The sequence below is a fragment of the Saccharopolyspora antiqui genome (assembly GCF_052246905.1).
GTDB lineage: Bacteria > Actinomycetota > Actinomycetes > Mycobacteriales > Pseudonocardiaceae > Saccharopolyspora.
Genome location: NZ_JBQQBO010000001.1, coordinates 115,343 through 341,007 on the forward strand (window position 1 = coordinate 115,343; position 225,665 = coordinate 341,007).

Here is a 225,665-nt window from a genome sequence, read left to right on the forward strand (position 1 = left end):
CACCAACAAGGCGACCGCGGTGGCGTTCATCAACTTCCTCGCCCAGCCGGACCAGATGGACGCCGCGTCGAAAGCGAACTACGGGGTGCCGTACAAGCCGGACGCGAACACCACCGTCCAGCCGGAGATGCAGGGCGTGGCGAGCCTGTACCAGGCGAACAAGACCGCGCTGTGGCCGACCAACTACTGGCCCAACTACGAGGTCAAGCAGACGATGATCGCCGCCGACCAGGACCTGATCCTCGGCAAGAAGACCGTCCAGGAAGTCGTCGACGCCATCCAGAACGTGCTGCACGGCGCGTAGTCCGGATGCCGTCGAGGGCAGGAGCCTGACATGACCATGACCAGCGAACGGCCCGTCGAACTGAAGGCGCGGCGGGCCACCCGCAAGAAACCCACTCGCACCAGCGTGTCTTTCTGGTTCGCAGTTCCCTGCCTGGTGCTGTTCGCCGCCATCGTGGCCTACCCGACGATCCAGGGCGTCTACTACGCGTTCACCGACTGGAGCGGGCTCGGCAGCGCGATCCACTTCAACGGGCTGACCAACTTCATCGATCTGTTCTCGTCCCCGGAGACGCTGGGAGCCCTGTGGCACACCATCGTCATGGCGGCCGCGATCACCGTGCTGCAGAACGCCATCGGTCTCGCGCTCGCGGTCGGCCTCAATTCGAGGATCAGGAGCCGCAACGTGCTGCGGACCCTGCTGTTCGCGCCGGTCGTCATGACGCCGATCATCGTGGGCTACCTGTGGCAGTTCATCTTCGTGCCCGGCGGGCCGGTGGCGAGTCTGAGCCAGCTGCTGGGTTCGGCCCAGGGCGTCAACGTGCTCGGCGATCCGGCATTCGCGATGTGGGGCATCGTGGCGATCGTGGTCTGGCAGCACGTGGGCTATTCGATGGTCATCTACCTCGCCGGTATGCAGAACATCCCCGCCGAGGTCCTCGAAGCGGCGGTGATGGACGGCGCCGGGCCGGTCAAGCGGTTCGCCTGGGTCACCTGGCCGTTGCTGCGCACCCCGACCCTGATCAACATAACCCTGTCGCTGATCATGTCCCTGAAGCTGTTCGACCAGGTCCTCGCGACGACGCAGGGCGGACCGGGATACGCGACCCAGACCCTGTCCACACTCCTCTACAACGAGGCCTTCCTCTACAACAGGTACGGCTACGGCATCGCGCTCGGCCTGATCGTGTTCATCCTGATCGCGGTCATCTCGTTCGGGCAAATGCGACTTTTCCGAGAACGGGACTGATGGCCAAATGAACTCCTACACCTGGCGCACGGGAATTCTCGAAGCGGTGATGATCGCCGTGACAGCGGTTTTCGTGTTCCCGCTCTGGCTGCTCATCTCGGTGGGATTCCGCTCTTCGGCCGAAGTCGCGCAAAGCCCGCTCGGGGTGCCAACGCGGCTCGATCTGAGCAACTTCACGCTCGCCTGGGAGGAGGGGAACCTCGGCGCCGCGTTCCTCAACAGCATTTACATCACTGGCGTCACCGTCGCGGCGCTGGTCGTCGTCGGCGGGTGCGGTGGCTACTACTTCGCCCGTTCGGGACGTGCGGGCAAGCGCTGGTACGGGGTGGTCGCGGCGGGCATGATGGTGCCGTTCCAGATCGGCGTGCTGCCGATGTACCGCACGTTCACGGCGCTGGGCATCGCCGCCAACCCGGTTTCGGTGATCATCTTCAGCGTGGGCATCCAGCTGCCGCTGACCATCATCCTCTACACGGGCTTCATCCGGCAGATCCCCATCGAATACGAGGAAGCCGCGCGCATCGACGGGGCCAGCACGTTCCAGACCTTCCGGCGGGTGATCCTGCCGCTGCTGCTGCCCGTCACCGGTACCGTGATCGTGCTCGACGGCCTCGCGGTGTGGAACGAGTTCTTCACGCCGCTGCTCTACCTCGGCGGCACGGCCAACGTCACCGTTCCCGTGCAGATCTACAGCTTCGTCGGGGAGTACAGCAGCAACTGGGGCCAGATCTTCGCCGGTCTGCTGATGGCGAGCTTCCCGATTCTGGTGCTCTTCTTCATCTTCCAGCGCTACATGATCCGCAGCTTCGGCAGCGGCCTCAAGGGCTGACCCAGCGGTCAGCTCCCAACTGCTCCCCGGCTGATCATCCGCGCAGCAATGCGGTGACGAGGCTGGCCGCGGTGTCCGTCAGCCCAGCAGGCTCAAGGCCGACCCGTTCCATCACGGCGAGACCGCGGGTCGTGACGACCACGAGGCGCGCCGCGGACCGGAGGTCGACCGCCAGATCGCTGCCGTCGTCGATCGCGGCGAGCCCGTCGTGGACCACGCCCTCCAGGGCGTCGAGGAACTCGCGGACCGCGGACCGCACCCGCGGCGAGTCCGCGCTCGCGTCGATCGCCGTCCGGGTGGACAGGCACCCGTGCGAAGGACTGCCAGCGGTGAACGTCTGGATGCAGAATTCGAAGAACGCCACCAGCGCGGTGCGCTTGTCCGGCTTGGTCAACGCCTCTGCCGCACCCGCGAGGAACGGCTTGGTGTATTCGCGGAACGCCCGGACGAAGATCTCTTCCTTGCTGCCGTAGGCGTGGTACAGCGAGCCGCGCTGGACCCCGGTGCCCGCCGCGAGCTCCAGCATCGACGTCGCGCGGAACCCGCGGGTGCCGAACACCTCCAGCGCCCGCCCGAGCGCTTCCCGCTCGTCGAACTGGCGTACCCCGGCCACCTGACTCCTCTGCCGCCCGGATTCTTGACGCCCAACATAGCTCGGGCGATGTGCACCGTGGACAGTTCGACCTGGTGGATGTGGTGCTGCTCGCATCGACTTGGCGCGGTGCTGGCACCAGAGCTATCTTTGACAGTGATGTCAAACATAGCCTGTGGAGGCTGCTGTGCGGTATTCGAACTCCGTTGAGGTGGTCGAGGCGTTCTGGCACGAGGTGTGGAACGCGCACAACCCGGACGCGATCGACGACTTCGTGGTGGCGGACTTCGTCATCACGAACGCGGGCGAGCGGGTCGAGGGTCGGGAGAACTTCAAGGCGTGGGTGCGCGCGTTCCTGGCGCAGGTCGACGATCTCGAACTGGAAGTGATCGAGACGTTCCAGAACCACGACGGGAGCCGGGTCGCCTCGCGGTGGGTGGTGCACGGGAAGAACAACGGCGTCCTCGGCACCGAACCCGATGGGCAGCCGATCCACTTCAGCGGCACCGCGGTGTGGGAAGTGCGCGAGGACGGCAAGCTGGTGCACAACTTCGTCGAGCGGGCTTCCTGGGAGCTGCTCCAGCGGTTGAATCCCGAGCAGGGGGTCGGCGCGCGCTCCGAGTGAGCTGTGACCGCGCGCTTCGGGCCGACTCGGGGGGAGCGCCTGATCCATGTTGCGGCGCTGCGGCCGCGTGTTCTCCTCGGGATGTGGCGCGACCGCGCCGCAGTGGTGCCGTGACGACCGTCGACGGGTGCGCGCCGCAAGCAGGACCGGTGCGAGCTCGTCCCCGCTCAGGACCACTCCCGAAGTGAACTACGCGTTCAGCTTGTTTGAGGAGTACCGATGACCACCGCTCTTCCTGCGCAAGCATCCGGCACGTTCGCCCTCGGCGGCGACCTCGTCGTGAACCGGCTCGGCTTCGGGTCGATGCAGCTGCCCGGTCCCGGTGTGTGGGGCGACCCGAAGGATCCCGATGAGGCCGTGCGGGTTCTCCGCCGCGCTGTCGAGCTCGGCGTGAACTTCATCGACACCGCGGACTCCTACGGTCCGATCGTCGCCGAACAGCTCATCAAGAAGGCGCTGCACCCGTATCCGGACGACCTCGTCATCGCGACGAAGGCGGGTCTGACCCGGCAGGGCCCGGGCGAGTGGCTGGCGGTCGGGCGACCCGAGTACCTGCGCCAGCAGGCGGAGCTGAGCCTGCGCCACCTCGGCGTCGACACGATCGACCTCTTCCAGTTGCACCGGATCGATCCATTGGTGGCGCTGGAGGAACAGATCGGTGCGCTGAAGCTGCTGCAGGAACAAGGCAAGGTCCGGCACATCGGACTGTCCGAGGTGTCGGTCCGAGACGTCGAGGCGGCGGCGGAGATCGCACCGATCGCCTCCGTCCAGAACCTGTTCAACCTCGCCAACCGGTCGGCCGAACAGCTGCTCGACTACGCCACCGAGCGCAACATCGGCTTCATCCCGTGGTTCCCGCTCGCCACCGGAGCCCTGGCCAAGGGCAATGGCCCGCTCGCCGAGCTGGCCGCGAAGCGCGGCGCCACACCGTCCCAGCTCGCGCTGGCCTGGCTGCTCAAGCGATCGCCGGTCATGCTGCCCATCCCCGGCACCTCGACGGTCGCCCACCTGGAGGACAACGTCCGCGCCGCGGAGATCCAGCTGTCCGAGGCCGAGTTCGACGCACTCCAGCAACAGGCCTGAGCCGTGGTGGCGCCGGTGCTCGACGCGGACCGCCCGCCGTCGCGCTGGGCGGACACGCCGGGTCGTGCTCGGCGGCGTCGATTCAGCACCGCGGCTTGGTGAGCGCCAATCGACTTCTGGAACCCCTGGGACGCGTGGGCTTCCGGGCGGCGGCAGTGCAGACTTCTGTTGCGGTGTGCGCGAGCTGGTCGGCCGCATTCGTCGCCACCCGCCATCCGGCCGCGTGGCCTTCGAGCCACCGCTCGTAGAGGAAACAGCCCGGAAGAACACGTTCAGGCGAGTGTTGCCCCAGTCCGGATCCGAGGCCGATGGCGTGACTGCGGATGGCTCCAAGCCCTACCGCCTGGACGGTCTTGCCCGCGAACGCACCAGGCGGCAGCAGGGCGAGCCACGCCCTAAGCAATGCGCTGCCCGACGCTTCGTAGGTCGGGATCACGAGAACCGCCGCACGCGCGGTGGCGAGCAATCGATGCGTCCGCCGGATCTGCTGGTTCTGCTGATCTCCCACCAGGAGTGCGGAGTGCGGGAGGTCGAAGAGCGCGACGGTCGTGACGTCGCCGCCTGCTCGGTTCAGTTCTCGCCCCAGGATGCGGGTGATCGCGCCGAGCCGGGAACGCGACGTGGGGCTGGTGGTGATGAGGGCGATGTGGGCCACGAAGTTCCGCGTCTCCTGACAACTACGCGCGGCCCCACCGGTGAAGCCCGTTGGCGAATGGCCGCGAAGCGGGAGTAAGTGCGGGCGGTTTCAACTGCCGCCCGGTGAATGCGAGAACTTCAAGCCGAACAGGAGCACGCCGCAACACGGCCGTAGTCCACGTGCCGTCGCCAAGTCAGCCGCCGTGCCGTTCGCATGCGGAGAGTAGAACACCGCACCGTCGAAGGTTCAACGCAAAACGGGCGCTGTCCCACTGGGTGACATCTGTGCTGTGGCCGTCGACCGCCGTGTGGTGCTTCGGTGCACCGCGCTCGCCGTGTCCTGACAGTTGGCTGTTAGGGGAGTGCGTGTCGGTTACGGCGCGTCGGGTCTCGGGTTGTTGCCGTGCTCGGCCGCTTGCCGGACGGTTTCGCCGAGCCAGTCGGCATCCCGGGTGAGGCTGGTGATCGACATGCCCCGGCGACCGCCGACGGGGGCGCGGAACTTGATGTAGTAGCTGATGTCTCCGCCCAGTGCCCGGTGCAGTGCGTTGTCCCTGCCGTTGTCGGTGACCTTGGTGATCTCGTGCCAACCGATCGCCCAGGACTTCTCGGCGTAGCTGTGGACGAGTCCACCCTCGTACAGCGTGAAGACCTCATCGGGACGGGTGAAGGACAGCCAGCCCTGCCAACAGCCGACACCGAACGCACCCAGCCCGAGCCCGCAGACGAGGCTGGGAAAGATCCTGGTCCCGCCAGAGGCGCTCTCGTCGAGGGCGAGGAGCATCAGGACACCGAGGCACGCGGCGACCGCGCCCAACGGCACGGCGACCATGGAAATCCTTCTCCGGCGGCGGTTGTCGGTCTCGAACCGCTCGATCATCGCGCCGAGTTCCTGCACTGCTGCCATCGTCGTCTTCCTGATCCGGTCGGTGGGAAGGCGACGATAGCGACCGGCCCTGGGACCGGTCCCGGGCGGCTCACCCACGTCGCCTGGGCAACCGGGTCAACACGAACGGTTCGATCGAACCGGATCTCGGTGTGCAGCACGACGTTCGGCAGTGCGGGGTCGGTTGGAGGGCGTGGTGTTCTGGCCGAGTGGTTCGCTACCGTGGGTAGGCCCCGTTGGCCCGGGAGACTGCGGAGGAACCGATGAGCGCACCAGACAGCGGTGAATCGGTGCCGCTGCCTCGGGATGCCACTCGTTCTGAGCTGTCGGGTGTGGCGGACAACGTGGTGCAAGCCCGGGATGTGCAGGGCGGTGTGCATTTCCACCGAACCGGCCCGGCCGCGCCGGATGCGCCTCGACAGCTGCCGGGGGACATCCGCGGGTTCGTGAACCGTGCCACCGAGCTGGGCTGGCTGGACGCCGCGTTGTCCCAGCGCGGCCGGGATACCGCCGCGATCATCGTGATCGTGGGTACCGCGGGTGTCGGCAAGACCGCGCTGGCGCTGCGGTGGGCGCATCGGGCGCGCGAGAGCTTCCCAGACGGCCAGTTGTACGTGAACCTGCGCGGTTACGACCCGGGGGCGCCGGTTACCGCGGAGCAGGCCTTGGACCGGTTCCTGCGGGCGCTGGAGGTGCCTGCGGAGCGGATTCCGGCCGATCCGGATGCGAAGGCGACGCTGTACCGGTCGTTGCTGGCCGATCGGCGGGTGCTCGTGGTGCTCGACAACGCCGCCAGCGTCGCGCAGGTGCGGCCGTTGCTGCCAGGCGGGGACGGCTGCCGGGTCGTCATCACCAGCCGCAGTCGGCTCGCGGGGTTGGTGGCCCGCGATGGCGCGCAGCGCATCACCGTGGAAATACTTCCGGAAGACGAGTCGGTCGAACTGATCCGCTCCATCACCGCGGACTACCGTCACGCGGACGATCCAGCGGATGTCGCCGAGCTGGCCCGGCTGTGCGCCTGCCTGCCGCTGGCGCTGCGCATCGCGGCCGAACGGGCGGCGGCGCGTCCGTGGATGCCGTTGAGCGAGCTCATCCAAGCCCTGCGCGATGAATCCGGGCTGTGGGACGCACTGTCCGTTGAGGACGGTGAGGAGGCCGACGCCGTGCGCACCGTGTTCGCCTGGTCCTACCGGGCGCTGCCGGTGGAGGCGGCGCGGATGTTCCGGCTGCTCGGTCTGCATCCCGGCCCGGAGTTCGGGGCGCACGCCGCCGCCGCGCTGGCCGACGTAGAAGTGAGCACTGCTCGCCGATTGCTGGACAACATCGTGGGGGCGCACTTGGTCGAGCAGATCTCGGTGGACCGCTACCAGTTCCACGATCTGCTGCGCGCTTACGCAACCGACGCCGCCCACCACGAAGAATCCCTGGGCCAGCAGTACGAGGCGCTGAACCGCGTGTTGGCCTGGTACCTGCACACCGCTTACGCCGCGGGCACCGCGCTGGGCATGCCGCTCCGGCTGCTGCCCCCGACCGCTCTTCCCGCGTCGACGATGGCAGTTGCCTTCGCGGCATACCTCGATGCCGAGCGCTGGTACGACACCGAGCGGGCGAATCTGCTCGCCGCAGTCCAGGCCGCGGACAAGTCGGGGCAGGACCGGACCGCTTGGCAGCTCGCCCTGCTGATGGAACCGATCTTCGTCAAGCAAGGATCGATCGCCGACCGACATCGGGTGGTGCTGACCGCGCTCGATGCCGCCCGCCGCGACGGCGACCTGCTGGCCGAGGCGGAGGCCCGATCGGCGCTCGCATCCGTCCACACCGCGCGGCACCAGCTGAACGAGGCTGTTGGGATGTACCGGGAGGTCCTCGCGCTTCGCCGCGAGTTGGGCGACGTCGAAGGCGAGATCATCACGGCCAACAGCCTCGGCGTCATGTTCCTGCACGTGCGTCGTTTCGCCGACGCTGCCGAGCAATTCGAACGCAACCGCGCGTTGTGCCGCGACCTAGGCAGCACCGCGCACGAGACGACCTCGCTGTTCAACCTGGCTGATGCGTACCACGGTCTGGGCCGGTATCCCGAAGCGATCGAGGCCGCTCACCGGAGCCTGGAGATGAGCCGGGAACTCGGCGACCAGTGGCGAGAACTGGTCGCATCGATGCTGCTCGCCAACGCTCAAGCCGATTCCGGCGCAGTGGCGGACGCGCTCAGCTCCGCTGAGTCCGGGCTCGCTCTTGCCCGCGCCCGCAACGACCAGCGCGACGAGGGATGGGCTTTGCTCGAATACGGCCGCATCCAGCGGCTCGCTGGCCGCCACAGCGATGCGCTGGTGTCCTACCAGCGTGCGACCACCTTGCACATCGCGGTCGACAACCGCGGCCGGGAAGTCGAATCGCTCAACGGCACCGGCGAGGCCTACCAGGGGCTGGATCGCATGGCCGACGCCGCCGACTTCCACCGCAGGGCCGTGACGATCGCCCGCGACCTCGACGACTCATGGCTGCTGGCCGTTTCGCTGGACAACCTCGGGACGGCCCTGGCCGCAACCGGCGGTACCGCCGAGGCCCGCACCTGCTGGCGTGAAGCGGCTCGACTCCTCGATGGCTACACCGATCCGGCGACTCGCGAGCGGCACAGCAGCATCACCGATCGCCTCGGCTGAGCACCAGCACCGCAACTGATCAGCAGCGTGGCCGACGCGTCCGTCACTTGCCGGGCCGACAGGTGTCGTCCCGGCGGCCACGACGGTTGAACCCGGCCCGAAGCGCGGCGACGGTCTTCGCCCCGCGCCGCCCGGCCAGGACGTCCTGCAATCCGGTGCGACGGACGTTGCCGAGCCGGATCCACCGGGCCATCACGCACGGCAGGACATCTCCACGGCTGTTCACCGCCGCCCGGCCCTGCCCGCACCGTCCGCAGAGGTCCGCTGTCGTCGGCGGCTGTTCTCGTGCCGCACGGCCGATGTCCTGCACGGGACCGACCCTGATGTCGGTGACGCCCAACATTTCCAGATCCGCGCGGGCGGCGTCGGCTTCGCCCATGTCGACCACCCGACCCCGCAGGCGGACACCGCGGCGAACCGCCTCGGCGATGTTGGCCCGCGTACGGGCATGGCTGCCCCGCTGCCCGGTGATCGCATCATGCGAAGCGGCATCATCGGTGTAGTACGACGTCGCCACGGACACCCCGGGACGCCGGAACAGCGACCACCACGACCGACTCACGTGGGCCAGGTTCGTGAACACCTCAACGCGCAACTCCGCCGCCAACGCATATTCGACCAGACCAGCGCACTCCGGATGCAGCGTCGGCTCACCGCCGATGAACTGCACCTCCTCCACACCGATCTCGACCGCGTCGTCGAGCACCCTGCGCCAATCCAAACCGGTCATCGCGCCGTGGCCACCGCGAGGTGAGGAATCCGCGTAGCAGTGGACGCAGGAGAGTTGGCAGCGCTCGGTCAGTTCCAGTGCCAGCTGCTTGATGCGCCTGTCGACCGGCATGGGACCTGCCCTTCTCGGCCCGGAAGGAGGCCTGGCCGCACAGGAGTTGCACAACGGTCACGCTGGTTTGAAAGCGTACGCGCCAGCACGCCGCGACACGTGCTTCTGAACGTGTGGGGGTGCTGCGCCATTGGCACCACGGCCGAAGCGATCGGGCTGGCGTCCGCTGAGGCTGAGGTCGTCCGTCTACTGTGTACTGTGCTCGGCTTCTTCGGCGTTCGCAGGGCTGATCAACGAGGCAACGGGATCATACGAGCTGGGATTGGAGCTTGTCGGCGGTTTCCCGCAGCGCGGGTAGCACGCGCTCGTGCATTTCCCGTTCGGACAGGCGCTCCACGCTGGTGCCGACGTTCAGCGCCGCGATCGCGGTCCCGTCCCAGCGGCGCAGCGGGACCGCGGTCGAGTGGAAGCCCGCCTCCACGTCGTGGGCGACGTACGCGTGGCCCGCTGTCGCCACCTCCGCGATCTTCGCCTCCAGCGCCACCAACGCCGCATCGTCGAGACCGGAGTGCGCGACCAGGTGCCGGTGGCGGCGCTCCTCGTCGAGGCCGCTCAGCAGGACCAGGCCCAGGGCGGACCGGGTGGCGGGCACCTGGAAGCCGATCCCCTGGCCGATGGGCAGGGCGTGCCGCGGCAGCGCTCGCGCGATCATCACGGCCGCCGCGCCGTCGAGGACCGCGGCGGTGCACGAGGCCTGAAACTCCTCGGCGAGGCTGTCGCACACCGGTTGCAGCACGTGGCTCACGGGGTTCGTGGTCAGGTACGCCGAGGCGAGCGCGAGGACCTTGGGGCCCAGCCGGTAGGCCTTGTCGTCGGGGATCACGTAGCCCAGGTGGGTCAGCGTTAGCAGGGCCCGGCGAACGGTGGCCCGCGGGAGTTCGAGTTTGCGGGCCAGCTGCGCCTGGGTCAGCCGTTGCTCGGTGTGGTCGAACGCGGTCAGGACGAGCAGACCGCGTTCGAGGGCTTCGGAATAGTCCGCACGGTTGTTGCCGTCCACCTCGCGGGCGGCCCGCCGGGCCTCGTCCCGCGCGTTGAGCTTCGCCACTGCATCCAGCTCCGTTCGATTAACGCACACCTTGTGTCGAAATGTAGCAGCAAGGACTCGCGTGGTCTTGTGGCGATCGAGTACGGCTGCCTAGAGTGCTCATATTAGAACCATGTGTTCGGTAATTGAACAGTTCGCGAGGGGAACACCGTCATGCGCGCGGAGGACAACCGGAAGATCACCGAGACCGGGCCCGGCACCCCCGGTGGCAACTGGATGCGCCTGTACTGGCAGCCGGTGGCGCTGTCCGAGGAGCTGGACACCGATCGTCCCGTGGTGCCGGTCCGGGTGCTGGGGGAGGACCTGGTGCTGTTCCGCGACGAAGACGGCACGCTCGGTCTCATCGACCGCCGCTGCGCGCACCGCGGCGCAGACCTGTCGCTGGGGCGGCTGGAGGACGGCGGGCTCCGCTGCTACTTCCACGGCTGGCTGTTCGGTGCGGGCGGGTCCTGTTTGGACACTCCGGCCGAACCGGTGGACAGCAAGCTCAAGTCGAAGGTGCGGATCCGTTCGTACCCGGTGCGGGAGCGCAACGGGATCGTGTGGGCGTATCTGGGCGCGGGCGCACCGCCGAATCTGCCCGCGTTGGACTGCTTCGCGGCACCGGAGGAGTACACCTTCGCGTTCAAGGGCTACCTGGACTGCAACTGGCTGCAGGCGCTCGAAGTCGGCATCGACCCGGCCCACGCCTCCTACCTGCACCGCTTCGAAGAGGACGAGGACACCGGCGACAGCTACGGCAAGCAGTTCCGCAACGCCTCGCTGGGCACCGACCTGCCGATGACCAAGATCCTCCGCGAGTACGGCAGGCCCGAGATCCTCAACGCGCGCACCGAGTACGGCCAGCGGATCGTGGCGCTGCGCAAGCTCGACGGCCAGGGTCCCGACGGCCAGCGCCTCGACGGGGCGTCGACCCACGTGCGGATCACGCACCAGGTCTTCCCGCACGGCATCACGATCCCGCTGAGCGCGACGATGGCGATCACCCAGTGGCACGTCCCGATCGACGACGTTTCCTGCTACTGGTACGCGATGTTCACCAGCCTGGACGAGCCGGTGGACAAGGCGACCATGCGCGCCCAGCGCCTGGCGGGCATCACCCTGCCCGACTACAAACCGGTGCGGAACCGGGCGAACAACTACCAGTTCGACCACGAGGAACAGCGCACGCAGACCTACACCGGTCTCGGCCGGGACATCAACGTCCACGACCAGATGGCGGTCGAAGGACAGGGTTGCATCTACGACCGCAGCCGCGAGCACCTCAGCCGCTCCGACCGGGCGATCGTGACCTTCCGGCGCACGGCGTTGCAGGCGATCGACACCGTCGCAGAAGGGGGCAGTCCGGCGACCTTGTTGCTGGACACCGCGGACGTCGAGAGCCGCGGTCCGATCCCGCTCGACGGCATCGGCCCCACCGGGCAGTGGGAGCAGTACTGGGCGCAGTCGATCGCCGACCTGCGCAAGGCGAGCCCATGGGCTTCGGGACTGCACGCCGCGCTCGCCACCGGTCCCGCCGGGGTCCCCGGGTCGGACTTCGAGCCCGACCGCTCGCAGCTGACCGACGCCTACGACCGCTCGGACGGCTGAGGCGAGGATGGGATTCATCGAGAAGTTCGACCTGTGGACCGAGCAGCAGCAGGAGGCCGCTCGTGCTGTCCTCGCCCGCGTCGACGACGAGGGCCTTCGGTCCATCCGCGTCTCGTTCGTGGACCAGCACGGGTTGCTGCGCGGCAAGACGATCCCCGCCAGCGGGTTGCCCGCCGTGTTCCGCAGCGGCATCAGCTGCGTATCGACCCTGCTGTCGAAGGACACCTCGGGCACGACGGTGTTCTCGGCCTTCAACGCCGACGGTGGGCTGGGGGTGGCCGAGATGGCCGGTGCCGCGGACGTCGTGATGGTTCCGGATCCCACCACGTTCCACCTGATCCCGTGGGCGGCTGGGACCGCCCGGATCCTGTGCGACCTGCGCTTCCACAACGGTGCGCAGGTTCCGTTCTGCAGTCGCGGTGTGTTCCGGAACGCGCTCGATCGGGCCGGGGCAGCCGGTTTCAGCTACCTGACCGGCCTGGAGATCGAGTTCCACCTCTACCGGCGGGCTGAGCACGTCCCCAACGCCGACGGAATCGGCAGGTGCACGCACCCGACACCGGTCGAGCCGATCAACCACGGCAACCAGCTGCTGGCCGAGGACCGCGGTGACGAGATCGAGCCAGCCACCCGCCGGATCCGGGAAGTCCTCGATCGGATGGGTATCGAGCTGCGCAGCATCGAGGTGGAGTACGGCGCCAGCCAGCTGGAGGTCACGCTCGATCCGGCCGTCGGGCTCGGGTCGGCCGACGCGATGGTCTTGCTGCGCAGCACGATCAAGCAGGTGGCGCGGCGCAGCGGCTACCACGCCACCTTCATGTGCCGCCCGCAGATCGCGGACAGCAAGTCCAGCGGCTGGCACCTGCACCAGAGCCTGCTCAGCGCGGGTGCCGACGCCGGGCGCAATGTTTTCGTCCCGGCGGACGGTGAGGAACCGATCTCGGTGCTGGGCAAGCACTTCATCGCCGGGCAGCTCGCGCACGCGAGGGCGGCGTGCGTGTTCGCGAACCCGACGATCAACGGCTACAAGCGGTTCCAGCCGTACTCGATGGCCCCCGACCGGATCGCGTGGGCGCGCGACAACCGGGGCGCGATGATCCGGCTCGTCGGCTCGGCCGAGGACGGCACCACGCACCTGGAGAACCGGATCGGCGAATCCGCGGCCAATCCCTACCTGTACATGGCCTCCCAGCTGCATTCCGGTCTGGCGGGCATCGACACTGAACTGCCGCTGGTGCCCTCGGCGGACGATCCGTACACCACCGAGGCCGGGCGGCTGCCCGCGAATCTCGGTGCGGCCGTCGAGGCGCTCGAAGCCGACATCGAGCTGACCAGGGCGATGGGCGATCGGTTCGTCCCGTACTACGCCGCGATCAAGCGCGCCGAGATCGCCCGCTTCGAGCGCACGGTCACCGACTGGGAACAACGCGAGTACTTCGATCTCTACTGAGCATCTCTTTCTGAACCTGCGTTGCGGTGCGGGTAGCGGACCTGGCGATTTCGCGCGAAATCGCCGCCCGCCCCGCGTGGGAGACGGCGATTTCGCGCGAAATCGCCCACCTCACCCGAGGTGGGCGGCCCGACACGACCACTTCGAAGACAGGCTCTCAGAGGCCTTCTCGCTCCGGGATCCCCGACAGCATGTATGCCGATACACCACGTCGTGGCAGGCCTCCCAGAGAACGCCAGTGGGCAGAGTCTGAGAACCCGCGGCGGTGCGAGTTGCGAGCGTGGCTAAGCGGCTTCGCCGCTTCAAAAACAAGATCAAGGACAGACACTGAGGACCGGGAGTCAACGAACATGGTGAGCTTTCCGCTGCGCGTCACGCGGGTGTCGTGGGAAGCCGAGGGCGTCGTCGGCCTGGTGCTGTCGGCGCCGGAGGGAATCGTGCTCCCGGCATGGGAACCCGGAGCACACCTCGATGTGCTGCTGCCATCCGGGCTGAACCGGCAGTACTCGCTGTGCGGTGACCCGCAGGACCGCGACCACTACACCATCGCGGTACGGCTGGCGGCCAACAGCCGGGGTGGCTCCGCGGAGATCCACGGCACCGCGCTGATCGGCCGCGAGCTGGTGGTGGCCCAGGTGCGCAACCACTTCCGGCTCGACCCGGCGGACGAGTACCTGCTGATCGCCGGTGGCATCGGGATCACCCCGCTGCTGCCGATGGCCGCGGCTCTAGCGGCGCGACGAGCGGTGTGGTCGGCGGTCTACTGCGGCCGGGGCGCGGAGACGATGGCGTTTCGCCGCGAGCTCGCGGCGATCGGCAGGGATCGGGTGCGGTTCGTGGACACGGCATCTCAGCGGCGGCCGGACCTAAAGGAGTTGGTGCATCGACTCGGCCCGGATGCCGCTGTCTACTGCTGCGGCCCGAACGGCCTCCTCGACGAGGTGGTCGAGATCTGCGAGGCAGCAGGAATCCGTTGCGAGACCGAGCACTTCGGCGCCGCAACCCCGCAGGGCGAGGTGGGCGACGACGTCGTGGAACTGGAGCTGCGCCGGTCCGGCCGGAACGTCACGGTCGATCCGGAAACGACGCTGCTGCGGGCGATCCGCGACGCGGGCGTGGAGATCGAGTCCGACTGCGAGGAGGGCTACTGCGGCACCTGCGAAACGCCGGTCCTCGAAGGCGATCCCGACCATCGCGACGTCGTGCTCTCGAAGGCGGAACGTTCCGCCGGGCGAACGTTCATGCCCTGCGTGAGCCGCGCGTGCGGCCGCAAGCTCGTCCTCGACCTCTGACCGGCACCGTGAACCGCTCGCCCCCGTCCACAGCGGTGACGCCGAAATTTTCCCCAGTGGTTCCGGATGTCTGGACATCCATTGTGGACGATCCTGGACCAAGTCCTTGCTGCCCCGCCACGCGACCAGCAAACCCCGAGCCGACGCGACCACCGGCTTCGCCCAGAGAAGGCAGTGACGGCCGTCATGCGCCTGAACTTCACGGGAGAGCACGTGTCAGCCAGACCACTTCACCCTTGCCGTCGACCGGTGCGACATGGTCGCGTTCGAAGCCCAGCTTCTCCAGCACACGCAACGATGGTGTGTTCCATACCCCCACCGTTGACCACAATCGCTTCCGCCCAGTCGCGATCGCCGCGTCGAGCACCGCGCGCGCCGCCTCCGTCGCATAACCATGCCCATGCACGCGCCGGAACAACTCGTACGCGATCTCGGGCTCCTCGACTGTCGCCCGGCCGATGATCAGCCCGCAGTATCCGATGAAGTCACCCTCGACGCGGCGGCGAATGGGCAACAACGCGATCCCCGTCTCCGCTGATGCCGCGAGCAGGTTCGCGATTTGCTCTCGGGCAGCCTCGACCGTCAGCACTCCATCATCCCGTTCGGCGACCAGCGCACAGTAGTCATCAGCGTCGGTCTCCGCCCACGACCGCATCGTCAATCGCTCGGTCTCCAGGTTCATCGCCATCGGCTGGTACGAGGTCACGGCTTCCAACCTACGACACCACCTCCCGCACTCACGAAGGGTGACGACACGTGACTGGTTGCGGGGATGCCGGTGAGTTCCGAACCGTACCGAATTGCGTCACGGTCGACGACTGGAGCTGGTGGAGAATCACCGTGCGGGCTTGACCGCACCCTTGGTGCGCCGCTTGGTGGTCGTCTTCTTCGCGATCCCAGGCCACAGCACGGCGACGACCGCCTCGGGGATCTCCGCCTCGCTCTCGTCGCGGTAGAAGGCGGCGAAGTAGCTGCCGAAGCACATGGTCGCGATGGTGTGCCTGTCGATCTCGTCGTGCACGGCGCCGCGCTCCTGGAGCTGCGACAGCACGTTCTCGACGAGGTGAAGAACCGGACCGCGGGCGGGAGCTGGAGACCTGGCTGAACGAGGAGTACGGACCCGGCAGCGACCTGTACGACGACCTGACCCGCATGATCGCCGACGGCGTCCGCGAGGGCTGGGCGGCGAACATCGAGGTGGACGGCCGCAAGTACCGGCGGGCCAAGGCGCCGGAGTGCGACGACGCCGCGCCAGCTGGCTGATCTCCTCGGCGGTCCGTGATCGTGACACGCGCAACGGTGCGGAACGGGCGCTGACTCTTGATTAGTTCCAGAAAATGGACCACACTGCGGGCCGTGCCAACGACGACTGCGGACCTTGAGCGCATGTTGCGCGAGGCTGCACTGCGCGTGACGCGCCCTCGGGTAGCGGTACTGTCCGCGGTGCATGACCATCCGCACGCCGACACGGACTCGATCATCGGTGTCGTGCGTGAAGAACTCCCCAAAGTTTCCCACCAGGCCGTCTACGACGTGCTGCGCGCGCTGACTGCGGCGGGTCTGCTGCGTCGCATCCAGCCGATGGGTTCCGTGGCTCGCTACGAGGCGCGGGTCGGGGACAACCACCACCACGTCGTGTGCCGGTCGTGCGGTGTCGTCGCCGATGTCGATTGCGCTGTGGGCGCCGCGCCCTGCTTGACGGCGTCCGATGCCCACAGCTTCACGATCGACGAGGCCGAGGTCATCTACTGGGGGCTGTGCCCAGCCTGTTCCCCCGACTCAGTTCCCGAACACGCCCAATAGTTCCGAAAGGATTCCCGTGACTGACAGCCCTGACACCGTTGTTGGCGAGAGCAAGGAGGAGCGCGGCGGCCAGTGCCCGGTCGCGCACGGGCGTGCCCCGCATCCGACCCAGGGCGGGGGGAACCGCCAGTGGTGGCCGAACCAGCTCAACGTGAAGATCCTCGCCAAGAACCCCCCGGTGGCCAACCCGCTGGGTGCGGAGTTCAATTACGCCGAAGCGTTCCAGACCCTCGACCTGCCCGCCGTGAAGCGGGACCTCGAAGAGGTGCTGACGACCTCCCAGGACTGGTGGCCCGCCGACTTCGGCCACTACGGCCCGCTCATCATCCGGATGGCGTGGCACAGCGCGGGCACGTACCGCATCAGTGACGGCCGCGGTGGCGCCGGTGCCGGTCAGCAGCGCTTCGCGCCGCTGAACAGCTGGCCGGACAACGTCAACCTGGACAAGGCCCGTCGCCTGCTGTGGCCGGTCAAGAAGAAGTACGGCCAGCGGATCTCGTGGGCCGACCTGCTGATCCTCGCTGGCAACGTCGCGCTGGAGTCGATGGGCTTCAAGACCTTCGGCTTCGCCGGTGGCCGGGTGGACGTCTGGGAGCCCGACGAGGACGTCTACTGGGGTCCGGAGACCACGTGGCTCGGCGACGAGCGCTACACCGGCGACCGGGAGCTCGAAAACCCCCTGGCCGCAGTCCAAATGGGTCTCATCTACGTCAACCCGGAGGGCCCGAACGGCAACCCGGACCCGATCGCCGCGGCCCGCGACATCCGCGAGACGTTCCGCCGCATGGCGATGAACGACGAGGAGACGGTCGCGCTGATCGCCGGTGGTCACACCTTCGGCAAGACCCACGGTGCGGCGCCGGACAGCCACCTCGGCGCAGACCCGGAGGGGGCCGCGATCGAGGAGCAGGGCCTGGGCTGGAAGAACGCCTTCGGCACCGGCAGTGGCGGCGACGCCATCACCAGCGGCCTTGAGGTCACCTGGACCTCGACGCCGACGAAGTGGAGCACCAATTTCCTCTGGAACCTCTTCAGCTTCGAGTGGGAGCTCACCGAAAGCCCGGCTGGCGCGAAGCAGTGGAAGCCGAAGGGCGGCGCAGGCGAAGGCACGGTGCCGCACGCCCACGACTCGTCGAAGCGGATCGCGCCGAACATGCTGACCACCGACCTCGCGCTCCGGGTCGACCCGATCTACGAGCCGATCGCGCGGCGCTTCATGGAGAACCCCGACGAGTTCGCGGACGCCTTCGCCCGGGCCTGGTACAAGCTGACCCACCGTGACCTCGGGCCGAAGTCGCTCTACCTCGGCCCGGAGGTCCCGGCGGAGACCCTGCTGTGGCAGGACCCGCTTCCGGCGGTCGACCACGAGCTCATCGGTGCCGAGGACGTCGCCGCGCTGAAGGCCCAGATCCTCGACTCGGGTCTGAGCGTTTCGCAGCTGGTCTCCACCGCTTGGGCGTCGGCCTCGACGTTCCGCGGCAGCGACAAGCGCGGTGGCGCCAACGGTGCGCGCATCCGCCTGGAGCCGCAGAAGGATTGGGAGGTCAACAACCCCGACGAGTTGGCGACGGTGCTGAGCACCCTGGGAGGCATCCAGGAGTCGTTCAACGCCGCCCAGACCGGGGCCAAGAAGGTCTCGCTGGCCGACCTGATCGTGCTCGGTGGGTCCGCGGCCGTCGAGCAGGCCGCCAAGGCCGCTGGCTACGACGTCGAGGTTTCGTTCGCGCCGGGCCGCGTCGACGCGTCGCAGGAGCAGACCGACGCGGAGTCCTTCGCCGCGCTCGAACCCGCTGCGGATGGGTTCCGCAACTACCAGGGCAAGGGCAATCGGCTGCCTGCCGAGTACCTCCTGCTCGACAAGGCGAACCTGCTCACGCTGAGCGCGCCGGAGACGACCGTCCTCGTCGGTGGCCTCCGGGTCCTCGGCGCGAACTACGACTCCTCGAATCTCGGTGTCCTCACCGACACTCCGGGATCGCTGACCAACGACTTCTTCGTGAACCTGCTCGACCTGGGCACCACGTGGAAGTCGACGTCGGAGGACGCGCGAACCTTCGAGGGTCGGGACGCCTCGGGCGAGGTCAAGTGGACCGGCAGCCGCGCCGACCTCGTCTTCGGCTCGAACTCCGAGCTGCGCGCGCTCGCGGAGGTCTACGCGAGCGATGACGCGCAGGAGAAGTTCGTGCACGACTTCGTCGCGGCGTGGAACAAGGTGATGAACCTCGACCGGTTCGACCTCGCCTGATCCCGACGTCCAGTTCGGCCCACCCCGGGCCATCTGGACGTCACAAGTCCGAAGAGGACTCGCGAGACCCCGCCCTCCCGTAGATAACGAGAGGGCGGGGTCTCGCCCTTTTCGGGGTCATTCGTCTGGTCGAGACGCACCGCTGCGGAAGCCGTCGTGATGACGGCTGGGATCGAAGTCGAGGCGGACACCATCGGCGCGGCGGGCCGCCGGTGGCAGGCGTGGCGGATGCGCATTAGCGTGCTGAATTGCTCGTGAATTGCGTCTTCGAGGAGGATTCGAGATGACTGGTCCGCTGGTCCCCCCGTTCACTCGCGAAACAGCGATCGAAAAGGTCCGGACGGCGGAGGATACCTGGAACACCAGGGACCCTGAAACGGTGTCCCTTGCCTACACTCCGGACTGCCACTGGCGCAATCGAGCGGAGTTCGTCAACGGTCGGGACGAAATTGTCGCCTTCCTCGCCCGCAAATGGTCGAGGGAGTTGGATTATCGCCTGATCAAGGAATTGTGGTCCTTCGACGGAAACAGGATCGCGGTGCGGTTCGCCTACGAGTGCCACGACGATTCGGGCAACTGGTACCGGTCCTACGGCAACGAGAACTGGGAGTTCGACGACCAGGGCATCATGCGGGCCCGGTACGCGAGCATCAACGACCTGCCCATCACGGAGTCGGAACGCAAGTACCACTGGGCGCTCGGGCGTCGCCCGGACGACCACGCGGGTCTCAGCGAACTCGGGCTTTGAACGCCCCGAAGATACCGGGCCTGGAAGCAGCCGCGTGCGCGTGGCCCTGGCTCGGCCGACGCTACCGACCGGCAGAAACCGTGCTGCAACGGCGAATCGCCCCGTTCTCCCGGCGGATTACTTCCTCTTGGCGGCTTCGTCGGTCGAGGTGGCGAGCAGGTGTCGGGTGGCGACGGTGTGCGGATGGTGGCGTCCGAGCGCCCGCTCGCTGGCCTCCAGCAGGTCGCGGAGCATTGCCACGGCGTCCTGGGGATGGCCCGCGAGACTCGTCCACTTGGCCAGTTCGTACCAGGTCGCCAGTGTTCGCTGATGGCTCGGCCCTTGAACTCGCCGCCGGATCGGAAGAAGGTCCCGAAGCAGCTCAGCGGCCAGTCTGGCGTCTCCGGCAGCGCCGGTCCACCGGGCGAGCTCATGACGCGTGGTCAGAGTGTGCGGATGCTCCGCACCGAGAACGTCTGCACGGACCGGCAGGAGGTCTCGCAACATGTCGCGGGCATCGGCGGGACGACCGCTTTCTCCTGTCCAGCGCGCCAGTTCGTGCTGGGTCCGCAAGGTGCCGGGGTCGCGTGAACCGGCCAGTCGCCGACGCACCGGGAGCAGGTCGCGGAGCATCGTCAACGCCGATGCCGGATCACCGGCCTGACCTGTCAGGACAGCCGCCCCATTCCGGGTGACCAAGGTGTCCGGGTGTTCGGGGCCGAGGGCGCGCTCTTGGACGGCGAGCACGTCTCGGCGCAGTCGAGCGCCTTGGGCGGGGTCACCGGCCTCGCCGATGAAGTACGCGAGGCTGTCCTTGGTGTAGAGGGTGTCGGGATGTTCTTCGCCGCTGATCCGTTCCCGAACCGCGAGCAGCTCGCGCAGGACGGCGACCGCTTTCGTGGGGTTACCGCTGTCGCCGATCCACAAACCCAGCTCGTCTCGCACGGCGAGGGTTTCCTCGTGTTCCGGGCCCAATAAGTGTTCGCAACGGGAAACGAGTTCCGCGAAGATCGCGGCGGCGCGCTGGTGGTCTCCGTTCTTGCCGATGCGGTGCGCTTCGTCTCGCTGGCGTCGGAGGTCGTCGTGGACCGGGGGCGTGTCGCTGGAGTCAGCCGACATGTGTCCGCACCCATCGCAGCAGACCGGGGATGGCGTCTTCGATCAGGTCGAACATCGTGGTGAAGTCGCTCGGTTCGCCGTAGTAGGGATCGGGAACGTCCAACTCGTCTCCCGCAGGCGCGTCGAACGATCGAAGCAACCGAATTCGGTTCCGGTTGTCGACGAGCTCGCTCAACGCCTGGACGTGACTGCTGTCCATGGCGACCAGCAGGTCGGCGCCCAGGTCGGTGTCGTCGATCTGCTTGGCGGTGTGTTCGGTCGGGTATCCGCGATCGAGGAGGAGTCGCAGCGCTCGGTCGTCGACGGGTTTTCCCGCGTGGTAGTCGATGAGACCGGCACTGCTGACTCGGACCGCACCGTCGAGTCCAGCGCGTTCCAGGTGCTTTTCGAAGACCAGCTGGGCGACCGGCGATCGGCAGATGTTGCCCTTGCATACGAAGCAGACATGCATGGCTGCATCCATTCTGACTCGTGGAACACTTTTCGGGCAGGCTGACCGCGATCGCCCCATCGCCCGGCGACGCGGAGGTGGTCAGCTCCGCAACTTCTCCAGGAGCTGGTGGCTGGCCTGGACGTGCGGGTGGTCCGATCCCAAGGCCTGCTCCCGGATCGGGACGAGCTCGCGGAGCGCCTCCACGGCCTGCGCGATGTCGCCGCCAGCGGCGGTCCAGTACGCGAGTTCGTGCCAGGTCGTCAAAGTTCGCTGGTGGGTGGGGCCTTGGACGTCTCGGCGGATCGGGAGCAGTTCGGCCAGCATGGCTGCCGCGCGGTCGGGGGCGCCTGCCTCGCCGGTCCAGCGGGCGAGTTCGTGCCGGGTGGTGAGGGTGTGCGGGTGTTGCTCGCCGAGCACCTGCGCACGCCGCTGGAGCACGTCGCGCAGGATTTCGACCGCCTGCTGCGGGTCACCGGATTCGCCCAGGCGCCGCCCGAGCTCGTGGCGGGTTCTGAGGGTGTAGGGATTGTTCGGCCCCAGCACGCGTTCGCGGATCAGGAGGAGCTCGCGGAACAATTCCGCGGATCGGCTGGCGTCACCGGCTTCGCCGAGCCAGTACGCGACGGCGTTGCGGGTGATGAGCGTGTCGTGGTCGTCAGGCCCGAGAACTCGTTCGCGAATGGGCAGCAGCTGCTGCATGCCGGTTATGGCATCGTCGATCCCGCCTGCTTCTCCGGTGAAGTACCACAGGCTGTGGCAGGTGAACAGGGTGTCCGGATGCTCCGGCCCCTGGATCCCCTCCCGCACCCGCAGCAGATCGCGGAGCAGGTCGACGGCGCGGGCCGGTTCGCCGCCATCGCCGATCCAGATCGCGAGCTTGTCCAAGAGGTCGAGGGTTTCCAGGTGTTCTCGGCCGAACTCGTTCTCGAAGATCGGGTGCAAGTCGGTGAGGAGCGCAACGGCCCGGCGGGGGTCGCCAGCACCTCCGATGGCGTGGGCTTCGTCGCGGCGTGCGCGAAGCTCGTCGGGATCGGTCACCGTGGTCATGGAGCCCCTTCGCCGGTGCTTGCTCGTGCGTGCTCAGCTGGTCGTTCGTGCGGCGGACGGACGGTCATCCGGAGGCCTGCGAGTCTTGCGGCTGTGGTGGCGGGGCAGGCTCGGGATCTCTGAGCCAGCCCCGCGACGCCGCGCGGATCCCGGCCTGGAACCGGCTTTGCGCTCCGAGGCGGTCCATGATCTGAGCCATCATCCGCCGAACGGTGCGCAACGACAGGTTGAGCCTGCGGCCCGCGACTTCATCGGTATGGCCCTGGGCCAGTATTCTGATCAGTTGAATTTCCTGCGGTGTGAGCCCGTTTTCGTCGACCGGATCCGGGGCGCCGAACGGGGTGGCTGTCGCCCAGATCTGTTCGAACAGGGAGTACGCCGCGGCGACCAGCCCAGGGGCTTGGACTTCGACGGCCCCTTGTGCGGTGTCCGAGGGATCGACCGGGAGCAGCGCGATCCGCTGGTCGATGATCACCATCGTCATCGGAAGGGTCGGAACGCTGCGGGTCTGCCCGCCGAGTTCGGTCAACCAGCGCACGTAGGCCAGCGTGGCGAGGTCGTTGCGGAAGCTGTCCTGGTAGACGCTCCGGATGGTCACACCGCGTTCCAGGGCGGTCTGATTGGCGGGTTTGGCCGCCTGATGCGTATCCGGGCGTTGGGCGGCACCCGGCGTGAACGAGACGCACTCGTACTCGGCGGTGTGCGCCAATTCGTCCAAGCGAGCGCGCACTTCGTCCAGCCCGGTCAGGTGGGTGACCCGGTCCTTCTCGTGCGTCGTGTGGTACTCGGCGGTCATCGCCGCGATGGCGGCTCGGGCCGTCTCGATCTGCCGCTGCCGTTGGGTGATCTCGGTTTCCGCTCGCTGGAGCAAGGCGGCTAGCCCGACCTGCGGACTCACCGGCCGCAACGCGCCGACCTGGTCCCACGACGGACGCAGCAGCGACAGATCGGCGAGTTCGTCGAGGCTTTCCCGGACCAGTTCTTCGGAGACCTGCAAGTGCTCGACGACCTGTGCGATTCCCCAGTCCGCGTGGGCGAGCATCACCCGGTACACCGTCTCGGTCCTGCTCGACAGCCCAAGCGACTCCAGCACGTTGATCATTGTAGTGCTGGCCGACCAGTTGACGTCGATCCCGGAATCGGTGCTTGGCACCAAAGTGCCAAGCACTCTCGTGCCACCTCAGTAGTCGTGATCTCACCCACCGTTACTGCGACGATTCGAACCGATGAGATCGCAACAGCGCCAGGAAGGTGAGCACATGCAGTACATCCGCAGCAAGACCGACGGGTTCGAGTGGGGCTGACGTGCGCATGGCCGGAGTGGCGCTGCACCCGCCTCGCAATGGCGGGTTGGGCGTCACGGAGAAGGTCCTGATGGACTTGTTGTGGCTGCACGCACTTCCCGTCGACGAGCTGGAACACATCCGAGCACGAACGAGCGCGGACCGAGCGGAAGTCGTGTTCTTCCTGAACTCCCCGAACCAGCGAGACGCACAGCAGTCCGCTCTGGAGATCTGCCGACGGGCGATCGCCGCTTCAGGTGCCCTCACGGGGTGGACCTCGGAGGCGATCCGCCGTCCCACACCACAGCGGCATCCAACACGGAACGGAGAACAACCTTGACGAAGGATCTCAGGGAATTGGTCGGTGGAGTCTGGAAAGACGTCCTCGACCTCGACGTGGTTAACGACGATGACGACTTCTTCGAGCTCGGCGGCGACAGCATGCAGGCCGTCGACGTCGTCTACCGACTCCGCGACGCCGGGGTCGACCTGAAGGTCGGGGACTTCTTCGCCCATCCGACGCTGCACGAGTTGTCAACCGCGATATCCGTCGCTGCTTCCGCGGCGTAGCGGGAAGCAATACGACGGAAGGAAACGAAAAGATGCTTGATCCCCGGTACAAGACGCTCCACGAGCAGTTCAGCAACAACGCCCGGGTCTGGGCCGACCGACCCGCCCTGGTCGACGAGGAGGAGGTGCTCTCCTACCGCGACGTCGACGATCTCAGCCAGTCGCTCGCCGAGGCGCTGCGAAGCGTGGTCCGTCCCGGCGAACGTCTCGTCGCCATGCGGATGTCGCGGACGCGGTTCGCCCCGGTGGGGATCATCGGCATCCTCCGCGCGGACTGCGGCTACCTACCGATCGATCCCGACTACCCGGAGCCCCGGCAAGAACTCCTGCTCGAAGACGCCGATGCCCGGCTGCTCGTCACGGACGCGGTTCGGCCCGGGGAGAGGGAAATCGGCTCCGTCGGTCCTTTCACGATCGTGGACCTGGGGCGGGACGGGATCCCGGACGTGATCGACGACCTGGCCTACGTGATCTACACGTCCGGCTCGACCGGTCGCCCCAAAGGCTGCCTGGTCAGCCATTCCAATGTGCTCTCGCTGTTCCGGGGGTGCACCGAACTGTTCGAGTTCGGCCCCGACGACGTTTGGACGATCTCGCACTCCTTCAGCTTCGACTACAGCGTCTGGGAAATGTGGGGCGCACTCCTCACCGGTGGAAGCGCCGTTGTCCTGCCCAAGCGGGTAACGATGGACCCGGACGAACTCATCACGCTGCTGGCCCGGGAGAACGTCACGGTGCTGAGCCAGACACCGGCGAACTTCGGCATCCTCGTCCGTGCGCTCAGCGGAAATCGCCACCCGCTCGGCAGCCTGCGCTACGTCACGCTCGGCGGCGAAGCGCTCCGGCCGGACGACGTCCTCGCCTGGCGAAGCCTGGACTGCGCCCCGTCGGCCGAACTCGTCAACATGTACGGGATCACCGAGACCACGGTCATCGTCACGGCCTGCCGACTCGACGAGCAGGTCTGCCGATCCGCCGCATCCGGACGCACACCAATCGGAAAGCCGCTCGCGCACCTTCGGGTTTCGCTGCGCGACGAGCAGGGGATGCCGGTGGCCGACGGACAGCCTGGCGAGATGTGGGTCGCGGGCAGCGGCGTGACCCGTGGCTACCTCGGCCGCGCGGACCTCACCGCTGAGCGGTTCGTCTCCGACGACCTCGACGGCGTCGACCAGTCGTACTACCGAAGCGGTGACTGGGCCGTCCGCGACGAAGACGGCAACCTGCACTTCATCGGCCGCCAGGACGCGCAGGTCAAACTGCGTGGATTCCGCGTGGAGCTCGGCGAGATCGAGGCCGTCATCGCCGCGCTGTCCGGGGTTCGCGCCGTTGCGTGCGACGTGGAGCGAAGCACCGCCGGTCACGGCGTCCTCGTCGCCCACGTGGTGCTCGAACCCGACAGGACGATGACGCAGCGCGAAATCCGCCACCACGCCGCGACCCAGTTACCCGCGCACATGCGGCCGAACCGGATCCACACGTGCACCCGGATTCCATTGACCGACAACGGAAAGCTCGACCGAAGCGCACTTCGGAGCAGTCGATGAGCAGCCCGCGGAGGACGCTTGCCGTCGTCTACGACAAAGGGGCGGCGGGGCCGCGCGAGATCTGCTCAAGTCTCACCGATCTGGCCGATCTCGTCTTCCTGACCGTCGACACCGCGCACGCCAGGTCGATGAGCCCACTGCTCGCCGAGTTCGGCGCGGTGCTGTCCGTCGAAGGCGATGCGCAGCGGACCGCGCAGCTGCTGGGTGCGCACTGCCCGGACGGAATCGTCACCTTCAGCGAGACAGCGCTTCCGCTGACCAGCGAGGTGGCGCACGCCCTGGGGCTGCCGTTCCACTCGCCCAGCACCGTGCGGCTGCTCACCGACAAGCATGCCCAGCGCAGCCGACTTCGAGACCTGCTGGTGGACCCGACCCGATCCGTTCTGCTCGACGACGCGAGTCGTTGGCGGGAAGCTCTCGATCGGGTCGGGCTTCCGGCCGTCGTCAAACCGCTGCGGGGTGCGGCGAGCCGCAACACGCTCAGGATCGACTCGGCGGCCGACGCGTACCAGCTGCTGGCGAACGTGTTGGCGGCCGAGCGGAACTCAGGTGCTCTTCAGCCGGTTCTCGTGGTCGAGGAGTTCCTGGCGGGCAGTGACACGGGGGCTTCCGGTGACTACGTGTCCGTGGAGAGCGTGGTTTGCGGCGGCACGGTTGAGCACGCCGCGATCACCGGAAAACTCCCGCTGATTCCCCCTTTTCGCGAGACCGGGCAGTACTGGCCGTCCGGTCTGCCGAGCGCTCAGCAGAAAGCGGTGCTCGACCTGGCCAGCGCCGCCATTCGCGCCCTGGGCATCGATGGCGGTATCACGCACACCGAGATCAAGCTCACCGATCGAGGTCCGCGGATCATCGAAGTCAACGGCCGACTCGGTGGCTGGATCAGCGAGCTCTCCAACCGAACCGGCCACCCGGACCTCATCAGGGCCGCAGGCCGAATCGCCTTGGGGGAGCAGGTGCACTGCACGCTGTTCGACAGCGACCAGACCTTCTTCCAGCACTACAACCTGGCCCCGCTCGCAGGCGGGCGGCTCGAATCGGTGGTGGGAGTCCGGGACGTCCGCAGGATTCCCGGTGTGACCGCGTACCGCCAGCTGGTTCGGCCCGGGACAGCACTCCAGCCCGGCATCACCACCTGTCAGCTCGACGCCGTGATCGGCCGGGCTGATGAACGCGACGACATGCACGCCATGATCGAGACGGCTCTTCGCGCCATCCAGTTCCAGTTCTCGTCGCCCAGCGGTGACCTGATGCGCGTGAACGGTCTCGCATTGCGCGACGAGGTGAACCGACGCGCGCGGCACGAACTGCACCTCAAGGGTTCGACAACGTTGGTTTGACGGGTACTGCCTGGCACATCGGCCGGTTCTCCGCACAGCGGGGGACCGGTCTTTGCGCACGGCGGCGCGCCTTGGAAGCCCCAGCTCGCAAGCCGGTAATCTCCTTTCACAGCAACAAGAGGCGGCCCGTTGCTCAACGGCAACGGGCCGCCTCAGGCGTTCAGCGCTATCCGGCGTGAGCCGTGGCCAGAACTCGGTCATCTGCGCTGGCCACCGCATCGGGTTGGTGATGTGCCTGTGCCCAACGCGCGGCCGGTGCCACGAGCGCACCCGCGACGACGAACATGCCGCCGAGGATCAGCCAGCCGACGACGCCGTGGGAGATCGCGAGCGACACGACGAGAATCGGGCCCAGCGTGTCCCGGAGCGCGTCGCCCAGCGAGAAGCCGCCCTGATAGCTCCCGTGGGCGCCGCCTTTGGTCAGCCCGAACGACAGTCCCCAGCACCCGGCGGACTGCAGCAGCTCGCCGAGGGTGAGGGCGACGGTCCCGGCGGCCAGCAGGCAGGCGGCGAGTAGGGCCGAGACATGGGCGGCTGGTGCGAAAAGCAGACAAGCCCCGCCCGTCGCTATGGCGGACGTCCCCAACGCTCGCGCGGCACCGCGCACCGTGTCGGAGCCGCGGCTGGCCCGCACCTGGAACAAGACCGCCATCGCCGTGTTGAGGAGGAACAGCCACGAGAGCACCACTCGGGGCACCTCGGTGTGCTCGCTCAGCCACAGCGGCAGGCCGATCAGCAGCACGCTGTGATGGATGGAGAGGATCCCGTTGAGCAGCCCGACGCTGAGGTACGGCAGATCCCGCAGGACCGGCAGCGTTCTCGCCGTGGCGGACCCGACCCGCGGTATCGGGGGAACGCGGGGCAGCAGGCCGACGATCACGGCGTAGAGGGCGAATGAGGCGGCGTTGCCGAGCATCAGGGCCACGTAGAGACCAGCGCTGTCGGACACCAGCGCCGCACCGGTCAGCAGTGCGCCCACCGAGACACCGGCGTTGAAGACGCTGCGCATGTAAGCCTGGGCGCGGACGCGGGAACTGCCGGGAAGCAATCCGGCCACCATCGCGGAGCGGGCGGTCCAAGTCCCGCGTTCGGCAGCGCAGAAGAGCGCCACCACCACGAGGAAGCCCGAGAAGGACTGGACCAGCGCGAACCCGGCCATCAGGATCGCCTGGACCCCGGCAAGCGCCATCGCGACGTCCCGCGCACCCAACCGGTCGGCCAGGTGCCCGAGCGGGATCGGGGCCAGGAACCCGGCTATTCCGGCCAGCGCCATCCCCAAGCCGACCTCTACTGCGCTCAAGCCCACGACATGGGTGAAGAAGAGCATCCCGGCCGTGGTGTAGAGGCCCGTGCCGATCGAGTCGGCCAGGGTCGCGACAGCGAGAACCCGTTCGGTACGAGTCTGCGGAAGAAGTTTGGAAACAACCATGTCAGCTTCCGTCGTCGAGTCGGCTGAACAGCCTGGTGAAGGCGGGATCCCGCATCGCCGCGGGACTGTCGAGCGCGGGAACGACCCGCGTGATCACGTTCGATCCGACGCGATCCCACGGCACTTCGCCGGGGCCACGGGCGTCGGCAGATCGAAATACGTGGATCGGTCCGTCGTAGGTCGTGGCGGCATAGTGCTCCTGCGCGTATGCGCTCGCCGCCCAAACCAATTGGTGCCGGTAGAAGTGTTCCCGTTCGGCGTGCTCGTCGATCCAATGCTGTCGCTTGAGCGAGCTCAACACGCGCGGCAGGTGGAGATCGAGATCGTCGGCGTTGAAGTCGCGGCGCAGGCTGGCGAGGCGGAGGTCGTAGATGTCCCGCAACGCCCACCGCGGGTTGAAAACCTGCACTCCGGGGCAAACTCCGTTGACCACGGCGAGGAGTTCGACCGCTTCTCCGGCGGCGGCGAGGCGCTGCGCCATCTCGAACGCGATCTGGGCGCCCGAGCACAGGCCGACCAGAGCGTACGGCCCGCGTGGCGCAGCGGCGCGCATCTCTCGCACGTACCGGTCCGCCATCTCGGCCACCGAGACCAGTGGACGGGCTGCGTCGTGCAGCCCCACGGCCTCGAAGCCGAACACCGGGCGGCCAGCGCTCCATTCGCCGCTCGTGCGGCGAACGAACCGAATGTTCCCGGACCCCCAGTGCACGCAGAAGATCGGAGTTCCAGATCCGGTCGAAATGGGGACGAGACTACGTGTTCGCGTGGTGTCGCTGCTCGTATTCCACAGCGTCTCGAAATCGTCGACCAATGAGTGGTCCAAGACGGTTGCGCTCATTGATGCTCCTCTCATCCGAGCGGTTGTCGGGTTGACGTCAGTGCGATTTCCGTGCGGTGAAGGCCCGAAGGCGAAGTCAAGACGGGAATTACCTGGTCGGCATCCCCTGGATCCAGCCCCAGTTCTCTTTCCGCGGATGTGGTTCATGAGACTGCCGATCAGGCCCGCCGGTGTCACGACGTCGCGCCTGGCAGCTTCGCGCCTGGTCACAAGATGCCAACGCCATCTGAGGCCAAACCGGCGAAACATTCGGTCGTGCTCATCTGATCGCCCAGGACAGCCCGGACGCACCGGCGCGGCCCGCAGCGGGTCGGGTGATCAGTGGGCCATCAGGGTCAATGCGGTGTGGGCATGCCGCGAACGGCGGTCGCTGGATGGCCGACGGCGCTAGGATGCGGAAGGGTCCGAACCCTGCTGCGGAGTCATTGATAACAATGGGCGTGCACCGGATTCCCAACCAGCGGCTGCGCTCCCTTTTGCGCGAAGCCGGATGGACAGGTGAAGCACTGGCGAAAGCTGTTAATGCGGCGGGTTTCGAAACACGTCTGGACCTCCGGTACCAGCGTTCCGCGGTGGCGCACTGGCTGTCCGGGGTGCGGCCGCGACCACCCGTTCCGGAGTTGGTGGCGGAAGCGCTCTCGCGTCGGCTGGGCCGCCCGGTCAGCGTGGCCGAAACCGGCCTGGAGACCGAACGCGGGTCAGCGGACGACCGGCAGGCAGCCGCGCGCTGGTGGGCCGACGATCCGGTCGCCCGGCTCGTCGAACTCGTTGCTGTGGCTGAGGGAAATCATTCGGCCGCAGCCGGATGCGTGTACCACCTGGAGTCGCTGCGGGTGCCCGACTGGCACCAGGCGATCACCGGCCGCGCGGATCCGGGACCGCATTCCGGGCGTTGCGATCGGATCGGGCGCTCGGAGGTGTCGGCCGCGGAACTGATGCTGCCGTTGTTCTCCGACGCCGATTCCACGTTCGGCGGCGGTTGCGGACGTGCGGCGCTGTCGGCGTACCTCGGCCGGGTCGTCGGGCCGTGGCTGGGCGCCGACGCCGCGCCGTCCGTGCGGCGCGACCTGCTCGTGGTCGCCGCCCGGCTGGCGTATCTCTGCGGTTTCATGAATTTCGACGACCAGTTGCAGGGCATCGCCCAACGCTATTACCTGGCCAGTCTGCGCCTGGCCGCCGAAGCGGGCGACGAAACCTCGTACTCGTTGGCGCTGCGGGCGCTGAGCGTGCAGGCGCGGTGCCTCGGTCATTACCAGCAGGCCGTCGACCTGGCCGAGGCCGCTGTCCGCGCGGGATCGCGGACGGCGTCGCAGCGGACGTGTGCTTTTCTGTTCGGGCAACTGGCCGTCGCGCATGCCGCGACCGGGAACCGGCGGCAGGCCACCGCGAATCTCGCCGCCACCGAACGCCACCTGGACCGCGTGGCCGCGGACCCACCGCCGGTGGGTACCTATCACGACGCGTCCTTCGCGCATCAGCGGGCAGCGGTCGCGGCGTGCCTGGGTGATCGGGCGGGCGCGACCAGGGCGCTGCCCGCGGCCGTCCGGCACCGCCCGGCGCGTGAGCGTCGGTCCCGGGCGATCATGTTGGCGCGCCTGGCCGAACTCCAAGCCGCTGACGGGCAACTCGAACTCGCCTGCCGCACCTGGACCCAGTTCCTCGCCGACTATCCGCACATCCAGTCGGCCCGCGCGGATTCGGCGCTGATCAACCTCCGCGCGCTGGTTCGCCCCCATCAGCACAATCCAGCGGTGCAGCGGCTGGGCCGGGTTATCGCGGGACTCGCACCGGAGAATCATTAAGAATTCGGCGTTCGCCGGACGTTGGCCGCAACGCGATCGGCCGCGTGTGGTGCCCGAGATGACCGCCCGTGCGCCTGGAACTGCGCCACGCCGTGGTTCAACAGCACCGGATTTGAAACACATCGACGTCCGGCGACGCTGTCGCCGCCAACGGGTTCTGGTCACTAATTGTTCCCATGGAACAGATATCGCCGACCGCCGCCGAAACCCGATCGGCGTCGGAGTTGCTCGACTGGGGCAGACGAACGACGGAACCCGCCCTCCGCGACGCGGTGTCCGAGCTGTCGGCGTTCATCGAGCAGATGGTCGGCTACCACCTCGGTTGGTGGGACCAGAACGGCCGCCCAGGTGACGCCGTTCAGGGCAAGGCGCTGCGGCCGACGTTGGTCCTGCTGTCCGCCACCGCCATGGGTGGCGAGGTGTCCGACGCGACGCCCGCCGCGGCAGCCGTGGAGCTGGTGCACAACTTCTCCCTGCTGCACGACGACGTCATCGACGGCGACCTGATCCGCCACCACCGGCCGACCGCGTGGGCTGTTTTCGGCACGGACCGGGCGATCGTCGCGGGCGACGCGATGCTCGCGCTGGCCGTGCGGACCGTGCTGCGCGGACCGTCGGCAGCCTCGGCCGCCAAGCGGCTCAGCAGCTGCGTGGTGAGCCTGTGCGACGGACAGGCCAAGGACGTCGCCTTCGAGCGGCGACCCGATGTTTCCCTGGGCGAATGCCTGGCCATGGCGGCGGACAAGACGGCCGCGCTGCTGGCCTGTTCGTGTGGTCTGGGCGCGTTGTCCGCCGGGGCGAGACCGGCGCAGGTCGATGCGATGCGGGCTTTCGGCCACGAACTCGGCATGGCGTTCCAACTCGTCGACGACCTGCTGGGCATCTGGGGCGATCCAGCGGTCACCGGCAAACCGGCCGGTGCGGACCTGGCGCGTCGCAAGAAGTCGCTGCCCGTGGTGGCGGCACTGACGTCGGACACGGCGGCCGGGCGCGAACTGTCGAGCGTCTACGACGGCGACGGCCCGCTGAACACCGACCAGATCGCCAGGGCCGCCGACCTGGTCGAAGCGGCCGGTGGTCGTGCCTGGGCAGCCCGGCAGGCCGCCGATCGACTCGCCGACGCGGCCGCGTACCTCCACGCGGCCGAGTGCGCCCCAGCGGCGCACGCAGACCTGTTGACGCTGGCCCGGCTGATCACCCGACGCGACCGCTGACCGACGAGAAGGAGCCGATCGTGCCTCAGGGCATCGATTTCCAGCTGCCGTTTTCCGCCCGCACCAGTCCCGATGCCGACGCAGCCCGCATCCGCGCCCTGCACTGGGCCAGGGATCGCCATCTGGTGACCGATGCGACGTCCGAACGCCGGTTCCTGGGTTGGGACATCGCCGGTCTGATGGCGCTCTGGGTGCCGTTGGCCACCGGCCCGGAACTGGATCTCGCCGTGAACACGCTCAACGTTTGGACGATGCTCGACGACCAGTTCGACGGGCAGTTGGCGGATCGTCCCGAGGAGGTCGTGCGATCGTGCGCGGAGTTCCTCGCCATCGCACGGGCTGGCGCTGCCACCCCCAGCGCGGTATCCGCCGGGGCGGGTCCGCTGCCGCGTGCGTTCGCCGAGGTCTGGTCGCGGATGTGCGACGGCCGGACTCCCTATTGGACTGATCGCGCGGTCGAGCACTTCCGGTGGTGCCTCGATGCGTACGTCGAGGAAACCAACAACCGCGCCCGAAAGCGGATCCCCACCTACGACGAGTACTTCGAAATGCGGCGCCGCTCCGGTTACGTCTACATCATGATGGACCTGACGGAAGCCGTCTACGGATTCGAAACGAGCCGCCGGATCTACGAGCTGCCGATCATGCGGCGCATGGTGGACATCACCACCGACGTCGTCTCCATCGGCAACGACGTGCATTCGGTGGAGAAGGAGGAATCCCGCGGCGACGTGCACAACATGGTTCTCGTCATCGAGCACGAAAACCACTGCACGCGCGACAAGAGCGTCGCCGAGATCACCGCGAGGATCAATTCCTGGGGCCGGCCCACGAATTCCACGATCTCGAAAACGGGCTGGGCGCGGTCTGCGCGGCGAACCAGTTCACCGACGCTGAAACAGCCACCGCGCACCGGTTCGCCGAATGCCTGCGGCTCGCGATGACCGGTTACCTGGACTGGAGCGACCGAACACAGCGATATGCACGCCTGGTTCCCCAGCACGAGCCCGCTTATCTCGAACTGCTGTGAACATTAGCCCGACACCGAGCAGCTGCCCGACGCTCGTGGGCCTGCGGGATCAGGTGTCCCGCACCGGGTTGGTCGTGGTTTCCCGGATTCGGATTTCGGGTCCGAGCAACCGGGCCAATGCGCTGGCCAGCGTGGCGTCGCGCCGGTTGGTAACGCCCACGGTCTTGACCAGTCTGTTCGAGCTGGCGAAACGAACCTGCAGCGTGGTGCGCCGGTCTGCGACCGCATCACCCGAGTGCAGCACGTTGATCTCGATCACCGAGCCGATTTCCACGGTGCGGGCGGAGGTCGAACTCGTCAGGTGGATCTGAGACCGGGTGAACTCGATGCGTTCCACCATGTCTCGTTTGATGCTGCGACCGATCACCGCGCCGAGGACGAACGCTGCCGCCCAGGCGGCGGCACCCCACCACCACGCCAACCCCAAACCCAGGCAGAGCACCAGCGCCGCCAGGCTGCCGACCACGATCCCGCTGACGCAGCCGCAGCCGCGCGCCAGTGGCATACCGGTTGGTATCAAGCCAGGTTCCTGCGTCCAGGTCAGCGATTCGGCCATTCAGTTGACCAGGGCCCTCGGAAGGATCTGCATGCGAACAAGGTAGCGGCGCCCCCTCGGGAGGGGTCCCCGACGGCCTCCGACACGTGCGTTACCCGTTCTCGGCCACACCGCTTCTGCAACGATCCCGTCTTCAGATTCGGCCATCACATGGAAAGATCTTGTCATGCGGGTACTGCTGGTCGAAGACGACGAACCCATCGCGGAATCCCTAACACGGGGTCTTGGCAGATACGGCTTCGACGTCGAATGGGTGCGCACCGGCGCCGGGGCGCTGGAGGCGGGGCCGACCGACCTGGTGCTCGTCGACCTCGGCCTGCCCGACATGGACGGGCTGGACGTCTGCCTCGAACTGCGCGCTCGCAGCGATGTGCCGATCATCGTGATCAGCGCCCGGGCGGACGAGACGGATCGGGTGGTGGGCCTGGAGATCGGTGCGGACGACTACGTGTCCAAGCCGTTCGGCGTCCGGGAGGTCATCGCCAGGATGCGCGCCGTGCTGCGCCGGGTTCGGCCCGCGGCGGTGCAGTCGGAGGCGAAGCTGTCCAGCAGGGTGGTGATCGACCGGCCGGGGCGGCGGGTGCACGTCGACGGTGCCGAAATCTCCTTGACCCCCAAGGAGTACGACCTGCTGGCGTTCCTCGCCGAGGCGCCGGAGGCGGTGTTCACCAGGGAGCAGATCATGGAGGCGGTGTGGGACGCCAACTGGTTCGGCCCCACCAAGACGCTGGACGTGCACGTCAGCGCGTTGCGGCAGAAACTCGGTGACGCTGTTTCCGTGGAGACCGTGCGCGGCGTCGGATTTCGGTTGGTGCTGACGTGATCCGCCAGCTCGTCGCGAGTTATGTGCTGCTGGTCGCGGTGGCCGTCGTCGCCTTCACCGTCCCGGTGGCGTTCCTGCTCACCGAGCAGCTCTACGGCGAGGCGGAGAACTCCGCGCGCCGCGAAGCGGCGACGGCCGCGTTGCTGCTGGCCACCGACGACGCACCGTCCCGGCAGGCGTTGGCCCGGCTCATCGACGCCTACCAGCGGCAGACGCCCGGCCGGGTGGACGTGCTGTCGGCCGACCGCACGGCCGTGGGTTCGCTGCCGGTACCGGTCGAGGTCGACGATGCGGCGTTCACCGCCGCACTCGCCGGTCGGGAATCAGCGCGGTGGGAGTACGCACCGGCCCTGCGGGCCGACGGGCTCGTGCTGGCGATACCGGCCAGGACACCGGAGGGCACGATCGTCGGCGCTGTTCGGGTCAGCCACCCGTCGGCGCCGCTGGACGAGGGGCTGTGGCTGATCTGGGGTTTCCGGCTGGTCCTGGCCATCGCGGTGCTGGTCGTGGCGGCGGTGCTCGGCGTGCTCTTGGCGCGGCGGCTCACCCGCCCGCTCCGGGACCTCAACCGGATGGCCAGCAGGCTGCGCGACGGAGACCTCACCGCGCGGGCGGCGGAAACCGGGCCGCCTGAGACGCGAACGCTCGCCAGCACGCTGAACACCGCGACGGGAACCATCGACACCCTGGTCGGATCGCAGCGCGCCTTCATCGGAGACGCCTCCCACCAGCTCCGCACCCCGCTCACCGCCCTCCGGCTGTCGTTGGACAACATCGCGGACGGGGTGGACGACCCGGAGGTGCGCGAGGACGTCGAGCACGCCACCGCCGAGGTCGTGCGGATGAGCAGGCTGGTGAACGGGTTGCTCACCTTGGCGAGGGCCGAATCGACGGTGTCCACTCTCGAATCCGTGCGGATCGTCGACGTCGTGGCGTACCGGTTCGGCACCTGGCGCGCGGCCGCCGAGGAACGCGGTGTCACGCTCCAGCACCACTTCGCCGACCCGGAACTGTGCGCGCTGTCCAGTCCGGGGCACCTGGAGCAGGTGCTCGACAACGTGTTGTCCAACGCGCTGGAGGTTTCCCCGGACCACGCCACGATCACGGTGCTGAGCCGACGGGAATCCGCGCAGGCGGTCATCGAGGTGATCGACCGAGGACCGGGAATGCCCGCCGCCGACCGGCAGCGGGCATTCGATCGCTTCTGGCGCGGCCCCGGCCTGACCGGTCGCTCCGGCTCGGGCATGGGGCTGGCGATCGTCAAGCAGCTGGTTTCCGACGACGGCGGCAGCGTGCGGCTCGACGCGGCCAACACGGGCGGGCTGTGCGTCCGGATCGCGCTCCGCGCCTCGTAGCACCAGACCTACTCCGGCATGGCCGACGAGTGATGGCTGACGATCAGCCACTTACCGTTGATCCGCTCGTACGCGAAGGTGTAGCGGGCGTCGATCGCACTCGGCGTGCCGTTGGTGTTGAGGGCGAACCGGTAGGTTCCCGAGTCGATCGCCGCGTTCGGGCCGAGCACCTCCACGTGCGACTGCAGGATCTGGCCCTGCGGCTTGCCTTCCAGGAAGTGCTGGAAGTAGTCGACGATCTCCGCGCGGTTGGTGCGCACCTGGTTTGACATGGTGGGCAGCAGCACCGCCTCGGGGGCGTACTGGTCGGCGACCCGCTGCGGGTCCAGCGTGACCAGCGCTTGGTTCCAGTCGGCGAACAGGGCCGCGATCTCCTGCTGACTCGGCGGGGCGGCGGTGGCGGCGGCCATCGACTGCGGCTCCGGCGAGTCCCCTGCGGAGGCGCTGCCGCATCCGGCGACCGCCATGGTCGCCGCCAGCGCCAAGGCGGCAATGCCTCCGGAACGCATACGTCCGTTGTTACTCATTGTCATCTCCCGCGCTTGATCGGGTGGCGATCTCCACTTTCGTGTGACGCGGGGAAGCAGCAGGGCAGCAAAAGAACAACACCCGGCAAGGGTTCTTCCAAGATCTCTTTAAAGTTGGCCGATGGCACTGGAACCTCGGTACTCGACGCCACCGTGGTCAATCTCGCCCGGCAGGCCGTCGATCAGGAGGCAGCGCGCGGCAACAGCGCCTGTCCCGTGCCCGCGTTCCTACCCTGATCGGCTTGCACTGGAAGGCACGGTTTCTGGCTCAGCGTGAGAGCGAACTCCGCCAGGGGAGCACGAGGACCTCTCGCCACGACCGTCGAGGGGCGCGCGAAGGCACGTCGACGAGGCCGGAGATCGGTGACCAAGCTCGGATGTGGTTCCGCGGAGTGACAAGCGCCCCGCCTGGCATCTGCCGGGCAGGGCGCGGTGTTCCGGCGATCAGCGGTCGAGCGGTTTCGCGATCGACGAGTTCAGCGACGACATGATCAACATCGGCAAGCGTCTGGAAGACATCAACCCGAAGATGACCAGACAAGGCGAGCGAGAGCAACGTGACCACCTCACTCCCCCCACGCCCCCACCCGCAAACCGGCGACCCTCGCCCCCCGAAGGCGCCTCGGATCACCGTGTGGACGAAACTGCCGCGCAGATCATCGAAACTGGCGCGGTACCCGAAAGCGCCCGAAGGCCCAGGGCCGGTGCTGGAGTGGTACCAGTCGACGATCGACTCGGCGATCACGTCCGGTCTGATCGTTTCGGCGATCATGTTCGGCCTGATGTGCCTCCGCGACTGGGGCATCGGCTGGATGGGCACGTGGTCGCTCTGGATCTTCGTCCTTGCCCCACTGATTCTCTGGCCACTGTGGATTCTCGCCGTCCACTCGTCCGGGATCTCAGCAGGCGCCGACTGGCTCGCCATCAAAAAGGGCTACATCCGGGCGTGGTCGTCATCAAGTCCTCTCTTCATTGACTTGGTGGCGCGCAGCCTACCGAACACGACCGTTGACCTTGCGGGATTCGCCGTTTTTGAAGATCGACCGGACCGGTACGGCGGAGCCCGGTAGCCAATCCGGTCGGAACCCCGGGCGGGAAAAGCCGCCCACATCTTTTCCCTTCGCAGGAATCGAAGCAGGGCACCCGCCGCGTTCGTTTCGCATTCATCCGCCAACGCAAAGGAGGCATAGCGTTGTCAGAGCGCGTCTGTGAACTTGTCAGCCCGACGTGGTCCGTGCAGGCTCGGCCGAGGGCGCCCCTTGCCGCGATGAGTTCCGGCCGGGTCGCGAGTCTGTTCTGGTGACCGTCGTACGCCGCTGCCCAGCACGAGACACCACGGAGGACACCATGACGACCACGCCGAACGACCCGACCACCGCGCTGCCCGGCCGCCCGCCCGTCGTTGACCTGGCCACCTGGCAGGCCGCCCGTGACGAGCTCCTGGTCCGCGAGAAGGCACACACCCGCGAGGGCGACGCCCTCGCCGCGGCCCGCCGACGGCTGCCGATGGTGGAGCTCGACGGGACGGTCGAGGTCACCGGACCCGACGGCCCGGTCCCGTTCCTGGACCTGTTCCAGGGTCGCGACGAGCTCGTGGTCTACAAGCACATGTGGTACGACGGCGCGCCGCACCAGGGGCAGTGCGAGGGCTGCACCACGACGGCCTGGCACCTGAAGGACGCCGTCTACCTCAACGCCCGCGGCGTCTCGTTCGCCATCCTGACCACGGGCCGTTGGGACGAGGTGGCCTCCTACGTCGAGTTCATGGGCTACACCCAGCCCTGGTACTCGGTGCGCGACGTTGAGGCGCCGGTCGGCGGCAGCATGGGTTACATCACCTGCTTCCTGCGCGACGGCGACCGCGTGTTCCTCACCTACTCCACGACGGGCCGTGGCAACGAGCGGGTCAACGGGTCGCTCGGCCTGCTCGACATGACGCCCTACGGCCGGGGCGAGGCGTGGGAGGACAACCCTGAGGGCTGGCCCATGATCGGCGATGTTCGCGAGGGGCACCCGTCCGAGGGCCGCCAGGCCTGCTGGTACTGGCGTTCGGACGCGGACGGGAACGCTACCTGGGGCCCGACCAGCCGCCCCGTTCCGCAGTGGACCCGCCCCGGCGCGACCCCCGTGGAGACCCTCGGTCGGCACGGCCACCACCACTGACGCGCCTTCGCCGACGGCGTCGGCAAGAGGTGTTGGGTGCCGGGCGGAACCTCCGGACGATGCGAACGGCTCCCGCGCGCTCGATCGGTGCGCGGTTCGCCCGGAAGGTGAAGGACTCCTGGTAGGAGCGGGGCCGTCTAGGTTTTCACGGCAGGAGAGATCTCCTAGAAGTCAGCTCGGTTGCTGGCTTGGTTGCTCAGCGGTGTTCTCGTTGGGGTCGGCTGATCCGCTGCGGGCCAGCCGGTGGGCCTTGCGGAGCAGGGAGTCGTTCGGCTGGTCGGATGGGGTGGCGTTGAGTTGTTGAAGGCTCCACAACCGGTCTGCGGTCAGATGTCGGCCGCCCGTGGCGAGTCCCCAGAACCCCACGCCCACGGCGAGGGCGGCGTAGGCGCCCCAGATCGCGACGGGCGGTATCAGCAGTTCTGCCGTCAGGACGGCAATCGTCACGATGGCGACGGCGATCACGCCGAGTGCGGTGATGCTGAGGCCGATCCGGGTCAGGCGGCGGGCGGTGAGGAAGGCGCGGGCAGCTCGTACCAGCTCGGCGTCGAGATCGTCCTCGAAGGTGGTTGAGCTGTTCACCATCGGGGTCGGTTCGGGATGGTCGCGCTCATCGCCTTCGGAAGACGGCCCGTGCGATGCCTGCCCCGGTTCACAGTTCGTTGCTGTCCCTGCCTCGTGCATGTTGTTGATCTTGTCATTACGCGCGTCTCCGATCCGGTGCCGGTCCGCAGGCGGCGCGTGTCGTACCGCGCTCCCGGCGGTCACCGGCAGATCTCCGGTGCCGCATCCCGCCAGCGAGATCACGACCTACGGGCGTTCCGTGAGCAGCTCGGCCAGGTGGTCTGCGAGTTCGGTGAGCGAGTCCAAGCGTGATCCGCCGCGGGCGATGCGGAATCCGTGGCGGCGGGCCCAGAACGCCGCCTGGACGGCGTGGAGCTGGGCCCAACGCTGGACGCGTTCGCGATCGAGTTCCGCGGCCTCGACGAAGAGGTCCAGGGCGCGGTGCAGGGCCTTGCGCAGGTCGTCGGCTTCGACGAGCTTCAGCGCGAGCGACTTGAGCAGCGTGCCGCCGTCGTAAGCGGGATCTCCCGCATACCCCTTGGGGTCGACGGCCAGCCACGGTTCACGTTCGGCGCGCAGGATGTTGCGGGGGTGGAGGTCGCCGTGGATCACGATGTCCGGCTGGACGCGGCCCAGCTCGCGGACGGTCGCCACGGCGGCTTCCACCGCATGGCGCGGCAGGGCGTGCGTCAGCTCCCGGGCATCCTGGCGCAGTTCCTCCTCCCAGACGTCGGCCTGCGCCCGCAGCCGGGGCAGGCCGGGCGGTGCGGGGATGGCCAGTCGGCGATTGATCTGCCCCGCGACCGTCACAATCTCGTCGGTGTCCTCGACTTCGGCCAGGGTTGCGGTCTGAACCCGCTCCAGCAGCATCGCGAACCGCTCGTCAGCGCGCTCGTGCAGCAGGACGGCGCCGCGCCCGCCCCATACCGCGAACGCCTCCGGTTCGTGGACATTGCCGGGGTGCGGAAACGACACCTTCAGCACCGCGCTCCGCTCGGCCCGCTGTCGCACCGGGACGATCAACCCGACACCGCCGTGCATGACCTCGCCATCCGGCACGCATTCCCAGCGCCCCAACAGCTCTGCCACGATCCCGGGAAGTTCGACGAGCCACGCCGCTGCGGGCTCGCCGTCCCGCTCGACACTGCTCCGCGTGAACGCTTCTGGTATCTCGATCACCCGGGCACCTTACGGCCGGGTCGAGGGGTGCAGCTCGTGGAACTCCCGAAATCGGCACGGCGACGAGCCGTCGGGGATGCGCTGGGAAGCCCGAGCAGGTGTGCCGGACTTCCCAGCCTCGGCGCGGAATCAGCCGACGTTCGGCACGAGCCTTCCGGTGGACGCGTGCACGGCGTCGTCGCCCGCGAACGACACGGATGCGCCACGCCAGTTCATCCCGGGCACCGACGCGCAGCCCCCGTTGCCGGTGGTCAGGTCGAGCGACTCCTTGCCCTTGGCCAAGTGCACCGACTTGCCGGGGAAGCCCATGCCGTTGCTGGCGTTGACCAGGCACAGGTCGCCCTGGGCGTCTGCCTCGCGGACGACCAGTTCGGAGTCGACCGCCTCACCGGCCGCGGCCACGATCAGGGCGGGCTGGTTGGTCTGCACGCCATCGGCGCCCATCGACCGGGCGAGCTGGAACTGGGCCACTTCCTGGTCGGCCCCGGCGTCGTACGCGTGCGGCATGACGATCGAACACGCGTCGTGGGCCGCGGCGATGGACTCGGGAGAGTACTCGTCCAGCCGCGAGCCGAACACCTTGAAGACCTCAGCGATCTCGTAGATCAGGAAACCCGGCTCCCAGGTGTCGCGGTTGTAGATCATCCGGGCACCGGGCTCGGCGGCGAGGACCTGCGGGTCGCCGGTGTTGAGGATCGACTCTTCGATGAGACCGTAGTCCCCCACCAGTTCGGCGACCTCGCTGTCGTCGGTCACCGACCCCTTGATGTCGAGTTCGACCCCGCGACCAACGCGCTTGGCGAGGGCGAGGATCTCATCGAGCGAGGCGACCTGCGATCCGTCGTACTCGCTGCCGATCCAGGGCGCGTAGTCGGCGGCGTTCAAGGCCCGCACCTCGTCGAAGGTCAGGTTCTTGACCTCGCCGGTGCCGTTGGTCGTGCGGTCGACCGTGGAGTCGTGCATCGCCACGAAACGCCCGTCGCTGGTCTGCTGGACATCGACCTCCACCAGGTCGACCCCGTAAGCGAAGGCGTACTCGTAGGACTTCAGCGTGTTCTCGGGGGCGAGTGTCAACGCTCCCCGGTGCGCCGAGATGATCACGTTGTCGGACCCCTCGTCCGGGGTGCCCGCGTCGTCCCAACGGCCCGGCTCCGGGACTTCGTCGCACGGCGGCTGCTGAGCCAACGGCTTCAACTCGGCCAGCGCCTGCCGGTACTGCTCGATCCGGGGGTCCTCGTCGGCGTTCGCGCTGGTCTGGGTGACGACCAGCCCAGCGGTGACCGCGGCGACGGCGATCAGCGCACGCGCAGACCGGCGTGCGGTGGGCAATGACATGTTCGTCCTCTCGACGATGTCGGTGACCGCTAGGACTATCGGCGCATTGCCGTACCGCCCGGTGAACCGGGCATGACGCCTGGGCAGCACATCCTCGACTTCTCCGCTTTTCCGCGTGCGCGGACTTCCAGGTGGGCAGCCAGCAGCCACCTCTGCTTGGCGCAACACGGTTCGGGGGATGCCGCGTTCAGCGTGGTCGCGGGCCGCCGAAATCGTCGATCAGGCGCATCAGGTGGGGGAGAACGCGGTCGCCGTCCAGCCCGTCGTGTTCGTATTCGTTGGTCACCCAGGCGCGCAGGTTGCCGACCGCGTCGGCGGTCTGCAACTGCAGGCCGGAATCGACGTACATGTCGTCGAAGTAGACCGCGGCCGCCACCGGTACCTCGTTGGCGGCGAGACGTTCCAGGTCGTACAGCCGAGTCCAGGTTTCGCGCCCGGCGAGGACGTCTACCGCGGCCCGGAACGGTCGAAGCGCGCGGATCTCCTCGAACATCCACGGGTACATCATTTCGCCGGTGAACAGCAACGGTCTGCCGTCCTCCCCGAACTCGGGGTGGTTGGCCCGTTCCCGCTGCGCCGCCCAGGCGGTGGCTCCGCTGCTCTCGGTGCCGTAGATGCTCTCCTGCAGCACCGCGAACAGCGGATTGTCCAAATAGGACGTCCGGTTCCAGACCTGCCCGAGGAACGTCGGTGACAGCCGCTGCATCGCGTCGTCGGTGAACGCCTCGTCGAAGAGCCAGTGCATCCGCTCGAAGCCGGGTTTCATGCCGAAGTCCAGCCCCAGCGCCTGCAACCGCCGGACGGTGAGCACGTCGCCGTCCGGCAGGAGCACCTCGGAACCGGTCAGCAGGTCGGCCACCCGCGCCACCCGCTCGACGTCCGCCGGGTAGCGCTGGTAGTACTCGCGGTTCTTCGCGGCAGTCCGGGGATAGGTGCGCCGGTAGACCTCGGCCGCGTCCGGGTGGACGCTGGCCAGGCCGCCGGTGACGTAGCAGGCGCGCAGCCCTTCCGGCGCGCGGGACAGGTAGGTCAGGGTGAGGAAACCCCCGTAGCTCTGGCCGAGGGTGCTCCACCGCTGCCCGCCGAAGACCTCGTTGCGCAGGTGTTCGGCGTCCGCCACGATGGAATCCGCGCGGAAGAACGTCAGGTACTCGGCCGCTGCCGCCGGGTCGAGGGAACCGATCAGCGCGCCGTCCACCGGTGAGCTGCGGCCGGTGCCGCGCTGGTCCAGCAGCACCACGCGGAACGTCTGCAGCGCGTGGTCGATCCAGCTCCGCCGCGTCACCGGCCGCGGCGACTTCCCGCCCGGCCCGCCCTGCAGGTAGAGCAGGCACGGCAGGTCCTCGTGGCGGCGGACCGGGTCGACCAGTTCCCGGGCGAACACCGTGATCGTGGCCTGGTCCCGGTCGTCGAACCAGTTGAGCGGAACGGATATCCGGTGGTCCCGGACGTGGATGCCCGGGAGGGTGTACTCGGCGCTGATCATGAGCTCGTCACCGCCCGACCGCGTATCCCTGGGCGCCGCGCGGATTCGCGGCCGCCTTGAGCCAGCCGTCCTCGCTGGCGACCGCGCTGACCCGGCCGAGGGCCCAGTCCGCCTCCACCTGCACCACGTGCCCACGCCTGCGCAGTTCGTCGATCACCGCGGGCTCGAACCGGTTCTCCAGCAGGAGTTCGCCGGGGTGCGCGTCGCGCGGGTAGAACGAGCTCGGCATGTGCGTGGAGTGGAACTCCGGGGCGTCGATCGCCTCCTGCAGGTTCATCCGGCCGTGGACGATGTTGAGGAAGACGTGCAGCGACCACTGGTCCTGGAAGTCCCCGCCCGGGGTGCCGAAGGCCAGCCACGGCCGCCCGTCGCGCAGCGCCAGCGACGGGGTCAGCGTGGTGCGCGGGCGGGCGCCGGGCCGCAGCGAGTTCGGCAGGTCGTCGGGCACCCAGAACATCTGGCCGCGGGTGCTCAGGCAGAAGCCGAGTCCGGGGATGGTGGGGGAGGCCTGGAACCAGCCGCCGCTGGGGGTCGCGGAGATCATCATCCCGGAGCTGTCCGCGACGTCCAGATGGCAGGTGTCGCCCCGGGTTTCACCGGTCGCCGCCACGGTGGGCTCCCCGGCACCCGACGCCGCACCGGTGACCGGGATGTCGGGGTAGGGCGGCAGCACCGGAGCGCGGCCCGCCGGCCCGCCGGGACGCAACTCCAGCGATGCGGTCTCGCCGATCAGGCGTCGGCGTTCGTCGTTGTACTGCGGGCTCAGCAGTTCCGCGACCGGCACCTCGGTGAACGCCGGATCGCCGTACCACGCCTCGCGATCCGCGAACGCGAGCTTGCCCGCCTCGATGACGGTGTGCACCCAGTCGGCAGATCCCGGACCCATCTCCTCCAGGTCGTAGCCCGCCAGCAGGGCCAACTGCTGCAGGAACACCGGGCCCTGCCCCCACGGACCGGTCTTGCAGATGGTGTGGCCGTGGTAGTCGAACGTGGTCGGCTCCTCCACACCGGGTTGCCAACCGGCGAGGTCGTCGGCCGTCAGCAGCCCGCCGTGGCGGCGGCCCGACGTGTCCAGCACCTCCGCTGACGCGCAGTACGCGCCGATCGCCTCCGCCACGAAACCCCGGTACCAGGCGTCGTGCGCGGCCTCGATCTGCGCGTCCCGCTCCACGTCCGCGGCCTCCGCCGCTTCGACAATCCGCCGGTAGGTGTTCGCCAGGACGGGGTTGCGGAACCGGCTACCGGCCGTCGGGACCGCGTCATCGGGCAGCCAGGTCCGCGCCGACGTCGGCCACTCGTCGCGGAACATCTCCGCGACGGTGCCGATCGCCTCGGCGACCCGCGCGAGCAGCGGGTGGCCGTGCTCCGCGTAGTGGATCGCCGGTTCCAGGACGTCGCGAACCGTCCAGGTGCCCCACCGCTTCAGCAGCAGCAACCAGGCGCCGAACGCGCCGGGCACCACCGTCGGCAGCAGGCCCGTTCCGGGCACCAGGTCGAGCCCGAGTTCGGCCAACCGCGCGCCGCTGGCCGCGGCCGGGGCCACGCCCTGACCGCAGACCACCCGCACCTGCTCGTCGTCCGGGGACCACAGCAGGATCGGCACCTCGCCGCCTGGTCCGTTGAGGTGGGGTTCGACCACCTGCAGCACGAACCCGGCCGCGACGGCGGCGTCCGCGGCGTTGCCGCCGCGTTCCAGGACGCTCATCCCGGTCGCCGACGCGAGCCAGTGCGTGCTGGCGACCATGCCGAAGTCGCCGACGATTTCAGGGCGTGTGGTGAACAAGACCGCTCCTTCCACCCGAGATGTCCGGTCCTCCGTTGGGAGTGACGAGATGGCACGAGACGAGGTGATCCTCGGCGGTGACCGCGGTGAGTGCCGGGGCCTCGGCTCGGCAGCGGTCCACGGCCACCGGACACCGGGGGTCGAACGAACAGCCCACCGGTCGCCCGCGCTGGCTCGGCAGATCACCGCTGAGCACCACCCGCTGCGCGGCACGATCGCCCGCCGGGTCGGGCACCGGTGCGGCCGACAGCAGGGCCTGCGTGTACGGGTGCTGCGGGTTGGCGAACAGTTCCTGCCGGGACGCCGTCTCGACGATCCTGCCGAGGTACATGACCGCGATGCGGTCGCTGATGAACTCCACGACGGACAGGTCGTGCGTGATGAACAGGCACGAGAACCCCATGTCCTGGCGCAGGTCCAGCAGCAGGTTCAGGATCGACGCCTGCACCGACACGTCCAGCGCGGACACCGGTTCATCGGCGATGACCAGCCGCGGCCCGGTGACCAGCGCCCGCGCCAGGGCGACCCGCTGGCGCTGGCCGCCGGAGAGCTCGTGCGGGTACCTCGACACCAGGTGCGCACCGAGCCCGACGCGTTCGAGCATCTCGCCAGCCCGGCGGCGGCGCCCGGCGCGGTCGCCGTCGCCGTGCTGGCGCAGCGGTTCGGCCACGATGGCGCCGATGGTCATCCGCGGGTTCAGCGAGGAGTACGCGTCCTGGAAGACGACGTGCACATCGCGGCGCAGCGGCCGGAGTTCGCGTCGACCGATCGTGGAGATGTCCTTGCCGAGCAGCCGCACGGTACCGGCCGTCGGGTTGATCAGCCGGGCGATGCACCGGCCGACGGTCGACTTGCCGCTGCCGGACTCGCCGACCAGCCCCAGCACCTCGCCCGCCGCGATGCGCAGGTCGACGCCGTCGACCGCGCGCACCGGCCCGTTCCTGCGCAGCAACCGCGAGTTCGCGCGGTAGTGCTTGACGAGTCCCTCGACCTCCAGGACGGTGTCGTCGCTCATCGTGTACCTCCCGGTCCTGGGTGGTGGCAGGCCACCAGGTGGTCGCCGCGGACCTCCTCGGCGACCGGGCGGGACGCCGTGCAGACGTCGCTGGCCCGGCCGCACCGCGCCGCGAACTGGCATTCGTCCGGGTCGGAAGTGGGCGGCGGCACCAGGCCCGGGATCTCGGTGAGCCGACGCCGCCCGCCGCGCAACACCGCTCGGCCCGGCAGCGCGCCGAGCAGCCCGAGGGTGTACGGGTGCTGCGGTTGGTCGAAGATCTCCCGGGTCGGCGACTGCTCGACGGGGCGCCCGGCGTACATCACCACCACCCGGTCCGCGATGTCCGCGACCACGCCCAGATCGTGGGTGATCAGGATGACGGCGGTGCCCAGGGTGTCGCGCAGGTTGCGGATCACGTCGAGGATTCCCGCCTGGATCGTGACGTCCAGGGCGGTGGTCGGCTCGTCCGCGATGAGCACCTTGGGGTTGCACGCCACCGCGATGGCGATCATCACGCGCTGCCGCATGCCACCGGAGAGCTCGTGCGGATACGCCCGGACCCGGTGCGCCGCGTCCGGGATGCCCACCAGCTCCAGCAGTTCCACGACGCGTTGGCGCAGCTGCGCGCCGGAGAGCCGCTGGTGCCGCCGGAGCACCTCGGCGATCTGGCGGCCGACCGGGTAGGACGGGTTCAGCGAGCTCATCGGCTCCTGGAAGACGACCGAGATCTCCGCGCCGCGGATGTCCCGCATCCGCTTCTCGGACAGGCCGGTCAGCTCGACCCCGTCCAGCACGACGGACCCGGAGAGGGTGGTGCTGTTGCGGTCCAGCAGGCGCGGGATCGACATGGCGGTCACCGACTTCCCGCAGCCGGACTCGCCGACCAGGGCGAGGATCTCGCCTTCCGCCAACGAGAACGAGACGTCCTTGGCGGCGATCACCGGGCCGTCCTCGGTGTGGAATTCGACCCGCAGGTTGGACACTTCCAGCAGGCTCATCATCAACCCCTCGGGTCCAGTACGTCGCGGAGGCCGTCGCCGAGCAGGTTGAACCCGAGCGTGGTCAGTGCGATGGCGATGCCGGGGAACAGCGCCAGCAGCGGATCCTGGGTGAGGAACTGCTGGGCGCTGGTGAGCATGACGCCCCAGGACGCGGTGGGCGGCTGCACGCCGAGGCCGAGGAAGCTCAGCGCCGCCTCGCCGATGATCCCGGCGGGGATGGCGACGGTGGCCTTCACGATCAGCGTGTTCGTCATGTTGGGCAGCACGGTCCTGGCCATGATCGCGATGTCACCGGCACCGTCGGCCACCGCTGCCTCGACGAATTCCTGCTCGCGCAACGCGATCGTCTCGCCGCGCACGATCCGCACCACCGACGGGACCTCCGCCACGGCCAACGCGATGATCACGTTCGGCAGCGACGGGCCTAGGATCGCGGCCATCACCACCGCGAAGATCAGGAACGGGAACGACAGCAGCACGTCGTTCACCCGCATCAGGACGGAGTCGGTCCAGCCCCGGTAGAAACCGGCGAGCAGCCCGATCGGGATGCCGACCAGCATCGCCAGCGCGGTGGAGAAGACCCCTGCCAGCAGCGAGACCTGGGCGCCGTTGCAGATCCGGGCGAGGACGTCCCGGCCGAGGTCGTCGGTGCCCAGCGGGTGCGCCGCGGACGGTCCCTGCAGGAGGTTGTCCAGGCCCAGCCGGGCCGGATCGCTGGTGACCAGCGGACCGACCAGCGCCAGCAGCAGGAACGCCAGCACGAGCACGGCGCCCGCCACGGCCATCTTCCGACGCAGGAAACGCCGCGCGATCCGGCGCCATCGCGGCGCTCCGGCGGGCGATGCCGGTGCGGGCGCGGCGCGCCCGATCACTGGCGCGGGGGTGTTCACGTGGTTCCTCCGGACAGTCGCACACGTGGGTTGAGGTAGGCGTAGGCGATGTCGACGAGCAGGTTCACCAGCACGTAGCCGACGACGGTGACCAGCACGGCACCCTGGACCACCGGGTAGTTCCGGGACGAAACACCGTCCACGATGAGCTTTCCGAAGCCCGGGATGACGAAGATCTGCTCGACGATGACCGCCCCGCTGATCAGCCCGGCGAGTTGCAGGCCGACCACCGTGGTCACCGTGGTGAGGCTGTTGCGCAGTGCGTGGGTGACTTCCCGCCAGCGGGGCACGCCTTTCGAGCGCGCGGTCCGCACGTAGTCCGCGGATAGTTGGCTGAGCAGGGCGGAACGGCTCTGCCGCATGATCACCGCCGCGAAACCGGTGCCGAGGACCAGCACCGGCATCACCATCCGGCTGAGGTTCTCCAGCGGATCGTCGGCGAATCCGACGAACCCCGATGCCGGGAGCACCCGGAGCTGGATGGAGAACACCACGATGCCCAGCAGGCCGAGCCAGAAGTGCGGCACGGACAGCCCGAACAGGCCGAACCCGTTGGCGAGGTAGTCGAACACCGAGCCGCGCCAGACCGCCGACACGACCCCGGCGAGCACCCCGATCACCAGGCCGACCAGGATCGACAGCGCGGTGAGCTCCAGCGTCACGGGCAGCCGCTCCAGCAGGACGTCGGTGACCGGCATCTTGTCCAGAGTGGACATTCCCAGGTTTCCGCGCAGCGCCTGACCGATGTAGGAGAAGTACTGCACCGGAAGCGGCTGGTCCAAGCCGAACTGCTGCCGGATCGCCGCGAGTGTCTCCGGTGAGGGGCTTTCCCCGCCCAGCACGTCGGCCGGGTCGCCGGGTAGCGCGCGGACGCCGAGGAACACCGCGATGCTGCCGAGGAAGAGCGTGATCACCGCGATTCCGATGCGGCGGAGCACGAACCGGATCATCAGGAATCCCTTGCCCTCTCTGGGGTTTCCCGTCAGTGGGTGAAGTAGGCGGTCTTGAAGCGGGGAATCCCGTCCGGGTAGTACTCGATGCCCTGAACGTTCTTGTTCGCACCGACGAACCAGCGGTTGTGGTAGAGGTAGAGCAGCGCGTGCGTGTCCGCGACCTGCCTGATGACCTGCGCGTACAGCTCACGACGCTGGTCCGGGACGTTCGTGCTGCCCGCCCGCTGCACCAGCGAGTCGAGCTCCGGGCTGCTCAGTCCGTTGAAGTTGTTCGAGCCGCCGGTGGTCACCAGGTCGTTGGTGTTGCCGTCCGGATCCACCCGCCCGGACCAGCCCTGCAGGTAGACGTCGAAGTCCCCGCTGCGGGCCAGTTTCAGCGCCGACACCTGGTCCAGCGGCTTCACCGACACGTCGAACCCGACGTCGTTGGCCATCGCCTGGATGACCTGCGCCTCGCGCTGGGGGGCGGAACCGGTGAGCACCATGAGCTCGACCGGTATCGGGGTGGGCAGCCCGGAAGCGGCGATGATGCGGCGCGCGCCCTCCGGGTCGTACGGCGTGCAGTTGACGTCGCTGTGCAGCGCGCTCTGCACGGGCAACGGCTGGCAGTCCACCACGTTCTGGTCGTTCCACACGGCCTTGTTGAGGGCGTTGCGGTCGATGCTCATCTCGAACGCCCGTCGCAGATCGACGGACTTGCTCAACGGAGTACCGGCCTCGGGGCGCACGTTGATGTGGATGGACTGGTAGGCCACCGTGTCGGAGCGCAGCACGCGGTTGCGCGCATCCGGTTCCGCCTGCAGCTTGAGCGCGTCGCTGGGATCCAGGTGCTCGGCCACCTGCGTGCTGCCAGCCTGCAGATTCGCGGTGGCCACCCCGGAGTTGTTGATGAACCGGTAGACGATTCCGCGCAGCTTCACCTTGTCCGCGTCGTAGTAGTAATCGGACTTGGTGAACTGGATTTCGCTGCCGGACAGTCGGCCGCTGTAGGTGAAGGGCCCGACGCAGATCGGGTCGGTGCTGAAATCGTCCCCGAGCTTGTGCAGCGCGGTCGGCGACATGATCAGACCCGCGCGGTCGGCGAGCTGGGCCACCAGCGGCGCGGACGGCCGCTTCAGTTCGATGTGGACGGTCATCGGATCGCGGACCGAAACGTTCGCGATGGCGGAGAGTTCGTTCTTCCGGGCCGAGGTCGGCAACGTGCGGTGCCGGTCGAGGGTCTCCTTGACGGCGGCCGCGTCCAGCGGGGTGCCGTCGTTGAAGGTGACCCCGGGACGTATCGGGATGTCCAGCGATTTCCCGTCCGCGGCGACCGTGGGCAGCGCGGCCGCCAGCTGCGGCACGATGTTCAGCCGGTCGTCGACGTCGTAGAGCTTCTCGCAGAAGCTGGTGAAGACCAGCCGTGCGGCGAAGTTGTTCGCATTCGTCGCGTCCAGGCTGTCCGGTTCGGTGGGCGTGGTGACCACGAGGATGTTCTGCTCGGGCCCACCGACATCGCCCGCGCCCGGTGTGGCGCAGGAAGTCAGCAGCAGGGCCGCCGCGGCGAAGGCAGCGGCCACCGGTCCTATCCGCATGAACACCCGACCACCAGTCGGAGCTCCAATAACATGTGACATATTACAGGCACACGGATGAACCCAAGTCAACGTTCGGGAGTTGGCGTAACTACACCGTTACCCGCGTGCACGCCATTCTTCAGCGGCGAAACGCCAGTCCGCGCGGAGTTCCGGCGCGGCGTTGGAAATCGCCAGGTCCGGCGTGCGGATCAGGACGTTGGGGCCGCCCCGATGAAGCAGGTCATCAACGATGCTCTGCATCGCGTACCGCGCACCCTGCTGGCGAGCACCCATTCAGCGGGTGCTCGGCGGTGATCTCCAACAGCGCAGCCAAAACCGGCGAAGGCTGGCCCGCCGCGGCGCTACCCACTGGAACCGGAGCCAGCGCTGCGTGACCAACGGCCGCACGGTCCCGGCGCGCATGACCGGGTCGGCGGGCATCGGGCCGAGGGTTACGGCTTGCGTCCCACGGCGCCGTAGGCGTTGCACGGCTTGTCCTGGCCGGAGTCGGACGGGTCGGGCCGCCATTGGTTGACCGGTACCAGGCCGGGCTCGACGAGTTCGAGTTCCTCGAAGCACTCGACCAATTGCGCTGGCGTGCGCAGGTGGTAGCGGTGACCCACCTCCGCCGCGCGGGCGACAGCGGCGAGGTAGACCTCGTCGTCGGTCCTGGCGCCGTCCAACAACGCCAGATAGCTGCCCGAGGGGACGGCGGCCATCAGCCGGTCCAGGATCGATCGCATGGTGGCGTACTCGGGGGCGGCGTGGCCGAAGATGCCCAACAGCATGACCGCGATCGGCTCGTTGAAGTTCAGCACGTTCTGCGCGTCGGCGATGATCGCTTCGGGGTCGCGCACGTCGGCGTCGATGTAGGTCGTCACCCCTTCCGGGGTGGTGTTGCGCAGCAAGGCGCGCGCATGGATCAGCACCAGCGGGTCGTTGTCCACGTAGACGATCCGCGAATCCGGCGCGACGCCCTGGGCGACCTCGTGGGTGTTCAGCTCGGTGGGCAGGCCGGTGCCGATGTCGAGGAACTGCCGGATACCGGCTTCGCTGGCCAGGTGGCGCACCGCCCGGACGAGGAAACCCCGGCACTGTTGCGCGTAGCCGCGGATGGTCGGGTCCGTCTTCGCGATCTCGTCGGCGGCCGCCCGGTCCGCCTCGTAGTTGTCCTTGCCCCCAAGCAGGGCATTCCAGACGCGCGCCGGGTGCGGCCTGTCGAATTGGATCCGCTGGGCCAGTTCCGGGTTCTCTGACGGTTCAACCATGGGAGTCCTCGTGCATTCTGTTGACCTGGTCAACGGGGTCGCGCAATGGCAAGGTGAGCCGCCGTCGCCAGCCAGCGCCGCCGTGGCCGCCATGCCTGCGCCGTGGGCGGTGGACTCGGCCGGGCATGCGGCGATGCGCACCCAGGCGTGCCTTTCGCGGCCGGTGCGCCCGTCCTGAGATCCACTTGATCACGATAACCCGCTACCGGTGCTCAACAGCCCGCCACTGGTGTTAAGCGCCCCACTACGCACGGTGGCACCAGCGCCCCGCCGTCGAGGTCGGCGACGATCTCGACATCCTGACCTGCCAGCAGACCGCGAAGCCGCTCGTCCTGGCCACCGATGGCCGACCCGCTAGGTGATGGCGGTGCCCCGATCCAGGGATCGACGGAGCAACCTTGAGGCCGCCGGGTTTGGATAGGTTGGGAGCACATCCGCACCGTCGAGAGCAGAAGAATCCATGGGTGAACGTCGTAACGGATACATCGTGACCAACGATTCGGTGCGCCTGCACTATGTGGAAGCCGGTGTCGGGGTTCCGTTGGTGCTGGTGCCGGGTTTTTCGCAGAGTGCTGCCGAGTTCGGAGCGCAGATCGACGATCTGAGCCGGGACCACCGGGTGATCGCCGTGGACCATCGTGGACACGGTGAGTCGGACAGGCCGCGGCACGGTTACCGGGTTTCCCGGCTGGCTGCTGATCTGCGGGATCTCCTTGAGGCCCTGGATCTTCGGGATGTCGTGCTGCTTGGCCATTCGTTGGGTTGCGCGGTCATCTGGTGCTACTGGGACTTGTTCGACCGCAGTCGCATCAGCCGCCTGGTTCTGGTGGACCAGGGGCCGCTGGCCGCGGTGGATCTGGCGCCAGCAGGTCGGGCCGCCGAGCTGGGTGCGATCTTCAGCGCGGAGGCGGGTTTCGGGATCGCGGCTGGGCTGCGTGGCACCGATGCGGTCGCCACCACGAGGTCCATCGTTGACATGATGCGCACTGCGGCGATGGGCGAGGACGAGGTCGAGTGGATCGTCGAGCAGAACCTCCTCCTCCCGCGCGAGCATGCCGCGAGCTTGCACCTGGATCACTACGGCAACGATTGGCGCGATGTGCTGCCGCGCATCACGGTGCCCACGCTGGTCATCGGTGGTGAGGTCAGCGTCTTCAGTCCCGGCGTCGGGCAGTGGGTCGCCGCGCAGATCCCGGGCGCGCGGCTGAAGACGTTCTCCGCGGCCGAGTTCGGCAGCCACCTGATGTTCCGGGAGAACGCAGAACTCTTCAACACCGTCGTACGGGACTTCCTCTCGAACGCGTAGACGCGCGGCGGGTTCGACGGCGTGCCAGCCCAACCCGCCCTGACCAAAGTCCCCGAGTCTGGCACCGGATCAACGCGGCCCTGGAAGTACCCCTGGTTCGCCACGAGTCAGCCAGGCACGCAACAATTTTCCTGTTACTCCAATGTTATCGCGTACTCCGTCATGGAAATGACGAGCGCACAGCGCCAGGAAGTGGGTCGGGTCATGGATCAGAGCGAGCGTTCCGCCGCGGAACTCGCCGCGGAGATGCTGGAGAAGCTCGCGGGATTCCAGCTCTCGCAAGCGTTGTACGCGGTGGCGAAGCTGGACCTCGCGGCGGCATTGCTGGACGGGCCGCGTCCGGTCGGGGAGCTGGCCGCGCTGACCGGGGTGCGGGAGGACTCGCTGCGGCGCCTGATGCACACCCTGACCGGATACGGGGTGTTCCGCCACGACAGCGGTGACTCGTTCTCCGTGACCGAACTCGGCGCCACCCTGGCCGCAGGCACCCCCGGCTCGGTGCGGGGCGTGGCGCTGTTCTGGATGGAGACGCACTACGCCCCCTTCGCCATGTTGACCGAGGCGGTGCGAACCGGCCGGTCGGGGCCGGAGTTGCTGCACGGGCAGTCGTTCTTCGACTACCTGGGTGATCACCCGGAACACACCCCAGCACTGACCGCCGCCATGGCGGACATGACGGCCGGGTCGCAGTCCGCGGTACTGGACGGGTATCGCCTTCCGGTGGGTAACGCGGTGGCCGACATCGGTGGTGCCGACGGCTCCGTCCTGGCCTCGCTCATCGCCGACGATCCCGGCCGCCGGGGCATCGTGCTCGATCTGCCGCACGTCGTCCAGGCCGCCCACGACAGGCTCGCGCAGGCCGGGCTCACCGACCGGGTCGAAGTGGTCGGCGGGGACTTCTTCCAGTCCGTTCCCAAGGCGGACGTCTACTTGCTCTCCACCGTCCTGCACGACTGGGACGACACCGCCTGCACCAACATCCTCAGCCGCATCCGGGAAGCCGCCGCACCCGGCGCGCGCCTGGTCGTCCTGGAAGTCGTGATGCCCGACGGCGACGACCCCCACCTGGGCAAGATCGCCGATCTCACCATGCTCGGCATGGTCACCGGCCGCGAGCGCACCACCACCGAATTCACCAATCTGCTGGGCGGAGCCGGTTTCACCGTCGACCGCATCATCGACGGCCCCGAAGGCGGCTACTCCCTAATCGAGGCGACACTGCGCTGAATCTGCCGACAGCTCGGGTCGGCGCGGGAGGTGGGATGCGATCAGGATCGGGGCGACCCTGCCTGACGTAGCGCGCCAGCTCGGGTGGCGCAGTGGCTCCTCCGTTCAGGGCCGGTAGTGGGTCGGCGGGTGGCCGGTGATCCGCTTGAAGGCGTTGCTGAACGCCGCCTCCGACGCGTACCCGAATTCGCCCGCGATGGACGCGATCGTCCGGTCCGTGGACCGGACTGTGCGAATCGCGGACTGCATTCGCCAGCGCGCCAGGTAATCCAGCGGAGGAACGCCGACCAATGTCTTGAACCGCAGTGCGAAATTGCTTCTGGACATACCCGCGGCGGCACCGGCGGCTCGCGCGTCCCGTTTCCCGCCTTTGTCCGAAAGCCGTTGTGCCGCTTCGGCGACAGTGATCGCGGTGGATCAGCAAGTGTCGGTTCCTCGACGACGAGCGCTGCGCACCCGAAGGCCCGCCACCCTCGTTGCGATCACCGGTTCCCGAGCACTGCCTGCAGGAGGCCGGGGAAGCGTGCCTCCACCTCGTCGCGGCGCACTCTGATGATTCGCTTGCGCCCGTCGGTGATGGTCCTGGTCAGGCCCGCCTCGCGGAGGACGCGGTAGTGGTGCGAGATGGTCGGGTTGCTCAGACCGAGGTCGATCTCCTCGACCAGGACGGCGCAGTCGATCGGCTCGGTGGTGTGGTACAGCGCGGTCATGAGCGCCCGCCTGCTGGGGTCGGCGAGCGCGTTGAGGATGACCGTGAGGTCGTAGGAATCGACCGAGGGTTCCGGGAGCGTGCGCGACATCCGTCTCCTCCGCTCAATTCTTTGACGCACATCGAATCATAGCCTAGTGTTCGCCCTGTGATGATTCGAGAACCATCGAATGATTTGGCGTCCTGGCGCCTGATCGTCCTCGCGGTCGGCACGTTCGTGCTCGGTGTCGACGGCTTCGTGTTGCCGGGGCTGCTGCCGCCCATCGCCGCGGATCTGTCGGTGAGCGTTGCCGCTGCTGGCCAGCTGACCACCGCGTTCGCCGTTGCGTACGCGGTGGGGTCGCCGATCATCGCAACGGCGACCGGCCGGATGGATCGGCGCGTGGTCATCGGCGCGGGCATGGTCGCCTTCCTGGTCGGCATGGTGCTGCAGGCTGCGGGCCCTTCCTACGCGGTCGTGCTGGTCGGCCGCATCGTTGCCGCGCTCGGTGCGGCGGCGTTTCAGGCCAATGCTTTTGCGGTGGCCGGTGTGCTGTCCCGCCCCGAGCGCAGGGCCCGGTCGTTCGCGATGATCGGTGCGGGTTCCAGCCTCGCTTCGGTGCTCGGGGTGCCCTTCGGGCTGTTGACCGGGCAGTGGTTGGGCTGGCGGGGTGCGATGTGGATGCTCGTGGTGCTCGCAGCCGTCGCTGCGGTGCTCGCCGTTGTCGGCGTGCCCTCGGTCACGCTGCCTGCGACTTCACTGCGGAGCAGGGTTTCGGTGCTCGTCAACCCGCGCATTCTGGTGCTGCTGGTCGTCAGTGCGCTCGTGCTCGCACCGCTCTACCTGGTGTTGTCCTACGCCGCGGCCGTCGTCGGTGTGAGCACCTCGGCCAGCGACGCCATTTTGGTCGCCATGTTCGTCTTCGGCGCCGGTTTCTTCACGGGAAACCGCCTCGTCGGACGGATTGCCGACCGGTTCGACTCGCTGGCCACCATCACCGCGGCGCTGGCCGCCACGATCTGCGCGACCGCCGTCCTGGGCGCTGTTCAGCACTGGTTCGTGCCGACCCTCGTCGCGCTGTTCACCCTCGGCCTCGTCGGATCCTTCCCGTTCGTCCCGCAGCAGAACCGGGTGTTCGTCGCGGGCGGCGACGACGCTGCCGTCGCGCTCAGCTTGAACGGATCGATGAACTACGTCGGCACGGCGATCGGCGCAGCCCTCGGTGGTGCGGTGCTCTCACTGGTAGGAGTCCTCTGGCTGGCCCCGGCCGCCGCCGTCCTCGCCGCCATCGTGGTCGGCATTACCCGGCTGACCGCACCCGAGCGGCGCAATGCGATCAGCCCGACTGCCGCGATGACGTCGACCGGCGCCTGAACGGAGGTGCGATGTCGGAAACGTCTTTCGGTGAAAGCCGTGTGGTCACCGCGACGGCCGTTGCTCTGTCCGCTCCGTTAGATGTCTAATAAAATCCTTATCAGCCATGTCGGGTGGACTCCTTGGTGTGGAACGGAGGGTGAGATGGGTCGAGCGTCACGTGCCGACGCGGCGAGGCACCGCGAGGAGGTGGTGACCGCGACGGCGAAGCTGATTCGCGAGCGCGGTAGCACGGGTACGAGCGTGCAGGAACTCATGTCGAGTGTCGGCCTGACGCACGGCGGGTTCTACAAGCACTTCAAATCCAAGGACGAGTTGCTGGGCCTCGCCGTCACGGCCGCGTTCGGCGAACTCGCCAGCCAGCTGACCCAGATCTCCGAAGACTTTCCCGACAGGGCACAAGCGTGGCGGGAGCTGCTCGGCGGCTATCTGTCGACCGAGCACCGCGATGACTCGGGCGCCGGGTGCGCCAGCACGGCTCTTGCCTGCGATGCCGCTCGGGCACCTGCCGGGAGTCCGCTGCGGACCTCCTACCTGACGGGTGTGGGGCACGCCATCGCGCTCATCGCCGAATTCCAGGAAGCTCCGGGACAGACCGAGGATGACGCCCATCGCCGAGCCATCGTCGGTTTCGCGACGATGGTCGGCGCCCTCACGCTGGCGCGTGCGACCGGACGAACCCCGTTGTCCGACACCATCCTGCAGGTCGTCCACGACGCCCTTGAAGGTGACCAGCCGACGGAGCTACCGGACACGACGTAGTGGTGAGATAGCCGACGAACGCCAGCCGACCGGAGTCCACGGTTGCGGGAAGGACCCGGGGAAACAGCATCGAGCTCGTTCGGCCCGAGGCTGAACCGGGGTCCTCGCCGGCCATGAATGACGTCAGCCTGCCGTGGACAGATCGGGGTAGATCAGTTCCAGGCCGCCGGAAAGCGCGGACTTGACCCGACGGGTTCCCTCGTCGGCGATGACTTCGGGCACCCGGGCCTGGATTCCATCCAGCGCGGTGGCTGCCACCAGTGCGGGGTGGATTTTCTCGGACGCAGCAACGTAGTCGGCCATGTCGGTGTCCATGTAACCCACGTGCAGGGCGGTCACGTCGATGCCCATGGGCGCGAGTTCCTGGCGGACCACGTTGGTCATCGCCCATGCTGCGGACTTGGCCGCGGAGTAGGCGCCGTAGGCCGGAAAATGGGCCCAGGAAAGAATCGACAGAACATTGAGCACCGCGCCGCCTCCGTTCGCCTCCAGCGCCGGGGCGAAGCCTCGGATGACGTTGAGATGACCGAAGAAGGCGGTTTCCATCTCCAACTGGATCTTCGCCATGTCGCCGGTCACCAGCGGTGTGTGGGTGGAGATTCCGGCGTTGTTGATCAGCAAGCTGACATCCGGCGCTGCGGTGACGGCCTCCGCGATGGAGGCGGGGTCCGTGATGTCCAGCTCCAGCGGAACGACCCCCGGGCTGTCCACCGCAGCTGGGTTGCGCGCGGCAGCGTAGACCTTCGCCGCCCCCCGCCTGAGCAGTTCCTCGGCGAAGCACCTTCCAAGACCCCGGTTCGCCCCGGTGACCAGCGCGACCGCGTTGCTTATCTCCATGTTCTCCAGACCTCCATGAGGGTGGCGGGCAGTCATATAGATGATAGTCAGAATCTAAACCGGCTGTCACTCTGGTGACCCGCCACGGCGCCACGAGCCGCCACGGCGGCTCGTGGTCGGGTTGGCCTGCGCGGGTGCTGACGAGTGGGTTGATCGGCTGGGCGGGGCTTCGGCCCGGGACGGCGCCTGGGGCTTTCCGGGTGAGTGTGTTCGTATTTCCGGTTGTTTCATCCGGAACAGATCCGTGTTACGAAGCTTGTCGTGTGACCGCAGCCATGTCCCGTCGACGTCTCGGCCAGCTACATTTACCGGCCAGACGACGGGAGGGCTCGTGAACGCAGCCGAGAACGCACGCGACACCCTGGTCGAGGGGCTGGGACGGCGCGGCTTCCTGCGCGCGGCAGCGGTGCTGGGCGGTGGCGGCGCCGCGGCCGCTGGCACGTCCGGGTCCGCTGCGGCGGCGCCCCTGGTCACCGTGCCACGGCAGATCCTGCAGCCCGGCAGCGGACCGATCCACGGGCAGCACTACCTGTCCTCGCTGCCCGACCAGGTTCGGTGGGGCTACGTCCCTTCCACCGGCAGCGAGCCGGTGCTCCGGATGCGTTCCGGGGAAACGGTCACGGTGGATTCCGTTTCCCACGAAGGAATCCTCGAAGATCAGGGCCGCGACCCCGTGGCGTACTTCGGTTCGCACGGAGTTCCGGCCGACGAGGTGCTCACCGACGCGATCGAGATAGCGGCCCACTACGACCGCACGCCCCGCGACTTCGATCGCGACGGCCCGCACGTGATCACCGGACCGATCTACGTGGACGGAGCAGCGCCCGGGGACGTGCTGAAGATCGAGATGCTGTCGTTCCTGCCGCGGGTGCCCTATGGCGTGGTGTCCAGTCGCCACGGCAAGGGAGCGCTGGCCCGGATGGCTGATGGATTGGCTCCGGCGGGGATCACGCTCGCGGAGGTCATGCCGCCGATCGAGACGGACGGGCGAGACACCGGCGTGCCCACGGAGTACGGCAACGTTTCGGTCTTCACGCCGGTCAAATCGGGCGAACGCGGTGCTGTCGGCGCGATGCCGCGCGGCACCGGCAAGGAGGTGCGGTTTCCGCTGCGCCCGTTCATGGGCGTCACCGGTGTCGCGTTCTCGTCCGCGGCGAGCCTGACCGATCCCGATCTCAACTCCATTCCGCCGACGCTCGGCGGCGGCAACATCGACATCAACCTGTTGACCGTCGGCACCACGTTCTACCTACCGGTCTTCGCCGAAGGCGCGCTCTTCTACGTCGGTGACCCGCACCTGGCCATGGGCGGCGGCGAGGTCGCCCTCACCGCGATGGAGGGAGCCGTCCGCGCGACCTTCCGGCTGACCGTCTGCGAACCGGGTTCCGACGATGCGCCCTCGGTCGCCTTCCACTACCCGTTCGGCGAAACCGATGACGCGTGGATCCCCATCGGACTGTCCGATCCGGACGGTGCGAAGGACGGACAGGGCAGCGATCTCGACATCGCGATGCGTCGTGCCGTCGTCAACGCGCTCGATTTCCTCCAGCGCGATCTCGGGATGGACCGCGCGGTCGCCTACGCCTACCTGTCCGCAGCGGCGGATTTCGAGGTGTCCCAGGTGGTCGACCGCACCACCGGAGTGCACGGCGTCATCCAGAAGTCGCACTTCGACTGAGCCGGTCATTTCGCCGGGGTTCTGGAGGGCCACGTCATCGGGTCACGGCTGCTTGGGCGTGCGACAGCAGTTCGTCCACCGACCACTGGTCGTATGCGTGCGTGCCGTGCTTGGCGGCGAGAACTCGGCCATCGGCGGCGATCAGGAAGTCGGCAGGCAACCCGAGTCGACCACCATCCTGCCTGGCTGCGGGCGGCCGGTACCTGCCCACGAGCGTTAGGGCCACGCCGCGGACGATCGCGCCCCAGGTTCGCGGATGCAGCAGTGCGCGACGGCCGGATTCCACGCCGAACTCGCGGTAATAGCGCTTGCCCGGATCGGCGATGACCGCGAAAGGCAGCTCGTAGGCGCGCAGTTCGTCTGCGGGGGAGTGGAAGAACACCACCTCGCGGATCCCCGCGGCGGTGATCTCGTCGTGCCGCTGCACGATCGAGCGCAGGTGCAGGTTGCAGATCGGGCATCCGGCGAACCGCCGGAACTGCAGGTGCACCAGGCGTTCGGGATCGGGAACGCGGACGTGTTCGCCGGTGACGGTGACCAACTCGCGGTCGCTGACTTCTCGCACACGGGCTCCTCTGTAAGCGTTGGGTGTACTCCTACGAAGCTATGCGCGTATGTTGTACGCTGTCAAACGTCATGCCACGCCCTCGATCCCTGACGCCCACCCAGATCGCGACCGCGGCGCTGACCGTCGCCGACAGGGACGGGCTCGGCGCCCTTTCGATGCGCACGGTCGCCCAGGAACTCGGCATGGGCACCATGTCGCTCTACCGCTACGTCACCGACCGCGGCCAGGTCGAGGAACTAGTGGTCGACCTGGTCCTGCAGGCCGTCGATCTGACCATGCCGCGCGGTTCGGCCGGGAAACGGTTGGGCGTGCTCGTCGAGCGCGTGCGGCTGGCGGTGTCCGAGCATCCGGTGGTCGTGCCGTTGCTGCTGACCCATCGACACCGCTCGCCGAGTTCGCGCCGCTGGGGTGAGACGGTGCTGGCGGTGCTGACAGACGCGGGATTCGTCGGGAAGCAACGGGTGATCGCCTTCCGGGCCGTCCTGGGATACGTCTTCGGCGCCTTGCAGGTCGAACACTTCAGCCCGCTGTCCGGGCCGGGTACCGCCACCCTGGCCGCGCTGCCGGTCGAGGAGTTCCCAATCCTGTCCGAGACCGCTGTCCAGGCCCGAACCATCCGGCCGGAGGAGGAGTTTCGACGCGGCTTCGGCATCCTGCTGCGCGGCCTCGGCCTCTGATGGTCGGTCCGCCAGGGTCGTGAACGCACACCGAACACGACGGTCGCCGGGTGTCGACTGGAGTTGTGGGCGGGGCTGAGGTGGCGCACGGCGGCCAGGGTTTCCAGGGCGGTACGAACTGATCGGCCGGTGGTGTCGCTCAGGTCAGGGCGAGGAAGCTGACGGCGACGGCGGCGGTGCCCAGGCCGACGAGCTGGCCGCGGTGGATGCGTTCGGCGAGCACGCCGCGGGCGAGCAGGACGGTGCCAGCCGGGTAGAGGGCGGTGATGACGGCGACGACGGCGAGATCGCCGCTTCGGGCGGCGAGCAGGAAACACAGGTTCGCCAGGGAGTCCAACACGCCTGCGGCTGCCGACAGGGCGAACGCGGGCCGTTCCGGCCCCAGCCGCCGGTGCAGCAGCCCTGCTGCCGTGAGGGTGACGACCGAGGAGACGGCCCGGCCGATGATCAGCGGGGCCAAGCCGCTGTCGGACGGCGCCTGGTGCAGGCAGATCAGCTGCAGGGCGATGGCCGCACCCGCGCCGAAGGTGAGCAGCAGGGCGGTGCGCGACGGGCGCACCGACCTCGCGCGGTGTCCGGCGCTGACCAGCACGACGGCGACCAGCGCGAGCGGCAGGCCGACCAGCCCGGCCGCCGACAGGCGCTCGCCCTGCACCAGGCCGACGCCGACCGGCAGCACGGCGGACACCAGCGCGGTCACCGGTGACAGCACGCTCATCGGACCGATCGCCAAGGTGCGGTAGAGCAGGGCGAACGCGGCGGCCGAGGCAACACCGGCGGCGGCGCCCCAACCGAGTGCGGCGGTGCTGAACGAAGCACCGAAGACCGGCCACAGCAGCAGCTCGATCGCGAGACTGGCGGGGGCCGCGATCATCACGATGCGCAGGACGTGGGCCTTGCGGGCACCCAGGCCGCCCAGGAAATCGGCGCATCCGTAGGCGAGCGAGCTGCACAGGCGACCGGAAGTCCACTGTGGACGTGTCGTGCCGACTTGTGCCCGGTCAACAACCGGAATCGGGTGTTGACGGTTGTAGCGGTGCGTTGGTGATGCCTTTCGCTTCGCACCGACGCTCCGCGAGCAACGCCAGGACCGTCACCGCGGAGGTGGCGGCGAGGACGGTGAGCAATGCGGTGCCGGGCGATGTCACGGCGATCAGAGCGGCCATGGAGAACGCCGCGAGCGACGCGCCAAGACCAGCGGCAGCCGACAGCAGGGAGAACCCCACGCCCAGGTCATCCGGGGACAACCGCTGTTGGACCGCCAGACTCCGGGCGACCAGGCTTGGTGGTCCGAACAAACCGGCCGCCAGCAACAGGAAGGCCACCGCGACGGTGTCCTCGGGCAAGCCGAGCAATGCCAGGACAGCGCACATGGCCAGCGCCGACAGGCACGCCTGCGCCGCCGCGGTCCCCGGCCAACGCCGTGCCCCGTACACCAACCCGCCGACGATCCCCGTCGCGGCGAACGCGGCGAGGAGGTATCCCGCCGTGGCCGGGGGAGTACCCCGCTCGGCGAGCAGTGCCGGAACGGCCACGTCGAGGGAGGCCACCGCGCCCATGAACGCGGCAGCGGCCGCGCACGTCGGCCAGATCCGCGCGAAGGCCCCTCGGTCTCCGTGCCACAAGCGGTGGCGCTTGTCCGCAGCAGGTCGGGACCACGTCAGGGCAACCGCCGCACCGATCGCCAGGACCAATGCGGCAAACGCGAAGGCGACCCATCCGGCGACGGCGAAAAGCGTTGCCACGACTGCGGGTCCGACCACGTAGAGGGCGGCGCTCGCGGTGGATTCCAGGCTGTAGGCAGCCGCCCGCGCCGAGTCCGGCACCAGTGCGGTCAGCGCCGCTCTGACCTGCCCGGGAAGGCCCGCACCGAGGAAACCGGTCGCGGCGGCCGCGAACGAGAGCACTGCCACGGGAGCCGCGAGCGCGGCGCCGACGGCCAGGACTGCGCTGCCGAGGCTCATGCCCGCCAGCCCGAGCTGCAGCGGCAGCCTGCTGGCGACCAACGGCGCCGCGAGCAGTTCCGCCGCGGTGAACACGCCAGCCAGAACTGCGCCCCGCACAGGCGTTCCCGCCGCGTTGACCCCCAGCAGCACCAACCCGAGCGGCATCATCGCGAGCGCGGAACGCGCACTCGACGCGACGATCGCCCACCTGGTGAAGCCGCGCCGCGCGACAACGGCCCGATACACCCCCAACCGATCCCCTCTCGCCCCTGCTGATTTAGACCTAAAGTACCAGCCGGGGCCCGGCGTGCGCTGGGGTCATCCGCGTGCGCCTCGCCGAAGCACCGGCTCAGGCCAGTCGTTGCGGGGCACGACGTTGGTGGCGCCGATTGGAAGGGACGTCTTTAAGTCCGCATATTGGGAAGGATCGCTTTCAGCAGGCCGGGGAAGGCCGCGTCGAGTTCGTCTTCGCGGAGCACGTTGAGGGATTGGCCGCCTTCGCGGTGGGTGGCGATGATGCCTGCTTCGCGGAGGATCTTGAAGTGGTGGCTGAGGGTGTTCTTGGCTACCTGGGTGTCGAATCGGCCGCACGCGATCGCGGTGTCCGACTGGCTGAGCTGGCGGACGAGATCCAGGCGCACCGGGTCCGCGAGGGCGCGCAGCACGCTGGTCGCTTCGAGTCGGGCGGGGGCCTGCGGCGGGGACGACGTCATCATTACCTCCTCGCTCCAAGTCTAGCCCCGTGTTCGACAGTCATCGAAACCCTGCCTTAGAGTTGTTCCATGACTATCGAACACCGGCGGGGTGTCGTGGCGCTCGCGCTGATCGCGGCCTTCATGGTCTTCGTCGACGGCACGATCGTGAACCTCGCGCTCGCGCAGTTGGCTTCGCACCTGCAGGCGTCGCGGTCGGAACTGGAATGGGCGATCAACGCCTACACGCTCTCCTTCGCGGCGGTGATGCTGGGCGCCGGTGCGTTCGCGGACACCCTCGGGGCGAAGCGGGCCTTCGTCACCGGTCTGCTCGTGTTCACCGCATCCTCGGCGGTCTGTGCGGTGGCTGGGTCGATGCAGGTCCTCAACGTCGCGCGACTGGTTCAGGGAGCGGGCTCGGCGCTTCTGCTGCCCAGCGCGCTGGTCCTGGCCACGGCGACCGCGAGTGACGACCAGGCTCGGCATCGGCTGGTGGGGTGGTGGGCCGCGGCAGGGGGCGTGGGTATGGCGGCTGGGCCGTTGCTCGGCGGAGTGCTGGTCTCGCTCGCGGACTGGCGGGCTGTCTTCGCGGTCAACGTGGTGATCGGCATCCCGGCCATCGTCTGGAGTCTCCGCTCGATGCCCGCCGTGCCACGTCGGGATCGTCGCCTCGATATCGCTGGCATGGGCACGGCAACCGTGTTGATCGGCGGCCTGGTGTTCGCGCTCATCGAAGCCCCGGCCCAGGGTTGGAGCAGTCCCGCGGTCCTCACCGCAGGCGGACTGGCCGTCGCGGGGGCCATCGGCTTCGTGGTGGCTGAACGATCAGGACAGGCACCGCTGCTCCCGGTGGGGGTCTATTCCCATCGCGGGTTCGTCAGTGCCGCCGTTCAAGGGGCGCTGTTCAACTTCGCGTTCTACGGGCTGCTGTTCGCGATGAGCTTGATGCTCCAGCAAGGCCGCGGGCTCAGCGCGTTGACCAGTGGGTTGTTGTTCCTTCCCCTAACCGGACTGATCTCGGTCGGCAGCCTGTGCGCGGCACCGTTCGCGCAACGCGTCGGCCCTCGCGCAGTCCTCGGGATCGGCCAGACGGTCCTTGCCCTCACATTTCTCGCTGTGGCGTGGGCGAGCACCGCACCCCTGCTTTGGCCGTTGGTCGTCGCACTGGTACCGGCCGGGCTCGCTTCGGGCATGCTGGTGTCGACCATGACCGCGCGGTCCATCGCCGCCGTCGAACCCGAGCTGCACGGTACGGCGTCCGCCGTGTTCAACACCTCCCGGCAAGTCGGTGCCGCCATCGGGGTTGCCACCTTCGGCCCCCTGCTCGGGACAACCCATGACTTCAGCAACGGGTTCATCACCTGCCTGATCGTCGGCGCTGCCGCGACCGCGGTCGCACTCGTGCTCACCGCACTGGCGCGGCCAGCCACTGCCGTGAAAGCGCTGGCCGCCTGAACGTCGAAGCGTCACATCGACCCCCAACGGGCGGGATCCGCGTGCTACGAGCCGGTGTCACCAACGTCAATGGCCTCGTACACCTAGTCGCTAAAGCGGCGAAACCGAAGGAAAGCCCTCACGTGATCTTTCCGGACGGCTCATCCCGATCCGGTGTCTTGACCTTTCCCCAGGGGAAAGGCGGATGTTCAGGACATGGATGCTGACAGGTACGACAACATGGCGGAGCTGCTCGACGAGCAGGTCGGCTACTACCGGGCGGTTGCCGCGGAGTACGAGGACCACTTGCTGCCCTTTCCCGGAGGTGCCGAGCTGTCCGCGGCGATCGAGGAGTTCCGGCCGACCGGCAGCGTGCTCGAACTCGCCTGCGGCCCCGGCACGTGGACGCCCCAACTGATCCGCCACGCCACGGACGTCACCGCCGTGGACGCGTCTCCGGAGATGCTCGCCATCGCCTCGGCTCGGTTGGGCGAGGAAGGCGTGCGCTTCATGGCGGCTGATCTGTTCCAGTGGCAGCCGGATCGTCGTTACGACGTCGTCTTCTTCGGGTTCTGGCTGTCGCACGTTCCGCCCGACCACTTCGAGTCCTTCTGGTCGCTGGTGGCCAACTGCCTGAAACCGGATGGGCGAGTGCTCTTCGTCGACGACTGGTACCGCACCGCTGCGGAACTCATCGAGGGCGAGCGGTCCTCGACCATCCGGCGTCGGCTCGCGGATGGGACCGCCTACCGGATCGTCAAAGTCCCACACCGACCCGAGGACCTCGAACGGGCGCTCGACCGGATCGGCTGGCGCATCGAGGTCCATTCGACGGCTGGGCCGTTCTTCTGGGGAGCGGGAAGCCGCGCATCCAACTGAGGTCGCGACACCTGGCCGCTCGCCCAACCCCGCACACGCCAACTCGCGCTTTTTCAGCAGTTGAGCACAGTGGCCAGTTCATCGAATCCTTCGACGAGGACGTCACATTCGACCTCCGCTGGATTCTCGGTCGTTCGGTTCGGACCTCGCTCGCGCGGGCGCGCCACGTATGCCGTCCGGAATCCCGCCGCGCGGGCTCCGGCGAGGTCCCAGCTGTGAGCGGCTACCATCATGAGTTCTTCTGGCGCGAGATCGAGGAGTTCCACGGCCGTTCGATAGACTTCGATGTCCGGCTTGTAGTGGCGGGACAGTTGCGCGGACAAGATGCAATCGAACGGTAGCCCGGCATGCTTGACGAGGTTGGTGGTGAGCGCAAATCCGCCATTCGACAGCGCGCTCAGCGTGAAACGACTTCGGAGTCGCTCCAATCCCGTCGCGACATCTGGCCAAGCGGGGAGCCGGTGCCACGAGCGCACCAACTCCTTCCGCACCGAGCGGTCGAAAGCGTTTGACAGTCCATGTTCTTCGATGACCCGGTCGAGGCACTCGCCGTGCAGGATGTCCAGATGCGCCCACTCCCGCTCCCCGGTGCGCACCGCGCCCACGGCGAGGAAGAACTCATCGCGCCAAGAATCGGTAATACTCCCCGCGTCGACGTTCACCCCCTCCCTCCTTGAGATGTCCGCCACTTGCCGAGTGACTCCGGTCCACCAATCGAAGGTGGTGCCGAATATGTCGAACGTCAATGCGCGTACCTGACCGAAGCTTTCCTTGTCCATGGCGGGCGCCCTCTGTTCGTCGTCAATACCCTTTGTTGTCGTTCCCATCTTTCCAGAGATGTCCTCAAAGTCCTACCTCCATCCTCTGTGGACACTTCCAATGCACGTCGGGCATCGCGGGATCCGTGAATGGTATGGCGAACTCGAAGAGATCACACTTGTGAATGTTACGGATGTGGACGGTGTTCCGTCGCGGATCCGGCGCGGGCAGTGAGTGGCCAGTAGAGTTCCGCTCACGGCCGAGGCGATCGCGGTGACCACGCCCGCCTCGGACTGCGCGACCGCTGGAGGAAGGAATCATGACCGCCACCGACACCCCTGCCGCCATCCAGGCCTTCATCGATTCGACCAATCAAGGCGACTCCGAAGCCTTCGCCGCCGCGTTCACCCGCGACGCCTACCTCAACGACTGGGGTCGTGAGTACCGCGGCCGGGACGCCGTGCGCGACTGGGATCGCACCGACAACATCGGCGTGCAAGCGCACTTCGAGCTCATCGGGATCGAACCCGGCCCCAACCCGGACAGCTACGTCGCCACGCTCAAGGTGACCGGCAACGGCCACAACGGCACCGGCCCGATGACCTTCCACCTGCGCGACGGCTTGATCGAGAGCCTTCGAATCAGCTGACGGCCAGGTCCGTGCTGTTTGCCTGATTTGGGCCGAAGGTCCGTTGTGTCATACCGGGCCCGCTTTGACGATGAGGTCGTGGCAAAGCCGTACGGACGGACAGCTTCTCATTCGTGGCGGCAAGGCTTCGCCAGGCGATAGCGCGACTGGTCCTGGGTGCCGGAGGAGCTGCGGATGCGGACAACCTCGGGGAGGGAAGATGCACGCGAAAAACGAGCTCAAGCACGGTCCGGACATTGACTCCGAGTTCTTCGACGAACTGCACGCGGTGTTTCAGAAATTTCCCGATGTCGCGCGGAAGTACGCCATTCGGAGCACCTGCCTGGAGGATTACCTCGGAAAGGACATGAAGGAGAACAAGAAGGTGTACCGCATTGAAGGGGATACCATCATCGCGGAAATTCGAGCGGGTTCGGTCTGTCCTCCTTCGCACTTCTGCTGCGAGTGGGTGGACGAAGGTTCCTGGCGGTGCTTGGCGTGCTGTCCGGCATTTCCTTGATGTAGCCCTGGAAGTGGTAGCCGATCATCAGGGTGAGGAGCCTTTTCAGAGGAGGCTGGTGGAACAGCCGGACACCCGTGGGCATTGTTGAAACGTCGACTGGTGGTCGCGGTACTTCACGGCGAGGCTCCGCGGGGTTCCACGGTGAAAGTCAGCGACCCGGTGCAAGGATGTTCACGCCGTGACGGCCTGAGGGCGGTCACGGTCCACATCGGATGATGCCGCCCGCCGGGTCTGCCGCCGCCCGATGAGGGCGAATGCCAGACCGGTCAGTCCGAATGCGACGAGCGGCACGAGTTGGGTCAACTCGTAGGCGAGTCGCTGGCCTTCGAACCCGGTGGGCAACGAGTCGTCGGGGCTTCCCGCGGTGCCGAACCATCCCACTCCCAGGCCCGGCCACAGCAGCTGCGCCAGGGTGTAGATCACGATCGCGGTCGTGACCAGCGAGGCAGCAGCACCGCCGAGCCGACCTCCGGGCACGGTGAACGGCCGCGGCACGTTCGGGAATTTGCGGCGGAGCACCGGAAGTGTTGGGAACAGCAGCATGTAGGCGACCATCGTCATCGAGATCGCGAGGTTCAAACCGGCGCTGAAGTACTTGCTGCTGTCGCCGCCGGAAATGTTCAGCGCGGCGACCATGACGGCCGTGGCGAGCACGCCGGAGAGGACGTTGATCCGCACCGGAGTGCCGCGCTTCTCCGACAACGCACCGAAGAACCGCGGCCCGGCTCCGTCAGCGCAGGCAGTGGCCTGGGCGCGGCTTTCCCCCAGCGCCCACGACACCCCGCTGGTGAACAGGGCGACGATGAGCCCCACTGCCGAGATCACGCCGACGGCGGTGCCGAACCCGCTCAGCTGGATCGTCCCGTCGGGCAGTACCTCGCCACCGTAGACGCTGAAGACGGCCTTGCACGCGTCGATGAAGCCGCCCAGGCTGCTGACCTGGTCACTCGGCAGGACCAGCAGGATGCCAGCGACCGGGGCGGCCACCATGAGGAAGGACATCGCGCCTGAACGCAGCACGGCCAGCGGGATCGCCCGCTGCGGCTGGTCCATCTCCTCGGCGGCGGAGCTGGACAGCTCGAAACCGACGAAGGTGAAGACGATGACCGGGACCAGGGCGATGAACCCGGTGTAGGTGGGCGTGAAGTCGCTCCAGTCCAAGGTCTGCACGCCACGCTGGATCCCGTAGATGATGGTGGAGATGAAGAAGAATCCGAGCAGGATCATGCGTGCCCACGCCCCGACCGCCGGTACCCAGCGGCCGACGTTGAGCGACACCGAGGTGGACAGCACACCGGCCCAGATGAACAACAGGCCCGCGACGTAGGTCCAGACCCCGGAGAGGGGATGGATGAACGTGGCGAAGGTCTGCATCGCGACGACGCACAGCGTGCCGCCGACCCAGACCGGATTGGACAACCAGTAGATGACCTGAACGACGCCCGCGACCAGCCGACCGTAGGCCATCCGGGTCCAGGTGTACTGCCCGCCCTCCAACGGGAACGTCGCGCTCAGCTCGGCCACGATGAGCCCGTAGGGAACGAAGAACAGCGCGGCGAGGATCAGCAACCACGTGAAGGCTTCATGGCCGGATGCGGCCAGCGAACCGATCGTGTCCAGACCGACGAGTGAGCAGAGCAGCAGGAAGAAGGCGTCGAAGCGGCGCAGATCTCGCCTGAGCTTGGCCTTGTTCGCGCGCAGGAAATCTGTGTCACCGGTCGTGATCGGCTCGGGCACTGGTCCTCCCTGATCGGACTTCGGTAGCGGAACGGCCCGTTCAACAGCAGCTAACTGAACGTTCGAACAGTGCGGGTGGCCAAGGGTGCGACGTGCGTCTCACGATGTCAACCCTGCGGCGGGTAAATTCGTCCCATGCCACGGGTGAAGAAGGAAGTCGGCGCCCGCCGCGAGGAGATACTGACGACCGCGCTCGACCTGATCACTGAGCGCGGGGTCAGCGGGCTGCGGGGCAGTGACGTCGCCGCACGTCTGGGCGTCAGCACGGCTCTGGTCTTCTACCACTTCGAATCGCTGGACAACCTCATCTTCAGTGCGTTCCGGCATGCCACCGACCGAGACCTGGCCCGGCTCGACCGGCTGCTCGCGGAGGCGGACGGCAGCGTGACCGAGCGGCTGCGCACGGCGTTGAACGAGTACGGTCCGACCGGTGCCGCGCCGAGTTGGCGGTTGTGGATCGAGGGGTGGGCGACCTCGTTGCGCAATCCCGAGCTGCGCGGGGTGATACGCACGCTCGACAACCGATGGCGTGCTGTTGTCACGGACCTCATCGGGCAAGGGGTCGCCGCGGGGGAGTTTCGGACCGCGGATCCTCGGGGGGCGGCGTGGCGACTCACCGCGATGCTCGACGGATTGGCCGTGCAGCGGGTCGCTTTCGACGAGGCCGTGTCCAAAACCGACGTGACGAACTGGATGAGCACGGCCCTCGCGGCTGAACTCGGCCTCGCTCCTTGACCCCCCGATGGGTGGCTCCGATACTAACTGTTTGGCCGTTCAGTTAGCTCCGGAGGAATCGTGGCGCTCACCCTGCCGCATGCCGTCACCGCGAAGGCCGCTGCGACCGATGCTCCGTTCTTCGAGGCCAGTTGGCACGACCCCGAGTCGAGCGCGACGGGCTATCTCGTGATCGACCGGCTCGTGCGCGGTCTGTGCAGTGGCGGTTTGCGGATGCGCGCCGGTTGCACCGCGACCGAGGTGCGCGGGCTCGCACGGGGCATGACCCTCAAAGAAGCCATCCACTACGAGCCAGGGGCGCGATACGTGCCCTTGGGGGGAGCCAAGGGCGGAATTGACTTCGACCCGTTCGATCCCGCCGCGACGGGTGTGCTGGAGCGCTACCTCGCCGCGATGGCTCCGCTGATCGAACAGCGGTGGACCATGGGGGAGGACTTCGGAGTCCGCCAGGACGCCGTCGACCGCGCCATCGAGAAGATCGGCCTGACCAGTTCGGTGCAGGCCGCCCATCAGGTGGTCGCGGACCTGGACGCCGCGAACGAGCGCATGGCCACGGCATTCGGGTCCGACGTCGATGGGGTCCCGCTCGACGAGTTGGTGGGCGGTTTCGGCGTCGCCGAGGCCGCGCTCGCCGCCGTCAGGCACCGCGGTATGGACCCGGCGGCCACTACCGCGTTCATCCAGGGGTTCGGTTCGATGGGTGGTGCTTCGGCGCGATACCTCGCGCGCGCCGGTGTTCGGATCGTCGGGATCGCCGATGTCCACGGCGTTGTTGCGAACGTTGCCGGGCTCGATGTCGAGCGGCTCCTGCTGACCCGCGACCGCAGCGGGGCGATCGACCGCACCCAGCTGCGCCGCACCGACCGCGCCGAGCCAGGGCAGCGGTGGCTGGACATCCCGGCCGATCTGCTCGTCCCCGCCGCGACGTCGTACTGCATCCATGCCGACAACCAAGACCGGGTTCAAGCACGTGTGATCGCTGAGGCGGCGAACATGCCGATCACTCCGGAAGCTGAGGAAGCGCTCGATGCGCGCCGGGTGACCGTCTCGCCCGACTTCCTGGCGAACTCGGCGACCAACGCGTGGTGGTGGTGGGTCCTGTTCGGGGACATCGATGGGAGCCCCGAGCAGTCCTTCACCAAGATCGCCGATCGAATCGGCGCCCTGAGCGACCGGATGTTCGACCGCGCCGACGACGAGGGGATCACGACGCGGACAGCGGCGTTCGCAATGGCCAGTGAACGGCTGGCGGAACTGACCGCGCGCTTCGGCAACGTCACGACCCCGATGCCCTAGTGCGCTGAGGCGCGAGTTTTCGGGCAGTCCATGGCGGATCGGTGCAGAGTCCGAAGGTTGCGCCGCTGAACTGTCCGATGTGGAGCATCAGGTGCTGCCCGGGTCAGTGGCTGCGCCGCATCGGCCGTCGTCGCGGGATGCGAGCCGCGGCCGCAGGTTCTGCGCTACTCGCCACGTGCCGCGCCATCCCGGCGGCGGGCCCGGATTGGCCCAGGCCACTTCGCGATTTTTGGCCCTACCACGAGGCCGATCCGCGTCCTACGTTCAGTTCTGCGGTTTCGGGCGAAATCGCCCGCGCCAACCGGCCGCGTTCGCCCAGCTGGCGGGCGGTGTTTTCTGGAGAACGGGAAAGAGAACGCACGAATGACGAACGAGAAGGCCCAGCTGCTGCGCTCCTACCACCACGAGGGCCCGGTGCTGGTGCTGCCGAACGCGTGGGACGCGGCCAGCGCCGCAGTGATCCAGCAGGCCGGGGCGCGCGCCATCGCGACCACCAGCGCCGGGGTCGCGTGGTCCCTGGGCAGGCCCGACGGCCAGCGGGTGTCGCGCGCGGAGATGGTCGACGCGGTGCGCCGGGTGGTTTCCGCGGTGGACGTGCCGGTCACCGCCGACGTCGAGAGCGGGTACGGCGACGTGCGCTCGACCGTCGAGGAGGTGATCGCCGTCGGCGCCGTGGGCGTGAATCTGGAGGACGGTGCGGGGTTCGGCGGGCCGCTGCGCGACGTAAACGACCAGGTCGAGCTGATCCGGACGGCGCGCAACGCCGACGCCGACCTGGTGATCAACGCGCGCACGGATGTGTTCCTGTACCGCTTGGGCGACGCCGCGGACGTGATCAAGCGCGGCACGGCCTACGCCGAGGCCGGGGCGGACTGCCTGTTCGTACCCGGTTCGCTCGACTTGCCGGTGCTGCGCCAGGTCGTCGACGCGGTGCCGCTGCCGGTCAACGTCATGGCCGCGATGGGTGGTCCCACCGTGGCGGAGCTGGCGGCGGCGGGGGTGCGTCGGATCAGCGTCGGCGCTTCGCTGGCCGCAGCCGCTTTCGACTTCACCCGCACCACGGCCGCGACCATCCTCGAAGAGGGCGTGTTCCCCGAGACGGGCACCACGGTCGGCTTCGCGCAGCTGAACCAGTGGTTGTCCCGGAGCTCCTGACGCATCGCGGAGTTCCGCGGGATTCAATGGGTCTTCGATCCGACCCCCCGCGGCCACTTCGAGGACGTCGCCTAGCGGCGGGTGGGCACCCGGGTGATGCGGCGGAGGGCGTCGGCGAGGCGTTCGCGATGTTCGTGCAGGGTTTCGGGGGCAATTCCCTCGGTGCCGACGGAAACGAGGTGGTCGGTCGCGGCGCGCAGTGCCGCGTTCGTGGCGGCGGCCTGCATGCGAACCTCCAGCGCGTCGGCAGGCATGCGCATGCGCTCGGCGAGGACGTCGGCGAAGGCGGACTCCGCACGCTCCCGCAGCACCAGGTAGACAGCGCGCAGCGCGGGTTCCTCGTGCGTCATGCGGACCACGGCGAGGACTGCCTCGACGTCGGACCCGGAGGAGTCCAGCACGGGCGTGTAGGCTGCTCGCAGGTGCTCGGCCAGCTCCAGTTCGGGCGGCCAGGTGCGCAGGACTGCCTGGAAAGCGTCGATCGTCTTCGTCAGCAGCGGCTCGACGCAGCTTTCCTTGCTGCGGAAGTAGCGCCACAGCGTGCGCTCGGACACCCCTGCGGCCCCCGCGATCTGCTCACCCGTTGTCGCGGCCACGCCCTGCTCGCGGAACAGCCGCACCGCGTGGCGGGAGATGTCGAGCCGTTGCTGCTGGCGTTGCTGATCGCTCGCCGGTGGACGCCCACGGCGGGGTCGGCGGTCGTTTCGCTCAACCACGGTGACCTCCACCAGTCGCTTGCCGGACGCGTTGGCACACCATAGAGAGTGTGCGGGTTGGTTTGGGTGGCGGTGCGGGTGGCGGAACCTCGGTGCCTGTTTTTGAAGTGGTCGTGTCGGGCCGTCCACCTCGGGTGAGGTGGACGATTTCGCGCGAAATCGCCGTCTCCCATGCGGGGCGGGTGGCGATTGCGCGCGAAATCGCCAGGTCTGCCACCCGCACCGCGAAGCAGGACGAGTTCGAAGACAGGTTCTTGGTGCCTGCGCGGGCGCAGAAGTGGTTTTTGGTCATAGCCCTGCCATCCAAGCGTCGTCGTTGCCGCTGTCGGTGGGTCTTTCAGCTCCAGAGCCGGTCGTGGCTGCGTTCGCCGTTCCACGCTTCGGTGTCGTCGAAGAACACCGGATCGGCAGGGTCGAGGTGCTCCCGGAAGAGTTCCTCGTTGATGTCGGTGAAGCCGAGGCCGGGCGTGTCGGGCACGGTGATGTGGCCGTCGGTGATCAGCGGGCTGGGCAGCCCGGTGACGAGATCGCTCCACCTCGGGACGTCCGCGGCGTGGTGTTCCAGCACCAGGAAGTTCTGGGTGGCCGCCGCGATGTGCACCGCCGCGAGGGTGGCGATCGGCGAGGCCGCCATGTGCAGGGCCATCGGCACGCCGTACTCCTCGGCGAGGTCGCCGATCTTCTTGGTCTCCAGGATGCCGCCGGAGGAAGCCGGGTCCGGGTGGATCACCCGCACCGCCTCGTTCTCCAGCAGCGGCCGGAAGTTCTCCTTCAGGTAGATGTCCTCCCCGGTGCAGGTCGGGGTGCTGACCGCCTCGGTCAGCTGCCGCCACTGGCCGGTGAGCTGCCAGGGGATCATGTCCTCCAGCCAAGCGAGGGTGAACGGCTCCAGGGCGCGGCCGATCCGGATGCACGAGTCGAGCGCGATGTGCCCGAAGTGGTCCACGGCCAGCGGAACGTCGTAGCCGACCAGGTCCCGCACCGTGGCGACGTATTCGACCAGCCGCTGCACGCCCTTGGCGGTGACCTGGATGCCGGTGAAGGGATGCATGGTGTCGGTCGTTCGCAGCGCGCCGGGCGGGGCGATCAGGCAGTCCGGGACGTCGCGGAGCAGACCGATGCCCACATCCATCTTCAGGAACTGGTAGCCGTGCTCGCGGCGCTGCGCCAGGCGCTTGCCCATCTCCTCCGGATCAGGTGAGGACGGCGTGTCGGCGTAGCACAGCACCCGGTCCCGGAACTTGCCCCCGGCCAGCACGAACGCCGGAACGCCGTAGGCCTTGCCCGCCAGGTCCATCAGCGCCATCTCCACGCCGCAGACCCCACCGGCCTGCCTGGCGTGGTGGCCGAACTGCTTGATCTTGCGGAAGAGCTTGTCGACGTTGCAGGGGTTTTCGCCGATCAGGCGGCTCTTCAACAGCAGTGCGTAGGTCTTGCTCGCCCCGTCCCGGACCTCGCCGTAACCGGAGATGCCCTGGTTGGTGTCGATGCGGATGATGGTGGACCGGAACGGCACCCCCACCAGGTTGGCGATGCGCAGATCGGTGATCCGCAGATCGCTCGGCCGGGAGTAGTTGCTGACGTGGTCTTCGGGACGCGCGGTCACGACATCTCCTTCGAAACCCGGTGCTGTTTCCACTGCTGGAAGTCCGCCTCGATGTGCGCCGCCCAGTTCGCCACATCTATCTCGGCGCTGGTGTAGGCCCGTTCGGAGAGCCGGAGCTTGCCGAACACGTCGCGGATTCGGGTGTCCTCGCTCTTCTCGGCGACCCGCTCGGCGAGCTGCGGCGGGATGAAGACGACGCCGGTGGCGGTGGCCAGCACCACGTCACCGGGCAGCACGGTGGCCTCCCCGATCCGGATCGGCAAGTTCATCCCGGCCAGCGTCACGTCGCGGATCGCGGTCGGATCGGCGTCCCGGAACAGGAAGTTGACGCCGTGCAGTTGGGTGAGCCCCTGGAGGTCCCGGATGCCGCCGTGGATCACCGCGCCGACACCGGTGCGGGTGGCCACCGCGGTGCCGAGGTTGTCCCCGATGACGGTGCCGTCTTTGACCTTGCCGAAGATGTCGGTCACCATCACGTCACCGGTCTGCAGCGACTCGATGATCCAGGAATTCTGCCGATCTCCCGCGGTGAAACCGATTTCGGCACCGGCGGCGACCACGGCGGCGTCGTAGTCCGGCCGGTGCGGCAGGAACTGCGCGGTCACCGCCCGCCCGACCAGGACCGCGCCCGGATGCGTTTCCCGCCAGCCGCCCGCGAACTGCCGGTCGTAACCCGCCTGCCGCAGGGTGCTCCACGCCTCCTCGGTGGTGGCTTCCCGCAACCGGGCCAGCACCTCGTCGGCAACTCGCGGCCGACCATCGGCGAACCGCTCCCCCGACCACGCTGCGGTCAACCTGAGCAGATCATCGTGGGTGGGTTGGATCCTCATGCGAACTCCAGGGTTGGCTGCCGCGGGCGTGGCGGGAAACTTTGCGGGGACGCGAACATTTCGGCCGAGCGGGGTCACCGTCGGAATTTCGAATTTCTCCGACCGCGACGATTCAAACGGCATCACCGGCAGGAGACCGAGTGGACGTCACACTACGATCCGGTGACCACCATGTCAACGTCCGAATTAGCGCGCAGCCGCGACGAATTGCGGTGCCATGTCGAATCAACCGATCTGCCGGGTCCAATCACCAGAGCGGATGCGCCATGCGGATCCAATCCATTCGAAAGTCCGATACCGCGAAATCGTGCGGAGCGCACGCTGCTATCGACCATCCTCACCCCCCACCCAGCGCCATCGAGCCGCCGTCCACGTGGATCACCTGTCCGCTGATGTAACCGGCGTCTTCGGAGGCGAGGAACGCCGCCACGCGGCCCATGTCTGCGGGCAGCCCGACCCGGCGCACCGGAATGCGCTGGGCAGCGGCCTCCCGGGAGTAATCCGGCTGCTCCACCCAGGAACGCGGTGTCTCGACGCTGCCCGGCGCTATCGCGTTGACCCGGATGCCGCGCGGGGCCAGATCCGTGGACAGCACCCGCGTGAATGCGTCGACCGCACCCTTGGTGGCCGCATAGGCGGCGGCTCGGGGAAAACCTCTGCTGCCGTTGATGGAACTGAGATTGACGATACTTCCGCCACCGGCGGCCAGGAAATGCCGGACCGCCTGCTGCGCGCAGAAGAAGTACCCACGAATATTGAGGTGGAACAGGTCGTCGAAAAGCTCGGGATCGATGTCGAGGAATTCGACGAACCTGGTCACACCCGCGTTGTTGACGAGAATGTCCAACCCGCCCAGCGCGTCGGCCGCGCGATCGACCACATCGCGGCAAACCTCGGGTTCGCGCAGATCACCTTCCACCGCGAAGGTCTTCTGGCCGAGCTCGGTGATCCGCTGCGTGGTCGTCGGTGGTTCCTCGCTGGGCGGGTAGTGGACCGCGACGTCCGCCCCGGCCCGCGCGAGTTCGATCGCGATGCCCCGGCCGATACCGATCCCGGCCCCGGTCACCAGGGCTTTCTTTCCCGAGAGGTTCACCATGACCGCTTACTCCTCCAAGCGGAAACGCACCTTGGTCACTGCTGCAGCCCCTGCTGCTCGAACACCTGGACCATGCGGTCGTGGGCTGTTGCCACCGCCGATGCGACGTTGGATTTGCCCTGCACGATCTCGCCCATCATGTCGGTCAGCACGTAGGCCTGGCGGACCGCGTTCTCCCCGGCGCTGGGCGCCTGCGGGAAGTGCAGACCGGTGGTGGACACCGCCGGGATCGGCGCGGACATCGCGTTGTAGGTCACCTGGTAGATCGGATCGCCGCCCAGGAAGTACGGGTCGGACTTCCACACCCCGTCGTAGGCCGGGAGCACGACGCCCGCACCGGATGCCTCCACCAGGCTGCGCATCGTCTGGCCCGCCGCCAGGTACTTGGGGACCAGCTTGGCCAGCTCGGGGTTCTTGGCGCCCTTGAAGATGACGAAGGCGGTGAGATCGCCGAAGGGCAGCGCCGCGGAGATGGCCGGGCCCTTGAGCCCGTCGATCACCGCCGTGCCGTCGTAAACCGGGTTCTTCGTGGTCTTCGACTGCGCGTAGAGACTGGCCTGGTTGAGCGTGATGCCGATCAGCCCGGCCAGCCACGCCTCGTTGTTCGCGGTGTCCGTCCAGCTCATGACGCCGGGCGGGAGCATCGGTTGGTACTTCGGGTTGACGTAGATGTCGGCCAGGAACGTGATCGCCTCGACGGTCTGCGGGGTGTTGAAGATGACCTTGGTGCCGTCGTCGGAGCAGATCGAACTGCCGTAGGCGTTCATCACGTCGATGATCAAACCGTTGGCGTCACCACCGCGGTTGACCGAAAAGCCCCAGCCGAACCGGTTCTTCGCGGGATCGGAGATTTCCAGCGCGATGTCGCGCGCGTTCTCGTAGGTCGCGACGTCGCTTACGTTGATGCCCTTCTCGGCGAGCCAGTCCTTGCGGAGGAAGTAACCGCTGCCGATCGAGTAGAACGGCACACCCCACCACTTGCCACCGATCTTGAGGTAGTTCTCCGCGACGGGCGCTGGTGGGCCGTACTTCGCCGCCATGTCCGCGACGACGTCCGAGACGTCCTGGATCATGCCGAGCTGCTGCATCTGGGGCACGAACCGCTGCCCGGAGATGAACGCGAGGTCCTGGACCTGACCGGCCCGGACGGCCGCGTCCTGCTTGGCGATGAAGTTGCCCGCATCGGCGCTGAAACTCGCGTTGCTGATCTTCGTGCCGGTCTGCTCGGCGAAGACGTCGTAGGCGTCCTTGACCGCGTTGTCGGCCTGTTTCGTGTACATCTGCATCGACAGCACGCTGGCGGATTTGTTCTGCAGCCCTTTCGCCGCTTCCACCACATCGGGCGGCACCGCCGCCGCTGGTACCGTCGGCGCCGCCGAGCTGCCGCAGGAAGTCAGTCCCGGCAGCAACATTCCCGAGGCAACCAAGCCGCCGATTCCAGCCAGCATTCGACGCCGATTCAGCATCGGCAGATCGTCACTGTCCATCAGTTTCCACCTCTTCGTTGAGGATTCACTGCAATGCGCCCAATACCACGGGCGCGCTGCTGATGCGGACGTGCGGCATCGTGGCGGTCACCTGTGGAAGCGGTCAGGCACCAGCGGAACGTGGGCGGGTCGACTTTCCGCTCACGGCGGAGGATTCCTGGCCGAGCGCCACCATGATCACCCCGGGTATGACGGACGTCAACTCCCCATCCCGCTCCCGGATCCGACCTATCCGATCCATCCGCTCCCACCCATCACCGCCCCACCGGGAGCTACATTCGCCGCTAGTCCACGCGACCGCCGCCCGGCTGGGAACGCACTTCCGCGGCTGGTGATCCAGTGCGCCGACAACGGCGCCGCACGAAGGCCGCGAAATACGCCCGCTGCGGGAATTCGTCCCCATTGCGCGCAAAACACGTGCGGACCGACTGGTTCCGCATTCCGTTTGAGGCCCGTCGAAAGCGAGGAACGCAGGCGATGAGACCGCGAGCCAACGAGCCAGTGGACGTCCGCCTACCGATACCCGACATAGCGCGCGAACTGCCGCTGAGCGGACCGCCGTTCTCCCGGCCGGACCCGGACCTCATCAACAGGCTCCAGGTCGTCAGCAGCGCCACCGCCAGCGCGGTCATGCACCGGATGGGTGTGCGGCAGACCTACATCCAGGGCCCGATTCCCCGGCAGCCCGGCACCAAGGTCGTCGGACCGGTGGTGACGCTGCAGTTCATGCCGAAGCGCGAGGACGTCGTTTCCGGGGTGGGCGCGGGGGCGCAGGAGGAGCACGTCGAGAAGAAGAGCGCGCTGTGGGACGTCTTCGAGTCCGTGCAGCCCGGTGATGTGCTGGCCGTTTCGGCTTACGGCGACGTCAACACCGGCTGCATGGGCGAAATGCTGGTCACCTACTTCCAGGGGCGCGGCGGCGCGGGCATCGTCGTCGACGGCTGCGTCCGCGACTGGCCGCGGATAAAGGAGATCGGCACTCCCCTCTGGACGTGCGGATTCACCCCGAACTTCGCCTCGCAGACAACCCTGTTCCCGTGGGCCAGCAACGTGCCGATCGCGTGCAACCGGGTGCTCGTGCTGCCCGGCGACATCATCATCGCCGACGACGACGGTGCCGTGCTGGTACCGGCGCAGATGGCCGAGATGGTGCTCGAACACACCGTTGACCACGAGGAATGGGAAGAATTCAGCCGCCTGAAGCTGGCCGAGGGCGGCGCTCTCAAGAAGTACTACCCGTTGAGCGAGCAGGGCTGGGCCGAGTACGAGGCGTGGCGCGCGGCCCAGGCAGACGAGCACCCGAGGAGTCGGTCATGAAGATCACCGCGGTCAGGACCGCCGCGACCAGTGGTCACGGCATGCACCTGTGGGTGCGGGTCGAGACCGACGAGGGCATCACCGGACTCGGCGAGTGCGTGCACGGCGGCGTGCAGGCCATCGCACTCATCCACCAGTTGAAGACCAAGCTCATCGGGCGCGACCCGTTCGAGATCGACGCGTTGTTCGAGGAGTTGCGCCGCGCCAACGTGTTCAACGGCGGGTTCGCCGGGGCGCTGGTCACCGCGCTCACCGGTATCGAGCTGGCGCTGTGGGACCTCAAGGGCAAGGCGCTCGGGGTACCGATCTACGAGCTGCTGGGCGGGAAGTTCCGGGACAAGATCCGGGTCTACGCCGACTGCGAAGTGGAACCGGGCATGAACTTCGATGAGATCAAGCGGGTCATCGAGGGAGTCCTGGAACGCGGCTTCACCGCGTTCAAGATCGACCTGGACATCTTCGTCTACGGCCATCGCGGCAGCGAGGTGGCGGGCTTCACCAAGGACAAGTTCAACTACACCGCGAGCCTGTGGGAACACGAGCGGATGGTGCAAACCGTCGAAATAGCGCGGGAAATCGCGGGCACCAACATCGACTTCGCCGCCGACGTGCACACCCGGCTGGACGTCCCGAGCGCCATCCGGCTGGCCAAGGACCTCGAACCGTACCACCTGATGTGGTTGGAGGAACCGGTTCCGCCGGAGAACGTCGATGCGATGCGCGAGGTCAAGCAGTCCACCACGACGCCGATCTGCGCGGGCGAGAACCTCTACCTGCGACACGGTTTCCGCGATCTGCTGGGCAGCCAGGCGGTCGACGTGATCGAGCCCGACATCCCCAAGTGCGGTGGGCTATCGGAATGCCGCAAGATCGCCAACCTGGCGGAGATCAACTACGTGCCGGTCGCACCGCACAACGTCTCCTCCCCGATCGGCACGATGGCCTCGGCGCAGGTCTGCGCCACGGTGCCCAACTTCCTGGCGCTGGAATTCCACTGGACCTCCCGCGACTACTGGAAGACGATCATCACCGACAAGGACGACATCATCTCCAACGGCGCCATCACCCTTTCCGACCGTCCCGGGATCGGCCTCGAACTCGACGAAGAGGTGGCCAGGCAGCACCAGTTCCCCGGCACGACCTGGTTCGAGTGACCCGGTCCGCGGCGCGGTGGCGGTACTCGGACGCCACCGCGCTGCGGCCGAACTCGGGCGAGGTTCGCCCGGGGCGGTGTTCTGGGTGGAAGTCCTGTTGGACCGCTTCGCGGCGCTCAGCACTGCGGGGCTGACTCGCCCGGCGCCGACATCATCGGCACGCCCGCCTGCTCCGGCGACCGGGCCGGGGCAGGCACGCCGACCGGACGATCGCCGCCGTTGCGCGAGAACTGGGGTGGTGGCACCGCGAGGATCGCCTCCCGCACCGCATCGGACGCGGCCGACCGGGGCTGGTCCGCGGACCACCACATCGCCACCACCCGGTCGCAGTCCGCGTCGACGACCGGAACCAGGCTGACACCGTCGATGTTGGCCGTGGTCATGGACAGCGAATTCGTCATCCCGACACCCAACCCGTGCCGCACCAACGACACCATCGTTTGCGGCTGCATGGCCCGGAACACCACGCTCGGGGTCAGCCCCGCGTTGGCGAACGCCAGGTTCGGTTCGGACTGCCGACCGCCCCCTTCGGTACTCGCCCCCATGATGATCAGCGGCTCGTCGGCGAGTTGCCGCAGCCGCACCCCGGCCGCCGCTGCGAACGGGTGCGCCCGGTTGAACACGGCGACCAGCGGCTCCCGCCACAACACGCTGCTGACGAACTTGTCGGTCCGGATCACCGGCAGCGTCGGTCGGACCGTGAGATCCACTTCGCCGTGGTGCAGGGCGCTGTCCAGATCCCGGTTGTGGGCTTCGTGCAGCACCAGCGAAATGCCCGGGTGGGTGCGCTGCAGGCGCAGCACGACCTGCGGGAACAGGTACGCCGCCGCGCTCGGGTAGAGCCCGAGGCGCACCTCGCCGCCAACCGAGCCCGACGGCGCGGAGACATCGGCCAGCGCTTCCAGCCGCCGGAGGATCTCGTCGAAATGCCGCCGCAGCACCCGACCTTCGGGGGTGAGCTGCGGCGGGTGCACCGAGCGGTCGAAAAGTTGCGTGCCCAGGGCCTGTTCCAGGTCGGCCACGTGGGTGCTCACCCGCGACTGCGACCGGTACAGCGCTTTGGCCGCCGCCGAGAAACCGCCGTGCCGAACCACTGCGGCGAAACTGATCATCCAGTCGATGCGGTACTTGTTCGCGTCCCTGAGATGCACTGCACACCTCGTCCCCGTTGACGAAGTCCGGACGTCGTCGTCCGGACGGCCCACCGCCGAACGCGAGCGTGGCGGACCTGGGGAACCGGTCGGCTCGCAGGTTCACCTTCCGTGAGGCCGCTCGCGCGTGTCCGATGTAGCCGAATACGCCGCGTAGCCGACCTGAGCACCGGATCCACTGCGCCAATCAACCTAACACGTGCTACATCACCCGGTAACCATCCAAAAACACCCGAACCAACAGCCCTGCGCCACGGAGCACCGGGTGCACGACCCATGCGCGACCAGCTGGTTCGACTACTCGTCCTGCTCTTGCTGCCCACTCCCGGACGAACGCGATCCGCCGATGACCGGAGGAGCGATCACCTGCCCGGTATCGGGGTCGACGTCCGGCTCGAACTCGAAGTGTTCGTCGGTGTTCTTGACGTACTTGCGCTCGTGCTCTTCGCCTTCGGCACTCCGATCGCGCTGGCCAGGTCCGGCTATGCCACCAAACACACCCGCACCCCCACGTGCGCTGGTGCCAGCCGAGCCAGGAGTTCCCGCACTGGAACCCGGGCCGATCCCTGTTCGACCACCACCGGTGCCGCCGCGAGTACTCGAACCGCTGCCGCGACGAATCCCTGAACCAGGACCGGTTGCACCGCCTGGAGTACCACTGGTTGCTGGGACATACCCAGCACCGACAACGCCTGGGCTGCCCCCGGTTCCGGTGCTCGGCGGTGACGTGACACCCGTGCCGGGAGCAGTTGGAGCCGCCCAAGACGATTCGGACACGGCGGGCGAGCCCGACGTGCTGGTCTGTCCGGGGCCCATCGAACCGTGCGGCGGGACGGAGCCCGACGAAGTCGTTTCGTCGTGGGCCACACGGGAAGTCGACACCGCAGAAGAGCCGGTACCGACGTACCCGGTACTCGGATCGACCGCGATCGGGCGCTGTGTGTCGGCGACACCGACATCAGCGACAGACACCGGCACAGCCGGGTACGGTTTCAAGGATCGCACCGTGCCGTTGGACGAAGCCCGATATGCCGCGTAGCAATCACGTGCCCTCTGCTCGGCCTCGTTGTGCATGGCTTCATGGACTTGCTGCCCAGCTAGTTTCGCCCCGACGTTGGTTGGCACGAGGTCGCTGAAACCCAGATCCAGTGGTGGCACGTGGTGCGGCTCCGGCATCGAGTACTTCGCTCGACTGAAATGGTCGGCCTGGCTTTCCACTCGTCTCGCCAAGGCGATCGAGAGTTCCCTTGACTGCCGCACCACGTCCTGAAACGGCAAAGACTCCCGCGTCATCGCCTCCGAGGCGTCGCCGCTCCACGACCTGTTACAACGACCGATCGCACCTTGGACAAGCTCACCGATGCGCCCAAGCCGTTCGGCGAGTGGGCCCGAAAGCTCGCCCGCGACCTTGGACAGCGAATCCGCCCCTGGTCCGCCATTGAGCTCGCGGTGGATCTTGGGATGATCGAACGCGGCCTGCGGCTGGCCTTCGATCTTCTTCGGTTGACTGAACGGCCACATAATCCTCCCTTCAGCTTTGGGCCGGAAGATTCGAAAGCACCATGCTCGCCACCTGTTTCGCCACCGCACAGGGATCCTGATGCTCGGGACGGTCGCTGTCGCCTCGATCCGCAGCAACCCCGAAGACGTCCTCTGCACTCACGGCGACGTAGATTCCACAGGTGAACATCGCCGGATCGACGATCACCCCCGGATACCCTTCGACGTTTTCATCAGGTGCTGGTTTTCCCGTCGTTTGAAGCACCCTGGCGAGACCATAGTTCGTCGTCACCGCCGGAGCGATGTTGATCTGGAGCCCGTCGGCATCCACCCCCCACGTGCACGTGTCCTCGCCCCACGCAGATGGACCGTGAACCGTCGCGCCCGTCGTCCCAATCTGCTGAAGTTGCTCCGGCCTGAGCAGCTGACACGGATCTCCTACGGCTTCAAGGTTCTTCGGGGCGCTGACCTCTGGTCTGCCTACATCCTTCGATGCGGTCGAAGGCTCGGTGCCGACAGGCAGGGGACTTCCTGACTCAGATTGAACACACGCACCGATGGACAGAAAAGTAATGCAGACAGCAGTCACCAGCGCGAGCCGAGTACGGTTCATTGCTCCCTTACCTCGTTCCCTTCGTCGATGCGTTGGTACTCGCGCTGTGCGGCATCGATCTGGTCCCGGAAATTCTCGACCCAACGGCGCATGTCGTGCAGTGTCTGCACCGCCGAGCCGAGCCCTTGCGCTAAGTGCTGAACGATTTTCTCAGTCGTTGCCTCGCTAACCTCGTCCCGACCAGGTGACTTAACGTTGTGGACGAAGATGACGTCCCGTGCCGCGAGCTTCAGTTCGTCGAGCGCTGCGTCCAAATCTGCTTTGACGGCGTTGAGGTCTTCCGGGGCGACCTCGAAGCCACCTGCCGAAGCACCCGTACTCGACGCTGCGGTAAGCGGGATTTGCAACATACCTGTCAAGGGATTCATGATGACGTCTTGCGCATCTCGTTCCTGCGCCACCCGATCACTCGGTTCGGTCATGGCTCCCCTCTTCCGTACGTCAGAGGTCGCCGTCGGTGACGCCGACCTTCAGTTGGCCGACGGATCACGCGGATTCGGTTACAGGGAAGTGACATCCGCATCACCGACGCAGCTCTTCCGTACGCTCGGACAGAATTCGTGACACCAGAACAGAATTTGCTGGAGAAGTAACGAGAAACTCGCCGCGAAGAAATTGGACGAAGGAGCCCGAGACGGTGCCAGTCAAAAGCACGACGTCGGCGGCGGCGCGCAGCTTGCCGCGGCTGTCGCGGACCGCGACCGAGAACTCCCCGTCGTGCACGCGTTCTCCGGAAACCATGCGCGCGTAGTCGCGCGCGTCGTCACTGCGGACCTGGCGCGCTCGCAATTCCCGGACCGTTGCGTCGATTTGGGCTTGGCCCCGGTGCGCCGCAGCGGCTCTGCTGGCCGCCTCGACATCTTCGAGCCGGATGCTGACCGCCGAGCCAGGAACCGGCGTGATTTCCGGCCAGAGGCCCACCAGTGCGGTATATGCCGACGCCGAGCGCACCGGATCAATGCGCACCTTGCGTCCCTGCACCCGGGTGCGGACCACTTGATCGCCGGAGAGCGACACCAGACCACGAACGTGCTTCCCACGTTTCGGCGCGAATCGCGTGTCGGCCTCGGCCGATGCGTGAGCGAGCACTCCCATGATGTCGGCAACCCACGGTGCTGCCTGGTTGCCACGATCGATCAATCCTCGTGCGCGCGCTCTGTCACGGGCTTTCTCCCATGCACCGACCGGGTCATCGGGCTCACCCAAATCTGGGAAGTACTGCAGCAATCGAGGCGGCGGAACCAACCGCTCCTCGTCGCCTTCCTGGTGCGCAAGTCCCGCGCCGCGCCAAAGCGGGCCGAACAGGCTCACGTCGAACTCCAGCGCCCCGGACACGAACTCCTCCCCACCCAGTGCTGTGATCAACTACGGTCGGGTCAAGCTGAAGTCACCGCATCACGGGCAAAACGGACAGATGGCTTGTTTCGAATTATCCCCACCCAGATGGTGCAACCATTTCTTTCTGATTTCCTTCTTCGCACTCCGAGCTACTGCATTCGGGCCACGGCGGTGATGGCCCGCACTGAGGCGTCGGAGCGAGCCAGCGCGGGAACCTCCTGGCCTGCGCCGATGAGCCAGAAGTGGATCAAGGGATGCGGATGCTCAGGGCAGGAAGTTGTCCAGGGTGATCGGCAGGTCCCGCACGCGCACCCCGGTTGCGTGGTAGGCCGCGTTCGCGATCGCCGCGGCCGTTCCGACGATGCCCAGTTCGCCGACGCCCTTGACGCCCAACGGATTGACGTACGGGTCGTCCTCGTCGAGGAATTCGACCTCGATGCTGCCGACATCGGCGTTGGCCGCGATGTGGTAGCCCGCGAAGTCGTGGTTGACCACCTGGCCGAACCGCGAGTCGAACAGGGCCGCCTCGTGCAGGGCCATCGACAGGCCCATCGTCATACCGCCGAGCAGCTGGGAACGGGCGGTCGTGGGGTTCACGATGCGGCCCGCGGCGAAGACCCCGAGCAGGCGGGGCACCCGGATTTCGCCGCTGTCCTCGGAAACCCGCACCTCGGCGAACTGGGCCCCGAAGCTGTGCATCGCGTACTGACCCGGATACGCGGTCCCGGTGTCCGCGCCGATGACCTCAAGGCCCTCGTCCGGGACCGCGCCGGTGCGCAGGCGCTCCCGCAGTTCGCGGGCCCCGTTGTAGACCGCGGTCCCCCAACATGCCAAGCCCACCGAGCCACCGGCCGGTGCTGCCCCGGGCAGCGCGGTGTCCCCGATCTGCAGCTCGACCTCCTCGAACGGCACTTCCAGCGCATCGGCGGCGACCTGCCGGAGGGCCGTCCAGGTACCGGTGCCGATGTCCATCGCCGCGATCTGCACGACGTAACGCCCGTCGGGCGTGATCCGCACCCGTGCCGAGGACCCGGGAAGCCGGAACACCGGATAGGTCGAGGCGGCCACTCCGGTGCCGACCAGCCAGCCGTCCCGGCGCCGGGCGCGCGGCGTGCGTTCACGCTGCGCCCAACCGAACCGGCGGGCCCCGTCGAGCAGGCAGGCCACCAGGCCGCGGCTGGAATAGGGCAGCCCCGTCTCGGGATCGCGGTCCGGCTCGTTGCGGATCCGGAACTCGACGGGATCCAGGTCGCAGGCGATCGCCATCTCGTCCATCGCCGATTCGAGCGCGAACATGCCGGGCGCCTCCCCCGGCGCGCGCATGAACGTCAGCGGTGGGATGTCCAACGCGACCAGCCGGTGCGTCGTGCGCCGGTTGGGCGCGGCGTACATCGTCCTGGTGCACACCGTCGTCTGCTCGGCGAACTCCTTGAGCTTCGCGGTCTCCTCGATCGCGTCGTGGCTGATCGCCGACAGCCTGCCGTCGACGTCAGCGCCCAGCCGGATCCGCTGGACCGTGGGGGTCCGGAAGCCGACCAGGCTGAACATCTGGTGGCGGGTCAACGCCAGCTTGACCGGCCTGCTCGCCACCAGCTTCGCCGCCATCGCGGCCAGCACCACGTTCGCGTGCGTCGTGACCTTCGACCCGAATCCGCCGCCGACGTGCGGGGCGATCACGTGCACCTGGTCCTCGGCGAGCCCGAACAGCGGGGCCACCGCCTGCTGCACCATGGTCACGCCCTGGTTCGAGTCGTAGAGGGTGAGCTCGTCGTCGTACCAGATGGCGATGGTGGCGTGCGGTTCCAGCGGGTTGCTGAACTCGGCGGGCGTCGTGTAGGTCTCGTCGATCGTCTTGTCCGCCAACGCCAGCGCGGCCTCGACATCGCCTTCCTCGGTGTCGGTGGCGAACGTCGGGTTGACCTGGTCGGGGGCGTACAGATCGGCGCGGTCGGCGCGGAACTCGATGTCGTGCGGCTGCGCCTCGTATTCGATCCGGACCAGGCTCGCGGCGTGGCGGGCGGCTTCCAGGGTCTCGGCGATGACGCCGCCGACGAGCTGGCCTCGGAAGGCGATCCGGTCGGACTGCAGAATCACCAGCTCCGGGTCGTCCCCTGAGGTCAGGGCGGGCGCGTTCTCGTGGGTGAACACCGCGAGCACGCCCTCTTCGGCCAGTGCCTCGCCGGCGTCGACGGCGATCACGCGTCCGGCCGCGATGGTGGCCTGCAACGGGAACAGGTAGGCCGGGCGGTGCACCGGCTGTTCGAAGGCGTAGTGGGCTTGGCCGCGTACCTTCGCGCCGCCTTCCACCCGGTTGATCGCCGTGCCGACGGAGCGGGTCGGAATCGTGGTGCTCATCGTCGTTCCTCCGCCAACTCCAGAAGCGTGTGCACGATGACGTTGCGGGCGAGCGGAATCTTGAACGCGTTGCCCGACAACGGCTGCGCGTCGGCCAGTTCTGCCTCAGCGGCGCGGCGGAAGCTCTCCTCGGTCGCCGGGGCGCCCCGCAGCGCCTGCTCCGCCCGGCTCGCGCGCCACGGCTTCGGCGCGACACCACCCAGTGCCAGCCGCACGTCCCGCACCACGCCGTCGGCGACGTCGAGCGCGGCCGCCACCGAAACCAAGGCGAACGCGTAGGAGGCTCGATCGCGCACCTTGCGGTAGCGGGAATTCGCGGCGAACGGAAGCGGCGGCAGATCCACCGCCGTGATCAGCTCGCTGCGGCCCAGCACGGTGTCGTGCTGCGGCTCGCCGTCGGGCAGCTGGTGGAACTCGACCAGCGGAATCGTCCGCGCCCCCGCGGGCCCCTGGGTGCGCACGGTCGCGTCGAGGGCGGCCATCGCCACGGCCATGTCCGACGGGTTCGTCGCAACGCACGACCGGGAGGTGCCGAGGATCGCGAGGTCGCGGTGATGCCCTTGCAGCGCCGAACAACCCGAGCCGGGATCGCGCTTGTTGCACGGCGCGGTGACGTCCTGGAAGTACGCGCATCGCGTGCGCTGCAAGAGATTTCCACCGGTGGTGGCAACGTTTCGCAGCTGCGTGGAGGCACCTGCCAGCAGCGCTCGGGACAGCATCGGGTAGCGGTGCCGGACTCGCCGGTCGGCCGCCAGCTGGCTGTTGGTCACCGCCGCCCCGATGCGCAGGCCGCCGTCCGGCAGTTCCTCGATGCGGTCGGAGGTGAGCCGCCGGACATCGATCAGCTCGTCCGGCTTGACCACCTCCAGCTTCATCAGATCCACCAGATTCGTGCCGCCAGCGAGGAAAGCGGCGTTCGGGTTGCGTTCGAGCGAGGCGATCGCACCGGAGATCTCGTCCGCGCGTTCGTAGCCGAAAGGTCTCACTTCCGCGCCGCCTCTCCGATCGCCGGAACGATGTTCGCGTACGCCCCGCAACGGCAGAGGTTGCCGCTCATCCGTTCCCGGATCTCGTCGTCGTCGAGCACCACTTCGCTGGCGTCGAGGTCCGGGCTGACCACGCTCGGCCAGCCGTCCTCGACCTCCCGCTGCATCGCCACGGCCGAGACGATCTGCCCCGGCGTGCAGTAGCCGCACTGGAAGGCGTCGTGCGCGATGAAGCACCGCTGCATCGGGTGCAGTTCGCCGTCGGCCAGCCCGTCAGCCGTGACGACTTCCGCCCCCTGGTGCGCCACGGCCAACGCCAGGCAGCTGAGCACCCGCTGCCCGGCCAGCAGCACCGTGCAGGCGCCGCACTGCCCGTGATCACAACCCTTCTTGGGGCTGGTGATTTCCAATCGTTCCCGCAGCGCGTCCAACAACGTGGTGCGCGTGTCGACGACGAGCCGGTGCTCCCGGCCGTCGACCCGGAGCGTGATCTCCACATCCATGCTCTGCCGCCTTTCCCAGCCGAGGCGGAAACGGGCTGCATCATCGCCTGCCGGAGGACGATTCACCTCCCCGGCACGGACAGCGACGAATTCCGCCAACCAGGACGTTGCACGCGAAACCGGCTGACCCGTCCGCCGAAGTATCAATCCGCGCGGCGACGCCTGCAAACGCAAGCGCTACCACCGATCTTCGAAATCGGCGAGCACCGTTCGCGACCGCCCGCCATCGGCGGGCTGGATGATTTTCCCTTCTGCCACACGAATATCGTCCACAGGGGACAACCTCGGTGAAAATGGACGCGCGACCAGCCGCACCCGAGCCGACCCTGCTGCGCTGCTCCGTCAGGTTCTACAGTGGACGCGCGCATCGATGGCGGACCGGAAGGCGGCTGGCATGGGAATGGTCAACGCGGTTGGTCTGGTCCTGCACCCCGACCGACACCGCCCCGAGGTGATCGAGACGATCGTCAGCTGGGCCCGCGGCAGGGACATCGAGGTGCTCGGCATGCCGGACGAGATAGCCGCTTACGGCCAGTCGATCACCACGTTGCCGCCCGAACAACTCGCCGAGCGCGCCAGCCTGCTGGTCAGCCTCGGCGGCGACGGCACGATGCTGCGGGCGCTGCGGCTCGGCAGCGAGCAACAGACCCCGGTGCTCGGCGTCAACCTCGGGCGGTTGGGTTTCCTGGCCGAGATCGACATCCCGGATCTGGACCAGGCGCTGTGCGCCATCGACGACAACCGCTTCACCGTCGAGACGCGTTCCGGGCTGCACATCATCAGCGCGGACCGATCCGTGGTCGCGTTCAACGACATCGCCCTGGTGCGGGTGCCCGGTGACGGGATGGCGATGGTCGAGGTGCAGGTCGAAGGACATCCCTTCGTCAGCTACGCCGCGGACGCCGTCGTCGTGGCGACCCCCACCGGGTCCACCGCCTACAGCTTCTCCGCTGGCGGACCGATCATCTCCCCCAGGGTCGAAGGGCTCCTGGTCATCCCGGTGGCCCCGCACTCGGCGTTCAACCGGGCCCTGTTCCTGTCCCAGGGCGAGAAGCTCGCGTTGCGGGTCCTGCCCAAGAGCAGCGAACTCGGGGTGGAGGTCGACGGGCAACTCGTCGCGCACCGGTTGCCCGGGACGCTCATCGACATCACCGTCCAACCCGCCGCCGCCCGGGTCGTCCGGCTCGGACACACCACCTTCTACCAGCGCGCCCAGCGAAAACTCCACCTCACCGGTTCACCCGAAGCTGGCTGAACACCGACCTCGGTCAGCGGGTTTCGCCGGGACGTCGGCTCGACGGCCGCACGGGCGGGATCGGCTGGCTGGGCCAGCGTCGTGGACCCGACCACAACGCGGGCACCGCGTCGGTCGTCGCCGCCAACGCGTATGCGGTCGCCTCGTAGTTGACCCGCCACCCCCGGAAGTGCGGCCAGGCCTCCTCGGGGGTGCGTTCGATGGTGAAGCCGACCTCGGTCAGCCAGGCGACGCCAGCGCGGTACTCCTCGTAGGACAGCTGGATCTCGGCGTTCGGATCCGGATCTTCATCCACCGGCAGGCCGATGCTGACCGCGATCTGCCGCAGCGCGGTGAAGCCCATCCGCAGGCACAGCCTCGGTTCGATCGATTCCCGGCTCGGGCACAGCGCGAGCAGCAGCGCCGCCGAGTCCATCACGGCGAGCAGGCCGACCAGCCACGAGTGCAGCGGTTGCGGGGAGCGGAAGCGGATGAGCACCGGGTAGTTGCTGTGGCTCTCGGCGATGTCGGCCGCCCACCGCTCCCACCGCCGGTACAGCTCGGTGAGGTCGTCATCGCCCAGCCGGATGCCGTAGCGGGTCCGGGCCAGCAGCTCGGGTCCCCACGGCGGCGATCCGGCTCGGGCACCCAGCAGCGTCACCTCGGTCTCCCGGCGGTTGAAGGCCGAGTACAGGGTCGGCAGGTAGGCGATCTGGACCGCGATGACCAGCAGCCCGGTCGCGGCGGCGAGGAAGTCGATGATGCTCGGGCCGGTCGAAGCGGTGGTGGCGAACCCCAGGGTGAACAGCGCTGACCCCGCCTCGCGGGCGGCGTGGCCGAGGTCGGGCAACCACGGCCACAGCAACAGCGCGTAGCCGATGAAGTAGCCCGTGAGCCACGCGGTCAGCGTCCCGGCGAGGAAGGTGACCGGTTGCGCGGCGAGGATGCGGTCCCGCGTCGGGTAGTCGCGCGCCAGCCGGGTGAGCAGCACGAACAGCGTGGCCACCGCCTGGCTGACCAGCCGGGTCAGCATGCCCGGCCGGGACATCGTGATGACCAGCGTCCGGGCGACACTCACCGTGACCGCCACCAGGAACAGCCCACCGACGACGGCGGCGAGGACCCGGAGCAGCATGTCTACAGTGTGCCGACCGGCGCAGGTCGAAGCGGCAGCGGCTCCCCGCTGGTGGTCGAGCGGCGGATCCCGGCATGCTGGTGGTGTGTCGGTTGGGTACATCCGCCGGTGGTCGCTCGCGGGCGGGTGTCGAGACCTGGGGGTGCGGTGGATGAGAAGTACCGCGGTGGACGGCTTCGAGCTCTGCTACGACCGGGTCGGCCAGGGGCCGGGCGTCGTGCTGCTGCACGGCTGGCCGGGCGACCGGATCGACTACCGCGATGTGGTGCCGCTGCTCGCGGACTCGGCTGAGGTGGTGGTCCCGGATCTGCGCGGGTTCGGCGACTCCGACAAGCACGACGCCGATCCGGCCCAGCAGTACAGCGCGGCGGCCCAGGCGCGCAGCGTCGCCGGGCTCATCGAGGAGCTCGGCCTGCGGCGGCCGGTGGTCGCCGGGTACGACGTCGGCAGCCGCGTCGCGCAGGCGCTGGCCGCGGCGCGGCCGGAGTTGGTCGGAGCGCTCGTCCTCGCCCCACCGCTGCCGGGCGTTGGACAGCGGATTCTCGGGGCGCACGCGCAACGCGAGTTCTGGTACCAGGCATTCCACCAGTTGCCCCTCGCGGAACAGCTGATCGACGGCGAACCGCAGGCCGTTCGCGATTACCTGACGCACTTCTGGACCCACTGGTCGGGTCCGCAGTACGAGCTCGATCCGGCCCACCTCGACCACCTGGTGGCCGTCTACGGTCCGCCAGGCGCGTTCACCGCCTCGATCGCCTGGTACCGGGCCGGTGCGGGCACGGTGGCCAGGTCCATGGCGGAGGTCGCGCCGCAGCGGCGGCAGCGGGTGAGCGTGCCGACGACGGTGCTGTGGCCGGAGCACGATCCGCTGTTCCCCCGCACTTGGTCGGATCGGCTGGGCGAGTTCTTCAGCGACACCGACATTCGCTTCATCGATGGTGTCGGCCACTTCCTCCCGATGGAATCGCCGCGCCTGTTCGCGGCAGCGGTCACCGCGGCCCGCGACCGGCGCAGCGTCGCGCGATAACCGGAACCGCTGGGCGCTCAAGCGGTTTCGCCTGCGCCCAGTGACGTTCGCCCCTTCATAGCCGGGCGCGGTAGTTGGTTTGCTGGCGGGATAGGAATGCTCGTCCGCTGCCACCGCGATCGCGTCGCGCGGCTTGGTGGCGCCCGAAAGCTGCCGGAAGGGCGTCTCATGTGTGCGACCAGGAAAGAACAACTCCTCGACCGAACCACCGGCGGCGCGGGGCGCACCACGCTGCGCGGCCTGGAGGTGCTGCGCACACCGCTGTTGAACAAGGGAACGGCGTTCACCGCGGAAGAACGCGCACAGCTGGGCATCGACGGGCTGCTGCCGTCGGCGGTGCAGACGGTCGAGGAGCAGGCGAGGCGCGCGTACCAGCAGTACCGGGCGCAGTCGAGCGACCTGCTCAAGAACGTCTACCTGAGCGCGCTGCACGACCGCAACGAGGTGCTGTTCTACCGGCTGCTCGCCGACCACCTCCGCGAACTGCTGCCGATCGTGTACGACCCGACGGTCGGTCAGGCGATCAAGCAGTACAGCCACGAATACCGCCGCCCGCGCGGCATCTACCTGTGCATCGACGATCCCGACGGCATCCAGAGCGCCTTCGAGAACCTCGGGCTCGGTGCCGACGACGTGGACCTGATCGTCGCCTCGGACGCCGAGGAGATCCTCGGCATCGGTGACTGGGGTGTGGGCGGCATCGACATCGCCGTCGGCAAGCTGGCCGTCTACACCGCGGCCGCCGGAATCGACCCCGCCCGAGTCATCCCGGTGGCGCTCGACGTCGGCACCAACAACCAGGAACTGCTGGACGCGCCGGACTACGTGGGCAGCAGGCACCAACGGGTGCGCGGCCAGCGCTACGACGACTTCATCGACGCCTACGTCGCCACCGCCACGCGGATGTTCCCGCACGCGCTGCTGCACTGGGAGGACTTCGGCCCGGCCAACGGGCGGCGGATCCTGGAGAAGTACACCGGCAGCATCTGCACCTTCAACGACGACATGCAGGGCACCGGTGCGATCGTGCTCGCCGCGCTGCTCGGCGCGGCACGTGTCGCCGCAACACCGCTGCGCGAGCAGCGGATCGTCATCTTCGGCGCGGGCACCGCGGGGATCGGCATCGCCGACCAGCTGCGCGACGCGATGGTCCGCGACGGCATCGACCGCGCTGGGGCCACCCGCCGGATCTGGGCCGTCGACCGTCCGGGCCTGCTGACCGACGACATGAGCGACCTGCGCGACTTCCAGGTGCCCTACGCCCGCCCGGCCGCCGAGGTGGCCGACTGGCGTGACGAGGCCGGTCGCATCGGGCTCGCCGAGGTGGTCGCGCACGCACAACCGACGATGCTGGTCGGGACCTCCACGGTGCACGGGGCGTTCACCGAAACCATCGTCCGGGAGATGGCCGCGCACGCCGATCGGCCTATCATCTTCCCGATCTCCAACCCGACCGAGCGCATCGAGGCGATGCCCGGCGATCTGATCCGCTGGACCGAAGGACGCGCGCTGGTCGCCACCGGCATTCCGGTCAACCCGATCACCTACCACGGCACCACGTACTCCATCGGCCAGGCCAACAACGCCCTGCTGTACCCGGGGTTGGGGCTCGGCGCGGTGGTGTCGCGGGCACGCCGCGTCAGCGCCGGGATGATCCTGGCCGCCGCCGAAGCCGTCGCGCACCTGGTCGATGTGCACACCCCGGGCGCGTCACTGCTGCCCCAGGTCGACAACCTCCGCGAGGTTTCGGCCACCGTCGCCACCGCCGTCGCCGACCAAGCGGCCAAGGAAGGCCTCGCACGCGCCGAACTGCACGATGTGCACCAGCAGGTCCGCGACGCGATGTGGCAGCCGATCTACCGGCCCGTCGAGGCCGTTCAGCCTGACCAGCCCAGCCAGGCCGACCGAGGAGCATGACGATGGCAACGGAACAGGCCGAGCCGCGGATCGTCGACGTGCCGATCGGATTGGCCGCCACCGGCACCCGCACCGAGACCGATTCGCTGGGCGAAGTCGAGGTGCCCGCCGAGCACTACTGGGGTGCGCAGACGCAGCGGTCGCTGATCCACTTCGACATCGGCGACGACCGGATGCCCAAGCCCGTCTACCACGCCTACGGGTACGTGAAGAAGGCCGCGGCGACGATCAACGCCCGAGCGGGCCGGCTGCCGCGCTGGAAGGCCGACTTGATCGGTCGGGTCGCCGACGAGGTGATCGCGGGGCGGCTGGACGCGGAGTTCCCGCTGTACGTGTGGCAGACCGGCTCGGGGACCCAGTCGAACATGAACGTCAACGAGGTGATCTCCAACCGCGCCATCCAGCTCGTCGGCGGTCGGCTCGGCAGCAAGGATCCGGTGCACCCCAACGATGACGTGAACATGGGCCAGTCGTCGAACGACACGTTCCCCACCGCCATGCACCTCGCCGCGGTTCGGGCGATCGACCGCGATCTGCTCCCGGCGCTCGCCCGCCTGCGGGACGCCGCCGCGCACAAGAGCGAAGAATGGGCGCACGTGGTGAAGATCGGCCGCACGCACCTGGAAGACGCCACACCGCTGACGGTCGGCCAGGAATGGTCCGGGTACGCGGCCCAACTCGACGACGCCGCCGACCACATCCGCACCACGTTGGCCGGGCTGCACCGGCTCGCCATCGGGGGCACCGCCGTCGGAACCGGGCTGAACGCGCCGCAGGGATTCGCCGACGAGGTCACCAAGTTGCTCGCCGAGTTGACCGGCTACCCGTTCGTCAGCGCACCCAACAAGTTCGCCGCCCAGGGATCGCTGGACGCCCTGATCCGGGTCTCGGCGAGCCTGCGGACCCTGGCGGCCGCGCTGTTCAAGTTCGCCAACGACGTGCGCTGGCTCGGCTCCGGACCGCGCACCGGCCTCGGCGAGCTGATCCTGCCGTCCAACGAACCCGGCTCCTCGATCATGCCCGGCAAGGTCAACCCGACCCAGGCCGAGGCGCTGCTGATGGTCTGCATCCAGGTCGTCGGCAACGACACCGCCGTGTCGATGGCCGGGGCGGAAGGCAACTTCGAACTCAACGCCTTCCGCCCGGTCGTCATCAACAACGTCCTGCGCTCGACCCGGCTCCTCGGCGACGCCTGCGACCACTTCCGGCGCTACCTGGTCGAAGGTGCTCGGCTCAACGAGGCGCAGTTGAAGACCAACATCGACCGCTCGTTGATGATGGTCACCGCGCTGAGCCCGGTCATCGGCTACGACGAGGCGGCGCGCATCGCGCACCGCGCGCTGGACGAGGACCTGACGCTCAAGGACGCCGCGCTCAAATCGGGCGTCAGCGAAGCGCTCTTCGACGAGGTCGTGGTACCCGACCAGCTCACCCATCCCGAACCGGCCGAACGCAGCGGCACCACGCACCGCGCGAAGCGATGATCCCTCCGGTGCACGAAACTCCCTTGTGGACTGTTCGACACCGGAATACCGCCCTGCCCAACATATTTCAGCACATAACCCCTTTTCGAAGAGGCCGGGCAGCGTCGGGCGTCGGCGGAATGCCGACCGCGGCGGCGAGACCTGCGCCGCGCCCGGCATTGGCCGAGAATCGTCGAGGGGAACAAACTCGCACCCCACGACGTCCAGAACGCTGGACCACGGAAGCCGCGGCGCGTCGACGACGCGAGCTCGCACCGACGCCGCGCAACCAACAGGAGCTACCCGCATGAGCACTTCAGCCCAGATCGGCATCACCGGGCTAGCGGTGATGGGCCGCAACCTCGCCCGCAACTTCGCCCGCAACGGCTACCCGGTCGCGGTGCACAACCGCACCGCGGCACGAACCCGCGCCCTGATGGAGGAGTTCGGCCACGAGGGCGATTTCGTCGCGACCGAGACCGCCAGCGACTTCGTCGCGGCGCTGGAACGTCCCCGCCGCCTGGTCATCATGGTGAAGGCCGGGGACCCCACGGACGCGGTGATCCAGGAGTTCGCGCCGCTGCTGGAGCCCGGCGACATGATCATCGACGGCGGCAACGCGCACTTCGCGGACACCCGGCGCCGGGAACGGGATCTGCGCGAGCAGGGCATCCACTTCGTCGGGACCGGCATCTCCGGTGGTGAGGAAGGCGCCCTGCACGGGCCCAGCATCATGCCGGGCGGTTCCGAGGAGTCCTACGCCTCGCTGGGCCCGATGCTGGAGAAGATCTCCGCCAAGGCCACCGACGGCGCGCCCTGCGTGACGCACGTCGGCCCGGACGGTGCGGGGCATTTCGTGAAGATGGTGCACAACGGCATCGAGTACGCCGACATGCAGCTGATCGCCGAGGCCTACCAGCTGCTGCGCGACGTCGCTGGCCACTCCCCCGCCCAGATCGCGGACATCTTCCGCACCTGGAACACCGGCCGCCTCGACTCCTACCTGATCGAGATCACCGCCGAGGTGCTCTCCCACGTGGATGCGGCGACCGGCAAGCCGTTCGTCGACGTGGTCCAGGACCAGGCCGAGCAGAAGGGCACCGGCCGCTGGACCGTGCAGATCGCGCTCGAACTGGGCGTGCCGGTCTCGGGCATCGCCGAGGCGGTGTTCGAGCGCTCGCTGTCCGGCCACGCCGCGCTGCGCGAAGCCTCGCGCGGGCTGCCGGGCCCTACCGCGAAGCCGCTGGGCGAAGCCGAGGCCGCCGCCTTCGCCGACCGGGTGGAGCAGGCGCTGTACGCGTCCAAGATCGTGTCGTACACCCAGGGTTTCCACGAGATCGCCGCGGGCAGCGCCGAGTACGACTGGAACATCGACCTGGGCGCGATCGCCTCGATCTGGCGCGGCGGCTGCATCATCCGCGCCGCGTTCCTGGATCGCATCCGCGCCGCCTACGACACCCGCCCCGACCTGCCGAGCCTGCTCTCCGACGACACCTTCGCCCAGGAAATCGCGGCGGCCCAGGACGACTGGCGAGAGGTCATCGCCACCGCCGCACGCCAAGGCGTCTCAACACCGGGCTTCTCGGCGGCCCTCTCCTACTACGACGCGCTACGCGCGGACCGCCTACCGGCGGCCCTCACCCAGGGCCAACGCGACTACTTCGGCGCCCACACCTACCGCCGCACCGACCGCGAAGGCTCGTACCACACCCTCTGGGGCGCCGACCGCTCCGAGGTCTCGGCCTAACACGAGTTCGCCACGACGATTCCGCTACCGGCGCAGGTCGTCCCTGTGCGGCCAGACGATGATGTCGTCGGGATCCCCCGGTTGGCGGGGCACGACCGAGAGCGAACCGCGCGTCGTCGCGCCGGTGACGGCCCACGCGGCGCTGCGTGTCGCGCGCACGCTGGCCCCGGCGATGTAGATCGCCCCGCGACGGGCGAACTCGCAGAGCGAGACCAGCACGCACAGCTGGTACAGCACGCGGTCGATGCGGCCGTGCCGATCCACCACGGCCGACCGCCACGCGCTCGGCACGATCCCCTCCACCGGGATGTTCTGCTCGGCGTCGTAGTAGCGGGCGGTGCCCCAGACCCTGGTGTAGTCGTCCATGAGTTCCCCCAGCGCGGCCATGATCGGCCAACTCGCGACCTCGCGGCACCGGAACTCCAAGGCGCCTACCACCAGCAACAGCACCTGCTGGTAGTAGGACGAGTACGTGCTGCGCAACACGGCCCGTTCCCGCCGGGCCTGAACCGGCTCGCCCCCTTCGCCATCCCGCACCAGTTCCCGCAGGCGTTTCTCGCCGACGATCGGATACAGCGCGTCCCGAACGGTGTCGTCCGGGCTGTCGAGGGCGGTCCTGGCCAGCCGGAGCAGCAGGGCGTCCCGCTCGCTCTCGGACAGCGGTTGCCGAGGAACTTCGCGTTCGAGCCGGTGCTCGGCCCGCCAGTGGAGCTGGTGGACCAAGCCGATCAGGACTTCGACGAGCATGTCGGTGGTTTCCCGGCGGCGGGCCGAACACAGCGCGGCCAACAGGGTCAGCCGGACGTCCGCTGGCAGGGACAGCAGATCCTCCGACTCCGAGGTCGCCGCCCGAGCGCGCCAGGCTGCGACCAGTTCCGCCGGTACGTCGTCGAACAGCCCGCTCGGCAGGCACAGCGCCTGCAGTGCGGCCTGCCGGTCGATTTCCTGGATGAGGAACTCCAGGCCGCCCTCGGCCGAGTCGGAATGCAGCTTCGCCAACAGCGTGGTCGGCAAGCCCAGCGCCTGCACCGAGGCGAGTTCGTCGATGTCGCGGATCAGGGCTCCCACGCTGATCGTGCCCACGTCCTGCTGGAGTTCGGCCAACAGCCGACCGTGCCGGGCTCCGGTGTCGGTCACCAGGGCCTCCAGCCCTTCGGTCGCGGTCCTGAGTCGAGCCGCGACGCGCTCGCACGACCGGGTCTCGAATTGGTGCGAGGCGAGGGTCACCGAGGTCTCGATCTCCGCTTGGCTCGGCCGCTCGACGCGTTCGACGCAGCAGTGCGTCAGCAACGCCGAGACCAGGCGTTCCCGATCCAGTCCGAGGTGCCCGATCTCGTTGGCCAGCCACGCCGACCAACGCAGGACGTCCGACTCCCCGGAATGGCGAGGTCCGCGTGCCGCACCGCCCCTGTCCCGACGGGGCTCGTCGAGGCACCCGGCGAACTGCACGGCACCCGCTTCCACGTTCGTCGGCTCGGCGTGGTCAGCTTCCGCGCCGCGCGTTTCCTCGGAGTGGATCCGAGCCGCGGCGGTATCCGAAATTAATTCAGCAGCGTGCAGCGAAACGGTCGGGTCGTCCCAGTGCGGTCGCGCATCATCCATTCCCTTCTTTCCAATGTTCAAGCTTCAGTCGCCCCCTGTCCGCAAATGCGCACCCGAAAGCTAGCTTTCACACCTGCGACACGATCGAGCGATAACGCTTTCCAGCTCGACGACCAGCCACCAGCAGGTCGTTGCGAAACGAATGGGGTGCGGAATACGCACGTCCCACCGCTCGACGCCGCGACCAAGAAGCGACAAATCAAGCCCACCGAGAAATGTCGTCAACGCGGTCGGCGACCACCACCGGAAGTCCGATCTTCGGATGCGGGGCGGGCTTCGTCGGGGCGGCCTCGCGCCAGCCGTTCTCCGCACCTGGATCGAGCTAGGTTTCACCAGCCGGTAGATCCGCTGCGGAACGCTCGTCCAGGGGAACCCCGAACGCGCATCGCGGACAGTTCGCGGGAGTCCACACCGAGCGGTCGGCGACGGCAACGCTCGCCGGATGCAAGCCGATGTTCCACATGTCTCGTGCCCACATGGACGGCTTGCCACGCCCGCGTGGGGTTTGGAGCACGAGCAGTGCACCAACTGCCACCGGTGATGCGCCTAGGGTCGTCAAGTCGTCGACGGTCTGACCAACCGCGTCGCCGGAGTCGTAAACGTCCTCGACCACCGCAACCGTCTTACCCAGCAGTCGGGCGCGATCGGCCCGCGGAATGCGGTACCGCACGCCGTACCGTTCGCTGCCGTCTTCGTGTCGTTCGGCGAAGCAGCATTCGACCTCCTGGTCGGCGGCTACGAGCTCAGCGAGGAACGCACCGCCCGGCATCGGCCCGCAGACCACGTCCACCTCCGGCAATGCCCCGGCCAACGAGGCGACCAGCGGGGCGACGAGCGAAGGCTGGGCGAACAACCGGGAGCGTTCGAGCCGCAGATCGCCGTGGAGTCCCGATTCGTACTCGAAATGCCCGCGCCGCGCCGACAGCAACGACAGGATCGTAGCCAACTCGGGCCGCATCGATCCTCCGGTCGCTGCTCGGCGGTGCGCGGACAAATCCGAAAGGTACGAGCCCGCCTCGGGTCGTGGTGTTCGGGCGGTTATGCGTTGCCGTTGCGGGCGCTCTTCCACAGATCGATTCCGCCGTCCGAAGCATACTGGTCGATCTCGGTGAGCTCGTCCGGCGAGATCGAGAGGTTGTCCAGCGCGGCGATGTTCTCATCGAGCTGACGGACCGAGGACGCACCGATGACCAGCGAGGTGACCCGCCGGTCCCGCAGCGCCCAGGCCAGCGCCAGCTGGGCGAGCGTTTGTCCCCGCCGCTTGGCGATCTCGTCCAGGGCCCGCAGGCGTCGCAGCATCTCCTCGGAGAGCCAGGACGGGTCCAGCGACTTGCCCTGGACGGCCCGCGAATCCGTCGGAACGCCGTTGAGGTAGCGGCCGGTGAGGATGCCTTGCGCGAGCGCGGTGAATCCGATGACGCCGATGCCGAGTTCGTCGGCCGCGTCGAGCAGACCTTCGTTCTCGATCCACCGGTTCAACATCGAGTAGGACGGCTGGTGGATCAACAGCGGCGTCCCGAGGTCCCGCAGGATCGCGGCAGCCTGGCGGGTGCGCTCCGCGTCGTAGGAGGAGATCCCCACGTAGCGCGCCTTGCCCTGGCGCACCGCGGTGTCGAGTGCGCCCATGGTCTCCTCCAGGGGCGTGGTCGCGTCCAGCCGGTGCGAGTAGAAGATGTCGACGTAGTCCAAGCCCATCCGCTTCAGCGACTGGTCGAGGGAGGCCAGCACGTACTTGCGCGAGCCGCCGCCCTGGCCGTAGGGGCCGGGCCACATGTCCCAACCTGCCTTGGTGGAGATCACCAGCTCGTCGCGGTATGGCGCGAAGTCCTCCCGCATCAGGCGGCCGAAGTTGATCTCGGCGGCACCGTAGGGCGGTCCGTAGTTGTTGGCGAGATCGTGGTGGGTGATCCCGAGGTCGAAGGCGCGGCGCGCGATCGCGCGCTGGTTCTCGAAGGGACGGTCGTCGCCGAAGTTGTGCCAATACCCCAGGGACAGCACCGGGAGGTCGAGTCCCGATCGACCGGTGCGCCGGTACTGCATCGTTGCGCTGTAGCGGTCGGGGGCGGCGACGAAGTTCATCGAGATCCTCTCGTGTCGAGCTCAGGACGAGGTTCCGCGATCACATCACGGACCCGTCCACTCTGCCCGTACCCCGCTGGCGAAGTCCATCAGATGTAGTTCATCGAACTCTTCTCAGCAAAGAGCAGGTCGACTTGCCCGCGGCGATCCCGCGCATCGCGAGCGACATCGAGAGCCCATCGCCGCTATTCGGCCATTCCCCCGATATCAGGCGGATTCCGCGTGTTCGCCTGCGGGCGGTCCCGGGAATGGCGCGGTGCGATGTGCGATCGTGCTCGGTATGCGAGCTGTAGGAGTGACGGAGTTCGGCGGGCCGGAGGCCCTCCAGGTCGTCGACGTGCCCGAGCGGCACGCGGGTACCGGCGAGGTGCGCATCCGGGTGCACGCCGCGACGGTCAACCCGACCGACCTCTTCATCCGCAACGGGACGCGGGCCCAGCGGTTGGCCGAGCACCCGCCGCCGTACGTGCCGGGCATGGACGCGGCCGGGGTGGTCGACGAGATCGGTCCGGACGCGCAAACCGATCTGCGCATCGGCGAGCACGTGATGGCGATCGTGCTGCCGCGCGCATCGCACGGCGGTTACTCCGAAAGCCTGGTCCTACCAGCTGAGTCGGTCGCCCGCGTCCCGGCCGGGGTGGACGACGTGGCCGCATCGACGTTGCCGATGAACGGGCTGACCGCCCGACGCGCGCTGGACCTGCTCGGGCTGGCGGCCGGCCAGGTGCTCGCGGTGACCGGCGCGGCCGGTGCGCTCGGCGGGTACGCGATCCAGCTCGCCAAGGCCGACGGTCTGCGGGTGATCGCCGATGCCGCGGAGCGCGACCGCGAACTGGTGCGCGGCCTCGGTGCGGACGTGGTGGTCGACCGGGGTGACGACGTGGCTGCCCGGATCCGCGAGGTCGAGCCCGCGGGTGTGGACGGCGTGGTCGACGCCGCCGTGCTCAACGAGTTGGTGGTTCCCGCCGTGCGCGACGGTGGCGGTGTGGCGACGGTTCGCGGATTCAACGGTGCCGCCGAGCGGGGTGTGCGCTACTACCCGGTGTTCGTGACCGATTACGCGCGCGAGAACGCGAAGCTCGACCGGCTGCGCCAGCAGGTCGAGGACGCCACGATCACCCTCCGGGTGGCCGACACCTTCGAACCCGAGCGGGCCGGTGAGGCGCACCGCCGCCTCGAAGCCGGTGGTACGCGCGGCCGGTTGGTCATCGTCTTCTAGGTGCTGCTTCTCCGGGGCGGGATTGAAACGCGCTCAGGCGCCGCGGGCTCGCAGCTCGCGGCGCAGGAGCTTGCCGGTCACGGTCTTCGGCAACTCGTCGAGGATCTCCACCTCGCGCGGGTACTTGTAGGCCGCCATCCGCTGCCTGCAGAACTCGACGAGTTCGCCGGGTTCGACCTGTTGGCCCTGGCGCAGGCTCACGAACGCCTTGACCGTCTCGCCGCGGTAGGGGTCGGGAATTCCCACCACGGCCGCCTCGCGGATCGCGCCGTGCTCGTAGAGCACGTCCTCGACCTCGCGGGGCCAGACCTTGTAACCGGCCGCGTTGATCTGGTCCTTCTTCCGGTCGACGAGGTAGAACCAGCCGTCGTCGTCCATGTAGCCGACGTCGCCGGTGCGCAGCGCCCCGCCCGGCATGGCGCTGGCGGTCTCCTCCGGTTTCCGCCAGTAGCCGGGCACCACCTGCGGTCCGGCCGTCACCACCTCGCCGATCTCCCCCGGTGGCAGATCTTCGCCGTCGTCGCCGACGATCCGGACCACCGTGTTGTAGAGGGGGACCCCGACGGACAACGCCCCCGAGGTCTCGTCCACCGGCGCCGTCGCGTGCAGCGGAACCCCGTGCGAGGGCGAGGTCGTCTCGGTCAGCCCGTAGATGTTGTGGATGTACTGGCCGAACTGGTCGCGGAACGCGCGGGTGGTGCTCGGCGGGATGGGTGCGCCGCCGGAGTAGATCTTGCGCAGGCTGGCCAGGTCCGCTCGGGTGGCATCCGGGGCGTTCATCAGCGCGATGAACACCGTGATCGAGCCGACCGTGAAACTCGCCTGCTCGTCGCGGATCGCGTCGACGGTCAGCGATGGCTCGAACCGGTAGGTCAGCACCAGCGGTGCCGGTAGCAGCAGTGCGAGCGCGACGTGCCCGATCAGACCGGTGATGTGGAACAGCGGCGCCACACCGAGGATCACGTCACCGGAATCCAGCCCGATCCAGTCCCGGTAGGTCTGGGCGTTGAAGACCACGTTGCGGTGGGTGTTCATGGCGCCCTTCGGCGGACCGGTGGTCCCCGAGGTGTAGGTGAGCACCGCGACGTCCTCGGGTGCGAGCTCGACCTGTTCCGGCCGCTTGCCCCGGAAGCTTTCGATCAGCGCCGCCATGTCCTCCGCACCCGCGCACGAAAGCCGTTGCACGGCGGCGAGAACACGCGGATCGTCGCGCGTCTGGTACTCCAGTTCCGAGGTCGTGATCGTCAACTCGACGTCGGTGTCGGCGACCACGCCGCGCGCGACGGACTCGTGGAGACCTTCCAGGCACACCAGTCCACGGGCGCCGGAATCCTTCAGCAGCAGGCGGAGTTCGCGCTCCTTGTTCATCGGATTGATCGCCACCGCGATGCACCCGGCCTTCCAGACCGCCAGCAGCGCGATCAGGAACTGCGGAACGTTCTGCAGGAACAGGCCGATCCGGTCACCGCGGCGCATACCGCGATCGAGCAAGGCGCAGGCGAAGGCGTCGGAGAGCTCGTCCAGCTCCCGGACCGTGATGCGCCCGTCGAAGTACCGGATGACGGTCAAATCGGGAGACCGGCGAACCGCAGCGGCGAACATGGCCAGCGCGTTCGGGTGCTCGACCTCGATGTCGGCGGGTTGTCCTGGGTCGTAGCGGGCGAGCCACGGCCGCTCGTCGTAGACGCTCATCCGTCCTCCCCGACCAGATGCGGTGTTTCCCCGGTCTGCACTGACGTTTTCATCCGACGTCGCCTCCGTCGAGGTATCCCGCGCGATTGCCCACCGACGACGAGAACTCCTCCAACCTCCCAACGATCACCGCGAACACGGCCACCGAACCACAACTCTCCTGATATACACCGCACCAACCCCCACGATCAACGCCCCTCTCCCCAGACGGAACCACCACTCGCACGCTCCGCCTACGGGACACCAGCGCCCCGTTTCCACGATCGCGTGAAGAGTGAAGGGCACCTTTGACCGGCTTACTCGGTCAAAGGTGCCCTTCACTCGGTCAAAGTTCCCGAATCGCGGTGGAGTGCATCGGTCTGCAATGGACGTTGGGGCGGTTTACCAGCCTGCTAGGGATCCTGCGTCTACCGGTAGGGTTGCGCCTGTTACGAACGAGGCTTCTTCGGAGAGTAGCCAGACGGCGGCTGCGGCGACCTCCTCGGGTTCGCCGATCCGCTGGAGGGCCTGCGGTTTCATGATCTGCTTCAGCCGTTGTGGGGTGACGCCGCGGGCGAAGCCCGTCATGATCGTTCCCGGTGCGACGGCGTTGACCCGAATGCCGTCCTCGGCGTATTCGAGGGCCGCGTTCTTCGTCAACCCGACGAGTCCGTGCTTGGCGGCCGTGTAGGCCCCCAACCGCCGCACCCCGCGCAGGCCCGCGTTGGACGCCGTGTTGACGATCGAGCCGCCCGCGCCGCGCAGCATCTGCCGGATCTGGTGCTTCATCCCGAGGAAGACGCCGCGCAGGTTCACCGCGATGATCCGGTCGAACTCCTCGTCCTCGATGTCCGCGAGCAACTGGCCGCTCGAACTGATCCCGGCGTTGTTGTGCGCGAAATCGAGTGCGCCGAACCGCTCGACGACGCCCGCCACCAACGCCTGCTGGTCCTCAGCACGCGAAACATCGCAGGCCTGGAAGTCCGCTTCGCCACCCGCCTCCCTGATCAAGCGCACGGTCTCCTCGCCCGCGTCACGCGCGGACGCCAGATCCGACACGAGCACGCGTGCGCCCTCCTGCGCGGCGCGAACCGCGGTGGCGCGCCCGATCCCGCTCGCCGCCCCGGTCACCAGCCCGGCCTTGCCGGTCATCGATCCCATCAGCCGTCCTCCCGCTCTCGGCACCGGATGTCCGGTTCGTCACCACCGAAACCGACCAATCCGGACATCCACTGCCGCGCTTGCCGTTCCAGACAAGAACGCGTTACCACAGTGGACGCCGCGTGCCCAGACCGCGCTGCGACTTCAGTCGACCCGGGACAGCCGGATGACGGGCAGCACCCGATCCGTCTTCTCCTGATATGCCGCGTATCGCGGTTGGCTGGCGATGATCCGCTGCCACGCCTCGTCCCGGCGGTCACCGTGGAGCTGCTCGGGGACGACCCGATGCCGACGCCCGTTGATCTCGACCACCACCTGGTCCGGATGTGCCGCGAGGTTGTGGTACCAGGCGGGATTGGTCGCAGCGCCGCCGAGTGACGCGACGATCAACCAGGCGTTGTGCGCATCTCCGTCGGCGAAGTACGCGACGGGGTTCTTCCGCTGCTCGCCCGATTTGGCGCCGACCGTCTCCAGGTACAGCAGATCCATCCCCTGGAAAGTGTTGCCGGTGCGTCGATGCACCTTGATCAGCAGCGGCCGCAGCAGTCGCATGAAGAACATGGCGGCGCCCACGCGCGCACCGCGCGTCCCGCTCGAAGTCCGGTCGAAGGCCATGTGGCAGTCCTTTTCGAATCGGCACAACAACTGATTGCCATCTATCATTTAGGACTGTAGCAGCAATCGATAGGGTCTTATCATTTGCTAGGATGCGGCGTGCCTGAAACGTCTCGGCAGCACCTCCGGGCCGACGCGGCTCGCAACCTGCGACGCATCGTCGAGGCCGCGCACGTCGTGTTCAGCCGAGGCGACCCCAACGTGTCCATGGAGGAGATCGCCGCTGAGGCCGGGGTCGGCATAGCCACGCTCTACCGCCGGTTCCCGAGCAAGGAGGACCTGGTCAGGGCCGTGCTGGATCAACGGTTCACCGACCTGATCACGCCAGCCCTAAAGTGCGCCGAGCAGGAACCCGACCTGCGAAAAGCGGTGCTGCTGGCACTGGAAGCGGGCGTGTCCTGCGCGGCGCAGGAGCAGATCGCACTGTCGGTCGCGTCCAACGTCGGTGCCCTGACGATGGACCTGGCATGGCGGTTCTTCGAGCCGGTGAGCAAGTTGATCCGGCGCGGGCAGGAAGCGGGGGTGTTCCGCGCAGATCTGGTTCCCGAGGACACCCCGCGACTGGTGTTGATGCTCGTCGGCACGTTGCCCTCGTTCGAGCCGGGATCCGACGGGTGGCGGCGCTATTTGGAATTGCTGGTCGACGGACTCGCGCCAGGAGGCACGACCAGCCGACTGCCGTCGGCAGCACCGGTGCGAGACCACTGCCCGAAGTTCTGATCCGCACGCCTGCGATGCGTTCAGCCTGGCCGCGGACGCGATCGCACCTCGGTCACTGGCGTCGTGGCCGGGTTGGCGCGATCCGGCGGCAGGTAGGCTGACCTCCCGGAATTCGGTGGAGGCGGGAGGAACGGTTGGGCGCGGACAGCGTCAGCAGCGGGTCGTCGGCCGATGTGCACTACCTCCGGGTCAAGTCGGATCTGCTCAGCGGGCGGTTCCCGCCGGGGACGGTGCTGTTGGAGACCGCGCTCGGCAAGATGTACGGGGTTTCCAGGACGCCGATGCGCGAGGCGCTGGCCCGGCTGGCGCAGGACCGGCTGATCGAGCGGTCGTCCCGGGGGTTCGTGGTCCGGGAGCGCTCGGCCGAGGAGATCCTGGCGATCTACGAAGCCCGCATCCCGCTGGAGACGACCGCGGCCGCGCTGGCCGCCGAGCGGCGCGGCAGCGTCGATCTGGAACGGCTCGAACACCTGCTGGCTGCCCGGCGCGACGCCACCGACCCGGCTACGCATGCCGGGTTGAACGAGCAGTTCCACCGCGCGCTGCGGGCCGCCGCGCGCAGCGACGTCATCGCCTCGACGCTGGAGCAGCTCGACGCCCTCCTGACGGTGTACCGCCCCGACCGCTCGGTGGCGAAGGTCGTCGATCGGACCGTCGAGGAGCACGAGGCGGTGCTCGACGCGGTGCGGGACGGGGCTGGTGAGCGTGCCGGTGCGGCGATGTCCGCGCACCTGACGCGGATGCGCGATCTGCGCGTGGCGACCCTCGTCCGGCTGTCCACTGGCTGAGACGGGTATTCGGGCCGTTGACCCGCATCTACCCCGCGTATACGTTCGTATACGTTGATCTCGTGTCCGGGAGGAGGCGCATGACCGAGGGGTTGGTGGACGTGCGCCGGTCCGGGTGCACGAGCCGAGGTGCGGTTTCGAGCACCATCCTGCTGGTCCGGCGTCGGTGCGTGGACCTGTTGCTGGTCACCAGCTGTCTGTGTCGCGGCTGAACCGCAATTCGGGCCGCCGATGAAGCGGCCTCGCCCAAAGGTCATTTGCGCGCGATTTTCCGGTTCTCCCTCAGCTTCGTCGTAGCGGCACCCAACGTTGGGCAGCTGCTTTCCTCGTGCCGAAAGGCAGTTCTCGAAATGTCCGAACCTTCTCGACGCATGCATCTCGGCCTGACCATCTGGCCGACTGGTTTTCATCCCGCGGCCTGGCGGATTCCCGGATCCGACAGCGGCGGCAACTCGAATCCCGCTCTGCTGCAACAAGCCGCACGCACCGCCGAGCGCGGGGTGTTCGACTTCTTCTTCATCGGCGACCGGTTGGTGGGGCTGACCGCCTCCCAGTTCGCGGCGCCCAACGAGGTGCTGCGGCCGGAGGCGTTGACGCTGGCCGCGAACATCGCCGGGGTGACCGAGCGGATCGGTCTGATCACCACGATCAACACCACCTACTCCGACCCGTACAACGTCGCGCGGGCGACGGCGACCATCGACCACCTCAGCCGCGGTCGGGTGGGTTTGAACATCGTGACCGGCAAGAACGTCGAAGCGGCCCGCAACTTCGGCCGGGAGCAGCACTGGGACAACGCCCGCCGCTACGACTGGGCCACCGAGTACATCCAGGTGCTGCGATTGCTGTGGGACAGCTGGGAAGACGACGCCCGCGTCGCCGACCCGGCCACCGGTCGGTTCGTGGCTCCCGAGCGGGTGCACCGCATCGACTTCCGGGGCGAGTTCTTCTCGGTCGACGGGCCGTTGAACGTCGAGCGCCCGGTGCAGGGACTGCTGCCGATCGTCAATGCGGGCGCCTCCGAACGCTCCCGCGAACTCGGGGCCGAGTATTCGGATCTGCGGTTCACCAATTCGTCGCGGCTGGGGCTGGCCGAGGCGCAGGCCTACTACGCGGACCTGAAGGGCCGGTTGGCCAAGTACGGCCGCGAACGTTCCGATCAGCTCATCGTTCCGGGCGTGGCCGTGTACGTCGAGCCGACCGAACGCGCGGCGCACGAGGCTTATTCGACGCTGCAGGGGCTGCTGGAGACCGGAGCGGCTGGGCGCGCGCAGCTGTCGGAAGTGCTCGGCACCGATCTCGCCGAGGTGCGCGGCGACGCGCCGCTGGGGGATGTCGTCGAACTCGCCGGTCTCGGGCCGGAGGCGAGCCAGCTCGTCGAGTCGGCCCGCGAGCTCTACGGGCACGAGCGCGTGACGGTCGCGGAGGTCACCGCATCCCTGGTGCGCGGCGGGTTGTTCAAGGAGGTCGTCGGGTCGCCGACCCAGGTGGCCGACGTCTTGGAGGAGTGGTTCAGCACCGGCGCGGCCGACGGTTTCATGATCTTCCCGCCGCGGGTGCCGCACGGCATCGAGGCATTCGTCGACCTCGTGGTCCCGGAGTTGCAGCGCCGCGGGCTGCACCACCGCGAGTACGCGGGGACGACGTTGCGCGATCACCTCGGTCTGTCCCGGCCCCGCAACCGGTTCGCCGCAACCGCGACCTCGGCGGTGTCCGAATGAGCGCGCCAGCCGTGCCGGTGTTCGTCAGCGCCGCCGAACTCGCCGACCTGCTCGACGACGACCGCGACGATGTGCGACTGCTGGAAGTGCACCGCGAACCCGACGGCACGAGCCCGGACGGTCCGGCCGGTCATCTGCCCGGCGCGGTCGCCGTCGACCTGGTCACGGAACTCGCCCGAACCGACGCCCCGCCCATCCAGGGGCGACGTCCGCTGCCCCGCGTAGACGAACTGCAACGCGCCGCCCGGCGATGGGGTCTGCGCAACGACTCCACCGTGGTCGTCTACGACGATCGCAGCGGGCTGGTCGCGGCCCGGGCCTGGTGGGTGCTGCGCTGGGCGGGCCTGGAGCGGGTCAGCATCCTCGACGGCGGGCTGCGGGCCTGGACCGCTGCCGGTCGGCCAACGGGTGCGCTGGCCGAGCACGTCAGCCCCGGTGATGTGACGCTGCGCGGTGGCGCGCTGCCCGAGCTGGACACCGATGGAGCCGCCGCGCTGGCGGCCCGGCACCTGCTGATCGACGCGCGAGCCGAGGACGCGTTCCGCGCCGGACACATCCCGCAGGCCCGCAACATCAGTTCCAGCAGCGCGCTCGGCCCGGATGGCACCTTGCGCGACGCCGCCGAGCTGCGCGCGCGTTACGGACTCGCCGCATCCGACGCACCGGTTCCCGGCATGTCCTGCGGGGGTGGTGTGGCCGGTGCGTTCGGGGTCGCGGTCCTGGCGCACCTCGGCAGCACGGCGCCGTTGTACGTCGGCTCGTTCTCGGCGTGGAGCGCCGATCCCGACCGCCCGGTGGCGACCGGCGCAGAACCGTCCATAGTGGAGGAACGCCGGTGAGCGGCCGCGGTTCCGGCGGGACGACGCCCGTCGAGCACGCCGCGCCGCCCGGAGATGGCGACCGGGGCGTCTCCGGCCGGGTTTCCGCCGTCGGGGACGAACTACTCGAACGCGACCGCAGGCAGGCGGTGCGCTTCCGCCGCGCCGTCCTGGCCGGTCGGTTCGCCGTGGCGGTCGTCGTGCTCGGAGCCTGGCAACTCGCCTCGGACCGGATCGTCCCGTCGTTCTACGTGTCCTCGCCCACCGCGATCGTCGGCCGACTCATCGAACTGGTCATCAGCGGTGAACTTTGGCCGCACCTGGCCCAAACCCTCGTCGAGGTGGCCATCGGATTGCTGGTGGGTGTTCCGATCGGCGTGCTGCTCGGGGTCGTCCTCGGATTCTCCCGGCTGCTCAGCGGATGGCTGCTGCCGTACGTGATGGCGCTCTACAGCCTGCCGAGAGTGGCCCTCGCACCGCTTTTCATCGTCTGGTTCGGCGTCGGTCTGCTGTCGAAGATCACCATGGTCGTGACGATGGTCCTGTTCGTCATCTTCTACAACGTCTACCAGGGCGTGCGGGAGATCGACACCGACCTGCTCGACGTGGCCCGTTCGTTTCGCGCCCGGCGCTGGCAAACCGCGTACTGGATCGTGCTGCCCGCACTCGTGCCGTGGTTGATCACCGCGCTGCGGCTGTCCATCGGCATCGCGCTCATCGGCGCCGTCATCGCCGAGATGATCGCCGCCAGCGCCGGTCTGGGCTACTACATCAAGTACGCCTCCGGATTGCTCGACGTGACCGGGGTTTTCGCCGGACTGGCCGTGATCACGGTGCTGGCGATCGTCCTCGACCAGCTCCTCAAGTGGGCCGAACGCCGCGTACCGCACCACCACTGACCGCTCCCCCGCACCTGATCGTGAGGAACGAACCATGGCCCGCACCAAGCACAGGCGGTGGACCACCGTGCTGGCAGTCACCGCCGTACTCGCCACCGGCTGCTCCGCCGAGGCCGGACCGCCGACCATCCGGGTCGGCATCGTCTGCGGCGGCATCGGCCTGGCCGCGCTCACCATCGACCGAGGCGGCCTGCCGGACGGGCTGCGGGCGCAGAAGACCTGCTTCGACAGCGGTTCCGACGCCGTTCAGGCACTGGCCGGCGGGAGCATCGACGCCTTCGTCGGCGCGGGGGAGCACATCGTGAACAACCGGGCCAAAGGGCTGGACGTCAAGGGCTACGCGGTGGTCAGCGAAAACCCGCCGTACTCCTTGGTGAGCCCGACCTCGGCGCCGGTGGCTCAGGTCGCCGACCTCGCTGGCAAATCGGTGGCCGTCACCGCGCCGGGCAGCCTGTCGGACACCGAACTCCAGCGCGCCACGGCCGAGGCCGGGATCGCCTACAAGGGATTGCACGTGGTGAGCGCCGGAACCGGAGCCACCATGCAGGCCACGATCGAAAAGGGCGGTGCTGCCGCCGGAATGGTCAGCGATCCGCTGCTGACGAACATGGTGCAGTCCGGCAAGTTCACCGTGACGTGGCAGCCGTCGTTCCGCTACATCGCCCTCGCCGTGATCGCCAAATCCTCCTGGGTCGACGACCACAAGCCCGCCATGCAGGCCTTCCTGAAAGCGTTGCGCGCCACGCAAGACCGGGCGAGCACGGACCCGGCGAGCACGCTGGCCGCGGCCCAGAAGCAAGCACCCGGACTGAGCCCCCAGGTGGTGAGCGCGGTGCTGACGGCGACGCTCGACCAGGCACCGGCCGGTCTCACCATCGACGAGGGCCCCTACCGGGACACCACCCAGGTGCTGGTGCAGGTCGGACAGACCCAGCAGGACAAGATCCCGGCGTTCACCGATGCCTTCGACTTCAGCCTCTTGGGACAACCATGACCACGTCTGGAATACGCGACGCGTCGTCCCGGCCAGCCGAGGTCGCCGTGCACGACCTGCGCGTCGCCTACCGCACCCGCGGCGGTCGTCATCTCGCCCTCGACGGAGCCGAACTCAGCGTCGGCGCAGGCGAATTCGTCGCCCTGGTCGGCCCGAGCGGGTGCGGCAAGTCGACGCTGCTCAAGGCCGTGGCCGGTCTCGTCGAACCGGCGACCGGCCACGCTCGCATCGGCGGGCACACCGTCACCGGGCCGCCCGCCGGGGTGGGCATGCTGTTCCAGAACGACGCCCTGCTGCCCTGGCGCACCGTGCACGAGAACGTCCGGTTCCCGCTGCAGATCGCGGGCGGCAGCCGGACCGAGCAGGACCAGCGCATCGGCGAACTGCTCGAACAGGTCGGTCTCGCCGAGTTCGCCGACTACCTGCCCCGCCAGCTCTCCGGCGGAATGCGCAAACGCGTCGCACTGGCGCGAACGCTCGCCGCCGACCCGGTGCTGTTCCTCATGGACGAGCCGTTCGGCCCGCTGGACGCGCTGACCCGGCGGCGCATCGGCGCGGAATTCCTGCTGCTGTGGGAAACGTTGCGCACCACGGTGATCTTCGTGACCCACGACGTCGACGAAGCGCTCCTGCTCGCCGACCGGGTGGTGGTCATGAGCCCGGCGCCCGGACGCGTGCGCGCGGAATTCCGGGTCACGCTCGACCGACCGCGCAACACCCGCGAACTGCGGTTCACCCCGCAATACCGCGACCTCTACGACGCCATCTCCGACGCACTCGGCCTCGCGGCACTGCAATGATCCCGAGCAGCACCGGATTTCCTGCCACAGCAACGGATTTCAGCCCAGGCCGACGCGCGGTCCGGCATACGCGCAATTGCGGTCAGCGCCAGCTGGCGCCGTGCCGGACTTGCTCGTGGTGCGAAAACCCTTGGCAGGTCACGATTGCGGGTCGCGGGCGATGCTGGCGGTGGCGTGCCTGGCCCGGTCGCGCCGTTGCAGATCGGCGAAGAACCGCACCATGCCTGACTGTCCGTGCAGCACCATGGCCAGTTCCTGCGGCGCGCCGTCGGCGGCGCGGTCGAGCTCGTCGGCCATGCACTCCAGCAGGGCCGCCCGTTCGGCGTGATCGTGGGTGGCCGCGCAGCGCCGCATGAGCTCACGCACGCGCACCACACCCGACTGCGGATACCGTTCGAAAGACACATCAGCCACGCTCATGCGCCAACCTTTCCGGGGTGGGTTGGGGAGGGACCAGCGAGATGCCTGCCGAGTAGTACCGCACCCGGCAGGCCCGGGCAGGACGCGCAGCGGCCACGGATCGGGCAGCGCGGCGATAACGCCCCCACGACAGGGGCATTCGTGCAGCGTGCTGCGGCCCTGTCCTCCGATCGAGCGGATTTCACGCCATCGCCCGGCCGCGAGCCCGGGTGCGGGGCGCGGCGCCCGGAGTTCGCGCCGGGGCCAACTCGGCGCCAACGCGCGGCCCGTCTCGATCCTCCCCCGGTCACCCGAAGCGAGACTAGCGGGCCGCCCGCTGACACTGTTGAGCGATTCAGACCCGCACCTCGTCGACCCGGACGCGGGGGTCGAGACGCGCCTCTGCATCCCCGAAGGGGTCAGGCGGCACCTAAACCAGCCGATCGGGTGAGGCGACCTTGCTGAGCTGGCGCAACCCGATCGCCAGGCGTGCCTCGCGGACGACTCTCCACCGCCCGCCGCGGTGCGGCCAGGCGCCGGGTTGGGTCCGGCGGATCAGGCGTTGACACAGGTCAGCAGACAGCCGATGGCAGGTGTATCCGGTTGCCAGCGGCCCGCGGCACGTCCCGGCACGGGCAGGTACCGACTCGCCCAAGGCTGATCGGTTCAACAGGACACCCGATCAGACAACGCGTAGCTTGCGCCTGGGAGTGATCGCGACCGCCTCGCACAGCCGCGATCAAACCCCCGCCCCGATCTTTCGGGGGCCGACCCCCGGGGCCCACCCCTGCAGCCACCGGAGGGTCGGTTCCCTTCCCAACGGCGGTGGCGCACGGTGTCCCCCCAGACCGTCGCCACCGCCGCAAGCTTACGGCCGGTAGTTGCATGAGCACATATCGACACCACGTGTTGGCCCCCGGTGTGTCGCGGGCTCGTGCGTACCGACCCGCGAAGATCACCCGAATGGGGCCCTCCGCTCCGTCGCACCGGGACGGAGCGGAGGGCATCGGGTGTTCCGCGCGGTCCGGCGGCTCGGCATGAATCCGATCGTCCACTGAGGACGTTGCGCAGCACTCAAAGAGCTGTTCCGACAACCGCAGCGGCGACCCCGCGCCAGCCCGGACCGTCGGCGACCACCTGTTCAGGTTTTTCCTGGGCGGTTGCTCGGCGACGGCGATGGCGATGCAGCATCGTGAGGTCCGCAGCCGTGGTGCCGGGTGAACGGAAAGGGCGAGCATGCCGCAGGCGGATCTCGTGCTCGAAGGCGGTGGAGTCAAGGGGCTCGGCACAGTCGCGGCCGTCATCCGGTTGCTGGAACACGGTTACCGCTTCCCCCGGATCGCCGGGACTTCCGTCGGCGCGCTGGTGGGTGCGCTCGCCGCGGCCGGGGCGGATGCGGCGCGGATCCGCAGCGACCTGGGCCGCCTGGACCTGTCGCGCATCCCCGATCGGCGGCGGCCGGGGCTGCCGGTGCTCAGCGAAGGTTTGGCGCTGCTCACCCGAAGCGGCGCCTACGCAGGCGATTACCTGCGGGACTGGTTGGATCGCGAGCTGTCCGCGCTCGGTGTCACGACGTTCGGCGATCTCCGCCGCGAAACCGACGGCGACGACGCCAAGCTGCCGCCCGACCAGCACTACAAACTCGTCGTGCTGGTAACCGACATCACGCACGGCCGCCTGCTGCGACTGCCGTGGGATTACCACCTGCTCCACCTGGACCCCGATGCCCAGTCGGTCGCCGAGGCAGTGCGGATGTCGATGTCGCTGCCGCTGTTCTTCGAACCGCAGCGGCTCATCGATCCCGTCACCGGCGAGGTGTCGCTGATCGTCGACGGTGCGGTGCTGTCGAACTTCGCCGTCGAGATCTTCGACCGCACCGACGGTGTTCTGCCCCGTTGGCCCACCTTCGGCATCCGCCTGCTCCCCGACCTGCCCAAGGGGATCGGCGAGGTGTTCCCGGGGCTCGGCATGCCGCTGCCACCGCCGTTCGAGCTGCTCAAGAAGGTGCTCATCACCGCGGTAGTCGGGCACGACCAGACCCAGCTCAGCCGCCCCGAAGTCCGCGAGCGGATGATCACCATCGACACCTCGGACGTGGGGATCACCGAATTCGACATCGACCAGGCCAGTCGGGACGAGCTGATCCGCAACGGACGCGACGCCGTCGACCGGTTCCTGGCCCGCCGCAACGGCCAGGCCGCGCGCGCCGATCTTCGGACGAAGCTCGATGCGAGCCCTCGACCGAAGATCGGCACCGACTGAACCCCGACCGCTGCCGCGCGGGCCGTCAGCAACTCCGCAGGAACTCCTGCAAATCGGCCAGGGTCTCCACCGGTCGTTCCTCGGCGAGGTAGTGCCCGCACTCCAGCACTCGGCCGTGCGCGTGCGGAGCCCACCGCCGCCAGACGTCGAGGACGTCGGGCTCGCGGCCCAGCGGTCCGTGCCTGCCCCACAGAACCAGGGTGGGGCAGGCGATCTGGCGTCGGCCGCGGTCGGCCTCGTCGTCGGCGACGTCGACGCTGGCACCAGCGCGGTAGTCCTGGCACATCGCGTGGATCACCGATGCTCGGTGGTACGCCTCGCGATAGGCCGCCAGCGCCTCGGGCGCGAACAGCTCGCCAGCGCCGCGCAGGAAGAACGCGTCCGGGTCCGCGGCGATCAGCCGCTCCGGCAGATCGCCCTGCTGCGCGAGGAAGAACCAGTGCCACGCAGCGCGGGCGAACGAGGCGTCGACCCGGGCGAAGACGTCGGCGGTGGGCAGGATGTCGAGCACGGCGAGCGCGGTCACCGCGTCGGGGTGGTCGAGCGCCAGCCGGTAGGCGCAGCGCGCTCCCCGGTCGTGGCCGACCACGGCGAACCGGTCGAAACCGAGCTCGCCCATGACCGCCACCTGGTCGGCGGCCATGGCCCGCTTGCCGAACGCGGCCACCTCGTCGACCGCCTCCGGCGGTGGTGTGCTGTCGCCGTAGCCGCGCAGGTCGGCCACCACCACCGTCCGGTCGCGGGCGAGGCCGGGCGCGACCTGGTGCCACATCGCAGAAGTCTGCGGGTAGCCGTGCAGCAGCAGCACCGGTGCGCCGCTGCCGCCGACGCGCACCCGGATACTCGCCCCTGCCGACGTCCGCACGTCCCGGGTCTGGAAGCCCTCGAACATCAGCGGTCGAACCCGTACCACTCCAGCGCGTTGCCGCGCAGCACCGCATCTCGCTCGGCGTCGGTGAGCGCGGCGAGCAACCGCCCGCCAGCGTCCCCGTGGTCGTGCGGGAAGTCGCTGGCGTGCATCAGCACCGCCCCCGCGTCGAGCAGATCCAGGGCCTCCCGCACCTGCACGGGGTCGTGCGGGAGATGCGCGGGTGCGGTCGAGAGCCGGATGTGGTCGCGAACGACCTCCGAGGCCTTCCGGTCCAGCCACGGCACCTCTCGCCAGACCCCCTTCCAGTCCTTGTCGAACCGCCACAGCAGCGTGGGCAGCCAGGAGAACCCGCACTCCAGCAGGGCGACCCGCAGGTCGGGCAGCTGGGCGAACACGCCCTCGGTCGCCAGGCTGGTCACCTGCGCCTGCACGATGACCTGGGAATTGCTCAGGTAGTCCTCAAGATAGGTGTGCGTGAAACCGCTGGAGATCGGCGCGTTGCCGACCCGGCCCCAGGCGTGCAGGCCCACCACCAGACCGCGTTGCGCCGCGGCGCGCAGGATCGGCCGGTGCGACACGTTGCCCCACGGCGTGTCGGTCCGGGTCGGGAGCAGCACCTGGACGATCCCGGGGTGATCACCGATCCGCTCGATCTCCGCGACGGCGGCGTTCGTGTCGAGCGTCGGCACCACCATGCTCGCCCGCAGCCGGTCGTCGCGACCGAGCCATTCCTCGATCAGCCAGTCGTTGACCGCCCGGGTCAGCGCTGCCTCGTAGTAGGGATTTCGGTTGCAGTGGAACGAGGTCGTGCAGTTGAGCACCGCGATGTGCAGCGCATGCGGATCGAGCAGCTGCGCGCGCAGCTCGTCCACGGTGTGCGGCGGGAAGGTCCCGGCCGCGCGGGCGACCGGGGTAGCGCTCGTGGGCGCCAGCGGTGGGTACGCGCCGCCCTGCGTCGGCGAGAACGACATTCCCGCGTCGAGCACGTAGCCGCGCCAGTACTCGTCGAGGTATGGCTCCAGATCGAGGAACGACGCTGGCGCGCAGTGCACGTCGATGTCGATCGCACCGACCACGGTGGGCGCGGTCATCGGGAAACCTCCGTGTTTCGTTCCGGCATGTTTCGTTCTGGGAGTCCGTACAGTCGGCACGCGTTGACGCCCATCACCGGTTCACGAATCGAGGCTGGCAGCAGCCGAGGGGCGAGTCGAGGCGAGTCGAAGTCCCAGTGCGGGTAGTCGGAGGCGAACATGATCCGGTCGCTCATTCCGATGTGCCGCAGCGCCGTTTCCAGCTGGGCGGGGTCATCGGGCTCTTCGATGGGCTGGGTGGTGAACCAGATGTGCTCGCGGATGTACTCCGACGGCGGCTTGCGCAGGTGCGGAACGTCCTCGCGCAGCTGGCCCCAAGCCTCGTCGAGCGCCCACATCAGCGGTCCCGCCCACGCGATCCCGCCTTCGACGCAGACGACCTGCAACGACGGGAACTCGGTGAAGACGCCCTCGCAGAGCATGCTCATCACCAGCGCGGCCATCGTGTTGCCGTTCCAGACGTGCTCTTCGAGGTAGAACGACGGCCAGCCCGCGCCCCGGTGCTGTTCGAGCCCACCGGTGTGCGCGGCGATCGGCAGGCCCGCTTCGGCCGCCGCGGCGTAGATCGGCCAGTACCTGCGCCGCCCGAACGACGACTCGCCGCCGGTGGACAGCAACACCTGGGAGAACCGCGGATCCCCGGCGCGGCGGCGGATCTCCTCGGCCGCGTACTCCGGCGTCTCGATCGAGACCGCGATGGAGCTGCGCAGCCGCGGTTCCTGGTCCAGCCACTCCTCGACGAGCCAGTCGTTGAGGGCGTGGCAGAGCGCGGCGGCGTACTCCGGCTCCTCGACGCCCCAGCTGTGCCCCTGCAACGGGATGAGGATCCCGTGATCGATGTCGAACTCGTCGAGCAGCTGCTCCCGCATCGTCTGGAGGTCGCTGCCCGGGAAACCGCCCTCCGGCCAGGAGTCGAGCCGGAAACCGGCGTTGCGCACCCGGGGGTAGATCTCCGGCGGTCCCGGCACGCGGCTGCCGAACATCTCCCACCGCCGCTGGTGCTGGGCGCTGAGCCGGGGCAGGATGTCCCGGGCCAACGCGTGCGGGTGGATGTCGGAATCGACGATCGTGTAAGCGGCCCGAGTACCGGCGCGGACGGGCGTCTGGGGTGCTGCCGTGCTGGTCATTTCTCACCTCCGGGTGCGGCGCCCGGCCTCACCGGGCGGGGGCTGGTGTCGACCACGACGTAGGCGTCTTCGACGTGCACTGGGAAGGTCTCCGCGACGTACGGGCCGGGCATCCGCCCACCCTTGGGCTCAGCCGACGGCTCATCGGATTCGACGGTCACGTCGTAGGTGCGAACGGGCGGTTCGCCCGGTCCGAGGAAGGATTGGCCGGTCGCCAGGTCGTATTCCCAACCGTGCCAAGGGCAAGCGACCAGCGCCTCCTCCCCGACCATCTGGAACTCGCCCGGAGCCGACGACTGGACCCACGGCTTCGTGCGGCCGACGCACAGCGGACCACCCTGGTGCGGGCAGAAGTTGTTGAGGGCGTAGAAGCGGTCGCCGATCCGGAACACACCGATCGACCGGCGTCCCGCCTGGACGAGCTTGCGCTCCCCGGGCGGGAACTCGTCGAGCCTGGCCACCACGATTTTCATGATTTCGACATTAGGAACAGCATTGGCCGATCCGGAAGAAGAAATTCGGGATGCGGACCATCGATGCGCTCTATGGCCCCGAATTCTGGGCGGCGGCGCGGACTGTTTCACGCATCCAGCGGTGTGCCGGGTCGGCCTCGTGCTTCTCGTGCCACCAAAGGCACTCCACGATCGGCTCGGGTTCACCGGGGTATTCGAGGATCCGAAGATCGGTCCGGTTGGCGAACCGGCGCGCGAGCCGCTCTTGGATGACGGCGACGCGGTCGGTGCCCGCGACGAAGTGCGGCGTGGCGCGGTAGCTGTCCACCCGCACCGCGACCTCGGGACTCACCGCGAGCGCCATCATCAGCGGCGCCAGCGGCGCGGTGGGCGGGTAGTCGCCGCCGGGGTGGTGCGGCACGACCCACGGCCTGCGCTCCAGTTCGGCGGTCTCCAGCCGCGTCCGGTTGGTCGGCACGGTGTCCGCGTCGACCACGCACACCCAGCGGTCGCGGAAGAGCTCCGCGCAGCGCAGTCCGGACAGCCGCAGTCCGGGCGTCGGCGCCGAGGCCAGCCCGTCGATGAGCCGAAGCGCCTCCACCGCGTCCGAGGGCAGGGCGCCGGTGACGAGCATGACGTGCAGTTTCGCCCCCGGTGCTTGTGCGTGCAGCGCCCGGGAGACCGCCTCCCCCATGGCGTCGAGCACGTAGTCCGGCATGAGCAGCTTGTACTCGCGCCGAGTGGTGGCCGGATCGAACGGCGCGGTGGTGAACAACCGCTCCGCCGCCTCGCACAGCGGCTCGATCTGGGCGGCCAGTTCCACGGCCAGCGGTGACAGCACGTAGCCGCCCCGTCGCCGGACGAGCAGTTCGTCGTCGAAGTGCCTGCGCAGCCGGGCCAACGCGGCGCTCGTGGTCGGTTGCGTGACTCCGATGCGCTCGGCCGCTCGGGTGACGTTCCGGGCGCGCAGCAGTTCGCGGAGGAAAACGAGCAGGTTGAGGTCGAGGTTGGCCAGGGAGGACCCGTGTTCCTTCATGAGGTCCGTCCCAGCATCATCGCCACCAGGTCATTCATCCTCACCCGCGATGGCGTGTCAAGCCACGTCGAGCCGGGTCGCGGTCCGTCGCCGACCCGCTACCCGACGCCTACCATCGGCTGCACATCGGTTTGGTCTGCAAGCCATTCAATGGCGATCCGGTGGAGGAGGAGACAACGATGTCGACGGACGGCCACGCCACCGAGCACACCATGACGCGCCTGGAAATCCCCACCGGAAAGGGCTTCGCGGAGTTCCGGTCCGCGTTCGAGAGGGCCGTCCCCGGTTTCGACCGCGCCGCCGTGCTCTGCCTCGGCGAAACCGGCGCGACCTGGGATGACGTCAAGGCAGCCGTGGCCGCGCAGGCGCCGCACGACTTCGTGCTGTTCACGACCTTCGACACCACCACGCTGATGGCGATGGCGGGCCACCAGCGGCCTTGCGTCGAATACCTGATGGGAAACCACACCATCGCCGAACGGATGTTCCGCCACCACCCGGCGACCCTGCTCTACGCACCGCTGCGGGTGCTGCTCTACAGCGACGACGACGGCCGCGCCGTCTTCGCCATCGACCAGCCCAGCACCGTCTTCGACGGGTTCGGCCACCCGGCCATCACCGAAGTCGGGCGGGAACTGGACGACAAGGTCGCCGCGCTGCTCGACCACCTCGGCGTGGACGTGGCCCGCTACTGGCCGACCCGGGCGTAGCACCGAAGGAAAACCGCGTGCTCCCACTGCTGGGTGTAGTCGTTCGGTCGCTCGCGGTGCTATACAGTCACCGCCCGCAGGTGATCATCTCGCGGCACTCGCCGTGCTGCGCCAGGTGTCGCACCCGCGCGAGCATCCGCAGCACAACCCACCCACCTTCGGCGAGAATGGACCACTGTTGGACCGCGACACGAACTGGATCCCGGACGGAGCCGACCTCGATACCCCCAGCGCTGCGCGGGTCTACGACTGCCTGTTAGGTGGCGCCCACAACTTCGCGGTCGACCGGCAGTTCGCCGCGAAGGCGAAGCAGGTGTTCCCCGGCGTGGACGTGGCATGTCGCGCCAACCGTTCGTTCCTGCGACGTGCGGTCATGTTCGGCCTGGACGCCGGTGTGCGCCAGTTCCTGGACATCGGCTCGGGCATCCCGACGGTCGGCAACGTGCACGAGATCGCGCAAGAGGTCGACCCCGCCGCCCGGGTCGTGTACGTCGACAACGAAGCGGTCGCCGTCGAGCACAGCAAACTCATCTTGCAGGACAACGAGCACGCCTCGATCATCCGCGCGGACATGTGCCAACCCGACGACTTGCTGGCGCACGCAAGGGATTCGCTGGACTTCTCCGAGCCGATCATGCTGCTGATGCTGGCCCTCGTGCACTTCATCCCGGACAGCGCCGGACCGGCCGAGCTGGTCGCCCGATACCGCCAGGCGCTACCGACGGGCAGCTACCTGGCGATCACCCACGCCACCGGCGACGCCCGACCGGCGGACATGAGCAAGTTGGAAGCGCTGTACGCGACCAGCAGCAACCCGGCGGTGGCGCGGTCGCGCGCCTGGATCACCGGTCTGTTCGACGGCTTCGAGCTCGTGGATCCCGGCGCGGTCTTCGTGCCGCAGTGGCGGCCGGACAACGAGACCCTGGACAACCCGGAGAACTACATCTTCTTCGGCGGCCTCGGAAGCAAACGCGCCAGTTGAACGGAAGCGAGTGCCGGTACTGGTCGGAGCTGGAGCCAGTACCGGCACCCACTACCCGGCGCCGTCACGGCTTGGACGGCTCCGGGCTCGCGGCGGCGACCGCCGCGTCCTGACCTGCCGGTTGCGAAACGAGGATGAACGCGGCAGCGACCATGGTCAGCACCGCCGCGATCGCCACCACGATGAACGGCACGTTGGTGTTGCCGCCGGAAGCACCGAGGACAACGCCTCCGATGTACGGGCCGAGGATCCCGCCGAGGCGACCCACGCCCAGCATGTAGCCGGTTCCGGTGCCGCGCGCGTTCACCGGATACGTCATCGCGCAGGTGTTGTTGAGCATGAACTGCCCGCCGATGAGGAAGAAACCGGCCAGCGCGATCGCGATGATGTTGAGGATCGCGTTGTGCGTGAACACCACGCTCAACGTCACCAGCGCACCGAGCCCGCACCAGACGCCGAGGCTCAACCGCCGCCCCAGCCAACGGTCGGCGACGTAGCCGCAGACGATCCCGCCCACGAACGGCACGCTGTGCAGTGCCGCGCCGAAACCGAAGCCCAGCGCGAAGTTCCCGCCGCGCTCGATCATCAGGTTAGGTGTCCAACTGGACAGCCCGTAGTTGATGAACAGCAGGAAGAACGCCGAGACCCACAGCGCGATCGTGGCCACCGCATAGGGCCTGCGCAGCGGGATCAGCCAATCACCGCGCTGTCGCCCGGTTTTCACGAGCTGGGCGAACGGGAGTTCGCGGTAGAGCGCGGCGCGATCCGGGCGCACCTTGGACATCAGCGCGGCGGCGCGTTCGGTCTTGCCGCGCGACACCAGGTATTCCGTCGATTCCGGGAACACCGCGATGAACAGCAGACCGACCAGACCCGCGATGGACCCGAAGTAGAACAGGAACTGCCAGCCGTACTGCTCGGTGAACAAGATGCCCAGGATCGAGGCGAGCACCCCGCCGAGGGAGAACCCCGCCGCCGACAACGTCGCCAACCGGAACCGGCTGCGGTTGGGCAGGTATTCGTTGATGTAGGCGGTACCCAGCGGCATGACCACACCGAGACCGATACCGGTGATCAGCCGGATGAAGATGAAACTCTCGTACGAGTTGGCGGAGGTGGCGGTCAGCAGGCTGAACACCCCGGAGATGAGCAGCCCGACGATCATGGTGGGCCGTCGGCCGATCCGGTCGGCGACCACGCCGTGCGTCAACGAGCCGATCATCACCCCGACCAGGCCCGCCGAGACCAGCAGGCCGGACTGGGCGGGGGTGAGGCCCCACGGTTTGGAAACGAAGTGGATGACGTAGGACGGCGCCAGGATGTCGTAGCCGTCGAACAGGATGGCGAGGAAGACCAGTCCGACGAGCTTCCAGTGAAACGGCCGTAGCGGCGCCTCATCGAGTTCGGCCCGAACGTCTATCGAGCGATCAGCCATGTCAACCTCCGTTGGTTGTCCATTTAGCGCTGAAAGTGCGGGAACAGTGGCAGGATTCCAGCCCCGTTCGGCGCGGCGAAGACGCCGTTGCCAAATCGCACCGCAGCGCTGCGGGGGTGGACGCAGCGCTGCGGGGTGCACGTCGTCGTCAGCGGACTCCCAACGTCATTTTGCCCAGGCGGCTGATCTTCGTCTCCAGCACGTCCCCGGCGGTGATCGGTCCGACGCCGGGCGGGGCACCGGTGAACACCAGATCGCCCGGCAGCAGGGTCATCATCCGCGAGGCGTAGGAGACGATCGCCGGGATCGGCGTGATCAGATCCTTGGTGTGCACGTGCTGGCGGTGGTCGTCGCCGTTTAGCACCAGGTCGATCTCGAAGTCCGCGGGATCACCGGCCTCGTCGGCGGTGGTGATCCACGGACCGAGCGGCGCGAAGGTGTCGTAGCTCTTGCGCCGGGACCGGTCCGCGGCGCTGCGCACCGTGATGTCCAGTCCGATGGTGTAGCCCAGCACGTGGTTCAGCGCGTCTTCCTCGGTGATGTCCTTGCCACCGGCGCCGATCACGATCACCAGTTCCGACTCGTGGTGGATCTCCTGACCGGCCGCGACCACCTCCGGCGGCAGCACGATGTCCTGGGTCGGACCGCTGATCGCCGACGGCGACTTGAGGAACACGTCGAAGTCCATCATCCAGGACTCGATGTGGCCGAGGGTGCGTTCCTGCACCTCGTGCATCTCCGCGACGTGGTCGCGGTAGTTGCACGCGCAGGCGATGACCTTCGAGGGGTTCAGCGCCGGTTCCCGCAGCTGGACCTGCTCCAGCGGGATGGGGGTGCCAGCCTTGGCGGCGGCCTCCAGATCGGTCCTGAGTTCCAGGAAGTCCCGGCACAGCGCGCGCCACCATCCGGCGGTGACCGGATCGGGATCGTGCGAGGACGGCAGCGCCGCTGTGACGTCGACGATCCCGTCCTCGGTGACCGCACCGAGGCGGAAGTCGTTGAACAGCGCCAGCTTCACGAGAAGTCCTTTCAGCGAGGGGAGAACGTGCCGGTGATGGCTTGTGGGGTGTCCAGGGACTGTTCGCGGTTGATGCCCAACGCCCGCAGCACCGGGGTGTCGCTGAGGGTGAAGAAATCCGCCTGCTCCAGCGCGTGGTGCTCGACCGCCGACCAGGACGGCACCACGAACATGTCGCCGGTCTCCCAGTCGAAGCGCTGCCCGTCGATCACGCTGTGGCCCGCGCCCGCGCGCACCACGTAGATCCAGTTCCCGGTGCGCCGCACCGGAAGCGTGTGGCGACCGGCGAACACCCGCTGCACGCCGCAGGCCAGCGTCGGCAGCACGCTCGCCCCGGATCGGGGGTTGATGTACTCGACGGTGACCGAAGGCGCGTCCGGCTGCTTGCCCGTCTCCTGCCGCAGCCGCTCCTCGGTGTCCGCCCACCGGTAGATCAGCAGCGGGGACGGCGTGGGATCGAGCTCGGTCCGCACCGAACCGGAGGTGTAGCGGCGGCAGGTGTCGGCGTACTGCCGTTCGGAGCGGTTGTGCTCGCCCTCGACGGCCTGGTTGAGGTCGGGGTGCGGTTCGAAGAAGATGCCGTCGAGGGCCTCCACCATCGGCAGGTCCAGGCCGTCGAACCACAGCATGTTCCGGTCCGTGGTGTTCGAGTGGTCGTGCCAGGCCATTCCCGGAGTGAGGACGAGGTCACCGGAGCGCATGTCGCACGCATCCCCGTTGACCGTGGTGAACACGCCTTCGCCGGAGATGACGAAGCGGATGGCGCCCGGGGTGTGCCGGTGCGCGGGGGCGCTCTCGTTAGGACCCAGGCATTGCACCGCGCCCCACAGGGTGCCCGCCGCGTAGGGACGGCCGCCCAAACCCGGGTTGCGCAGGCTCAGCACCCGCCGCTCGCCGCCGCGTTCGATCGGCACCAGCTTGATGGCGCGTTCGGCCAACGGCACGTACGTCTGCGCGCGCCACAACCACGGGATCGACTTGGGGCGCGGGACGGGCGTGAGCAACTGCTCCGTGATCGTCCACAGTGGAGCAAGGTCGACCACGTCCAGGTCCCGGTAGAACGCGGCTAGTTCCTGATCCACGTCTTGCTCGACGGTCATGACTGCGCTCCTTCCAACTCGTGCTTGTCGGGTGGCGTGCCGATGCCGAACTTCCGCACGCTTTCCAGCAGCGAAACCCGGCGCAGCCAGTCGCGGGCCCGGTCCGGATCGGCCGCCAGCGCCCGCAGCTCCCGCTGGTTGGTGCGACGTGATTCCGGATCGGTCTCGCGCAGCCGGTCGGTGTTGCGCTGCGTGTCGGCCTGGACGTACTCCAGCGCGATGCGCCGACGGCAGCTGTTGAACGTGTCCAGCTCGGCGTCCTCGTCGGCGCCTTCGGCGAGGATCCGGACCAGCCGCCGGGTGAGGTCCATGGCGTCGTGGATGCCGCTGTTGAGCCCGACGCCACCAACCGGGCTGTTGACGTGGGCGGCATCGCCGACCAGCAGCACGCGACCGCTGCGGAACGACTCCGCGACCCGCTGGTGCACGTTGTAGATCTGGTGGTCGATGATCGGGTATCCGTCCTCCCGGGGCGACCAGCCCTGCAGGTGCCGCTGCATCTCGGCGGGATCGGTGGCCTGCTCGGTGCTGACATCGGCGGGCACCGGGTAGAGCAACCGCCAGGCCTCGGGGGTGTGCAGGATGAACAGCCACTCCACGGGGTCCGCGACGTAGTTGACCTCAGCGATGCCGGGCACCTGTTCCCGCAGGTCCACCGGGGTGCTGATGATTAGGAACCGCTCCGAGTAGGTGACGCCCTCGAACGCCAGTTCAAGCTGCTTGCGCACCGTGCTGCCAGCACCGTCCGCGCCGATCAGGTACGAGCCGCGCAGCCGCTGCTCGCCGGTGGCCGTCTGGATGACGGCCTCGACGCCCTCGGCGGTGTTCTCGACCGCCACCAAGCGGGATCCGAAACGCAGTTCGACGAGATCGTCGGCGCGCAGCCGGTCGAACAGGAACTGCACCAGGCGCTGCTGGTTGAGCTGGAGCCGGAACGGGAACTTGGTCTCCGCGCTCAGCACGCCCAGGTCGAACTCGGCGACCAGCCCGTCGCGCCGGTCCCGGAACTGGTACTTCGGCACCACCAGACCTTCCGACAGCATTCGGCCGGTGATGTCGATGTGCTCCAGCAGCTCCATGGTGGCCGCGTGGAAGGTCGACGCCCGCCAGTCCGGCTGCGGCTGCGGGGTCGCCTCGATCACCACGGTCGGGATACCCGCGGTCGCCAGCGATGCGGCCGCGGTCATACCCACCGGCCCGGCGCCAACGACGATCACGGGAAGCTCTTTGGAAATCAGCACAGCTGCGACAGTAGGAAGTAATTCCTCATGAAGGAAGAATTTGGGGATATAATTCCTTCATGCCGAACAATCCAGCCAAGTCGGGCGGCCTCAGCTCAGTGGACAACGCGCTGCGGCTGCTGTCCCTGCTCGGTGACCGTCGGGCGCTGCGGGTCGCCGAGGCGGCCGAGGACCTCGGCGTGGCGCGGTCCACCGCCCATCGTCTGCTGTCCGCGCTGCGCGCCCACGGTTTCGCGATGCAGGACAAGGCCAACGGCGCCTACCGGCCGGGACCGGTGCTCAACGAGATCGGCCTGGCCGCGATCGGACGAATCGACATCCGCCGCGTCGCCCAACCCCTGCTCCAGGAACTGCGCGACGAAACCCAGGAGACCGTGAGCCTCTCGTTGTTGGAAGGCCGCAACATCCGGTTCATCGACTGCGTGGAGGGCACCCGGTCCGTGCGGGTCGGCGGACGCACCGGGATCGTGCTGCCCGCCAACTGCACGGCGGGCGGCAAGGCACTGCTCGCCGCCCTGTCCGAACCCGAGCTCGCGCGGCGCTACGCCGATGAGGACCTGCCGGTGCGCACCGAGTCCTCGGTCGCGTCCTGGACCGAACTCGAAAAGGAACTGCAGGTCGTCCGCCAGGACGGCTACGCGATCAACCTGGAGGAGGGCGAGCAGGGCATCAGCGCCGTCGCGACCGCGGTGCTCGACCTCACCGGCGCACCGCTGGCGGGCATCGCGGTGGTGGTACCCGCCAGCCGGATGGACGCCGCCACGGCGAACGAACTCGCACCCAAGGTGATGGCAACCGCGAACGCGGTCCAGGAACTGCTGCACACCAAGCTGTGAACCGGCGCCAGGCCCTGCCCGCACATCGGGGGCCACGTTCCGCACGGATCACGGCTTCGCTGGGGGCCGTTGAGTTGAACTCCGGTGCTGGGACTCCGGTGCTAGGAAAGAGTCTCGGTGGTCACCGAACGTTCGCCGGGTAGACCGTCGAACAGACCCGTCGCGCCGCGAGGTCGCCACAGCGCAACGCCGCCCGGGGTCGCGGCGGCATCGTCGACCGATGTCACCACGCCCCGCTCGGCCGAATCCAGGGCCCGCAGGACGATCAGCATGTTGGCGTAGCTCTGCTGGATCGTGCCGACGACCTCGGCACCGTGCCGGACCGCGTCGGCGAAGTTGCTGAGCTCGTTGTAGTAGCCGTTGTCGATGCCGCGGAAGACGTTGGTCCGCGTCGTCCCGTCGGGACGGATCAGCGTCACCCGCCGATGCCCGTCCGTGCCCTGCAGGCTCAGCACGCCGTCGGTTCCGTACAGCCGCATGTCGTTGGGTTCCGGCGGAATCGCGATCTCCAGGTAGCTGGCCGTGTAGTTGCCGATGGCGCCGCTGGCGAAGACCATGTTCAGCGTCAGGTCCGACGGCGAGTCGATCGTGCTGTTGGCCCGCTGGACGGCCCCGTGGGTCTGGACGGCATCGCCGCAGAGCATCCGGATCTGGGCGATGTGGTGGATACCGGCGTCGAGGTGCACACCGCCGCGGTACTGCGGCCGCAGCCGCCACGGTGTTCCGGTGAACCTGCCCTGCTTCGGCACCAGCTGTCCGGCCACCCGCCACGCCATCAGGTGCACCTTGCCGATGGCGCCGTCGTCGAGCAGGGCACGCGCGAAGCGGATGTCGTCGCGGTAGAAGAAGTTCTCGCCGATCAGGATCGTGCGGTCGGGGTATTCGTCGGCCAGCGCGAGGAACTGGCGCGCCTGCTGCTCGTCGGTGCCGGTCGGCTTCTCGCAGAACACGTCCTTGCCCGCGGCCAGCGAATCCTTGGTGACCTGGTAGAGGTCCGGGATCGGCACCGAGATCAGCACCGCCTCCACGTCATCGCGGGCCAGCAATTCGTGGTAGTCGGCGGTGAAATCGGCCATGTCCACGCCGCTGTAGGACGAGAAGTGCTCACCCTGGGAAACGGACCGATCGGCGAACGCGGTGACCACGAACCGGTCGGTGAGCGCTCGCAGCGCCTGCCAGTGCAACTGCGCGACGGCCAGACCGGTTCCGATCAGCCCCAGTCGAATCGGCCCGGTTTTCTCGTTGCCCCGCATGCTTTTGCCGCCTTCCGTCTGGTTCGGAGTTCGAAGAGCCGGTGCGCTCGCGAGCTATCCGCTCGCCTGCTGCTTCGCCGAACGGGCCGGCCGGTTGGCCCGCTTGTGCTTGCGCTTGCGCTCGGCGAGGATCGGGAAGTTCTTCTGCAGGTGCGAACGCATCGCCACCCTGGCGGCGTCCGGGTCCCGCGACCGCAGCGCGTCGAAGATCCGGGCGTGGGACTCGGTGGCGCGGTGCAGGCCGCCGGGCGCCTCGTTGGTCACCCGGCGGCTGGCGGTGAGCAGCCAGCGCGCGGAGTACATGATCCGGTCGAGGATGCGGTTGTTGGCCGCGCGGCAGATCGCCATGTGGAATTCGTGGTCGGCGTCGAGGTAGTTGTCCGGATCCGATTCCAGATCGGTCATCCGGTCCAGGTCTTCCTGGAGCCTGGCCAGGGTCTCGTCGGTGATGCTGGTGGCGGCCATCGCGGCAAGTTCCGGCTCCAGCAGCACCCGCATCTGGTGCAGCTCCCTGAGCAGCTCGTCGACGTGCTCGGCGGGCAGCCATTCGACCAGCAGCGGATCCAGGTAGTCCCATTCGGCCTGCGGCCGGACCACGACGCGACGTCCCTGGGCGATCTCCACGATGTCCAGCGAGGCAAGCATTTTGAGCGCATCACGTGCCACCACGCGGGAGACGCCGAACTCCTGCGAGATTTCGAGCTCGGACGGCGCCTGCCCGCTCTCGAACTCGCCGTCCACGATCCGCCGGGTCAGCAGCGCTGCCACCTGGGTCGGGAGGGTGCGGAGCTTGACACCGTCCGGCATCTCTTGTCTCCTAGGCATGTCATCAGCTTATCGGACAAGTAAAACCCGTCGACCCCGAATTCGGCACGTTTTTCCGATTTCCGCGCGATATTCCGCTCTTCCGACCCGGCTGGTTCAAGATCTCGGTCCGCTCGGCAGAACGTCCCGCCGTTGGTGCCGAGCAACTCTGGCCGGGCGCTGGCGGAGGCGACCCAAATCCGCAAGGGCAGCGGCAAGGCCTCAACGAGGAGGTTTTGGAATGCGAGGTACGCACCACCCGAATGCCCTGAGCAGACGTGATTTCCTGGGCAGATCAATGGCGCTGCTGGGCAGCGCCGGTGCCGTGCCGCTGCTGTCCGCGTGCGCGGCAGCGGCGCCCGAAGCAGGCGCCGACGAGATCAACGCGCTGCTCATCACCGGTGGCACCAGCTATCCGCCGTACTGGGAGAAGATGGTGACCGAGTTCCGGCAGCAGACCGGGATCACCGTCAACTACGACCTGCTGCAGTTCACCCCGCTGCTGTCGAAGGAGATCACGCTTTCGGCGGCGCGCAGCGCGCAGTACGACGTCTACAGCACGCACACCGCGCAGATCGGCGCCTTCTTCCCCCATTTCGAACCGCTCAACAGGTATTTCACCGACACCGACCTGGCGGACTTCTTCCCCGTCTCGCTGGCCGCGCTCACCAACTCCGCGAACGGGCAGTTGGCGGCGATTCCGCGCAACATGGACTCGCGTTCGCAGTACTACCGGACCGACCTGTACGCGGCGAATTCGCTCCAGCCCGCCAGGACCTGGGACGAGCTGATCGACGTGGGCCGCAAGCTCACCGGTGGCGATCGCTACGGCCTGGTGCTGCCGGGCTCGGGCGACCCCGCGCAACGGCAGTTCGCCGACTTCCTGTGGCAGGCCGGTGGAGATTGGCTCGACGCGGACAACCACGTCGCGTTCAACTCGCCCGAGGGCGTGGAGGCGCTGACCTTCTACCGCGACCTGATCAAGCGGTACAAGGTCGCGCCGCCTGATTCCGTCACCTACCAGTGGAACGAGAACTCCGCCAACTTCTCCAACGAGATCTGCGCGACCGTCTTCGACTGGCCGGGCGGGTACGCGAGCTACGGGGATCCGTCGTCGGCCAAGACCGCGGGCAAGTTCGGCACCGCGCCGCTGGCCAGCCACCGCACGGGCATCTCCTGCGCGATCGCCCACGCCATGGCGATCAACAGGTTCTCCGAGAAGAAGGACGCGGCCGCCGAATTCATCAGGTTCACCGTCAGCCCGAGCGCCCTGGTCGAGCAGTACCAGAAGTTCAAGTACTACCCGAGCCGCATGAGCATCGCCGAGCAGGTCACCGGTGCGTCCCAGGGTGCGGAGCACAAGTGGCTCACGGACCTGCGCACGACGATCGAAAACGGCAAGGAATGGCCCAAAGTTCCCGGTTTCGACAAGGTCTCCACGGTGGTGCAGACCGCCGTGCAGAGCGCGTTGAGCGATCAGCTGACCCCGAAGGCCGCCCTGGACGCCGCTGCCAGGGAGTGCACCCGGATCCTGCGGCAGGAAGGGACGATCCGCTGATCATGACGACGGAAACGACTGGGCCGCGGCGATCACGCGGTCGTCCCGCGTGGCTCACCGGGTACGCGCTCGCCGTACCGGCGCTGCTGGTGATGCTGGCGGTTTTCCTCTACCCGCTGGGTTTTTCGCTCGTCAAGAGCTTCTTCCGGTGGGACCTCGATGCCGCCGACGGCGGGTTCGTCGGGTTCGGCAACTACTTCGACGTGTTCACCGGCATGTCGTTCGGGCCGACGCTGCGCAATCAGGTGGTGTTCACCGTGGCGTCGCTGGTGCTGGAATGCGTGGCCGGGATGGCGATCGCCGTGTTACTGGGTAGCAAGCTGCGCGGGCTGCGCCCGGCGCGGACGCTGCTGCTGATCCCGCCGATGGTGGCCCCGGCGGTGGTGGGCCTGAACTTCCGCTGGCTGTTCAACGAGCAGTACGGCCTGATCGACGGGGCGCTGAAAGCCCTCGGCCTCCCGGTGATCCCCTGGCTTTCGGATCCCGGCTGGGCGCTGGTGTCGATCATCATCGCCAGCGCCTGGCAGAACACCCCGCTGCTGGTGCTGCTGTTCCTCGCCGGACTGCAGGCGGTGCCCAAGGAACCCGTGGAGGCGGCGGCGATCGACGGGGCGTCCAGCTGGCGGACCTTCTGGTCGGTCATCCTGCCGCTGGTGCGACCGGTGATCGTGATCGCGCTGATGATCAGGATCATCGACCTGTTCCGGACCTTCGACGTGGTCTGGCTGATGACCCAGGGCGGGCCGGGCAACGCGTCGAACCTGCTGACGGTCGAGGCCTACAAGCTGGCCTTCCAGAGCGTCGATTTCGGCCACGCGGCGGCGGTTTCCTACGTCGCGCTGGTGATCTCGCTGATCCTGCTGGCACTGCTGTACGGCATTCCCTGGCTGACCGCGCGGAGGACGTTGCGATGACCGAGTTGGCGCTGGAAACCAGGAAGCCGACAGGATCCGCCCCGGCCCGCGGCAGGCGGGCGAACCTGGGCCTCGCGGCGCGCTACGGCGTGCTCGTCGCGACGGTCTTCCTGTCGATCTTCCCGCTGCTGTGGCTGATCGTGACCTCGCTGCGGACGACGGACGAGATCTTCGCCACCCCGGTCGAGCTGATCCCGAAGTCGATCACGCTCAGCCAGTACGTCAAGGTCTTCAGCGACTACAACATGGCCGACTACCTGCAGAACTCCGTGGTCGTGTCGCTGGCCACGGTCGTGCTGGTGACGGTGCTGGCGTTACCGGCCGCCTACGCGCTGGCGCGGATCCGGTTGCCCGGCGTCAAAATCATCGTCGGGGTGCTGCTGGTGATGCGGATGATCCCGGTCATCGCGTTCGCGATCCCGCTGTTCGCGGTGTTCTCCTCGATCGGCATGCTCGACTCGGTCTGGGCCCTCATCCTCACCCACACCGCCGCGAAACTGCCGGTGGCGATCTGGCTGCTGATGGCCTTCATCCAGGACCTGCCAACCGAGATCGAGGAGTCCGCCGAGATCGACGGGGCCGGGGTGGTCAAGCGGCTCGTCCTGGTGGTGGCGCCGCTGGTCGGACCGGGACTCGCCGCGAGCGCGGTGCTGACGTTCCTGTTCACCTGGAACGACCTGCTGATCGCCCTAACGCTGACCTTCAGCGAGGCCGCCCAGACGCTGCCGGTGGGGCTGACCAACTTCGTCACCCAGTTCGGGATCGACTGGGGTCCGATGTCGGCGGCCGGTGTGCTGATGGTCATCCCGACGTTGTTGTTCGTCTGGTTCGCGCAGAGCTACCTGGTCAAGGGACTCGTCGCCGGTGCGGTTCGAGGCTGACCCGGCACATCCGGAGAAGATGGGAGACATCGTGGATCTGTCACTCGATGGCAAGGTGGCGGTGGTGACCGGTGCCGCGTCCGGCCTGGCGCGGGCGGTCGCGAGGACCCTCGCGGCCGAGGGGGCGCGGGTCGCCGGTGCCGACCTCAACGAGGCCGGTGTCACCGCGGCGATGCGGGAACTCGACGGCGGATCGGGCTCGTGCCGCGCTTATCCGCTCGACGTGACCAGCCGCGCGGGCTGGCGGGAATTCGTCGAATCGGTGGAGCGGGACCTCGGTGAGATCGACATCCTGTGCAACATCGCGGGACCGGCACCCGCCCCGGTCAGCGGGCACCTGGACACCGACGACGAGGAGTGGCGTAGGCAGATCGACGGGCACCTCACCGGCGTCTTCCTCGGTTGCCAGACCGTCATGCCGAAGATGATGGAGCGCCGCTACGGCAAGATCGTCAACATGTGCTCCTTCACCGCGCACGGGGTGAGCGCGGGCATTCCCGGCTACGACGCGGCCTTCGGCGGAATCCTCTCCTACACCAAGGATTTGGCGCGCTTCGCGGCCCCGTACAACATCAACGTCAACTGCGTTTCGCCCGGCAACATCGAGACGCCGATGACGCAGGGCTGGATGTCGCAGCCCGGCGCCTACGACCGGGTCCGCGAGCGGACCCTGATCGGTCGCGTCGGCCAGGCCGACGACGTGGCCAACTGGGTGGTCTTCCTGGCCTCCGACCGGGCGCAGCACGCCGTCGGCATCGAGATCAACGTCTCCGGCGGCCAACTCCTCGCCTGAACGTCGCGGTGCGGAAGGGGAAGGGCATGAAGATCGTCAACGTCACGACGGCGGTGGTCGCCTACCACGGTGAGGCGACGTTGGTGCGCATCGACACCGATGAGGGCATCAGCGGATTCGGGGAGGCCAACCCCGATGCGGGGGCGGCGCCGGTGGTCGGCCTGATCCACGCCCTCAAGGACGACCTGATCGGCGAAGATCCGCGAAACGTCGAACGGTGCTGGGAGAAGCTGCGGCGCAGGCACGTCTTCGCCGGTCCGCAGGCTGGCGTGTTCGTGATCGCGCTCAGCGGGATCGAACTGGCCCTGTGGGACCTGGCGGGCAAGGCCGCCGGTCTGCCGGTGTACCGGCTGCTCGGCGGCAAGTTCCGGGACCGCATCAGGCTTTACGCCGACTGCGGCGACGGCGACGACCCCGCCGGTTCGGCGGCGGGCTGCGCCGACCGGGCGCGCCGGATGGTCGAGGAGGGCTTCACAGCACTCAAGTTCGACATCGACGACCTGGACCACCCGGCGAAGTTCGACGAGTTCAACCACACGCTGGGCGCCGCCGAACTGCGCACCATGGTCGAAAGGGTCGCCGCGGTCCGGGAGGCGGTGGGCCCGGACATCGACCTGTGCATCGACATGCACGCGCGCTACGACGTGCCCAGTGCCTGTCGGATCGCCTGGGAGTTGGAACCGCTCAACCTGATGTGGTTGGAGGAGCCGATCCCGGCCGAGAACATCGACGCGCTGGTGCGCGTCCGCGCCCAGACCCGCACCCCGATCTGCGCGGGCGAGAACCTCTACCTCCGCTGGGGTTTCCGGGAGTTGCTGGAACGCGGCGCGGTCGACGTGGTGATGCCGGACGTGCCGAAGTGCGGCGGTCTGGCGGAGAGCAAGAAGATCGCCAACCTCGCCGAGATGCACTACGTGCCGTTCGCGCCGCACCTGGTCTCCACCCCGCTCGGCACGATGGCCACCTCGCACCAGTGCGCGGCGATCCCCAACTTCCTCGTGCAGGAGTGGCACGCGCTGGAGGAACGCGAGGTGTGGGACAGCTACGTGGTGCGCCCGGACGGCGGCTCGATCGTCCAGGACGGGTACATCGACCTCCCCGATGCGCCGGGCATCGGGGTCGACCTCGACATGGACGGCGTGCGCGCGCACGCCGTGTCCGGCTACAGCGTGTTCGAGTGACGGGAGGCAGGACATGACCGCAAACTCGCAGGACGGCGGCGCACGCCGCGACGCGGATCGGATCGCGCGGACCGCGAAGCGCCTGAAGGGCCTGTACACGGCCGTGGTGTACGACATCATGGACGAACTGGGATTGCCGAACCAGTGCCTGGACCTCGCGATCAGGCCGCTGGACCGCTCGATGCAGGTGGCCGGACCGGCGTACACCGTGATGGCCGCGCCGGACATGCGGGAGCGCAGCGAGATGCCGACGAACGCGAAACTGGCGGACTTCGGGGTCTTCACCCACATGTACCCGGGCTGCGTCGCCGTCGTGGGTGCCGCTGGCGAGCGCCAGAGCGGTATCTGGGGCGAGTTGATGAGCAACGCCAGCCGGGCTCGCGGGGCCACGGCCGTGGTCATCGACGGCGGCATCCGGGACGGCCGCCTGGTGCGCGAGATCGACGGCCTGTCGGTCTTCGCCCGCTACACCTCGCCGATCGAGTCGTTGCGGCGGTCGCGGATCCACGACCTGGAGGTGCCGATCTCGATGTCCGGCTCGCTGTCCAGCCAGGTCCGCGTCAACCCGGGCGACTGGGTGTTCGGCGACGGGGACGGCGTGCTGGTGATCCCCGAGGAGGCCCTTGAGGAGGTGCTCGCGAAGTCCGAGGAGGCCAAGGACATCGAGGACAAGGTCCGCGAGGAAGTGCAGTCCGGCATCCCCGTCGCAGACGTCTACGCCAAGTACGGTCGCCTCTGACCGAGCGAAGTTGATCAACATGGCGTGCTGTCGGGCACGTCACCAGCGGCGTGGTTCGCGCCGCTGGTGACGTTCTGCGCCGCTCGATGATCCGGCGAACCACGCCAATGAGCTGCACGGACTGCCCAACTACCGCCGCATACCGAAAATCACCGCCACGTTTCCGCGAAGAGACCACGCCATCGCGTAACGACAGCCCGCGCCTAGCACTCCGTGGCGGCCGTGGCCGCTGCTGGCTGGTCGCGGCCCGCGTGGTAGATGTCGATGTGACGAGTGCGGGGGCGCTCGCGCTCGGCCAGGGCGCGGGCGCCCGCGGGACCAGCTGGAGCGTTGTATGACACTTGACAACCGGTACGTCCAGCTCGGCCTGATCGCCGCGATGCAGGTGCTCGGCATGGCGATGTGGTTCTCCGCGTCCGCGGTGGTGCCCACGCTGCGCGAGGTGTGGCACATCAGCGACACGCAGGCCGTTTGGCTGACCGCTTCGGTGCAGGTCGGCTTCGTGGTGGGGGCGATCACCTCGGCCGCGTTCAACCTGCCCGACCGCTTCCCGCCGCAGCGCGTCGCCGCGTGCGCCGCGCTCGGCGCGGTGGCCGCGACCGCTGCGGTTCCCTTGCTGGCCAGCGGTTTCGGTCTCGCGGTGCTCTGCCGGTTGGGCACCGGTTTCTTCCTCGCCGGGGTGTATCCGGTGGGCATGAAGCTCATGGCGTCGTGGTTCGGCTCGACCGGTCGAGGGCTCGCGCTCGGCGTGCTCATCGGCGCGCTCACCGTCGGCTCCGCACTACCGCACCTGATCAACGGTCTCGGCGGGCTGGCCTGGCAGGGCGTGCTGCTGACCGCGGCGGGCATCGGGCTCGGTGCCGCGCTGCTGGCCGCGACGCTCGTGCGACCGGGACCGCAGTTGGCCGGTGGCGTGGTGCACCACCGGCCCAGGTATGCGCTCGACATGTTCCGGGAGCGCGGTCCGAGGCTGGCCAACCTCGGCTACTTCGGCCACATGTGGGAGCTGTACGCGCTGTGGACCTGGCTGCCCTCGTTCGTCGCCGCGAGCACCGCTGCCGGTGCCGCGACCGTCGGGGTGGTGTCGTTCGTGGCCATCGGGGTTGCCGGGGTGGTCGGCTGCCTGCTCGGCGGTTGGGGCGCCGACCGCTTCGGGCGCGCGCCCGCTGCGGGACTGGCCCTCGTCGTCAGCGGCGCGTGCTGCCTGCTCTCGCCGCTCGTGTACGGCGCGGCGTGGCCGGTGCTGGCCGTGCTGCTGGTGGTCTGGGGCGCGGCGGTGATCGCGGATTCCGGGGTTTTCTCCACCGCCCTCAGCGAGGTCGCCGACTCGCGCTACGTCGGCACCGCGTTGACCGCGCAGACCGCGATCGGTTTCCTGCTGACCGTGGTCACGATCAACCTGGTGCCCGTGCTGGCCGAATCCGTCGGCTGGCGCTTCGCCTTCCTGGTGCTCGCACCCGGCCCGATCCTCGGGGCACTCGCGATGCGGGCACTGGGTGGGCAGGCGAATCATGCCCGGCAGGGACGACCGCGAGGAGGAACGCCATGAGTTCGAGTTGGCCGCACGGCGCACCAGCGGTCGGGGACACCGCCGAGCTGAGCAGGCGGGTCACCGCCCGCGACATCGAACTGTTCACCGAGATCAGCGGCGACCGCAATCCGCTGCACTACGACCCCGACGCCGCGGCGGCCTCGCGGTTCGGGGAGATCGTCGTGCAGGGCGGTATCACCAGCGCGATCCTCAACGCGGTCGTCGCCGAGGAGCTGCCCGGACCGGGCACGGTTTTCCTCAACACCCACTTCGACTTCACCGCACCCGTGCGTCCCGGCGACACCATCACCGGCCGCGTCGAGGTCACCGAGGTCCGCTCCGACAAGCCCATCACCAAGCTCGCGGTGACCGTCACCCGGGACGACGGCACGGTGGCGCTGTCGGGGAACGCCGTTTGCTACACGATGGCGATGAAGCGCGGCAGCTGACCGTCCTCGGCTGGCCTGGGCGTCCTGCACGGCCGCCGCACCGACACCGGTCGGGTGCGCGACGATCGCTGCTGCCTGTCGCGTGCTGATGCGGCATCGCGATTTCACGCGACATGAGTGCGTGTTGCGGCCACTGATTTCAACGCTCGGTTGATCTCGGCCGTAACTTGGCGGCACATTCCGTAACTCCCCATTATTCCGGATGCCTCGGATCGGTAATCCGCGCTGGCTGAAATTGCACCCACGAACAGCTACGAGGCTGCTGTCGCTCGATGTCCTGCCTGGAGGACATGATGCCAGAGATGTATTTTCGGGTGCGCTGGCCGGACGGTGAAATCCAGCGTTGCTATTCCCCTTCTACTGTGATCGCGGACTATTTCGAACCCGGTGCGGTCTATTCCGTCGCCGATTTCGTCGAGTGCAGTCGGCAGGCGCTGGGCATCGCGAGTGCGCGGGTGCGGGCGAAATACGGCGTGGCGTGCGCCGCGGCCGCCGACCAGCTGGTCGAGATCGAGACCACCGCCGCCGCGTTCACCGACGAACGCCGAGCTGCGGTCACCGTCGAGGCCCTGCTGCCCGCCTCCGGGAGTCCGCGATGAACTTCGCCGGAGAGCATTTCCCGGTCGCCGTCATCGGCGGCGGGCAGGCCGGTCTGTCCGCGAGCCGCTGCCTGCGCGAGCGCGGTATCGAGCACATCGTGCTGGAGGCGCACCAGCTGGCGCACGACTGGCGGTCTCGGCGCTGGGATTCGTTCTGCCTGGTCACCCCTAACTGGCAGTGCGCACTGCCCGGTTTCCCGTACCGGGGTCAGGATCCGGACGGGTTCATGGTGCGCGACGACGTTGTGTCCTATTTGGACGCTTACGCCGCGTCCTTCCGGCCCCCGATCGTCGAAGGGGTGCGGGTCACCCGACTGCGCCGCACCGGGACCGGGCTGTACCGGCTGGACACGACCGCCGGGGAACTGACCGCGGAACAGGTCGTGGTGGCCACCGGGGCGTACCACACCCCCGTCATCCCGCGGATCGCCGAACGGCTGCCCAGCGGTCTGCACCAACTGCACTCCGCCGACTACCGCAGCCCGGCCGCACTGCCCGACGGCGCGGTGCTCGTCGTCGGCAGCGGGCAGTCCGGTGCGCAGATCGCGGAAGACCTGCACCTCGCGGGACGCCAGGTGCACCTGGCCGTCGGCAGGGCGCCGCGCGTCGCGCGCTTCTACCGGGGCCGGGACTGCGTGGCCTGGTTGGCCGACATGGGGCACTACGCCAAGACGATCGACGAATTCGCCGACCCCGAAGGCGTGCGGAAGCGGGTCAACCACTACGTGACCGGTCGCGATGGCGGTCGGGACATCGACCTGCGCGCGTTCGCCCGCCAAGGGATGCGGCTGTACGGCCGGTTGACCGGAATCGTCGGCGCGAGCTTGGCGTTCGGCGGTGACCTGAAGCGCAACCTCGACGCCGCCGACGCCGTCGCCGAGTCCATCAAGGACGCCATCGACGCGCACATCGCGGCACGCGGCATCGACGCGCCGGTGCAGCCGCGGTACGTGCCGGTGTGGGAACCGGACCCGGTGCGCCAGCCGCGACGGCTGGAGCTGGCGGAGGCCGGGATCACCTCGGTGATCTGGTCGACGGGCTTCCTCGCCGACTACCGGTGGATCGAAGTGCCGGTCTTCGACGGCCGCGGCTACCCCACCCATTGGCGCGGCGTGACCAGCGCACCCGGCCTTTACTTCCTCGGACTGCCCTGGCAGCACACCTGGGGTTCCGGGCGGTTGGAGGCCGTCGGCCGGGACGCGGCGTACCTGGCCGAGCGGATCGAGGCCTCCGGTCGCCGCACCGACGTGTGCGGCGCGCTCACCGGTTCGGCCCCGGCGCTGCCCGTTGCACCTCTGATGAGCTGAGGAGGCGTCGTACCGTGACCGCGCACCACGTCTTCGACGCGCACCGCCACCTCGGTGTGCTGCCCTCGTTCCCGTTCTACGGCGGCCCGCCGGTGAATCCGGACACCACCGCACGCGCCAGCGTCAAGCAACTGCTGGCCGACCTCGACGCCGAGGGCACCGAACGCGCCCTGGTGCTGCCCAACTACGGCGTACCGGACCCGGATGTCGCGTTCTCCTTCAACGAGTTGGTGATCGAGGCCGCTCAGGCGGACGACCGGGTCCGCGCCGGGCTGTGGGTCTCGGCCCGGCCCGAGGACGAGCACCGCACCGCACGCGCCCTCACCCTCGCCGGCGAGGCCGGGGTCCGGGCGCTCAAGCTGAGCTTCCTGCTCGGCGGATCGCCCGGGGACCCGGGATGCCGACCGCTGCTGGACCGGATCTTCGGCGCGGCCGAGCGGCACGGCCTGGTGGTCCACGTGCACACCTCCCCCGGTGCCGCCTCCGACATCGACGAGGTCGGAAAGCTGGTGGCGTGGTACGCCGACCGCGTGCCGGTGCACCTGGTGCACTTCGGTGGCGGCATGAGCGGCCACATCAAGCTCGCCGGTTCGCGCTTCTTCGACTGGATCGACGCCGGGAAGCGCGTCTACACAGACCTCTCCTGGGCCATCGGCTTCACGCCGTACTGGCTGGCCCGGGAGATCGAGCAGCGCGGTATCGGTCACGACCGCGTGCTCTTCGCCAGCGACCAGCCGTGGGGCGACTTCACGGGCGAATACGCCCGGCTGCGTGCCGCGGCTGGCGACGGCGAACTCGGCGGGCGGGTCTTCCGCGACACGTTCGCCGCGCTCTACGACTGATCCCTTCCCCACGACGCACCGAGGAGACGAACATGTCCGACACCGTCGAACTCACCGAGCTGGAGCAGAAGTCGCTGGGCGAGATCCCGCACCCCGCCCTGCCCGAAGGTTCCAGCATCTACGGCGCCACCAAGGTCTTCCCCGACTACGAGGCCGAGGACGGCGAAACGTACTTCACCCTCGTCCACGGCATCGCCCACGAGTCCTCGGTCAGCTTCGTCGCCGTGCTGCAGGCGACTCGGGCGCTGCGCAAGGGTTTCGAGTCGGCCATCTACTTCTACGGCCCCGGCTCGCTCAACTGCCTCGCCACCCGCGGCTTCCCCACCACGGGCAACTCCGCCTTCCCCGGCGAGCACAACATCAACAACCAGCTCAAGACCTTCCTCGCCGAGGGCGGCAAGGTCTACTGCTGCCGGTTCGGCCTGTCGCTGCACGGCGCCCGCGAGGAAGACCTGATCGAAGGCGTCATCCCCACCCACCCGCTGGACGTGCAGGACGCGATCATCCACTACGCCCGCAAGGGCGCGATCATCAACTCGACCTACCAGCTCTGAAGAGCTTTCGGGAGGTCGTTCCGGGTGGTGGTGTGGGCGATTTCGCGCGAAATCGGCGCTTCCAAGAACAGGACCGAACACACTCGTTGAGAGGTGCGCTGTGAGCGTTGGCACCGACAAGACGCGTACGACTGGCACACCGGTGGATGTGCGGATCATGACCCGCGCGGAACTCGCCCTGCACGGCATCCGGTTGGACGCACCGGTCAAGCGGCCGGACGGGGCGGGTCCCAGCGACGACGGCCACGTCCTCGTCGACGGTGCCAACGCCGCGCTGCCCACCAATCCCGCCAGCCCCTACCTGGTGCGCGACGGCCGGGTCTGGCTGGGCGAGGAGGACACCGGCGTGGCCATTTCACCCGTGCGTCGGCCGAAGTTCTACGATCTGACCACAGTAGACGGTGTGCGGTACGAGCAGCTCGCCCGGTTGCACGGCGCCGACGTGCTGGCCACCACGGTCGTGCAAACCTGCATCCGCTACGGCGAATCCGACCGCTGCCGCTTCTGCACCATCGAGGAATCGCTGCGCTCCGGCGCCACCGTCGCGGCCAAGACACCGGCCCAGCTGGCCGAGGTCGCCGAGGCGGCCGTGCGGCTGGACGGCGTGCGGCAGATGGTGATGACCACCGGCACGACCGCCGGACCCGACCGCGGCGCGCGCAATCTGGTGCGGTCCGTGCGGGCGGTCCGCGCGGCCGTGCCCGAGCTGCCGATCCAAGTGCAGTGCGAGCCTCCCGGTGAGCTGCGGTGGATCCGCGAGTTGCACGAGGCGGGCGCCACCGCGATCGGCATCCACGTCGAGTCGCTGGACGAGGAGGTGCGGCGGCGGTGGATGCCGGGCAAGTCCACCGTCGCGCTGGCCGAGTACGAAGCCGCCTGGGACGAGGCGGTCCGGGTCTTCGGGCACAACCGCGTCTCCACGTACCTGCTGGTCGGGCTGGGCGAGGATCCGGACGAGCTGATCGCGGGCGCGGGCTCGTTGATCGAGCGCGGTGTTTACCCGTTCGTCGTCCCGTTCCGCCCGATGCGCGGCACCTTGGCCGCTCAGGACGGCATCGGCTCCCCCAGCGCCGAACTGCTGCGATACGTCACCGAGGCGGTCGCGGCGCAACTGCGGGCGGCCGGGATGTCCGGCGCGGACCAGAAAGCGGGCTGCGCGGCGTGCGGGGCGTGTTCGGTGTTGCGAACGGCGGGCGGGTGACCTCGGATGGCACTCGACGACATGCTCACCCTGACGGGAGCCGACACTTCCGCTCCGGTACCGGACATCCTTTCGCTGCTCGGCGACCGCGCGACCCTGGCACGGCAGCCCGCCGTCCGGATCGAGCAAACCGACGACCCGACCGCACTGGCCGCGTATCGCGCCCTGCGGCACGAGTTCTTCGTTCGGCAGCAAGGCCTTTTCGAAACCAGCGACCTCGACGATCGGGACGCCGACCCGCGCACCGTGGTGCTGGTGGCCCGCGACAGCGGCGGCGAAGTGCTCGGCGGCGTACGGCTCGGGCCGGTGGATGACGGCCCCGACCTGGGCTGGTGGTACGGCGGTCGGCTGGTCGTCGCGCCCGCCGCCCGACGCCTTGGCGGCATCGGGCCCGCGCTGATCCGAGCGGCCTGCGCCCGCGCGGAGGCCGACGGCGTGCTCCGCTTCGAGGCGACCGTGCAGCCGCGCAACGAATTGCTCTTCAGCCGACTCGGCTGGCATCGCGTCCGCGAGGTCGACAAAGCCGGTGCGCCCCACGTGCTCATGCGGTGGCGCATCGGCCGGATCGCGGCTCAGGTTTCCGCCACCAAAGCCGCGTTGGGTCCGCTGCTCGCGGCGCTGACCGACGCCCATGCTCTCGGCGGGGCGGGCTTCACCGGTGACGACGGGGCACCCGTGCCGGGCAGCGACCTGGTCGCTGCCTGCGACGCCATCACACCGTCCATTGTGGAGCGCGATCCGGAGTGGGCGGGATGGTGTTCGGTGCTGGTCAACGTCAACGACCTCGCCGCGATGGGCGCCGCACCGGTCGGCCTGCTGGACGCGCTCGGCGCGCGGGACACCTCGCACGCCACCCGAATCCTGGCCGGGCTCAAGCGCGCCGCCGCCGCGTACGGGCAGATCCCGCTGCTGGGCGGGCACACCCAGCTCGGCGTCCCGGCAGCGCTGGCGGTGACCGCGCTGGGCCGCACCGACCACCCGGTGCCCGGCGGAGGCGGACGTCCCGGCCTGCAGGTCCGGCTCACCGCTGACCTCGGCGGCGCGTGGCGGCCGAACTACCCCGGACGGCAATGGGATTCGACCAGCTACCGCGGCACCGAGGAGCTGCGGGCGATGCTCGGCGCCGTCGCCGCGGCGCGGCCCGCCGCGGCCAAGGACGTCTCCATGGCTGGCATCGCGGGCACCCTCGGCATGCTCGCGGAGGCCAGCGGCTGCGGTGCGGTGCTGGATGTCGCCGCCGTGCCGCGCCCACGCGGTGCGTCCGTCGGCGATTGGTTGACCTGCTTCCCCGGCTTCGCGATGCTCACGGCCGACGAAGCAGACGCACCCGCCCCGCCAGCGGGACCCGCGACGAGCGCGGTGTGCGGTGCGCTGACCTCGGCACCAGGCGTCGGACTGCGCTGGCCCGACGGAGAGATCACACCGGCGGTCACCGGGCCGGTGACCGGATTGGGGACCGCGTGAGCACGCTGCGAATGGCCGCCGTCGCGGCGGAGTTCGGCCGCGACCTCGAAGCGGACTTCATCCTCGTCGAGCAGCTGATCAAGCAGGCGCGCGCCGACGGGGTCCGGCTGCTGGCGCTGCCCGAGGCGTGTTTGGGCGGCTACCTGCTGAGCCTCGACAGCAAGGCGACCGGAGCGGACGACGACCCCGGACCACCGCCGCTCGCGTTGGACGGCCCGGAGATCCGACGTCTCGCCGACCTCGCTGGCGAACTGACCGTGATCGCGGGCTACTGCGAGGCGGGCGAGGACGGCCACCGCTACAACAGCGCGGTGTGCGTCACCGGCGACGGCGTGCTGGGCAACCACCGCAAGGTGCACCAGCCGCTCGGCGAGGACGCCAGCTACGCCTCCGGGGCGGACTTCCGCGCCTTCGACACGCCGGCCGGTCGGATCGGCATGCTGATCTGCTACGACAAGGCGTTCCCGGAAGCCGCACGCGCTCTCGCGCTCGACGGCGCCGAGATAGGGGTGTGCATCTCCGCCTGGCCGGGGGCGCGCACCAACGCGGCGGCCGATCTGGCGCAGGACCGCTGGAAGCGCCGCTTCGACCTCTTCGACCGGGCTCGGGCGCTGGAGAACCAGGTGGTTTGGGTTTCCGCCAACCAGGCGGGCTCGTTCGGCTCGCTGCGCTTCGTGGGCAGCGCCAAGGTCGTCGACCCCGGCGGCGACATCCTCGCCGACACCGGGGTCGCACCGGGCGTGGCGACCGCCGAAATCGATGTGGCGCAAGCCCTGGCGACCGCCCGCCGCGCCATGGGTCACCTGCGCGACCGGCGCCCAGAGGCCTACCCGCACACCGCAGGAGCTGGCAACGCATGACCACCGTCCGGATCGCAGCCGCGGCTGCCCACTTCGGCCGCGACCTGGAATTCGACCTGGCGCGCATCGCCAAGCTGATCGAGGACGCGCGCAAGGCGGGCGCCGGGCTGCTCGTCCTCCCCGATGCCGCCCTGGGCGGCTACCTGGCCGATCTCCGCCAGCCCGACCCCGAAGCGCTGCCCCCGGCGCTCAAACCGGACGATCCGCTGATCCTCCAGGTCGCCGGGCTGGCCGCTGAAATGGTGGTCTGCGTCGGCTACTGCGAGGACGGCGGCGACGAGCGCTACAACGCCGCGGTCTGCGTCACCGGCGACGGTGTGCTCGGCCGCCACCGCAAGGTGCACCTACCGGCCGGTGAAGTCGCCGCGTACGCGCCCGGCGACCGCTTCGACGCCTTCGACACTCCGGTCGGGCGGGTCGGCATGCTCATCGACTACGACAAGACCTTCCCGGAATCGGCGCGATCCGTAGCCCTGGACGGCGCCGAGATCCTAGCCTGCCTGTCCGCCTGGCCCACCAGCATCACCAACCGCGCCCCGCGAATGGCCCAGGACCGCCAAGCCAAGCTCTTCGACCTGTACGACCAAACCCGGGCCGCCGAGAACCAGGTCGTGCTCGCCTCCTCAAACCAGACCGGAACCATGGGCGGCATGCGCTTCCTCGGCCAGGCCAAAGTGGTCGGCCCCGGCGGCGACATCCTGGCCCGCACCTGGTCCAAGGCCGGACTGGCGGTCGCCGAGATCGACGTGGCCACCGAGATCGACCGGGCCCGCCGCGTGCTGCGGCACCTCGACGAGCGCCGACCGTCCGCCTACCGGGGAGGCGCCGGGTGAAGATCGCCCTGCTGAGCTATTCGACCAAGCCGCGCGGCGGCGTGGTGCACACGCTGGCGCTCGCCGAGGCGCTGGCCGCGCGGGGCGAGGACGTCACGGTGTGGACGCTGGGCCGCGGCGGTGACTCCGGATTCTTCCGCTCGGTCGACCCCGCCGTGCGGCTGCGGATCGTGCCCTTCGCCGACGGGCCGGAGCACGAGACGGTCGGCGAGCGCGTGCTGCGCTCGATCGCCGTGCTGCGCGACGCCTTCGCGCCGTTCTCGGCCGCCTACCACATCGTGCACGCGCAGGACTGCATCAGCGCCAACGCCGTCGGCCGCTGCGTGCGCACGGTCCACCACATCGACCACTTCACCACCCCGGAGTTGGCCGCCTGCCACGAGCGGGCCATCGTAGGCCCCTACGCCCACGTCTGCGTGTCGAGATCGGTCGCCGACGAACTCGCCGACGGTTGGGGCGTCAAGGCCACCGTCATCCCCAACGGGGTCGCCTACGAGCGCTTCGCGACGACCGACGCCGCGGCCCGCACCCGCTGGCAGGACCGCCTCGGCCGCTACGTCCTCGCGGTCGGCGGGATCGAACCCCGCAAGGGTTCCCTCGACCTGCTGGCGGCGTACGCGCTGCTGCGCGCCGAGCATCCCGACGTGAAACTCGTCATCGCGGGCGGCGAAACCCTCTTCGACTACCGCGACTACCGGGCTCGCTGGGAAACCGCAGCGGCGGAACTCGGCGTCGAGCCGATCGTCCTCGGGCCGGTCGGCGACGACGACCTCCCCTCCCTCGTCGCCAGCAGCGCCGCGTTCGCCTTCCCCTCCACCAAAGAAGGTTTCGGCCTCGCCGCGATGGAAGCGCTCGCCGCGGGTGTTCCGCTCGTCGTCCGCGATCTGCCCGTCCTGCGCGAGGTTTTCGGCCGCACCGCGGGTTTCGGCGACACCCCGCAAGCCCTGGCCACCGAACTCGGTCGCGCGCTCACCACCGACGACCCGGCGCGGCGGGCGGCGGGCCGGGAACTCGCCGCCCGGCACACCTGGCACCAGGCGGCCGAACAGCACATCGCCTTCTACCACTCCCTCCGCTAGCTCGACGTCATCGCCGCTCTCGTGGTGCTCGGGACGACGCTCATCTGGTGAGCGGCGCCGGTGGCGCTGCGCTCGTGAGGTTGAGCACCGCCGCCGCGTTCGTGGACTGGACTTTGGTGCGCTGCTCGGGGCTGAGTCGCGCTTCGTCGAGCACGTCGGTCGCCGCTCGCGGGCTCCAGCACGGGTAGTCGGTGCCGTAGATGACCTTGTCGGGTCCGTAGAACTCCAGCGCCGTGCGGACCGTGAGCGCCTGGGGCGTGACGGTGTCGACGAAGATCCGCTTCAGGTAGTCGCTGGGCGGCAGCGGCAGCGGTTGCCGCGCGTTCTTGTCGATGCGCCCGGCCTGGTAGGGCAGCAGGCCGCCGCCGTGGGTCTGGATGATCTTCAGGTCGGGGTGGCGTTGCATGATCCCGCCGAAGATCAGCCGCAGCACCGTGACGCTCGAATCGAAGAGTCGGCCGATCGTCCGTTGCAGGGCGTCGCCGTAGTCCGACAGCATCTCGCCGAACACCAGGTCCGTCGGGTGCACGATCAGCGGCACGCCCAGTTCCGCGACCCGCGCGTAGAACGGGTCGAGCCGATCGGCGTCGATCGGCTCGACCGCGGTCACCGGCCCGAGGTTCACGCCGCGCAGATCCAGATCGCCGACCGCGTGATCGAGCACGGCCAGCGCCTGCGCGGTGTCCTGCAACGGGACCGCCGCCGTGCCGAAGAAGCGATCGCGGTGGGTGCGCTGCGCTTTCGCGATCTCCTCGTTGTAGGCGAACGCCGCATCGATCGCGTCGGTGGTGGGCAGCTGGTCGAGCAGGCCGCCGAGCACCCCGGTGGTGCACACCACGACGGTTTCCGGTCCGCTGACGGCTTCCGAGGCGGCGAGCCCGGCCTCCAGGTCGAACCACACCGCGGGTAGCGGCAGGAAACCCCGGCCCTCGTTGTAGAAGTACTTGTAGCCGTCCCCGACGCGTTCGGTGCGCGGGTGTTCCAGCCGGTTCGCCATGTGCTCGAAGTGCGATCGCGGGAACCAGTGGAAGTGGGAATCAACAACACGCATGGGAGAAAACTCCTCTCGTCAGACATTCCCCCGGTTGGCGACCAGGATTTCGGCGAACGACTCCGCCGCGCCGGGCGCGTACCGGTCGTGCAGGGTGCGGAAGAGCTCCTGGCACCGCCCCGCTGGCCAATCGGCTGGCAGGTGGGTGGCGGGCAGCCGCGGCGTCTCGCGGAGCAACGTCCGCCAACCGCTGATCAGCAGCAGGTACCGGCCGAGCGCGTCGGTGGCTTCCGGTGCTGGCTGCGCGACGTCCCATTCGCGCAGGAACTCGTGGTACCGCTCGGCGAGCTCGTCGAGTTCCCAGACCCGGGAGATCATGCCCTGCACGTCGTCGAACTTCGGGTATCCGATGAAGGCCTCGATCCGCTGGTCGATGCCCATCTCCGCCAGCGCCTCGTTCATCTCGCTGAGGTCGTGATCGCCCGGCGCGATCCACACCCCGTCGCGCAGCAGGCCGAAGCCCTCCCACGTCAGCCGCCGCCGCAGCAGGTGGCGCTTCGCGCGCTGCGACTCCGGGATGGTGAAGCTCAGAATCGTCCAGGCACCCGCCGGGCCGGGGGTGGCGCCCGGGTCGTGGAAGGTCCGCTGCTCCTGGTTGCGCACCACCGTGAGCCCGACCTCGGTGGCCCGGAAGTAGGCGATCCGGCCCTGCCGCAACCGCTCCAGCAGGCCCCGCTCGGTCATCCGGGACAGCGTCAGCCTGCTCGCCTGCGCCGACAGACCGATCCGCGCCAGCACTTCGATGTAGCCGTTGGTCGAGATCGCCGGGTTGTCCGCCACGCAGTACCGGCCCAGCATCGTCATCAGCACGGCCTGCGGCGTCGGTGTGCGGCTTTCCCCAGGCATCAAGCCTCCTGAAACGCGTGCGGTCGGCGCAACAGCGGCAGCACCTGGTTGGTGAGCACCGCCGGGGAGGGATCGGCGCCGAGCAGCGCAGCCGCCAAGTCGCGGGCCGTTTCGTCACCGAGCGACCGACCGGCGAGTGTAACGATCTTCTCCACGAGCTCAGCGGTGGTCAGCTCGTGACCGGGGTCGCCGCGGGCGTCCCGGCGCATGAACTGGACCGCACCGGAGGTCGTGCGGACCTCCACGCGCGCCCCCCAGCTCGTCGGGTAGGTCGCCGACAGGTCGTCCGCGGCGGCCACCTTCACCCGGTCCGCCAGGTCGAGGATCCGCTCGTCGCGCAGCAGTTCCGGCTGGAATTCCCACGGCGAGCAGCGGCCGCGCCGGACCGCGACGGCCAGCATGTACTGGGCGCTGGCCAGGGCGTTGAGCGAGGAGCCGAACGGTGGCGGCCGGTCCACCGCCCGGACCAGCGGTCCAGGCAGCTCGCACCGGATGCCCAACACGTCCGCACCGTCCACAGTGGTCACCGCGTCGACCGCGGCCTGCACGTGCTTGGCGCCCGCGTGCGCCTTCATGCTGGTCTGCGGCAGCAGGTAGCCGTCCGGCGGGGTGCGCTGGCGCAGCACCGGCGAGCGCGGATCCTCCAGGATGTCCAGCGGTCCCCGCCAACCCGCCCGCACGGACAGCACCGCGCTGATGGCCCGCTCGGCGGCCAGGCCGCTGAGCAGGTACCGCCCGTCGGCGTCGGCCGTGGAACCGGCGATCGCACCACCCGCCTGCTGCGCGGCGAGCGCGATCGCCGACGCCGTCTCCGCCACCGACTGGCCGAGCAGGATCGACGCCGCCGCCGCACCACCCAGCGGTGCCAGCAGCGCGGTCGGCCACCAGCCCCGCTGGATGAGGCGATCCCCGCCCACCGCGAGCGCCGCGGCGAGCGCGACCTCGTACCCGGCCAGGTAGGCGCGCAAGTAATCGGACCAGCGCACGTCCGGGCGCATCTCCAGCGCGGCGAGCGTGGCAGGCAGCACCACGCAGCCCGGGCACAGCACGGCGGCGCGGTGGATCCCGGCCACCTCCCAGCCGTTGGCGTACACACCGGCGACGAAGGCGGTGCGCCGCGAACCGGGCCGCAGCTGCACGCCGTCGGCCAGCCGCTCGACGTGCTCGCGCAGCGTGGTACTACCGGCGATCACCGCCGCGACGGTGTCCGCCAGGTGCGCCTGGGTGGCCTGGCGCACCTGTTCCGGAATGGGCTCGCCCGCGACCGCGTGCGCGCGGTCGGCGAGCTCAGCGACCAGCGACATCGGCCGTCTTGCGCAGTTCATCGGTGGCTTCCCGGTCCACTTCGGCGTTTTCGGAGAGCACCACGCCGTAGTGCTCCCGGGCCCCCTCGCGGGAGACGAAGCCGTCCAGGAAGTCCTCGACGACGTCGGCGACCGGGCGTTCGAAGGGATCGCCCCAGCCGCCGCCACCGGCGGTGCGGAAGGTGATCGACGAACCTGCTTCCAGCCGCATCCCGGTGTGCTTCTTGACGTGCACCGGTTCGGCGTCGGGCTGGACGACGATCGTGTCGTTGACCGCGCCGGGCTGGCCACCGTGCAGCCCCCACGGCGGACACGTGGTGCGCTCGTTGGCGATGTTGGTGAACACCACCTGCTGCGGCTCCGCCTCGATCTCCAAGCCGAGCCCGCCGCGGTGCCGACCGGCCCCGCCGCTGTCGGCCCGCAACTCGTGCTTGGCGAAGACGAGCGGATAGCGCGCTTCCTGGATCTCGATGGGGATGTTGCGGACGTCGCCCTGGCACACCGACACGCACGCGCTCGGCCCGTCACCGACTGGTCGGCCGCCCCATCCCCCGCCGTTGATGTTCAGGCAGACGAACCGCGAACCGGACCGCTCGTCGACGCCGTAGAAGGTGAAGCCGGACATGTCGCCCTTGTGCCCGGCGGGCACCAGGTCGGGCAGCGCCGGGGCCAGCGCCTTGATGATCGTGTCCACCACGGTCGGCAGCGAGATGCTCCACTGCCCGAGCGCCGCGGGCGGGCGGGCGTTGAGCAGCTTGCCTTCGGGCAGGATCACGTGCAGGTTCCGGAACGACCCCTCATCCACCGGGTGGGTGGGTAGGGTCAGCGCCTTGAAGGCGACCCGCGCGGCGGCGACGCCACCGGACTTGCCCGAGTTCAGCGGGCCCTGAACCTGTTCGGCGATGTCGGAGAAGTCGATCGTCAGCTCCTCGCCCGCCACCTCGACCCGGATGTCGAGCTTGATGGGATCGTCGAGCCGCTGACCGTCGTTGTCCATCCAGGAGGAAGCGAAGTACTCGCCGTCGGCCATCCGCGCCACCGCGTCCCGGGACAACCGCTCGGACTGGTTGCGCATCTCCTCGACGCAGCTGAGCACCGTGTCCAGGCCGTAGCGCTCGGCGAGTTCGGCGATCCGCCGCTCCCCCAGTCGGCAGGCCGCGATGGCCGCCCGCAGGTCGCCGAGCGACGACTCCGGCATCCGGATGTTGTCCTTGAGGATCTGCAGGACGTCGGCGTCCCACTCCCCGGCCTTGAGCACCTTGATCGAGCGCAGCTGCAACCCCTCGGAGTAGATGTCCGAGGTGGCCGTGGAGCCGAAACCGATGCGTGCGCCGCCGATGTCCACCCAGTGCGCCCGCACCGCCGGGAAGGCCACCACCTGGCCGTCGACGAAGATCGGGGTGTAGACGACGACGTTGTTGAGGTGCTGACCGGCGACGTAGGGGTAGTTCATCACGATGGCGTCGCCGGGCTCGAATCCGTCGAGCCCGTAGCGGGCGATGCCGTCGGCCACCGAGACGCCCAGGTCGGCCAGGAAGATCGGCAGGCCGCCGAGGTTCTGCGCGATGAGTTCCCCGGCCGTGTCCACCAGGCCGACGCAGTAGTCCTGGACCTCGAAGATCATCGGGTTGTAGGCGGTGCGGCGCAGGGCGGCGGCCATCTCGTCGGAATAGGCGACCAACGCGCACCGGACCACTTCGAGGGTGATGGGGTCTGGCAGTACCGCCGCTCCGCGATTTTCAGTTTTGGTTGCTTCCCGTCCAAGTCTCCCGTTTCGGGGTTTCTTGTGGCTGGGTTGCGTCACGGTCCCCTGGGGTGCGGGTGGTGAGGGCACGGGGCTACTCGGGCTGGTCATGCTGGGCTCCCTACTGCGATGACGAGGGAAAGGTCGGCGGCGACGGTGAGGACGTCCCCCTGGTAGAACACGACCGAGGAGGTGGCCTCCTGCACCACGGCCGGGCCATCGATCCGCTGTCCGGGCGCGAGGGTTTCCCGGTCGTAGACCGGGCAGGGCACCGGGTCCGGGCCGCCGCCGTGCAGGACCACCGGACGCGTCTCCACCGGCTGCGCCGCGCCGCGCGGGCGATCCGGTGCGGCCTCGGCGGGAATCGTGGCCAACGGCATGGAGATCACCGTGCGCACCCCGATGGCCTCCACCGTTTCCTCCGGCGCCTGGTGGCCGTAGAGCCGCTCGTGCATCGCGTCGAACTCCGCGCGCACCGCCGAGTGGGTCGCCGCCGAAAGGCCTTCCTCGGGTACCGGCACCGCGATGGTGAACTCCTGGCCCCGGTACCGCAGTTCGAGGAAGTGCTGCACGGTCGGCGGTTGGGCGGGTGTGCCGACGTCGGCGCGCAGCCGATCGGCCGCCTCGGCGGCCAGGTCCTTGAGGGTCACCGCGTACTGCTCGACCGTGGCTGGCTCGAAAACGGCCAGCTGGGTGCGGGTGAGGTCGTGCCGCACCTGCGAGGAGAGCATGCCCTTGGCGGAGAACTGGCCCGGCAGCACCGGGATCACCACGGTGCCGACGTTGAGTTCCCGGGCGATCGAGACCGCGTGCAGCGGCCCGGCGCCACCGGTGGCCACCAGCGCGAATTCCCTCGGGTCCTCGCCCTTCTCCACCGAAACCGCCCGCACCGCCAACGACATCTGCGCGTCGGCGATGGTGACGATGCCCCGCGCGGCGGCGATCAGGTCGAGCCCGAGCGGCTTGGCGACATGCTCCTGGATCGCGGCCTCCGCCGCGGCCCGGTCGAGACTCATCTCGCCGCCGAGGAACCGGCTCGCGCCCAGCCGCCCGAGGATCAGGTTCGCGTCGGTGACGGTGGGGCGGTCACCGCCCAGGCCGTAGCAGGCCGGTCCGGGTGCGGCGCCCGCGCTGCGCGGACCGACCTTGAGCGCCCCCGCCGCGTCGACCCAGGCGATGCTGCCGCCGCCAGCGCCGACTTCGACGATGTTGACGACCGGCAGCGACATCGGATGCCCGGTGGCGTAACCGCCGATGAAGTAGCCGGGGCTGATGTCGACCTCGCCGTCCTTGACGAGGCTGGTCTTCGCCGTGGTACCGCCCATGTCGAACGGGATGAGCCGCGACATGCCCAGCCCGTCGGCCAGCGCGGCGGCGCCGATGACACCCGCGACCGGGCCGGACTCCATCATCCGAACCGGAGAGCGCCGGGCCGACTCGACGGACATGATGCCGCCGTTGGACTGCATGATGAGCAGCCGTCCGCGGAATCCGCGGTGCGCCAACCGATCGGTCAGCGAGTCGAGGTAGCGCGACACCACGGGTCCGACGTAGGCGTTGAGCACCGTGGTCGAGGTCCGCTCGTATTCCCGGTACTCGCGCATGATCTGGTGCGACAGCGTGACGTACGCCTCCGGCCACAGCCGTTCGATGAGCCGACCGAGTTCGAGTTCGTGGTCGGGGTTGGCGTAGGAGTGCAGCAGGCAGACGGCGATCGACTGCACGCCGCTGGCGCGCAGCTCCTCGATCAGCTCGGTCGCCCCGGCGACGTCCAGCGGGGTGCGGACCGTGCCGTCGGCGAGCACCCGTTCGCGCACCTCGCGGCGCAACCGGCGCGGCACCAGCGGAACCGGCTTGCCGAAGAACAGGTGGTAGGGCTCCGAGCGGTTGCCGCGGCCGATCTCGTAGACGTCGCGGAATCCCGCCGTGGTGATCAGCGCCGTGGTGGCACCCACCCGCTGCAGCACGGTGTTGATCGCGATGGTGGAGCCGTGCAGGAAAAGCTCCGCGTCGGGCAGGTGCGCGCCGAGCTTGTCCAGCCCGTCCAGCACACCTTGGGCGTGGTCGTGCGGGGTGGTCAGCGTTTTCGCCGTGCTGAACACGCCGTGCTCGTCCACCGCGGTCAAGTCGGTGAAGGTCCCGCCGATGTCGGCGGCGATCTGTTTCATTCTTGCGCTCCCTGTCAGTCGAGATTCGCGCGCCAGGAGTCGGCCAGACCTTCCAACCGGCGGGCGAGCACGTTGAGGGCGACACCGGCCACGATCACCACGAAGACCGACGCGAGCACATCGGTGGTGCCGAGGTGCCCGGCGAAATAGCTGATGTTGTAACCAATTCCGCCGTCACCGGCGAAGAACTCGCCGACCACCACGCCGACGAGCGCGCGGCCGACCCCCAGTCGCAGCCCGGCCATGATGGTCGGCACCGAGCCGGGCAGGATCACCTTTTGCAGCAGCGCGGCTTCGCTGGCGCCGAAGGACTTCGCGGCCCGCACGAGTTGCGGATCGACGTTGCGCACGCCCTGCATCGAGTTCACGATCACCGGCACCACCGACATCAGGAACGCGATCGCGACGACCGTCGGGCTGCCGAGGCCGAGCATCAGCACCAGCAGCGGGAACAGCGCGACGATCGGCGCCGAGTACAGCAGCCACACGTACGGTTCGATCGCGTACTCGACGTACCGGTAGCGGCCCATGACCAGCCCGAGCACGACCCCCACCACGGCGGCCAGCACGAACCCGATCAGCAGTTCCAGCGCGCTGATGCCGATGCTGCGCAACAGCAATCCGGACGTCCCTTGGCTGATCAGGGATTCCCAGATCAGCTGCGGCGATGAGGTCAGGAACGAGTTGATCAGCCCCAGTGCGGCGGCCAGCTGCCAGACGACCGCCACCAGGACGAGGAAACCGCCGCCGAGCAGAACGGGGATGATGCGGCTCTGCCTGGACATCAGGCCCCCTTCCAGGACGCGACCCGGCGTTCGGTGACGCGCAGCAGGGTGGTCACGCAATAGCCGAAGACCGCGACGAGCAGCGTCAGGAACAGCAGCGGCGCGATGACGAAGCTCTGGCCGTAGCTGGAGATCTGCAGGCCGATGCCCTGGGTGCCGCCGTAGAGCTCGGCCACGATCACCGCGATCACCCCGCGTCCGGCACCCAGCCGCAGCCCGGCCATGATGGTCGGCAGCGCGCTGGGGAACAGCACCTTGCGGAACACCGCGAAGTCGCCCGCGCAGAACGAACGCGCCACCCGCACCAGGCGCGGGTCGGTCTCCCGGATACCGGCCATCGCGTTGACCGCGATGGTGATCGTCGCCTCGATGAACACCATGGCGATCTTGGCGGCCGGACCGATGCCCAGCGCGAGCACCACCAGCGGCAGCAGCGCCAGCGACGGCGTGACGTAGAGCGCGACCAGCGCGGGTTCGAGGGTCTGCCGCAGCCGCACCCGCCAGCCCATCAGCATGCCCAGCGGAACCCCGACGACGACCGCGAGCACGAATCCGGAGATGAATTCCAGCAGCGTGAGCTGCGCGTTGCTCCACAGCTCGCCGGAGCGCGCCAGCTCCCACCCGGCCTGGGCGATCGCGGTGGGGGTGCTGGTGAACTTGGTGTCGACCACCCCGGACTGCCCGGCCAGCTGCCACCCCAGCAGCACGATGATGACGCTGGTGACGACGATTCGGGCCTGCACCGGGAATTTCGCGGTCATGGCTGTGCCGCCTCTCCGCGTTTCACAGTTGTGGTTCCGCCCGGCTCGATCTCACGTTCCGTGGTTTCTTGTGGCTGGTTCGCGTCACGGTCCCCTGGGGTGCGGTTGGGGAGGACGGAGGTTGGCACGGGGGGTGTCATGACGTCACCGGCGCCCCGGTCGCGCTGCCGAAGAGCAGGTCCGCGAGATGCGTGCGGTAGCGGCCGAACGCTTCGCTGGCCCGCACCGCCGCGTCGCGCGGCCGGGGCAGGTCGATCTCCATCACTTCGACGACCCGGCTCGGGTTGGAGCCCATCACCAGCACCCGGTCCGCCAGGAAGATCGCCTCGTCGATGCCGTGCGTCACGAACAGCACCGTTTTGCGGTCCAGATCCCAGATGCGCAGCAGTTCACCGGCCATCAGCTCGCGGGTCTGCGCGTCGAGGGCACCGAAGGGCTCGTCCATCAGCAGCACGGCCGGATCCATCGCCAGGGCGCGGGCGATGCCCACGCGCTGGCGCATGCCGCCGGAGAGCTCGTGCGGATAGTTGTCCTCACGCCCGGTGAGGCCGACCAGTTCGACGAACTTCCGCGCCTCTTCCAGCCGCTCGGTCTTGCCGACACCGGCGAGTTCGAGCCCGAAGGCGACGTTGTGCAGCACCGTGCGCCACGGCATCAGCGAGGCGTCCTGGAACACCATGGCCCGGTCGGCTCCGGGCTTGGTGATCGGTTCGCCCTGGATTCGGATCTCGCCCCCGGCCACCGGGACGAGCCCGTCCGCGGCCATCAGCACGCTGGACTTCCCGCACCCGCTCGGGCCGACGATCGTGATGAACTCGCCCTCTTCGATCTCGGCTTCGAAGCCGTCCACCGCGGTGAACGAACCGGTCTTCCCCGGGTAGGAGATCCGCACCTGGTCGAACGTTATGTGCGCCATTGTCACCTTCCGTCAGCTCGCCGCGGGCAGGAATCGGGGGTCCAGCCACTGCGAATCCGGGATGCGGGCCTTGAAGACCTTGGCGTGCAATCCCATGTCCCAGAACGCGTCCATCGCCTGCGCGGACGGCAACCGGCCGTCGGGGTGCAGCTGGTCGATCCACTCCGCCATGCTGGCCTTCGCGTCGTCCAGCGAAATCTTGACCGCGGTCGACATCGCCTGCGCGGCCACGTCGGGCTGGTCCTTGGTCGTCTGCATCGCGGCTGAGAGCGTGTCGACGAACCGCTTGGCCCGGTCCGGGTTTCCGTCCAGGAAGGACGATTTGCCCCAGACGACGTGCATCGGGTAGCTGTCCACCACGTCCTTGAGGTCCAGGATCTTGCGGTAGCCCGCCTTTTCGGCGTAGACGGTCTGCGGCTGGGTGAAGATGTTGGCCTGCAACTGGCCCGCCTGCATGGCGGCCAGCCGTGCCGCGGACGCACCGCCCTGGATGATCTTGATATCGGTGTCCGGGTTCAACCCGGCCTTCGCCACCGCGTAGCGGGTGAGCAGGTCGGTGGAGGAGCCGAGGGTGGTCACGCCCCACTTCTGGCCCTTGCCTTCGGCGACGCTGTGGATGTTCGGCGTCGAGTACCAGGCGAACGCGGTCATGTCGAAGCCGCCGTAGAACACCTTGATGTCCTGGCCCGCCTCTTCGGCGGTGAGCGGCCCGGTCAGCGAACCGATCGCCACGTCGACGTCACCGGAGAGCACGGCCTTGGCCAGCTCCGCGTCTCCCTTGAAGGTCACGGTCTTGACGGTGAGCCCGTGCTCGGCCCACATGTTCCGCTCGTTGGCCAGGTAGACCGAGGCCAGCGTGGTGGCCTCGACCGGCAGTCCGAGCGTGATCGTGTTGCTGTTGTTCGCGCTGCCCCCGCCGCAGGCACTGGTGACCAACGCGAGCAGAGCGGCGATGAGAACCAAGGGACTGCGCGGCAATCGCGAAAACCGTCGAGAGGGCATAACAGACCTCGTCCTGTCCACAATGGAGTCCGAGGTGCCGACAACCGTGAGATCAACCAGGTGCACCTCGTCGTGCGTCAGGGATATTGCATCATTTCGCGACGACCGTCAAGAAGTTGATAAACCTCAGCTCGACGCCGGATCCCGCGCAGCGCGAGGCCGGGCGTCGCGACGGTCCGGTTCGCGGTGGAATGCCTGGATCGGCGGCGTTGTCGCGCGCCCGCCCGGCAGGACTGCCCTTGGGCGGCCGGAGTCTCGGTTTCGCCAGCTCAGTGCCCGTCCTCGACATCGACAGCTGGACCGATCGAGTGGTCCGCCAGTGGCGGGGGCTGCGCAGACCCGTTTCACGGGACGATCAACGACTACCGGGCGGCATTGAACTCTGGTACGACAAGCAATCAGCCGGAAATGCCACCGGGCCGATTTCGAGCCACCCCGCAACACCCCGAGCAGCGAAACACGCATCGATACGTCGAAGGCGAGGCCATCGTGGATCTCACCCACCACTTGGCTGACCAGGTCGATTCGGTCGGCAAGGAACCGACGCCCCGCGAGTTGGTCCAGCGCGCCGCGGAGCTGCGTCCCATGCTCCGCGCGCAGCAGGACGCCGCGGAGGCCAGGGGGCACTACGACGAGGACGTGCACCGCGCCCTGGTGGACGCCGACCTGTACCGAGTCCTCACCCCGAGGCGATATGGCGGACTCGAAATGGACCTGTCCGCCTACGCCCGGGTCGTCATCGAGATCTCCCGGGGCGATCCCTCCACCGGCTGGTGCTACAGCCTCGGCCACAACCACAACCTGACCACCGCTTCGCACTGGTCGGCGCAGGCGCAGGACGAGGTGTTCAACAACCCGGCCGGGTACTTCCGGTCCTCGCACAGCGTCGCGGGCGCGATCGAGGCCACCCCGGTCGACGGCGGATTCCGGCTGACCGGCGCGTCGCCCTACCAGTCCGGTGTCCCCTACTCCACCTATGCCACCGTGAACGCCGTCGTCAAGGACAGCGTCGGCCCGGACGGCTTGCCCGAGATCATCGCGGCCATCGTCCCGCGCGGCGAGTTCCAGGTGCTCGACGACTGGAGCGGTGACGGCACCCTCGGCCTGCGCGGCAGCGGCTCGAACACCGTGGTCGTCGACGACGTGTTCGTGCCCGAGCACCGCACCAGTCTGTTCGACTGGGTGCACCACGACTACGACAAGCCGTCCGAAGGCAACGAGTTGCACGGCAACCCGATGTACCTCGGGCCGGTCGCCGGGTTCTTCCACCTCGCTCTGGTCAGCCCGATGGTCGGCGCGGCCAAGGCAGCCGTGGACGAGTACGAGAACATCATCAACACCCGCACGATGCTCTTCCCACCGTTCGACCTGCGCCGCGACGACCCGCACCACCAAGCCGACCTCGGCATGGCCATGACCATGACCGACGCCGCGGAAGCGATCGTGATCCGGGCCTGCGACCAGTACATGGAGTACTGCGCGGACCTGGTCGAACGGGGAATCACCTTCACCATGGAGAAGGACGTCCGCCTGTACGGGATCATCCAGCGCGCCGGTGAGCTGGCCAGCGAGGCGGTGAGCCTCCTCTACCGCTCCGCTGGCTCATCCGCGGCCCGGGCGGGACATCCCATCCAACGCTACTTCCGCGACGTCTCGATGTACCGCGGACACATCTCGGCGCAGTACCAGTGGACGGCGATGAAGATCGCCCAAGTCCACTTCGGACTCCGCAAGAGCCCCTTCTGACTCGCCCATCACCGAACGCCCATCGCCGATCGGACCGGCCGCGTCAGGGGCCTTCGATGGGTAGGTCCACCACCAGCGTGGTGCCCGCTCCGGGTGGGCTGGTGATCGTGACCGTCCCGCCCAACGCCTGGACGCGGTCGGTGAGCCCGACCAGCCCGGAGCCCGGCCCGGCCGTCGCACCGCCGACTCCGTCGTCGCGAACCACCAGGTGCAGGTTGTCCGCCAGCACGTGCACCGCCACCCGCACCACCGACGCGCGGGCGTGCTTGGCGGCGTTGGTCAACGCCTCGGAGACCACGTAGTACGCAGCGACCTCGACCTGTTCGGGCGGCCGAGCCGGGATGTCCGCGGTTAGCTCCACCGGCACCGCCGAGCGGCGGGCGAGCGCCCGAAGTGCGGGCGGCAGCCCACCCTCGGACAGGATCGCCGGGTGGATGCCGCGGGAGAGCTCCCGCAGGTCGTCGGTCGCCGCCACCAGCTCGTTGGCGACAGCGGCCAGCCGCTGCCTGAGCTCGGGCGGCGCGCTCGCCTCGACGGCGCGCAGTTCCAGCGCCAGCGACACCAGCCGCTGCTGGATGCCGTCGTGCAGATCCCGCTCGATGCGCCGCCGGGCCTGGTCGGCCGCGGCCACGATCCGGGCCCGCGAGGCGGCGATCTCCCGCCGACTGTCCTGCAACGAGCCCGCCATCTTGTTGAAGCTGCGCTCCAGCACGCCGATCTCGCCGACGCCGCGTTCCGGCAGCCGCGCGCCGAGGTCGCCACCGGCGAGCCGACCCGCCATGGCCGCGACCCGGCGCACCGGCCTGACGATCACCCGCGAGAGATAGGCCGCGAACACCACGATGAGCACGATCGATCCGGCGAGCCCGGCGACCGCTGCGCCGATCGCGCGGCGGCCAGCCGCGCCGGAGCGGGCCTGCCGCTCCACCTCCAGACCCTGTTCGACGCCCACCAGGCGGTCGAACTCGGCCCGGATCGCGTCGATGCGCCGCGCGCCCTCGCCGGATGCCGCCTGGGTCCGGGCGGCATCGAGATCGCGCATCGCGGTGTCGACCAGCGGCGTCGAGTAGTCGCGGATGTAGGCGGCGGCATCCTGCTGGATCCGCCTGGCCAGCGCGAGCTGTCCGGGACTGTCGGCCACCAACCGGTGCAACGCCTCGGCCTGCGCGGGAATGGCGGCCTGCCCGGACCGCCACAGGTCGAGGCTGTCGTCCTGCCCGGTCACCAGGAACCCGCGCTCGCCCGCCTCGACGTCCACCACCAGCCGCTCCAACCGGTTGGCCGCCACGACCACTTCTTCGGACCGCCGGGTGCTTTGCTCCGACGCGCGCAGGTCGGCGACCGAGGCGAGCAGGACCGCGAAGGCGGCGGCGACGATCAGCGCGAGCAGGCCGCTCGCGATGAGCATGCGACGCGTCAGCCCGGCCCTGAGCTCCGGCTCGGGTGCCCCGCGCGGTCTCCACGGCATGCCCACAGCGTGGGACGCTTACCGGTGAGACGCTGGTCGATGATGCTGGTCAAGCCGATGGAGCCGCGGTGCGAGTGATCCTGGCCGAGGATGACGTCCTGCTTCGGGAGGGCCTGGCCAGCCTGCTCGAACGGTCCGGCTTCGAAGTCGTCGGGCAGGCGGGCGACGGCTCGCGGCTGCTCGCACTGGTCCGCGACCTGGCACCCGACCTGGTGGTGGTCGACATCCGGATGCCGCCGACGCACACCACCGAAGGGTTGGACGCCGCCCGGGTGATCCGCACCGAGTTCCCCGAGACCGCCATCCTGGTGCTGTCCGCGCACGCCGACGTCGAGCAGGCGATGGAGCTGCTGGCCACCGGGCAGCGGATCGGTTACCTGCTCAAGAACCGCATCACCGACGTCGAGGAGTTCATCGAAACGCTGGAGCGGATCGCCAAGGGCGGTTCGGTCGTGGACCCGGCGCTGGTGCAGGAGCTGGTGACCGCGCACCGGCGCGACGACCCGCTGGCCGCGCTCAGCGCGCGCGAGCGGGAGGTGCTGGCGTTGATGGCCGAAGGTCGCTCCAACGCGGGCATCGCCCGCCGGTTGTGGCTCACGGAGGGAACGGTGGAGAAGCACGTGCGGCACGTGCTGGCCAAGTTGAACCTCCCGGAGACCGACGACGTGCATCGTCGGGTCCAGGCCGTGGTCACCTTCCTGGAAGCCCGCTGACCTGCCCGGATCCGTCGTCGCGGTGATGGTCGTCGCCGGATTGGCGGAGCAGGTCGCGGATGGCGGCGGCGGACAGCGCGGTCTTGGGCAGGAACCCGACCGCCGGACTGGCCGCGATCAGCTCCGCGTAGTCCTGTTCGTCGTGGGTGGAGATCAGGATCAGCCGCGTGGGCGCAAGACCGGCGTCGCGGTGCAGCCGCCGGACCACGTCGAAGCCGCTCTGCCCACCGAGATCGATGTCCACCAGAGCGACATCCGGCCGCAGTGCCGCCGCCTGCCGCAGCGCCTCCGCGCCCGTGGCGGCCACCCCGACGACCGCGATGTCCCCCGCCTCCAGCACTCCGCGGGCGGCAGCGGCGAAACGCGGACTGTCGTCGACGATCAGACAGCGGAACACGACCTCACCCCTCCCGCGCACTCACGTCCGCTCATCCGCACCGCTTTCCACGGCCGGACGCGCTGCGGCGGTCGCCCGCCGCCACCGACCGACCAGCACCAGCACGCCGATGAGCGCGTCCACCACCAGCAGCAGCCAGATCAGCGCGGTGTAGAGGTGCAGCTGCGCCTCGGTCGCGGTGGGCGCGGCACCGTACTCGATCAGCAGCCACTGCTGCGAAGTGCCGGTCAGCACCAGCGTCAGCCAGCCCGCCAACCCCCGGGAACCGTCCCACAGCGCGTGCAGCAGGACCACCAGCACGTACCAGCCGATGATCGCAACGCCGAGCCGCGGGCGGCCCCGCCGCGCCGCCGCCGCGAACAGCGCCGCGCCCAGGATCGCCGTCCACAGCCCGTGCCCGACCGGCGCCACGATGCCGCGCAGCGCCTCGGTCTCGACCAGGTTCAGCAGGTTCAGGCCACCACCGGAGGTGAACAGCGCGTTGAACGCGTAGCCAGCGCTTTCGAACGCGGCGAACCCGAAACCGACGGCGGCGCCGAGCACCATCCCATCCCGCATCGTGTAGCGGGGCAGTCGCCGGGCCAGCAGCCACAGCGCGGCGAGCTTGACGGCCTCCTCGATCAGTCCGACGCCGACGTAGGTCAGCCCGGCGGGTCGGCCGAGGAAGGCGGACTCCAGGACGGAGGCTCCCAGCACGCCGAGCACCCCGCCGTAGACGAAGGCGATGAAGACGCGCTGGCCGGTGACGACCTCGTCGGAGTGCTCGAACGCGTAGGCGACGAAGGTGACCGGGATCAGGAAGCTGCCCAGCAGGATGATGGTGGGGATCAGGGTGACGTTGCCGGTCGCGAACGTGACCAGCACCGAACCCAACCACAGCACCAGTCCGCCGCCGAAGATCCGCACCCACCCCGGCCCGGTCCGCAGCCGGTGCGGCCGGGTTCCGGTGGACGTGGCGTTGTCCGGGACCTCCTGCGCTGCCGGTGGCATCATGGTCGTTCTCCCCTCACGTCCGCTCGGCTTCTCGCGGGGTGGCAAGCCCGCTATCCCGAGCGTGGCGCTGCGCAGGCCGGATGTCGTCACCGCCAGCAACCATTCGCCCTGGCGGCTGGCAGGTATTCGAGCTGCCTGCTACTGGACCTCCGGCGCGGGGGACGACCAGCATCCGCGTGCGCTTGAAGCGCCGCGCGGCCGGACCGGCACCACCGGCCAGCATCCGTCCACAAGGGACATTCGATTGCCATGCTCGCCCCGCTCTGTGCGGCGGCCTCGATGACCGCGCGGCTCAGCAACCGACTCGCAGGTACGAAGGAAACTGGAACCGCAGCGACCGCTGATCATCGTTTGGCGATCAGATGCCGGTGGCTGCGGGCTGGCGGTTGTCCCGTGCCTGGGCGAGCGTGTCGCGCAGTGCGAAATAGGCGGGTTTGCGGATGAAGTCGTCCCACATGACCGTTGCCGCGCCTTCCTCGGGGAAGGTCACCGGGACCCAGGAGTACTTGTCGGTGCAGCCCCAGATGGTGAACGAGTCGCAGCCGTCGACGTTCAGGCAGGCGACCAGCGTCCGGCGGTAGTAGTCGGCCTGTTGTGCCAGCTGCGCATCGGTCGGCACGCCGTTGTCGGGCAGGACCATCCGCACGTCGAGCTCGGTGATGGCGGTGGCGAGGCCGAGTTCGTCGAACCGGCGGAGGTTCTGCTCCAGATCGGCGGGGAAACCGTTCGCCAGGCTCAAGTGGGCCTGCGCGGAGAAGCCGTGCACCGGCACGCCTTGGGCCCGCAGGTCATTGATGAGCGCGTAGTAGGCGTCGCTCTTGGCGTTGACGCCCTCGACGCCGAAGTCGTTGAAGAACAGCTGCGCCTCGGGATCGGCTTCGTGGGCCCAGCGGAACGCCTCGGCGATGATGCCCGGTCCTAGTTCGCGGAGCCAGATGTTCTCCTCGGTCCGCAGGTTGCCGGAGTCGTCGAAGATCTCGTTGGCCACGTCCCACTGCTGGATGCGGCCCGCGTAGCGGCCCACCACGGTCATGATGTGCTCGCGCAGGATCTCGCGGAGCTCGTCGGCGGAGAAGTCGCCGTTCTCCAGCCACTCGGGGTTCTGGCTGTGCCACAGCAAGGTGTGCCCGCGCACCACCTGTTGGTTCTGCTCGGCGAAGTCGACGATCGCGTCGGCCATGCCGAAGTTGTAGCCGTCCCGTTCGGGGTGGATGTACTCCCACTTCATCTGGTTCTCGGGCGAGAGCGAGCTGAACTCGCCAGCCAGCACATCCCGGTACGGCGCGTCTGAGGTGAACGGATCGGGGTAGGGCTGGTCTTCGTGGTGGCCGCCGCCTGCGACGGCCGATCCGATGACGAAACCTTCGGGCGCCGCTTCGCGCAGCGTGTCCGGCGCGCGGTGATCGAGGGGTTGCGCGGCGGCGACCTGGGTCACCAGCGGAATCGCCAGTGCGGCGGCGAAAGTGGCGGTCACGAGGCGGTTCGGCATCATTGCGGACTCCCGCTTCCACGTACCGGCGCTGCTACGTACCGGCGTTGCTTGGAAAGTTCCGGAAAGTTTCAAAACTTCGCGCAACGGACATTAGGCGGTACGCGAGCGGGGCGTCAAGATCCCCGATCTACCGGCAGCGGAAGGCGGTGGGCGAGCGCCCGGTTGTTCCGGGCGACAGCTGCACTCCCCCGGAAACCGTTGGGCGACCAGGTGAGCACGTGTCCGCACGCACGGCGGTCATGGCTTGCGGGCGACGCCGCCGAGGACGATCTCGTCGATGTCGGCGAGCGGCTTGAGCCGCGGCCCGTCCGGCCACCAGTCCGCGATGCGGGTCAACCCCGGTTCGAGCATTTCCAGTCCGGTGAACAGCGACTCGATCCGCGCTCGGCCGCGGAACGTCGCCGACCCCAGTCCGCCGTTGTTGAACAGGTCCTGGATGCGACGTGCGGTTGTGCTGGCACCACTGCCGTCGGCCGGGTCGTACCAGTGCGTCAGCGCCAAGTACGAGCCGGACGGCAAGGCGTCGAGGTAAGCGGCCATGATCCCGTTCGGGTCCTCGCGAATCGGGCACCTGGCGGTGGCGTCCACATTGCCAGGCGACCCCAGCCGGACGAGCAGGAAACCCAACGTTGATCAGGCACGCCGATCGTGCTGGGCGAGCTGTTAGAAGTTCATCTTGGACAGTTCGTCGGCGGCGTGCGTGGCGACGTCTCTCAGGCGTTGCTCCAGGATCTCGCGCGACGCCGTCTTGTCGATGAGTCTCATCTCCACATCGATGTTGCGGATCAAGACGGCGAGTATCGCGGTGTCGTTCGACTTGTACAGCAGCAGTGCCGCCCGGTCGGTATTGGGAATCTCGATTCGCGGCCATCGCCCGTACCACCGGTCGAAGGAGCTGGCATTCATCTGCGTGGGAGTCGCGGTGATCTGCCTGCGGTCCCACTCGGGAGTGTGGAACCAGCGGTGGAACCGAATCTGGAGCTCGGGGGTATCGGTGCCGTCTGAAGGAGGTTGGACATCGCCCGGCCCCCAGCGGCAGAAGAGCGTCTCGCTACCGTTACGTTGGGAGTCGTCCTCGTGCCGCCTGGTGTGCGTGATGTCGGCGTAGCTCGTCGTCGACAGCGTCGACAGCGTCGACGGCGGCACCAGGACGCACAGGTCGGACAGCGGGCCGAATTCCGGGGGCGCGGCCTGGCTCGGCCCGCCTTTCGGCGACTCGGGCGGTAATGGGCTGCACCCGGCGAGCAGTGCGGCGACGATGACGACCAGCGCCCATCTTGGGCCTCTTGCGCGGTTCACGGGCGGAATCTCGCGAGCAGTACGCGGGTCGTCGGGCAGGTGGCGATCTCGCCCGGTATCCACACAGCGTCCATTGTGGATCGTCTCCACTCGAACATCACGCCCACAACGCGCCTCCTCATCGAAGTGTCAGTGTATCGACGTTGCTGGGCTTGTCCTGCACACGAGCCGCCGCGCGCTGGTGAGATTGTTATACGGCACGGACACTTGTCCCCTTTTCCCTAATGGGAGAGCCGCTGACCGGCGGGGCGCGGTGCTGGGTGCGATGCCTGGACACGGCAACATGTGTTGGAAGGGCTGAACTCCCGGTCGTGGTCATCTAGGCTGCGGACCGAAGCGCGCCTGGACGGGTCAGCTTGGGCGGGGTTGCGGCTGGAACCTCGGGTGATCCATCGACCTCCCGGGCAAGGGGCGGCGCGGTGTGCGCAGATCTTTGAGGGGGTGACAGCCTGGATGTCCGAGCCGGGCCCAGGTCGACCTACGGTGCCGCCGACCACCGCCGCCGATCAGCAGGAGGTGTGGACCGCGCCACCACCCCGTCGTCCGCTGAAACCCACTGATCCGGCCACGATCGGCCGCTACCGGCTGGAAGCGGTTCTCGGCGAGGGCGGGATGGGCCGCGTCTACTTGGGGCATACGCCAGCCGGGAGCTCGGTAGCGATCAAGGTGGTACACCGCGAATACGCTGCTGACTGGTCTTTTCGTCGACGTTTCGAGCAGGAAGTGGCCGCGGCCAAGCTCGTCCACGGGCTCTACACCGCTCCGGTGGTCGACGCCGATGTCCAGGCGGACGAGCCGTGGCTGGCCACTGCCTACATTCCCGGCCCCTCGCTGCAGTACGCGGTCGCCGAATACGGCCCCTTGCCCGTCGACGCGACGCTGACATTGCTCGCCAGGGTGGCCGAGGCGTTGGAATCCATCCACGCCGCGGGAGTGATCCACCGCGACCTCAAACCCTCCAACGTCATCCTCACCGCCGACGGACCCAGGGTCATCGACTTCGGCATCGCCCGCGCTGCCGAAGTCAGCTCGGTCACCGGCACCGACGTCCTGCTCGGTACACCGGCCTACATGGCACCGGAGTACATCCTGGGGCAGACACTCACCCCAGCGGTCGACGTCTTCGCGCTGGGCGTCGTGGCGAACTTCGCCGCCACCGGCGAGTTGGCCTTCGGCGGCGGATCAGGACACGTTGTCGTCCACCGGATTCTGGAACAGGACCCCAACCTGGACGGGTGCCCTGAGCCCGTCCGCGGTATCGCCGCGGCGTGCTTGACCAAGGACCCCCAGCGGCGTCCCGCGCCCGCCGAGGTCATCGACCTGTGCGGTCAACCCGCCACCACCGTTGGCAGCGACGGTCACGCCACGCCGTCTCCTGACTCATCTCAGCCCGCCGCCGTCTCGGACGTGCCCGGTGCTGGCACACCCCCGGCGACCCCGACACAGCGCGACACGGCAGACGAGACCTCCCCCAACGCTCCTGCCGCCGCAGCGCCCCCAGACACCCGGCAATACACCCAGCTCCCGCACACCCGGCAATACACCCACGCGCCGCACCCCCAGACGACTGCCCGGCCACGGCACCTCGGGCTCCTGTTGCTGATCATCGGAGCGGCCGTCGCAGTGTTCATCGCGGTTGTGCTCGGCATCTCCGCCCTCCTCACCGCCGGTCCGTCGTTCTACCTCGACGACACTCTCTACGCCAGTTCGCTCGACACGAGTTCGAACGAGGCGATTTCCAGCGTGGCGTTCAGCCCGGACGGCCAGCTCCTCGCCACCACCAGGGGAGGCATGCTGGAACTGTGGGATGTGCCCGGCCGCGAACGGCGCGTCATCCTCAGCGGCCGATACAGCAGCAGCTCAGCCAATCATGTGACCTTCAGCCCGGACGGCCAGCTCCTCGCCACCGCCAGGGTGGACGGCACGGTGGAGTTGTGGGATGTGGCTACGCGTGAACAACGCGCGACCATCACCGGCAACACCGAGCAGATCAATGACCTGGCGTTCAGTCCCGACGGCCGCATCTTGGCCTCCGCTGGCCAGGACAGCAGGGTGCGGCTGTGGGACGTGGCCAGCGGTCAAGAACTCGCCATGCTCACCGGCCACCTCGAAGCGGTGAATGGTGTGGCGTTCAGCCCGGACGGTCGGCTTCTCGCCACTGCCAGCAGGGATGGCACGGTGCGACTGTGGGATGTGGCCACCCGTGCACAACGCGCCACCCTCACCGGTGAATACCGCGTCGCAGTCAGTCGTGTCGCCTTCAGCCCCGACGGCGGGCTCCTCGCCACCGCCGACGACTACAGCAAGGTGGCCCTGTGGGATGTGGCCAGCCGCGAACAACGCGCCACCCTCGCCGACGACACCGACAACCGCAGTGGAGATCTCAACGGTGTCGCCTTCAGCCCCGACGGCAAGCTCCTCGCCACCGTCGGCGACGACGGCAAGGTGGAGCTGTGGGATGTGGCCAGCGGCCGAAAACACACCAGCGAAACCAGCCCCGACCCCAGCGGCGAAAATATGGATTATTCCTATGATTATTCGGTGAACGACGTGGCCTTCAGCCCGGGCGGCCAGCTATTCGCCACCGCTGGCTACGACGGCACCGTGAGCCTTTGGCAAATCCGAAAGTAGGAGAGATACCTACGCCGCGCCCGACCCCTCCACGGCACGGCTGGGGTCGGACGCGTCACTTCCAGACCCGTTAGTCGTTCACCACCACGACCTTCACCGCTTGGTCCGCGTCCAGTTGCGCGTCGAAGGCCGCGCCCAGTTCGGCCAGCGGTTTGCGGTGCGTGATCAGGGGTTCCGCCTGGGCCCGCCCGGTCGCGAGCAGGTCGATGGCGTCTCGGAAGTCGTCCGGGGTGACCATCGCGCTGCCGCGCACCGTGAGCTCCTTGTGCACCAGCCGCGTGGGGTCCAATCGGGCGGGCTCCTCGTAGAGCGCCACGATCAGCACGGTTCCCCGCGGGCGGGCGATTTCGGCGGCCTGCGCCACCAGGGCGGGCGCACCGGTCACCTCGAAGACGATGTCGATCTCCGGATCGCCGGGCACATCGGCCACGTCGGCGAGCGCGGTCACGCCCAACTGCTCGGCGATCGACCGGCGCAGCGGCGATCGGTCGACGCCGATCACCGGCGACGCCCCTTCGGCCAGCAGGACCTGCGCCACGTGCAGCCCGATCGTGCCGAGGCCGAGCACCACCGCGGACTGCACGGGCCGCAGCTCCGCCTGCCGGACGGCGTGCACGGCGACGGCGAGCGGTTCGACCAGCGCGCCCGCGTCGAAGCTCACCGCGTCCGGCAGCCGGTGGACGTTGCGGCCGAGCACCGCGTCAGGAATCCGCAGCCGCTCCGCGAAAGCACCCGGCAACCCGAACGCGATGCTGCGGGTGTTCCAAACCTCGCACAGGTGCCCGACCTGCTCGCGGCAGCGGCGGCACGCCCCGCAGGGCTGGATGGGCAGCCCGGTCACCCGGTCGCCGGGCGAGATGTCCGCGACATCCGCGCCGACCGAAACGACCTCCCCGGCGAACTCGTGCCCCATGATCTGGCCGAGTCCGGTGAACATCCCCTGCGTGTAGGTGTGCAGGTCGGAGCCGCAAACCCCGCAAGCCCGCACATCCAGCACGATGTCGGCGGGTCCGGCCACCGGATCGGGCACCTGCTCGATCGACATCCGCCTCGCACCACGGAACACCCCGGCACGCACGTGAGCTCCCTTCCGCAGACCTGCCGCGACGCTACCGCCACACCCGCCCGGCCCGACCGATGCCGCGCGAAGTGACAACAACTCGCGCGCGCATAGCCAAGACGGCGGTTGAAAGCCGGGGGCCTTTCGAGACAGGCTGGCGCGGAGCATCGCACGTCAACAGGGAGGCGGGGCAATGGCGCCCTTGTCGAACGCGCCCGAGCGCTGGCACCTCCAGCGAACCGCCGACCGCTTCGGCGTTGCCGATGAGTGGGCGGACATCCTCGCATCGACCCACGTCGGCTTCGACGTCCGGTTCACCCATCGCACGCCGCAGAAGTTCCAGGGCACGGTCGTGCGCCGCAGGTTCGGCGAGCTGACGCTGGTGGACTGCGTGTGCACGCCGTTCTCCGGGCACCACGACGTGCTCATGGGCGGCGCGGGCGAGTCGATGATCGGCTTCCAGATGGTCCGCAAGGGTGCCGAGCGGGTCCGGTACGCGACCGGTGAGCACGTGGTCACCCCCGGTGAGGTGATCCTCTGGGATGGCGCGCACCCGGTGGACGTCGAGGTCGTCGAGCCGTTCATGAAACGCACGTTGATCTTCCCGAGGGAGCGGGTGCTCGCGGTGTGCCCGCGGCTCGCCGACCTGCAGGCACTGCCCTCGCTCGCGGAAAATCCCGGCGCACGCCTGCTCGTCAGGTACCTGGACGCGCTCGTCGACGAACTGCCCGGCCTGGCCGCCAGTGATGCCGCCACCCTCAGCACGGCGACCGACGTGGCGCTGGAGCTGCTGCGGGCCGCGGTCGAACCGGGCATCCCCGACAGCAGGGCCGCCGTGCGCGACGCGCTGCGCGCCGACATCCGCCGCTACATCCGCGCGCACCTGCAGGATCCCCGGCTCGGCCCCGAATCCATCGCCAAGGCGCACGCGATCTCGTTGCGCTCGCTGCACAGCCTGTTCGCCGACACCGGCGAGTCGGTGGCCGCGCTGGTGCGCAAGTCCCGGCTGGCTCGCTGCCGCGCGGAGCTGGAACAGCCCGGTGCGGGCACCGTCACGGAAATCGCGTTCCGCTGGGGTTTCTCCGATGCCGCCCACTTCTCCAACGTCTTCAAGCGCGAGTACGGCCTGGCGCCGAGGGAGGTGCGGCGCACGGCGGCGGCGCGCATGAATGGCCAAGTAATCCCGCACGCAGACTAAGGTCTTGCCGGGCTGGTGCGCTTAGCTTTCCGGGAGTGATGCACGGCAAGGCAGGACTGGTCACCGGCGCGGCGGGCGGCATCGGCAGAGCATGCGCGATCCGGCTCGCGGCCGAGGGTGCCGCAGTGGTCGTGGCCGACCTCGAATCGGCCCGCGATGGCGGCGAAGAAACCGCAGCGGAGATCCGGGACGCAGGCGGGCGAGCGGAGTTCTTCGCCTGCGACGTCGCGAACGAGCAGGACAACGTCGCGCTCGTCGCGCACGTCGTCGAACGCTTCGGCACCCTCGACTTCGCCCACAACAACGCGGGAATCGGCGTGCACAAGCTGCTCGCCGACACCGAGGCCGACGAGTTCGACCGGGTCATCGCGGTGAACCTGCGGGGCACGTTCCTCGGGATGAAGTACCAGATCCGGCAGATGCTGCGCGGTGGCGGCGGGTCGATCGTCAACACCTCGTCGAACGCGGGGCTGCGCGGTGTGCGGCTGCTCAGCGCCTACACCGCCAGCAAGCACGGCATCGTCGGGCTGACCAAAAACGGCGCCATCGAGTACGCCGAGGAAGGGATTCGGGTCAACGCCGTGTGTCCAGGGGCGATCATGACATCGCTGATGAGCGGCATCAGTCCGCAGCGGCAGCAGGAAATCCTGCGCCCGCAGGCGATGCGCCGCCCCGGCGATCCGGCTGAGGTCGCCGCCGCCGTCGCGTGGCTGTGCTCGGACGACGCTTCGTTCGTCACCGGCATCGCGATGCCGGTCGACGCCGGTTCCGTCGCGGGTTGGTGACGCGGTGCGCGAAATCGTCATGCCGCGGCTGTCGGAGTCGATGAGCGAAGGGCTGGTCGTCGGCTGGCTGCGCGAGACCGGCGACGAGGTGCGGCGCGGTGAGGATCTGGTCGAGATCGAGACCGACAAGGCGACGGTGACCTACCAGGCCGAGTCGGCCGGGCGACTGGAGATCATCGCCGGTGCCGGTGAAACCCACCCGGTCGGTGCGCCCATCGCCCGGATCGGCGCGGCGGTGGCCGCGCCCGATGTGCGGCTCAAGGCATCTCCGCTGGCCCGGCGGCTCGCCCGGGACAACAACATCGACCTCGCGGCCCTCAACGGGACCGGCCCCGGCGGGCGCATCGTGCGCGCCGACGTCGAAGCGGCCACACCCCCGGCCGACGGCAGGGCAGCCAGCGTCACGGTAACCGGGGTCGAACCCGAGCCGCCCAGGACCGCGAAAGTTACGGCCGAGCCCGGTGTCCGGGGTGCGGTGACGGTCGTCGAGCCGACCACCAGCCAGCGGACCGCGGCCGCGCGGATGGTCGAGGCGAAGCGCACGATCCCGGAGTTCACCGCCACCACCGAGATCGACATGGGCGGCTGCGCCGAGCTGCGGGCGCGGATCGCGGCGATCACCGGTGCGGCGCCCACCTACAACGCCATGGTCGTCAAGGCGGTCGCGCTCGCGCTGCGCGAGCATCCGCGCGTCAACGCCGCCTACCTCGACGACGCCTACCACCTCTACGGACGCGTCAACGTCGGGATCGCGGTGGCAGCCGACAACGCGCTGCTGGTGCCCACCGTGTTCGACGCGGACACCCGCGCGCTGCCCGACATCGACCGCGCCACGAGCGCGCTCGCCGAGCGCGCCCGCGACGGTCTGCTCACGCCCGCCGACCTCGACGGCGGCACGTTCACCGTGTCGAACCTCGGGATGTACGGGCTGAGCGAGTTCACCGCCGTGATAAACCCGCCGCAGGCCGCGATCCTCGCGGTCGGCGCCGTCGAGGAACGCCCGTGCGTGCGCGACGGCGTGCTGGTGGCGGGCCGCGTGCTGCGCGCGACGCTCACGGCGGATCACCGGATCCTCGGCGGCGCCGATGCGGCGGCGTTCCTGGCGCGCTTGCGCGAACTGCTCACCGAACCGCTGACCCTGCTGCTGGGGGGAAGGAGCGACCCATGACGGCTCGCATACTCGGCTCGTACTGGACCACTGCTGGTCCGGTCGAGGTCCACACCGGCCGCGAGTGGAGCCTGTTCGACTGGCCGCGGCGCTGCGCCGAAGCCGCGCGCACCGGGATGGCCGGACTCGGCCTCTGGCACGCCGACCTCGTGCACCTGCTGGAGAATCGCAGCCTCGCCGAGATCGGGCAGATCTTCCGCGACCACGGCCTGGACGTGCTGGAGATCGAGTTCTTGGGCGACTGGTTCCTGGACAGCGGCACGCCCGGCAGGCAGGCCTCCGACGAAACGCGCAAGCTGCTCTTCGACGCGGCCGCGGAACTCGGCGCGCACCACATCAAGGTCGGCAACATCCTCGGCACGCCGTGCGAGCGCGGCAAGCTCATCGACCGCTTCGGCGAGCTGTGCGCGGATGCGGCCACCCGGCACGAGGCGCCGATCGTCTACGAGCTGATGCCCTTCGACCGCAACGCGCCGACCCTCGACACCGCGCTGGAAGTCGTCGAGGGCGCCGCTGCCGAGAACAGCGGACTGGCAATCGACTTCTGGCACCTCGGCAAGCTCGGGCTGACGCCGGACGATCTGCGCGTCATCCCGAAGCGCTATCTGTCCTATGTGGAGCTCAGCGACGGGATGCGGGCAAACCTGCCCGACCACGTCAAGGAGACCACGAAGTACCGGCGGTTGCCCGGCGAGGGCGAGTTCGACGTGCGGGGCTACGTGTCGGTGTTGCGGGAGCTCGGCTACGACGGTCCGTGGGGCGTCGAGGTGCTCTCCGAGGACCTGCGCGCACTGCCCATTTCGGAAATGTTCGAGCGGACGGTGCGCTCCGTCCACGATTCGATGCAGGAGGCCCCGAAGTGAGCCCCACGGATAACCCCACGGATGACGGAGTCGACGACGAGCGCCGGGTGTGGATGCTCGCCCAGATGCTGCGCATCAGGGAATTCGAGGAGCGGGTGAAGCGGACCTTCACCGAGCATCCCGGTGTCATCCGGGGGCACACGCACCTCGCGGACGGCGCGGAGGCGTCCATCGTCGGTTCGCTCGCCGCGATCGGCGAAGGCGACCAGCTGATGGCGACCTACCGCTGCCACGGATATCCGATCGTGCTCGGCACCGAGCCGCGCCGGATGATGGCGGAGATCTACGGCCGCAGCACCGGCCTGTGCAAGGGTTACGGCGGCTCGATGCACCTCGCCGACCCCCGCCGCGGATTCCTGGGCACCTCCGGCATCGTCGCCCAGAACATCCCGCAGGCCACCGGGGTCGCGTATGCCGCCCAGGTGCGCCGCGCGGGTCAGGTGGTGCTGTGCTTCTTCGGCGACGGTGCGACGAAGCAGGGCGCGTTCCACGAGTCGCTGAACATCGCGTCGCTTTGGAAGCTGCCGATCGTGTACGTGATGGAGAACAACAACTACAACGTCGTCACCCGCAGCGACCAGGAGGACGCCAACGCGGCGGCCGGTGAGCCGCTGTCGATCAAGGCGACCGCGTACAGCATGCCCGGTGTGACCGTGGACGGCGGCGATCCGATCGCCGTGCACGACACCGTCGCCACGGCCGTCGCGCGGGCGCGCGCTGGTGCGGGCCCGACGCTCGTGGAGTCCAAGGTGTACCGGCTGAGCGCGCACGGCAACATCATCGCGCCGCCCGGTGTGCCGCTGCACTTCCCCGAGCACGAGGCGGTCCAGGTGTTCGGCGCGGTCGAGGAGTACGAGGCCGCCAAGCGCGGCGACCCGATCCCCCGGTTCCGCGGGACCCTCGTCACCGGCGGCGTGCTCACGGCCGCCGAAGCCGACGGCCTCGCGGGCGCGGCGCGCGACGAGATGGCCGAGGCGGTCGAATTCGGGTTGGCGAGCCCGCTTCCGAAGCCCGAGGACGCGCTCGCCTACGCCGAGGCCTCGTGAGCCCGGCACACCAGGCGGTCCCGAACCGCCCGGTCCACTCACCGATCCAGTGATGGGTGAAGGGCACCTTTCACCAAGTATGTTGGGAAAAGGTGCCCTTCACCTCGAAAACGGGCTCTCAGGAGGAGAACGTGGCACGTGAGCTGCCTTACGTCGCAGCGATCGACGAGGCGATTCGGCAGGAGATGGCGCGCGACGACGGCGTGCTCTACTTCGGACAGAACATCGCGACCACCGACAACGATCCGTACCTGGCCGCGTTCGGCAGCGATCGGGTGCGGGTGACACCGATCTCGGAGACGGCGGAGATCGGGATGGCGGTGGGTGCCGCGATGGCTGGCTACCGTCCGGTCGTCGAGCTCTACATGGCCGAGTTCCTGCTCGTCGCCATGGACCAGGTCGTCAACGAGGCGCCGCGGATGCACACCATGACCGGTGGGCAGGTCCGAGTGCCGCTGGTGCTCAAGGCCGGTTACGGCTTCACCGCTGGCTGGGCGGGCCAGCACACCGGCTCCATCTACGGCATGTTCCAGGGCGTGCCGGGCCTCAAGGTGGCGCTGCCGTCCACACCGGCCGACGCCAAAGGTCTGATGACCACGGCGATCCGCGACGACAATCCGGTGCTCTACCTGCAGCACTACCTGCTCATGCTGGACAAGGGCGAGGTGCCCGAGGGCGATTACGCCATCCCCTTCGGCGTGGCCGACGTCAAGCGCCCCGGCGGCGACGTGACGATCGTGGCCACCGGCTGGACCGTGCACCGCGCGCTGGCCGCGGCCGAGCAGTTGGCCGCCGAAGGCATCGGCGTCGAGGTCATCGACCCGCGCACGATCGCCCCGCTGGACACCGCGACGATCCTGGAATCCGTCGCGAAGACCGGCAGGCTGGTGCTCGTCGACCAGGCCACCCGGCACTCCTCGGTGGCCGCGGTGATCGCCAGCGAGGTCGCCGAACACGGTTTCGCCGACCTGCGGGCCCCGATCAAGCACGTCACCGCGCTGGACACGACGATCGCCTACAGCCAGCCGATGGAGGAGTACGTGCTGCCCGACGAAGCGAAGATCACGCGCGCCGTGCGGGAGGTTCTGGAGCCCGCCGCGAGCGCGAAGGTCGCGCGGTGAGCGCCTTCGACGGCGCCACGGCGCTGGAGGTGTTCCGCGTGATGTGCCGCATCCGCGCGTTCGAGGAACGCGTCGGCCGCCTCAAACGCGCCGACGAGGTGCACGGCCTCATGCACCTCAGCGTCGGCCAGGAAGCGGTGGCCGCCACCGTGTGCGGACAGCTGCGCGACGACGACGCCGTCTACAGTGGACATCGCGCGCACGGGCACGCGATCGCCAAGGGCGCACCACTGGGCGGGCTGATGGCCGAGCTGATGGGCCGCCAGGGCGGGGTGTGCCAGGGCCTCGGCGGGTCGATGCACCTGGTGGACACCGAGCACGGCCTGCTCGGCGCGACCGGTGTGGTGGGCGGCAACATTCCGATGGCGGTCGGCAGCGCGCTCGCCAGCCACCTCACCGGCCGGGACACCGTGGCCGTGGTGTTCTTCGGCGACGGCGCGGCGCAGGCGGGCCACTTCTCGGAGTCGGTGAACCTCGCCGCGCTGTGGCGGTTGCCGGTGGTCTTCGTGTGCGAGAACAACGGTTTCGCCGAGTTCACCCCCCGCTCGGCGCACACCGTGGTGGAGCGGGTCACCGATGTGGTTGCCCCGTACGGCTTTTCACGCGAGACCGTGGACGGCAACGACGCCGCGGCCGTGTGGGAGGCCTTCGGGCAGGTGCTGGCGCGGGCGCGGCGCGGCGAAGGGCCCGCGCTGCTGGAATGCCTGACCCACCGGCTGCGCGGCCACTACGAGGGCGACCCGGACCGCTACCGGGAGGCGCTGTCGGCCGAGGACTGGCAGCGCAAGGACCCGATCCGACGCCTGGCCGCGCAGGGCAGCGCGGCCGGTTGGTTCACCGACGACGACGTGACATCCGCCGAGCGGGACGCGGAGCAGGCGGTGACCGAGGCGGTGGAGTTCGCCAGGACGAGCCCGGCGCCGTCCGCGGCGCACGCGGCGTCGCTGGTCTACGCGTGAAGGAGCGCAGTGCCCGAAACGACCTACGCGAAAGCGATCAGCAGCACGCTCGCCGAGGCGATGCGCGCCGATCCGAGGGTGTTCGTGCTCGGTGAGGACGTCGCGCACGGCGGCCCGTACACCACGACGGCGGGCCTGGCCGAGGAGTTCGGCACCGAACGGCTGATCAACACCCCGATCAGCGAGGCCGCGATCTGCGGTGTCGCGGTCGGTGCCGCGCAGTCCGGCCTGCGGCCGGTGCTGGAGATCATGTACATCGACTTCATCACCCTGGCCCTCGACCAGCTGGTGAACCAGGCGGCCAAGGCGCATTTCATGTCGGGTGGTCAGCTGCGCGTGCCGATGGTGCTGCGCACGCAGGGCGGCGCCGGTTACCGGGGTGCCGCGCAGCACTCGCAGAGCCTGGAGAGCTGGCTGACGCACATCCCGGGGCTGAAGGTGGTGATGCCCAGCTGCGCCGAGGACGCCGCCGGGCTGCTCACGAGCGCGATCAACGACGACAACCCGGTCGTGGTCGTCGAGAACAAGACGCTGTACTTCCGGCGCGAACAGGTGCCGGAACGCATCGAGCCGGTGCCGCTGGGCCAGGCCCGCGTGTTGCGGGAAGGCAGCGATGTCACGGTCGTCGCGCTCTCGCGGCTGGTGCACGAAGCACTGGACGCGGCGAAAAGCCTTGCCGCGGACGGCATCGAGATCGAGGTGATCGATCCGCGCACGCTCGTGCCGCTGGATCTCGACGCGATCGTCGCTTCGGTGCGGCGGACGAACCGCCTCGTCGTGGCGCACGAGGCCGTCGAGTTCGGCGGTTTCGGCGCCGAGATCGCGGCGGCCGTGCAGCACGCCGCGTTCGATTACCTCGACGCCCCGATCGAGCGGGTCGGCGCACCGTTCACGCCGATCCCGCTCAGCCCGGGGCTGGAGGACGCCTACGTGCCCGGCGCCGGGGAGATCGAGTCCGCGGTGCGCGCGTCGCTGGGCAGGTGAGGCTCGCGTTCCGGGTCCCAGCGGATCAGCAGCGACGTGAGGAATCCGGTGAGCGGGATGACCGCCATCACCATGATGGTGGGTCCCGCGCCGAGCGCGTCGAGGACCAGCGGGAACACGAAGGATCCGGTGACACCGCCGGTGCTACCGGCCATGTTGGTGATGCCGGAGCCGAGGGCGCGCAGGTTGCTGGGGTACGCCGCGGCGGCGAGGCTCATCCCGCCGGGTGCCGGTCCGCCGGAGTGCAGCAGCAAGAACAGCGCGGGCAGCGTGAACGCCAGCCACAGCGGGATTCCCTCGAACATGCCGCCGAGCAGCAGCAGCACGAGCCCGGCGAGCGCGAAGCCGACCAGCATCGTGCGGCGGATGGTGAACCGCTGGGCCAGCACACCGGAGGCGAAGCCGCCGACGATGCCGAACACGTTGAACAGCGCGGAACCGAGCGCGGCGGCGGTGAAGTCCTCCCCGAACAGTTGCAGCGAGATCACCGGGAGGTACCAGCCGATGGCGAAGTATTCCAAGCCCTGGCAGTAGAACGTGACGACGGCCAGCACGGTGCGCCGCCGGTAGGGCGGGCGCAGCAACTGCGCGATGTCGCCGATCGACGACTCCCGGCGCGGCGCGGTGGCCGCCCGCGCCGGGCCTGCGATGACCTCCACGCCGTAGAGGCCGCGCAGCGTGCGGGCGGCCTTGTCGAAGCGGCCCCTGCTGGCCAGCCAACGCGGGCTCTCGCTGAGCAGGAACACCTGCAGCACGCCGAGCACCGCCGCGATCAGCCCGGCTGAGCCCAGCGACCAGCGCCAGATGCTCTGCCCGACACCCGCCTGGTAGATGGCGACGGTGAGCAGCAGGTTGCAGGTCGTGGCGACGTACCAGATGCCCTGCCAGCGGTTGAGCTTGCTCTGCTTGCGCGTCGGCAGGAACTCCGCGAGGTAGGCCATCACCACCGCGAAGTCGAACGCCCACGCCACACCCGCGAGACCACGCCCGAACAGCAGCAGCGCGTAGTCCGAGGAGGACGCCGAGATGACCGCCGACAGCAGCGCGATCACCTTCGCGGCCACCAGCATCGGCACCCGCCCCAGCCGGTCGGCGAGCAGCCCCGCGACCGGCCCCAGCACCAGCGCGACGAGCATCGACGAACTGGCCAGCAGGCTCACTTCGCCCGCACTGAGCCCGAGTTCTTCGGTCAGCGGTGCGAGCCCGGCGGAAAGCGCGGCGTTGGCGTAGGCCTCGAAGAAGACACCGCCCAGGCCCAGAACCCAGACCCAGCGCATGCGCGAACCGGTCGGCCGGTCCGCTTCGATGAAGTCCGCGACATCCTGTTCGCTGGCGATCGTGACTGTTGCCATACGGGTGACGCTATGGAGGCGCGGCTGGGCTTTCTTGACGACGCCTGCATGATTCCTTGCGCGTTCACGCGGCACCCCACCGACCGCGCTACCTGTCGTTCACCGCCCGCTCGATGAGCTCGTGCAGGTCGCGCGCGACGTGGAAATCGGGCGTGGTCTGGGTGCCCGCGCGGAGATCCGTCGCGAAATTCCGGTACAGGCGCGCGACATTGGCGACTTCGGTCGGTAGCGCGCTCGCCTCGTCGTCGGCTACCGGCACGGGTGACCAGTGCGGCGCGCCGGGTCGGGATTCGGCGAGGTCGAGTTGGCCGATCTGCAGTTGTGCCGCCCACGGATCGGCTTCCGGTGCGGAGGTGAGCGCGAGGTTTCCTTCGGTGCCTGCGATCTCGATGCGCGTCCTCGGCAAGGCCGCTTCGCTGTCGTGCAAGTGGATGGACACGACCGCCCCGCTGTCGAGTTCGGCGTTGGCGAGGAAGTGGTCGGCCGCGGTGACGTTGATGGGTTCGCCGGTTTCGGCGATCCGGTGCTCGGGGCTTCGGATGGTCGCCCTGGCGGACAGTTCGCGGATCGGGCCGAGCAGGTGCCGCACGAGGTCGAAGGTGTGTCCACCGAGGACCTCGACCAGACCGGCGCCGCTCGTGCGGTCGTAGGTGTAGGCCGTCCAGCCGGGAACGTCGCGCGCGTTGCCCTTGCTCCGCGAGCTGTAGACGGTGGCCGACTGCACGGTCCCGATCCGGCCGTCCGCGATCATCGCGCGTGCGCGGCGCACGGCCGGGGAGAACCGCGCCTGCAGTCCGACGGCCGCGTGCACCCCGGCGGCGGACGCGGCGGCGGCCAACTCGGCGGCTTCGGCTGCTGTGGTGGTCAGCGGCCATTCGCAGTAGACGTGCTTACCGGCGTCCAGTGCCGCGGTGGCCAATTCGACGTGGGCGGGCACCTTCACGGTGACGACGACCAGATCGACGTCGGGGTGCGAGGCGAGGCTGCGGGCATCGGTGAAGGCGTGTCGGGCGCCGAAGCGTTCGCGGGCGGCTCCGGCGCTGGCTGACCGGGTGGTCGCGACCGCGGTGAGCTCGAAGTGGGGCGAGGCGTTGATCGCGGGGATGTGAGCGCGCGCGGCCCAGCCCCGGTCCGGATTCGCCCCCAGGATTCCGACGCGGATCGGCCCGGTCATCCCAACACCGCCACAAACGGGTCAAGTTGTTCCATTTTTTCGACGGTACCAGAAACGGAACACGGTGACCCGGTTGGCTAGAATGCGGGCATGGACTCCGCGGTGGACGCGCTGCTCGCGCAGGGCGGAACCAGCCCGCGCGCGGACGCGCAGCGCAACGTCGAACGCCTGATAGCCGCGGCGCGGCAGGCGCTCGACGAGCAGGGGCTCGCCGTCACGACGCGCGACATCGCGCAACGCGCCGGAGTCGGTCTGGGAACGCTCTACCGGCGGGTTCCGTCGCTGGATGCGCTGCTGGCGGCGATCCTGGTGGACACCATCGACGAGATGACCGAAAGCGCCAAGCGCGCGCTCGACGCCCCCGACCCCTGGCGGGGTTTCGTCGAGTTCGCCGAGGTCTACGTGCGGCTGCGGGCGACGAGCTGCGGCGTGCACGACGCGCTTTCCGGCGCCGGAGGCCATCTCGACCTGGCGCAGCGGATCGGCGGTCTCCAGCGGGCCGTGCGCAAACTGGTCAAGCGCGCGCAGCACAGCGGCGTTATCCGCGACGACCTCGACTGGCGGGACGTCCCGTTCGTGCTGGCAACCGCGATACCCGCCGACCACACCATCGGCCTCGACGCGAAAACGGATCAATGGCGCCGAAACCTGCGCATCATCCTCGACGGACTCCACCTGGCGGCGGACGGTTCGCGATCCGCCCAGCATGTGCACGACGTCACACCGCGCCGCGTTTGACCTTCACACAAGTGTGAATGTTCGAGCATCGAGCAGGACCAACCCGCGCGATCTCGTGGAGCAACGCATGACGCAGGAACTCTTCCCCTACTCTCCGATCGTCTCCCGGCCGCCGCTGAGCTTCCCGGGCGGCGCCCGGCTGGCGTGCTACGTCGGCCTCAACATCGAACGCTTCCGCCCCGACGTCCCCATCGACCGGGCCGGTGGTCCGGTGCCCGATCCGCTGTCGCTCGGCTGGCGCGAGTACGGCAACCGGGTGGGCATCTGGCGGTTGATGGACCTCTTCGACGAGGTCGGCATCCGCGGCACCGGCATCGTCAACTCCGACGTGTGCACCGCCTACCCGGAGATCATCGAGGCCGGGATCGCACGCGACTGGGCATGGGTCGCGCACGGCAAGACCAACTCGATCATGATGCCCGACATCGATCCGGCGGAGGAGCCGCGCTTCTTGCGGGAGATGTTCGCGACGCTCGACGCCGCGCTCCCCACCCGACCACGGGGTTGGCTGGGGCCGGGGCTCACCGAGACGTCCGCGACGCCGCAGCTGCTCGCCGACGCCGGGATCACCTACCTGCTCGACTGGTGCTGCGACGACCAACCGTTCCGGCTGAACATCCCGGGCATGCTGTCGGTGCCGTACTCGCTCGACGTCAACGACTTCATGATGTTCGTGACGAACCCAGGGCTGACCGGTTGCGACTACGAGCGGATCGTCCTCGACCAGTTCGAACAGCTGCTCGCGGACTCGGCCAGCACCGGCCGGGTGCTGGCCCTGCCGCTGCACACCTTCATCGTCGGACAGCCGTACCGCTTCAAGTACCTGGCGCGGGTGCTGCGCACGATCGCTTCGACGCCGGAGGTGTGGCTGTGCACCAGCGACGACATCGCCGAGCACTACCTCGCGAGCACGTCCGGTTCGCCGGGCTCCGATTCCTGACCGGCTCCGGCACGTCACAAATCGGTAAGCGGCCAGACCCTGCCGAGGGACCGCCGCCGCGGCTGGCGCCGACCACGGCTACCCGTGCCGGATCATCGCGCCGAACCGGCCGGGAGTGCTGCAGACCAAATGGGTGCGCCGGTTGGAGATCGCATGAGGATCGCGCGAATCGTCCTGGTGCTGCCGGGGCTGGCGGCACTGGCGTGGGGTGCCGTCCTATTCGGACAGTTCGTGCAGGCGATGGGGCCGAGCAGCATCGTCGCATGGGGGTGGCTGGTGGGCGGGCCGGTGGTGCACGACGGGCTCGTGGCACCAGCGGTGGGGCTGACCGGTTTGGTGATCACGCGCGTCGTGCCGCGAGCGTGGCGCGGTCCCCTGCTGGTCGGCACGGCGCTGAGCGGGGTGCTCGGCTTGCTGAGCGTCGCGCTGCTGTGGCGCCGCTACGGCGCCCCGCCCAGCCCCGGCTTGCACGACGCCGACACGGCGACCGGCCTGCTCGTCGCGCTCGCCGTGGTCTGGGTGCTGGCGCTGCTGGCCGGTGCGGTGAACACCTGGCGGAACTCCCGGCGGACTCGGGCGGAAACCGCCCAGTAACCGGCCCGGGCAACCCTGTTACCACTTTTTCGGGGCACCACTTTTTCTGGGCACCACTTTTTCTGCGCACCACTTTTCCTGGGCACCAGTTGCAGCTAGCCGGTATCCGGGGATTGCAGCCCCCGGTAGGCGCAACTGGTTGCTAGCGGCGAAGCGGAACACGCGCTCAGCGGAACACACTCGATGGCATCGAATCCACTCCTAGAACAAGGAGAAACTGCGATGCGCAGGACTTCACGAGCATTGATCGGATTGGCCCTGGCCGCGCCGCTGGCGCTGGGAATCGGTGGCGTCGCTTCGGCCGCCGCGATCGAACCGGCGGCCATGCCCGCGATGCAGGCCAACCATTCGGGCAGCCACGGTGACCACCACTCCCACGCCCACCCGAGCAACGGCAGCGTCCGCGGCGGCCCGCAGGGTCACGGCTCCAACTACAGCGGCTCGCACGGCCACAGCGGTGCGAACGGACGCGTCGGCGACACCACGCACTAGTCGCACGGTCTTCAATCTCGCGAAAGCGCCTGTCCGGCAAGGACAGGCGCTTTCAACTGTGCGGGGATCCCGGCGCGCGTCTCGCGGGCGGGAACCCCCGGACACATCAGGTGACGACCTGGTTGGCGTGCAGCTTCGCGATGGCCTTCGCGTCGTAGCCGACGCTGGCCAGGACCTCGTCGGTGTGTTCGCCCAGCAGCGGCGCGCCGGTGATGTCGGGTGCGAAGCCGGAGAACTTGATCGGGCTGCCCACCGTCAGGTAGCTGCCGCGGTCCCGCTGCTCGACCTCCACGACGGTGCCGCTGCGGCGCAGCGCGGGGTCCTCGGCGATCTCCTTCATGCTGAGCACCGGTGCGCAGGGCACCTCGAACGTGCGCAGGATGTCGACCGCCTCGTACTTCGTCTTGTCGGCCAACCACTTCTCGACCTCGGCGAAGATGTCGAACAGGTGCGGCTGACGCGCCTCGGTGGTGGCGTACGCCGGATCGTCGATCCACTCGGGCTTGCCGATGGCCTGGCAGGTGCGCGCCCAGTTCTGCTCCTGGATGGTGAAGTAGATGTAGGCGTTGGGATCCGCTTGCCAGCCCTCGCACTTCAGCATCCAGCCGGGCTGGCCGCCGCCGCCCGCGTTGCCGCCACGCGGCACCGCGTCGCCGAACTCGCCGTTCGGGTACTGCGGGTACTCCTCCAGGTAGCCGACCTCCGCCAGGCGCTGCTGGTCGCGGAGCTTGACCCGGGTCAGGTTGAGCACGGCGTCCTGCATGGACACCGACACCTTCTGGCCCACGCCGGTCGCGTTGCGCTGGATGATCGCGGTGAGCAGGCCGATCAGCAGGTGCATGCCGCTGTTGCTGTCGCCGAGCGCCGAGCCGCTGATGGTCGGCGGGCCGTCCCAGAATCCCGTGGTGGACGCGGCGCCACCGGCGGCCTGCGCGACGTTCTCGTAGACCTTGAGGTCGGACCACGGCGAGTCCTCGTTGAAACCCTTTACCGAACCGAAGATCAGGCGGGGGTTGAGCTCGTGGATGTGGTCCCAGCCGAGGCCCATGCGGTCCATGGCGCCCGGCGCGAAGTTCTCGACGAGGATGTCGGCTTCGCGGATCAGCTTCTCCATGACCTCCTTGCCCTCCGGCGACTTGGTGTTGATGGCCAGCGAGCGCTTGTTGCTGTTCAGCATGGTGAAGTAGAGGGCGTCCAGGTCGGGGACGTCGCGCAGCTGGCGGCGGGTCACGTCGCCGCCGTCGATGCGCTCGACCTTGATCACGTCGGCGCCGAACCAGGCGAGCATCTGGGTGCACGCGGGACCGGCCTGCACCCCGGTGAAGTCGATCACCTTGATTCCGGCGAGTGGCTTCTCGGTCATGGTGGTTTCCTTCTCTCGGTTGATCTCGGTGAGCGGGCGGCGGGTTCACTTCGTCGGCGGCGTGAGGTTGCCGACGGTGACGCCCTTCGGGTTGAGGTGTGCGATGTGGCCGCTTTCGGTTCCGGCCGACGGGTCGATGACGCAGTCGATTAGGGCCGGGCCGCCCGAGGCCAGCGCCTCGGTGAGGGCGGCGGCGACTTCGGCGGGTGTGGTGGCGCGGAAACCCTTGCCGCCGAACGCCTCGATCATCTTGTCGTGGCGTGCCTCGGACATCAGCGTCGTCGGCGACGGGTCGGTGGCCAGCGGGTTCACGCCGTCGCCTCGGTAGACCCCGCCGTTGTTCAGCACGACGGTGACGATGGGCAGCCGGTAGCGGCAGACCGTCTCCAGCTCCATGCCGCTGAATCCGAAGGCGCTGTCGCCCTCCACCGCCACGACCGGTGCGCCGCTCTCGACGGCGGCGGCGATCGCGTAGCCCATTCCGATGCCCATGACGCCCCACGTGCCGCTGTCGAGGCGGTGGCGCGGGACCCGCATGTCGATCACGTTGCGGGCGATGTCCAGCGCATTGGCGCCCTCGTTGACGAGGTAGACATCGGGGCGCTCGTGCACGACGTCGCGCACCGCCTTGAGGGCACCCGAGAACCGCATCGGATGCGGATCGGCCGCCAGCCGCTGCGCCATCTTGGCGACGTTGTGCGCTGAACGCTCCGCCAACTCGTCCCGCCAGGCGGTGGGGGCCGCGACGGGCTCGGTCCGCTCGGCGAGCGCGTCGAACACCGACTCGATGTCCCCGACGAGCGGGGCCGCGATGGGCTGGTTGCTGTCCATCTCGGCGGGATCGATGTCCACCTGGATGAACTTCGCCGCCGGATTCCACTGCGGTGCCCGACCGTGGTTGAGCAGCCAGTTCAGCCGGGCGCCGACGAGCATCACGACGTCGGCCCGGCGCAGCGCCAGCGAACGGGCGGTGGCCGCCGACTGCGGGTGGTCGTCGGGCAGCAGGCCCTTGGCCATCGACATCGGCAGGTAGGGGATGCCGGTGGACTCGATGAACTCGCGGATCTTCGCGTCCGCCTGCGCGTACGCGGCGCCCTTGCCGAGCACCACCAGTGGCCGCCGCGCGGTCGCCAGGAGCTCGATCGCGTGGTCCACCGCCTCGGTCGCGGGCCGCTGGTGCGGGGTCGGGTCGACGACCCGCCACAGCGTCGCGGCGCCCGCCGCCGCGTCGACGACCTCGCCGAGCACCGCGGCCGGGATGTCGAGGTAGACCCCGCCGGGACGCCCCGACACCGCGGTGCGGATCGCCCGCGCGATGCCGCGGCCGATGTCCTCCACCCGGCTCACCCGGTAGGCGGCCTTGGCGAACGGTTCGGCCGCCGCCAGCTGGTCGAGCTCCTCGTAGTCGCCCTGCTTGAGGTCGATGAGGTGCCGCTCGCTGGACCCGGAGATCTGGATCATCGGGAAGCAGTTCCTGGTGGCATTGGCCAGCGCGACGAGCCCGTTGAGGAAGCCCGGTGCGGAAACCGTCAGGCACACGCCCGGTTTCTTGGTCAGGAACCCGGCCGCGGCGGCCGCGTGCCCCGCGTCGCTTTCGTGGCGGAACCCGATGTAGCGGATGTCCGAGGCCTGCGCGAGGCGGGCCAGATCGGTGATCGGGATGCCGACCACGCCGTAGATGGTCCGGATGTCGTTGAGCTTTAGCGCGTCGACGGCCAGGTGGTACCCGTCGGTGAGTTCGGCTGCGGGCTCGACGGTGGTGGCTGTGGTGTCCAGCGTGGAGGCGGTCATGGTCCGAAGTCCTTGCTGTGCGGTAGTACCTTCACCTCCCACCCTCCGCAGCGGGCAGCACCGCGTCCAAGACCTGTCTGCGAACAGCTGGTAAGCGGCGGTTATCGACCGCGGCGCCGCACAACAGCCCCGTGTTCAGCCGCCCCGTGTTCAGCCGACCGGTGGCCGCCGCTCATCTGACCGAGTGCTCGGTTGGTAGCGGCTGGTCGAAGAACTCCTCCAGCCGCAAAGCCGTTGCCGCCTTGACGAACGCCCGAGCCACCACCGATCCGGGGGTCGCGGCGTTGATCGCCACCGAAACCTCCGCCCTGGCGACCGGTTCGACCAGGCGGACGACTCTCGTCCTGCCGACCACCGGCATCGCCCGCAACCAGGTGTGCGGCACGATGCTCGCCCACTCGCCGTCGCCGACGAGCGCGTAGAGGGAGGCGACCGAGTCCGTCTCCACCTGCGGCGTCACCACGACCCCGCTGTCGGCGAAGGCGCTGTCGATGACCTGGCGGATCCGCATGTCGGGGGTGAGCAGCGCCAGCGGCAGCTGCGCCGCATCGGCCCAGGTCATCGTGTCGGTCTGGGGCATCAGCTGGTCACCGGAGGCCAGCACCATGTACCGCTCCTCGTACAGCGGCGTCACCTGCACGCCCTCCTGGTCGTCCGGGGCGAAGTGGGCGATCGCGGCGTCCAGCTCGAAATCCCGCAGCTGGCGGCGCAGGTCGGTCGTCGACGAGCGGGACCGCACCTGCACCTTGGCCAGCGGGTGCGCCGCGGTGAACGCGGCCACCGGCAGCGCGACGGTCGTCGACGCCGTCGGCTCGGCTCCCAGCCGCAGCGTTCCGGTGATGCCCGACTGGACGGCGGCCACTTCGGCCTTGAACGCGTCCTGCTCGGCGAGGATCCGCTTGGCCCACACGACGAGCCGTTCGCCTTCCGGGGTGAGGCCCTCGTAGTTGTGCCCCCGGTTGATCAGCGTGACGCCCAGTTCCCGCTCCAGCTTGGCGATCGACGCCGACAGCGCGGGCTGCGACACGTAGCAGGCTTCCGCCGCCCGCGCGAAGTGCCTTTCCCTGGCCACCGCCACGAAGTACTCCAGCTGACGGAACAGCACGACGCGACTCCTCTCCGGCCGCGCCGGGACCGGGCCGCGGTCGCTCCGGCGCCACCCTCCCCCAATCATCCGCTCGACGGCCGCCGGTGAACCCGGGCCGGAGGGCTAGCGCGCGGGCCGCAGTGCGACCGAGGCGACCACCAACACCGCGACGGTCGCGACCACGGGGACGATCGGGGCGTAAGGCCGCGCGTAGAGCAGCAGCAATCCGTCCACCAGGGCACCGACGACCATCGCCGCCCCGATGCGCAGATACAGCCAGCGATCCGCTGACGCGGACCTCCAGTGCGCGAGCTGGTTCACGAAGCTGACGATGGTGGCGGTCGCGGCCGTGGTGGAGACTTCCGGTACGCCGAGCGATCGGACGGCGTCCATCTGGATTCCCATCGCGACCGCGAAGATTCCGATCAGGACATCGCCCAGCACAGTGGACGGTTGATCGGAAACCGCCAACCAGATGGCCAGGAAGGCGACTTCGGCAGCCGCCACGGTGGCCAGCGCGATCGAGACCCGGTGCGACCACTCCGCACCAGCCCTGCGGCTGGGGGCGATGAGCTTCGCCGAGAACAGCACGCCCACCGCGAATCCGAGCATCGCCACGACCACCCGTCCGGCATCCGGTCCCAGCGATGCGTTCGAGCCCAGCGAACTGACTGCGGCCAAGCCGAGGAACACGACGTTTCCGGTCATGAACGCGGCGAAGACCTTGCCCAACGCGAGGTAGCAGATCGCATCGACCGCACCGGTGGACAACGACAGCCCCACCAGCAACCGGTTGCGCACGACAACCGCCGTCCGCTGCCCGCGAGCGGTCTGCCGATCGGTCTCGGCGTCTGATTCCGCGCCGTCCGAACCGGCGACCGGGCTATGCACGACATCCACTCAAATTCCCCCTTTTCGAATCGGGTGATTTGAGTTCCGCGAAGAACTGGCCGACGAAAAACCTAGACCGGCAGCGTATACCCGGGGTGGGCCACGACGCCGGATCTGTGACCACTCGCACCACCGAGCACCGCCCACTTGGCCCAACCTTCCATAGTGGACGTATCGGGCTCTGAATCTTGGTCGTCAGCCAGCGGATGGCGCCTTGGCTGGGGCGGCGGCGGTGCGCGATACCGCCGCGTCGGAGGCCGGGCGCCGGGCGGGCAGGAACGTCGCGATCGCGAGGGCGACCACGGCCGCGCTGGCTCCTACCGCCATGACCACCCGGAAGCCGTCCTGGGAAGGAACGGGCAGCCCGCCGAACGTGATGGTCAGCTGGGCCAGCACCACACCCGACACGGCGCTGGAGATCGAGGTGCCGATGGCCCGCATCAGCGTGTTCAGGCTGTTGGCGGCTGCCGTCTCCGCCACCGGCACGGCCGCCATGATCAGCGCTGGCATCGCCCCGTAGGCGAGACCGATACCGGCCCCGATCACGCTGGAGACCAGTACGAGCTGCCAGACCTCGGACATCAGCGCGGTGCCCAGGCCGTAGCCGATGGCGACCACGAAGGCGCCGAGCATCAGCGTCACCTTGGGTCCCTTGGCTTTCGAGATGCGCGCGGACACCGGCGCCATGGCCATCATCACCAGACCGGACGGGCTCATCACCAGCCCCACGACCAGCATCGTCTGCCCCAGGCCGTAGCCGGTGCCCGCTGGCAGTTGCAACAGTTGCGGAAGCACCAGGGACATCGCGAACATCGCGAACCCGAACACGGCGGACGCGACGTTGGTCAGCAGCACCTGGCGGCGCGCGGTGGTGCGCAGGTCCACCAGCGGCTGCCTGGTGCGCAGCTCCCACCAGCCCCACAGCACCAGCACGACCGCCGCCGCACCGAAGAGGACATCGGTGCGGGCGTTGGTCCAACCCCAGTCGGCGCCCTTGGAAATGGCCAGCAGCAGGCAGATCAGCCCCACCGAAAGTCCCGCCGCACCCACCAGGTCGAAGCGTCCGCCGCTGCGCACCGCGGATTCCGGCACGAGCATCAGCACCAGCGCGGTGACGACGGCGCCGAGGCCCGCCGAGGTCCAGAACAGCACGTGCCAGTCGGTCCGTTCGGCCAGGAAGGCAGCCGCGGGCAGGCCGAGCGCGCCGCCCACCCCCAGCGAGGCGCTCATCAGCGCGGTCGCCGAACCGAGCCGATCGGCTGGCAGTTCGTCGCGCATGATGCTGATGCCCAGCGGGATGACACCGGCCGCCAGGCCCTGCAGGACCCGTCCGACGACCATCGGCGGCAGCGTGTCGCTGAGGCCGCAGACGGCCGAACCGACCACCAGCAGGACGAGGCTGACCAGCAGCATGCGCCGCTTGCCGTACATGTCCCCCAGCCGCCCCACCACCGGTGTCGCGACGGCACCGGCCAGCAGTGTGGCGGTGATCGCCCAGGTGGCGTCGGCCGCCGAAGCGCCCAGCAGCGCGGGCAGCCTGGGAACCAGCGGGATCACCAGGGTCTGCATCAACGAGACCACGATCCCGCCGAGAGCCAGCACCAACACGACGGTGTTCGCCCGCTGGGGGCCCGAAGCCCCGGCATCGTCGGGTTGGGCAAGGACATTCGGCATGGCACGGGCCTCCGTCTGGGCAATCTGGTCCACTCGACCAGACCGACATTAAATCAATTGATTGACTTAAACTAGCGGAATCGGTTAACTGAGCATGAAGGCCGATGCGGAGGAGGGACACATGGCGGCAGACGGTGCGGGCGAACGGGTGCTGAACTACCCGATCCCCAGCGAGGCGGCTCTGGAGCCACCGGCGCAGTGGGAACAGCTGCGGCAGGAGTGTCCGGTCGCGCGGGTCACGCTGCCCAGCGGGGACGAGGCGTCACTGCTCACCCGCTACGAGGACGTCAAGCAGGTCCTGTCCGACCCGCGGTTCACCCGGCAGCTGAGCGCCGACGACGCGGCCCGGATCTCGACCAACGAGTCGGGCGGGGTGTTCAACAGCTCGCTGGCGATGTCGATCCCGCAAAGCGGTGGCGAGCACCAGAAGTGGCGGCGGATGGTCGGCAAGTGGTTCACGGCCAAGCGGATGCTCGCGCTGCGGCCCGGCATCGAGGCGATGGCCGAACAGCTCATCGACGACATGGTGAAGCACGGCCATCCGGCGGATCTCAAGGCGAGCCTGGGTTTTCCGCTGCCGGTATGGGTGATCTGCACGATGCTCGGCGTCCCCGACTCGGACCGGGACGAGTTCGCCCACTGGTCCGACACGTTGCTCAACCTAACCCGCTACACGCAGGCCGAAGTCGACGCGGCGCAGGCCGAATTCATCGAGTACATGGCGGGCCACGTCACCGCCAAGCGGGCGGCACCAGGTGAGGACCTGCTCAGCGAGCTCATCACCGGCACCGACGCCGACGGTGACCGGATGTCCGACGCGCAACTGGTGGCCACCGGCCAGGGCCTGCTGGTCGCCGGGCACGAGACCACGGCCAACATGATCGGCAAGATGGTGGCCATGCTGCTGGCCGACCGCGTGCGGTGGGAGCGGCTGGTGGCGGATCCGGCGCTGGTGCGCACCGCCGTCGAGGAGGCGCTGCGGTTCGACGCCAACCAGGGCTTCGGCATGCCGCGCTACATCGGCGAGGACGCCGAGGTCGCCGGCACGCTGCTGCCCGGCGGCACCACCGTGGTGTGCAGCATGGCCGCGGCCAACCGCGACGTCACGGTGTTCGACGGCGCCGACGAGATGGACCTCGGCCGCAGCCCCAACGCACATCTGGCCTTCGGCGCCGGGTCGCACTCGTGCCTGGGACAGGCGCTGGCCCGCACCGAACTGCAGGTCGTGCTCGAAGTGCTGCTGCGCCGACTGCCCACCCTGGAACTCGCCGTCGAACTGGACGACCTGCACCGGGTGGAGGGACTCGCGGTCGGCGGGCTGCGCGAAGTTCCGGTGCGGTGGTGACCATGGCCGGGAGAACCGTTCGAGCCGAGCGCGTCAGCGCGACGCGGGAACTGATCCTGGCGGCCGCCGAGCGGTTGTTCGCCGAGCACGGGGTGTTCGCGGTGTCCAACCGGCAGGTCAGCGAGGCCGCGGGCCAGGGCAACAGCGCCGCGGTCGGCTACCACTTCGGCACCAAGACCGACCTGGTGCGCGCGATCGCGCGTCGGCACACCGAGCCGATCGAGCGGGTGCGCCTGCAGATGGTGGCCGACGTCAGCGGTTCCACCGATGTGCGGGACTGGGTGGCCTGCATGGTGCGGCCGCTGACCGAACACCTGGCCGCGATGGACAGTCCCACCTGGTTCGCCAGGTTCGGCGCCCAGGTCATGACCGACCCGGCGCTGCGCGAGATCATGATCAACGAGGCCATGACCTCACCGTCGCTTCGCCAGGCCCTCGAAGGCCTCAACCGGTGCCTTCCCGAACTGCCGGTCGAAGTGCGCCTGGAACGCGGTGACATGGCCCGCCAGCTGACGGTGCACATGTGCGCCGAGCGCGAACGCGCGCTCGCCGAGAACACCCCCACCCCCCGGTCCAGTTGGCACGACGCCGCGACCGGGCTGATCGATGCGATCGTCGGGATGTGGCTGGCCCCGGTGACGACGCGCACGTGACGCGCCGTCGGCACACCGAACCGGTTGCGGTCGAAGATTCGCAGGCAGAGGAGATCCGCTGATGCAGGTGAGCGTTGACGAGGAGAAGTGCTGCGGCGCGGGCCAGTGCGTGCTGCTCGCTCCGGAGGTGTTCGACCAGCGCGAGGACGACGGGATCGCGATCCTGCTCGACCCGCAACCGGCCGAGCAGCTGCACGCCGCCGTCCGCGAAGCCGCCGACATGTGCCCCGCCGCCGCGATCCAGCTGGGTGAGCACGCATGAGCGGGCCCACCAGCGTGCTCGTGGTCGGGGCCGCCGCAGCCGGACTGGCCACTGCGGAGTCCTTGCGGCGCAAGGGATTCCAGGGCAAGCTGACCTTGCTGGGCGACGAGCGGCACCTGCCCTACGACCGGCCGCCGCTGTCCAAACAGGTCCTGGCCGGAGCCTGGGACGTCGAGCGGGCCCAGCTGCGACCGGAATCCGCACTGTCCACATTGGACGCCGAGATCATCCTCGGTGATCCGGCGGTCGGTCTGGACACCGCGACGCGCACCGTCCACACCGCATCCGGGCGCACGCTCAGCGCCGATGCCGTCGTGGTGGCCACCGGCCTGCGCCCCCGCCTGCTGCCCGGGCAGACCGATCTGGTCGGCGCGCACGTGCTGCGCACCCTCGACGATGCCAAGGCGCTGCGGGCGGATCTGCTGACCGCCTCGCGGATCGTGGTGGTCGGCGACGGCGTCCTCGGTGCCGAAGTCGCCGCCACCGCGCGGACGATGGGCCTCGCGGTCACCATGACCGGCCCGCAATCCGCCCCGCTGGCCAGCCAGTTCGGCCCGCTGGTCGCGGGGCAGCTGGCCGAACTGCACGCCGAGCGCGGGGTCGACCTGCGGCTCGGTGCCGCGGTCACCGGCCTGGCCGGGGATGACGGGCGGGTCACCGGAGTGCAGCTGGACTCCCTATTCGGGCATGGGCGGGGTGAACTCCTGCCGACCGACCTGGCCATGGTGGCGCTCGGCGCCGAACCGGCAACGGAATGGCTCGCGAGCAGCGGCCTGCCGGTGGACAACGGGCTGGTGTGCGACTCGCACTGCCGGGCAGCCGAGGGGATCTACGCCGTCGGCGACGTGGCCCGCTGGCACCACGACGGGCTCGGCACCTCGCTGCGCCTGGAGAACCGGACCAACGCCGCCGAGCAGGCCCGCGCCGTCGCCGCCAACATCCTCGGCGAGGACCAGCCCTACACCCCGATCCCCTACTTCTGGACCGACCAGTTCGACACCAAGATCCAGGCGTACGGAGTACCGACCGCCGATGCCGAAGTGACCATTGTGGACGGTGATGTCGCGGACCGCCGGTTCGTCGCCCGCTACTGCCGCGCGGGCCGGGTCACCGGCGTGGTGGGTTGGAACATGCCGAAGCAGACCCGCCAGCGGCGGCAGGAGATCGTCGATTCGCTCGCCGACCCGGCGCCAGTCCCCTGACAACGGCCGAGAACACCGGCGGCAGAACAGGCTCGCCCGCTGCGCACCGCAAGCAGCTGTGGCGCACTTTCCCCGGAAAGGAAGAACACGCGATGACCAGCACGTTGAACCCAACCGGCGAGAACTCCTCCGAGATCCCGGAATACCCGATGACCAGGGCCGCCGGGTGCCCGTTCGATCCGCCGCCCACGCTGCAGGCCCAGCAGGAGGAGGGCCCGCTCGCGAAGGTCCGGCTGTGGGACGGCAGCACGCCGTGGCTGGTGACCCGCTACGCCGATCAGCGCGCCCTGCTGTCCGACCCACGGGTCAGCGCCGACATCACCCGCCCCGGCTACCCGAGCCCCGCTCCGATCCGCCCCGACGCGTCGAGCATCGGCTTCATCCTGATGGACGATCCGGAACACGCGCGCCTGCGGCGAATGGTGACGGCGCCGTTCACCATCAAGCGGGTGGAGGCGCTGCGCCTGGCGGTGCAGAAGATCGCCGACGACCTGATCGACGCCGTGCTGGCCGGTCCGAAGCCGGTGGACCTGGTCGAGGCGTTCGCCTTGCCGCTGCCTTCGCTGGTGATCTGCGAACTGCTCGGCGTCCCCTACTCCGACCACGACTTCTTCCAGGACAACAGCAAGATCGTCATCAGGCGCGACGCATTGCCCGAACAGCGGTCCGCCGCCTTCGGTCGGCTGACCGGCTACCTGGACGACCTGATGGGCGAGAAGCTCAGCAATCCCGGTGACGACCTGCTGTCCGGGCTGGCCGAGCGGGTCAAGGCCGGGGAGCTCTCCCGCGAGGAAGCAGCGGGCATGGGCGTGCTGCTGCTGATCGCGGGCCACGAGACCACCGCGAACATGATCGCGTTGGGCACGCTGGCCCTGCTGGAACATCCCGACCAGCTGGCCGTCCTCCGCGAGACCGACGACCCGAAGCTGGTCGCCGGGGCGGTCGAGGAACTGCTGCGCTACCTGCACATCACGCACAACGGGCGGCGCCGGGTGGCGCTGGAGGACATCGAGATCGCCGGTGAGGTCATCCGCGCCGGCGAGGGGATGATCCTGGCCAACGACATCGGCAACCGGGACCCCGAGGTCTTCGCCGACCCCAACCGGCTGGACATCCAGCGCGACGCCCGCCGCCACGTGGCCTTCGGGTTCGGGGTGCACCAGTGCCTGGGCCAGCCGCTGGCCCGGGTGGAGCTGCAAGTCGTCTACGGCACGCTCTACCGGCGCATCCCCACCCTCCGCCTGGCCGCGGACCTGGCGCAGATCCCGTTCAAGCACGACGGATCGGTCTACGGCGTCTACGAACTGCCCGTCACCTGGTGACATCCCCAGCCGGGCGGGGCAAGCACAACAGCAATCAGGAGAATTCCATGAAGGTGACCGTCGACCAGGACAAGTGCGTCGCTTCCGGGCAGTGCGTCACGGCTGCCGCCGCGGTGTTCGACCAGCGCGACGAAGACGGCGTCGTGGTGCTGCTCAACGAAAACCCGTCGGCCGAGCTGACCGCCGACGTCCAGCACGCCGCGACCGTCTGCCCGGCGCTGGCCATCACCGTCGACGAATAACGACCGCACCCGTCGGCGCGGCCCACCCCGGCGGCTCGCCCACCGGCCGCGCCGACCCCATCAACACCGGCGGAAGTGCCCGTCCTCGACGTCCACTCAGGACACTTCGCGCGACCGCTCCGGGGTGGTCGTCCACGAACCGCCGCGCAGCAGCGAGAGGACCAACGCCGCCAGCGCCGATGCGGCCAGCGTCGCCATCGCGACGACGAAACCCAGCCGCACCGCGGAATCCCCCGCGACGGCGGCGTACGAGGTGATCCCCGACGACCCGAGCCAGGTGGTCACGATCAGCAAGGTGACCACGGTTCCAACGGCCTGCGCGCTGTTGTAGAGCATCGAGCGGACACCGTTGGCCACCGCGCGCTGGTTGCTGCCCACCCCGGCCATGATCGACGCGGTGTTCGGCGCGGTGAACAAACCGATCCCGGCGCCGACCAGGCCGAGCCAGCACAGCAGCGGACCCACCGGCAGGTGCGGTCCCGCCATCTGCGCCGCCAGCCCGACGAGGCCGACCAGCACCAGCAGCGCGCCCAGGCTGGACAGCGAACGCGCCGACCAGCGCTTCGACAACCACCCGCAGATCGGCGAGAACACCATCATCAGCAAGGCCAGCGGCAGCACCACGACGCCGGCCACCGCGGCGCTGCGCTGTTCGACCATCTGCTGGTGCAGCCCGACCAGCACCACCACACCGGCCCGGCAGAAGGAGTTGAAGAACACCGCGCCGTACGCCTGCGCACGACCGGGCCTGCGGACCAGCTGGAGATCCAGCAGCGGCACGGATGTGCGGCGCTCGAACAGCACGAACACCACCAGCAGCAGCGCGCCGACCGCCAGCGCACCGAGCACGCGCGGGTCACCGCCACCCCACACCCCGACCCGGTTGATCCCGTAGAGCACTGCGGCGAGCCCCAGCGTCGACAGCACCGCCCCACCCACGTCGAAGCGCTCCCGCTCGGTCCTCGAACGGGATCCGCTGGGCAGCATCCGGGCTCCCAGCACCACGGCCGCGATCCCGAACGGCACGTTGACCAGGAACAGCGCCCGCCAGTCCACGAAGGTGATCATCAACCCGCCGAGCGCGGGACCGATCGTGCTGCCCACCGCCGCCGCGGTGAGGTTGAGGCCCATCCCCTGCACCAACCGATCCGGGGGGAACACATCGGCCAGGATCGGAGTCGTGTTGGTGACCGTGGTGGCCGCGGCGATGCCCTGCAGCACCCGCAGCACGATGAACACCGGGGCGTTCGGGGCGATCGCGCACAGCAGGCTGATCACGGTGAAGCAGGCGAGCCCGACGAGGTAGATGTTGCGCCTGCCGAGGATGTCGGAGATCCGGCCGAACACCAGGATGAACGCGGTGTTGCTGAGCATGAACGCCACCAGGAACCAGTCCGCGGTGGCCGCCGAGACCCCGAAGGACGCCGACATCGCGGGTAGCGCGACGTTGAGCGAGGTGGCGTTGATCAGAACCAGCATCAGGCCGAGCGTGGTCACGCCGAGGGCCTGCCGACACCGTCGGCGCACCTCGCGATCGTCGTCGAGGGTTGTCAGGGTTTCACCGTGCGTGCTCGCGGTCTCTGCGGAACTGGACACGCTGCGCGGAACCTCTTTCGTTGTCGGCGACCGTTCGTGTCTCTAATTAACCTCTTTCACCCAGGTCTCCGCCAGCCCCTCCAGACGTGACGATGCCCGCGCGGGCACGGCGGAGCTCACCGGTAAGAACGGGATTTCCACTCACCAGCACGTGCGGATCGAGCTGGCCTGCCGAACGCGCCGCCTCAGCTGGACTCCGACCGGGCGACGGCGTCGAGCCAGTGGACCAGCAGGGCGGTTTCCGGGTCGCCCAGCGGGCTGCGCCCGCCCTGCAGCTGAGCCGCTAGCTGCAGGGCGGCGGTGCTCACACCGTCGCCGGACGCGGCCTTGGCGGGCCGTTCGGTGTTGACCAGCAGGCTGTCGTGCACGGCGTCCCGAACGCGGTCCGACAGATCCGGGTCGGCGTAGGTCTCGGGCTGGCTGACCAGGTTCAACGCAACGCCGATGTTGGCCGACATGATGGCCTGCGCCGCGACGTCCGGGGCGACCCGCAGCTTGCCCACCTCCGCGCACCGAACCAGCACCTCCCGCAGCAGCCGCAGCGCTTCCTGCGCAGCGGCCGGCACGGCGGCGAAACTCGGCGAGTACATCAGCCGGTACACCGCCGGGTGGGCGCGGGCGAACGCGACGTGCGTGTCCCAACCGCTGCGCAGGTCCACCACCGGGTCCTCCGACGGTTCCGCGGCTCGCTTGGTGGCCAGGTAGCGGTCGAAACCGTAGTCGACCACGGCGCTGAGCAGCCCGTTCTTATCACCGAAGAGGCGGTAGAGCACCGGGGCGCCAACGCCGACGGCCTCGCACACCGCGCGCGTGGCGATGTCCCGATCCGGCGACTCGTCCAACAGCTTCTCCGCGGCTTCGAGCATCTGAGTGCGCACATCCATGGCCGCCATCGTAGCCGCGATAGCGCCTCGGCGGATCCGCGTTACGTCGGGCTGTATCAGCGATACGAATTTTTCGTAGCGCTATCACGATCCGCGTGATAGCGTTGCTACGTCAACAACGGATCGGCGTTACGGAGTAGTCATGAGCAGTGCACCTCGGGTCGCAATCGTCACCGGCGGGTCCGGCGGCATCGGGCAAGCGGTCGCGGCACGACTGGCCGCGGACGGCATGAGCGTGCTCGTCCACTACGCGGGCAACGCCCAGCGGGCCGACGACGTCGTCTCGAAGATCGTCGAGAAGGACGGCACGGCCAGCGCGTTCCGCGCCGACGTCGCGGACGAGGACGAGGTCGCCGCGCTCTTCGACGCGGCCGAGCAGCGCTACGGCGGCGTCGATGTCGTCGTGCACACCGCGGGCATCATGCTGCTCGCGCCGTTGACCGAGCTGAAGCTCGAAGATCTGGATCGGATGCACCGCACCAACATTCGCGGCACGTTCGTCGTCGACCAGCAGGCCGCCCGACGCATGCGCAGCGGCGGCGCCATCATCAACTTCTCGTCGTCGGTGGTCAAGCTCGCACTCCCCAGCTACACCGGCTACGCCGCGACCAAGGGTGCGGTCGACGCGATCACCCTGATCCTGGCCAAGGAGCTTCGCGGGCGCGACATCACCGTGAACGCCGTCGCCCCGGGTCCGACCGCGACGCCGCTGTTCCTGGACGGCAAGGAGCAGGCCGTAATCGACCGCCTCGCCGCCATGACTCCGCTGGAACGCCTCGGCACCCCCGACGACATCACCGAGGCCGTCGCCTTCCTCGCCGGCCCCGCCCGCTGGATCAACGGCCAGGTCCTCTACGCCAACGGCGGAGCCATCTGACATCCCGCAACGCACGAAGGAGAACCACCATGTCCAAGACCATCGTGATCACCGGCGCTTCCAGCGGATTCGGCGCCATGACCGCCCGTGCGCTGGCCGATGCCGGGCACACCGTCTACGCCGGGATCCGCAACACCACCGGTCGCAACGCACCGGCGGTCGCCGATCTCACCGAATACGCCAAGTCCTACGGCGTCGACCTGCGCGCGGTCGAGATGGACGTCTCCAGCCAGTCCTCCGTCGACGCCGCGATCGACCGCATCATCAGCGAAACCCGTCGCCTCGACGTGGTGATCCACAACGCCGGGCACATGGTTCTGGGCCCCACCGAAGCCTTCACACCGCAACAGCTCGTCGAGGTGTACGACACCAACGTGGTCTCCACCCAGCGGGTCAACCGCGCCGCGCTGCCGCACCTGCGCGCCCAGCGCGACGGGCTGCTGATCTGGGTCGGCTCCAGCAGCAGCCGGGGCGGCACGCCGCCCTACCTCGCCCCGTACTTCGCGGCCAAGGCCGCCGAAGACGCCCTGGCCGTCAGCTACGCCGCCGAACTCGCCCGCTTCGGGATCGACACGACCATCGTGGTGCCGGGCGCCTTCCCCACCGGGACCAACCACTACTCGCACGCCGGCCACGCGGCCGACGGCGCCGTCGAACGGGACTACGAGCAGCTCTACGACGGCATCATGACGGAAATCCCCGCCCGCCAGGCCGAGATGGCGCCAGCCGACGCCGATCCGCAGGAGGTGGCCCGCCAGATCGTCCGGGTCGTCGACCTGCCGAAGGGGCAGCGCCCGTTCCGGGTGCACGTCGACCCGATGCACGACGGGGCCGAGGAGGTGTTCGACCTCGGCGACCGCATCCGCACCGAGTTCTTCCGCCGCATCGGCTTCGAAGATCTGCTCACGCCGGTCGCCGCGAACGCGGACGCGCACCTCGATTCGCGCCCGTGAGGTGCGCTCTCCCCGCGAAATAAGTCCACATAGGACGAACAGCGCCGCGCGCAGGCCAACGGTTTACCGAGCCCCCTGCGCGCGGCGCTGTTCAGCCCTTGGTGATGTAGGCCTCAAGGTGTTCCTGCTCTTCTTCGAGCTGGCTGATCCGGCTCTTGACCATGTCGCCGATGCTCACGATGCCGACCATGCGGCCCGCGGAGACAACGGGAATGTGCCGAATGCGGCGCTCGGTCATCACGACCGTCAGCCTCTCGACCGAGTCCTCGGGCCCGCAGGTGACCACGTCGGTGGTCATGATCCGCGTCAGCGGTGCGAGCAGGATGTCGGGGCCGTGGTCGCTCAGGCGGCGGACGACGTCGCGTTCCGAGACGATCCCGAGGATCGCGCCGGAGGCATCCGTCACCACCATGGCACCGATGTTGTGCTCAGCCAGGGCGGCCACCAGGTCGGACACCGTGTTCGCGGCCGAGATGGTCGCCACCTTCGATCCCTTGTTCCGCAGGACGTCGGCAATCCGCATGGCCGACACCTCCGATCCCCGACTCGTCTGATGCGCCGACTCTTCCGATGGGGCAGTCGCCCGAGCCCCGTTGTCGCCTAACAGGGTAGCGACCGAGCCGCGTCCGGAAAATCCTAATTGTGGGCGTCTTTTCGAGGAGCTCCGATCACGGAGCGCACACCGCGGCCCCGTCCCGCGGCTCAGCGCTACCTGGCGCGGGGAGTCAGATGTGCGGGATCCCGGTCGGCGGGGTCGGAGTCGGGGGGATCGAATCCGTCACCGGCGTCGTCGTCGCGGCCGGGCTCGGCCTGCCGCGATCTGGCGGCCCCCAGCGTTCCCGCCCAGCGCTGGTAGAGATCGTGCTCGACGTCGCACAGGTCCAGCACCCGACCCGCGAGGAAGTCCACCAGTTGATCGATGTCCCCGGCCCCGGCGTAGAAACCGGGGCTGGCGGGCATGATGATCGCGCCCTCCACCCCGAGCGCCCGCAAGTTGTCCAGTGTGGACAGACGCAGCGGCGTCTCGCGAAGCACCAGGACGAGTCGGCGCCGCTCCTTGAGCGTCACATCGGCGGCGCGCTGCAACAGGTTCCTGCTGGTACCGGTGGCGATCGCGGCGACCGATGCGGTGGTCGCCGGAACGACCACCATCCCCTTCGTCCGGTACGAGCCGCTGGCGGGGCCTGCCGCCATGTCGCCCGCCGCCCAGTAGCGCACCCGCGACACGTCCCGCCCGATCCACGCACCGACGTCGGCCTGCCAGTGCTTGTCCCGCACGGTGTGGCCGGTCTCGTCCAGCAACGTCAACCGAGCGGCCCGGCTGAGCACCAGGTCGACGTCCTCACCAGCGTCGAGCAGACCGCGCAACACCGCCGCGGCGTACGGCGTTCCGCTGGCCCCGGTGACGCCCACGACCCAGGGCCGCCGCGAACCGCTGTCAGCGACCATGTCGGACCTCCTCGTCGACGGGACGACGTCCGCCCGTCCGCGCGGTGATCCGGTCCGCGCACTCGGCGACCAGACCGCCGATGCGGGCGACGTTGTCGGTGTGCAGTTCGGTGAAGAAGGCGAGCGAGCACACCACCCGGGCCACCTGGCCGCGACGGTCGAACACCGGCGCGGCGACCCCGCTCTGCGCCATGTCGTACTGCTGCAAGCTCGTGCTGTAGCCGCGCTGCCTCGTCTGCGCGAGCCGTTCGTGCAGTTCGTCGCGGTCGACGGTGGTGTGCGGGGTGAACTGCTTGATCCCGAGGCGATCCACCAGATCGTCGACGTTCTCCCTCGACTGCCACGCGTGGAAGGCGTGCATCAGCGCCGGTGCCGAGAACGGGAAGTTCTCGCCGACGCTGACCGTGACCCGCACGCCGATCTGCCGCTCCGCCTTGGCGATCACGACATATCCACCGGAACCATCCGGATCCGCCAGGAACACGACGAATCCGAGCCGCCTGCTCAGCTCGTCGATCTCGCCCTGCCCGATGGCGGCCGCCATGTCGTCGGTGACTCCGGTGAGCGTCAGCAGCTTCGGTCCCAGCGTCCAGCCGGACCGCTCACCGGTCGAGGAGACCCAGCCCGCGCGCTGCAGCGTCGCCAGGATGTTGTAGCAGGTGCTGCGATTCATCCCCAGGTCGTTGACCAGTTCCCGCGGCGCGACGGGCTGCGGCCAGTCGGTCGCGAGCCGCTCCAGGATGCGCACTGACGACGCCACCGCCGGAACATCACTGGCCACTCACGATCACTCCCCATCGGTTCGTCACTTCAACACGTCCGCCCAGCGTTCCAACACCGCGTCGAGGTAAGCCGGATCGCCCGTGGACACCGCCGGGAAGCTGGCCCGCCGCTCGAAGGGGCGGCACGCGTCGATCACGGCGCGGCTGTTGTAGGGCGGGGCACCCTCGACCAGCATCGGGTCGAGCTTACTGCCCCACGTGCCGGTGACGACATCGATGTCACTCGCCGGGTCGCAGCGGGTGCACATCGCCCACACCACTTCACCGAGATCGGCGGGGTCGATGTCGTCGTCGACCACCACCACGAACCGGTTCATGTAGGCGGCTGCGGGCAACTGGGCGGCGAGGTGCCCGACCTGCCGGGCGTGCCCGGCGTAGCGGTGGTCGATCGACACCGCGATGAACAGGCGGCCACCACCGGCTTCGTGCGCCCAGGCGCCGCGGATACCAGCGACGCCGGAACCGATCAGCGCGTCCTCGATCATCGCCGACTTCATCACCGTGCGCATGTAGGAGTAGTCGTGCGGCGGCTTGCCCGGTGGGGCGCCGAGCTGCACCGGGTCGTCCCGGTGGTAGAGGCGCGCGATCTCCACCGCGGGGGCTGGCCGCCGCCCGCCCGAGTAGTAGCCGGTCCACTCGCCGAACGGCCCCTCGTCGCGGAGGTGGTCCGGGCTCAGCCAGCCTTCGATCGCGATCTCGCTGCCAGCGGGGATGGGCAGCCCGGTGTGCTCACCGATCAGCACGGGCACCCGCTCGCCGAGGATCGCCCCGGCGTAGTCGAGTTCGGAGATCCCGCTGGGCACCTCGGTGCCGCCGGTGACCAGCAGCACCGGATCGTGGCCGAACGACACGACCACGGGCGCCCGGCCCGCCTTTTCGAACCAACGCTGGATGTGCTGCGCACCGTGCTTGCCCGGGACCGCGGCGACGGTGGCGGAGCGGCCCTCGTCCTGCACCTCCATGCGGTAGCAGCCGCCGTTGATGACGCCGGTGTCCGGATCGGAGGTGATCACGAAGCACCCGGTTCCGACGAACCGACCGCCGTCACCGGCGTGCCACCGGGGTACCGGCAGCGCGAGCAGGTCGACGTCCGGCCCCTCGACCACGTTCGCCAGCAGCGGCGCGTCGGTCACCACCTCGGTGGGGTGGTCGGCGGCGGACGCGGCCCACCGGGACGGTTTGCCCCGCAATGACGCCTTCAGCCCGGCGTCGTCGAGGTCGTCGCCGAGGCGCAGGGTGTGCCCGAGCCGACGGGCGGATCCGGTGCTGCCGGTGAGCACCCGGTGTCCGCTCGGGTAACCGACGATGTCGTCGAACAGCAGCGCTGGAGGTTTCGGCCGCTGGTAGCTCAATTCCGCGATGGCGCCCAGTTCGACGTCCCAGTGGGCGCCCTTGACGTGCCGCAGCTCGTCGAAGCGCGCCACGGTGTCCAGCCAGGTGCGCAGGCTGAGCAGTGGTTCGGACATGGCGTTACGCCTCCTCACCGAGCAGGTGGCTGGCGGCCAGGTCCATCGCACCCGGCTTCTCCAGCAGACTGAAGTGCCGTGCCTCAGCGAGCACCCGCAATTCGGCGTCCGGGATACCGTCGGCCAGCGTACGCGCCATGTCGGGTGGGGTGGCGTAGTCGAATTCGCCGACCACCACCAGCGTCGGGCAGGTGATCGAGGCGAGCAGCGCGGTGCCGTCGAATTCGCCGAGCGCCCGGCAGGCCTGCGCGTGGGCACGCGAGTCGGTGTCCACGAAGATCTCCACCACCCGCGCCACCTCAGCGGGCTCGCTGTTGACGAACGCCGGGGAGAACCAGCGGTCGAGCTGGAACGCCGTCTGCTGTCGGCGCGGTTTCTGCACGGCGACCTGCGCGCGCTGCTCCCACAGCGCACGCCGGTCCGGGCCGTAGCAGGCGGTGGTGTCGGCGAGGACGAGACTGCGCACCAGTTCCGGATGCGTGGCGGCCAACGCGATCGCGACGCAGCCGCCCATCGACATCCCGGCGACGGCGGCCGGACCGGCGTCGAGTTCGGTGATCAGCCGCGCGGCGTCCTCGGCGAGGTCCGGCACCGAGAACGGTGTGCCGTCCCAAGTGGAATCGCCGTGCCCGCGCGCGTCCATCGCCAGCACCCGCGCGCGCGGAGCCAGGCGGTCGATCAGCGGCCGCCACAACTCGCCGCGCTGCGCCAGCGAGTGCAGCAGCAGCACGGGCGCGCCGGTGCCCTCGTCGAGCGCGGCTAGTTCGCCCCAGTTGGTCGTCAGCTTCATCGCGCCGCCCTCCGTTCGGCCGCCGTGGCCACCGCGGTCCGGATCTCCTGGTAGGTCCCGCAGCGGCAGATGTTGCCCTCCAGGTGCTCGGCGATCTCGGTGTCGGTCGGCCTCGGGTTCTCCGCGAGCAATTCGCGGGACATCAACACGAATCCGGGGATGCAGTAGCCGCATTGGGCGGCGTTGCAGTCCACGAACGCGGACACCACGTCGTCGTTGTCGTCGAGCCCGTCGGCGGTGGTGATGCTGGCTCCGTCGTAGCGCAGCGCCAGTGCCAGGCAGCTGGACACGCTCATGCCGCCGACCAGCACCGTGCACGCGCCGCACGCACCGACCCCGCAGCCTTCGCGGGCGCTGGTGCAGCCGATCTGCTCGCGCAGCACGTCGAGCAGCAGGGTTGAGTCGGTGACCTCGGCCCGGTGGGTCGTGCCGTTCACGGTCAGGGTGATGGTGGTCATCGGGTTGCTTCCTCGCTCAGCGCGGTGACGATGCTCTCGGCGGTCAGCGGGAGCCGGGTGAGGCGGATGCCCAGGGCGTCCCGGATCGCGTTGCCGATCGCGGGAGCCACCGCCAGGATCCCGGTCTCCCCAACGCCTTTGGCGCCGAACGGGCCGTCGTCGTGCGGGCTTTCGACGACGATCGGCGTGAGCTCGTCGGGCAGGTCTCGGATGGAGGGCAGCTGGTAGTCCAGCAGCGTGCCGTTGACCAGCTGGCCCTGGGAGATCACCAGCTGGTCGAACAGGGCGTGCCCGATGCCCATGATCGCGGCGCCGGTGAGCTGCTGTTCGACGAGCATCGGGTTGATGGCCCGCCCCACGTCCCCGGCCACCGCCAGGTGTTCGATGTGGACGCGGCCGGTGGCGGTGTCCACCGCGAGCCGCACGCCGACCGCACCGGCGAACCAGTGTTCCGTCGCCTTCTCCGACCGGCCCGTCTCCCGGTCGTAGGGGACCCAGGTCGAGGTGAAGTTCGCCTCGGTGGTGAGCGTGGCACCCCGCGCGCCGAAATGCGCCCGGATCAGCTCGGCGATCGCCTCGGTGTGCCCGGTGCCGGAATGCCGCACGCCATCGGCGACGAGCTCCAGCTCGGCGACGTCCCGGCCGGACCGCTCGGCGGCGAGTCCGATCAGCCGGGCGCGCATCGCCTCGGCGACCCGCCGCACCGCGTTGCCGGTGTGGTAGGTGGATCGGCTGCCAGCGGTGATGGTGTCGTAGGGGGTCACGTCGGTGTCGGCCTTCACGACGTGCACGCGGTGGCTGTCGATCCGCAGCACGTCGGCGACGATCTGCGCCATGATCGTGTCGCTGCCCTGCCCCATGTCGACGGTGCTGATCAGCAGCGTGGCCGAGGCGTCCTGGTTGAGTTGGAGCGTGGCGTTGGCGATGGTCGGGGTCAGCACCGCTTTCACGCCGACGGCCACCCCTCGACCGCGCCGGATGCGTCCCGCACCGCGTTCCAGTGGGGCGTCCCAGCCGATGCGTTCGGCGACCGCGTCGAGGCAGCCGATGAAGTCGGCGCTGTGCATCCGGGTGCCCATCGGGGCGATGTCGCCCTCGCGGAGCAGGTGGCGGCGCCGGAACAGGTACGGGTCCTCACCGAGCTGGTGCGCCAGTTCGTCGATCAGCGTCTCGTGCGACCACGTCACCTGCGGCACGCCGAAACCGCGGAATGGCCCGGCCGAGGGCTTGTTGGTGTAGACGCAGCGGGACCGCACCCCCGCGTTCTGGATGCGGTAGGGACCCGTCGAGACCATGCCGGATTTGGCGGTGATCCGCGGGCCGACGTCGGCGTAGGCGCCGGTGTCGTATTCGACGTCGGCGATCGCCGAGACCAGCTCGCCGTCCGCCCCGGCGGTGAGGCTGGCTCGAACCCGGGCGCCGTGCCTGGTGGTGAGCAGGAACGATTCCTCCCGGGAGGCGGGAATCCGGACCTTGCGCCGGGTGTGCCAGGCCAGCGCCGCCGCCAGCGGTTCGAGGCGGTCGTACATCTTGGCGCCGAAGCTGCCGCCGAGCGGCCGCGTGCTGATCCGCACCCGGCTCAGCGGCAGGTCCAGCAAGTCGGCCACCGTCTGGCGGACGTAGGAAGGTGTCTGGGTCGTGGTGAGCATCTCCAGGCGATCGCCTTCGACCCACGCCGTGGTGGACGGCAGCTCGATCGGCACGTGATGCGTTGGCGGGGCCCAGAACTCGCCGCGGACGGTGCGCGCACCGCTGGCCGCCGCCTCCTCCGGTGCGCCGTGCCGCAGCACGTACTCGTAGTTGACGTTGGTGTCGCGGACACCGTGCAGGTGGCGCAGATCGCCGAAGACCGCGGACGGGCGTAGTTCGTCGTGCACGAACGACGTGCCACGCAACGCGTCGTCCAGGTCGTACACGGGTTCCAGTTCGTCGTAGTAGACGAAGATCGCGTCGACGGCTTCGCGGGCTGTCGCCAGGTCCGCGGCCAGCACGGCTGCCACCGGCTCACCGACGAAGCGGACCTTGTCGTAGGCGAGGGCTGGCTGATCGGCGAACGCCGGACCGGTGAGCAGCCGGTCGCCGAACTGCTTGTACAGGTCGGCGCCGGTGACCACCGCGTAGACGCCCTCCATCGCCAAGGCGTCCTCGATGTGCACCGCGCGGATGGTCGCGTGCGGCCAAGTGCTGCGGTGCACGGCCACGTGCGCGCACACGCCAGCGGGCTGGTCGCCAGCGTGTCCGATGGTGCCGCGAACCCGCCCGGACATGTCGTAGCGCGCACGTCGGCCGCCGACCCATCCGGAGTCCAGCGGCGTCGGGAGGCCGGTGGTCGATGACGACGGGCTCTCAGGCATCGAGGTCCTTCCATGCGCCGCGGACGGCGTCTTCGACGGTGACGCGCGCGAGCCGCTCCTTGTACTCGACACCTCCGCGCACGTCTGGAATCGGTTCGACAGCTGGTGCGATTGCTTCGATCGCCGCGTCCACCACCTCTTGGTCGTTCAGACCGGTGGCATCGAAGGAGACGTAGCGCGGCACCGGGGCCACCGCGCCCAGGCCGATGCGGACCTCGCGCTTGGCGCCGGAATCGACCACCAGCACGGCGGCTGACGCGCAGGGCCAGTCGTTGGCGCTCAGACTGCTGTTCTTGACGAACCGGCCCGCCGCGCGCGGCGGCACGGCCGGGATGCGGATCGCCGTGATCAGCTCGTCCAGTTCCAGCGCGGTGAGCTGGAAGTCCACGAAGAACTCGCGCACCGGGATCGAGCGCGTGCCGCGCACCGAAGCGACGTCCACCGTCGCGTTCAGCACCAGCAGCGCGGTCGGCGGGTCCAGGCGGTAGTCGCCGTGCGCGATGTTGCCGCCGACGCTCGCGGTGTTCCGGACGCGGGGGTTGGCCACGTTCCGGTAGGCGGATGCGGCCAGCGGCGCGAGTTCGCGGACCTGTCGGTCGGTCTCCATCCGCCGCACGCTCACCATCGGACCGGCGCGCAGTCCGGACCCCGCTCGCTCGATCTCGCGCAGGCCTGGGACGAGGGCCAGGTCCACGAAGTCGTCGGCGAAGAGGATCCCCTGCTTGATCAGGATCTGGATGGCGGTGCCGCCGCCGTAGACCATCGGGGTGTCCAGTTCGGCCAGCAGCGCGCAGGCTTCGGCGAGCGTCTCAGGTCGGTGCAGGTGGGGCATCAGCGTCCTCGTCTCACGGCGGTGATCAGCGAGATGATCAGGGCCAGCGCCGCGACCGCGGAACTGGCGATCACGAGTCTCCGCAGGTTCTGGTCGGTCTCCGGTGCGGTGGCGACCAAAGCGGGTGCGACCACAGCGGGTGCGACCACGGTGGGCTTGGCCGGGACGGCGGGCGCGGTTGCCGTTTCAGGCTGCTTCGGGGTCCCGATCGGTTGGCCACCGGCCGCGGCGGCCAACGATTTCGCGAACTCCAACTCCACCTCGCGGCTGCGCCGCCGGATGATCGGCTCGCCGAGGCGGCCGAGCTTGCCCCACAGCGCCACGTCCATCTCGTAGCCGATCACGCTGCCCGCACCGTCGGGGCGGACGGTGAGCCGTGCGTCGATCTTGATCGAGCTGCCGAGCCGCCGGTCCTCGCCCTTGAGCACGGCCCGGACCTCGCTCGGCTCGGTGAGCGACTGGATTTCGGCGGAGAACCCCGCCGCGAACCGCACGTGGGCGATCTCGTTGACCAGTCGCCCGCGGAAGGTCCGCTCGTCGGTCCGCGCCAGCTCCTCGCAGCCGGGGATGCAGGCGCGCATCGTGTCCGGGTCGAACAGCAGCGGGAAGACCTCCTCCGGAGACGCGGGAACGGAGAACTCGGAAGCAAGCTTCATAGAGACCACCATAGGAGACAATAAATCCTGTATGCAGGACATTATGAGCGCGAAATGCGGGTGTCAAGACAGCGAACGCTGATCGTTCTCGCGATACCTGTTCAGCGGCGACTACCTTCGAACCCAGACAAAACGGGTCTTGACTGTCGTCTTACCGGATCTCTACTATCCGCTCCCCAGGACAGTGAGTTTCATATACAGGTCCGCTCTTCGGTGGGTCTCCACAGTGCCCGATCACTGTCTCCACGACCACTGCCACGAGGAGTTGTTCATGACCATCCGCCGTTTCGCGGCCAGCGGCATCGCCGCGCTGCTCGCGATCACGCTGGTCGCCTGCGCGGGCGCCTCGAATTCCGGCTCGGCCGGGGACGGCGATCCCCGGACGCTGAAGATCGCGCACAATTCCAACGCGGCGGCCCTGCCCGTGCAGGTGGCGCTGCAGCAGGGCATCTTCGCCAAGCACAACCTCAAGGTGGAGTTCACCAAGGTCGAGAACATCGGCACCCTGCCGGGCGCGCTCGGCCGCTCGTTCGACGTCGCGCTCTCGGTGCCGACGACCCTGATCACCGCGGCCCAGCAGGGCATCAAGGTCACGCAGGTCGCCGGTGCGACCGTCGACGTCACCGGCAACGAGACCGGTTTCCTGATCGGCTCCCGGAAAACCGGCGTCACCAACGTCAAGCAACTGGCTGGTAAGACGCTCGGCGTGCTGACCGAGACCGGAACCGTGCACGTGGCCACCAAGGCGTGGCTCAAGAGCGAAGGCGTCGACCCGAACAGCGTGAAGATCGTCCAGGTGGACGGGCCAGCGCAGGCCGATCAGCTGGCATCGGGGCGGATCGACGCGGTCGAGACCGTGATGCCCTTCGCCACCAACGTGCTGCACAGCCCGGACGCGATCAATCTCGGCGATCCCTACCTCAAGCTGGCCCCCGAACTGTCGGCGATCTTCTGGATCTCCCAGCAGGACTTCGCCCGCCAGCACCCCGACGTCATCGCCGACTTCCGCGCCGCGCTCGACGAGGCGCAGGGCGTCATCGCGGCCGACGACGCCCGCGCTCGCCAGGTGCTCAAGCAGTACACCGGGCTGCCGGACCGGGTGATCAACGAGTCGAAACTCCCCAACTACACCAGCGAAGTGCGCCCCCAGGACCTCCAGGTGTGGCTGAACGCGATGCGCGAAGCCGACGGGTTCAACAGCGACGTCGACCTCGCCAGCCTCGTGGCCGCGCAGCGGTGACGTGATGACCGATCGCAACGGCAACAGCGCCTGGGCGGACCTCGTCCCGGCGGCGGAACAGCGGAGACTGCGCACCGCGGGGTTCGGCGGCGCGGTGCAGATGGGGCGCCGCCCCTGCCTGATCGTCGTCGACGTCACGCTGTCGTTCCTCGGCCGCAGGCCGGGCGAGGAAAGCGGGCCGGACTACCCGACGGCCTGCGGCCCCGAAGGCTGGCGCCGACTGCCCGCGATCCGCGAACTGCTCGGCACGGCACGGGATCTCGGCATCCCACGCGTGCTCACCTGCGGCTCGCCCGGCGACGCGGTGTTCGTCGGCGGCGCGATCAAGCTCAGCCGGGAACCGGACACCGCGCGGTTGGTCCACAGCGCCCCGTTCCCACCCGAACTGGCGCCCCGCGACGACGAATACGTGCTCGCCAAGGCCAAGGCGAGCGCCTTCTTCGGCACACCGCTGCTGACCTATCTCCACGCGCACCGGGTCGACACGCTGATCGTCACCGGCACGACCACCTCCGGCTGCGTGCGCGCCACCGCGGTGGACGGCGCGTCGCACGGTTACCGCGTCCTGGTCGCCGAGGACGCCTGCTTCGACCGGTCACCGTTCGCGCACGCCGCGAACCTCTTCGACATCCAGATGAAGTACGGGTCCGTTGTGGACTCCGCCTGGCTGGGCCAGCAGCTGCGCTGCCTCGGCGACCAGGCGCCCGAGACCGAGCCGATGGGATTACCGACCTCATGATCACAGCAGCGGACGAGAGCCTGACCTGTCACGGCGTCGCGGTCACCCTGCCCGGGGTGTCCGGCCCGTTCGACATCCTGCGCGACGTCGACTTCTCGGTGTCCCGCGGCGAGTTCGTGTCGATCCTGGGCACCTCCGGTTCCGGCAAGACCACCCTGCTCCGGGTGCTCGGCGGACTGCTGTCCGCCTCGGCCGGTGCGGTCCGCCACGAGGGCACGGCGGTGCACGGCCCACCGGAGGGCGTGGTGACGGTGTTCCAGGACTACGCGCACTCGCTGCTGCCGTGGCGGACGGTGCGCCGCAACGTCGCGCTGGGCATCGAGGCGGACTTCGAGCGCGCGCAGCGCGACGAGCGGGTCGACGAGGCGCTGGGCATGGTCGGCCTGACCCAGCGAGCCGACGAATACCCCTGGCGGCTCTCCGGCGGAATGCAGCAGCGCGTGCAGATCGCCCGCGCGCTGGCCATGCGCCCGAAGGTGCTGCTGATGGACGAGCCCTTCGGGGCGCTCGACGCGATGACCAAGGCCTCCCTGCAGGACCAGCTGCAGAAGGTGCAGGAACTGACCGCGACGACGATCGTGTTCGTCACCCACGACGTCGAGGAGGCGGTCTACCTCAGCGACCGCGTGCTGGTGCTCGCGGGCAGCCCCGCAGCGATCGGGCTGTCCCTGGAAGTTCCGCTGGAGCGCCCGCGGCACCAGATCACCACCAAGGAGCGCGGGGATTACCTGGATCTGCGCCACCGCGTCTACGAGGCGCTGGGCCACGACGTCGGTGTACCGGCGGGCACCGGTGAGCGAGGCGGAAATGACTGAGCGGATCAACGGCGGCGGACCGGCGATGTGGCGGCGGATCAACTTCGTCGGCATCGGGGTGTTCGCGCTCGGGCTCGTGCTGTGGGAGCTGGCGGTGCGGGCGAAGCTGCTCGACTTCTCCTACCTGCCGCCCCCGACCGGGGTCGCCGTCGGGCTCGGCGAACTGAGCAGCAGCGGGGAACTGTGGACCGCGCTCGCCCACACGCTGGTGGCGGCGCTCAGCGGCTGGGCGCTGGCCGGGGTCGTCGGGGTCGCGGCGGGCGCGGTGCTCGGGCTCGTCCGCCCGGTCTGGCGCTACTCGATGGCGAGCTTGGAAGCCCTGCGCGCCCTGCCCATCGTGGCGTTCGTGCCGGTGGCCGTGCTGCTGTTCGGCTTCTCGGTGCAGATGGAGATCCTGGTGAGCTTCTACGCCGCGGTGTGGCCGATCCTGCTCAACACCGTCAGCGGCATGCGCACCGAGGCGCGCATGGTCGAGGTCGGCGCGGTCCTGCGGCTGTCGCGACCGGCGCAGCTGTGGAAGATCCGGCTGCCCGCCGCCACCGCGTCGATCGTCGTCGGGCTGCGGCTGGGGCTGTCGATCGCGCTGGTGCTCACGCTGGTCGCCGAGATGGTCGGCAACCCGGCCGGGCTGGGCGCCACGCTGGTCAACAAGGCGCAGGCGCTGCAGCCGGGGCAGATGTTCGCCGGTGTCTTCGTGATCGGTGTCGCGGGCATCGTGCTCAACGGACTCATGATGGGTGCGGCGAGGTTGCTCTTCCGCGGACAGCTGGCCGCGTCCGGGGAGGTGTGATGACTCGCAGGACGAAAAAGAGCCGTGGCGGCACCCCGATTCGAGGCCTGCTGCCGCTGGTCGCGCTCCTGGCGCTGTGGCAACTGGTGGGCGACCCGGATTCGCCGTACTTCCCGCCGCCGTCGGAGTGGGTGGCCGGGGTCCAGCCGCTGCTGACCGGCAACAAGCTCCTCGACGCGGTGGGCGCCACGTCGGCGACCTTCCTCGTCGGCCTCGCGCTGGCGACGTTGATCGGGTCGGTGGTCGGCACGCTGATCGGGGCGAGCCGCCCGGTGGACCGCGCGCTCTCGCCGAGCCTGGAGTTCCTCCGGGCGCTGCCCGCGGCGTCCCTGGTTCCGGTGGCGGCGCTGATCCTCGGCTACACCACGCAGATGAAGCTGGTGGTCGTGGTGCTGCCAGCGACCTGGCCCATCCTGCTGGCGGTCCGGCAGGCCAGGCGGTCGCTGAGCCCGGTCCTGCTCGACGTGCCCAGGACGCTGGGCCTGTCCCGCTGGCACCGGGCCACCAAGATCCTGCTGCCAGCGCTGCTACCGGCGGTGCTGCTCGGGGTGCGGGTCGCCGCACCGCTGGCGCTGATCATCACGCTGCTGGTCGAGATCGTGACCCGGGTCAACGGGTTGGGTGCCGCGCTGGGCGCGGCGCAGGCGAACTACCTTTCCGCGCAGGTCTACGGGCTGCTCACCATCGCCGGACTGCTCGGATTCGCCGTGAACTGGATCGTGACGCGCGGTGAGGTCGCGATCAGCACCCGGATGCGGGGCACCACCGGCCAGTAGTGTCGGAAAATCGCACGAATCAACGGAGATCGCGATGACGGAAACCGACGCCGCGCCGCAGCGGTGGTACCGGACGCTGGACCGGACCCAGTGGCGGGCGCTGACCGCGGCCAACCTCGGCTGGCTGTTCGACGGGTTCGAAACCTACGCCCTGATCCTCACCGCGGGGTCGGCGTTGCGGCAGCTCGCCCCGGAAGCCGGTGGTCAGTCCGCGTTCCACATCGGACTCACCATCGCACTCACCCTGCTGGGGTGGGGCGTCGGTGGCATCGTCGGCGGGATCGTCGCCGACTACGTCGGCAGGCGCCGGATGCTGTTGACCTCGATCGTGCTGTACTCCCTGTTCACCGGGCTGTCGGCGTTCGCGTGGTCGTGGGAGTCGTTCCTGGTGCTGCGACTGCTGACCGGGATCACGCTCGGTTCGGAGTGGGGCACCGGGACGGCACTGGTCGCCGAACTGTGGCCGACGCGCGCCAGGGCGAAGGCGGCCGGATTCATGCAGTGCGGGCTCGGGCTCGGCTTCTTCGTCGCCTCGGCTTGCTGGCACTTCATCGCGCCGCTGGGCCCGGACGCGTGGCGGTACATGTTCCTGCTCGGGGTGCTGCCCGCGCTGTTCGCCCTGTGGCTGCGGCGTGGCGTGCCGGAATCGGAGCGCTGGACGAAGGTCCGCAACCGTCGCACGCAACTGCGCGGCCAGGACGAACTGTCCGAGGCGGACCGCTCCTACACCCGGTTCACCCTGGGGCAGATCATGGTCGATCCCCGGCTGCGTCGGCTGACCATCCTCGGCTCGATCATGTCGACGGTGACCACGCTGGCGTGGTGGGGTATCTCCACCTGGGTACCGGCCTACGTCGGGAGCGTCGCGGCCCGCGAGGGTCACTCCGCGGAGAGTTTCGCCAGCACCGCAGGCATGATCTACAACGTCGGCGCGATCGCGGGGTACATCAGCCTCGGATTCCTGGCCGACCGCTTCGGGCGCAAGGCGACGGTGCTGCTGTACTTCGCGGCGTCGCTGGTGCTGACCCCGGTGCTGTTCCTGTGGACGCACGACCTGGCCCTGATCCTGGTGCTGTGCGTGGTGAACGGCTTCTTCACCCTGGGCCAGTACACGTGGATGCCGGTGTGGCTGCCGGAGTTCTACCCGACGCACCTGCGCGCCACCGGCGCGGCGTTCGCGTTCAACGCGGCGCGGTTCATCGCCTTCCTCGGACCGCTGACCGCTGGCACGATCATCGACCGGCTCGGCGGCTACGGCATCGCGGCCTCGGCGCTCGGACTGGTCTACGTGGTGGGGATCCTCGTGGTGCCGTTCTGCCCGGAGACCCGCGGACGTCAGTTGCCCGAGTCTTGACCGGTATCGACGAGAAACGACTCGGTGACGCCAATTCCCGACAGGTTCGGGTACAGTGCTAGTTTGATCTTCGCTGGGCGCAGCCCGGCGATCGACGCGGGACCGGGTCAAATACGCCGATTCGGGTATGGCACTCGGCCTGTGGCGCGGCTCGGCTACTATCTCGGGCGTAACCTTCCGGCTCTTGATCGCGGCAGCGGGCGGAAGGCCAGTGCAGCAGGAGGTCTCGGCGTGGCCCCGGACAGCGCCACGGGAAGCGGCCCCACCGCCCGCCGTCTCGTGCTCGGCAGCCAATTGCGCAGGCTGCGCGAGGCGAGCGGGATCTCTCGCGAGGACGCCGGATACGCCATCCGCGGCTCCGGGTCGAAGATCAGCAGACTGGAACTCGGCCGCGTCGGCTTCAAAGAACGCGACGTCGCCGACCTGCTCACGCTCTACGACGTGGCCGACCCGGAGGAACGCGAAACCTTCCTGAACCTGGTGCGCCGATCGAACGAACCAGGCTGGTGGTACAGCTTCAACGACCTGTTGCCGTCGTGGTTCCAGGACTACGTCGGCTTGGAGGAATCGGCCTCCCGCATCCAGACCTACGAGATCCAGTTCGTGCCCGGCCTGCTGCAGACCGAGCGCTACGCCCGCGCGGTCGCCACCCAGGGGCGCCCGGAAATCCCGGGAGACGAAATCGACCGGCGGGTCCGGCTGCGCATGCAGCGCCAGAAGCTGTTCAGCCAGCCGAAGACGCACCGGCTGTGGGCGGTGATCGACGAGTCGGTGCTGCTCCGGCCGATCGGCGGGCGGGAGGTGCTCCGCGAGCAGATCAAGCACCTGCTCGAAGTGACCACGATGCCGATGGTGACGCTGCAGATCCTGCCCTTCGAGGTCGGCCGGTCCGGCGCGGAGGGCTCGTTCACCATCCTGCGCTTCGCCGAAGGGGAAATCCCCGACATCGTCTACCTGGAACACCTCTGCGGCGCGCTGTACCTGGACAAGCCCGAGGAGGTCGAGGTGTACAGCAAGGTCACCCACCGGCTCACGGTCGACGCCCACACCCCGAAGCAGACCCGCAAGATCCTCGCCGACACGCTCAAGCACGACTAGCGCCACTCCCCCGGCCAGCAAATCTCCGCCGCACCTGACCGGCTCGGCCTGCCGTCGATCCGCAGTCGTCGAATGTGACTCAGGTCGCGTTCGGCGGCTGTCACGTTTCGCCCACCCCGCCAGGTCATATTCGCGTGCCACAAAGCCAGCGGTTCGTCACCACACAGCCTCGCACCAGACGGGGTCGCACCAGCGGAATGCCGGGTTCAGGACGAAAGAGGAGGGGAAACGCGATGAGTCACCACGTGGTCGTGATCGGCGCGGGTTATGCGGGCCTGATGGCGGCGAAACGCATTGCGCGACAAGTCCGCCCCGCACAGGTCCAGGTCACCCTGGTCAACGCTCGGGAGCACTTCGTCGAACGGGTCCGGCTGCACCAGTTGGCCGCGGGCCAGCGGTTGCGCACGCCTGCGCTCACCGAATTGGTGCGCGGCACCGGAATCGAGGTCGTGGTGGGAGTGGTGCGCGAACTCGACCGGACGACGAAGCAGCTCCGAATCCAGCAAGAAGGTCCACTTCGGACGGTCAGCTACGACACGCTGGTCTACGCGCTCGGCAGCTACGCCGACACGCACACGGTGCCAGGCGTCGCCGACCACGCGCACACCCTCGCCGAACTCGATCACGCCGCCGATTTCGCGAGCCGCGCGCTACCCGGCCTCGCCAGGTCCGGCGGGCGGGTATGCGTGGTGGGGGCTGGCCTGACCGGAATCGAAGCGGCAGCCGAACTCGCCGAAGCGCACCCCGCGCTGCGAATCAGCCTGGTATCCGGTGACGTGGTCGGCCCAGGTCTTTCGGCCGCGGGGCGAGCGCACATCCACCGAACCCTTTCCCGTCTGGGCGTGGAGATCCGGGAGCACGTGAAGGTCGCAGCGGTATCCCACGACGGTTTGCGCCTCGTCGACGGGACTTCCATCGCTGCCGACGCGGTGCTCTGGAACGCTGGATTCGCGGTTTCGGAGTTGGCTCGGAACTCGCTGCTGGAAGTGGACGCCAGCGGTCGAATCGTTGTCGACGGCACGCAGCGGTCGGTCTCGGACCCGGATGTCTACGCGGTCGGTGACGCCGCCACGGTGCCCGGCCCGGGTGGGCGCGAGCTGCGCATGGCCTGCGCGACCGGCACCCCGATGGCCGTCACGGCCGCGGATGCCATCGTCGCCCGCCTGAGCGGCCGGACGCCGCGCAAGCACCGGTTCACGTACCTCGCGCAGAACGTCAGCCTGGGCCGCCGCGACGGCCTGTTCCAGTTCGTGCGCACCGACGACACCCCGCGCCCGATCATCTTCATCGGACGACGAGCCGCCTTGGCGAAAGAACTGGTAGTCCGATTCGCCGCCAAGCGGTCCCAACGACTCAACGGCCCGTACCCGCGCGCTCGCCGATTCGCCCCCTCGACCGCGACTCGACGCCGAGCGTGACGGTGAGTGACGGATCGCTTCAATGTGTCGTGGTGGCTCGGAGTCTCGTCATCCGTCCAGCGCCGGAGCTGGCACCCTTGGCGTTGTGGATCCGCAGGAGCTGGCGTCGTTCGAGGCCAACCGCGCGCGCATGTTCGGCTTGGCCTACCGGATGTTGGGCGAAGCCGCGGAAGCCGAAGACGTCGTCCAGGACGCCTACCTGCGTTGGCGGGAAGGCCAGGACATCGCCGTTCCGGCGGCGTGGCTGACCAAAGTGGTCACCAATCTGTGCCTGAGCCGTCTCGCGTCCGCGCGGGCCCGGCGCGAACGCTACGTGGGGCCGTGGCTGCCCGAGCCGGTGCTCACCGGTCTGGGGCTCAACGGTCTGGGGCTCACCGGCCCGGGGCGCGAGCAGGATCCGGTGGAAGTGGCGGAGCGGCGGGATTCCCTGTCGCTGGGCGTGCTGGTGCTGTTGGAACGGCTCACCCCGCCGGAACGCGCCGCCTTCGTGCTGCGCTCGGCGTTCGACTACAGCCACCGGGAAATCGCCGAAATCCTCGACATCGACGAGGTGCACGCCCGCCAGCTCTACAGCCGCGCGCGGGCGCACGTCGGGGAGCCACGACGCCGATTCACCGCAACTCCTGAGCAGCGCGAGAAAATCGTCGAACAGTTCCTCGCCGCGGCCGTGGGCGGTGACCTCACCGGTCTCGAACGGCTGCTCACCGAGGACGCGACCGCGTGGTCCGACGGCGGCGGCGAGGTCGCGGCGACCCGACATCCCGCCTTCGGCCGGTTCAAGATCGCCCGGATGTTGACCGCGCTCGCCGCGACGGATCGGGCGGTGACCGCCACCTACGCCATCGCGACGGTCAACGACACACCAGCGGTCCTGGTGCGGGAGGCGGGCATGCTCACCGTCGTCATCGTGCCCGAACTCACCGAGGACGGGATCGTCGCTGTCCGCGCGATCCTCAACCCGGCCAAGCTCGCCTTCATCACAACCCAACTCGCGACCGCTCGATCCGTCTGAAGACGCACCACGACATCCTCGGGGCACGGGCGGACCGAATCGTCTGCTGCGCCTGGCAATCCCGCCCGCTTGGCCATCTCCGCCTTGCCGCGTCCGACTTTTCCCAGCCTAGGTGGCACCCCACGCGGGCGCAGGGCCGGAGCCCGGCGCCTGCGCACGAGGCTGCTCTTTTCGGGGCTCTTTTCGGGATGCATCCCGCGCGTGGTGGCAGCACGCTTGTGCTGGCGGGCAACGCGAGGCGACGACCGAGGGAGTGGCGATGGCCGAACCCGCGCGACCCACAATTCCGCAGCCGGTGTTGAGCCCTCTGACGGCCGCGGCGATCTTCCTGGTGGTCACCGTGGACCCAGGTCGCGAACCGATCGCCCGGGACCTGTTGGCCGACCTGTCGGGGTTACAGCGGGGCGTCGGCTTCGGGATGCCCGAGGGCAGGCTGAGCTGCGTCGCCGGGGTGGGTTCGCAGGCGTGGGATCGGCTCTTCAGCGGGCCGCGACCCGCCGAACTGCATCCGTTCCGAGAACTGACCGGGCCCCGGTACCACGCCGTGTCCACCCCGGGCGACCTGCTCTTCCACATCCGGGCCATGCGGCTCGACCTGTGCTTCGGGCTCGCCAGCCAGATCATGGACCGCCTGCGCGGGGCGGTGACGGTGCGTGACGAAGTGCATGGTTTCAAGTACTTCGACATCCGCGACCTGCTCGGTTTCATGGACGGCACCGAGAACCCCGTCGGGCCAGCGGCCAGCGCGGCGGTGCTGGTCGGCGACGAGGATCCGGACTTCACCGGCGGCAGCTACATCATCGTGCAGAAGTACCTGCACGACCTGGACGCCTGGAACGCCCTTTCGACCGAGGCGCAGGAGAACGTCATCGGCCGCACCAAGCTGACCAACATCGAACTGGACGACGCCGTGAAGCCCGCCGATTCGCACGTCGCCCTGACCTCGATCACCGACCCCGACGGCACCAAACGGGAGATACTCCGGGACAACATGCCCTTCGGCAGCGTCGGTCGAGGTGAGTTCGGCACCTATTTCATCGGGTACGCGCGCACGCCGGAGGTGACCGAGAAGATGCTGCGCAACATGTTCCTGGGGGATCCCCCGGCACGCCACGACCGCATCCTGGACTTCTCCACGGCCGTGACCGGAACGCTGTTCTTCGCGCCGAACGCCGATTTCCTCGACAACCTCCCTGATCCACCCAAGACCGGAACCGACGCGGCCGAACCGGCTCGGCACATCCAGGCCCTGCCCGACGGCTGCCTGGGAATCGGCGACCTGAACGGGAGGGCAGCCCGATGAACAACCTGCACCGCGAACTGGCCCCCATCTCGGACGCCGCCTGGGCCGACCTGGAGAACGAGGCGCGACGCACCTTCGCCCGCCACTCGGCCGCACGCCGCCTCGTCGACGTGCCCGAGCCGGGCGGGCTCGAACTGGCCGCGGTCAACACCGGCCACCTGAACGCCGTCGACTCCCCCGCCGCGGATGTGGCGGCGCACGCTCGCCGCAGCCAGCCGATCGTCGAACTGCGGGTGCCCTTCACCGTCGATCGCCAGCAGGTCGACGACGTCGAACGCGGGGCCAAGGACGCCGACTGGCAACCGGTGAAGGACGGCGCGAAGGAGCTCGCGTTCGCCGAGGACCGCGCGGTGTTCGAGGGATGCACCGCCGCCGATATCACCGGCATGCGCGCCAGCTCTTCCAACCCCGAGCTGACCCTCCCGGCAGAAGTGCACAGGTACCCCGACGTCATCGGCGAAGCGCTGTCCACGCTCCGGCTGGCCGGAGTGGACGGCCCCTACGCGCTGGCGCTCAGCGCCGCCACCTACGCCGCCGTCAGCGAGATCTCCGACCACGGCTATCCGGTCTACCAGCACCTCGTCCAGTTGCTGGGCGATCAGATCATCTGGGCGCCTGCCATCAACGGAGCGTTCCTGCTGTCCACCCGTGGCGGTGACTTCGAACTACGCCTCGGCCAAGACGTCTCGATCGGCTACCTGTGGCACGACGCGACGAGCGTACGGCTGTACTTCCAGGAAACGCTGACATTCCTCGCGTACACCAGCGAAGCCGTGGTACCGCTGGCGGCAGCGCCCTGACTCGACGGATCTCCAAGCCCAGCACAACAGACCTAGCGCCCCTTGCGCAGGCTGGCCACCGCATGTCCTGCTGGTGCGATGGATGGCGGCAGGTTCCGACCGGCTCTGTCATCGGTCAGGGCCGTCGGTCAGGGCCGGACCATCTTCGCGACCTCCGTCTCCGCGAAGTCGCCGAGTCCGTCGAAGTCGGTCGAAACGCTGAGGTGGCGCCACTTCTCGTCTTCGGTGGCGCGCGCCGCGCGGATCTGCGGTGCGAGCCAGGCTGCGTCGGAGCCGAGCAGGAGCCGGACCGGCGGTTCGGGCTCGTCGGCCATTGCCACGATCAGTTCGGCGATCTTGACCGGGTCGCCCCGCTGCACGTCCGGATTCTGGTTGTAGGTGGCCACGAACCGGCCGACCGTGGGCCGGTACTCCGCGCGGATCTCGGTCTGTGGAAGCGGATCCTGCGACCACCCCGTGCGGACTCCGCCCAGTTCGACCAGGGTCGCTCGGATGCCCAGCGGCGCCACCTCACGGGCCAGGATCTCGGTGAACCCGCCCACGGCCCATTTCGACGTCTGGTAGGCGGCGATGCCGGGCTGTGCCCGGCGGCCGCCGATGGTCGAGATCTGGAAGATGTGCCCGCCTCGCTGGCCCCGCAGGACCGGTAGCACGGCGCGGGTGACGTTCACCACGCCGAACAGGTTGACCTCTATGTTCCGCCGGAATTCGGCTTCCGGCATGTCCTCAATGGACCCAACGCTGCGGTACCCGGCGTTGTTGACGACGACATCGAGCGAGCCGAATTCCTCCAGCGTCCTCGCCACGGCCGCTCGCGCGGCGCCCGCGTCGGTCACGTCCAACGGGTGGAACCGCAGCTGGTCACCGGCATCGCGCAGCACGGCGTCCAGGGCGCCGGGGGCGAGATCGGTCGCCATGACACGGTCGCCGGAATCGAGGAGGGCCCGGATCAGTTCCTGTCCGAGACCACCGGCCGCGCCGGTGATGAACCACGTTCTCGGCATGCTGTTCTCCTAGAGCAGTTTTTCGATGGTGATCGGCAGATCGCGAATCCGCTTGCCGGTGGCGTTGTAGACGGCGTTGCCGACCGCGGCCGCCACACCGACGATGCCGATTTCACCGGCCCCGCGCACACCGGCGGGATTGTGGTTCAGGTCGGGGTGGTCGAGGAGGTGCACGTCGATCGCCGGGATGTCGGCGTTCACGGGCACCAGGTACTCGGCGAGGTTGCCGTTGGCCAACCGTCCCGACTCTTCGATGTGCAGTCCTTCGTGCAGCGCGGCGGAGACGCCCCACACCACGCCACCGATGATCTGGCCGCGGGTGGTCTTGCGGTTGACCACCCGGCCCACGTCCATGACGCTGAGCAGTCGGGACACCCGCGTCTCGGCGGTCCACCGATTGACCCGCACCTCGCAGAACTGGGCTCCGAACGAGCAGAAGGCGTAGTCGTCGGCCTCGTCACCGGGACCCGCGGAGCCGACGGCGCTGATGCCGGGACTGCGCACGGTGCGCAGCAACTCGCCGAAGCCGAGGGTACGGCCGCCCGCCGTGAGACGGCCTTCGCCATAGCCGACGTCCTCGGCGCGCAGCCCGTGCAACGGCGAGGCGGGTTGCGTGATCGCCAGGTCGATCAGCTCCCGTTTCACCGCGTCGGCCGCGGCCATGATGGCCGGGCTCACGGAGGCGGTGCCGGTGCTCCCGCCGACGAAGCCAGCTGGTGCCAGCGTCGAATCCCCGATCCTCGCCGCCACCCGCTCAAGCGGGATGCCCAGCGCGTCGGCGCCGACGATCGCCACCACGGTCCACATGCCGGTCCCGATGTCCGCGGCGCTACCCGAGACTTCAGCGACATCGTCCGGCCGCAGTCGCACGGTCATCGACGCGGACCTCCGGTAGGTGGGGTGGATGGCGGTGGCCATCCCCATGCCCACGAGCCAGTCACCGTCCACGACCGACCCCGGCTCGGGGTTGCGGCGATCCCAGCCGAACCGTTGCGCACCGACGGCGTAGCACTCGTCGAGATGCTTGCTCGACCACGGCACGCCCCGTCCCTGGAAGATCGTGGCGTAGTTCTTCATGCGCAGCTCGATCGGATCGATGCCCAACTGGACCGCGAGTTCGTCGAACGCGGTCTCCAGGGCGAACGAGCCCGTGGCCTCGCCCGGGGCGCGCATGATCGAGGTCGGCGCCGTGTTCAGGGTCATGACCCGGTGCCGGATGCCGATGTTGTCCGCCGCGTACCAGCTGCGCGACGTGCGGTGGGCGGCTGCTTCGCCGCCCGGCAGGTCCACCAGCGGCGACCGGCTGGACCAGGAGTCGTGCCGCAGCGCGGTGAGCCTGCCGTCGGATTCCGCGCCCAGCCAGATCCGCTGTGCCGTGGCCGAACGCAGCATGGTGCCGGAGAACACCTGTTCCCGGGTGAGCACGACCTTGACGGGCCTGCCGAGGGCACGCGCGGCCGCCGCAGCGAGGTAGGTGTGCGCGCCGGTGAAGAACTTGCCGCCGAAGGAGCCGCCGGTGAACGGGCTGATCCCGTGGATGCGCGACTCGTCGAGGCCGAGGGCGGCGGCGAGGTCGGCGACCACGAGGCCGACTCCCTGGTTTCCCGTGTAGACGGTCAGCGTGCCGTCTTCCCAGCGGGCTACCGCGGAGTGCGGCTCCATCGCCGCGTGGCCCTGGAACGGTGTCGTGTAGCTGGCCGAGAAGATGTGCTCGCTCGCCGCTACAGCCTGCTCGATGGACTCCACACCGTCGGCGAGGAAGTCGAGCACGGCAGGTTGGAAGTCCCAGACCTCCGGAGTCTCGGCGGTGGCCACGCCCGCTTCGAACGAGGCGGCCACCGGGCGGTGCTCGTAGTCGACCTGGACCTTCGCGGCGGCGTCGCGGGCCTGTTCCAGGCTTTCGGCGACCACCAGGCCGATGATCTGGCCTTGGTGGCCGACTTCACGGTCCTGGAGGGGAAGCCACATCTGCCCCAGCGGCCCCGGTCCGGGGAGCAGCTTCAACGTGTCGAACGGTGTGTAGACCGCGAGCACTCCGTGAGCCGACAGCGCGCCGCTCACGTCCATCGCGCGGATTGCGGCGTTGCCCGTCGTGCTGACCACGGCGTGGCCGTAGACCAGGCCCGGGAAGTTGTGGTCGGAGCTGTACTTGGCGGCTCCGGTGACCTTGAGGGGGCCGTCCACCCTGCTGATGTCGCCGCCCATCGGGGAATCGGGCATGTCACAATCCTCCAGGCTCAGAAGCGCTCGGATCAGAATCCGCCGGGCCAGCGCGGGTTCGAACCCGTTGGCCGACAGCGGACGCGATGTTGCTTTGAACAGCGAATTCTCGACTCGGAAGCGGGCTACCAGGAGTCCCGTCCGCACTTACTCTACACTTGTAGACATGGTTGGCCACGATCCCGACGCGGCGCATGGCGCCCCACCCAAGCGCAAGCGCAACGCGGCGGCGACCCGCGAGGCGATCCTGCGGTCGGCACACGTCGCGTTCACGCGGCACGGCTACGACGGGGTGGGGGTGCGCGAGATCGCGCAGGCGGCCGGGGTAACCGCGATGCTGGTCAACCGGTACTTCGGGTCGAAGGAACAACTCTTCGCCGAGGTGGTGGACGTCGCCTTCGCGCCCCGCAGCGTCGTGACCGATGACCCCGCGACGCTGAGCCGGGACGTCGCCGAACTGCTGGTGGCCAAAACGGCACCGGAAGCCGAACAACTCGACCCGTACCTGCTGATGTTGCGCTCCGCCGGGAACCCGCGCTCCGCCGAGATCATCCGCGCTGGCATCGAACGGCACGTGGAACGCCACCTGACGGAAGTGCTGCCGGGGAAACGGCTCGCGGAGCGGGCCGAACTGTTCCTGTCCCTCATCGCCGGATTTTGGCTGATGCGGCGGATCCTCGGCACGCGCGGACTCCAGCGGGCGGATTCCGAGGACCTCGTCCGCTCGCTCGCCGCGATGTTCCAGCCGATGGTCGAACCCTGCCCCGGCGAATCAAGCACCTGCCACACCAGCGACCCGGTCGACCGATCCTGACCACCGCCCGGCGAGCGGTAATCACTTCGGTAGCGATCGTTTCGCTGATCGGCTCAGCACTCACTTCCCAGTGATCACTGAACACTGTGGACATAGTCATCGCGCCCGATCGATTCGTGTCCATTGTGGATTCTGATGTGCCCTGGCGCAGCGACTCGGCCGTCTGGCGAGATCGAGAGGTGCCGCGGCGCCCTCAGTGAACGGACCGGATGGTGCCGCCGTCGACGCGAATGGTGGCCCCGCTGACGTAATCGGCGTGCGGGCTGGCCAGGTATGCGACGGCCGCCGCGATCTCGCACGGCCGCCCGAACCGGCCGATGTCGTTGGGGACCCAGTCACGCACGGCCGCGCGCTCGATTTCCTCCCATGCCTCGCCCCAGCCGTGCGCAGGCGCGGCGTCCACCAGAAGTTCGCGGACGGAGTCCACCAGGATCGCGCCGGGCGCGACGACGTTGGACGTCACCCCGGTGTCCGCCAGTTCGCGGGCGAGCGAGACCGCGAGGTTGTGCCGAGCGGCCAATGACGCGTTGTAGTGCGGCTGAACCGCCATCGGCTGGATCGCCAGACCGCCGCCGATGGTGATCACCCGGCCCCACCGCCGCTTTCTCATCTCGGGCACGAGGCGTTGGATCATCCTGACCCCGGAGATCACGTTCACGTTGTAGGTTCGAGCCCAGATGTCGGGCGTGGCGTCTGGCCACGACACCTGGTCGTAGGCTCCCGCGTTGTTGACGAGGATGTCCACCACGCCGCCTGCCAGGACGGCCGCCGCCACGGCATCGGCACCGGAATCGGTGGACAGGTCGCCGATCGCGACGTCCGCCCGCCCTCCGTCGGCGCACACCGCCTCGGCCACGGCCTTCGCGCGCGTTTCGTCCCGGCCGTGGATCACCACAGCGGCGCCTTCGGCCGCCAGCATCCTGGCGGTCGCCTCCCCCAGCCCCTGAGTCGAGCCCGTCACCAGCGCCCGCTTGCCAGTCAGCTTCAAGTCCATCGGTATTGCCTCTCCATGCCCGCTTTCCCCCGCACTCGGGTTCAGCCTTAAGTATACCAGTGTAGACTTAAGGGCATGGGAACCAATCTTGATAACCTCACGGACGCGACCGGGAGCACGGCCACAGTCGTCCTCGGCCATTCCGACATTCGGATCCGACCCGTCGGACTCGGCTGCATGGGCATGTCGCAGTTCTACGGCGAGGCCGATCCCGCGGAGTCCGTTCGCACCATCCGGGCCGCCCTCGACCTCGGGGTCGACTTCCTGGACACCTCGGACATCTACGGCGCCGCCACCGCCGCACCCGGACAATCCAGCCTCGGCTTCGGCCACAACGAGGAGCTGCTCGGCACGGCGCTTGAGGGCAGGCGCGACGACGTGGTGCTGGCGACCAAGTTCTCGGCGAGGCCGATGCCGGACGGCACCGTGTTCGACGGCCGCCCGGAGTACGTCGCCGAGGCGTGCGACGCGAGCTTGCGACGCCTGGGCACCGACCGGATCGACCTGTACTACTACCACCGCCTCGACCCGAAGGTCCCCATCGAAGACACCGTCGGCGCCATGGCGGACCTCGTCGCGGCGGGAAAGGTGCGGGCCATCGGGCTGAGCAACGTGGCAGCGGACATCATCCGCCGGGCCGCCGCCGTGCACCCGATCTCCGCGTTGCAAAGCGAGTACTCCCTGTGGGAACGGGGAATCGAAGCCGACGTGGTGCCAGCCTGCCGCCAGCTGGGCATCACGCTCGTCCCCTACTGCCCGCTCGGTCGCGCCATGCTGACCGGCCGGATCACCCGAGACACGTCCTTCGGCGAGACCGATTTTCGTTCCACCGTGCCGAAATTCCAGGGCGAGAACTTCGACCACAACCTCTTCCTGGTGGAACAGCTGCGGAAGTTCGCTGCCGACAAGGGCTACCCGCCCGGCCAGGTGGCGCTGGCCTGGCTACTGGCCCAGCCGCTGGACGTGGCGCCGATCCCGGGCACGAAGCGGATCGCCCACGTGCGCGAGAACATCCAGGCCACCGCAGTCCCGCTCAGCGCCGACGACGTCGCACTGCTGTCCGCGACGTTCGATCCCGCGCTGGTCAAGGGCGAGCGGTACGCGACCACCTGATCCGACGCGCCACATTCGTTCGGTGTTCTGTCACAGAACGCCGGGGGCCGGTGTCTTGTGGGTGGCAGAGGGGTGCAACCACCCAACAATGACAAGGAGTCCACTATGGACGCTCGTTTGAACCTCCTCGGCAACCCGGTCGCGGCCAAGGCCCTGAAGGGCATCATCTCGGCGGGCAGGGTGGCCAGGGACTCGACGTTGCCAGCCGCGACGCGAGAGTTGGTGGCGCTGCGCGTCAGTCAGATCAATGGTTGCGGTGTGTGCGTCGACATGCACACCAAGGAGGCCGCACACGCCGGGGAGACCTCGGTGCGCCTGAACCTGGTCGCGGTCTGGCGGGAGGCCACGGTGTTCACCGAGGCCGAGCGCGCTGCCTTCGAGTTGGCGGAGCAGGGTACCCGCATCGCCGACGCGGCTGGTGGTGTCCCGGACGAGGTCTGGGCGAATGCCGCCAAGCACCACGACGAGGACCAGCTCACCGCCTTGGTGTTGCTCATCGCCGTCATGAACACCATGAACCGCCTGAGCGTCATCGTCCAGCAGCCCGCCGCCGGGGACTACCAGCCCGGCCAGCACGCCCAGTTCGGATAACGAGGAGTACTTGGTCGGGGCCGCTGGTGCCGTCTCGCACCAGCGGCAGTACCCCCTTCGCCGGGGCGTCCCGCCGTGCTGGCATCCGTTGTTGCGGGGCACGACGTTCGTGACTGCTCGGCGGCCGGACCGACGTGACGTGAGAAGTCAACGCTGTGGTCGCGGCGGCAACGGTCGGCGATGGGGCCCCGGCCTCAACGGCTCAAAGCGGTCTCGCACTCCACGCGCGACAGTTTCTCGGGATTGCGCACGGTGTAGAGCCCGGTGACGAGGCCGTCCTCGATCCGCACCGCCACCACGCTGTCGATCTCCCCACCCAGCCGCATGAGCAGAGCGGGGCAGCCATTGACCTGTACCGGCTCGACCGACAGCTCGTCGCCGACCATTTTCAAGCCGACGCCGAACAAGCGAGCCACCTTGTCGGCGCCCACGACGGGCCGCGGCACGGCCTGCTTGACTCCGCCACCGTCGGCCAAGGCGACGACGTCCGGCGCCAGGATGTCGACCAGGCTCTGCAGGTCGCCGGTCTCGATCGCCCGTTGGAACGCGTCCAGCACATTTCGCATATCGGCCGGGGAGACGACGTCGCGCGGTCGGCGCGCGGCGACGTGCGCCCGTGCCCGGTGCGCGATCTGGCGGACCGCGGCCGGACTCT

At 68.8% G+C, this 225,665-nt stretch carries 217 protein-coding genes and 1 pseudogene (2 of these 218 running past the window's edge); 111 read left to right on the plus strand and 107 right to left on the minus strand.

Features of this window, described 5'->3' with window-relative positions:
• The 3 genes in view from ACTWQN_RS00470 to ACTWQN_RS00480 are tightly spaced (at most 30 nt apart) and all read left to right on the plus strand, a layout consistent with a single transcriptional unit that may run on beyond the window.
• Positions 1-304, plus strand: partial view of an ABC transporter substrate-binding protein gene (locus tag ACTWQN_RS00470; RefSeq protein ID WP_443201251.1) — the end only. It extends 1,028 nt beyond the left edge of the window; the window shows 304 of its 1,332 coding nt (coding positions 1,029-1,332); its start codon lies off the left edge, out of view; its stop codon occupies positions 302-304.
• Between the two features lie 30 nt (positions 305-334).
• Complete coding sequence (locus tag ACTWQN_RS00475; RefSeq protein ID WP_443201252.1) at positions 335-1,252, plus strand: carbohydrate ABC transporter permease; 918 nt, start codon at positions 335-337, stop codon at positions 1,250-1,252.
• A 7-nt stretch (positions 1,253-1,259) separates the two neighbouring features.
• The gene (locus ACTWQN_RS00480) at positions 1,260-2,081 is read left to right on the plus strand and encodes a carbohydrate ABC transporter permease (RefSeq protein WP_443201253.1); all 822 of its coding nucleotides are present in this window, start codon (positions 1,260-1,262) and stop codon (positions 2,079-2,081) included.
• Positions 2,082-2,115: 34 nt separating this feature from the next.
• Here the strand turns inward: ACTWQN_RS00480 and ACTWQN_RS00485 are convergent, their stop codons facing one another.
• Positions 2,116-2,694, minus strand: coding sequence for a TetR/AcrR family transcriptional regulator (locus ACTWQN_RS00485; RefSeq protein WP_443201254.1), 579 nt, complete (start codon positions 2,692-2,694; stop codon positions 2,116-2,118).
• 166 nt (positions 2,695-2,860) lie between these two features.
• Here ACTWQN_RS00485 and ACTWQN_RS00490 point away from each other — a divergent pair, with 166 nt between their 5' ends.
• Both ACTWQN_RS00490 and ACTWQN_RS00495 read left to right on the plus strand, forming a co-directional pair.
• Complete coding sequence (locus ACTWQN_RS00490; RefSeq protein WP_443201255.1) at positions 2,861-3,298, plus strand: ester cyclase; 438 nt, start codon at positions 2,861-2,863, stop codon at positions 3,296-3,298.
• A 219-nt stretch (positions 3,299-3,517) separates the two neighbouring features.
• On the plus strand, positions 3,518-4,381 hold the full coding sequence (locus ACTWQN_RS00495; protein WP_443201256.1) for an aldo/keto reductase: 864 nt from the start codon (positions 3,518-3,520) through the stop codon (positions 4,379-4,381).
• An 82-nt stretch (positions 4,382-4,463) separates the two neighbouring features.
• Here the strand turns inward: ACTWQN_RS00495 and ACTWQN_RS00500 are convergent, their stop codons facing one another.
• Both ACTWQN_RS00500 and ACTWQN_RS00505 read right to left on the minus strand, forming a co-directional pair.
• Positions 4,464-5,036 (minus strand): NAD(P)H-dependent oxidoreductase, encoded by a 573-nt coding sequence (locus tag ACTWQN_RS00500; protein ID WP_443201257.1) that lies wholly within the window; start codon positions 5,034-5,036, stop codon positions 4,464-4,466.
• A 354-nt stretch (positions 5,037-5,390) separates the two neighbouring features.
• On the minus strand, positions 5,391-5,924 hold the full coding sequence (locus ACTWQN_RS00505) for a hypothetical protein (protein ID WP_443201258.1): 534 nt from the start codon (positions 5,922-5,924) through the stop codon (positions 5,391-5,393).
• Positions 5,925-6,166: 242 nt separating this feature from the next.
• On the opposite strand from ACTWQN_RS00505, the gene ACTWQN_RS00510 reads away from it, so the two are divergent.
• The gene (locus ACTWQN_RS00510) at positions 6,167-8,563 is read left to right on the plus strand and encodes an ATP-binding protein (RefSeq protein WP_443201259.1); all 2,397 of its coding nucleotides are present in this window, start codon (positions 6,167-6,169) and stop codon (positions 8,561-8,563) included.
• A 43-nt stretch (positions 8,564-8,606) separates the two neighbouring features.
• Here the strand turns inward: ACTWQN_RS00510 and ACTWQN_RS00515 are convergent, their stop codons facing one another.
• Positions 8,607-9,404, minus strand: a complete 798-nt coding sequence (locus tag ACTWQN_RS00515) for a radical SAM/SPASM domain-containing protein (protein WP_443201260.1) — start codon at positions 9,402-9,404, stop codon at positions 8,607-8,609.
• Positions 9,405-9,651: 247 nt separating this feature from the next.
• Positions 9,652-10,449 carry an IclR family transcriptional regulator domain-containing protein gene (locus tag ACTWQN_RS00520; RefSeq protein ID WP_443201261.1) on the minus strand — a complete coding sequence of 266 codons (798 nt, stop codon included), beginning with the start codon at positions 10,447-10,449 and terminating at the stop codon, positions 9,652-9,654.
• Between the two features lie 153 nt (positions 10,450-10,602).
• Between ACTWQN_RS00520 and ACTWQN_RS00525 the strand changes: the two genes are divergently transcribed.
• From ACTWQN_RS00525 to ACTWQN_RS00535, 3 genes are all read left to right on the plus strand, one after another.
• The gene (locus ACTWQN_RS00525; RefSeq protein WP_443201262.1) at positions 10,603-12,039 is read left to right on the plus strand and encodes a Rieske 2Fe-2S domain-containing protein; all 1,437 of its coding nucleotides are present in this window, start codon (positions 10,603-10,605) and stop codon (positions 12,037-12,039) included.
• Between the two features lie 7 nt (positions 12,040-12,046).
• A complete protein-coding gene (locus ACTWQN_RS00530) occupies positions 12,047-13,489 on the plus strand; it encodes a glutamine synthetase family protein (RefSeq protein ID WP_443201263.1) in 1,443 nt (480 codons plus the stop codon).
• Positions 13,490-13,839: 350 nt separating this feature from the next.
• Positions 13,840-14,781, plus strand: a complete 942-nt coding sequence (locus ACTWQN_RS00535) for a PDR/VanB family oxidoreductase (RefSeq protein WP_443201264.1) — start codon at positions 13,840-13,842, stop codon at positions 14,779-14,781.
• Positions 14,782-14,980: 199 nt separating this feature from the next.
• On the opposite strand, the gene ACTWQN_RS00540 is transcribed toward ACTWQN_RS00535, so the two are convergent.
• Positions 14,981-15,487, minus strand: a complete 507-nt coding sequence (locus tag ACTWQN_RS00540; protein WP_443201265.1) for a GNAT family N-acetyltransferase — start codon at positions 15,485-15,487, stop codon at positions 14,981-14,983.
• 129 nt (positions 15,488-15,616) lie between these two features.
• A complete protein-coding gene (locus ACTWQN_RS00545; protein ID WP_443201266.1) occupies positions 15,617-15,832 on the minus strand; it encodes a hypothetical protein in 216 nt (71 codons plus the stop codon).
• An 80-nt stretch (positions 15,833-15,912) separates the two neighbouring features.
• Between ACTWQN_RS00545 and ACTWQN_RS00550 the strand changes: the two genes are divergently transcribed.
• From ACTWQN_RS00550 to ACTWQN_RS00565, 4 genes are all read left to right on the plus strand, one after another.
• Positions 15,913-16,044, plus strand: coding sequence for a 4-hydroxylaminobenzoate lyase (locus ACTWQN_RS00550; RefSeq protein WP_443201999.1), 132 nt, complete (start codon positions 15,913-15,915; stop codon positions 16,042-16,044).
• 123 nt (positions 16,045-16,167) lie between these two features.
• Positions 16,168-16,584, plus strand: coding sequence for a Fur family transcriptional regulator (locus tag ACTWQN_RS00555; protein ID WP_443201267.1), 417 nt, complete (start codon positions 16,168-16,170; stop codon positions 16,582-16,584).
• 16 nt (positions 16,585-16,600) lie between these two features.
• Positions 16,601-18,829 (plus strand): catalase/peroxidase HPI, encoded by a 2,229-nt coding sequence (katG, locus tag ACTWQN_RS00560; protein ID WP_443201268.1) that lies wholly within the window; start codon positions 16,601-16,603, stop codon positions 18,827-18,829.
• 283 nt (positions 18,830-19,112) lie between these two features.
• Entirely contained in the window at positions 19,113-19,577 is a 465-nt protein-coding gene (locus tag ACTWQN_RS00565; RefSeq protein WP_443201269.1) for a nuclear transport factor 2 family protein, read from the plus strand.
• Positions 19,578-19,694: 117 nt separating this feature from the next.
• On the opposite strand, the gene ACTWQN_RS00570 is transcribed toward ACTWQN_RS00565, so the two are convergent.
• The 4 genes from ACTWQN_RS00570 to ACTWQN_RS00585 form a co-directional block, all read right to left on the minus strand.
• Positions 19,695-20,675, minus strand: a complete 981-nt coding sequence (locus ACTWQN_RS00570) for a tetratricopeptide repeat protein (RefSeq protein WP_443201270.1) — start codon at positions 20,673-20,675, stop codon at positions 19,695-19,697.
• Entirely contained in the window at positions 20,665-21,126 is a 462-nt protein-coding gene (locus tag ACTWQN_RS00575; protein WP_443201271.1) for a low molecular weight protein-tyrosine-phosphatase, read from the minus strand. Before ACTWQN_RS00575 ends, ACTWQN_RS00570 begins: the two co-directional genes overlap by 11 nt.
• Before the next feature lie 81 nt (positions 21,127-21,207).
• Positions 21,208-22,155 carry a tetratricopeptide repeat protein gene (locus tag ACTWQN_RS00580; protein ID WP_443201272.1) on the minus strand — a complete coding sequence of 316 codons (948 nt, stop codon included), beginning with the start codon at positions 22,153-22,155 and terminating at the stop codon, positions 21,208-21,210.
• A 64-nt stretch (positions 22,156-22,219) separates the two neighbouring features.
• A complete protein-coding gene (locus ACTWQN_RS00585) occupies positions 22,220-23,323 on the minus strand; it encodes a helix-turn-helix transcriptional regulator (protein WP_443201273.1) in 1,104 nt (367 codons plus the stop codon).
• A 451-nt stretch (positions 23,324-23,774) separates the two neighbouring features.
• Between ACTWQN_RS00585 and ACTWQN_RS00590 the strand changes: the two genes are divergently transcribed.
• Genes ACTWQN_RS00590 through ACTWQN_RS00600 form a run of 3 tightly spaced genes read left to right on the plus strand, consistent with a single transcriptional unit; the run spans position 23,775 to position 26,895 of the window.
• Positions 23,775-24,008, plus strand: a complete 234-nt coding sequence (locus ACTWQN_RS00590; RefSeq protein WP_443201274.1) for a phosphopantetheine-binding protein — start codon at positions 23,775-23,777, stop codon at positions 24,006-24,008.
• Positions 24,009-24,040: 32 nt separating this feature from the next.
• Positions 24,041-25,555 carry an amino acid adenylation domain-containing protein gene (locus ACTWQN_RS00595; RefSeq protein ID WP_443201275.1) on the plus strand — a complete coding sequence of 505 codons (1,515 nt, stop codon included), beginning with the start codon at positions 24,041-24,043 and terminating at the stop codon, positions 25,553-25,555.
• Entirely contained in the window at positions 25,552-26,895 is a 1,344-nt protein-coding gene (locus tag ACTWQN_RS00600; RefSeq protein WP_443201276.1) for an ATP-grasp domain-containing protein, read from the plus strand. The genes ACTWQN_RS00595 and ACTWQN_RS00600 overlap by 4 nt, the downstream gene beginning before the upstream one ends.
• Positions 26,896-27,061: 166 nt before the next feature.
• Here the strand turns inward: ACTWQN_RS00600 and ACTWQN_RS00605 are convergent, their stop codons facing one another.
• Both ACTWQN_RS00605 and ACTWQN_RS00610 read right to left on the minus strand, forming a co-directional pair.
• Entirely contained in the window at positions 27,062-28,324 is a 1,263-nt protein-coding gene (locus ACTWQN_RS00605; protein ID WP_443201277.1) for an MFS transporter, read from the minus strand.
• Between the two features lies 1 nt (position 28,325).
• Positions 28,326-29,162 carry a thioesterase domain-containing protein gene (locus tag ACTWQN_RS00610; RefSeq protein WP_443201278.1) on the minus strand — a complete coding sequence of 279 codons (837 nt, stop codon included), beginning with the start codon at positions 29,160-29,162 and terminating at the stop codon, positions 28,326-28,328.
• Between the two features lie 434 nt (positions 29,163-29,596).
• Here ACTWQN_RS00610 and ACTWQN_RS00615 point away from each other — a divergent pair, with 434 nt between their 5' ends.
• From ACTWQN_RS00615 to ACTWQN_RS00625, 3 genes are all read left to right on the plus strand, one after another.
• A complete protein-coding gene (locus ACTWQN_RS00615; RefSeq protein ID WP_504230359.1) occupies positions 29,597-30,964 on the plus strand; it encodes an NsdA family TPR-like regulatory protein in 1,368 nt (455 codons plus the stop codon).
• 176 nt (positions 30,965-31,140) lie between these two features.
• On the plus strand, positions 31,141-32,178 hold the full coding sequence (locus ACTWQN_RS00620) for a polyprenyl synthetase family protein (protein WP_443201280.1): 1,038 nt from the start codon (positions 31,141-31,143) through the stop codon (positions 32,176-32,178).
• 20 nt (positions 32,179-32,198) lie between these two features.
• On the plus strand, positions 32,199-33,122 hold the full coding sequence (locus ACTWQN_RS00625; RefSeq protein WP_443201281.1) for a terpene synthase family protein: 924 nt from the start codon (positions 32,199-32,201) through the stop codon (positions 33,120-33,122).
• 135 nt (positions 33,123-33,257) lie between these two features.
• Here the strand turns inward: ACTWQN_RS00625 and ACTWQN_RS00630 are convergent, their stop codons facing one another.
• Complete coding sequence (locus ACTWQN_RS00630) at positions 33,258-33,713, minus strand: hypothetical protein (RefSeq protein WP_443201282.1); 456 nt, start codon at positions 33,711-33,713, stop codon at positions 33,258-33,260.
• A gap of 217 nt (positions 33,714-33,930) precedes the next feature.
• Here ACTWQN_RS00630 and ACTWQN_RS00635 point away from each other — a divergent pair, with 217 nt between their 5' ends.
• Together ACTWQN_RS00635 and ACTWQN_RS00640 are read left to right on the plus strand one after the other, a co-directional pair.
• Complete coding sequence (locus ACTWQN_RS00635; protein ID WP_443201283.1) at positions 33,931-34,587, plus strand: response regulator transcription factor; 657 nt, start codon at positions 33,931-33,933, stop codon at positions 34,585-34,587.
• A complete protein-coding gene (locus ACTWQN_RS00640) occupies positions 34,584-35,942 on the plus strand; it encodes a HAMP domain-containing sensor histidine kinase (RefSeq protein WP_443201284.1) in 1,359 nt (452 codons plus the stop codon). The genes ACTWQN_RS00635 and ACTWQN_RS00640 overlap by 4 nt, the downstream gene beginning before the upstream one ends.
• A gap of 8 nt (positions 35,943-35,950) precedes the next feature.
• Here ACTWQN_RS00640 and ACTWQN_RS00645 read toward each other — a convergent pair whose 3' ends face one another.
• On the minus strand, positions 35,951-36,451 hold the full coding sequence (locus ACTWQN_RS00645; RefSeq protein ID WP_443201285.1) for an SgcJ/EcaC family oxidoreductase: 501 nt from the start codon (positions 36,449-36,451) through the stop codon (positions 35,951-35,953).
• Positions 36,452-37,173: 722 nt separating this feature from the next.
• Between ACTWQN_RS00645 and ACTWQN_RS00650 the strand changes: the two genes are divergently transcribed.
• Positions 37,174-37,539: a hypothetical protein gene (locus tag ACTWQN_RS00650; protein WP_443201286.1), complete on the plus strand. Its 366-nt coding sequence runs from the start codon at positions 37,174-37,176 to the stop codon at positions 37,537-37,539.
• Between the two features lie 277 nt (positions 37,540-37,816).
• On the plus strand, positions 37,817-38,632 hold the full coding sequence (locus ACTWQN_RS00655; protein ID WP_443201287.1) for a DUF899 domain-containing protein: 816 nt from the start codon (positions 37,817-37,819) through the stop codon (positions 38,630-38,632).
• Positions 38,633-38,803: 171 nt separating this feature from the next.
• Here the strand turns inward: ACTWQN_RS00655 and ACTWQN_RS00660 are convergent, their stop codons facing one another.
• The 12 genes from ACTWQN_RS00660 to ACTWQN_RS00715 all read right to left on the minus strand — a co-directional run bounded on the left by ACTWQN_RS00660 (position 38,804) and on the right by ACTWQN_RS00715 (position 51,644).
• The gene (locus ACTWQN_RS00660) at positions 38,804-39,439 is read right to left on the minus strand and encodes a hypothetical protein (protein ID WP_443201288.1); all 636 of its coding nucleotides are present in this window, start codon (positions 39,437-39,439) and stop codon (positions 38,804-38,806) included.
• A 3-nt stretch (positions 39,440-39,442) separates the two neighbouring features.
• A complete protein-coding gene (locus ACTWQN_RS00665) occupies positions 39,443-40,375 on the minus strand; it encodes an aminoglycoside phosphotransferase family protein (protein ID WP_443201289.1) in 933 nt (310 codons plus the stop codon).
• Positions 40,376-40,504: 129 nt separating this feature from the next.
• The gene (locus ACTWQN_RS00670; protein ID WP_443201290.1) at positions 40,505-41,710 is read right to left on the minus strand and encodes a glycerophosphodiester phosphodiesterase; all 1,206 of its coding nucleotides are present in this window, start codon (positions 41,708-41,710) and stop codon (positions 40,505-40,507) included.
• A gap of 187 nt (positions 41,711-41,897) precedes the next feature.
• A complete protein-coding gene (locus ACTWQN_RS00675; protein ID WP_443201291.1) occupies positions 41,898-43,196 on the minus strand; it encodes an alpha/beta fold hydrolase in 1,299 nt (432 codons plus the stop codon).
• Positions 43,197-43,203: 7 nt separating this feature from the next.
• Positions 43,204-44,979, minus strand: a complete 1,776-nt coding sequence (locus tag ACTWQN_RS00680) for a gamma-glutamyltransferase family protein (RefSeq protein WP_443201292.1) — start codon at positions 44,977-44,979, stop codon at positions 43,204-43,206.
• Positions 44,960-45,994, minus strand: coding sequence for an ABC transporter ATP-binding protein (locus ACTWQN_RS00685; RefSeq protein WP_443201293.1), 1,035 nt, complete (start codon positions 45,992-45,994; stop codon positions 44,960-44,962). The genes ACTWQN_RS00680 and ACTWQN_RS00685 overlap by 20 nt, the downstream gene beginning before the upstream one ends.
• A complete protein-coding gene (locus ACTWQN_RS00690) occupies positions 45,991-46,974 on the minus strand; it encodes an ABC transporter ATP-binding protein (protein ID WP_443201294.1) in 984 nt (327 codons plus the stop codon). Before ACTWQN_RS00690 ends, ACTWQN_RS00685 begins: the two co-directional genes overlap by 4 nt.
• Positions 46,975-46,976: 2 nt before the next feature.
• Entirely contained in the window at positions 46,977-47,867 is an 891-nt protein-coding gene (locus ACTWQN_RS00695; RefSeq protein WP_443201295.1) for an ABC transporter permease, read from the minus strand.
• Positions 47,864-48,817 (minus strand): ABC transporter permease, encoded by a 954-nt coding sequence (locus ACTWQN_RS00700; RefSeq protein ID WP_443201296.1) that lies wholly within the window; start codon positions 48,815-48,817, stop codon positions 47,864-47,866. The genes ACTWQN_RS00695 and ACTWQN_RS00700 overlap by 4 nt, the downstream gene beginning before the upstream one ends.
• Positions 48,818-48,849: 32 nt before the next feature.
• On the minus strand, positions 48,850-50,394 hold the full coding sequence (locus ACTWQN_RS00705; protein WP_443202000.1) for an ABC transporter substrate-binding protein: 1,545 nt from the start codon (positions 50,392-50,394) through the stop codon (positions 48,850-48,852).
• A gap of 99 nt (positions 50,395-50,493) precedes the next feature.
• Positions 50,494-50,637 (minus strand): hypothetical protein, encoded by a 144-nt coding sequence (locus ACTWQN_RS00710; RefSeq protein ID WP_443201297.1) that lies wholly within the window; start codon positions 50,635-50,637, stop codon positions 50,494-50,496.
• Positions 50,638-50,828: 191 nt separating this feature from the next.
• Positions 50,829-51,644, minus strand: a complete 816-nt coding sequence (locus ACTWQN_RS00715; protein WP_443201298.1) for an SAM-dependent methyltransferase — start codon at positions 51,642-51,644, stop codon at positions 50,829-50,831.
• A 10-nt stretch (positions 51,645-51,654) separates the two neighbouring features.
• Here ACTWQN_RS00715 and ACTWQN_RS00720 point away from each other — a divergent pair, with 10 nt between their 5' ends.
• The 3 genes from ACTWQN_RS00720 to ACTWQN_RS00730 all read left to right on the plus strand — a co-directional run bounded on the left by ACTWQN_RS00720 (position 51,655) and on the right by ACTWQN_RS00730 (position 54,177).
• Positions 51,655-51,822, plus strand: coding sequence for a hypothetical protein (locus ACTWQN_RS00720; RefSeq protein WP_443201299.1), 168 nt, complete (start codon positions 51,655-51,657; stop codon positions 51,820-51,822).
• A gap of 282 nt (positions 51,823-52,104) precedes the next feature.
• Positions 52,105-52,950 (plus strand): alpha/beta fold hydrolase, encoded by an 846-nt coding sequence (locus ACTWQN_RS00725; RefSeq protein ID WP_443201300.1) that lies wholly within the window; start codon positions 52,105-52,107, stop codon positions 52,948-52,950.
• 204 nt (positions 52,951-53,154) lie between these two features.
• Positions 53,155-54,177, plus strand: coding sequence for a methyltransferase (locus tag ACTWQN_RS00730; protein WP_443201301.1), 1,023 nt, complete (start codon positions 53,155-53,157; stop codon positions 54,175-54,177).
• 105 nt (positions 54,178-54,282) lie between these two features.
• Here the strand turns inward: ACTWQN_RS00730 and ACTWQN_RS00735 are convergent, their stop codons facing one another.
• Both ACTWQN_RS00735 and ACTWQN_RS00740 read right to left on the minus strand, forming a co-directional pair.
• Positions 54,283-54,504: a helix-turn-helix domain-containing protein gene (locus ACTWQN_RS00735; protein ID WP_443201302.1), complete on the minus strand. Its 222-nt coding sequence runs from the start codon at positions 54,502-54,504 to the stop codon at positions 54,283-54,285.
• 155 nt (positions 54,505-54,659) lie between these two features.
• Complete coding sequence (locus ACTWQN_RS00740; protein WP_443201303.1) at positions 54,660-54,977, minus strand: ArsR/SmtB family transcription factor; 318 nt, start codon at positions 54,975-54,977, stop codon at positions 54,660-54,662.
• Positions 54,978-55,061: 84 nt separating this feature from the next.
• Between ACTWQN_RS00740 and ACTWQN_RS00745 the strand changes: the two genes are divergently transcribed.
• Together ACTWQN_RS00745 and ACTWQN_RS00750 are read left to right on the plus strand one after the other, a co-directional pair.
• Positions 55,062-56,240: an MFS transporter gene (locus ACTWQN_RS00745; RefSeq protein WP_443201304.1), complete on the plus strand. Its 1,179-nt coding sequence runs from the start codon at positions 55,062-55,064 to the stop codon at positions 56,238-56,240.
• 192 nt (positions 56,241-56,432) lie between these two features.
• The gene (locus tag ACTWQN_RS00750) at positions 56,433-57,002 is read left to right on the plus strand and encodes a TetR/AcrR family transcriptional regulator (RefSeq protein WP_443201305.1); all 570 of its coding nucleotides are present in this window, start codon (positions 56,433-56,435) and stop codon (positions 57,000-57,002) included.
• Positions 57,003-57,125: 123 nt separating this feature from the next.
• Here ACTWQN_RS00750 and ACTWQN_RS00755 read toward each other — a convergent pair whose 3' ends face one another.
• Complete coding sequence (locus ACTWQN_RS00755; protein ID WP_443201306.1) at positions 57,126-57,875, minus strand: SDR family oxidoreductase; 750 nt, start codon at positions 57,873-57,875, stop codon at positions 57,126-57,128.
• A 295-nt stretch (positions 57,876-58,170) separates the two neighbouring features.
• Between ACTWQN_RS00755 and ACTWQN_RS00760 the strand changes: the two genes are divergently transcribed.
• Positions 58,171-59,517, plus strand: coding sequence for an acetamidase/formamidase family protein (locus ACTWQN_RS00760; RefSeq protein WP_443201307.1), 1,347 nt, complete (start codon positions 58,171-58,173; stop codon positions 59,515-59,517).
• A gap of 34 nt (positions 59,518-59,551) precedes the next feature.
• On the opposite strand, the gene ACTWQN_RS00765 is transcribed toward ACTWQN_RS00760, so the two are convergent.
• Positions 59,552-60,082 carry a peroxiredoxin-like family protein gene (locus ACTWQN_RS00765; protein ID WP_443201308.1) on the minus strand — a complete coding sequence of 177 codons (531 nt, stop codon included), beginning with the start codon at positions 60,080-60,082 and terminating at the stop codon, positions 59,552-59,554.
• Between the two features lie 71 nt (positions 60,083-60,153).
• Here ACTWQN_RS00765 and ACTWQN_RS00770 point away from each other — a divergent pair, with 71 nt between their 5' ends.
• The gene (locus ACTWQN_RS00770; RefSeq protein ID WP_443201309.1) at positions 60,154-60,762 is read left to right on the plus strand and encodes a TetR/AcrR family transcriptional regulator; all 609 of its coding nucleotides are present in this window, start codon (positions 60,154-60,156) and stop codon (positions 60,760-60,762) included.
• A gap of 139 nt (positions 60,763-60,901) precedes the next feature.
• Here the strand turns inward: ACTWQN_RS00770 and ACTWQN_RS00775 are convergent, their stop codons facing one another.
• The 3 genes from ACTWQN_RS00775 to ACTWQN_RS00785 form a co-directional block, all read right to left on the minus strand.
• Positions 60,902-61,639: an EamA family transporter gene (locus ACTWQN_RS00775; RefSeq protein ID WP_443201310.1), complete on the minus strand. Its 738-nt coding sequence runs from the start codon at positions 61,637-61,639 to the stop codon at positions 60,902-60,904.
• 124 nt (positions 61,640-61,763) lie between these two features.
• A complete protein-coding gene (locus ACTWQN_RS00780) occupies positions 61,764-62,954 on the minus strand; it encodes an MFS transporter (RefSeq protein WP_443201311.1) in 1,191 nt (396 codons plus the stop codon).
• 158 nt (positions 62,955-63,112) lie between these two features.
• Positions 63,113-63,421 carry an ArsR/SmtB family transcription factor gene (locus ACTWQN_RS00785; RefSeq protein WP_443201312.1) on the minus strand — a complete coding sequence of 103 codons (309 nt, stop codon included), beginning with the start codon at positions 63,419-63,421 and terminating at the stop codon, positions 63,113-63,115.
• Between the two features lie 69 nt (positions 63,422-63,490).
• On the opposite strand from ACTWQN_RS00785, the gene ACTWQN_RS00790 reads away from it, so the two are divergent.
• Positions 63,491-64,855 (plus strand): MFS transporter, encoded by a 1,365-nt coding sequence (locus ACTWQN_RS00790; protein ID WP_443201313.1) that lies wholly within the window; start codon positions 63,491-63,493, stop codon positions 64,853-64,855.
• 195 nt (positions 64,856-65,050) lie between these two features.
• Entirely contained in the window at positions 65,051-65,713 is a 663-nt protein-coding gene (locus ACTWQN_RS00795) for a class I SAM-dependent methyltransferase (protein WP_443201314.1), read from the plus strand.
• A gap of 53 nt (positions 65,714-65,766) precedes the next feature.
• Here the strand turns inward: ACTWQN_RS00795 and ACTWQN_RS00800 are convergent, their stop codons facing one another.
• Positions 65,767-66,492, minus strand: a complete 726-nt coding sequence (locus ACTWQN_RS00800; RefSeq protein WP_443201315.1) for a haloacid dehalogenase type II — start codon at positions 66,490-66,492, stop codon at positions 65,767-65,769.
• A gap of 299 nt (positions 66,493-66,791) precedes the next feature.
• On the opposite strand from ACTWQN_RS00800, the gene ACTWQN_RS00805 reads away from it, so the two are divergent.
• Together ACTWQN_RS00805 and ACTWQN_RS00810 are read left to right on the plus strand one after the other, a co-directional pair.
• On the plus strand, positions 66,792-67,121 hold the full coding sequence (locus ACTWQN_RS00805; protein ID WP_443201316.1) for a YybH family protein: 330 nt from the start codon (positions 66,792-66,794) through the stop codon (positions 67,119-67,121).
• A gap of 199 nt (positions 67,122-67,320) precedes the next feature.
• Positions 67,321-67,620: a hypothetical protein gene (locus tag ACTWQN_RS00810; RefSeq protein ID WP_443201317.1), complete on the plus strand. Its 300-nt coding sequence runs from the start codon at positions 67,321-67,323 to the stop codon at positions 67,618-67,620.
• Positions 67,621-67,794: 174 nt separating this feature from the next.
• Here the strand turns inward: ACTWQN_RS00810 and ACTWQN_RS00815 are convergent, their stop codons facing one another.
• Entirely contained in the window at positions 67,795-69,360 is a 1,566-nt protein-coding gene (locus ACTWQN_RS00815; RefSeq protein ID WP_443201318.1) for an APC family permease, read from the minus strand.
• A 135-nt stretch (positions 69,361-69,495) separates the two neighbouring features.
• On the opposite strand from ACTWQN_RS00815, the gene ACTWQN_RS00820 reads away from it, so the two are divergent.
• The 3 genes from ACTWQN_RS00820 (at position 69,496) to ACTWQN_RS00830 (ending at position 72,546) form a co-directional block, all read left to right on the plus strand.
• Positions 69,496-70,095, plus strand: coding sequence for a TetR/AcrR family transcriptional regulator (locus ACTWQN_RS00820; RefSeq protein ID WP_443201319.1), 600 nt, complete (start codon positions 69,496-69,498; stop codon positions 70,093-70,095).
• Positions 70,096-70,155: 60 nt separating this feature from the next.
• A complete protein-coding gene (locus tag ACTWQN_RS00825; RefSeq protein ID WP_443201320.1) occupies positions 70,156-71,391 on the plus strand; it encodes a Glu/Leu/Phe/Val dehydrogenase dimerization domain-containing protein in 1,236 nt (411 codons plus the stop codon).
• Positions 71,392-71,754: 363 nt separating this feature from the next.
• Positions 71,755-72,546, plus strand: a complete 792-nt coding sequence (locus ACTWQN_RS00830) for an isocitrate lyase/PEP mutase family protein (protein ID WP_443201321.1) — start codon at positions 71,755-71,757, stop codon at positions 72,544-72,546.
• 71 nt (positions 72,547-72,617) lie between these two features.
• Here the strand turns inward: ACTWQN_RS00830 and ACTWQN_RS00835 are convergent, their stop codons facing one another.
• From ACTWQN_RS00835 to ACTWQN_RS00855, 5 genes are all read right to left on the minus strand, one after another.
• The gene (locus ACTWQN_RS00835; RefSeq protein ID WP_443201322.1) at positions 72,618-73,262 is read right to left on the minus strand and encodes a TetR/AcrR family transcriptional regulator; all 645 of its coding nucleotides are present in this window, start codon (positions 73,260-73,262) and stop codon (positions 72,618-72,620) included.
• 337 nt (positions 73,263-73,599) lie between these two features.
• Positions 73,600-74,868: a mandelate racemase/muconate lactonizing enzyme family protein gene (locus tag ACTWQN_RS00840; protein WP_443201323.1), complete on the minus strand. Its 1,269-nt coding sequence runs from the start codon at positions 74,866-74,868 to the stop codon at positions 73,600-73,602.
• Positions 74,865-75,698 (minus strand): RraA family protein, encoded by an 834-nt coding sequence (locus tag ACTWQN_RS00845; protein ID WP_443201324.1) that lies wholly within the window; start codon positions 75,696-75,698, stop codon positions 74,865-74,867. Before ACTWQN_RS00845 ends, ACTWQN_RS00840 begins: the two co-directional genes overlap by 4 nt.
• 337 nt (positions 75,699-76,035) lie before the next feature.
• Positions 76,036-76,794 (minus strand): SDR family NAD(P)-dependent oxidoreductase, encoded by a 759-nt coding sequence (locus ACTWQN_RS00850; protein ID WP_443201325.1) that lies wholly within the window; start codon positions 76,792-76,794, stop codon positions 76,036-76,038.
• 35 nt (positions 76,795-76,829) lie between these two features.
• Complete coding sequence (locus tag ACTWQN_RS00855; RefSeq protein ID WP_443201326.1) at positions 76,830-78,281, minus strand: type 2 periplasmic-binding domain-containing protein; 1,452 nt, start codon at positions 78,279-78,281, stop codon at positions 76,830-76,832.
• A 477-nt stretch (positions 78,282-78,758) separates the two neighbouring features.
• Here ACTWQN_RS00855 and ACTWQN_RS00860 point away from each other — a divergent pair, with 477 nt between their 5' ends.
• Together ACTWQN_RS00860 and ACTWQN_RS00865 are read left to right on the plus strand one after the other, a co-directional pair.
• Positions 78,759-79,598 carry an RraA family protein gene (locus ACTWQN_RS00860; protein WP_443201327.1) on the plus strand — a complete coding sequence of 280 codons (840 nt, stop codon included), beginning with the start codon at positions 78,759-78,761 and terminating at the stop codon, positions 79,596-79,598.
• Entirely contained in the window at positions 79,595-80,752 is a 1,158-nt protein-coding gene (locus tag ACTWQN_RS00865; protein WP_443201328.1) for a mandelate racemase/muconate lactonizing enzyme family protein, read from the plus strand. Before ACTWQN_RS00860 ends, ACTWQN_RS00865 begins: the two co-directional genes overlap by 4 nt.
• A 116-nt stretch (positions 80,753-80,868) precedes the next feature.
• On the opposite strand, the gene ACTWQN_RS00870 is transcribed toward ACTWQN_RS00865, so the two are convergent.
• The 8 genes from ACTWQN_RS00870 to ACTWQN_RS00905 form a co-directional block, all read right to left on the minus strand.
• The gene (locus ACTWQN_RS00870) at positions 80,869-81,903 is read right to left on the minus strand and encodes a LysR family transcriptional regulator (protein ID WP_443201329.1); all 1,035 of its coding nucleotides are present in this window, start codon (positions 81,901-81,903) and stop codon (positions 80,869-80,871) included.
• A gap of 297 nt (positions 81,904-82,200) precedes the next feature.
• Positions 82,201-83,424 (minus strand): PPE domain-containing protein, encoded by a 1,224-nt coding sequence (locus ACTWQN_RS00875; RefSeq protein WP_443201330.1) that lies wholly within the window; start codon positions 83,422-83,424, stop codon positions 82,201-82,203.
• A 10-nt stretch (positions 83,425-83,434) separates the two neighbouring features.
• Positions 83,435-84,016 carry a DUF3558 domain-containing protein gene (locus ACTWQN_RS00880; RefSeq protein WP_443201331.1) on the minus strand — a complete coding sequence of 194 codons (582 nt, stop codon included), beginning with the start codon at positions 84,014-84,016 and terminating at the stop codon, positions 83,435-83,437.
• Positions 84,013-84,438, minus strand: a complete 426-nt coding sequence (locus tag ACTWQN_RS00885) for a PE domain-containing protein (protein WP_443201332.1) — start codon at positions 84,436-84,438, stop codon at positions 84,013-84,015. Before ACTWQN_RS00885 ends, ACTWQN_RS00880 begins: the two co-directional genes overlap by 4 nt.
• Before the next feature lie 100 nt (positions 84,439-84,538).
• Complete coding sequence (locus ACTWQN_RS00890; protein WP_443201333.1) at positions 84,539-85,381, minus strand: ESX secretion-associated protein EspG; 843 nt, start codon at positions 85,379-85,381, stop codon at positions 84,539-84,541.
• Between the two features lie 237 nt (positions 85,382-85,618).
• A complete protein-coding gene (locus ACTWQN_RS00895) occupies positions 85,619-87,709 on the minus strand; it encodes a xanthine dehydrogenase family protein molybdopterin-binding subunit (protein ID WP_443201334.1) in 2,091 nt (696 codons plus the stop codon).
• Complete coding sequence (locus ACTWQN_RS00900) at positions 87,706-88,695, minus strand: FAD binding domain-containing protein (protein WP_443201335.1); 990 nt, start codon at positions 88,693-88,695, stop codon at positions 87,706-87,708. The genes ACTWQN_RS00895 and ACTWQN_RS00900 overlap by 4 nt, the downstream gene beginning before the upstream one ends.
• Positions 88,692-89,198: a 2Fe-2S iron-sulfur cluster-binding protein gene (locus ACTWQN_RS00905; RefSeq protein WP_443201336.1), complete on the minus strand. Its 507-nt coding sequence runs from the start codon at positions 89,196-89,198 to the stop codon at positions 88,692-88,694. The genes ACTWQN_RS00900 and ACTWQN_RS00905 overlap by 4 nt, the downstream gene beginning before the upstream one ends.
• 370 nt (positions 89,199-89,568) lie before the next feature.
• Between ACTWQN_RS00905 and ACTWQN_RS00910 the strand changes: the two genes are divergently transcribed.
• Positions 89,569-90,453, plus strand: a complete 885-nt coding sequence (locus ACTWQN_RS00910; protein ID WP_443201337.1) for an NAD(+)/NADH kinase — start codon at positions 89,569-89,571, stop codon at positions 90,451-90,453.
• Between the two features lie 13 nt (positions 90,454-90,466).
• Here the strand turns inward: ACTWQN_RS00910 and ACTWQN_RS00915 are convergent, their stop codons facing one another.
• Complete coding sequence (locus tag ACTWQN_RS00915; protein ID WP_443201338.1) at positions 90,467-91,567, minus strand: hypothetical protein; 1,101 nt, start codon at positions 91,565-91,567, stop codon at positions 90,467-90,469.
• Positions 91,568-91,718: 151 nt separating this feature from the next.
• Between ACTWQN_RS00915 and ACTWQN_RS00920 the strand changes: the two genes are divergently transcribed.
• From ACTWQN_RS00920 to gnd, 4 genes are all read left to right on the plus strand, one after another.
• Positions 91,719-92,594 carry an alpha/beta fold hydrolase gene (locus tag ACTWQN_RS00920; RefSeq protein ID WP_443201339.1) on the plus strand — a complete coding sequence of 292 codons (876 nt, stop codon included), beginning with the start codon at positions 91,719-91,721 and terminating at the stop codon, positions 92,592-92,594.
• A 168-nt stretch (positions 92,595-92,762) separates the two neighbouring features.
• Entirely contained in the window at positions 92,763-94,511 is a 1,749-nt protein-coding gene (locus ACTWQN_RS00925; RefSeq protein WP_443201340.1) for an NAD-dependent malic enzyme, read from the plus strand.
• A 2-nt stretch (positions 94,512-94,513) separates the two neighbouring features.
• Positions 94,514-95,995 (plus strand): class II fumarate hydratase, encoded by a 1,482-nt coding sequence (gene fumC / locus ACTWQN_RS00930; protein WP_443201341.1) that lies wholly within the window; start codon positions 94,514-94,516, stop codon positions 95,993-95,995.
• Positions 95,996-96,281: 286 nt separating this feature from the next.
• Positions 96,282-97,721 (plus strand): NADP-dependent phosphogluconate dehydrogenase, encoded by a 1,440-nt coding sequence (gnd, locus tag ACTWQN_RS00935; protein WP_443201342.1) that lies wholly within the window; start codon positions 96,282-96,284, stop codon positions 97,719-97,721.
• Positions 97,722-97,745: 24 nt separating this feature from the next.
• Here the strand turns inward: gnd and ACTWQN_RS00940 are convergent, their stop codons facing one another.
• The 3 genes from ACTWQN_RS00940 to mgrA all read right to left on the minus strand — a co-directional run bounded on the left by ACTWQN_RS00940 (position 97,746) and on the right by mgrA (position 101,402).
• On the minus strand, positions 97,746-99,323 hold the full coding sequence (locus tag ACTWQN_RS00940; RefSeq protein ID WP_443201343.1) for a hypothetical protein: 1,578 nt from the start codon (positions 99,321-99,323) through the stop codon (positions 97,746-97,748).
• 322 nt (positions 99,324-99,645) lie between these two features.
• On the minus strand, positions 99,646-100,281 hold the full coding sequence (locus ACTWQN_RS00945; RefSeq protein ID WP_443201344.1) for a hypothetical protein: 636 nt from the start codon (positions 100,279-100,281) through the stop codon (positions 99,646-99,648).
• Positions 100,282-100,361: 80 nt separating this feature from the next.
• A complete protein-coding gene (gene mgrA / locus ACTWQN_RS00950; RefSeq protein WP_443201345.1) occupies positions 100,362-101,402 on the minus strand; it encodes an L-glyceraldehyde 3-phosphate reductase in 1,041 nt (346 codons plus the stop codon).
• Positions 101,403-101,682: 280 nt separating this feature from the next.
• On the opposite strand from mgrA, the gene ACTWQN_RS00955 reads away from it, so the two are divergent.
• Complete coding sequence (locus tag ACTWQN_RS00955) at positions 101,683-102,621, plus strand: NADP-dependent oxidoreductase (protein WP_443201346.1); 939 nt, start codon at positions 101,683-101,685, stop codon at positions 102,619-102,621.
• A 33-nt stretch (positions 102,622-102,654) separates the two neighbouring features.
• Here ACTWQN_RS00955 and ACTWQN_RS00960 read toward each other — a convergent pair whose 3' ends face one another.
• From ACTWQN_RS00960 to ACTWQN_RS00970, 3 genes are all read right to left on the minus strand, one after another.
• Positions 102,655-104,313 (minus strand): AMP-binding protein, encoded by a 1,659-nt coding sequence (locus tag ACTWQN_RS00960; RefSeq protein ID WP_443201347.1) that lies wholly within the window; start codon positions 104,311-104,313, stop codon positions 102,655-102,657.
• 381 nt (positions 104,314-104,694) lie between these two features.
• The gene (locus ACTWQN_RS00965) at positions 104,695-105,453 is read right to left on the minus strand and encodes an SDR family NAD(P)-dependent oxidoreductase (protein ID WP_443201348.1); all 759 of its coding nucleotides are present in this window, start codon (positions 105,451-105,453) and stop codon (positions 104,695-104,697) included.
• Positions 105,454-105,597: 144 nt separating this feature from the next.
• The gene (locus tag ACTWQN_RS00970) at positions 105,598-106,068 is read right to left on the minus strand and encodes a nitroreductase/quinone reductase family protein (RefSeq protein WP_443201349.1); all 471 of its coding nucleotides are present in this window, start codon (positions 106,066-106,068) and stop codon (positions 105,598-105,600) included.
• A gap of 99 nt (positions 106,069-106,167) precedes the next feature.
• Between ACTWQN_RS00970 and ACTWQN_RS00975 the strand changes: the two genes are divergently transcribed.
• The 7 genes from ACTWQN_RS00975 (at position 106,168) to ACTWQN_RS01005 (ending at position 112,808) form a co-directional block, all read left to right on the plus strand.
• Positions 106,168-106,788, plus strand: a complete 621-nt coding sequence (locus ACTWQN_RS00975) for a TetR/AcrR family transcriptional regulator (RefSeq protein ID WP_443201350.1) — start codon at positions 106,168-106,170, stop codon at positions 106,786-106,788.
• 134 nt (positions 106,789-106,922) lie between these two features.
• Positions 106,923-107,576, plus strand: coding sequence for a GntR family transcriptional regulator (locus ACTWQN_RS00980; protein ID WP_443201351.1), 654 nt, complete (start codon positions 106,923-106,925; stop codon positions 107,574-107,576).
• A 371-nt stretch (positions 107,577-107,947) separates the two neighbouring features.
• The gene (locus ACTWQN_RS00985; RefSeq protein ID WP_443201352.1) at positions 107,948-109,297 is read left to right on the plus strand and encodes an NtaA/DmoA family FMN-dependent monooxygenase; all 1,350 of its coding nucleotides are present in this window, start codon (positions 107,948-107,950) and stop codon (positions 109,295-109,297) included.
• The gene (locus ACTWQN_RS00990; protein ID WP_443201353.1) at positions 109,294-110,136 is read left to right on the plus strand and encodes a sulfurtransferase; all 843 of its coding nucleotides are present in this window, start codon (positions 109,294-109,296) and stop codon (positions 110,134-110,136) included. The genes ACTWQN_RS00985 and ACTWQN_RS00990 overlap by 4 nt, the downstream gene beginning before the upstream one ends.
• Positions 110,133-111,014, plus strand: coding sequence for an ABC transporter permease (locus tag ACTWQN_RS00995; protein WP_443201354.1), 882 nt, complete (start codon positions 110,133-110,135; stop codon positions 111,012-111,014). Before ACTWQN_RS00990 ends, ACTWQN_RS00995 begins: the two co-directional genes overlap by 4 nt.
• Positions 111,015-111,048: 34 nt before the next feature.
• Positions 111,049-112,008, plus strand: a complete 960-nt coding sequence (locus tag ACTWQN_RS01000; protein ID WP_443201355.1) for an ABC transporter substrate-binding protein — start codon at positions 111,049-111,051, stop codon at positions 112,006-112,008.
• Positions 112,005-112,808 (plus strand): ABC transporter ATP-binding protein, encoded by an 804-nt coding sequence (locus ACTWQN_RS01005; RefSeq protein ID WP_443201356.1) that lies wholly within the window; start codon positions 112,005-112,007, stop codon positions 112,806-112,808. Before ACTWQN_RS01000 ends, ACTWQN_RS01005 begins: the two co-directional genes overlap by 4 nt.
• A 138-nt stretch (positions 112,809-112,946) precedes the next feature.
• Here ACTWQN_RS01005 and ACTWQN_RS01010 read toward each other — a convergent pair whose 3' ends face one another.
• Entirely contained in the window at positions 112,947-113,228 is a 282-nt protein-coding gene (locus ACTWQN_RS01010; protein ID WP_443201357.1) for a hypothetical protein, read from the minus strand.
• 1,215 nt (positions 113,229-114,443) lie between these two features.
• Between ACTWQN_RS01010 and ACTWQN_RS01015 the strand changes: the two genes are divergently transcribed.
• Positions 114,444-115,469 carry a patatin-like phospholipase family protein gene (locus ACTWQN_RS01015; RefSeq protein WP_443201358.1) on the plus strand — a complete coding sequence of 342 codons (1,026 nt, stop codon included), beginning with the start codon at positions 114,444-114,446 and terminating at the stop codon, positions 115,467-115,469.
• Positions 115,470-115,494: 25 nt separating this feature from the next.
• On the opposite strand, the gene ACTWQN_RS01020 is transcribed toward ACTWQN_RS01015, so the two are convergent.
• The 5 genes from ACTWQN_RS01020 to ACTWQN_RS01040 all read right to left on the minus strand — a co-directional run bounded on the left by ACTWQN_RS01020 (position 115,495) and on the right by ACTWQN_RS01040 (position 120,046).
• Positions 115,495-116,361 carry an alpha/beta fold hydrolase gene (locus ACTWQN_RS01020; protein ID WP_443201359.1) on the minus strand — a complete coding sequence of 289 codons (867 nt, stop codon included), beginning with the start codon at positions 116,359-116,361 and terminating at the stop codon, positions 115,495-115,497.
• Positions 116,361-117,431 (minus strand): amidohydrolase family protein, encoded by a 1,071-nt coding sequence (locus ACTWQN_RS01025; protein ID WP_443201360.1) that lies wholly within the window; start codon positions 117,429-117,431, stop codon positions 116,361-116,363. Before ACTWQN_RS01025 ends, ACTWQN_RS01020 begins: the two co-directional genes overlap by 1 nt.
• Positions 117,428-118,558, minus strand: coding sequence for an amidohydrolase family protein (locus tag ACTWQN_RS01030; protein ID WP_443201361.1), 1,131 nt, complete (start codon positions 118,556-118,558; stop codon positions 117,428-117,430). The genes ACTWQN_RS01025 and ACTWQN_RS01030 overlap by 4 nt, the downstream gene beginning before the upstream one ends.
• Positions 118,555-119,031, minus strand: coding sequence for a Rieske (2Fe-2S) protein (locus ACTWQN_RS01035; protein ID WP_443201362.1), 477 nt, complete (start codon positions 119,029-119,031; stop codon positions 118,555-118,557). The genes ACTWQN_RS01030 and ACTWQN_RS01035 overlap by 4 nt, the downstream gene beginning before the upstream one ends.
• Positions 119,032-119,101: 70 nt before the next feature.
• Positions 119,102-120,046, minus strand: coding sequence for a LysR substrate-binding domain-containing protein (locus tag ACTWQN_RS01040; protein WP_443201363.1), 945 nt, complete (start codon positions 120,044-120,046; stop codon positions 119,102-119,104).
• Between the two features lie 179 nt (positions 120,047-120,225).
• Here ACTWQN_RS01040 and ACTWQN_RS01045 point away from each other — a divergent pair, with 179 nt between their 5' ends.
• Both ACTWQN_RS01045 and ACTWQN_RS01050 read left to right on the plus strand, forming a co-directional pair.
• Positions 120,226-120,756: a DUF302 domain-containing protein gene (locus tag ACTWQN_RS01045; RefSeq protein ID WP_443201364.1), complete on the plus strand. Its 531-nt coding sequence runs from the start codon at positions 120,226-120,228 to the stop codon at positions 120,754-120,756.
• Between the two features lie 178 nt (positions 120,757-120,934).
• Positions 120,935-121,738, plus strand: a complete 804-nt coding sequence (locus tag ACTWQN_RS01050; protein ID WP_443201365.1) for an SAM-dependent methyltransferase — start codon at positions 120,935-120,937, stop codon at positions 121,736-121,738.
• Positions 121,739-121,802: 64 nt separating this feature from the next.
• On the opposite strand, the gene ACTWQN_RS01055 is transcribed toward ACTWQN_RS01050, so the two are convergent.
• The 4 genes from ACTWQN_RS01055 to ACTWQN_RS01070 all read right to left on the minus strand — a co-directional run bounded on the left by ACTWQN_RS01055 (position 121,803) and on the right by ACTWQN_RS01070 (position 126,508).
• Positions 121,803-123,173: an MFS transporter gene (locus ACTWQN_RS01055; RefSeq protein ID WP_443201366.1), complete on the minus strand. Its 1,371-nt coding sequence runs from the start codon at positions 123,171-123,173 to the stop codon at positions 121,803-121,805.
• A gap of 148 nt (positions 123,174-123,321) precedes the next feature.
• Positions 123,322-124,191: a fumarylacetoacetate hydrolase family protein gene (locus ACTWQN_RS01060; protein ID WP_443201367.1), complete on the minus strand. Its 870-nt coding sequence runs from the start codon at positions 124,189-124,191 to the stop codon at positions 123,322-123,324.
• An 11-nt stretch (positions 124,192-124,202) separates the two neighbouring features.
• Positions 124,203-125,291: a cupin domain-containing protein gene (locus ACTWQN_RS01065; RefSeq protein WP_443201368.1), complete on the minus strand. Its 1,089-nt coding sequence runs from the start codon at positions 125,289-125,291 to the stop codon at positions 124,203-124,205.
• Entirely contained in the window at positions 125,288-126,508 is a 1,221-nt protein-coding gene (locus ACTWQN_RS01070) for an FAD-dependent oxidoreductase (RefSeq protein WP_443201369.1), read from the minus strand. Before ACTWQN_RS01070 ends, ACTWQN_RS01065 begins: the two co-directional genes overlap by 4 nt.
• Positions 126,509-126,591: 83 nt before the next feature.
• On the opposite strand from ACTWQN_RS01070, the gene ACTWQN_RS01075 reads away from it, so the two are divergent.
• Positions 126,592-127,368, plus strand: coding sequence for an IclR family transcriptional regulator (locus ACTWQN_RS01075; protein WP_443201370.1), 777 nt, complete (start codon positions 126,592-126,594; stop codon positions 127,366-127,368).
• 101 nt (positions 127,369-127,469) lie between these two features.
• Here the strand turns inward: ACTWQN_RS01075 and ACTWQN_RS01080 are convergent, their stop codons facing one another.
• Both ACTWQN_RS01080 and ACTWQN_RS01085 read right to left on the minus strand, forming a co-directional pair.
• Entirely contained in the window at positions 127,470-128,621 is a 1,152-nt protein-coding gene (locus tag ACTWQN_RS01080; RefSeq protein ID WP_443201371.1) for a Gfo/Idh/MocA family protein, read from the minus strand.
• A 54-nt stretch (positions 128,622-128,675) separates the two neighbouring features.
• Positions 128,676-129,428: a FadR/GntR family transcriptional regulator gene (locus ACTWQN_RS01085; RefSeq protein ID WP_443201372.1), complete on the minus strand. Its 753-nt coding sequence runs from the start codon at positions 129,426-129,428 to the stop codon at positions 128,676-128,678.
• Between the two features lie 238 nt (positions 129,429-129,666).
• On the opposite strand from ACTWQN_RS01085, the gene ACTWQN_RS01090 reads away from it, so the two are divergent.
• From ACTWQN_RS01090 to ACTWQN_RS01115, 6 genes are read left to right on the plus strand one after another with little or no spacing between them, the layout of a single operon-like run.
• On the plus strand, positions 129,667-130,983 hold the full coding sequence (locus ACTWQN_RS01090; protein ID WP_443201373.1) for an ABC transporter substrate-binding protein: 1,317 nt from the start codon (positions 129,667-129,669) through the stop codon (positions 130,981-130,983).
• A gap of 2 nt (positions 130,984-130,985) precedes the next feature.
• On the plus strand, positions 130,986-131,897 hold the full coding sequence (locus ACTWQN_RS01095) for a carbohydrate ABC transporter permease (protein ID WP_443201374.1): 912 nt from the start codon (positions 130,986-130,988) through the stop codon (positions 131,895-131,897).
• Entirely contained in the window at positions 131,894-132,778 is an 885-nt protein-coding gene (locus tag ACTWQN_RS01100; protein ID WP_443201375.1) for a carbohydrate ABC transporter permease, read from the plus strand. The genes ACTWQN_RS01095 and ACTWQN_RS01100 overlap by 4 nt, the downstream gene beginning before the upstream one ends.
• A 31-nt stretch (positions 132,779-132,809) precedes the next feature.
• Positions 132,810-133,571: an SDR family NAD(P)-dependent oxidoreductase gene (locus tag ACTWQN_RS01105; protein ID WP_443201376.1), complete on the plus strand. Its 762-nt coding sequence runs from the start codon at positions 132,810-132,812 to the stop codon at positions 133,569-133,571.
• 26 nt (positions 133,572-133,597) lie between these two features.
• A complete protein-coding gene (locus ACTWQN_RS01110; RefSeq protein ID WP_443201377.1) occupies positions 133,598-134,752 on the plus strand; it encodes a mandelate racemase/muconate lactonizing enzyme family protein in 1,155 nt (384 codons plus the stop codon).
• A 13-nt stretch (positions 134,753-134,765) separates the two neighbouring features.
• Positions 134,766-135,491: an RraA family protein gene (locus ACTWQN_RS01115; RefSeq protein ID WP_443201378.1), complete on the plus strand. Its 726-nt coding sequence runs from the start codon at positions 134,766-134,768 to the stop codon at positions 135,489-135,491.
• Between the two features lie 203 nt (positions 135,492-135,694).
• Here the strand turns inward: ACTWQN_RS01115 and ACTWQN_RS01120 are convergent, their stop codons facing one another.
• A complete protein-coding gene (locus ACTWQN_RS01120) occupies positions 135,695-135,832 on the minus strand; it encodes a hypothetical protein (RefSeq protein ID WP_443201379.1) in 138 nt (45 codons plus the stop codon).
• Here ACTWQN_RS01120 and ACTWQN_RS01125 point away from each other — a divergent pair.
• The 11 genes from ACTWQN_RS01125 (at position 135,826) to ACTWQN_RS01175 (ending at position 146,210) form a co-directional block, all read left to right on the plus strand.
• A complete protein-coding gene (locus tag ACTWQN_RS01125) occupies positions 135,826-137,040 on the plus strand; it encodes an MFS transporter (protein WP_443201380.1) in 1,215 nt (404 codons plus the stop codon). The two genes, ACTWQN_RS01120 and ACTWQN_RS01125, sit on opposite strands and share 7 nt — an antisense overlap.
• A complete protein-coding gene (locus ACTWQN_RS01130; protein WP_443201381.1) occupies positions 137,037-137,471 on the plus strand; it encodes a MaoC family dehydratase in 435 nt (144 codons plus the stop codon). Before ACTWQN_RS01125 ends, ACTWQN_RS01130 begins: the two co-directional genes overlap by 4 nt.
• A 302-nt stretch (positions 137,472-137,773) precedes the next feature.
• Positions 137,774-138,070: an MSMEG_0570 family nitrogen starvation response protein gene (locus tag ACTWQN_RS01135; protein WP_443201382.1), complete on the plus strand. Its 297-nt coding sequence runs from the start codon at positions 137,774-137,776 to the stop codon at positions 138,068-138,070.
• Positions 138,067-139,377: an MSMEG_0569 family flavin-dependent oxidoreductase gene (locus ACTWQN_RS01140; RefSeq protein ID WP_443201383.1), complete on the plus strand. Its 1,311-nt coding sequence runs from the start codon at positions 138,067-138,069 to the stop codon at positions 139,375-139,377. Before ACTWQN_RS01135 ends, ACTWQN_RS01140 begins: the two co-directional genes overlap by 4 nt.
• Positions 139,378-139,391: 14 nt before the next feature.
• The gene (locus ACTWQN_RS01145; protein WP_443201384.1) at positions 139,392-140,219 is read left to right on the plus strand and encodes an amidohydrolase family protein; all 828 of its coding nucleotides are present in this window, start codon (positions 139,392-139,394) and stop codon (positions 140,217-140,219) included.
• 32 nt (positions 140,220-140,251) lie between these two features.
• The gene (locus tag ACTWQN_RS01150; protein ID WP_443201385.1) at positions 140,252-140,773 is read left to right on the plus strand and encodes an MSMEG_0572/Sll0783 family nitrogen starvation response protein; all 522 of its coding nucleotides are present in this window, start codon (positions 140,252-140,254) and stop codon (positions 140,771-140,773) included.
• Between the two features lie 100 nt (positions 140,774-140,873).
• Entirely contained in the window at positions 140,874-141,974 is a 1,101-nt protein-coding gene (locus ACTWQN_RS01155) for an MSMEG_0568 family radical SAM protein (RefSeq protein ID WP_443201386.1), read from the plus strand.
• Between the two features lie 6 nt (positions 141,975-141,980).
• Positions 141,981-143,438: an MSMEG_0567/sll0787 family protein gene (locus tag ACTWQN_RS01160; RefSeq protein ID WP_443201387.1), complete on the plus strand. Its 1,458-nt coding sequence runs from the start codon at positions 141,981-141,983 to the stop codon at positions 143,436-143,438.
• Complete coding sequence (locus ACTWQN_RS01165) at positions 143,435-144,298, plus strand: carbon-nitrogen hydrolase family protein (protein WP_443201388.1); 864 nt, start codon at positions 143,435-143,437, stop codon at positions 144,296-144,298. The genes ACTWQN_RS01160 and ACTWQN_RS01165 overlap by 4 nt, the downstream gene beginning before the upstream one ends.
• A complete protein-coding gene (locus ACTWQN_RS01170) occupies positions 144,295-145,131 on the plus strand; it encodes a carbon-nitrogen hydrolase family protein (RefSeq protein WP_443201389.1) in 837 nt (278 codons plus the stop codon). Before ACTWQN_RS01165 ends, ACTWQN_RS01170 begins: the two co-directional genes overlap by 4 nt.
• Positions 145,128-146,210 (plus strand): MSMEG_0565 family glycosyltransferase, encoded by a 1,083-nt coding sequence (locus ACTWQN_RS01175; RefSeq protein WP_443201390.1) that lies wholly within the window; start codon positions 145,128-145,130, stop codon positions 146,208-146,210. The genes ACTWQN_RS01170 and ACTWQN_RS01175 overlap by 4 nt, the downstream gene beginning before the upstream one ends.
• A 40-nt stretch (positions 146,211-146,250) precedes the next feature.
• Here ACTWQN_RS01175 and ACTWQN_RS01180 read toward each other — a convergent pair whose 3' ends face one another.
• The 9 genes from ACTWQN_RS01180 to ACTWQN_RS01220 all read right to left on the minus strand — a co-directional run bounded on the left by ACTWQN_RS01180 (position 146,251) and on the right by ACTWQN_RS01220 (position 156,763).
• Positions 146,251-147,261 (minus strand): amidohydrolase family protein, encoded by a 1,011-nt coding sequence (locus tag ACTWQN_RS01180; RefSeq protein WP_443201391.1) that lies wholly within the window; start codon positions 147,259-147,261, stop codon positions 146,251-146,253.
• A gap of 18 nt (positions 147,262-147,279) precedes the next feature.
• Entirely contained in the window at positions 147,280-148,107 is an 828-nt protein-coding gene (locus ACTWQN_RS01185; protein ID WP_443201392.1) for a PaaX family transcriptional regulator, read from the minus strand.
• Positions 148,107-149,411 (minus strand): MmgE/PrpD family protein, encoded by a 1,305-nt coding sequence (locus ACTWQN_RS01190; protein WP_443201393.1) that lies wholly within the window; start codon positions 149,409-149,411, stop codon positions 148,107-148,109. The genes ACTWQN_RS01185 and ACTWQN_RS01190 overlap by 1 nt, the downstream gene beginning before the upstream one ends.
• Positions 149,395-151,266, minus strand: coding sequence for a hydantoinase B/oxoprolinase family protein (locus tag ACTWQN_RS01195; protein WP_443201394.1), 1,872 nt, complete (start codon positions 151,264-151,266; stop codon positions 149,395-149,397). Before ACTWQN_RS01195 ends, ACTWQN_RS01190 begins: the two co-directional genes overlap by 17 nt.
• Positions 151,263-153,323 carry a hydantoinase/oxoprolinase family protein gene (locus ACTWQN_RS01200; RefSeq protein WP_443201395.1) on the minus strand — a complete coding sequence of 687 codons (2,061 nt, stop codon included), beginning with the start codon at positions 153,321-153,323 and terminating at the stop codon, positions 151,263-151,265. The genes ACTWQN_RS01195 and ACTWQN_RS01200 overlap by 4 nt, the downstream gene beginning before the upstream one ends.
• A gap of 14 nt (positions 153,324-153,337) precedes the next feature.
• A complete protein-coding gene (locus ACTWQN_RS01205) occupies positions 153,338-154,108 on the minus strand; it encodes an ABC transporter permease (protein ID WP_443201396.1) in 771 nt (256 codons plus the stop codon).
• Positions 154,108-154,869: an ABC transporter permease gene (locus ACTWQN_RS01210; protein WP_443201397.1), complete on the minus strand. Its 762-nt coding sequence runs from the start codon at positions 154,867-154,869 to the stop codon at positions 154,108-154,110. The genes ACTWQN_RS01205 and ACTWQN_RS01210 overlap by 1 nt, the downstream gene beginning before the upstream one ends.
• Before the next feature lie 136 nt (positions 154,870-155,005).
• Positions 155,006-155,785 carry an ABC transporter ATP-binding protein gene (locus ACTWQN_RS01215; protein ID WP_443201398.1) on the minus strand — a complete coding sequence of 260 codons (780 nt, stop codon included), beginning with the start codon at positions 155,783-155,785 and terminating at the stop codon, positions 155,006-155,008.
• Between the two features lie 12 nt (positions 155,786-155,797).
• A complete protein-coding gene (locus ACTWQN_RS01220) occupies positions 155,798-156,763 on the minus strand; it encodes an ABC transporter substrate-binding protein (RefSeq protein WP_443201399.1) in 966 nt (321 codons plus the stop codon).
• Positions 156,764-157,276: 513 nt separating this feature from the next.
• Between ACTWQN_RS01220 and ACTWQN_RS01225 the strand changes: the two genes are divergently transcribed.
• Complete coding sequence (locus tag ACTWQN_RS01225; RefSeq protein ID WP_443201400.1) at positions 157,277-158,533, plus strand: acyl-CoA dehydrogenase family protein; 1,257 nt, start codon at positions 157,277-157,279, stop codon at positions 158,531-158,533.
• Between the two features lie 43 nt (positions 158,534-158,576).
• Here ACTWQN_RS01225 and ACTWQN_RS01230 read toward each other — a convergent pair whose 3' ends face one another.
• Positions 158,577-160,001: a CHASE3 domain-containing protein gene (locus tag ACTWQN_RS01230; protein ID WP_443201401.1), complete on the minus strand. Its 1,425-nt coding sequence runs from the start codon at positions 159,999-160,001 to the stop codon at positions 158,577-158,579.
• 68 nt (positions 160,002-160,069) lie between these two features.
• Between ACTWQN_RS01230 and ACTWQN_RS01235 the strand changes: the two genes are divergently transcribed.
• Positions 160,070-160,714, plus strand: a complete 645-nt coding sequence (locus tag ACTWQN_RS01235) for a response regulator (protein ID WP_443201402.1) — start codon at positions 160,070-160,072, stop codon at positions 160,712-160,714.
• Here ACTWQN_RS01235 and ACTWQN_RS01240 read toward each other — a convergent pair.
• The 5 genes from ACTWQN_RS01240 to ACTWQN_RS01260 all read right to left on the minus strand — a co-directional run bounded on the left by ACTWQN_RS01240 (position 160,692) and on the right by ACTWQN_RS01260 (position 164,985).
• Positions 160,692-161,111, minus strand: coding sequence for a response regulator (locus ACTWQN_RS01240; protein WP_443201403.1), 420 nt, complete (start codon positions 161,109-161,111; stop codon positions 160,692-160,694). The two genes, ACTWQN_RS01235 and ACTWQN_RS01240, sit on opposite strands and share 23 nt — an antisense overlap.
• A gap of 21 nt (positions 161,112-161,132) precedes the next feature.
• A complete protein-coding gene (locus ACTWQN_RS01245; protein ID WP_443201404.1) occupies positions 161,133-162,104 on the minus strand; it encodes a PrsW family intramembrane metalloprotease in 972 nt (323 codons plus the stop codon).
• 358 nt (positions 162,105-162,462) lie between these two features.
• On the minus strand, positions 162,463-163,596 hold the full coding sequence (locus ACTWQN_RS01250; RefSeq protein WP_443201405.1) for an endo-1,4-beta-xylanase: 1,134 nt from the start codon (positions 163,594-163,596) through the stop codon (positions 162,463-162,465).
• A 237-nt stretch (positions 163,597-163,833) separates the two neighbouring features.
• Entirely contained in the window at positions 163,834-164,184 is a 351-nt protein-coding gene (locus tag ACTWQN_RS01255; RefSeq protein WP_443201406.1) for an SAM-dependent methyltransferase, read from the minus strand.
• 75 nt (positions 164,185-164,259) lie between these two features.
• Positions 164,260-164,985 carry a hypothetical protein gene (locus tag ACTWQN_RS01260; RefSeq protein ID WP_443201407.1) on the minus strand — a complete coding sequence of 242 codons (726 nt, stop codon included), beginning with the start codon at positions 164,983-164,985 and terminating at the stop codon, positions 164,260-164,262.
• Positions 164,986-165,378: 393 nt separating this feature from the next.
• On the opposite strand from ACTWQN_RS01260, the gene ACTWQN_RS01265 reads away from it, so the two are divergent.
• A complete protein-coding gene (locus ACTWQN_RS01265) occupies positions 165,379-167,526 on the plus strand; it encodes a WD40 repeat domain-containing serine/threonine protein kinase (RefSeq protein ID WP_443201408.1) in 2,148 nt (715 codons plus the stop codon).
• A 70-nt stretch (positions 167,527-167,596) separates the two neighbouring features.
• Here ACTWQN_RS01265 and ACTWQN_RS01270 read toward each other — a convergent pair whose 3' ends face one another.
• The gene (locus ACTWQN_RS01270) at positions 167,597-168,571 is read right to left on the minus strand and encodes a zinc-dependent alcohol dehydrogenase (protein ID WP_443201409.1); all 975 of its coding nucleotides are present in this window, start codon (positions 168,569-168,571) and stop codon (positions 167,597-167,599) included.
• Between the two features lie 208 nt (positions 168,572-168,779).
• Between ACTWQN_RS01270 and ACTWQN_RS01275 the strand changes: the two genes are divergently transcribed.
• The 8 genes from ACTWQN_RS01275 to ACTWQN_RS01310 all read left to right on the plus strand — a co-directional run bounded on the left by ACTWQN_RS01275 (position 168,780) and on the right by ACTWQN_RS01310 (position 176,710).
• Positions 168,780-169,784 carry a helix-turn-helix domain-containing protein gene (locus ACTWQN_RS01275; protein WP_443201410.1) on the plus strand — a complete coding sequence of 335 codons (1,005 nt, stop codon included), beginning with the start codon at positions 168,780-168,782 and terminating at the stop codon, positions 169,782-169,784.
• Positions 169,785-169,822: 38 nt separating this feature from the next.
• Positions 169,823-170,569 (plus strand): SDR family NAD(P)-dependent oxidoreductase, encoded by a 747-nt coding sequence (locus ACTWQN_RS01280; protein WP_443202001.1) that lies wholly within the window; start codon positions 169,823-169,825, stop codon positions 170,567-170,569.
• 4 nt (positions 170,570-170,573) lie between these two features.
• Positions 170,574-171,737, plus strand: coding sequence for a dihydrolipoamide acetyltransferase family protein (locus tag ACTWQN_RS01285; protein WP_443201411.1), 1,164 nt, complete (start codon positions 170,574-170,576; stop codon positions 171,735-171,737).
• Positions 171,734-172,600: a sugar phosphate isomerase/epimerase family protein gene (locus ACTWQN_RS01290; RefSeq protein ID WP_443201412.1), complete on the plus strand. Its 867-nt coding sequence runs from the start codon at positions 171,734-171,736 to the stop codon at positions 172,598-172,600. The genes ACTWQN_RS01285 and ACTWQN_RS01290 overlap by 4 nt, the downstream gene beginning before the upstream one ends.
• A complete protein-coding gene (locus tag ACTWQN_RS01295; RefSeq protein WP_443201413.1) occupies positions 172,597-173,646 on the plus strand; it encodes a thiamine pyrophosphate-dependent dehydrogenase E1 component subunit alpha in 1,050 nt (349 codons plus the stop codon). The genes ACTWQN_RS01290 and ACTWQN_RS01295 overlap by 4 nt, the downstream gene beginning before the upstream one ends.
• Before the next feature lie 131 nt (positions 173,647-173,777).
• The gene (locus tag ACTWQN_RS01300) at positions 173,778-174,767 is read left to right on the plus strand and encodes an alpha-ketoacid dehydrogenase subunit beta (protein WP_443201414.1); all 990 of its coding nucleotides are present in this window, start codon (positions 173,778-173,780) and stop codon (positions 174,765-174,767) included.
• Positions 174,764-175,726 (plus strand): thiamine pyrophosphate-dependent dehydrogenase E1 component subunit alpha, encoded by a 963-nt coding sequence (locus ACTWQN_RS01305; protein WP_443201415.1) that lies wholly within the window; start codon positions 174,764-174,766, stop codon positions 175,724-175,726. The genes ACTWQN_RS01300 and ACTWQN_RS01305 overlap by 4 nt, the downstream gene beginning before the upstream one ends.
• A gap of 9 nt (positions 175,727-175,735) precedes the next feature.
• The gene (locus ACTWQN_RS01310) at positions 175,736-176,710 is read left to right on the plus strand and encodes an alpha-ketoacid dehydrogenase subunit beta (protein WP_443201416.1); all 975 of its coding nucleotides are present in this window, start codon (positions 175,736-175,738) and stop codon (positions 176,708-176,710) included.
• Here ACTWQN_RS01310 and ACTWQN_RS01315 read toward each other — a convergent pair.
• Both ACTWQN_RS01315 and ACTWQN_RS01320 read right to left on the minus strand, forming a co-directional pair.
• On the minus strand, positions 176,653-178,062 hold the full coding sequence (locus ACTWQN_RS01315) for an MFS transporter (protein ID WP_443201417.1): 1,410 nt from the start codon (positions 178,060-178,062) through the stop codon (positions 176,653-176,655). The two genes, ACTWQN_RS01310 and ACTWQN_RS01315, sit on opposite strands and share 58 nt — an antisense overlap.
• An 88-nt stretch (positions 178,063-178,150) precedes the next feature.
• Entirely contained in the window at positions 178,151-179,236 is a 1,086-nt protein-coding gene (locus ACTWQN_RS01320) for a Gfo/Idh/MocA family protein (protein ID WP_443201418.1), read from the minus strand.
• Between the two features lie 90 nt (positions 179,237-179,326).
• Here ACTWQN_RS01320 and ACTWQN_RS01325 point away from each other — a divergent pair, with 90 nt between their 5' ends.
• From ACTWQN_RS01325 to ACTWQN_RS01345, 5 genes and pseudogenes are all read left to right on the plus strand, one after another.
• Positions 179,327-179,974 (plus strand): TetR/AcrR family transcriptional regulator, encoded by a 648-nt coding sequence (locus ACTWQN_RS01325; protein WP_443201419.1) that lies wholly within the window; start codon positions 179,327-179,329, stop codon positions 179,972-179,974.
• A gap of 67 nt (positions 179,975-180,041) precedes the next feature.
• The gene (locus ACTWQN_RS01330) at positions 180,042-180,914 is read left to right on the plus strand and encodes a polysaccharide deacetylase family protein (protein WP_443201420.1); all 873 of its coding nucleotides are present in this window, start codon (positions 180,042-180,044) and stop codon (positions 180,912-180,914) included.
• A 70-nt stretch (positions 180,915-180,984) separates the two neighbouring features.
• Positions 180,985-181,071, plus strand: a pseudogene (locus ACTWQN_RS01335) (molybdopterin-dependent oxidoreductase); the annotation flags it as partial.
• Positions 181,068-181,508, plus strand: coding sequence for a hypothetical protein (locus ACTWQN_RS01340; protein WP_443201421.1), 441 nt, complete (start codon positions 181,068-181,070; stop codon positions 181,506-181,508). The pseudogene ACTWQN_RS01335 and the gene ACTWQN_RS01340, both read left to right, overlap by 4 nt.
• A gap of 222 nt (positions 181,509-181,730) precedes the next feature.
• Positions 181,731-182,000 (plus strand): hypothetical protein, encoded by a 270-nt coding sequence (locus ACTWQN_RS01345; protein ID WP_443201422.1) that lies wholly within the window; start codon positions 181,731-181,733, stop codon positions 181,998-182,000.
• 106 nt (positions 182,001-182,106) lie between these two features.
• On the opposite strand, the gene frc is transcribed toward ACTWQN_RS01345, so the two are convergent.
• The 5 genes from frc to ACTWQN_RS01370 all read right to left on the minus strand — a co-directional run bounded on the left by frc (position 182,107) and on the right by ACTWQN_RS01370 (position 188,806).
• On the minus strand, positions 182,107-183,363 hold the full coding sequence (gene frc / locus ACTWQN_RS01350; RefSeq protein ID WP_443201423.1) for a formyl-CoA transferase: 1,257 nt from the start codon (positions 183,361-183,363) through the stop codon (positions 182,107-182,109).
• Between the two features lie 45 nt (positions 183,364-183,408).
• Entirely contained in the window at positions 183,409-185,154 is a 1,746-nt protein-coding gene (gene oxc / locus ACTWQN_RS01355) for an oxalyl-CoA decarboxylase (protein ID WP_443201424.1), read from the minus strand.
• A 172-nt stretch (positions 185,155-185,326) separates the two neighbouring features.
• Positions 185,327-186,259, minus strand: coding sequence for a LysR family transcriptional regulator (locus tag ACTWQN_RS01360; RefSeq protein ID WP_443201425.1), 933 nt, complete (start codon positions 186,257-186,259; stop codon positions 185,327-185,329).
• A gap of 105 nt (positions 186,260-186,364) precedes the next feature.
• Positions 186,365-187,141, minus strand: coding sequence for a YoaK family protein (locus ACTWQN_RS01365; RefSeq protein ID WP_443201426.1), 777 nt, complete (start codon positions 187,139-187,141; stop codon positions 186,365-186,367).
• Between the two features lie 186 nt (positions 187,142-187,327).
• Positions 187,328-188,806, minus strand: a complete 1,479-nt coding sequence (locus ACTWQN_RS01370; protein WP_443201427.1) for an MFS transporter — start codon at positions 188,804-188,806, stop codon at positions 187,328-187,330.
• 121 nt (positions 188,807-188,927) lie between these two features.
• Between ACTWQN_RS01370 and ACTWQN_RS01375 the strand changes: the two genes are divergently transcribed.
• The 6 genes from ACTWQN_RS01375 (at position 188,928) to ACTWQN_RS01400 (ending at position 193,832) form a co-directional block, all read left to right on the plus strand.
• On the plus strand, positions 188,928-190,151 hold the full coding sequence (locus tag ACTWQN_RS01375) for a cytochrome P450 (RefSeq protein WP_443201428.1): 1,224 nt from the start codon (positions 188,928-188,930) through the stop codon (positions 190,149-190,151).
• Positions 190,152-190,153: 2 nt separating this feature from the next.
• On the plus strand, positions 190,154-190,804 hold the full coding sequence (locus ACTWQN_RS01380) for a TetR/AcrR family transcriptional regulator (RefSeq protein WP_443201429.1): 651 nt from the start codon (positions 190,154-190,156) through the stop codon (positions 190,802-190,804).
• Positions 190,805-190,865: 61 nt separating this feature from the next.
• Positions 190,866-191,066: a ferredoxin gene (locus tag ACTWQN_RS01385; protein WP_443201430.1), complete on the plus strand. Its 201-nt coding sequence runs from the start codon at positions 190,866-190,868 to the stop codon at positions 191,064-191,066.
• Positions 191,063-192,268 carry an NAD(P)/FAD-dependent oxidoreductase gene (locus tag ACTWQN_RS01390; RefSeq protein ID WP_443201431.1) on the plus strand — a complete coding sequence of 402 codons (1,206 nt, stop codon included), beginning with the start codon at positions 191,063-191,065 and terminating at the stop codon, positions 192,266-192,268. The genes ACTWQN_RS01385 and ACTWQN_RS01390 overlap by 4 nt, the downstream gene beginning before the upstream one ends.
• A gap of 92 nt (positions 192,269-192,360) precedes the next feature.
• Positions 192,361-193,590 (plus strand): cytochrome P450, encoded by a 1,230-nt coding sequence (locus tag ACTWQN_RS01395; RefSeq protein ID WP_443201432.1) that lies wholly within the window; start codon positions 192,361-192,363, stop codon positions 193,588-193,590.
• Between the two features lie 47 nt (positions 193,591-193,637).
• Positions 193,638-193,832 carry a ferredoxin gene (locus tag ACTWQN_RS01400; protein ID WP_443201433.1) on the plus strand — a complete coding sequence of 65 codons (195 nt, stop codon included), beginning with the start codon at positions 193,638-193,640 and terminating at the stop codon, positions 193,830-193,832.
• 96 nt (positions 193,833-193,928) lie between these two features.
• Here ACTWQN_RS01400 and ACTWQN_RS01405 read toward each other — a convergent pair whose 3' ends face one another.
• Positions 193,929-195,428, minus strand: coding sequence for an MFS transporter (locus ACTWQN_RS01405; protein WP_443201434.1), 1,500 nt, complete (start codon positions 195,426-195,428; stop codon positions 193,929-193,931).
• Between the two features lie 185 nt (positions 195,429-195,613).
• Positions 195,614-196,312, minus strand: a complete 699-nt coding sequence (locus tag ACTWQN_RS01410; protein WP_443201435.1) for a TetR/AcrR family transcriptional regulator — start codon at positions 196,310-196,312, stop codon at positions 195,614-195,616.
• Positions 196,313-196,454: 142 nt separating this feature from the next.
• Between ACTWQN_RS01410 and ACTWQN_RS01415 the strand changes: the two genes are divergently transcribed.
• The gene (locus ACTWQN_RS01415) at positions 196,455-197,189 is read left to right on the plus strand and encodes an SDR family oxidoreductase (protein WP_443201436.1); all 735 of its coding nucleotides are present in this window, start codon (positions 196,455-196,457) and stop codon (positions 197,187-197,189) included.
• A 29-nt stretch (positions 197,190-197,218) separates the two neighbouring features.
• Positions 197,219-198,142 (plus strand): SDR family oxidoreductase, encoded by a 924-nt coding sequence (locus ACTWQN_RS01420; RefSeq protein ID WP_443201437.1) that lies wholly within the window; start codon positions 197,219-197,221, stop codon positions 198,140-198,142.
• A gap of 91 nt (positions 198,143-198,233) precedes the next feature.
• On the opposite strand, the gene ACTWQN_RS01425 is transcribed toward ACTWQN_RS01420, so the two are convergent.
• The 9 genes from ACTWQN_RS01425 to ACTWQN_RS01465 all read right to left on the minus strand — a co-directional run bounded on the left by ACTWQN_RS01425 (position 198,234) and on the right by ACTWQN_RS01465 (position 206,929).
• Positions 198,234-198,665 carry a CBS domain-containing protein gene (locus tag ACTWQN_RS01425; RefSeq protein ID WP_443201438.1) on the minus strand — a complete coding sequence of 144 codons (432 nt, stop codon included), beginning with the start codon at positions 198,663-198,665 and terminating at the stop codon, positions 198,234-198,236.
• A 185-nt stretch (positions 198,666-198,850) separates the two neighbouring features.
• Positions 198,851-199,591, minus strand: a complete 741-nt coding sequence (locus ACTWQN_RS01430) for a UbiX family flavin prenyltransferase (RefSeq protein ID WP_443201439.1) — start codon at positions 199,589-199,591, stop codon at positions 198,851-198,853.
• A complete protein-coding gene (locus tag ACTWQN_RS01435) occupies positions 199,581-200,372 on the minus strand; it encodes an IclR family transcriptional regulator (protein ID WP_443201440.1) in 792 nt (263 codons plus the stop codon). Before ACTWQN_RS01435 ends, ACTWQN_RS01430 begins: the two co-directional genes overlap by 11 nt.
• A 24-nt stretch (positions 200,373-200,396) precedes the next feature.
• Positions 200,397-201,839 (minus strand): UbiD family decarboxylase, encoded by a 1,443-nt coding sequence (locus ACTWQN_RS01440; RefSeq protein WP_443201441.1) that lies wholly within the window; start codon positions 201,837-201,839, stop codon positions 200,397-200,399.
• 4 nt (positions 201,840-201,843) lie between these two features.
• Complete coding sequence (locus ACTWQN_RS01445) at positions 201,844-202,629, minus strand: alpha/beta fold hydrolase (RefSeq protein ID WP_443201442.1); 786 nt, start codon at positions 202,627-202,629, stop codon at positions 201,844-201,846.
• Positions 202,626-203,087, minus strand: coding sequence for a (2Fe-2S)-binding protein (locus ACTWQN_RS01450; protein ID WP_443201443.1), 462 nt, complete (start codon positions 203,085-203,087; stop codon positions 202,626-202,628). The genes ACTWQN_RS01445 and ACTWQN_RS01450 overlap by 4 nt, the downstream gene beginning before the upstream one ends.
• Positions 203,084-205,441, minus strand: coding sequence for a xanthine dehydrogenase family protein molybdopterin-binding subunit (locus tag ACTWQN_RS01455; protein WP_443201444.1), 2,358 nt, complete (start codon positions 205,439-205,441; stop codon positions 203,084-203,086). Before ACTWQN_RS01455 ends, ACTWQN_RS01450 begins: the two co-directional genes overlap by 4 nt.
• A complete protein-coding gene (locus tag ACTWQN_RS01460; RefSeq protein ID WP_443201445.1) occupies positions 205,434-206,273 on the minus strand; it encodes an FAD binding domain-containing protein in 840 nt (279 codons plus the stop codon). The genes ACTWQN_RS01455 and ACTWQN_RS01460 overlap by 8 nt, the downstream gene beginning before the upstream one ends.
• Complete coding sequence (locus ACTWQN_RS01465; RefSeq protein ID WP_443201446.1) at positions 206,273-206,929, minus strand: SRPBCC family protein; 657 nt, start codon at positions 206,927-206,929, stop codon at positions 206,273-206,275. Before ACTWQN_RS01465 ends, ACTWQN_RS01460 begins: the two co-directional genes overlap by 1 nt.
• Before the next feature lie 271 nt (positions 206,930-207,200).
• Between ACTWQN_RS01465 and ACTWQN_RS01470 the strand changes: the two genes are divergently transcribed.
• The 11 genes from ACTWQN_RS01470 to ACTWQN_RS01520 all read left to right on the plus strand — a co-directional run bounded on the left by ACTWQN_RS01470 (position 207,201) and on the right by ACTWQN_RS01520 (position 218,274).
• Positions 207,201-208,169 (plus strand): ABC transporter substrate-binding protein, encoded by a 969-nt coding sequence (locus tag ACTWQN_RS01470; protein WP_443201447.1) that lies wholly within the window; start codon positions 207,201-207,203, stop codon positions 208,167-208,169.
• 4 nt (positions 208,170-208,173) lie between these two features.
• Positions 208,174-208,908, plus strand: coding sequence for an isochorismatase family protein (locus tag ACTWQN_RS01475; RefSeq protein ID WP_443201448.1), 735 nt, complete (start codon positions 208,174-208,176; stop codon positions 208,906-208,908).
• Complete coding sequence (locus ACTWQN_RS01480) at positions 208,905-209,723, plus strand: ABC transporter ATP-binding protein (RefSeq protein ID WP_443201449.1); 819 nt, start codon at positions 208,905-208,907, stop codon at positions 209,721-209,723. The genes ACTWQN_RS01475 and ACTWQN_RS01480 overlap by 4 nt, the downstream gene beginning before the upstream one ends.
• On the plus strand, positions 209,716-210,513 hold the full coding sequence (locus tag ACTWQN_RS01485; protein WP_443201450.1) for an ABC transporter permease: 798 nt from the start codon (positions 209,716-209,718) through the stop codon (positions 210,511-210,513). The genes ACTWQN_RS01480 and ACTWQN_RS01485 overlap by 8 nt, the downstream gene beginning before the upstream one ends.
• A complete protein-coding gene (locus ACTWQN_RS01490) occupies positions 210,513-211,289 on the plus strand; it encodes an ABC transporter permease (protein WP_443201451.1) in 777 nt (258 codons plus the stop codon). Before ACTWQN_RS01485 ends, ACTWQN_RS01490 begins: the two co-directional genes overlap by 1 nt.
• Before the next feature lie 34 nt (positions 211,290-211,323).
• The gene (locus ACTWQN_RS01495) at positions 211,324-212,643 is read left to right on the plus strand and encodes an MFS transporter (RefSeq protein ID WP_443201452.1); all 1,320 of its coding nucleotides are present in this window, start codon (positions 211,324-211,326) and stop codon (positions 212,641-212,643) included.
• Between the two features lie 231 nt (positions 212,644-212,874).
• A complete protein-coding gene (locus ACTWQN_RS01500) occupies positions 212,875-213,741 on the plus strand; it encodes a Sco1979 family transcriptional regulator (RefSeq protein ID WP_443201453.1) in 867 nt (288 codons plus the stop codon).
• Between the two features lie 233 nt (positions 213,742-213,974).
• Positions 213,975-215,159 carry an NAD(P)/FAD-dependent oxidoreductase gene (locus tag ACTWQN_RS01505; protein ID WP_443201454.1) on the plus strand — a complete coding sequence of 395 codons (1,185 nt, stop codon included), beginning with the start codon at positions 213,975-213,977 and terminating at the stop codon, positions 215,157-215,159.
• Between the two features lie 85 nt (positions 215,160-215,244).
• Positions 215,245-216,171, plus strand: a complete 927-nt coding sequence (gene sigJ, locus ACTWQN_RS01510; protein WP_443201455.1) for an RNA polymerase sigma factor SigJ — start codon at positions 215,245-215,247, stop codon at positions 216,169-216,171.
• Positions 216,172-216,430: 259 nt separating this feature from the next.
• Positions 216,431-217,474, plus strand: a complete 1,044-nt coding sequence (locus tag ACTWQN_RS01515) for a Dyp-type peroxidase (protein WP_443201456.1) — start codon at positions 216,431-216,433, stop codon at positions 217,472-217,474.
• On the plus strand, positions 217,471-218,274 hold the full coding sequence (locus tag ACTWQN_RS01520) for a family 1 encapsulin nanocompartment shell protein (protein WP_443201457.1): 804 nt from the start codon (positions 217,471-217,473) through the stop codon (positions 218,272-218,274). The genes ACTWQN_RS01515 and ACTWQN_RS01520 overlap by 4 nt, the downstream gene beginning before the upstream one ends.
• A 128-nt stretch (positions 218,275-218,402) precedes the next feature.
• On the opposite strand, the gene ACTWQN_RS01525 is transcribed toward ACTWQN_RS01520, so the two are convergent.
• Both ACTWQN_RS01525 and ACTWQN_RS01530 read right to left on the minus strand, forming a co-directional pair.
• Complete coding sequence (locus tag ACTWQN_RS01525) at positions 218,403-219,278, minus strand: SDR family NAD(P)-dependent oxidoreductase (RefSeq protein ID WP_443201458.1); 876 nt, start codon at positions 219,276-219,278, stop codon at positions 218,403-218,405.
• 9 nt (positions 219,279-219,287) lie between these two features.
• Positions 219,288-221,498 (minus strand): xanthine dehydrogenase family protein molybdopterin-binding subunit, encoded by a 2,211-nt coding sequence (locus ACTWQN_RS01530; RefSeq protein ID WP_443201459.1) that lies wholly within the window; start codon positions 221,496-221,498, stop codon positions 219,288-219,290.
• Between the two features lie 166 nt (positions 221,499-221,664).
• Here ACTWQN_RS01530 and ACTWQN_RS01535 point away from each other — a divergent pair, with 166 nt between their 5' ends.
• Positions 221,665-222,312, plus strand: a complete 648-nt coding sequence (locus ACTWQN_RS01535; RefSeq protein WP_443201460.1) for a TetR/AcrR family transcriptional regulator — start codon at positions 221,665-221,667, stop codon at positions 222,310-222,312.
• 193 nt (positions 222,313-222,505) lie between these two features.
• On the opposite strand, the gene ACTWQN_RS01540 is transcribed toward ACTWQN_RS01535, so the two are convergent.
• Entirely contained in the window at positions 222,506-223,306 is an 801-nt protein-coding gene (locus tag ACTWQN_RS01540; protein WP_443201461.1) for an SDR family NAD(P)-dependent oxidoreductase, read from the minus strand.
• A gap of 75 nt (positions 223,307-223,381) precedes the next feature.
• Between ACTWQN_RS01540 and ACTWQN_RS01545 the strand changes: the two genes are divergently transcribed.
• Together ACTWQN_RS01545 and ACTWQN_RS01550 are read left to right on the plus strand one after the other, a co-directional pair.
• Positions 223,382-224,419: an aldo/keto reductase gene (locus ACTWQN_RS01545; protein WP_443201462.1), complete on the plus strand. Its 1,038-nt coding sequence runs from the start codon at positions 223,382-223,384 to the stop codon at positions 224,417-224,419.
• 105 nt (positions 224,420-224,524) lie between these two features.
• Positions 224,525-225,010: a carboxymuconolactone decarboxylase family protein gene (locus ACTWQN_RS01550; protein WP_443201463.1), complete on the plus strand. Its 486-nt coding sequence runs from the start codon at positions 224,525-224,527 to the stop codon at positions 225,008-225,010.
• Positions 225,011-225,204: 194 nt separating this feature from the next.
• Here ACTWQN_RS01550 and ACTWQN_RS01555 read toward each other — a convergent pair whose 3' ends face one another.
• Positions 225,205-225,665, minus strand: partial view of an RNA polymerase sigma-70 factor gene (locus tag ACTWQN_RS01555; protein WP_443201464.1) — the 3' portion only. It continues 436 nt past the right edge of the window; 461 of the gene's 897 nt are visible here — the last part of the coding sequence; its start codon lies off the right edge, out of view; the stop codon is at positions 225,205-225,207.

Bases quoted from the DNA above. Each gene is read 5' to 3' on its own strand.
- ACTWQN_RS00475 (WP_443201252.1), top strand. From the start codon at position 335: ATGACCATGACCAGCGAACGGCCCGTCGAACTGAAGGCGCGGCGGGCC.
- ACTWQN_RS00480 (WP_443201253.1), top strand. From the start codon at position 1,260: ATGAACTCCTACACCTGGCGCACGGGAATTCTCGAAGCGGTGATGATC.
- ACTWQN_RS00495 (WP_443201256.1), top strand. From the start codon at position 3,518: ATGACCACCGCTCTTCCTGCGCAAGCATCCGGCACGTTCGCCCTCGGC.
- ACTWQN_RS00505 (WP_443201258.1), bottom strand. From the start codon at position 5,924: ATGGCAGCAGTGCAGGAACTCGGCGCGATGATCGAGCGGTTCGAGACC.
- ACTWQN_RS00510 (WP_443201259.1), top strand. From the start codon at position 6,167: ATGAGCGCACCAGACAGCGGTGAATCGGTGCCGCTGCCTCGGGATGCC.
- ACTWQN_RS00515 (WP_443201260.1), bottom strand. From the start codon at position 9,404: ATGCCGGTCGACAGGCGCATCAAGCAGCTGGCACTGGAACTGACCGAG.
- ACTWQN_RS00525 (WP_443201262.1), top strand. From the start codon at position 10,603: ATGCGCGCGGAGGACAACCGGAAGATCACCGAGACCGGGCCCGGCACC.
- ACTWQN_RS00530 (WP_443201263.1), top strand. From the start codon at position 12,047: ATGGGATTCATCGAGAAGTTCGACCTGTGGACCGAGCAGCAGCAGGAG.
- ACTWQN_RS00535 (WP_443201264.1), top strand. From the start codon at position 13,840: ATGGTGAGCTTTCCGCTGCGCGTCACGCGGGTGTCGTGGGAAGCCGAG.
- ACTWQN_RS00555 (WP_443201267.1), top strand. From the start codon at position 16,168: ATGTTGCGCGAGGCTGCACTGCGCGTGACGCGCCCTCGGGTAGCGGTA.
- ACTWQN_RS00565 (WP_443201269.1), top strand. From the start codon at position 19,113: ATGACTGGTCCGCTGGTCCCCCCGTTCACTCGCGAAACAGCGATCGAA.
- ACTWQN_RS00570 (WP_443201270.1), bottom strand. From the start codon at position 20,675: ATGTCGGCTGACTCCAGCGACACGCCCCCGGTCCACGACGACCTCCGA.
- ACTWQN_RS00575 (WP_443201271.1), bottom strand. From the start codon at position 21,126: ATGCATGTCTGCTTCGTATGCAAGGGCAACATCTGCCGATCGCCGGTC.
- ACTWQN_RS00580 (WP_443201272.1), bottom strand. From the start codon at position 22,155: ATGACCACGGTGACCGATCCCGACGAGCTTCGCGCACGCCGCGACGAA.
- ACTWQN_RS00595 (WP_443201275.1), top strand. From the start codon at position 24,041: ATGCTTGATCCCCGGTACAAGACGCTCCACGAGCAGTTCAGCAACAAC.
- ACTWQN_RS00600 (WP_443201276.1), top strand. From the start codon at position 25,552: ATGAGCAGCCCGCGGAGGACGCTTGCCGTCGTCTACGACAAAGGGGCG.
- ACTWQN_RS00605 (WP_443201277.1), bottom strand. From the start codon at position 28,324: ATGGTTGTTTCCAAACTTCTTCCGCAGACTCGTACCGAACGGGTTCTC.
- ACTWQN_RS00610 (WP_443201278.1), bottom strand. From the start codon at position 29,162: ATGAGCGCAACCGTCTTGGACCACTCATTGGTCGACGATTTCGAGACG.
- ACTWQN_RS00615 (WP_504230359.1), top strand. From the start codon at position 29,597: ATGGGCGTGCACCGGATTCCCAACCAGCGGCTGCGCTCCCTTTTGCGC.
- ACTWQN_RS00620 (WP_443201280.1), top strand. From the start codon at position 31,141: ATGGAACAGATATCGCCGACCGCCGCCGAAACCCGATCGGCGTCGGAG.
- ACTWQN_RS00630 (WP_443201282.1), bottom strand. From the start codon at position 33,713: ATGCCACTGGCGCGCGGCTGCGGCTGCGTCAGCGGGATCGTGGTCGGC.
- ACTWQN_RS00635 (WP_443201283.1), top strand. From the start codon at position 33,931: ATGCGGGTACTGCTGGTCGAAGACGACGAACCCATCGCGGAATCCCTA.
- ACTWQN_RS00645 (WP_443201285.1), bottom strand. From the start codon at position 36,451: ATGCGTTCCGGAGGCATTGCCGCCTTGGCGCTGGCGGCGACCATGGCG.
- ACTWQN_RS00655 (WP_443201287.1), top strand. From the start codon at position 37,817: ATGACGACCACGCCGAACGACCCGACCACCGCGCTGCCCGGCCGCCCG.
- ACTWQN_RS00670 (WP_443201290.1), bottom strand. From the start codon at position 41,710: ATGTCATTGCCCACCGCACGCCGGTCTGCGCGTGCGCTGATCGCCGTC.
- ACTWQN_RS00675 (WP_443201291.1), bottom strand. From the start codon at position 43,196: ATGATCAGCGCCGAGTACACCCTCCCGGGCATCCACGTCCGGGACCAC.
- ACTWQN_RS00685 (WP_443201293.1), bottom strand. From the start codon at position 45,994: ATGAGCGACGACACCGTCCTGGAGGTCGAGGGACTCGTCAAGCACTAC.
- ACTWQN_RS00690 (WP_443201294.1), bottom strand. From the start codon at position 46,974: ATGAGCCTGCTGGAAGTGTCCAACCTGCGGGTCGAATTCCACACCGAG.
- ACTWQN_RS00700 (WP_443201296.1), bottom strand. From the start codon at position 48,817: ATGATCCGGTTCGTGCTCCGCCGCATCGGAATCGCGGTGATCACGCTC.
- ACTWQN_RS00705 (WP_443202000.1), bottom strand. From the start codon at position 50,394: ATGCGGATAGGACCGGTGGCCGCTGCCTTCGCCGCGGCGGCCCTGCTG.
- ACTWQN_RS00710 (WP_443201297.1), bottom strand. From the start codon at position 50,637: ATGCAGAGCATCGTTGATGACCTGCTTCATCGGGGCGGCCCCAACGTC.
- ACTWQN_RS00715 (WP_443201298.1), bottom strand. From the start codon at position 51,644: ATGGTTGAACCGTCAGAGAACCCGGAACTGGCCCAGCGGATCCAATTC.
- ACTWQN_RS00725 (WP_443201300.1), top strand. From the start codon at position 52,105: ATGGGTGAACGTCGTAACGGATACATCGTGACCAACGATTCGGTGCGC.
- ACTWQN_RS00730 (WP_443201301.1), top strand. From the start codon at position 53,155: ATGGATCAGAGCGAGCGTTCCGCCGCGGAACTCGCCGCGGAGATGCTG.
- ACTWQN_RS00735 (WP_443201302.1), bottom strand. From the start codon at position 54,504: ATGTCCAGAAGCAATTTCGCACTGCGGTTCAAGACATTGGTCGGCGTT.
- ACTWQN_RS00740 (WP_443201303.1), bottom strand. From the start codon at position 54,977: ATGTCGCGCACGCTCCCGGAACCCTCGGTCGATTCCTACGACCTCACG.
- ACTWQN_RS00755 (WP_443201306.1), bottom strand. From the start codon at position 57,875: ATGACTGCCCGCCACCCTCATGGAGGTCTGGAGAACATGGAGATAAGC.
- ACTWQN_RS00770 (WP_443201309.1), top strand. From the start codon at position 60,154: ATGCCACGCCCTCGATCCCTGACGCCCACCCAGATCGCGACCGCGGCG.
- ACTWQN_RS00785 (WP_443201312.1), bottom strand. From the start codon at position 63,421: ATGACGTCGTCCCCGCCGCAGGCCCCCGCCCGACTCGAAGCGACCAGC.
- ACTWQN_RS00790 (WP_443201313.1), top strand. From the start codon at position 63,491: ATGACTATCGAACACCGGCGGGGTGTCGTGGCGCTCGCGCTGATCGCG.
- ACTWQN_RS00795 (WP_443201314.1), top strand. From the start codon at position 65,051: ATGGATGCTGACAGGTACGACAACATGGCGGAGCTGCTCGACGAGCAG.
- ACTWQN_RS00800 (WP_443201315.1), bottom strand. From the start codon at position 66,492: ATGGACAAGGAAAGCTTCGGTCAGGTACGCGCATTGACGTTCGACATA.
- ACTWQN_RS00805 (WP_443201316.1), top strand. From the start codon at position 66,792: ATGACCGCCACCGACACCCCTGCCGCCATCCAGGCCTTCATCGATTCG.
- ACTWQN_RS00810 (WP_443201317.1), top strand. From the start codon at position 67,321: ATGCACGCGAAAAACGAGCTCAAGCACGGTCCGGACATTGACTCCGAG.
- ACTWQN_RS00820 (WP_443201319.1), top strand. From the start codon at position 69,496: ATGCCACGGGTGAAGAAGGAAGTCGGCGCCCGCCGCGAGGAGATACTG.
- ACTWQN_RS00830 (WP_443201321.1), top strand. From the start codon at position 71,755: ATGACGAACGAGAAGGCCCAGCTGCTGCGCTCCTACCACCACGAGGGC.
- ACTWQN_RS00845 (WP_443201324.1), bottom strand. From the start codon at position 75,698: ATGAGGATCCAACCCACCCACGATGATCTGCTCAGGTTGACCGCAGCG.
- ACTWQN_RS00850 (WP_443201325.1), bottom strand. From the start codon at position 76,794: ATGGTGAACCTCTCGGGAAAGAAAGCCCTGGTGACCGGGGCCGGGATC.
- ACTWQN_RS00855 (WP_443201326.1), bottom strand. From the start codon at position 78,281: ATGGACAGTGACGATCTGCCGATGCTGAATCGGCGTCGAATGCTGGCT.
- ACTWQN_RS00860 (WP_443201327.1), top strand. From the start codon at position 78,759: ATGAGACCGCGAGCCAACGAGCCAGTGGACGTCCGCCTACCGATACCC.
- ACTWQN_RS00865 (WP_443201328.1), top strand. From the start codon at position 79,595: ATGAAGATCACCGCGGTCAGGACCGCCGCGACCAGTGGTCACGGCATG.
- ACTWQN_RS00875 (WP_443201330.1), bottom strand. From the start codon at position 83,424: ATGTGGCCGTTCAGTCAACCGAAGAAGATCGAAGGCCAGCCGCAGGCC.
- ACTWQN_RS00880 (WP_443201331.1), bottom strand. From the start codon at position 84,016: ATGAACCGTACTCGGCTCGCGCTGGTGACTGCTGTCTGCATTACTTTT.
- ACTWQN_RS00885 (WP_443201332.1), bottom strand. From the start codon at position 84,438: ATGACCGAACCGAGTGATCGGGTGGCGCAGGAACGAGATGCGCAAGAC.
- ACTWQN_RS00895 (WP_443201334.1), bottom strand. From the start codon at position 87,709: ATGAGCACCACGATTCCGACCCGCTCCGTCGGCACGGCGATCAACCGG.
- ACTWQN_RS00905 (WP_443201336.1), bottom strand. From the start codon at position 89,198: ATGGATGTGGAGATCACGCTCCGGGTCGACGGCCGGGAGCACCGGCTC.
- ACTWQN_RS00910 (WP_443201337.1), top strand. From the start codon at position 89,569: ATGGCGGACCGGAAGGCGGCTGGCATGGGAATGGTCAACGCGGTTGGT.
- ACTWQN_RS00915 (WP_443201338.1), bottom strand. From the start codon at position 91,567: ATGCTGCTCCGGGTCCTCGCCGCCGTCGTCGGTGGGCTGTTCCTGGTG.
- ACTWQN_RS00920 (WP_443201339.1), top strand. From the start codon at position 91,719: ATGAGAAGTACCGCGGTGGACGGCTTCGAGCTCTGCTACGACCGGGTC.
- ACTWQN_RS00925 (WP_443201340.1), top strand. From the start codon at position 92,763: ATGTGTGCGACCAGGAAAGAACAACTCCTCGACCGAACCACCGGCGGC.
- fumC (WP_443201341.1), top strand. From the start codon at position 94,514: ATGGCAACGGAACAGGCCGAGCCGCGGATCGTCGACGTGCCGATCGGA.
- gnd (WP_443201342.1), top strand. From the start codon at position 96,282: ATGAGCACTTCAGCCCAGATCGGCATCACCGGGCTAGCGGTGATGGGC.
- ACTWQN_RS00940 (WP_443201343.1), bottom strand. From the start codon at position 99,323: ATGGATGATGCGCGACCGCACTGGGACGACCCGACCGTTTCGCTGCAC.
- ACTWQN_RS00945 (WP_443201344.1), bottom strand. From the start codon at position 100,281: ATGCGGCCCGAGTTGGCTACGATCCTGTCGTTGCTGTCGGCGCGGCGC.
- mgrA (WP_443201345.1), bottom strand. From the start codon at position 101,402: ATGAACTTCGTCGCCGCCCCCGACCGCTACAGCGCAACGATGCAGTAC.
- ACTWQN_RS00955 (WP_443201346.1), top strand. From the start codon at position 101,683: ATGCGAGCTGTAGGAGTGACGGAGTTCGGCGGGCCGGAGGCCCTCCAG.
- ACTWQN_RS00960 (WP_443201347.1), bottom strand. From the start codon at position 104,313: ATGAGCGTCTACGACGAGCGGCCGTGGCTCGCCCGCTACGACCCAGGA.
- ACTWQN_RS00965 (WP_443201348.1), bottom strand. From the start codon at position 105,453: ATGGGATCGATGACCGGCAAGGCCGGGCTGGTGACCGGGGCGGCGAGC.
- ACTWQN_RS00970 (WP_443201349.1), bottom strand. From the start codon at position 106,068: ATGGCCTTCGACCGGACTTCGAGCGGGACGCGCGGTGCGCGCGTGGGC.
- ACTWQN_RS00985 (WP_443201352.1), top strand. From the start codon at position 107,948: ATGCATCTCGGCCTGACCATCTGGCCGACTGGTTTTCATCCCGCGGCC.
- ACTWQN_RS00990 (WP_443201353.1), top strand. From the start codon at position 109,294: ATGAGCGCGCCAGCCGTGCCGGTGTTCGTCAGCGCCGCCGAACTCGCC.
- ACTWQN_RS01000 (WP_443201355.1), top strand. From the start codon at position 111,049: ATGGCCCGCACCAAGCACAGGCGGTGGACCACCGTGCTGGCAGTCACC.
- ACTWQN_RS01005 (WP_443201356.1), top strand. From the start codon at position 112,005: ATGACCACGTCTGGAATACGCGACGCGTCGTCCCGGCCAGCCGAGGTC.
- ACTWQN_RS01010 (WP_443201357.1), bottom strand. From the start codon at position 113,228: ATGAGCGTGGCTGATGTGTCTTTCGAACGGTATCCGCAGTCGGGTGTG.
- ACTWQN_RS01015 (WP_443201358.1), top strand. From the start codon at position 114,444: ATGCCGCAGGCGGATCTCGTGCTCGAAGGCGGTGGAGTCAAGGGGCTC.
- ACTWQN_RS01020 (WP_443201359.1), bottom strand. From the start codon at position 116,361: ATGTTCGAGGGCTTCCAGACCCGGGACGTGCGGACGTCGGCAGGGGCG.
- ACTWQN_RS01025 (WP_443201360.1), bottom strand. From the start codon at position 117,431: ATGACCGCGCCCACCGTGGTCGGTGCGATCGACATCGACGTGCACTGC.
- ACTWQN_RS01030 (WP_443201361.1), bottom strand. From the start codon at position 118,558: ATGACCAGCACGGCAGCACCCCAGACGCCCGTCCGCGCCGGTACTCGG.
- ACTWQN_RS01035 (WP_443201362.1), bottom strand. From the start codon at position 119,031: ATGAAAATCGTGGTGGCCAGGCTCGACGAGTTCCCGCCCGGGGAGCGC.
- ACTWQN_RS01040 (WP_443201363.1), bottom strand. From the start codon at position 120,046: ATGAAGGAACACGGGTCCTCCCTGGCCAACCTCGACCTCAACCTGCTC.
- ACTWQN_RS01045 (WP_443201364.1), top strand. From the start codon at position 120,226: ATGTCGACGGACGGCCACGCCACCGAGCACACCATGACGCGCCTGGAA.
- ACTWQN_RS01055 (WP_443201366.1), bottom strand. From the start codon at position 123,173: ATGGCTGATCGCTCGATAGACGTTCGGGCCGAACTCGATGAGGCGCCG.
- ACTWQN_RS01065 (WP_443201368.1), bottom strand. From the start codon at position 125,291: ATGACCGTCGAGCAAGACGTGGATCAGGAACTAGCCGCGTTCTACCGG.
- ACTWQN_RS01075 (WP_443201370.1), top strand. From the start codon at position 126,592: ATGCCGAACAATCCAGCCAAGTCGGGCGGCCTCAGCTCAGTGGACAAC.
- ACTWQN_RS01080 (WP_443201371.1), bottom strand. From the start codon at position 128,621: ATGCGGGGCAACGAGAAAACCGGGCCGATTCGACTGGGGCTGATCGGA.
- ACTWQN_RS01085 (WP_443201372.1), bottom strand. From the start codon at position 129,428: ATGCCGGACGGTGTCAAGCTCCGCACCCTCCCGACCCAGGTGGCAGCG.
- ACTWQN_RS01090 (WP_443201373.1), top strand. From the start codon at position 129,667: ATGCGAGGTACGCACCACCCGAATGCCCTGAGCAGACGTGATTTCCTG.
- ACTWQN_RS01095 (WP_443201374.1), top strand. From the start codon at position 130,986: ATGACGACGGAAACGACTGGGCCGCGGCGATCACGCGGTCGTCCCGCG.
- ACTWQN_RS01100 (WP_443201375.1), top strand. From the start codon at position 131,894: ATGACCGAGTTGGCGCTGGAAACCAGGAAGCCGACAGGATCCGCCCCG.
- ACTWQN_RS01110 (WP_443201377.1), top strand. From the start codon at position 133,598: ATGAAGATCGTCAACGTCACGACGGCGGTGGTCGCCTACCACGGTGAG.
- ACTWQN_RS01115 (WP_443201378.1), top strand. From the start codon at position 134,766: ATGACCGCAAACTCGCAGGACGGCGGCGCACGCCGCGACGCGGATCGG.
- ACTWQN_RS01125 (WP_443201380.1), top strand. From the start codon at position 135,826: ATGACACTTGACAACCGGTACGTCCAGCTCGGCCTGATCGCCGCGATG.
- ACTWQN_RS01130 (WP_443201381.1), top strand. From the start codon at position 137,037: ATGAGTTCGAGTTGGCCGCACGGCGCACCAGCGGTCGGGGACACCGCC.
- ACTWQN_RS01135 (WP_443201382.1), top strand. From the start codon at position 137,774: ATGTATTTTCGGGTGCGCTGGCCGGACGGTGAAATCCAGCGTTGCTAT.
- ACTWQN_RS01140 (WP_443201383.1), top strand. From the start codon at position 138,067: ATGAACTTCGCCGGAGAGCATTTCCCGGTCGCCGTCATCGGCGGCGGG.
- ACTWQN_RS01150 (WP_443201385.1), top strand. From the start codon at position 140,252: ATGTCCGACACCGTCGAACTCACCGAGCTGGAGCAGAAGTCGCTGGGC.
- ACTWQN_RS01160 (WP_443201387.1), top strand. From the start codon at position 141,981: ATGGCACTCGACGACATGCTCACCCTGACGGGAGCCGACACTTCCGCT.
- ACTWQN_RS01170 (WP_443201389.1), top strand. From the start codon at position 144,295: ATGACCACCGTCCGGATCGCAGCCGCGGCTGCCCACTTCGGCCGCGAC.
- ACTWQN_RS01180 (WP_443201391.1), bottom strand. From the start codon at position 147,261: ATGCGTGTTGTTGATTCCCACTTCCACTGGTTCCCGCGATCGCACTTC.
- ACTWQN_RS01185 (WP_443201392.1), bottom strand. From the start codon at position 148,107: ATGCCTGGGGAAAGCCGCACACCGACGCCGCAGGCCGTGCTGATGACG.
- ACTWQN_RS01190 (WP_443201393.1), bottom strand. From the start codon at position 149,411: ATGTCGCTGGTCGCTGAGCTCGCCGACCGCGCGCACGCGGTCGCGGGC.
- ACTWQN_RS01195 (WP_443201394.1), bottom strand. From the start codon at position 151,266: ATGACCAGCCCGAGTAGCCCCGTGCCCTCACCACCCGCACCCCAGGGG.
- ACTWQN_RS01200 (WP_443201395.1), bottom strand. From the start codon at position 153,323: ATGAAACAGATCGCCGCCGACATCGGCGGGACCTTCACCGACTTGACC.
- ACTWQN_RS01205 (WP_443201396.1), bottom strand. From the start codon at position 154,108: ATGTCCAGGCAGAGCCGCATCATCCCCGTTCTGCTCGGCGGCGGTTTC.
- ACTWQN_RS01210 (WP_443201397.1), bottom strand. From the start codon at position 154,869: ATGACCGCGAAATTCCCGGTGCAGGCCCGAATCGTCGTCACCAGCGTC.
- ACTWQN_RS01215 (WP_443201398.1), bottom strand. From the start codon at position 155,785: ATGGCGCACATAACGTTCGACCAGGTGCGGATCTCCTACCCGGGGAAG.
- ACTWQN_RS01230 (WP_443201401.1), bottom strand. From the start codon at position 160,001: ATGCCGTGGAGACCGCGCGGGGCACCCGAGCCGGAGCTCAGGGCCGGG.
- ACTWQN_RS01245 (WP_443201404.1), bottom strand. From the start codon at position 162,104: ATGATGCCACCGGCAGCGCAGGAGGTCCCGGACAACGCCACGTCCACC.
- ACTWQN_RS01250 (WP_443201405.1), bottom strand. From the start codon at position 163,596: ATGATGCCGAACCGCCTCGTGACCGCCACTTTCGCCGCCGCACTGGCG.
- ACTWQN_RS01270 (WP_443201409.1), bottom strand. From the start codon at position 168,571: ATGTCGATCGAGCAGGTGCCCGATCCGGTGGCCGGACCCGCCGACATC.
- ACTWQN_RS01275 (WP_443201410.1), top strand. From the start codon at position 168,780: ATGGCGCCCTTGTCGAACGCGCCCGAGCGCTGGCACCTCCAGCGAACC.
- ACTWQN_RS01280 (WP_443202001.1), top strand. From the start codon at position 169,823: ATGCACGGCAAGGCAGGACTGGTCACCGGCGCGGCGGGCGGCATCGGC.
- ACTWQN_RS01290 (WP_443201412.1), top strand. From the start codon at position 171,734: ATGACGGCTCGCATACTCGGCTCGTACTGGACCACTGCTGGTCCGGTC.
- ACTWQN_RS01315 (WP_443201417.1), bottom strand. From the start codon at position 178,062: ATGGCAACAGTCACGATCGCCAGCGAACAGGATGTCGCGGACTTCATC.
- ACTWQN_RS01320 (WP_443201418.1), bottom strand. From the start codon at position 179,236: ATGACCGGGCCGATCCGCGTCGGAATCCTGGGGGCGAATCCGGACCGG.
- ACTWQN_RS01325 (WP_443201419.1), top strand. From the start codon at position 179,327: ATGGACTCCGCGGTGGACGCGCTGCTCGCGCAGGGCGGAACCAGCCCG.
- ACTWQN_RS01330 (WP_443201420.1), top strand. From the start codon at position 180,042: ATGACGCAGGAACTCTTCCCCTACTCTCCGATCGTCTCCCGGCCGCCG.
- ACTWQN_RS01340 (WP_443201421.1), top strand. From the start codon at position 181,068: ATGAGGATCGCGCGAATCGTCCTGGTGCTGCCGGGGCTGGCGGCACTG.
- ACTWQN_RS01345 (WP_443201422.1), top strand. From the start codon at position 181,731: ATGCGCAGGACTTCACGAGCATTGATCGGATTGGCCCTGGCCGCGCCG.
- frc (WP_443201423.1), bottom strand. From the start codon at position 183,363: ATGACCGAGAAGCCACTCGCCGGAATCAAGGTGATCGACTTCACCGGG.
- oxc (WP_443201424.1), bottom strand. From the start codon at position 185,154: ATGACCGCCTCCACGCTGGACACCACAGCCACCACCGTCGAGCCCGCA.
- ACTWQN_RS01370 (WP_443201427.1), bottom strand. From the start codon at position 188,806: ATGCCGAATGTCCTTGCCCAACCCGACGATGCCGGGGCTTCGGGCCCC.
- ACTWQN_RS01375 (WP_443201428.1), top strand. From the start codon at position 188,928: ATGGCGGCAGACGGTGCGGGCGAACGGGTGCTGAACTACCCGATCCCC.
- ACTWQN_RS01380 (WP_443201429.1), top strand. From the start codon at position 190,154: ATGGCCGGGAGAACCGTTCGAGCCGAGCGCGTCAGCGCGACGCGGGAA.
- ACTWQN_RS01385 (WP_443201430.1), top strand. From the start codon at position 190,866: ATGCAGGTGAGCGTTGACGAGGAGAAGTGCTGCGGCGCGGGCCAGTGC.
- ACTWQN_RS01390 (WP_443201431.1), top strand. From the start codon at position 191,063: ATGAGCGGGCCCACCAGCGTGCTCGTGGTCGGGGCCGCCGCAGCCGGA.
- ACTWQN_RS01395 (WP_443201432.1), top strand. From the start codon at position 192,361: ATGACCAGCACGTTGAACCCAACCGGCGAGAACTCCTCCGAGATCCCG.
- ACTWQN_RS01400 (WP_443201433.1), top strand. From the start codon at position 193,638: ATGAAGGTGACCGTCGACCAGGACAAGTGCGTCGCTTCCGGGCAGTGC.
- ACTWQN_RS01410 (WP_443201435.1), bottom strand. From the start codon at position 196,312: ATGGATGTGCGCACTCAGATGCTCGAAGCCGCGGAGAAGCTGTTGGAC.
- ACTWQN_RS01415 (WP_443201436.1), top strand. From the start codon at position 196,455: ATGAGCAGTGCACCTCGGGTCGCAATCGTCACCGGCGGGTCCGGCGGC.
- ACTWQN_RS01420 (WP_443201437.1), top strand. From the start codon at position 197,219: ATGTCCAAGACCATCGTGATCACCGGCGCTTCCAGCGGATTCGGCGCC.
- ACTWQN_RS01425 (WP_443201438.1), bottom strand. From the start codon at position 198,665: ATGCGGATTGCCGACGTCCTGCGGAACAAGGGATCGAAGGTGGCGACC.
- ACTWQN_RS01430 (WP_443201439.1), bottom strand. From the start codon at position 199,591: ATGGTCGCTGACAGCGGTTCGCGGCGGCCCTGGGTCGTGGGCGTCACC.
- ACTWQN_RS01440 (WP_443201441.1), bottom strand. From the start codon at position 201,839: ATGTCCGAACCACTGCTCAGCCTGCGCACCTGGCTGGACACCGTGGCG.
- ACTWQN_RS01445 (WP_443201442.1), bottom strand. From the start codon at position 202,629: ATGAAGCTGACGACCAACTGGGGCGAACTAGCCGCGCTCGACGAGGGC.
- ACTWQN_RS01450 (WP_443201443.1), bottom strand. From the start codon at position 203,087: ATGACCACCATCACCCTGACCGTGAACGGCACGACCCACCGGGCCGAG.
- ACTWQN_RS01455 (WP_443201444.1), bottom strand. From the start codon at position 205,441: ATGCCTGAGAGCCCGTCGTCATCGACCACCGGCCTCCCGACGCCGCTG.
- ACTWQN_RS01460 (WP_443201445.1), bottom strand. From the start codon at position 206,273: ATGCCCCACCTGCACCGACCTGAGACGCTCGCCGAAGCCTGCGCGCTG.
- ACTWQN_RS01465 (WP_443201446.1), bottom strand. From the start codon at position 206,929: ATGAAGCTTGCTTCCGAGTTCTCCGTTCCCGCGTCTCCGGAGGAGGTC.
- ACTWQN_RS01470 (WP_443201447.1), top strand. From the start codon at position 207,201: ATGACCATCCGCCGTTTCGCGGCCAGCGGCATCGCCGCGCTGCTCGCG.
- ACTWQN_RS01475 (WP_443201448.1), top strand. From the start codon at position 208,174: ATGACCGATCGCAACGGCAACAGCGCCTGGGCGGACCTCGTCCCGGCG.
- ACTWQN_RS01480 (WP_443201449.1), top strand. From the start codon at position 208,905: ATGATCACAGCAGCGGACGAGAGCCTGACCTGTCACGGCGTCGCGGTC.
- ACTWQN_RS01485 (WP_443201450.1), top strand. From the start codon at position 209,716: ATGACTGAGCGGATCAACGGCGGCGGACCGGCGATGTGGCGGCGGATC.
- ACTWQN_RS01490 (WP_443201451.1), top strand. From the start codon at position 210,513: ATGACTCGCAGGACGAAAAAGAGCCGTGGCGGCACCCCGATTCGAGGC.
- ACTWQN_RS01495 (WP_443201452.1), top strand. From the start codon at position 211,324: ATGACGGAAACCGACGCCGCGCCGCAGCGGTGGTACCGGACGCTGGAC.
- ACTWQN_RS01505 (WP_443201454.1), top strand. From the start codon at position 213,975: ATGAGTCACCACGTGGTCGTGATCGGCGCGGGTTATGCGGGCCTGATG.
- ACTWQN_RS01515 (WP_443201456.1), top strand. From the start codon at position 216,431: ATGGCCGAACCCGCGCGACCCACAATTCCGCAGCCGGTGTTGAGCCCT.
- ACTWQN_RS01520 (WP_443201457.1), top strand. From the start codon at position 217,471: ATGAACAACCTGCACCGCGAACTGGCCCCCATCTCGGACGCCGCCTGG.
- ACTWQN_RS01525 (WP_443201458.1), bottom strand. From the start codon at position 219,278: ATGCCGAGAACGTGGTTCATCACCGGCGCGGCCGGTGGTCTCGGACAG.
- ACTWQN_RS01530 (WP_443201459.1), bottom strand. From the start codon at position 221,498: ATGCCCGATTCCCCGATGGGCGGCGACATCAGCAGGGTGGACGGCCCC.
- ACTWQN_RS01535 (WP_443201460.1), top strand. From the start codon at position 221,665: ATGGTTGGCCACGATCCCGACGCGGCGCATGGCGCCCCACCCAAGCGC.
- ACTWQN_RS01540 (WP_443201461.1), bottom strand. From the start codon at position 223,306: ATGGACTTGAAGCTGACTGGCAAGCGGGCGCTGGTGACGGGCTCGACT.
- ACTWQN_RS01545 (WP_443201462.1), top strand. From the start codon at position 223,382: ATGGGAACCAATCTTGATAACCTCACGGACGCGACCGGGAGCACGGCC.
- ACTWQN_RS01550 (WP_443201463.1), top strand. From the start codon at position 224,525: ATGGACGCTCGTTTGAACCTCCTCGGCAACCCGGTCGCGGCCAAGGCC.